The organism is Nitrospira sp. (assembly GCA_024998565.1).
GTDB lineage: Bacteria > Nitrospirota > Nitrospiria > Nitrospirales > Nitrospiraceae > Nitrospira_A.
Genome location: JACOEM010000010.1, coordinates 1 through 174,087, shown reverse-complemented (window position 1 = coordinate 174,087; position 174,087 = coordinate 1). Strand labels below are relative to the sequence as shown.

The 174,087-nt window shown below is 57.9% G+C and carries 125 protein-coding genes, 1 tRNA gene and 3 pseudogenes; 33 read left to right on the top strand and 96 right to left on the bottom strand.

Annotation, left to right across the window (positions count from 1 at the left end):
* The 21 genes and pseudogenes from H8K11_16090 to H8K11_15990 all read right to left on the bottom strand — a co-directional run.
* The coding region (locus H8K11_16090; protein ID MCS6265272.1) for a PAS domain S-box protein at positions 1 to 1,714 on the bottom strand (1,714 nt) is incomplete at its 3' end.
* A gap of 509 nt (positions 1,715 to 2,223) precedes the next feature.
* Positions 2,224 to 3,342: a DegT/DnrJ/EryC1/StrS family aminotransferase gene (locus H8K11_16085; GenBank protein ID MCS6265271.1), complete on the bottom strand. Its 1,119-nt coding sequence runs from the start codon at positions 3,340 to 3,342 to the stop codon at positions 2,224 to 2,226.
* Between the two features lie 22 nt (positions 3,343 to 3,364).
* On the bottom strand, positions 3,365 to 4,555 hold the full coding sequence (locus tag H8K11_16080; GenBank protein ID MCS6265270.1) for a glycosyltransferase family 4 protein: 1,191 nt from the start codon (positions 4,553 to 4,555) through the stop codon (positions 3,365 to 3,367).
* A 13-nt stretch (positions 4,556 to 4,568) separates the two neighbouring features.
* Entirely contained in the window at positions 4,569 to 5,879 is a 1,311-nt protein-coding gene (locus H8K11_16075; GenBank protein ID MCS6265269.1) for an FAD-dependent oxidoreductase, read from the bottom strand.
* On the bottom strand, positions 5,876 to 6,934 hold the full coding sequence (locus H8K11_16070; GenBank protein ID MCS6265268.1) for an undecaprenyl/decaprenyl-phosphate alpha-N-acetylglucosaminyl 1-phosphate transferase: 1,059 nt from the start codon (positions 6,932 to 6,934) through the stop codon (positions 5,876 to 5,878). The genes H8K11_16075 and H8K11_16070 overlap by 4 nt, the downstream gene beginning before the upstream one ends.
* Positions 6,931 to 8,070 carry a glycosyltransferase family 4 protein gene (locus tag H8K11_16065; protein ID MCS6265267.1) on the bottom strand — a complete coding sequence of 380 codons (1,140 nt, stop codon included), beginning with the start codon at positions 8,068 to 8,070 and terminating at the stop codon, positions 6,931 to 6,933. The genes H8K11_16070 and H8K11_16065 overlap by 4 nt, the downstream gene beginning before the upstream one ends.
* A gap of 259 nt (positions 8,071 to 8,329) precedes the next feature.
* Positions 8,330 to 9,682, bottom strand: a complete 1,353-nt coding sequence (locus tag H8K11_16060; protein ID MCS6265266.1) for a glycosyltransferase family 4 protein — start codon at positions 9,680 to 9,682, stop codon at positions 8,330 to 8,332.
* Positions 9,679 to 11,292, bottom strand: a complete 1,614-nt coding sequence (locus H8K11_16055) for a methyltransferase domain-containing protein (GenBank protein MCS6265265.1) — start codon at positions 11,290 to 11,292, stop codon at positions 9,679 to 9,681. The genes H8K11_16060 and H8K11_16055 overlap by 4 nt, the downstream gene beginning before the upstream one ends.
* Before the next feature lie 116 nt (positions 11,293 to 11,408).
* Positions 11,409 to 12,179, bottom strand: a complete 771-nt coding sequence (locus tag H8K11_16050) for an ABC transporter ATP-binding protein (GenBank protein ID MCS6265264.1) — start codon at positions 12,177 to 12,179, stop codon at positions 11,409 to 11,411.
* Positions 12,176 to 12,985 (bottom strand): ABC transporter permease, encoded by an 810-nt coding sequence (locus H8K11_16045; GenBank protein MCS6265263.1) that lies wholly within the window; start codon positions 12,983 to 12,985, stop codon positions 12,176 to 12,178. Before H8K11_16045 ends, H8K11_16050 begins: the two co-directional genes overlap by 4 nt.
* Positions 12,986 to 13,082: 97 nt before the next feature.
* A complete protein-coding gene (locus tag H8K11_16040; protein ID MCS6265262.1) occupies positions 13,083 to 13,847 on the bottom strand; it encodes an ABC transporter permease subunit in 765 nt (254 codons plus the stop codon).
* A 1-nt stretch (position 13,848) separates the two neighbouring features.
* Positions 13,849 to 14,820, bottom strand: a complete 972-nt coding sequence (locus H8K11_16035) for an ABC transporter ATP-binding protein (protein ID MCS6265261.1) — start codon at positions 14,818 to 14,820, stop codon at positions 13,849 to 13,851.
* Positions 14,821 to 14,850: 30 nt separating this feature from the next.
* A complete protein-coding gene (locus H8K11_16030; protein ID MCS6265260.1) occupies positions 14,851 to 15,798 on the bottom strand; it encodes a hypothetical protein in 948 nt (315 codons plus the stop codon).
* Positions 15,795 to 17,786, bottom strand: a complete 1,992-nt coding sequence (locus tag H8K11_16025) for an O-antigen ligase family protein (GenBank protein ID MCS6265259.1) — start codon at positions 17,784 to 17,786, stop codon at positions 15,795 to 15,797. The genes H8K11_16030 and H8K11_16025 overlap by 4 nt, the downstream gene beginning before the upstream one ends.
* Positions 17,787 to 18,418: 632 nt before the next feature.
* A pseudogene (locus H8K11_16020) lies at positions 18,419 to 18,529 on the bottom strand (prepilin-type N-terminal cleavage/methylation domain-containing protein).
* 265 nt (positions 18,530 to 18,794) lie between these two features.
* Entirely contained in the window at positions 18,795 to 19,322 is a 528-nt protein-coding gene (locus H8K11_16015) for a type II secretion system protein (GenBank protein ID MCS6265258.1), read from the bottom strand.
* Positions 19,323 to 19,720: 398 nt separating this feature from the next.
* Positions 19,721 to 21,406 carry a tetratricopeptide repeat protein gene (locus H8K11_16010; GenBank protein ID MCS6265257.1) on the bottom strand — a complete coding sequence of 562 codons (1,686 nt, stop codon included), beginning with the start codon at positions 21,404 to 21,406 and terminating at the stop codon, positions 19,721 to 19,723.
* Between the two features lie 259 nt (positions 21,407 to 21,665).
* Positions 21,666 to 23,021: a replicative DNA helicase gene (dnaB, locus tag H8K11_16005; GenBank protein MCS6265256.1), complete on the bottom strand. Its 1,356-nt coding sequence runs from the start codon at positions 23,019 to 23,021 to the stop codon at positions 21,666 to 21,668.
* Complete coding sequence (gene hisZ / locus H8K11_16000) at positions 23,018 to 24,142, bottom strand: ATP phosphoribosyltransferase regulatory subunit (GenBank protein ID MCS6265255.1); 1,125 nt, start codon at positions 24,140 to 24,142, stop codon at positions 23,018 to 23,020. The genes dnaB and hisZ overlap by 4 nt, the downstream gene beginning before the upstream one ends.
* Positions 24,143 to 24,160: 18 nt before the next feature.
* On the bottom strand, positions 24,161 to 25,753 hold the full coding sequence (locus H8K11_15995) for a phosphoglycerate dehydrogenase (GenBank protein ID MCS6265254.1): 1,593 nt from the start codon (positions 25,751 to 25,753) through the stop codon (positions 24,161 to 24,163).
* A 28-nt stretch (positions 25,754 to 25,781) separates the two neighbouring features.
* On the bottom strand, positions 25,782 to 26,927 hold the full coding sequence (locus H8K11_15990; GenBank protein MCS6265253.1) for an alanine--glyoxylate aminotransferase family protein: 1,146 nt from the start codon (positions 26,925 to 26,927) through the stop codon (positions 25,782 to 25,784).
* Between the two features lie 305 nt (positions 26,928 to 27,232).
* Between H8K11_15990 and H8K11_15985 the strand changes: the two genes are divergently transcribed.
* Positions 27,233 to 28,624 (top strand): transglycosylase SLT domain-containing protein, encoded by a 1,392-nt coding sequence (locus tag H8K11_15985; protein MCS6265252.1) that lies wholly within the window; start codon positions 27,233 to 27,235, stop codon positions 28,622 to 28,624.
* A 37-nt stretch (positions 28,625 to 28,661) separates the two neighbouring features.
* Here H8K11_15985 and H8K11_15980 read toward each other — a convergent pair whose 3' ends face one another.
* On the bottom strand, positions 28,662 to 29,495 hold the full coding sequence (locus tag H8K11_15980) for a tetratricopeptide repeat protein (protein MCS6265251.1): 834 nt from the start codon (positions 29,493 to 29,495) through the stop codon (positions 28,662 to 28,664).
* Positions 29,496 to 29,616: 121 nt separating this feature from the next.
* On the opposite strand from H8K11_15980, the gene bioF reads away from it, so the two are divergent.
* The 3 genes from bioF to H8K11_15965 all read left to right on the top strand — a co-directional run bounded on the left by bioF (position 29,617) and on the right by H8K11_15965 (position 33,236).
* A complete protein-coding gene (bioF, locus tag H8K11_15975) occupies positions 29,617 to 30,777 on the top strand; it encodes an 8-amino-7-oxononanoate synthase (protein ID MCS6265250.1) in 1,161 nt (386 codons plus the stop codon).
* Between the two features lie 180 nt (positions 30,778 to 30,957).
* Positions 30,958 to 32,016, top strand: a complete 1,059-nt coding sequence (locus tag H8K11_15970) for a type IV pilus twitching motility protein PilT (protein MCS6265249.1) — start codon at positions 30,958 to 30,960, stop codon at positions 32,014 to 32,016.
* Between the two features lie 56 nt (positions 32,017 to 32,072).
* A complete protein-coding gene (locus H8K11_15965; GenBank protein ID MCS6265248.1) occupies positions 32,073 to 33,236 on the top strand; it encodes a PilT/PilU family type 4a pilus ATPase in 1,164 nt (387 codons plus the stop codon).
* Positions 33,237 to 33,316: 80 nt separating this feature from the next.
* On the opposite strand, the gene H8K11_15960 is transcribed toward H8K11_15965, so the two are convergent.
* The 8 genes from H8K11_15960 to H8K11_15925 all read right to left on the bottom strand — a co-directional run bounded on the left by H8K11_15960 (position 33,317) and on the right by H8K11_15925 (position 47,950).
* A complete protein-coding gene (locus H8K11_15960; GenBank protein MCS6265247.1) occupies positions 33,317 to 33,673 on the bottom strand; it encodes a c-type cytochrome in 357 nt (118 codons plus the stop codon).
* 213 nt (positions 33,674 to 33,886) lie between these two features.
* Positions 33,887 to 34,744 (bottom strand): SUMF1/EgtB/PvdO family nonheme iron enzyme, encoded by an 858-nt coding sequence (locus H8K11_15955; GenBank protein ID MCS6265246.1) that lies wholly within the window; start codon positions 34,742 to 34,744, stop codon positions 33,887 to 33,889.
* Between the two features lie 236 nt (positions 34,745 to 34,980).
* The gene (locus H8K11_15950) at positions 34,981 to 35,475 is read right to left on the bottom strand and encodes a hypothetical protein (GenBank protein MCS6265245.1); all 495 of its coding nucleotides are present in this window, start codon (positions 35,473 to 35,475) and stop codon (positions 34,981 to 34,983) included.
* A 296-nt stretch (positions 35,476 to 35,771) separates the two neighbouring features.
* Entirely contained in the window at positions 35,772 to 43,013 is a 7,242-nt protein-coding gene (locus tag H8K11_15945; protein MCS6265244.1) for a hypothetical protein, read from the bottom strand.
* Entirely contained in the window at positions 43,000 to 43,950 is a 951-nt protein-coding gene (locus tag H8K11_15940) for a hypothetical protein (protein MCS6265243.1), read from the bottom strand. Before H8K11_15940 ends, H8K11_15945 begins: the two co-directional genes overlap by 14 nt.
* A 55-nt stretch (positions 43,951 to 44,005) precedes the next feature.
* Entirely contained in the window at positions 44,006 to 45,397 is a 1,392-nt protein-coding gene (locus H8K11_15935; protein ID MCS6265242.1) for an HlyD family type I secretion periplasmic adaptor subunit, read from the bottom strand.
* Between the two features lie 25 nt (positions 45,398 to 45,422).
* Positions 45,423 to 47,591, bottom strand: a complete 2,169-nt coding sequence (locus tag H8K11_15930; protein ID MCS6265241.1) for a type I secretion system permease/ATPase — start codon at positions 47,589 to 47,591, stop codon at positions 45,423 to 45,425.
* Positions 47,592 to 47,614: 23 nt separating this feature from the next.
* Positions 47,615 to 47,950, bottom strand: a complete 336-nt coding sequence (locus tag H8K11_15925; GenBank protein ID MCS6265240.1) for a hypothetical protein — start codon at positions 47,948 to 47,950, stop codon at positions 47,615 to 47,617.
* Positions 47,951 to 48,384: 434 nt separating this feature from the next.
* On the opposite strand from H8K11_15925, the gene H8K11_15920 reads away from it, so the two are divergent.
* On the top strand, positions 48,385 to 48,963 hold the full coding sequence (locus H8K11_15920; GenBank protein ID MCS6265239.1) for a lipocalin family protein: 579 nt from the start codon (positions 48,385 to 48,387) through the stop codon (positions 48,961 to 48,963).
* Positions 48,964 to 49,037: 74 nt separating this feature from the next.
* Here the strand turns inward: H8K11_15920 and H8K11_15915 are convergent, their stop codons facing one another.
* From H8K11_15915 to H8K11_15900, 4 genes are all read right to left on the bottom strand, one after another.
* Positions 49,038 to 49,799: a response regulator gene (locus tag H8K11_15915; protein ID MCS6265238.1), complete on the bottom strand. Its 762-nt coding sequence runs from the start codon at positions 49,797 to 49,799 to the stop codon at positions 49,038 to 49,040.
* Positions 49,765 to 52,542 (bottom strand): PAS domain S-box protein, encoded by a 2,778-nt coding sequence (locus H8K11_15910; protein ID MCS6265237.1) that lies wholly within the window; start codon positions 52,540 to 52,542, stop codon positions 49,765 to 49,767. Before H8K11_15910 ends, H8K11_15915 begins: the two co-directional genes overlap by 35 nt.
* A gap of 433 nt (positions 52,543 to 52,975) precedes the next feature.
* On the bottom strand, positions 52,976 to 53,335 hold the full coding sequence (locus H8K11_15905) for a helix-turn-helix transcriptional regulator (GenBank protein ID MCS6265236.1): 360 nt from the start codon (positions 53,333 to 53,335) through the stop codon (positions 52,976 to 52,978).
* A 5-nt stretch (positions 53,336 to 53,340) separates the two neighbouring features.
* Positions 53,341 to 53,712, bottom strand: a complete 372-nt coding sequence (locus H8K11_15900; protein ID MCS6265235.1) for a type II toxin-antitoxin system RelE/ParE family toxin — start codon at positions 53,710 to 53,712, stop codon at positions 53,341 to 53,343.
* Positions 53,713 to 55,010: 1,298 nt separating this feature from the next.
* Here H8K11_15900 and H8K11_15895 point away from each other — a divergent pair.
* Positions 55,011 to 57,176, top strand: a complete 2,166-nt coding sequence (locus tag H8K11_15895; protein ID MCS6265234.1) for a phage infection protein — start codon at positions 55,011 to 55,013, stop codon at positions 57,174 to 57,176.
* Here the strand turns inward: H8K11_15895 and H8K11_15890 are convergent.
* The 7 genes and pseudogenes from H8K11_15890 to H8K11_15860 all read right to left on the bottom strand — a co-directional run bounded on the left by H8K11_15890 (position 57,162) and on the right by H8K11_15860 (position 71,116).
* Positions 57,162 to 60,689, bottom strand: a complete 3,528-nt coding sequence (locus tag H8K11_15890; GenBank protein MCS6265233.1) for an AAA family ATPase — start codon at positions 60,687 to 60,689, stop codon at positions 57,162 to 57,164. The two genes, H8K11_15895 and H8K11_15890, sit on opposite strands and share 15 nt — an antisense overlap.
* 3 nt (positions 60,690 to 60,692) lie before the next feature.
* Entirely contained in the window at positions 60,693 to 61,967 is a 1,275-nt protein-coding gene (locus tag H8K11_15885) for a DNA repair exonuclease (protein MCS6265232.1), read from the bottom strand.
* A 45-nt stretch (positions 61,968 to 62,012) separates the two neighbouring features.
* Positions 62,013 to 64,982, bottom strand: coding sequence for a DEAD/DEAH box helicase family protein (locus H8K11_15880; GenBank protein MCS6265231.1), 2,970 nt, complete (start codon positions 64,980 to 64,982; stop codon positions 62,013 to 62,015).
* Positions 64,983 to 64,993: 11 nt separating this feature from the next.
* The gene (locus H8K11_15875; GenBank protein ID MCS6265230.1) at positions 64,994 to 66,886 is read right to left on the bottom strand and encodes a site-specific DNA-methyltransferase; all 1,893 of its coding nucleotides are present in this window, start codon (positions 66,884 to 66,886) and stop codon (positions 64,994 to 64,996) included.
* Between the two features lie 11 nt (positions 66,887 to 66,897).
* Complete coding sequence (locus tag H8K11_15870; GenBank protein ID MCS6265229.1) at positions 66,898 to 67,656, bottom strand: DUF4391 domain-containing protein; 759 nt, start codon at positions 67,654 to 67,656, stop codon at positions 66,898 to 66,900.
* Positions 67,653 to 70,862 carry a DEAD/DEAH box helicase family protein gene (locus tag H8K11_15865; protein ID MCS6265228.1) on the bottom strand — a complete coding sequence of 1,070 codons (3,210 nt, stop codon included), beginning with the start codon at positions 70,860 to 70,862 and terminating at the stop codon, positions 67,653 to 67,655. The genes H8K11_15870 and H8K11_15865 overlap by 4 nt, the downstream gene beginning before the upstream one ends.
* Before the next feature lie 74 nt (positions 70,863 to 70,936).
* Positions 70,937 to 71,116, bottom strand: a pseudogene (locus H8K11_15860) (hypothetical protein).
* A gap of 393 nt (positions 71,117 to 71,509) precedes the next feature.
* Between H8K11_15860 and H8K11_15855 the strand changes: the two are divergent.
* The 5 genes from H8K11_15855 (at position 71,510) to H8K11_15835 (ending at position 77,974) form a co-directional block, all read left to right on the top strand.
* Positions 71,510 to 72,451, top strand: a complete 942-nt coding sequence (locus H8K11_15855) for a DUF1738 domain-containing protein (protein ID MCS6265227.1) — start codon at positions 71,510 to 71,512, stop codon at positions 72,449 to 72,451.
* Positions 72,452 to 72,589: 138 nt separating this feature from the next.
* Positions 72,590 to 72,847 carry a hypothetical protein gene (locus tag H8K11_15850; GenBank protein ID MCS6265226.1) on the top strand — a complete coding sequence of 86 codons (258 nt, stop codon included), beginning with the start codon at positions 72,590 to 72,592 and terminating at the stop codon, positions 72,845 to 72,847.
* 248 nt (positions 72,848 to 73,095) lie between these two features.
* The gene (locus H8K11_15845; protein ID MCS6265225.1) at positions 73,096 to 73,365 is read left to right on the top strand and encodes a hypothetical protein; all 270 of its coding nucleotides are present in this window, start codon (positions 73,096 to 73,098) and stop codon (positions 73,363 to 73,365) included.
* A gap of 2 nt (positions 73,366 to 73,367) precedes the next feature.
* Positions 73,368 to 75,209: a type IV secretion system DNA-binding domain-containing protein gene (locus tag H8K11_15840; GenBank protein MCS6265224.1), complete on the top strand. Its 1,842-nt coding sequence runs from the start codon at positions 73,368 to 73,370 to the stop codon at positions 75,207 to 75,209.
* A 65-nt stretch (positions 75,210 to 75,274) separates the two neighbouring features.
* The gene (locus tag H8K11_15835) at positions 75,275 to 77,974 is read left to right on the top strand and encodes a conjugative relaxase (GenBank protein MCS6265223.1); all 2,700 of its coding nucleotides are present in this window, start codon (positions 75,275 to 75,277) and stop codon (positions 77,972 to 77,974) included.
* Here the strand turns inward: H8K11_15835 and H8K11_15830 are convergent.
* Positions 77,960 to 78,295, bottom strand: a complete 336-nt coding sequence (locus H8K11_15830; GenBank protein ID MCS6265222.1) for a hypothetical protein — start codon at positions 78,293 to 78,295, stop codon at positions 77,960 to 77,962. The two genes, H8K11_15835 and H8K11_15830, sit on opposite strands and share 15 nt — an antisense overlap.
* A gap of 781 nt (positions 78,296 to 79,076) precedes the next feature.
* Between H8K11_15830 and H8K11_15825 the strand changes: the two genes are divergently transcribed.
* The 4 genes from H8K11_15825 to H8K11_15810 all read left to right on the top strand — a co-directional run bounded on the left by H8K11_15825 (position 79,077) and on the right by H8K11_15810 (position 83,341).
* Positions 79,077 to 79,691 carry a hypothetical protein gene (locus H8K11_15825; protein ID MCS6265221.1) on the top strand — a complete coding sequence of 205 codons (615 nt, stop codon included), beginning with the start codon at positions 79,077 to 79,079 and terminating at the stop codon, positions 79,689 to 79,691.
* A gap of 415 nt (positions 79,692 to 80,106) precedes the next feature.
* Positions 80,107 to 80,745: a hypothetical protein gene (locus H8K11_15820; protein ID MCS6265220.1), complete on the top strand. Its 639-nt coding sequence runs from the start codon at positions 80,107 to 80,109 to the stop codon at positions 80,743 to 80,745.
* Positions 80,681 to 81,478: an ATP-binding protein gene (locus H8K11_15815; GenBank protein MCS6265219.1), complete on the top strand. Its 798-nt coding sequence runs from the start codon at positions 80,681 to 80,683 to the stop codon at positions 81,476 to 81,478. The genes H8K11_15820 and H8K11_15815 overlap by 65 nt, the downstream gene beginning before the upstream one ends.
* Before the next feature lie 198 nt (positions 81,479 to 81,676).
* Positions 81,677 to 83,341, top strand: a complete 1,665-nt coding sequence (locus H8K11_15810) for a recombinase family protein (protein ID MCS6265218.1) — start codon at positions 81,677 to 81,679, stop codon at positions 83,339 to 83,341.
* Here H8K11_15810 and H8K11_15805 read toward each other — a convergent pair.
* A tRNA-Glu gene (locus tag H8K11_15805) sits at positions 83,320 to 83,397 on the bottom strand. The genes H8K11_15810 and H8K11_15805 overlap by 22 nt on opposite strands.
* 219 nt (positions 83,398 to 83,616) lie before the next feature.
* Between H8K11_15805 and glgB the strand changes: the two genes are divergently transcribed.
* The 6 genes from glgB (at position 83,617) to H8K11_15775 (ending at position 90,481) form a co-directional block, all read left to right on the top strand.
* The gene (gene glgB, locus H8K11_15800) at positions 83,617 to 85,530 is read left to right on the top strand and encodes a 1,4-alpha-glucan branching protein GlgB (GenBank protein ID MCS6265217.1); all 1,914 of its coding nucleotides are present in this window, start codon (positions 83,617 to 83,619) and stop codon (positions 85,528 to 85,530) included.
* Positions 85,531 to 85,632: 102 nt separating this feature from the next.
* Positions 85,633 to 86,118, top strand: a complete 486-nt coding sequence (locus tag H8K11_15795) for a hypothetical protein (protein ID MCS6265216.1) — start codon at positions 85,633 to 85,635, stop codon at positions 86,116 to 86,118.
* 56 nt (positions 86,119 to 86,174) lie between these two features.
* On the top strand, positions 86,175 to 86,696 hold the full coding sequence (locus tag H8K11_15790) for a hypothetical protein (GenBank protein ID MCS6265215.1): 522 nt from the start codon (positions 86,175 to 86,177) through the stop codon (positions 86,694 to 86,696).
* A 392-nt stretch (positions 86,697 to 87,088) separates the two neighbouring features.
* Positions 87,089 to 88,285 (top strand): DUF2235 domain-containing protein, encoded by a 1,197-nt coding sequence (locus H8K11_15785; GenBank protein ID MCS6265214.1) that lies wholly within the window; start codon positions 87,089 to 87,091, stop codon positions 88,283 to 88,285.
* Between the two features lie 337 nt (positions 88,286 to 88,622).
* A complete protein-coding gene (locus H8K11_15780; GenBank protein MCS6265213.1) occupies positions 88,623 to 88,985 on the top strand; it encodes a hypothetical protein in 363 nt (120 codons plus the stop codon).
* 1,070 nt (positions 88,986 to 90,055) lie between these two features.
* A complete protein-coding gene (locus H8K11_15775; protein MCS6265212.1) occupies positions 90,056 to 90,481 on the top strand; it encodes a hypothetical protein in 426 nt (141 codons plus the stop codon).
* Positions 90,482 to 90,595: 114 nt separating this feature from the next.
* Here H8K11_15775 and H8K11_15770 read toward each other — a convergent pair whose 3' ends face one another.
* The 12 genes from H8K11_15770 to H8K11_15715 all read right to left on the bottom strand — a co-directional run bounded on the left by H8K11_15770 (position 90,596) and on the right by H8K11_15715 (position 103,065).
* On the bottom strand, positions 90,596 to 92,032 hold the full coding sequence (locus tag H8K11_15770) for an efflux transporter outer membrane subunit (GenBank protein ID MCS6265211.1): 1,437 nt from the start codon (positions 92,030 to 92,032) through the stop codon (positions 90,596 to 90,598).
* A complete protein-coding gene (locus H8K11_15765) occupies positions 92,025 to 95,204 on the bottom strand; it encodes a multidrug efflux RND transporter permease subunit (protein MCS6265210.1) in 3,180 nt (1,059 codons plus the stop codon). The genes H8K11_15770 and H8K11_15765 overlap by 8 nt, the downstream gene beginning before the upstream one ends.
* Positions 95,201 to 96,391, bottom strand: a complete 1,191-nt coding sequence (locus H8K11_15760) for an efflux RND transporter periplasmic adaptor subunit (protein MCS6265209.1) — start codon at positions 96,389 to 96,391, stop codon at positions 95,201 to 95,203. Before H8K11_15760 ends, H8K11_15765 begins: the two co-directional genes overlap by 4 nt.
* A gap of 471 nt (positions 96,392 to 96,862) precedes the next feature.
* A complete protein-coding gene (locus H8K11_15755) occupies positions 96,863 to 97,297 on the bottom strand; it encodes a hypothetical protein (protein MCS6265208.1) in 435 nt (144 codons plus the stop codon).
* A 340-nt stretch (positions 97,298 to 97,637) separates the two neighbouring features.
* A complete protein-coding gene (locus H8K11_15750) occupies positions 97,638 to 98,237 on the bottom strand; it encodes a DUF1579 domain-containing protein (protein MCS6265207.1) in 600 nt (199 codons plus the stop codon).
* 192 nt (positions 98,238 to 98,429) lie between these two features.
* On the bottom strand, positions 98,430 to 98,858 hold the full coding sequence (locus H8K11_15745; protein ID MCS6265206.1) for a YciI family protein: 429 nt from the start codon (positions 98,856 to 98,858) through the stop codon (positions 98,430 to 98,432).
* 466 nt (positions 98,859 to 99,324) lie between these two features.
* A complete protein-coding gene (locus H8K11_15740) occupies positions 99,325 to 99,810 on the bottom strand; it encodes a VOC family protein (GenBank protein ID MCS6265205.1) in 486 nt (161 codons plus the stop codon).
* A 170-nt stretch (positions 99,811 to 99,980) separates the two neighbouring features.
* Positions 99,981 to 100,277 (bottom strand): MoaD/ThiS family protein, encoded by a 297-nt coding sequence (locus H8K11_15735; GenBank protein MCS6265204.1) that lies wholly within the window; start codon positions 100,275 to 100,277, stop codon positions 99,981 to 99,983.
* A 259-nt stretch (positions 100,278 to 100,536) separates the two neighbouring features.
* Positions 100,537 to 101,718 carry an exo-alpha-sialidase gene (locus H8K11_15730; GenBank protein MCS6265203.1) on the bottom strand — a complete coding sequence of 394 codons (1,182 nt, stop codon included), beginning with the start codon at positions 101,716 to 101,718 and terminating at the stop codon, positions 100,537 to 100,539.
* A gap of 132 nt (positions 101,719 to 101,850) precedes the next feature.
* The gene (locus H8K11_15725; GenBank protein ID MCS6265202.1) at positions 101,851 to 102,210 is read right to left on the bottom strand and encodes a YciI family protein; all 360 of its coding nucleotides are present in this window, start codon (positions 102,208 to 102,210) and stop codon (positions 101,851 to 101,853) included.
* A gap of 50 nt (positions 102,211 to 102,260) precedes the next feature.
* Positions 102,261 to 102,617, bottom strand: coding sequence for a YciI family protein (locus tag H8K11_15720; protein ID MCS6265201.1), 357 nt, complete (start codon positions 102,615 to 102,617; stop codon positions 102,261 to 102,263).
* 34 nt (positions 102,618 to 102,651) lie between these two features.
* A complete protein-coding gene (locus H8K11_15715) occupies positions 102,652 to 103,065 on the bottom strand; it encodes a VOC family protein (GenBank protein MCS6265200.1) in 414 nt (137 codons plus the stop codon).
* A 210-nt stretch (positions 103,066 to 103,275) separates the two neighbouring features.
* Between H8K11_15715 and H8K11_15710 the strand changes: the two genes are divergently transcribed.
* The gene (locus H8K11_15710) at positions 103,276 to 103,641 is read left to right on the top strand and encodes a VOC family protein (GenBank protein MCS6265199.1); all 366 of its coding nucleotides are present in this window, start codon (positions 103,276 to 103,278) and stop codon (positions 103,639 to 103,641) included.
* A gap of 240 nt (positions 103,642 to 103,881) precedes the next feature.
* Here H8K11_15710 and H8K11_15705 read toward each other — a convergent pair whose 3' ends face one another.
* The 13 genes from H8K11_15705 to H8K11_15645 all read right to left on the bottom strand — a co-directional run bounded on the left by H8K11_15705 (position 103,882) and on the right by H8K11_15645 (position 119,210).
* Positions 103,882 to 105,141: an RNA polymerase sigma factor gene (locus H8K11_15705; GenBank protein ID MCS6265198.1), complete on the bottom strand. Its 1,260-nt coding sequence runs from the start codon at positions 105,139 to 105,141 to the stop codon at positions 103,882 to 103,884.
* Between the two features lie 60 nt (positions 105,142 to 105,201).
* Positions 105,202 to 105,525, bottom strand: coding sequence for a metal-sulfur cluster assembly factor (locus H8K11_15700; protein ID MCS6265197.1), 324 nt, complete (start codon positions 105,523 to 105,525; stop codon positions 105,202 to 105,204).
* A gap of 48 nt (positions 105,526 to 105,573) precedes the next feature.
* The gene (locus H8K11_15695; protein ID MCS6265196.1) at positions 105,574 to 106,674 is read right to left on the bottom strand and encodes a hypothetical protein; all 1,101 of its coding nucleotides are present in this window, start codon (positions 106,672 to 106,674) and stop codon (positions 105,574 to 105,576) included.
* Positions 106,675 to 106,692: 18 nt separating this feature from the next.
* Positions 106,693 to 107,250, bottom strand: a complete 558-nt coding sequence (locus tag H8K11_15690; protein ID MCS6265195.1) for a hemerythrin domain-containing protein — start codon at positions 107,248 to 107,250, stop codon at positions 106,693 to 106,695.
* 46 nt (positions 107,251 to 107,296) lie between these two features.
* On the bottom strand, positions 107,297 to 108,742 hold the full coding sequence (locus tag H8K11_15685; protein MCS6265194.1) for an efflux transporter outer membrane subunit: 1,446 nt from the start codon (positions 108,740 to 108,742) through the stop codon (positions 107,297 to 107,299).
* A gap of 12 nt (positions 108,743 to 108,754) precedes the next feature.
* Positions 108,755 to 109,066, bottom strand: coding sequence for a hypothetical protein (locus tag H8K11_15680; protein MCS6265193.1), 312 nt, complete (start codon positions 109,064 to 109,066; stop codon positions 108,755 to 108,757).
* 41 nt (positions 109,067 to 109,107) lie between these two features.
* Positions 109,108 to 112,191, bottom strand: a complete 3,084-nt coding sequence (locus tag H8K11_15675) for an efflux RND transporter permease subunit (protein MCS6265192.1) — start codon at positions 112,189 to 112,191, stop codon at positions 109,108 to 109,110.
* Between the two features lie 17 nt (positions 112,192 to 112,208).
* Complete coding sequence (locus tag H8K11_15670) at positions 112,209 to 113,333, bottom strand: efflux RND transporter periplasmic adaptor subunit (protein MCS6265191.1); 1,125 nt, start codon at positions 113,331 to 113,333, stop codon at positions 112,209 to 112,211.
* A gap of 280 nt (positions 113,334 to 113,613) precedes the next feature.
* Positions 113,614 to 114,600 carry a TerB family tellurite resistance protein gene (locus H8K11_15665; GenBank protein ID MCS6265190.1) on the bottom strand — a complete coding sequence of 329 codons (987 nt, stop codon included), beginning with the start codon at positions 114,598 to 114,600 and terminating at the stop codon, positions 113,614 to 113,616.
* A 42-nt stretch (positions 114,601 to 114,642) separates the two neighbouring features.
* Entirely contained in the window at positions 114,643 to 115,602 is a 960-nt protein-coding gene (locus H8K11_15660; protein MCS6265189.1) for a VTT domain-containing protein, read from the bottom strand.
* A gap of 54 nt (positions 115,603 to 115,656) precedes the next feature.
* A complete protein-coding gene (locus tag H8K11_15655; protein ID MCS6265188.1) occupies positions 115,657 to 115,947 on the bottom strand; it encodes a hypothetical protein in 291 nt (96 codons plus the stop codon).
* Positions 115,948 to 116,168: 221 nt separating this feature from the next.
* Positions 116,169 to 118,769, bottom strand: coding sequence for a sigma 54-interacting transcriptional regulator (locus tag H8K11_15650; GenBank protein ID MCS6265187.1), 2,601 nt, complete (start codon positions 118,767 to 118,769; stop codon positions 116,169 to 116,171).
* Between the two features lie 111 nt (positions 118,770 to 118,880).
* A complete protein-coding gene (locus H8K11_15645; GenBank protein ID MCS6265186.1) occupies positions 118,881 to 119,210 on the bottom strand; it encodes a hypothetical protein in 330 nt (109 codons plus the stop codon).
* 265 nt (positions 119,211 to 119,475) lie between these two features.
* On the opposite strand from H8K11_15645, the gene H8K11_15640 reads away from it, so the two are divergent.
* Positions 119,476 to 120,024, top strand: a complete 549-nt coding sequence (locus tag H8K11_15640) for a LemA family protein (GenBank protein ID MCS6265185.1) — start codon at positions 119,476 to 119,478, stop codon at positions 120,022 to 120,024.
* Positions 120,025 to 120,049: 25 nt separating this feature from the next.
* Complete coding sequence (locus H8K11_15635) at positions 120,050 to 121,798, top strand: DUF2207 domain-containing protein (GenBank protein ID MCS6265184.1); 1,749 nt, start codon at positions 120,050 to 120,052, stop codon at positions 121,796 to 121,798.
* Positions 121,799 to 121,833: 35 nt separating this feature from the next.
* Here H8K11_15635 and H8K11_15630 read toward each other — a convergent pair whose 3' ends face one another.
* The 4 genes from H8K11_15630 to H8K11_15615 form a co-directional block, all read right to left on the bottom strand.
* Positions 121,834 to 125,007 carry a hypothetical protein gene (locus H8K11_15630; protein ID MCS6265183.1) on the bottom strand — a complete coding sequence of 1,058 codons (3,174 nt, stop codon included), beginning with the start codon at positions 125,005 to 125,007 and terminating at the stop codon, positions 121,834 to 121,836.
* Positions 125,008 to 125,469: 462 nt separating this feature from the next.
* Positions 125,470 to 125,676, bottom strand: a complete 207-nt coding sequence (locus H8K11_15625; GenBank protein ID MCS6265182.1) for a hypothetical protein — start codon at positions 125,674 to 125,676, stop codon at positions 125,470 to 125,472.
* A gap of 124 nt (positions 125,677 to 125,800) precedes the next feature.
* On the bottom strand, positions 125,801 to 126,355 hold the full coding sequence (locus H8K11_15620; GenBank protein MCS6265181.1) for a pyridoxamine 5'-phosphate oxidase family protein: 555 nt from the start codon (positions 126,353 to 126,355) through the stop codon (positions 125,801 to 125,803).
* A gap of 58 nt (positions 126,356 to 126,413) precedes the next feature.
* Positions 126,414 to 126,902: a DUF5069 domain-containing protein gene (locus H8K11_15615; protein ID MCS6265180.1), complete on the bottom strand. Its 489-nt coding sequence runs from the start codon at positions 126,900 to 126,902 to the stop codon at positions 126,414 to 126,416.
* Between the two features lie 185 nt (positions 126,903 to 127,087).
* On the opposite strand from H8K11_15615, the gene H8K11_15610 reads away from it, so the two are divergent.
* Complete coding sequence (locus tag H8K11_15610; GenBank protein MCS6265179.1) at positions 127,088 to 127,654, top strand: GNAT family N-acetyltransferase; 567 nt, start codon at positions 127,088 to 127,090, stop codon at positions 127,652 to 127,654.
* Complete coding sequence (locus H8K11_15605) at positions 127,638 to 128,480, top strand: hypothetical protein (GenBank protein MCS6265178.1); 843 nt, start codon at positions 127,638 to 127,640, stop codon at positions 128,478 to 128,480. The genes H8K11_15610 and H8K11_15605 overlap by 17 nt, the downstream gene beginning before the upstream one ends.
* 136 nt (positions 128,481 to 128,616) lie before the next feature.
* Here H8K11_15605 and H8K11_15600 read toward each other — a convergent pair whose 3' ends face one another.
* Positions 128,617 to 129,285 (bottom strand): hypothetical protein, encoded by a 669-nt coding sequence (locus H8K11_15600; GenBank protein MCS6265177.1) that lies wholly within the window; start codon positions 129,283 to 129,285, stop codon positions 128,617 to 128,619.
* Positions 129,286 to 129,490: 205 nt separating this feature from the next.
* Here H8K11_15600 and H8K11_15595 point away from each other — a divergent pair, with 205 nt between their 5' ends.
* Positions 129,491 to 130,771 carry a DUF4124 domain-containing protein gene (locus tag H8K11_15595; protein ID MCS6265176.1) on the top strand — a complete coding sequence of 427 codons (1,281 nt, stop codon included), beginning with the start codon at positions 129,491 to 129,493 and terminating at the stop codon, positions 130,769 to 130,771.
* A 119-nt stretch (positions 130,772 to 130,890) separates the two neighbouring features.
* Positions 130,891 to 132,405 (top strand): DUF3943 domain-containing protein, encoded by a 1,515-nt coding sequence (locus H8K11_15590; protein MCS6265175.1) that lies wholly within the window; start codon positions 130,891 to 130,893, stop codon positions 132,403 to 132,405.
* 128 nt (positions 132,406 to 132,533) lie between these two features.
* On the opposite strand, the gene H8K11_15585 is transcribed toward H8K11_15590, so the two are convergent.
* The 4 genes from H8K11_15585 to H8K11_15570 form a co-directional block, all read right to left on the bottom strand.
* A complete protein-coding gene (locus H8K11_15585) occupies positions 132,534 to 133,595 on the bottom strand; it encodes an aldo/keto reductase (GenBank protein ID MCS6265174.1) in 1,062 nt (353 codons plus the stop codon).
* Positions 133,596 to 133,677: 82 nt separating this feature from the next.
* On the bottom strand, positions 133,678 to 134,361 hold the full coding sequence (locus tag H8K11_15580) for an HAD family hydrolase (protein ID MCS6265173.1): 684 nt from the start codon (positions 134,359 to 134,361) through the stop codon (positions 133,678 to 133,680).
* A 3-nt stretch (positions 134,362 to 134,364) separates the two neighbouring features.
* The gene (locus H8K11_15575) at positions 134,365 to 136,740 is read right to left on the bottom strand and encodes a phosphoketolase family protein (protein MCS6265172.1); all 2,376 of its coding nucleotides are present in this window, start codon (positions 136,738 to 136,740) and stop codon (positions 134,365 to 134,367) included.
* Between the two features lie 73 nt (positions 136,741 to 136,813).
* The gene (locus tag H8K11_15570) at positions 136,814 to 138,025 is read right to left on the bottom strand and encodes an acetate/propionate family kinase (GenBank protein ID MCS6265171.1); all 1,212 of its coding nucleotides are present in this window, start codon (positions 138,023 to 138,025) and stop codon (positions 136,814 to 136,816) included.
* 158 nt (positions 138,026 to 138,183) lie between these two features.
* On the opposite strand from H8K11_15570, the gene H8K11_15565 reads away from it, so the two are divergent.
* A complete protein-coding gene (locus tag H8K11_15565; GenBank protein ID MCS6265170.1) occupies positions 138,184 to 138,477 on the top strand; it encodes a hypothetical protein in 294 nt (97 codons plus the stop codon).
* 149 nt (positions 138,478 to 138,626) lie between these two features.
* Entirely contained in the window at positions 138,627 to 139,388 is a 762-nt protein-coding gene (locus H8K11_15560; protein MCS6265169.1) for a DsbA family protein, read from the top strand.
* A gap of 453 nt (positions 139,389 to 139,841) precedes the next feature.
* On the opposite strand, the gene H8K11_15555 is transcribed toward H8K11_15560, so the two are convergent.
* The 12 genes from H8K11_15555 to cynR all read right to left on the bottom strand — a co-directional run bounded on the left by H8K11_15555 (position 139,842) and on the right by cynR (position 163,738).
* On the bottom strand, positions 139,842 to 144,725 hold the full coding sequence (locus H8K11_15555; GenBank protein MCS6265168.1) for a multicopper oxidase domain-containing protein: 4,884 nt from the start codon (positions 144,723 to 144,725) through the stop codon (positions 139,842 to 139,844).
* Positions 144,726 to 145,280: 555 nt separating this feature from the next.
* Positions 145,281 to 146,702, bottom strand: coding sequence for a sigma-54-dependent Fis family transcriptional regulator (locus H8K11_15550; GenBank protein ID MCS6265167.1), 1,422 nt, complete (start codon positions 146,700 to 146,702; stop codon positions 145,281 to 145,283).
* The gene (locus H8K11_15545; GenBank protein MCS6265166.1) at positions 146,678 to 148,711 is read right to left on the bottom strand and encodes a HAMP domain-containing protein; all 2,034 of its coding nucleotides are present in this window, start codon (positions 148,709 to 148,711) and stop codon (positions 146,678 to 146,680) included. Before H8K11_15545 ends, H8K11_15550 begins: the two co-directional genes overlap by 25 nt.
* 75 nt (positions 148,712 to 148,786) lie before the next feature.
* A complete protein-coding gene (locus tag H8K11_15540) occupies positions 148,787 to 149,590 on the bottom strand; it encodes a hypothetical protein (GenBank protein MCS6265165.1) in 804 nt (267 codons plus the stop codon).
* Complete coding sequence (locus H8K11_15535) at positions 149,591 to 150,400, bottom strand: DUF4198 domain-containing protein (protein MCS6265164.1); 810 nt, start codon at positions 150,398 to 150,400, stop codon at positions 149,591 to 149,593.
* Positions 150,401 to 150,450: 50 nt separating this feature from the next.
* Positions 150,451 to 152,877, bottom strand: a complete 2,427-nt coding sequence (locus H8K11_15530; GenBank protein MCS6265163.1) for a TonB-dependent receptor — start codon at positions 152,875 to 152,877, stop codon at positions 150,451 to 150,453.
* Between the two features lie 355 nt (positions 152,878 to 153,232).
* Complete coding sequence (locus H8K11_15525; protein MCS6265162.1) at positions 153,233 to 154,231, bottom strand: FecR family protein; 999 nt, start codon at positions 154,229 to 154,231, stop codon at positions 153,233 to 153,235.
* Between the two features lie 103 nt (positions 154,232 to 154,334).
* Positions 154,335 to 154,856, bottom strand: coding sequence for an RNA polymerase sigma factor (locus tag H8K11_15520; protein MCS6265161.1), 522 nt, complete (start codon positions 154,854 to 154,856; stop codon positions 154,335 to 154,337).
* Between the two features lie 190 nt (positions 154,857 to 155,046).
* Complete coding sequence (locus H8K11_15515; protein MCS6265160.1) at positions 155,047 to 158,148, bottom strand: multidrug efflux RND transporter permease subunit; 3,102 nt, start codon at positions 158,146 to 158,148, stop codon at positions 155,047 to 155,049.
* Entirely contained in the window at positions 158,145 to 161,258 is a 3,114-nt protein-coding gene (locus tag H8K11_15510; protein ID MCS6265159.1) for a multidrug efflux RND transporter permease subunit, read from the bottom strand. The genes H8K11_15515 and H8K11_15510 overlap by 4 nt, the downstream gene beginning before the upstream one ends.
* Positions 161,255 to 162,493, bottom strand: coding sequence for an MdtA/MuxA family multidrug efflux RND transporter periplasmic adaptor subunit (locus tag H8K11_15505; GenBank protein ID MCS6265158.1), 1,239 nt, complete (start codon positions 162,491 to 162,493; stop codon positions 161,255 to 161,257). Before H8K11_15505 ends, H8K11_15510 begins: the two co-directional genes overlap by 4 nt.
* Positions 162,494 to 162,841: 348 nt before the next feature.
* Positions 162,842 to 163,738: a transcriptional regulator CynR gene (gene cynR / locus H8K11_15500; GenBank protein MCS6265157.1), complete on the bottom strand. Its 897-nt coding sequence runs from the start codon at positions 163,736 to 163,738 to the stop codon at positions 162,842 to 162,844.
* Positions 163,739 to 163,870: 132 nt separating this feature from the next.
* On the opposite strand from cynR, the gene H8K11_15495 reads away from it, so the two are divergent.
* Both H8K11_15495 and H8K11_15490 read left to right on the top strand, forming a co-directional pair.
* Positions 163,871 to 164,605 (top strand): MOSC domain-containing protein, encoded by a 735-nt coding sequence (locus H8K11_15495; protein MCS6265156.1) that lies wholly within the window; start codon positions 163,871 to 163,873, stop codon positions 164,603 to 164,605.
* Between the two features lie 10 nt (positions 164,606 to 164,615).
* Complete coding sequence (locus tag H8K11_15490) at positions 164,616 to 164,954, top strand: hypothetical protein (GenBank protein MCS6265155.1); 339 nt, start codon at positions 164,616 to 164,618, stop codon at positions 164,952 to 164,954.
* Positions 164,955 to 165,028: 74 nt separating this feature from the next.
* Here H8K11_15490 and H8K11_15485 read toward each other — a convergent pair whose 3' ends face one another.
* The 7 genes from H8K11_15485 to H8K11_15455 form a co-directional block, all read right to left on the bottom strand.
* Positions 165,029 to 165,697 carry a hypothetical protein gene (locus H8K11_15485; GenBank protein MCS6265154.1) on the bottom strand — a complete coding sequence of 223 codons (669 nt, stop codon included), beginning with the start codon at positions 165,695 to 165,697 and terminating at the stop codon, positions 165,029 to 165,031.
* Between the two features lie 145 nt (positions 165,698 to 165,842).
* Positions 165,843 to 166,283 carry a response regulator gene (locus H8K11_15480; GenBank protein ID MCS6265153.1) on the bottom strand — a complete coding sequence of 147 codons (441 nt, stop codon included), beginning with the start codon at positions 166,281 to 166,283 and terminating at the stop codon, positions 165,843 to 165,845.
* Between the two features lie 314 nt (positions 166,284 to 166,597).
* Positions 166,598 to 167,692, bottom strand: coding sequence for a bifunctional DNA-binding transcriptional regulator/O6-methylguanine-DNA methyltransferase Ada (gene ada, locus H8K11_15475; protein ID MCS6265152.1), 1,095 nt, complete (start codon positions 167,690 to 167,692; stop codon positions 166,598 to 166,600).
* 103 nt (positions 167,693 to 167,795) lie between these two features.
* Positions 167,796 to 168,161 carry a hypothetical protein gene (locus H8K11_15470; GenBank protein MCS6265151.1) on the bottom strand — a complete coding sequence of 122 codons (366 nt, stop codon included), beginning with the start codon at positions 168,159 to 168,161 and terminating at the stop codon, positions 167,796 to 167,798.
* A 660-nt stretch (positions 168,162 to 168,821) separates the two neighbouring features.
* Positions 168,822 to 169,952: an argininosuccinate synthase gene (locus H8K11_15465; GenBank protein MCS6265150.1), complete on the bottom strand. Its 1,131-nt coding sequence runs from the start codon at positions 169,950 to 169,952 to the stop codon at positions 168,822 to 168,824.
* Positions 169,900 to 171,534: a DUF4062 domain-containing protein gene (locus H8K11_15460; protein ID MCS6265149.1), complete on the bottom strand. Its 1,635-nt coding sequence runs from the start codon at positions 171,532 to 171,534 to the stop codon at positions 169,900 to 169,902. Before H8K11_15460 ends, H8K11_15465 begins: the two co-directional genes overlap by 53 nt.
* Position 171,535: 1 nt before the next feature.
* Positions 171,536 to 172,858 carry an amino acid permease gene (locus tag H8K11_15455; GenBank protein ID MCS6265148.1) on the bottom strand — a complete coding sequence of 441 codons (1,323 nt, stop codon included), beginning with the start codon at positions 172,856 to 172,858 and terminating at the stop codon, positions 171,536 to 171,538.
* A gap of 434 nt (positions 172,859 to 173,292) precedes the next feature.
* On the opposite strand from H8K11_15455, the pseudogene H8K11_15450 reads away from it, so the two are divergent.
* A pseudogene (locus H8K11_15450) lies at positions 173,293 to 174,032 on the top strand (IS3 family transposase).
* Positions 174,033 to 174,087: the final 55 nt, after the last annotated feature.

The window sequence follows — 174,087 nt, the reverse complement described above, 5'->3', positions numbered from 1 at the left end:
CACAGAGGAGATCTGTCCGCACGGCGTGCTTGCTTTCCGCATATAGTACGTTGTCGCTCACGCACAGGGTAAACGTGCCGTCGACATGATCGAGCAGGTCGATGTGCACCGTTCCGCCGCTGTCGTCGATAAACGCGTGTTTCAAACAATTGGAGACCAGCTCATCGATGATCAACCCGCAGGTCAGCCCCGTGTCGATATCGAACTCGACATCGTCTACGTTCAGTTCCAGCGAAATGACGTTCGGATCGACCCCATATGACCGAAACAAATGACCGGTCAATGTGCGGATGTAGTCGCCCATCTTAATTCGGGAAAGATCATGCGAGCGGTGCAATGTCTCGTGAAGCAGCGCAATCGAGGTAATACGCACCTGACATTCGCGGAACAGCTGATTGACGACGGGGTCCTTGATGGAGGCCGATTGCAAGTTCAACAGGCTGGAAATGACCTGCAGGTTGTTCTTCACCCGGTGGTGCACTTCCCGCAGCAGACTTTCTTTTTCCTTCAACATCCGGCGAAGCTGATCTTCCATATCCTTGCGCTCGGTCAGATCCATGCAGGTACCGATGTACCCGCCGAACCGCCCCTCCTCGTCGAACAAGGGGACGCCCGTATCCATGATCCACCGGTACTCGCCGTCGTGACGCCGCAACCGGTATTCCATGAAAAACGGCTGCTCTGACTTGAACGCCTCCATGTAGGACTTCCGGCAGCGATCCAGATCATCGGCGTGAATCCCGCTAAACCAGTTGTCGCCGATCTCTTCCTGCACCGTGCGCCCGGTGAATTCCAGCCAGCGTTTGTTGATAAAGGTAATGTGCGTGTCCGGTCCGGCCATCCACACCATCACCGGCGCTGTGTCCGCCATCATGCGGAAACGGGCCTCGCTTTCCCGCAAAGCCGCTTCGATGCGCCGCTTCACCGTGACATCGCGCGCGATGGCCGACGCGCCCATGACACACCCATCCGCATCCTTCACCGGCGAGATGGTCAGCGACACATCGATGCGCTCTCCCTGTTTCCGGCGCTGCACCATCTCCACATTGCGCACGTGCTCTCCCCGCGCGATCCGGTCGAGCATCGTCGGCACTTCATCCAATCGATTCGGGGGACAGAGCACAGAGATGGGCCTGCCGAGCACCTCCTCGGCGCGATACCCGTAGACCCGCTCCGCTCCGCGATTCCAACTTTGAATCATGCCGTTCAGCGTCATGCCTACAATGGCGTCGTCCGATGATTTGACGATCGCGACCAGCTCGGACACCGCTTCCGCGCGCAGCACTTCGAGTTCCTGGTTGGCAGCGGCCAGATCCGCCGTGCGCTCCTGTACCTGTTGCTCGATATCTTCATTGATGCGCAACAATTCGGCCTCGTCGCGCTGCCGCCGCAAACACAACAACGCGGTCACCCAAATCACCATGAGCGCAAACGCCCGATTCACGGCACTGACCCAAGTCAATGCAAAGAACGGCTGATCGAACATATCCAGAATCGTCACCAAGGACGCCAGAGCGGCCACCCAGAACGTGAGACGGGGGTGAGGGATCCGTGAGGCGATGAGAACCGGCACGACGTAGAGCGTGGTGATGGTCAGGCCCAGAGGCAGCCACCAATCGATGGCTCCGATCACCGCGATCAGCGCCAGCGCCACTCCCAGCCGGGAATAGCTGCTGCGGGACATGCCGAGAAAAAATGAGGCGGGTATTGTCATACGTACAACGACGCGGCGTCTCCCCCTGTCGTTCTTATGAGCAATCCCTATGCCTCCGGCGTCACATCCCCCCGCCAATCGCACCGGGAAACAGACCCGAGTCAACAATCGCGATTTGGTGATCGGCGGCCACGCCTTAGCCGGTACCGCTTGCCAGAATCGTCCTGGCATCGACCGGTTCCCATATTGAGCCCATCGTCGGCGTCTCGAGAATCCCATTCAGCGCAAGCCCATGCCCCACAGCGGCCACCGGTGTACGCCACCGCCTCATCGTTGTTCACACTTGAACGCCGGTCTATCCCGGTGCTTGTCGTCGATTCGACGACGGGAAGCGAGGGATGCGCGACGTCCACCCTGCCGGATGAGGCACCGTCTGGCGGCCGCGTCATGACGCAACAGACCAGGAGGCGCTGCTGCGCCGGGAACAACTGTGAAACTGTCGGCTGTGAGGATGTGGGAATGAACCGTCCGGCCCCGGAAGGGAGCGGCGCCGGACGGCGACACGAAGGCTAGCGTTTGCGATAGAACGAGGCGATCGTCTGTACGACGTATTGAAGCTGTTCGTCGGAAAGTTCCGCGTAGATGGGAAGCGAGAGCACTTCTTCGGCCGCACGTTCCGATTGTGGGAACGCACCTTTCTGATAACCCAGATCACGATAACAATTCTGCAAATGCAGAGGCAGTGGGTAATACACTTCCGACCCCACGCCCTGGTCTTTCAGATAACTCCGCAGCTCGTCACGCTTCTGCACTCGAATCGTGAACTGATTAAAGACGTGGAAGTTATCGGGACCTACCACAGGCAGGGTGAGGCGATCCGCCAGGTTCGCCTCCGTGAACAATTGCACATACCGCGCGGCATTCCGGCGACGACCTTCCGCCCACTGATCGAGATGTTTCAACTTCACCAACAACACCGCCGCTTGCAACGCATCCAACCGGCTGTTGATCCCGATCGCCTCATGGACGTAGCGCACCCGGCTTCCGTGAACTCGCAACATGGCGATGGACTCCGCCAGCGCCTTGTCATTCGTGGTCACCATACCGGCATCTCCGAACCCTCCGAGGTTCTTTGACGGGAAAAAGCTGAAACAGGCCACATCGCCCAACACCCCGGCGTGCCGTCCTTTTTGACGGGCCCCGATGGCCTGGCAGGCATCTTCGATGACGCCGATGTTGTGCCGCCGGGCGATCGCGTTGATCGCATCCATCTCGGCGCATTGACCGAAGAGGTGCACGGGAATGATCGCCTTGGTTCGCTTCGTAATGGCCTGCTCCAACAGCGCCGGATCCATATTGAAATCGTCAGGCCGAATGTCGATGAAGACCGGCTTGGCCCCCAGCCTGGAAATCGCCCCCGCCGTCGCAAAGAAGGTAAAAGGCACCGTGACCACTTCATCGCCGGCCTTCACGCCCAAGGCCATCAGCGCCAGCAACAGCGCGTCGCTGCCGGAAGCGACTCCGATGCCATGGGCACTGCCGGTATAGGTCGCCACCGCCTGTTCCAGCGCCACCACCCGCGGGCCGAGAATAAAGCCCTGTTCGTCACAGGTGGCCTCAATCGCAGCCAGGATTTCACTGCGCATCGATTGATATTGGGCTTTGAGATCAAGCAGCGGAATGTTCATCGTATCCCCCGGTTCCCCCCTTTTACAGTCGATTGGGCTGCAACTTCATGACATCTTCACTCGGACGCGTGGCATGCAGAAGATAGGCATAGAGCGACTGGTACTGTTTGAGCGTCTCTTGAATCGTAAACTCCTCCGGGAGTTCCTGCGTGCCGGCCCGAAGGTCCGCACGAAAACGCTCATCTTCCAAAATCTGACAGACCCGCTCGGCCATGGCTCGCACATCGCCGGCCGGGCAGAGCGTGCCTTGAATGCCCTCCACGATGGCCTCGGCAGCGCCGCCTACTCGCGTGGCCACAATCGGGATCCGGCTGGCTCTGGCCTCCAGGATGGCACAGGGCAATCCTTCCCATTGGGACGTCAGGACGAACACATCGAAGGCTTTCAGCAACGCAGCCACATCGCGGCGCCAGCCAAGCAGGGTCACACGATCCTGAAGCCCCTGTGCCAGCAACAACGCTTCGACGTTCGGCCGCAAGGCTCCGTCGCCGACGAGCACACAACGAGCTGCGGGAACACGCTGACACACCAGCGCAGCAACGCGGACAAAGTCCTCGGGAGATTTTTGCGGTTTCAAGCACGAGACCGTTCCCACCAGTAGCTGATCAGGGGCCACTCCCAGCATGGCCCGAAGACGGTCACGTTCCGGCGACTCAATACGAGCCGCAAAGGCTGTCGGATCGATTCCCGGCCTCACCACCGAGACCTTGGACGCGGTAAAGAGCCCCCACTCAATGCCTTGCCGGCGGTCGGCCTGCGACACCGCAATCCAATGGGTGGTGATCCGACCGACCATCCGTTCCAGCGCAATCAATGCTTTTTGCTGCCAGAACGGCTGCGCGGGCGTCACGCCGTATCCGTGTATCGTGTGCAGGATGCAGGGGACACCGGCAAGCCAGGCGGCCAACCGCCCTAGGATACCAGCTTTTGAACTGTGGGTGTGCACAATCTTTGGCCGGAGTCGTCGAAACGCGCCGACCAGTTCCCACAATGCGCACAGGTCTTGGAGGGGGCGGATCTCACGAACGAGCGACGGGATCGTCCCAACCTCGACACCTTCCAGCGCATGCGCGTCGTCGATCAGTAGTCCCCCCGACCCCGCGAGAAGCACCGGACGAAAGCGTCTGCGGTCCAAACCCACCACGACCTGCATCGCCACTTCCTGCGCGCCGCCCAACTCCAGTTTCGTAATCACGTGACAGACTACATGCATACCATTCACCCGCTCAGGCCGCGGCTTTCATCCGCAATCGCGCCGCCGCCTGTTGCCCCTGGGCAATCGCGTCCTCCATCGACGTGTGTTCCCACAATCCGTACCGCCCGATCGACGAGATCCCGCGTCGCTCCAACTCGGCCAGCAGCTCTTGCACCGCACGGCCCCGATACCGGTCGAACAAGACATACGCGTAATACAGATCCTTCACATCCGACATCACCAGCTCGTCGCTCCGCTGGAGTAGTCCCGCCTGCTCCAATCCACGCCGGACTCGATCGATGAGCCCGGCGTCGGATTCACGCTCGGTCGGCTGGTGAGAGATTTCTACATAGAGGGAGCTGCAGCCCGGCTGCCCCATCGACGGAGAAAAATTCATCGGAAACCCCGCGCGATAAAACGGGTATCGGTGCTCGGGGAAATAGATCCAATGTTTGTCGGAAATGCGCTCACGGGCGACGGCGAGATTCACGTTATACACCGAGACCCACCGCAGCGACGCAGCCAATTCCCGCAACGAAGGCGGCAGATCGACGCAACGCCGCACCAGATCAGGCAAGGGAATCGTCGACACGATCCGGTCATAGGCTTCCGTCCGTTCGCCCTGTGCGCTGCGAAATACCGCTCGCCGCCGGCCCGTCTCGATCTCTACCAATTCCGAATCGTACGATACGTTCTCGACCGACGGGAGAAAGGCTTCCGGCAGAACTTTGATGCCGCCGCTGGCGGGATACTGAAACGACGGGTTATAGCCGAAGGCCTTGTCCTTGATTCCCAAGGCTCCGCTGACGACATCCTTCACATCCGGCTTGGGCACCAGCCAGGACACCCAGTCTGACGTGAGCTCATCCAGCGGCACCTGCCAGAGCTTTTCATTGAAGGGCACCATGAAATGTTTCGCGATCCCCTCGCCCAGGCTCTCGACAATCCATTGCTTGAACGACCGGCTCTCGACGGGAGGCTTGGACACCGGATTCGACAGGGTGGCGATAAACCCCAGGAGACATTCCCGCACCACTTCCGGCGGGAGGCCATACGTATTCACCTGAAACGGATACTCGGTGTACGTGTCATGGGAATAGACATAGGACTTACGGACATGCCGCTGAAGTTGGGCCGGGAGCAGGCTCTCGACCAGCGCCTTGATTGCGGTCTGCCTGAAGTGAAGCAGATGCCCCGTATAATCGAAGGTGAACCCGTCTTTCACGTACGAACGGCACAGCCCTCCGACCTCGCGTTCCCGCTCCAGAATCTTGTAGGGCACCCCGCGCAAGTGATAGGCCGTGCTGAGCCCCGCCAATCCAGCCCCGACGATTAAAATCATACTACGCCGGTCCTTTCTGTCGAACGCGCCGGGACCGCCTCGGCACTCACGGCCACGGTTCCGGTCGAGACATTCACACGCGTCAGGGCCACGGCGGCCACGGCGAGACACACCACCGTGAAGCCACTGAGCACCACGGCAAGATCCTGGGGCACGGCCATGACCAGCAGACCGATTCCCCCCAACAACGCCGCGCCGAGATAACTGAGCAGGACGACTTGCGTCACCGAAAGCCCCCAATGCCGCAAACGAATCGCAAGGTGATCGGGACTGCCGAGAAACACCGGCAGGCCGCGCAAGAACCGGATATACATGACAAACAGGGTATCGAAAATGGGCATGCCCAGAATCAAGACCGGCGTCAGCAGCGAGACGGAATGGCCGGTGGTGTATTTGCCGATCATCGACAGGGCGCCCAGCATCAGACCGATGAACATCGCGCCGGAATCGCCCATATAAATCGAAGCCGGTCGCCAGTTGTATCGAAGGAAGCCGAGCAGGCTCCCCATGAGCGCCGCCAGCATGAACGCGATCGCCTGATCGCCATTCAGAATCGCCACCACGCACAGAAAGGCGGCACTGATGACGCCCACACCGGCCGACAACCCGTCCATGATATCCAGCAGGTTGAACGCATTGATGATGCCGATCATCCAGAATACCGTCAGCACGATATCGACCCAATCAGGCAAGGATGCGATTTCGATGCGGATGCCGCTCTTGATCAACACGAACACCGCCAGGAACTGGCCCGCGAGTTTGGTTCCCGGCGACAGCACCCCGAAATCGTCGATCAGCCCCAACATGACGATCAGGGTCCCAGAGAGCACGATGCCGAGCACGTCCTGCCGGAACTCGAAGGTAAAGGCCAGGCTCACAAGAAACGCGAGATAGATGGCCAGCCCACCCAGATAGGGAACCGGCTCGCGTTGATGCTTCAGCCGGCCATCCGGATTATCCACGATGCCGAATTTCAGGGCCGCGCGACGCGCGATCGGCACGCCGTAAATCGAGAGGAGCATCGCGACCACAAATGTGAGCGTGAGCAGAATCATCGGACTCCTGTCGAACGACGCTGGCCGGACACAGGGCCGTGAACTGCCCGGTGTATCTCATTCACACGCTCATTTCCTGCCAAGGTCCGGTACACGTCGGCCAGCCGGGGGCCCCACACCGCCAGGGAATACCGCTCCTCTACGGTCCGACGCCCCGCCTGCCCCATTCGAGCACGCAACTGGGGCTGCCGGCAGAGTATCTCGAGACGCTCATACCACTCCTGCTCGGTGGCGGCGAGAAATCCGTTCTCTCCGTTCGCAATGATGTCGCGATTCACTCCGACGGGAGAAGCCACCGAAGGCACCCCCACCGCAAGATACTGCAACAGCTTCAGGCCGCACTTGCCCCGGGCCCACTCGGTGTCCTCAAGCGGCATCACGCCGATCGTGGCATCCTGCAGATCCGCCACCTCACGCTGAAAATCCCAGGATCTGAATTCAATCTCGACACCCGGCATGTGCGGCGGCTCTGAACAGACCACACGGAGCGTGAGGCGAAACTTGGATTGCAGCGCGCGGAGAGCCGGCGCCAGCACATCCAGATATTTCAGGTTATACGCCAGGCCTATCCACACGATCGTGATGGCATCGGAGTTCTGTGCAGATGAACCGGTGGATCTCGTCGAATCCGGCTTGAATCGTTCCGTATCGACGACTGTGGGAACGACACAGACTCGCGACGAAAACTGCTTCGCATAGGCGGCCAGCCGGTCGTTCCCGACGATGGCGCCTGTGGTCATTGAGAGCAGCGCAGACATCTTCTTCTGATGCCCGGGAGTCAGATAGATCGCATCATCCATCTCGATCGCCACTCGATATCGACACCAACGCAGCAGCCGTTCAGCGAGAGGAGGCGCATAAGGAAAAAGCTGCCCCTCGATCACGATCAGGTCCCGCCGGCCCAGGGTCAACAGAGTCCAGAGTCGTTGAAGAAAACATACGAGCGCATAGGGAATCTTCAACAGGGTCCGCAGCGCACACGATCGCACTTTGAGAATCGAGAAATAGGTCTCTCCAAACAGGGCATCCACGTGACAGTCGATCCCTGCTGCTTGGAAATGAGGCAGGAATTGAAAGACACGGTAGCGACTGCTGGGGCCGATGATGGAGCTCTTCGAGAAATACGTGACCGTCATTGCACGTGTTTCTGCCCTGTTGTGTTGAAATATCCGCCGGTTGCGCAGGCACGACCGACTGCTCAAATAGTACCGGAGTTCTCAGGCAAGGATAGGTTTTTCGCTGTTTTTGACGGGGGAAGGGGAAGACACGCTAGGGGTGAAAACCCGCTACCTGGAGGACGGGACAGTTAGAGCCAGGCTATCTCATGGCGGAAACATCTTGCACCTTGAGGCCTGCCATCGAGACATTGGCAAACGCCACTCATGACCGCGTCCGTCATCTTCCACACGACCATGAAATAACACGAGTCGCGAGACCTCTCATTCCAGTCACGCGGTAATGATGAAGGGCTCGTTGCAGGTAATACTCCCACGCATGCTTCGGCCAGCTTCCGGAGTCGCCCACACAGGAATTCCATACGTCCGTGTATTCTTTATCTCGTGCCTGGATCGGTGAACGACACCAGGCGACGACGGGTTCAAATACGCGGTCCCAAGAAAACTCTTTCGCTGTCGCGAGGCAATTGAGTTTCCACGTTTGCCTGGTTGCCTGGTCATCTGCTGCGCGCAGAATCGCATGAGCAAGCGCCTCGGCATCTCCGCAAGGCACGGTCAACCCAAGCTGGTTTTGCTTCACCAGGTCACTCAGCGGATCGCCTTCGGTAGTAATGATGGGAAGTCCTGCCCAGAAGTAATCCATCATGCGTGTCCGAAACGAAAATCGAGTCTCCAGGTTGTCCCGATGGATATTCAATCCCAGATCGGCTTCCAGTAGAAAATTTTCTCTATCCTCGTACGCCACCCAATCGTTGAAAAACACCAGACGATTCGCAACGCCTAACTGTTCGGCTAACGCGATGGTTTGATCGGCAGTATGAGAGGTCGTCACGCTGGCATTCGGTCGCTTGACTCCCATAAAGAACAGCTTGATGTCAGTTCGCCGGCGACCGACGATGCTCATAGCCTCCACTGCCATCATGGGATCAAACCATTCCCAGAGTCCTCCTCCCCACAACAGGACGACATCATCAGGATCGATTCCCGGCCACACACCTTTTAGAACTCGCCGCCGATGCCCAGGAGCCCGAGCAGGAACACCGAAAGGTGCCACTATCAACAGGCTACGAAGCATCCGATCGTTTTGATAGACGACTGGATTAATTCTTCCGGCCGCCATCAGCATGCCGGCCCAAAAATCCCATTGCCTCTCGCTTGCGCAGAGAAAGACGTCACCGGCACGCAAATAATTGTAATGCTCCCGGACCAACGCATGGTGACTTTCCAGCTGACCCTTGATCGTATGAGGCTGGGTTGTCTCTAAGTATCCGACCGGCGACGGATCGTATAAATCGACGACTTTTACAATCGAATGGCCCAGCAAGAATGGATATCGGCTGAGTATTTGTCCTTGGCCAATCACGACGTCATGCGTGTCGGCACAGGCTCGCACGCAATCCTGCGTCGACACCTGCATGGATATTCTCGGATGTTGAAGATCGGTTCGGGTTGGAGTTAATAACGTCACCGTGTGCTCAGTCGCAAGCAGCTTTGCGAGCTCCCAGGTCCGAATACCGGGTCCAGCCATCTGCATGCCGATGACATCATTGCTGATGAGGAGCACCTTACTCACGATAACGCCTCTCCGTCACGGAAACCCACTCGGTCTTGGTGGCGCACCATAAACGCCAGGGTAAATCCGTTTCCCACTTTGGTATCGATATCCTCACGCGCGACAAGCGTCCAATCGCAGAGTTTGTTGCGGCACATCCACTCAACGACTTGTAATACCGAGTCAGGTGTAAATGTGTGATAATGCCCCATTTTCCCGCCCGGCACCCCTTCAAGCGGATGACTCTCAAGCGAGGCTTTCTGAACATAGTCGTCGATAAAATGCTCGAAGGAAGTCAGTTCTCGGCTCGCATCAGGCGCAAATGCCCACTTGTGAGGAACGATCATGAACACATATCCGCCATCGATGACGATGCGGTCCCATTCCATCAATGCCCCAACGACGTTGGGCAAATGCTCGAGAATATGGCTGGTGAGAATAAATCCTTCACTCTGATTTGGGACGGGGATATTGTCGGCGGCAGCCCACAGATCGACCCGTGGTGGTTCGAGACCGGAAAGGCGCCGCTGTTCCTCAGCATAGAATTCATGCGCCGCAGGCAATTCAACATTCCGAGTATTCAGTCCGAACGGATTGTGAGTCGCCGGCCCAATCTCGAGACCTTTCAATCCATCAAGTAGCGAGTGGGCCAAGACGGATTCTGGCGAGATTGGAATTGGCGTCGGTTTTGCGGCTGCCGCATTAGACTCGATGGTTGAGGACTGACCGGCTCGAGGCGAACCATTCAGAAGGGAACGCCACTCCCCGTTCATGAGTGTGAGGAGGGTCGATCGCAGCGCCAAATAGACCGATTGCCTCCCGCTATGAAGAGGGCACACTCTCTCACGAAGCCGTTTCAAAAGAACAACTGCCTTCCAGCCGACCGATTGTTCGATTTTTTCCAAACGGCGTTCCAACTCCTGAATCAATTTCCGCTGCTCTTCATCGGTGCGCTCGAATGTGTGCCGTAATTGCTCGCGTTGTTTCAGCAACGCATCGATCACGCAACAGCGCACGGGTCTTTTGACAAATCGCATCGCATGCGGGGCGATACGCGACGCATCGAACTCAACGTCTAAATCGAACCCTTGCTCTGAAAATAGGGCATTCCAATAGGATCGCGGCCGCACATTCACATGCGTGGGTTCGGCAAAGTCGTCGGGAGTCGAGGAGAACAGGATATCGTCTGTGCTTCGACAGAGGTTCGCAATGACTCGCGGAGCGATCTCTTCTGGAATATGTTCGAGGACTTCAATGCACACGATAAGGTCAAACCGCTCATGAATCGGATCAACTAACGAAGCCACTCGGCAATAGGGTCTGATATCCCGTCGCACTTCACTAATCGCGTACTCGGATAGATCAATTCCGTACGCCTCGACCCCTCGATCTCGAAGTGCCTCAACCAGAAACCCTTTCGCGCACCCGGCGTCCAAGACTTTCCGAGGTCTAATTTGCTTAACGATATGATCCGCAACCAAACCAAAAAATTGCAGCCATTTCCCTTCATAGCGGCTATACGGGACAGGCCCAAGACTGGACTTGTAGTACTCGCAGGTGTATGGGTGGGAGAGGCGATCTTCAGAAACGTCGGCAACCTTGTTTTGATCGATACGCGGTATTGAAGCCATTTTCCCTCTATCGTCGGCTTTGCAATTGCTTGAGTTATGTCCCTTCGTGCCACATAGGGACAGGCGGTTCTACCGCTCTTGTGAACATGCCCTCGTCGTCGCCGGCGAGATACCACTCAGGCAGCAGAGGGGCGAATCTCAACATGCCTCAACTGCGCCGACTTTTCATACTCAGCCACAATCAGGCTAGGTGCCCCCTCGCCCACTATTCGCCCGTTCTCTAACCAAATGACTCGATCACAAAGTCTTTGCACATGATCCATTGCGTGCGAAACAAGCACCATGGTGACTTGCTGTCGTTTAAACTCATCGATCTTCGCGTTGCATTTGAGTTGAAATGCCAAGTCACCCACCGACAGGATCTCATCAATCAGGAGAATCTCGGGGTCAAGATGGGAGGCGATGGCAAATCCAAGCCGCGCAATCATTCCGCTGGAATACGTACGCAACGGCTGATGGATACAGGCCTCCAGTTCACTGAAATCTATGATTGCCTTCATTTTCGAGGAGACTTCTCGGCGCGTCAGGCCAAGAAGCACGCCGTGCAGGACAATGTTCTCGGCCCCCGTCAAATCAAAATGAAAACCAGCTCCGAGTTCAAGCAAGGGGGAGACACGGCCGGCGACAGCGACGTTCCCTGTCTCGGCCTCCACGACACCGGCCATCAAAGCCAGGCTCGTGCTTTTGCCTGCGCCATTAGGACCGATGAGACCGACAGTTTCTCCCTTTCCGATTCGGAACGACACATCTTCCAGAACCCTGACTCGCTCACGCTTCAGAGAACGAAACGTCTCAGACAAATGCAACAAAGAGGATTTGATTCCATAGGATAAGGATTGGTACCTCGGGTACCACTTGGACACGTGATCAAAACAGATCGCTGTCATATGACCTCGGCAAACTTAGACGACATTCGCCAATACACAAGGCTGCCGATTAGAACTGTGCCAAGCGCGCTGAGATAGCAGGCGCCGACCACCAGCCAACTCAGTTGTCCGTGCATAAATAGTTCACGCCAACTCTCTATCAACGAAGCAACCGGGTTGGCATACAAGAGCGTGCGATAGGAGTCTGGTACCATCGCACTCGAGTAGGTAATCGGAGTCAAAAAGAACAACACCGTCACAAAAAGTGCTGTCAGTCGCTCCAAATCTCTAAAAAAAAGGTTGAGAGACGCCAATGTGATCGCAATGCCATACACGATCAGGAATTGTGCCACGAGCAGAACTGGAATGCCGGTCAGCCAGGTCACCGTGGGAGTCATGTGATTCACCAGCAGGAAACCAGCAATGACCGGGATTGATAAGACGAAGTGAATACCCTCATTCAGTACATAGGATACGACCAGGACATTCCGAGGGAAACGCACTTTCTTAATCAGAGTCGCGTTTGCAAGAAACACATTGGGTGCGGCAATGACGGAATTGGCCAGCCAATGCCAAGGCAAGAGCGCCGCCATCAAAAACAGTGAATAATTTTCGATGGGGACCTTCATGATCTGCCCAAACACGATGTAGTAAATGACTGCAAACAGCAGAGGGTTGGCAACAGACCACACATATCCCAGTGCGCTATTTTTGTACCGAGCTTTAATTTCCTTCTGGGTCAGGATCACTACAAGATCCCAGAGGTGCTCCCAATACACATCGCGCGTTTTAGTCTCGTGCGTTAATGGGACAGATGGTGCCTGCATAAGACTTTCTTCAATTCCTACCGGCCGTGCAATTACATCCAATTTGACAGCCGGATCTGAACGATTGACCTTCCATCAGGAAGAGAATTCTCTCGGCTCAGAAATCCCGTTTTTGGAACACCAAGCATGCACTGGTAAGCAGCACACCGGCGTACATCACTCCGTATAGCGACGCGAGCAATAGATATTCCGGTGCCACGAGAATCCCCACGGCAGCCTGTCCCTTGATATTGAGCATCTCCAGGTTCGGACAGAGGTAATACAACAGGTCCACGACGGCCTTCACTCCTCCGCTCTCACTATTCGCCACCACACTCCTCAAGTCCGCCGTCAGATGCCCAATGACATAGAGCCCCAGGGTAAAGATGGCGCTCAATGTTGTGGAGGTGAATGTCGAAAAAAAGAGGGCGATGGCCGTGACAACAAGAATCTCCACAAAAATCAGTTCCACCGCTTGAAACAGCGACCGCTCGATGGGGACGTGATAGAGCCAGAGGGTGGCGAGAAATACGGCCATCATAATGGCCATATTGACGAACAGCGTCAGGGCCAGACCGAGATACTTCCCTAGAATAAAAAACGTTCGGCTGATCGGCCTGGCCATGATCGTGTAGATCGTGCGCCGTTCGATTTCCTTATTGACCAAACTGATGCCGACAAAAATGGCGATGATGACACCGATCAGGTTGATCGCTGCCAGGCCCATGTCGGTAATTACTTTGTGATGTTCCGTAATGGAAAGGTCTGCCAGCAGCACCGACAACCCGATCAGCAACCCCGCGAACAGAACGAGGTTGTACAAAATCTTGTCCCGTAGGCTCTCACGGAACGCATTCAAGGCAATGACCCCGATCGCACCCATATCAGGACGCCCTCCCACTGGTCATATCCGGCAATGCCCGCGCGGCCTCTTGCGCGGCCTCTTGAAAAAACAGATCCTCCAGCGACGCCTTATGAGGAGTCACGGAGAGCAGCCGTCCGCCCTGGCGACGAATCTCTCCCACGATTGCGTCCACCGCATCAGGATTTGGCAATACAATGAGGCATTGCTTTCCCTGTTGAAGCACCCGCGCGGCGAGCGAGTGGATGAGCGTATTGCCGTCTGTCTTGACCTGCTGACAGACGATCTCGACGGAGTGGGTATGGTCCTGTCGTACCAGTTCGTCGACCCGCCCGCTGGCGACGAGACGCCCTTTCAGCACGATCCCGACACGATCGCAGATCATCTCGACGTCATGCAGAATGTGCGTGCTGAAAAAGACCGTCTTGCCCTGATCCCGAAGACTTAAAATCAGATCACGGACCTGTTTTCTCCCGATCGGATCCAAGCCGGTCATTGGCTCGTCAAGGATGATCAGTTCAGGGTCGTGAATCAGCGCCTGGGCCAGTCCGATCCGTTGCAGCATGCCCTTGGAGAATTTCCGCAATTGCCTGGTGCGTGCATCCACAAGCCCGACGAGTTTCAACAGATCCGTCACCCGCTGACTGATAGCCGCGCGATCCAGGCCGGCCAACTGCCCGTAGAACCCGAGAAACTCTTCGGCAGTCAGATAGTCGTAAAAGTAGGGCGACTCCGGCAGGAAGCCGATACGGCCTCGTGTTGCCACATCACCTGCCGGTTGCCCCAACAAAAAGGCTTTCCCGCTCGTAGCTCGGACAAGCCCTAACAAAATCTTCAAGGTGGTGGTTTTTCCAGCCCCGTTCGGGCCAAGAAATCCGAATATTTCTCCGCGGCCGACGCGCAGGGAGAGGCCATCCAACGCGACGAACGGCGGTCGACCTGGCCAACCCGATGCGTACGATTTGGTCAGATTTTCTGTGACGATATCGTCCACGACACTCCTCCATCCTCACTGCCCTGCGTGTCATTGCGTGTCGACTGAACTCGTCCCCGCCCAGGTCTTTACTCCGGCTCCCACCTGACACGCCACTTTCTCGTGAATACGAAGCCGTTCCCGCTTTGATGACGCACTGACCGTCCCACCCAGAAAGTCGATTTCGTATTGCCCGCCTAACGGATCTTCCGGTAGCTGTGAAATAATGCCGTGCAACATCAGATCTTCAAGCTTAGCCGGCCCCTGTCCATACTTGACCCGGTAACGTCTGATGCTTTCCTCGAGGAAACGAAGATCCTGCTCCTGCACGATTTCTTTCATTCGTCGAAACAGGGCCTCGCGAAGCCGTTCATCCGTGACGCTGCGTGAAAAACGGTCCAGGAATTCGAGCGCCGCCGTGGAATCTCCACTTTCCACCGTCATGCGGGCGGCCAATTGAGGCAGGTAGGGAGGGGCGCCGGGAACCTGCGCCGCCACTCGAAAATATTCCCCCGCCGCAGCCGCATCACAACGCTCGTAATAGGAGATATAGCCGGCCAGGAACGGCAGTTGCCAAATCAATGGATTGTGGCGACTTCCCTTGTTCAGGATTGCCAGGCCTTCTTCCTGACGACCGGCTAACACTCCGAGAAAAAGGCCGGTAGCCTGGTACGGCGGAACGAAAGTGGGGTCCAGGTCCGTCAGAACATCCACGGCATGATAGGTCCAGCTGTATCCACGCTGCGTGTCACGCTTCGCACCGATATGCTGAACCGCCTGCAGCCAGATCAGGTCTGCCACGACCTGCCGATATCCAAGCACGGCCAATTTCAAATATTCCCCCTTCGGGAGATAAGCCAACTGCTCGGCTCGCGCAACCGCAGTCCGTTGACCATCCAAGAGATGGAGCAGCACCGAGGTGCCTGCAAGGAGCATCAGCCCAAAGACCACCTGAACAAGTCCCTGCTTCAGGCTTGATAAAGATTGAACGAGCTTCATCCCGCGACCGCCGTTTCTCCGACCGCGGCAAGAAGGGGGCCGACATCGACATTCATGAAAGCTTGATCAAGACTATTCATGCTCCGCCCTTTATAGCGAGCCTGCCGCGCGAGAATTTCCCGGACCTGCCCCCTTGCCTGATCGACCTGTCCTGCCTCAATCCACAAACGGGCCAATAACGCGCGGGCAGGCAGAAAATTCGGTTCCAGATTTTCTGCCTCTTTTCCTCGACGCTCAGCGTCGCTCCGCTCCCCGAGCATCCAGTAGAGTCGGGCCTGCTCATATCGATACATGGCGGAGAATGGCGAGAGTTGGATGGCTCGTTCGTAGACTTGAACGGCTGCACGCAACCAGACTTTTTGTTGGTCGTCGAGCGACGCGGGAGAAGGTGAGACCCTCGCCGCCGAGAGATACAATTGTCCCAGTAGGCCAAGCAGTCTGCTATCGAGCGGATTCAGTTCAATCGCCCGCTTAAACTCCGCATAGGCCAGTTGGAATGCTTGCTTATCTCGGGAACTTTCAAAGGTCCTCGCATAGACCGACCCCAGGCCATGGTGGTACAGCGCCTTGCCTGGATCCAATGAGACTGCCGCCTTCAATCCTTCGATAGCCGCATCGGTGTCTCCGGCTATGGCTCGACGAGACGCCGTATCGAACTTCATCCAGGCCACACCCAGTCGAGTCACCTCCACACCGGCCACCAGCACCAGGCATGCCACACCGATTCCCCAGGCCCACCGTGAATGAATCGGAATGACATAGACCGCATCGGCCCCCCTGCGGGTGAGTCGAGCAGCCGACACAATCATTGCACTACAGAGCACCAACAAGATCGCGAGGGCCGACTCGCGCAAACTCGAATCCAACGCGGCGTGCGTCAGGAGCGCCAGTGCGCCACCGCCTATGCCCACAATGAGACTTCGCTGCCAACGCCGCAGTCGCGATTGAAGTACCTGTCTCAGTTCGCGGGTTAACAAGACGAGCCCAATCCCGAAGACAAGGATTGCTGCCGGCCCCATCTCGACGCCCATCTGAAGGTAGTCGTTGTGTGGCGTCTGGGCCACCTTTCCAAACCGGGCGACTTCACCGTCAACAGGAAATGCATAGAGGGGATACGTGTACTGATAGAGCCCCAGCCCGATTCCCACCGGATGATCGACCATCTGTGCGACCGCGCCCTGCCACATCTGCCAACGGGCATAGGAAAGAGGATTTTGTTGATGCTCCGTCAACACTCGATCACGAATCGGCGTAGGGACAAACAGCCCGAGCAACACCACGGCTGCCACACAGCTGCCGGCTAATTTCCAACCGTACCGGGCTGTCAGCACAAAGCCCGTCCCGACCAGGCATACGATCATGCCCCCGCGAGACTGGGTGAACAACACCGCCAAGAACAGCACGCCCAATGCCGTGATAAACCCAAGCCACCACAGGACCGGCGACATCCACGGTCGTGAAAAGGCCGAGACATGTCGATAGCCATAGATCGCGACGCTCACCAGAATCGTCCAGGTTACCGTGAGATATCCGGCGAGAAAATTGGGGTTGAAGAAGGTACCGGCAGGTCTCACAACATTCCATGCCAACCCTTGCATGATGGCCCAGCCTGCTTCGCCCACGCCCATTAGCACGATCACAAGAGTCAGCGTACGAATATGCTCCCACCGGTCCACGAAGGAGACAAGTAAATAGAATAACGTCGCGTACCCCACGATCACAATGAACCACTGGCGGCTCGGATGAGCGTAGGGTGAAAGGATGGTCGCCAGCAAAGCCAGACCGACAAAGGCCAGTACCACGTACCGCATCGTCAACACAGGGATGGCAAGTCGCCCAGCGCGAATGCCCGCCGCCAGCACGATTCCCAGCCACGTTACGATCAACAGCCTGATGATCATTTGTGCGGGATGAGTCGTACCGCCTTCCTGCAGGGGCGAGAAGATCACGAGTGCGCTGACCAACAGCAGCGAAATGGGAGGCAGCATGTTCATAGCGACGTCTTGGTCACTTGCCGAAGCGGATATCTCCTGCTTTATCAGACAAGCCTAATTTGGCAAAGTGAAATTGAATACTCGACGTGGTAGGCAGTGACCAGAACAGACAACTCAGTGCGCGAATCGAGCACAATGCCAATGCGTCAGCCGGAATGAAAACGGGGGAGGAACGTGGTTCCTCCCCCGTCTCTGAAACACCCTGCGACTGATCGTTAGCTGATCACGTCGTCAGGAACCGCCTGGGTCAAACCACCCTTGATATCATTGACTGACCAACCATCGATCGTCGCGTCATTGTCGATACTGGCAACCGCCGACGCGGTGAAGCCGACCGCACCCGCCGTAGTGCTGGCGTTTGACGGCACTGCTGGAGCTGCGTCAGTCTGAACCGTACAGCCCGCAGGAGCACCGCACGGAATCTGGTCATAGTTGGCAGCCGGGAAAGCATTGCCTCCGGACGCCGCGTTACCACCGGCAGCCGGGCTCCGATACGTGTATCGATTGGTCGATCCGGCCAGAGCATAGCCGATCTCCGAGAAGCTTCCGTAACGTGAATTTTCGCTGAGATAAGCCGTCTCCGCCACGAAAATCGCGCCCAGGTTAGTCTTGGCTTCAGACTGCCGGGACTTCGCCTGGTAACGCAAGAAGTTCGGAATGGCGATGGCCGCCAAGATACCGATGATCGCCACAACGATCATCAACTCGATCAACGTAAAACCTTTTTGACCCTTGATTTGCTTCAACATACTTCCTCCCTTTCCTAATGTTGCTACTTCATCCGACACGTTCTTCTCCCTTGCCTCTTCGTACGACACAGCTTTTTTCAAGCCTAGCAGATCTTGGGAATAGCAGATTCTATGCCCAACACCTCCTTCCTGTAGTTCCTTATCATTTCTTCTATATTTCGTTTACTTAGCTCCATTCCGTCCGTAACCTCTGGCCTCGCCGCCTGAACTCCATTCCGTTTTCCGTCATCTTCTGACAAGTTTTGCGCTCTCACTAACTCGACACATCATTGGGCTCCGCCCCGTTCAATCCCTGCTTCGCATCGTTCACATACCAGCCGTCATGCGTGGCATCTCCATCGAGATCCGCCGCGGCGGTGGCTGTAAATCCAGAGGCGGATGTCGTCGCGCTACCTACCGCTCCCGTATATGTCATTGCCCCTGGCATCGGAGACGCCGTCTGAATCGTGTCACAGCTGCTGGACGGTCCGCAGAGATTGCCCCCGTTCGGCCCCATCCCCGATCCAATTCCCAGACCGGACCGATAGGTGTAGCGGTTCGTCCCGCCTTCGGCGATGGCAAAGCCCACATCTGTAAAATTCCCATATTCTTTCCGCTCACTGAAGAACGAGGTCTCGGCCACGAAGATACCCGCCAAGTTCGACCGTGCCTCAGCCTGCATCGCCTGCGCCCGGTATCGAAGAAAATTGGGGATGGCAAACGCAGCGAGAATTCCCACAATCACCACCACGACCATCAATTCGATCAGCGTGAACCCTTGTTGCTTCGATGTAGTCAGCATGGAACTTGGGCACAGACATCCTGGAAAACCGATTTACCTGCTCACCCACCACCGACGCCCTGCAGATATGGGCTCTATAAGCAGGCCTTGTGCCACAAAACCGCCGAGTGCCGGTAAGATTGATAAGATCACGTCAATATTGATCTTTTCTTTCAGATCTCCCAGCGAGTGCCGCCCGACAGTCCCCCGCAGGCCTGAATTCAGAAGAGAAAGTGCCAAAAATTGACGGAATCGAACAGTCACGGCTCCCATTCCCAACAAATAGGAGACTGCCGGTCCCGGCAATTCAGGACTGGGAGAGGGCCGCCAGACGGAAAGGATTTGTGCGGGGCGTGGAAAGGCCGCAGGCGATGAAGCCCGGTTCGTGGATGCCCGATGAAGCGAAAAAAAAAGAGGGATTACTGCTGAGCGGGAGCCGGAGTGGCGCCCTTGCGATCTGAAACGCGCCGGAGCGCCTGGCGAATGCGTTCTTCTTTGGCGGGATCACCCAAACCCAGTTCACGGAATCGCTGCATCAGCTTGTCGTTGGACGGATCCAGTTCCAGCGAATGCAGGAGCGCTTCCCGACCATCCGAGAGATGTTGCTGCTTTAAGTAGATTTCGCCGAGATGTTCATAAATCACGGGATCGTCGCCGACCAGCGCAACCGCCCGTTTCATCTCCGCCAGCGCTTCAGCCAGCAGACCCTTCTTGAAAAAGGCCCAGGCCAGACTATCGACGTAATACCCGTTGGTCGGTCGAAGTGCGACGGCCTGCTTGGTCAGTGCAATCGCTTCTTCGATCTTCACGCCGCGTTCTGCATAGCTATACCCTAGGTAGTTCATGGCATCGGCGTGGTGCGGATCCAGGGCGAGCGTCGTCTGCATGGACTTCACGACCTCGTCGAATCGATTCAGCTTGTCATACGCGGTTCCCGCGTTGAAATGCAGGTCCGCATTCTCCGGATTGTGGCGAATCCCTTCCTGAAACGCCTGAAGGGAAGGCTCATATTGTTCGACTTGAAAATGTGACAACCCCAGGACGATATGGGCCTCCGGCTGCTTGGGATTCAACCGGCTGGCTTCGCGAAGGTGCTGAATGGCTTCGGCATACTGCTTGGTCCGGTACTGGAGCACGCCCAAATGCAGATGCCCCTCGAAATACGAAGGCTCCAGCGTCAGATTGTACCGATAGGCCTCCATCGCATTGGCGTAATCCTTGGTCTCTTCATACAAATACCCCAGGTAGTCACGAACCTTCAGTTCGGTCGGCCGCACCGTGAGGATTTGTTTCAACTGCTGAATGGCTTTGGGGTAGTCCTTCTGCTCCCCATAGACCAGCCCCATCCGGAGCTGAGCATCGAGGTCCGACGGATCTTCCGCCAACATCTCCTGCAATTCTCGGAGCGCATCGTCGTACTGCTTCGCGGAGACTTGCAGCCGAATGAGGTGATGCCGGATGTCCCGATTTTTTGGATTCACACCCTGCAGGTAGCGACGATAGATCCCGATCGCCTTGTCCCGATCCTGTTTGGCTTCATACACAGACCCTAGAGCCACGTAGGCGGGTTCGAAGGCTGGATTCAGTGCCACCGCCTGCTCGAAATGAGTCGTCGCCTTGTCAAAATCTCTGGCTTCGACCCCGATCCGACCTAAATAGTAGTACCCGACTGCCGAGTCCGGGCTGATCTTGATCCCAGCGCGAATCGTGTCTTCGGCTTCAACATATTGTTTCTGATTGGCTTGCAACAGCCCCTTGGCAAAGAAATGCTCGCTACGCTGAGGTTCCTGCTCAATGGCACGATTGAAGAGTCTCAGCGCCTTGTCGGGCTTGCCTGCGGCCGCATACATGCCGCCGATTTGCCCCAGCATCTGCGCATCCAGCCCCGGCACATCGGCCACTTCATCCGCAAAGCGCACCGCCGACGGCACATCCCCCGCGGTGAAGTAGAGCACGGCCAGCCTGGCTTTGAGATAGTTCGAAGCGGGATCCGTTTGCAGGGCAAGTTGATATTCCTTGATCGCCAGTTCCGTCTCCTGATCCAACTCGGCCTGGTATCCGAGGAGAAAGTGGTAGGACGCGCGAGAATCTGAGGATGAGGGCATGGGACGAGGAGCCACCGGCACGGCGGATGGGAGCGCAGCAGGAGCGGGACGGGCAGGCGGTGTGCTGTGGCAGGCGGCGGTGACACAGGACATAGCCGCCAGTAAAAGAGCTACCGTTCTGACGTTCACAGAACCCCTTCGGACAGGTGGCTGCCGACACGCTTCACACAATCGTTGCACAATCATCCGCTCAACTTGCAGGGGAAATATTCGAAGGACAGTGACTGACGGGAATTATACCGGCCCGAGAAAGAACGCGTCAAACGACCTCGCGACTCTCGAGATTCTCGAACTTGGCAAACCGGTCGTGGAAAAATAGGTCCCGTTTCCCGATCGGTCCGTTACGATGCTTACTGACCAGAATTTCTGCGATGCCTTTTCTCTCCGTCGCGGGTTCGTAGACTTCTTCACGATAGATAAACATCACGACATCGGCGTCCTGCTCGATCGCGCCGCTTTCCCGCAAGTCGGCCAACATAGGGACCGGGGGCTTCCGGGCTTCCACTGCGCGACTCAACTGTGACAGGGCGATGACCGGCACGTTCAGCTCTTTCGCCAGGGTTTTTAAGGAACGGGAAATGTCGGAAATTTCCTGCTGCCGTGACTCGGAGTCGCTCTTCCCTTGCATGAGCTGGAGATAGTCGACAATCAACAGATCGAGGCCACGCTCAGCCTTGAGCCGCCTCGCTTTCCCGCGCATCTGCTGCACCGTCACGGCGCCGGAGTCGTCGATATAGATCGGCGCCTGCTCCAGCTTCCCGGCCGCTTCCGCAAGGCGCCACCAGTCTTCCTTTTGCAACCGACCGGTCCGGAGCGCATGCGAATCGACGCGGGCCTCGGAACTCAACATGCGGAGCACGAGTTGCGGCTTCGACATTTCGAGGCTGAAAATGCCGACGACGGTGCCGGCATGCAGCGCGGCATGCTGCGCCATCCCAAGCGCCAGACTGGTCTTGCCCATACTCGGACGGCCGGCAATGACGATCAAGTCCGACGGCTGTAATCCGGCGGTCAGATCATCCAGATCGATAAAGCCGGTCGGTACGCCCGTGACACGTTCCTTGCGCTTGGACAGCTTGTCGACGACATCGAGACTCTCTTTGATGATCTGATTGACCGGAGTAAAGGAACGATCCAGCTTTCCCTGAGCAAGGCTGAAGACCGAACGCTCGGCAAAATCCAACAGCTCATCGACTGCCACCGTCCCGTCATACCCGCGCGTCACGACCTCTGTCGAGGTCTGAATGAGCCCTCGCAACAGCGCTTTGTCCCGAACGATCTTGCTGTGATAGCGGACATTGGCCGCCGTCGGCACCACCTGAACGAGCTCGGCTAGATAGGCGGATCCTCCGACCGCTTCGAGCTCAGAGCGCGCCTTCAAGCATTCCGTGAGCGTAATCTGATCGATGACTTCGCCGCGATCGGACAGCTCCAGCATGGCTTGATAAATCTTGCGATGCGCAGTCCGGTAAAACTCCTCGTCCGTCAGTAGCTCCATCACCTTGGCCATCGCCGTGTTATCCAACAAGATCGCGCCGAGCACCGACTGTTCGGCCTCGACGTTCTGCGGCGGCAATTTGGGGGAGGTGAGATCAACCACGGAGAGCGACTTCATACCCGGCTCCTGCGCCGTCGCGGTTCTGCCGCAACCGGCTTGGAGCCAGCGGTTGTAGAGGGACCGGAGTGAGGCGGCGTCACCACACCGGACGCATCGAGGGCTCGAAACAGACGATCGACATCGAGACCAAACCCGGTAGAAGCCGCGGTCCGACCGAACCGGCCCATTAAATGGTCGTATCGGCCCCCGCCTCCCAGCTCCGCCCCGATACCCGGCGCAAAGACGTCGAAGACTATCCCGTCATAATATTCAAACCCGCGGAACTCGCCCAAATCGAGCAACACCGCCTGCTGCCCGGGCGACACCAATCGCTCATAGACCTGCGCAAGGCGATCGAGTGGTCTCAGGAGGGTCCGGTCGCGCCCCACCAACTTTCTCCCGCGCACCAAGACCTCAGGCCCACCGCACAAATCCAGCGCTTCGAGAATGACCCGCCCCGTCGACCGAGGTATCCCCTCGCGTGTCAGCAATTCCTCAAGCAGCGGCATGTCTTTCCGCGCAGCAGCCTGCTCCACACGCTTCTGCCCCTCGAGTGATAAGCCGGACTTGGCCAGCAACGCCGTAAAAAATCCGACATGGCCGACGGCAACCTTGAATGAAGACAATCCGACCTGTGCCAAACATTCCAGCAAAAGTGTCAGCACCTCGGCATCTCCGGCAACCCCGTCCACACCGATGAGTTCCGCTCCGACTTGAAAAATCTCGCGGTCGCGGCCCGCGTGCTCACGCTCATAGCGGAACACGGAAGTGCGATAACATAACCGCAGCGGAAGCCGCTCCCCCATCATCCCCATGGCGACCGTCCTGGCGATCTGTGCCGTGGCATCCGGACGCAGCAGCATCAACCGGCCCGTCGTCCGATCGACCAGCTGATAACATTTCTCGATCAGTTCAGATTCCAGGCCTGGCGCGAGGACGTCCAGGTACTCGAACATCGGCAGAATGATTTCTTCGTAGCCCCCGCGGGCAAGCACGGCCAGCAGCGTCTGCTCGAGCTGTCGGATACGTCGAGCGGCGTCAGGAAGAATGGTGCTCATTCCAACCGGAATGAGCGACCGTTCCCGACCTGCCACCAGAGGCGAGGAGGAAGAGGAAGCCTTCAACGAAAGAGCGCCCATGGTCGACTGCCGGGCAATCTACAACCCTTTCGACAGGTCGGCGACCTTCACGGAAAGGATGTGCTTGCTGTTCGTAATCTGATCGAGGACCGACTTAGGAAGCGGCGCATCGAGCCCGAAAATCTGCAAGGCTTTGCCGCCACGCTCTTCCCGCGAACACTGCATACGCGCAATATTGATGTTGTGATCGCCGAGGATATGCCCCACCGTGCCGATCACCCCGGGACGATCCTCGTTCTGGATCAGCAGGAGATGGTTGTCCGGCACCACTTCCACCTTGAACTGGTCGATCTCAATGATGCGCGGATCCTTCCGGTGGTAGAGCGTTCCGGCAACCTGATGAGACTTCTTCCCACCCTCAACCCGCACCCGGATCACGCTGGCAAAGTCTCCGGCATCACTGATCTTCACCTCTTTGACTTCAATGCCACGTTCCTTGGCGACGACGGGCGCGTTCACATAGTTGACCGGATCTTCAAGGATTGGGGTCAGGAGCCCCTTCAGAACCGCAATCGTCAATGGCGCCACGTTCAGCCCGGCGACTTCTCCACTGTACTCGACGGTCAAGCGCTCCAGCCCACCTTCCAGCAACTGCGACTGCAAGAGGCCGACACGTTCGCCAAGCGACAAATACGGCTGGAGTTTCGGCAAGAGCTCCGGCGAGACCGAGGGAATATTCACCGCGCCCCTGGCAATCCCTTTCGTGAAATACTCCACGATCTGCTCGGCGATGCCGATCGCCACATTTTCCTGCGCTTCCGTGGTGGAGGCGCCGATGTGCGGGGAGCAGATAAAATTATCCAACCCCAGGAGCGGATTGTCCGGCTTCACCGGCTCATCCTCAAACACATCGAATGCCGCGGCGGCAACCTTTTTAGACTTGAGCGCCTCGCACAAATCCCCCTCGTGGACGATCCCGCCACGCGCACAGTTGGCAATCATGACGCCGGTCTTCATCTTGGCAATGGCTTGCGCATTGATCAGGGCTTTGGTTTCCGGGGTCAGCGGAGTGTGGACGGAAATGACATCAGCTCGGCGGAACAGTTCGTCCAGCTCGACGATGGTCACACCCATTTTTTCCGCACGCTCCGGGGCCAGATAGGGATCGTAGGCCATCACCTGCATCCCTACTCCCTGTGCAAGCTTGGTGAGATACCCGCCGATTTGGCCGACGCCGACAATGCCGAGCACTTTGTTGTACAACTCCACGCCCATGAACTTTTCTTTTTCCCACTTCCCGCCCTTCGTCGAGGCGGTCGCTTGCGGGATGCGGCGCGACATCGAGAAAATCATGGCCATCGTATGCTCGGCAGTCGTCACGGTGTTGCCACCGGGTGTATTCATGACGACGATGCCGCGGCGCGTGGCGGCCGGGGTATCGACATTGTCCAAGCCGGAACCGGCTCGCCCGACGACCTTCAGCTGGCTGGCGGCCGCGATGACTTCCGCGGTGACTTTCGTCCCGGAGCGGACGATCAGTCCGTCCGCGTCCTTGATTTCCTTCAGCAGCTCTTCTTTCGGCAGTTTGGTTTTCACCACCACCGTAAAGCCGGCCTTCTCCAATACCTCGACACCCTGCTTCGAGAGACTATCGCTGACCAATATTTTCATTGTCGTGACGCCTTACCTGACGGTGAGTCTAAGACTTGCCCATAATAATTTCTTGAGCCTTTGCCACCCCGCTACCGAGTTTTATGGGATAGCCCAGCCCCTTGATGACCATCTCCACCGCCGCCAGGGCCGTGATGACGTCAAAACTATCGATATACCCCATGTGAGAAATACGGAAGATTTTGCCCTTCAGGTGATCCTGACCACCCGCCGCCGTCATTCCATATTGGGTCCGCAAATTCTTATAGACGGCCTGTCCGTCCACACCTTCAGGCGCCGAAATCGCGGTTAACGCATCGCTCGGACGCTCTTGAGGGAAGATGGAAAGCCCGGCGGCCTTGATGCCCTCCCGCATCGCCGTCGCCAACATCGCGTGACGGGCGAAGACGGCTTCCAGTCCCTCGGCTTTCAGAATGTTCATCACTTCCTTCAGGCCGAGAATGAGGGACACGGCCGGCGTATAGGCCGTCGTACTTTTCTGTTGATTCTCCCGCTCGCGCTTAAAATTGAAATAGAACGCGGCGTTCTTGGCCTTGTCGGCTAATCGCCAGGCTTTTTCACTCACGCTGGCGAAGGCCAGCCCCGGCGGCAACATCAACGCCTTCTGCGAACCGGTGATAACCACGTCGAGGCCCCAGGCATCGGTCTTAAGGTCGAGCACTCCCAGCGCGGTGATGGCATCCACGACCAGAATCGTCTCCTCATACCCTTTGACGATATCGGCCAGCGCCTTGACGTCATGCGCCACAGCCGTGGAGGTTTCGCTCGCCTGCACATAGACGGCTTTGATCGACGGATCTTTCTTCAAGGCATCCGCGACGGCCTGCGGATCTACCGCGCGCCCCCACTCGACCTTCAACTCGGTGACCTGCGCTCCGAACGTCTTACACAGCTTCGTCCAACGCTCGCCGAACTTACCGCCGTTGATCGTGAGGGCTTTATCGCCCGGGGACAAGAAGTTCGAGACCGACCCCTCCATGCCTCCGGTGCCGGATGCCGCAAGAATCAAGACATCGTTCCTGGTTTGAAATAGCCACTTCAAGTCCTCACGAACCTCGGCAAAGAGTTTATCGAATTCAGGCGCCCGGTGATGAATCATCGGTCTGGCCATCGCCAGTAACACCTCCGGAGGAACGGGGGTGGGTCCGGGAGCTAGCAAATACCGTTTCAACATGGGACGATCCTCCTCACTGTGCAGAACGAACGATGTCAGGGATTTAGAAGGGGCGTACGCTACCATAGCCCCCCTGAGGTGTCAAGGTAACAGACCGTGAAGATGCTTATCTTTTCAGCGACTTCACTGCATCAGGCAAGATTTACTTCGGGGACGCGAGGCGACTCCCCGCGCGATGATTTTTCACCACACGCTCGATGACGACTCAACTCCCTCAATTTCTTGACAAGTTGTAACCTCATCGATAGGCTACCCTTCGGAAGTCAGTGATTTCTCATTCCCTGAACAGTCTAGTGGGTGTCCTTATGCATGCACGTTTCCTGGTCACAGGTGCTCGCGCGCTGCCGCTTCTCTCTTTCTGGCTGCTCTCTCTCTCGTGGCCGACTCTCGCAGGGGCGGAGTTGCCGCCCCCTCCCCACGCTGATACACCGGCGACCGCGGAGACCATGCAGGAGGACGTTCCACCTTCTATTCAGGAACCGGAATACTCGTTGGACGAAGAAGACCACGCCACTGCCGCGGAACTCGAAGCCGTTGAGCCCCCGGCCCCCATTGCCAGCGAACCGTCGACCGAAGTCCCGCCGGCCGAAGCGCTCCTTCAGCTCAAGCCGCTCAATGGCACCACCGCTCGATTTACAGACCTGCTGACACCGCCAGCAGAGGTGGCTCAGGAGGAAGCGGCGGCGCAGGGGCAGGAATCGGAGGAAGCCACGGCCTACAACGTGCCGATTGTGCTCGACCCATCCGTTCAAGGTCATATTCGCTTTTTCAACGTCTCTATCCGCAATCGATTTGAACAGTGGCTCATCCGCCTCAGCCACTATCGCCCGCTGGTTGATAGCATCTTCTCCGAATTCCAGCTTCCCAGCGATCTCATCTATCTGTCTCTGGTTGAAAGCGGATTTAACCCCCATGCCTATTCCCGCGCCCGGGCGGCCGGTCCGTGGCAATTCATGAAGGGGACCGCCAAGGTCTATGGGCTGCGTGTCGACAGTTACGTGGACGAACGACGAGACCCTGTGAAATCGACCGTTGCGGCTGCCCGCTACCTGCGGGACCTGTACGACCTATTCGGCACCTGGCCTCTGGCTATGGCCGCCTACAACGCCGGGGAAGGTAAGGTGATGCGGGCGCTCCATACGGCGCAAGCGGAGAGCTTTTCAGACATTGCCAAAACACGGCTGATCCGGCGGGAAACGAAAGAATACGTCCCCCGATTCATGGCCGCCACCATCATCGCCAAGAATCCGGACCGTTATGGCTTTCCGCAGAACGACGTGCGGCCTCACCAATTCGAGGAAGTGGTCGTAAAACGCCCCATCCACTTCAAGGCGATTGCGAATGTGACGGGTATTTCGTACCAGGAACTGAAGGTGCTCAACCCGGAGTTACGGCGCGATGCCACGCCCCCGGACGATGCCGAATATCACCTGAAGGTTCCGGTCGGCACCAGAGAGAAGGTCGAACAATTGTTGGATCGGGCCCCGACACACAAATTCGCGCCGCTTCCGGTCCCCGTCAGGGTCCGGCACGTCAAGCCTGAGCCGGAATCCGGTCATTGGTATCGGGTCCGAGTGGGCGACTCTCTGGAGAAAATCGCCAAGCGATTCAACATCTCCGTCAAAACCCTCAAGTCCAACAATAACCTGACAGGTCCCACCATCAAGGCAGGAAGCCGTCTAGTCATTGCGAACTAACGCAACCGTCTCTTACCGGGTCATTCTAAGGAAAGCGTTACGGTTTTTTCTTGGAGGGCGCCGCGGCAGACTTGCTTGAAGACTTAGCAGGCGTCTCAGGTTGAGGAGCGGGCGCAGTCACGGCCGGCGCAGGTGTGGCAGCCGCCGCCGGGCTTTCCGGAGACTTCTTCACTTCCAGCACCTTCACTCGCACGGCCGCTTCACTGGTGAAGGGCGAGTTAGGATAATTTTTCATCAAATCCTGGTAGTGCGCGAGGGCCCCCTCAGGACGGGACTGCGATTCTTCCAATTTGGCCAACTCAAAGAGCACGTGGTCTTTATTGAGTGCACCGGGGATCTCGAGGATGCCGGTAAACGCCTTCACCGCCTGATCACGATCCCCCTTCAGCAAATAGGCGTAGGCCATCCGCTGCTGAACAAGCCCCAGGAGCGAGGTATTGGAACCATGGAGCAACATGAATCGTTTGTAGGTTTCGATCCCTGCATCAACCTCATTCGCCAGCACCTGAGCATTCCCTAAATGGAACAGGGCCAGGGGAGCAACGGGGCTCCGTGGATATTGATCCACTACCTGCTTGTAGAGATTGATGGCCTGCGCAAGCTGTTCGTGAGATTTTTTCGGATCGTCAGCCGGTCGGTTGAGATAGTGCAGCGTCGCTTCCTGATCGAGTTCACGTGCCTTCAGCGTGGCCTGGTAGTCATACCAAATGACCCCGGCAACCACCGCCGCGGCAACGAGCAAGACTCCCAGTCCGACCAGAACCGCCCGCCGCTGTTCCTGCAAGACGAGCAGAAACCGCTCAACTCCGGTCAGCAGATGCGCTTCATCGAGCGGATCGACCTTTGCGGGAACTTTGATTCGATAACTCATGCTCTCTCAATCATTCTCCAGGCGCAGTAAAAGAAGCGGTCGTTTCCGAGCGCCTCGCGCCTTATACTAGGGAGCAGTCAGCCTTGTCAAATATTCAAGCCCTTCGCGGGTACGGGACACCATGTTCAAGGAATATCTTCAGAATTTGCAGGACCAGCACCTACTCCGCCGGCTGCGCACCATTGCCTCGTCCACGGGACCGACGGTCAAGCTTGACGGGCACACCGTGATCCTGCTTTCCTCAAATAATTACCTGGGCCTGGCCACCCACCCGGCCGTCATAGAAGCGGCCGTCGAAGCGACGCGTCAATACGGGGCAGGATCCGGGGCCTCGCGTCTCGTCTGCGGCACCCTTACGCCCCACGAAGAACTCGAAACGGCACTCGCCCGGTTCAAAGACACTGAAGCCACACTCACCTTCGCAGCCGGCTATCTGGCGAATATCAGCGCCGTTCAGGCGCTGATCGGGAAAGACGGACTCATCCTCGCCGACCGCCTCTGCCACGCGAGTCTGATCGACGGCTGCCGCTTGAGCGGCGCCACATTTCGCATCTACCACCACCGGGATATGAATCACCTGGAGCAACTGCTTGGCCGCCGGCCCCCCGGCAAACCGACCCTCATCGTCACCGATGGAATTTTCAGTATGGATGGGGATATCGCACCGATGAGGGACATCGCCCTCTTGGCGGAACAGTATGGCGCCGCCGTCTATGTCGACGATGCGCACGGCACGGGAATCCTTGGGGAAACAGGGCGAGGCACCCTCGAACATTGCGATGTCGAAACGCGCATCCCCTATCACATGGGCACCTTGAGCAAGGCGATCGGGAGCGCCGGAGGTTACCTGGCCGGATCAGCCGAATTCGTAGCCTATCTCGTGAATACCTGCCGCGCCTTCACCTATACAACCGCCCCCACACCGGCCGCCGCCGCGGCCGCCACGGCGGCGCTCCGCGTGATCCGGCAAGAGCCTGAGCGGCGAGCCAGATTGTGGCGGAATCGCCATCGCCTTGCGCAAGGACTCAGCGGCCTCGGCTTCCAGCTCGCCGCTTCGGAGAGCCCCATTCTTCCAGTCATCGTCGGCGATCCCGATCGCGCGATGAGCCTCGCCCACACACTGCTCACACTGGGAGTCTATGCCCCCGCGATTCGCCCACCGACCGTGCCGGCGTCCACGAGCCGGATTCGCTTCACGATCACCGCCGATCACACTGATGAGCACATCGACCAGGCGCTGGCAGCGCTGGCGCAGGCAGGTCGTTCGCTCAACATAATCTAAGCACCAATCGCCCTTCGCAGAGCGGCCGCCGGCCACCGTTTCCCCTCGTCTCTTCTGGGTATTTTCTTGCTTTCTCACCTTCCTATGGCATGATCGAATCAACCTGACGAGCCATGATCCTCTACTCATAACCGCGCTCGTTTATCCATACATTCTCTCACTGCATGGAGTGATCCGATGATTGACATCTCCAAACTGTTGACCTTTGGCGTCCAGCAGGGCGCCTCGGACTGCCACATCAGCGCGGGTGAACCACCGATGATCCGCCTGCATGGCGACCTCAAGAAACTCGACCATCCTCCACTGACGCAGGACGAAACCCACGCGCTGATCTACGACATGATGAGTGACGCGCAGCGCAAGAATTTCGAAGAACACCGGGAGTGCGACTTCTCGTTCGACCTCGGCGACATTGCCCGATTCCGCGTCAACGTGTTTGTGCAAGGGCGTGGATTGGGGGCCGTGTTCCGGACCATTCCGACGGAGATCCTTCCCCTGGAGAAACTCGGCATGCCGCCGATCCTTCGACAGCTCTGCGACCGCGAAAAAGGCCTGATCTTGGTGACCGGCCCAACCGGGTCCGGAAAATCCACCACACTCGCGGGCATGATCGACTATCTCAACAACACCTTTGAAGGACACATTCTCACCATCGAAGATCCGGTCGAGTTTGTACACAAATCCAAGAAATGTCTGGTCAACCAGCGGGAACTGGGCGTCCATACACTGTCGTTCGCCAACGCTCTCCGCGCCGCACTCCGCGAGGACCCCGACATCATTCTCGTCGGCGAAATGCGAGACCTGGATACGATCCAGCTGGCGCTGACCGCTGCCGAAACCGGACACCTGGTCTTTGCGACCCTGCACACGTCCAGCGCCCCGAAAACCATCGACCGCATCATCGACGCCTTCCCTCCGAACCAACAGGCCCAAGTCCGCGCACAGCTCTCGGAAACGCTGGAGGCGGTCTTGACTCAAACCCTGCTCAAGAAGAAGAGCGGCGGCCGGATTGCGGCGGTGGAAATCATGGTCGGTACGACTGCGGTGCGGAACCTCATCCGCGAGGGCAAACTCCACCAGATTCCCGGCATCATGCAAGCCAGCCAAAAAGACGGCATGCAGACCATGGACATGGCCCTGGTCGATCTGGCCACACGAGGACTGGTGACGAAAGCTGAGGCTCAATCGCGCAGCATGAATCCCAATCTCTTCAGCGCCGCGGCAGGAGGCGCCGCCTAATCGGGCACTCCACGCAACCAGAACGGGTTTCCCACAGTATTGGAAAGAGGCATTTCATGGATGTTCGCACGCTTCTCGAAGTAATGGTCAAGCAGGAATCGTCCGACCTGTATCTCACCGTCGATGCGCCCCCCATTTACCGCATCCATGGCTCGACACATCGGACCGATGCCCCGCCGTTCACGAACGAGCAGCTCGAGTCGTTGGCGCTGGCCCTCATGCGAGGCCAACAGCGAGGTGAGTTCGAAGAGAAGATGGAGATGAACCTCGCCCTGTACTACAAAGACCTTGGCCGCTTCCGCGTGAACATCTTCCGGCAGAAGGGCAATGTCGGACTGGTGTTCCGCCACATCAAAGCGGAGATCATGACCGTTGAGCAGCTTGATCTACCGCCCATCGTCAAAGACATCGCTATGACCAAGCGAGGGCTGGTACTGGTGGTCGGTGCGACCGGCTCCGGCAAATCCACGTCCCTCGCCGCGATGATCGACCACCGCAATACGGTGCATGCCGGCCACATCATCAGCGTGGAAGACCCGATCGAATTCGTCCATCACCACAAGAAATCGATCGTCACCCAACGCGAGGTCGGCTTCGATACCCATTCCTTCGGACACGCATTGAAAAATACCCTGCGCCAGGCACCGGACGTCATTCTCATCGGTGAAATCCGTGACACGGAGACCATGGAAGCCGCGATCACCTTCGCTGAAACCGGACACCTCTGCCTCGGAACGTTGCACTCGAATAATGCGAATCAATCGATCGAACGCATCATGAACTTCTTTCCGGTCGAACGTCACGCGCAGATCTACCTGCAGCTCTCATTGAACCTGCGAGCCATCATTTCTCAACGATTGATTCCCTCCCTCGACGGCCGCCGCGTGCCTGCGCTCGAAATCATGCTGGATACGCCGCGCATCAAGGACCTCATCAAACGTTCTGAAATCGATACCCTGAAAGAGGCGATGGAGCAAGGCATCGACGAAGGCTGCCAGACATTCGACCACGTGCTGTTGCAACTCTATAAGGCCGGGAAGATCAGTATTGAACAAGCGTTGATCAATGCCGACAGCGCCAACAATCTTCGTCTGAAAATTAAACTGGCGGGATTGAAGGGCGACGATGCAGTGGCGGCTCTCCTGGACAAGAACGACCGGGATGAGAAGGGGTTCCAGATTCAGGGACAAATGGGCCAAGGCGGGAGCAAGAAACGCTGAGGGTCAGAATGTTGAGGCCCCTGATCCTCGGGAGCCATTCCTGCGCGAGAGCACATCACGCAATTGATCGGAAGATCGGCCTAAGGACGCCCTGCCGGAAGCTCTTCCCCCGCCTGTTCGAGATAGGATGCGATTTTATCTAAGGCACCCGCACTCAACTTTCGTCCGTACCAGGTCGGCATCGTGTTCGCCGGAAACCCGGGTACCACATAGATCCCCGGCGATACCACTGATTCCACAATGTACTCACGAACCGTCTGCGCCTGGCCCTTATACTGCGGATCGGCCAGGCGACTTGCTCCGGTCTTCGCCAGCCACAACGGCGGACCTACCTGGCCCTTCGCGCCCGCAATGCCGGGAATCTGATGGCAAACCGGACAGCCGGCGCGGACAAAGAGTTCCTGAATCGGTTCATCCCCGGTCACCAACGGCACCATGTTCGGGTCAATATTCTGGATAGCCGGGGTTGAATCAGGTGGAGGCGAGATATTGCGGATTCCCGCCAGCGCAACCAGGAACACAAGCCCTGCCGCGAACGCGGCGACGGCCTTATGCTTTCTGTTTGGCGATGGAACAGACGATGGGGCACCTGAATCAGGCATAACCACGAATTAGGAAACTTACGAAAGCCTTGGGGCGTACCCCCGGCTCTATTTCTTGGCATCCATCGCGCAGCGAAATCCAATGGTGCGGTCCTGAAAACCAGGCTCCGCCGAGACCCGCGAGGACGCACTTAACGCCACAGGCAAATCGGCCCAGGACCCGCCGCGAATCACCCGTTTCTCGCCGTTGGCAGGACCCATCGGATTTTTGTCGGGACTCTTGCCGTAGTAAGTGCGATCGTACCAATCGGCTACCCACTCAGCTGCATTCCCCGCCATGTGATGGAGACCGTATGGACTACGCCCCCCGGCTTTCAGGCCGTGGCGGACGCTCATTCCTTCCACCCCACCCGCCACACTCACCAACGTGATGGCTTCGCTGACCCACACGCCACGATTGTAGTTGGCAATGTCCACAAACGGCTGCATGGGGCCCCACGGGTACCGACGGCCATCGGTTCCACGCGCCGCCTTCTCCCATTCAGCTTCTGTCGGGAGTCGCTTCCCCGCCCAGGCACAATAGGCCGCCGCATCCTCCCAACTCATCCCGACAGCCGGACGATCGCCGACCGTCTCCGCCGCTTCATCATCCCAGGTCGGCGGCGCATCATATCTCGCAGCCTGAAGAAACTTTCGATAGAGTTGCAGCGACACTTCATATCGATCGATGGCATACGCGTCGAGGGTCACCACATGTTCGGGGCGCTCGGCGGGAAGCCCATCGTTGTTCCCCATCGTAAAAGGCCCGGCTGGAACCAACACCATCGGCGCACCATCCTGCCCTGTGATCGTCTCAGCCCCGCCCGCCTTGCCATCCGCCCCCGACGGTGGCTCGGCCGCTCGCACCGACCAGACTCCGACAAACAGCATGACGGATACCGCGAAGGTCATAATGAACAGACGCATATGCACCTCTCACCCAGGGATACGCCCAGACGCAACCCGAATCTACCCAGGCAAAGTGTAGCCGCGAGTCTGTGCAAACTCAACTATATGTATAGAGAGGGTGGACTAGAGAGATCTCTATTCAACTGGCGGAGGCGAGCAATGGGGGGACAGAGGCAGAGACAGAGACAGATTCGGCCGGCATGCGACGCATGCCGGCCGGAGGAGACACCAGGCTTATAGCTCTCAATCGTTCATTACTTGAGCTCTGCAACCCGCCGGTCGTGGTCCTTCATAGTCCGCAGCGCCGTTAAGTCAGAACGCTCCAGAAGATTATGCAGCACTTCCTCCTTCAACTGAGCCATTAACGCCTGATGGTGCTTGGAAGATGGCGCCGTATCCTGCAAGAGATTGAGCCAGCCCGTCGTCGCCGCCTCATAGCGGCTGTTCGGCATGGCTGTGTGCAGTTCCTGAAATACCGTAACCGCATCGGCTCGATTCTCAAAGAGCGCGACCAGACCACGCGTGTAATACGCCTCTTCACAGGCGGGACCTTTATGGCAACTCTTCATGCGGGAGTCCTGTGCATGGGCGATGGCTTGAAGCGACTTCAGCTCGGTCGCTTCGATGGTGAAGAAGGCACTACTTGGCAACGTCGTGGAAGAACCGGGCTGATTCATCGTCGTACACCCTTGTAACCCCGCTACCAGAACTGTCATCAGGGCGAGAAGAGGAACCGTTCGGTGCGACATCGTTAACCTCCTCATAAGCGCGGATAGGTCGGCGCGCTGGATTGACCGGAATTGTTTGCCTCGCGGTGATGTTCCGACTGTACCACCCAAACCGGATCAGGCCATTCCACGGAGGCTGTACCTCTTCGGTACTGGCCAACGGCACACCACAACTCTCCGTAATACCGTTAGACAGAGGGGAGGTAAAAGAATGATCTGCCGAAGACTGCCCTGACCAGGCTAAGGCAGGACCAGAAAAACGAGGCGGTCAAGAGGGAGTCGCCCCGCCGGGCAGGCGGAGCGACCGGAACATATCGCTAGTGCCAATTCGCAACCAGAACCTGCTGCACATCCTGTGGGCGCTGGGCCAAGGCTTGCTCCCAACTCAACCCGGTCTGTTGCGTGAATCCTGCCATCGCCTGGATCAATTGGTTCACCTGAGTGCTCATCAATTGTTGACCGTTACCCGCTTGGACTGTTTCGATCTGATTAGTGGCGCCCCCATACCAGTTGGCAATCGTCACCTGATCGGTCGAACCGTAGAGCGCGATGCGCAAATCATTGGCACTTTGACTCAACATGATGTCCAGAGGATTGATCCCGGCCCCGAAGTTGAGCCGATCGCTGCTCCCGCTCGTGTCAGTCACAGTGTCCTGACCATCCCCGCGAGCGAATTGAAAGACATCATTTCCAGTCCCACCATTGAGCACATCGTTTCCTTGTCCACCTGCAATGGTATCGTTAGCGTCACCGGCTACCAGTGAATTATTACCGACATTGCCGGTCAGCACATTGGCCAGAGAATTGCCCGTCCCGTTGACCGCTGCAGATCCGACCAGCGCCAGATTTTCCACATTGGCTCCTAAACTCCAGGTTACGGCGCTCTGAACCGTGTCGGTGCCGGCATTCGACGCCTCCACCACCGTATCTCCTACTCCCACAATATATGTGTCGTGCCCCGCCCCACCGGTCAACGTGTTGACTGCACTATTGCCGATCAAGATGTTATTGAGCCCGTTCCCAGTGCCGTTGATGAGAGCACTTCCCGTAAGCGTCAGATTCTCGACATTTACGGCAAGCGTGTGCGTGACACTACTCTGGACTGAGTCAATACCGGCATTCACCGATTCGACGATACTATCGCCGCTCCCGATCACATACGTGTCGTTCCCAGCAGCGCCAGTGAGTCGATTGGCGGCATTATTCCCGGTCAGGATATTGTCCAACCCGTTTCCGGTCCCATTGATGGCTCCGCTCCCGGTCAGCGTCAGGTTCTCCACATTGGCCGCCAGGGTATACGTCACCGAACTCTGAACGGTGTCGAGACCTTCATTGGCCAATTCAGTAATCTGATCGCTGACGTTGTCCACAATGTAGATGTCGTCGCCCTGCCCGCCGATCAACCTATCTGCGCCGGTTCCTCCATTAAGAATATTAGCGGCGTTGTTCCCGGTCAGTGTATTGGCGAGGCTGTTGCCGGTTCCATTGACTGCGGCGGTTCCCGTCAACACAAGGTTTTCCACATTGGTCCCCAACGTCCAGCTGATATCAGCTCGTACAATGTCAGTCCCGGCACCTGCTGCTTCGACAATCGTATCGCCCGCCCCAACGACATACGTATCATTCCCTGCTCCGCCACTGAGAGCATTGACCGCGCCATTGCCGGTCAAGACATTGCCAAGAGAGTTTCCCGTGCCATTGATGGCCGCATTCCCGATGAGCGTAAGATTTTCGACATTCGCACCCAACGCATAGGTGATACTGCTCTGAACCGTATCCGTCCCTTGTCCTGCCTGTTCCGTGACGCCATCTCCAATCCCCTCGACAAGATAGACGTCGTTGCCGGATCCGCCAACCATCGTGTCTGCACCAGTTCCCCCATCCAGCCTGTCGTTCCCTGCGCCACCGTAAAGGGTATCATCTCCGCCTAACCCCGAAAGAGTGTCGTTCGTGACATTCCCATACAAATAATCCAGGTCCTCAGTCCCAACCAGATCCACACCTTCAACGCGAGCCAGCATCGCGGTGTAATCCCAAATAGTGCCATCTGCGAATTTGATCCGATCAACACGGAGTGATGGAGACGCGAAAAATCCGCCAAGCATGAGTTGATCGGCGGTACTAGTTATGGTCAGAATTACACCGGTACCGAAATCAGGGGTCGCACGCAACATGAGATCGCCAGGGCCGACTCCTTCCAGGAGTTGCAGCGTGTCGACATCCGATGAATCGCCTTGATCGTCGATGGAATCTTGCCCATATCCTCGACCGAATAGATAGATATCATCACCAACATACCCCTCCAGAAGATCGTTTCCGGCTCCACCATCCAGAGTATCGTCACCGAGCGAAGCCCGGATTTGATCGTTCCCCCCCAACCCACGAATGAGATTGTCCCCATCAGTACCGTAGAGCGTGTCGTCGGTGTCACTGCCGAGAAAAGTCAGCACTCGACTCTCGATCGTGCTCAAATCCCACACGGTTCCATCGAAAAACGCAAATTGGTCCACGTGATTGCTCGGGGAGACAAAAAAGGACTCCACCGTCAATTGGTCTGTGCTCCCATTGACCTTAACGACCAGATCGTTGACATGATTTTCGAGTATGAGATCGCCCGGCGCGATCTCCGCTCCGAACAGTACCTGATCGAGCCCTGTGTGGGCATACGTCTGCATGCCCATCCGCACGATGTCCTGCCCGTACCCACGATCAAACAAGAACGTATTGTCGCCCACCCCGATGAGAATGTCGTTTCCTCCTTGGCCGTCAAGCTGGTTGGGACCGGACAATTGGTTGTCCAGCACATTTCCTACCAGGTCTACTCGCTGAGTCGACTCCAAATACAAATCGTTCAGGATCTGAACATTCTCCACTTGGTCAGGCGCTTGAAATGCAAGAGAAGCACTGGGCGCTAGTTGGATGGTATCAATGCCCCCATTCGCGTCCTCTGACACGGTGGCAAGTCCTGAGAGAAGGTAATAGACATCGTCGCCGGTCCCACCGAATAACTGATCGTCGGCCGCGTTTGACACCAACAGATCACTTCCTTCACCTCCGCGCAATACGTTCACCCCAGCGCCACCATAGAGCCGGTCATTTCCGGCGTCGCCTTCCACTAGATCGTCGCCCTCTTCCCCCTCCAACACATCAGCGCCCTCGCCGCCAATGAGGACATCGTTTCCATCACGTCCGTGGAGCCAATCAGCAGCCTGACTGCCTTGCATATGGTCGGCAAAGGATGTACCGACCATCGTTCCTCCGTCCACTGATGCGGACAGGTTAAACCCTCGCGCGAGCAATCCGGCGTCCGTCAGCACCGTGCCATCGGCAAATTCGAACTGATTAATCGTGTGAAACTCGGAGGGTGAATTCAGCCCAAAGCCGACAATCCGAACCTCATCACCACTGCTCCCGACACGTACGACAAGGGAATCACCGGTTGCCACGTCCAACCTCAGGGATTCAGCGGTAATACCAGCGCCAAAGACCAATCGATTGCTCTGCGTTGCATCATCCTCGATAGAGTCAACACCGCCCCCCAGGTTAAATCGATACGTGTCACTCCCAGCCCCGCCGATCAGCCGATCATTTCCTGCCCCGCCGTGCAGGTCATCCTCCCCGGCACCTGCATGAAGGACGTCATCGCCATCACCGCCATCGAGCACATCGTTCCCCGCCTGTCCCACAAATAGCGGCGAGTCTCCAAAGAGAGAGTCATCACCGGCATCCCCGAACAAGGCATCATCTCCCACATCGCCCACCATCTGGTCGTTTCCCTCGCCACCGAACAGTTGATCCTGCCCCGCACCACCCCACAACTGGTCATCGCCCTCTTCGCCGTCCAGGGTGTCATTGCCCCCGAGGAGATTCAGGACAGTGGGGTCGTTGCCATCACCGTAGAGGAAATCATCACCGGTGCCGCCAACAATGAGATCGTCTCCCTCTCGGCCCTGCACATCGTCGATCCCATCACCACCATCAAGCTGATCATTGCCGAGCCCGCCATTCAGCAAGTCATCCCCGGCATTACCCGAAAGGAGATCATGGTCATCTTGGCCAAAGAGAGCGTCATTGCCGGCACCGCCGAAGAGCGTATCGTTGCCGACATCCCCATGAGCCTCGTCATCCCCTTCATCCCCGAAGAGCTCGTCATCGCCTTCCTGCCCGGTCATTAGATCACTACCGAGGCCACCCCACAACGAATCGTCACCGGCTCCTCCCTGTAGCTCGTCGCTGTCCGCACCACCATCGAGAACATCGTTCCCGGCGAACCCAGCGAGCCGATCCATCCCGACTCCACCATACAGAATATCGTGGCCCCCTCCACCTTGAAGTTCATCGGCTCCGGCGCCGCCATCGAGAATATCTTCAGACCCGAGATCCTCTGAAAAGTCTCCGACCAAAAGATCGTCGCCATCCCCACCGGAAAGAGAGTCAGCTCCTGCGCCGCCGAATAGCCGGTCATTGCCCTCACCACCATCCAACCAATCATCGCCAGGAATAGTCTGGGCAAAATCTGACTCACCATACAGCAAGTCGTTGCCCGCCCCGCCGATGAGAATGTCGTTTCCTCCGTCACCGACAAGCAGGTCGTTACCGGCACCTCCATCGAGATAGTCGTCCGCGCCTAGAGCCGAGGAAAATGCCAGCATAGGAGAACTTTGTGGAATGAGATCAACACCATATGCTTTTGCAATCCAACCCACCGGACGGTTCTCTCCCCTAAGAACATCCTCCCCCTCCCCACCAAGCAACACATCAACGCCAAGGGCGCCCAATAACACGTCATTGCCGGCGCCCCCGTCAATATAGTGTGTGCCGCTGCCGATATGGGTCCATGCGTAATTGGCTATCTCGGTATCAGTCACAGCAATATCATTGCCATCTCCCCCCAAAAAGATGTCCCCATCGGAGACATCGGCATAATCATCACCGCTACCCCCAACGAGATAATCATTCCCTCCAGCACCGACTAAGATGTCATCACCGGCCCCACCATCACGAAGATCAGAGAACGAGTCATGTATTGACGGCACCTGAGAGGTGAGGACATCATTTCCTTCGTTGCCATACATGGCATACGAATACGGATTGGTGGCAATGAGCGTCTCATCCCCACCGTCTCCCACCAACACATGCCCAAAAGGTCCTGCAGGAAGCCCTGTATCAGACGGAATAGGGGAGACATCGCGCAATTGAATCCCCATTTGACCGCTCTGGAAATTCTCATTCACGATGAGGACACCGTTGACGATGAGATCGGTCCCGGACATTGCATAAGTGGTTCGACCATCCAGGCTTGTATACGTATTAGCGGCATCGCCCACACGGCGAATCCCGCCCTGCAATAGGTGGCCGTCGAATATGATTTGACCCTGAGCGTCGCTGTCTTCGATTCGATCCAGCCCATCGCCGGAATGATAGATGTAAGTGTCAAGCCCGATGCCGCCTTCGAGGAGGTCGATGCCTCCCATGCCTGCAAGGCGGTTGTTGCCACTATTGCCTTTTATCGTATTGTCGAGATTATTACCGATACCTGCGATGTTGCCGGATCCTGTAAGAATTAAGCCTTCCACATTCGCACTCAGCGTAAAATCCACCGAAGCCAGTACTTCATCAATTCCCGCAGTCTCAAACTCGACGACTCTGTCGCCTGGGTTGTCGACGATATAGGTATCATCTCCGGCACCACCACTCATGCGATCAGCGCCACGACCTCCGTCGAGAAAGTCGCTGCCTTGTTGCCCCAGCAAAATATCATTATCAGCTTCGCCGAATAGCCTGTCATTGTCTCCACCACCCTCAAGATAGTCTTGTCCCCCAGCCCCGCGAATCGTGTCTTCCCCAGCCCCTCCATAGAGATGATCGCTACCTGTCCGCCCGACGTACTCTCGGCCCTCAGCATCCCCGAAGATTACCGCTTCAGTTGCTGCAGCCCCACGTTGGTTATTGAAGAAGCTCGTTTCGTCGATAAACAAGGTATGGCTGGTAGGGACCCCCTCCGCCTGATTGAACCGCAATTTCTCCGCCAATAGTTCCGCCCGGTCACTTAGTGCCAGCTGAGTCCACACACCCACACCGGTATTGGAATCATAAAGGTCGAGCGAATGGTCCTGATTGTGGAGGGTCTCATAGTCGATGCCGGTCACCACGAACGGATTCAACTCGCGAAGCGCATACCGGTAGGCCAACCCTTCAGAGGTTGTGGTTTTTGCCGTCGCAAAGACCTCACTCGAACCCAGATCGACAAGACTGATGACCTGTGCGCTCTTGCCTCGCAATTCTTCCAGGTTAGTATAGAACTGGTTCCGGAACGTGAGCTGGCCGAAATCGTTCGTCTGTCGGCCGAAGGGAGTGGGAGTAGCGTTCGGATCAAAAGCCTTGCGTAAACCATCCAATATCTTCTCCAAGGAATTGCCTTCGGCAAGACCAGTGACACCGACGAAGCCGGAACCTGTGAGACTGGACGCCGCGGAGAAAAGACGCTCGATCGTTTCTCGACTGAGCGTGGAGGTCATCTCTTGGATCCGTTCCGCGAGCGCGAGAGAATCGACGATCAGGGTGATGCTGTGTGTGGTGCCGAAACTACCTGCTTGCCGAAACAGTCCACCAAACCCATCAATGTCGGGTTGGTCCTCGATGAAAATAGAGGTCGGTTCAGCATGCACTCCGGAATTTGCGACATACGGCTGGTCATTGTGTGTAGCCTGCCCAACTAACTGCGTAATTTTGTTGAACGCTGGACTAATGCCAACTTCACCTGGCGGCAGAAATGAACTTGTGGGCAGAAATGCAAGAACTGTCTCGCCTCGAATCCCCTGATACCATTGTTCAGCATAGATATTCCCACTGTTTCCGTTGAAAAAGGCCTCACCTGAGGGATCCCAGTTCAACATCTTGGACTCTGCAAACTCCAGCATCTGACGGATTCGCTCGGCCTCGGGCAAGCCAGGCGTCCCCCCGTTGAGATGCCCTCTCCCTGCTCCATTGAAAGTATAGGTATGATTAATCTCGTCAGCATGCAGTTCGGTAAACACCGTCGCAAGATGTCCCCCGAGCGAGTAGCCTGTCACATTGAGGATCGCACCAGGCGGAAGCATGTTCGGATTGGCTTTCAGTTCCCGATAGTACCGCTCCATACTCACGAGTTGGGCAAGAGAGAATCCTGTTCCGGCGATCTCACCTGCTGCCCCTGGCAATCCATCTCGTTCCCAGTCACCGCCATCGACTTGCTGTTGGTACTCTACGCTACGGAAAGAGAGGGTATAACTGTTCGTACTATTATCGAACAGCAGGGTGGCGCTGAACCCCGTAGCGTCGTTGGCGTGATGGTCGACGATTTGGTATCGATCAACAAAAGCTTGATCTTGAAGCGGTTGCGCCACCGTCCCCGTAACGCGCGTTGCCCCAACTTCTGGGAACCCGGAACGATTATTCCCAAGACGCAGTTGCACCTTTACCTGTTCGGCATTGCGCCAATCAATTCCATCAAGGTAACTCTCCGCTGCCATTTGCTGCAGCGCAAACCGCAACCAAATACTGATCTCACCTTGCGACACCGAAACCTCCTTCTTCACTACCCGCCACTGGAGCAGGCTTGATAACCCTACTCAAGAATTCGTAGGTGTATTGATTCGCATGCTTGTATACGGGACAGGCCTGCCCGCCTACCCACCAAACTCCAGTTAAATTGTTCCGAACGTCACCGCTACGCATATAGCCACGACGCACTGCCAACACGTCATTGGACATCAGGTCTAGCACTATGATTTCCCCGCCCGCGATTCCTAGCTCTCGGTCGTGAGGGCGTCGCACCCCTCGCCAGATGTAGCCATATCGACTTTTAAGCGTGGACACTTCTTCCACCACCATGGGGCTCTTGGTCTGCACATACCCGGAGTACCGCAGATACCGGGGGGCAGTACTCAAGCCCGAAACCGGCACGACCTTTCGAAGCTCTAAAAACTTGTACCGCCACCAAGGGGGATTGATAAAAAGCTTTTGCGGCGCATCAGTTTCGATATCCGAGTAAGCATACGGATCTTCGAGTGCATAAAGATGCTGGAGCTTATAGTCGTTCACCGACTCGCGCGATCTCATCATGTACAGGCCTTCCACATTCTCCACTGTCCTGTAGATGAACTCCCCCGCCTCGGTCTTGCACAAATGATCAAAGTATTCCTGGCTCGTCATCCCTGGCTTGTAGCCGCTATCTTCCGGAACCGGGTTAGGAATCTTGATCGAATGGGCGAAGCGGCCCTCTTCGGTCGCCAAGGGATCAGCTGGCTTGAGTTTGCCTACCTCCCCACACACTTCCCCGGGATCAAGTTTCCGGCTTTCACACGCCTGCCTGATCTTCTCAATGGCCTTCCGAAATCGCTCTCCAGGCGTCTCTTCTTTCCCCAATAGCCCCGCCTCGCCGGTCACGATTGTGGTGACGAACAGCAACCCTGCAACGAGAATGCTCCTAGCAATTTGACCAGACATCATCTTCATGACCAATCCTCTTCCTGAGGTTTGTTGCGCAACATAGTTCCATCTCAGATATTTCCTAACGCTCCCTCAAACTCTCCTGCATAGACTTCAATAAGGGACTCAGCAGATAGTCGATCACCTGTCGCTGACCGGTCTTGACCTCCACGGTAACCGCCATCCCAGGCGACAGATGGATACGCTTTCCTTCCACCTGCATCGTGGCTCGATCCATACTTACCCGGCTCGCGTAAACCAGGCCGCCTTTCTCCTTGTCTAACGGTACCGCATCGTCCGAGACGGTCAACACCTTTCCTGGAATCGTTCCATATAAGGTGAACGGAAACGTCTCGACTTTGATTTCAACCGGCTGCCCTTCCCTCACAAAGCCGATGTCCTTGTTCTCGAACTGCGCTTCAACTTCCACAGGGTGGTCTTGGGGCACGACGGTGAGCAATGGTTGCGCAGGCGTGACGACACCACCCACCGTATGCACCGCCAGCTGCTGCACCACCCCGTCAATCGGCGACACCAGTCTCTGCAACTCGGTTTTCTGTCCAGCCTTGCGCACTTCTTGAAGCAGCGACGTAACCTTCGTTTCGGTAACGGAGAGCTCCGTCTGTTTGCTCTGCTGAAACTCTGAAAGAAGGACATGATAGTTTTGCTCGGCCTCAGCCAGCGCAGCCTGATCTTGCCGCAACTTGCTCTTTTGCCCAGCTAACTCCTGCGCCCTATCGATGCGTTGCTGCTCGAATTGGAGATAGTCCATCTTGGACACGTACTGTTGCGCTAACAGAGAACGGTAGGCCTTAGCTCGTTCAGCCTCAATCGGAACAGTTGCCTCTAACCGCCGGATATTATCCTTCGTCGCATCCAACGCCGCCCGGCGTTGACTAATAAGGTGCCGGGATTTATCAACCCGAGCGGAAAGCTCCGCGACTTGATCCCGCAAGAGTTGTTGTTGAAGCACTAGAAATTGGGGATCGGCTTCTTCCGGGACTTCGAAAGTGGAATGCCCCGCAATCAACGCGCGCAATCGAGCAGCCTCGACCAGCGCGGCTCGATATTCGTTAAGCGCCCGATCCCGATCAGCGCCGTTTTGCGTCGCATCCAGCTCGATCAGCACCTCTCCCTGACGAACGGCCTGACCGTCTTGCACGTGAATGGCGGCAATGACGCCAGTTTCAAATGGCTGGATGGTTTTTGAATAACCACTAGGGATGATCTTGCCGGGTGCCATCGCAACGATATCAACGCGACTAAGGGATGACCAGGTCACCGCCGTCGCGAACACCAGGATGATGGTCCAGAGAATTGCCCGACCGATCGGAGAAGGCGGCGCATGTTGGATTTCAAGGACGGCGGGAAGAAACTCCACCGCTTTCCCGTCGGGAACAAACACCAAGGGCACAGTCCGTTCAATTTGCCATGCCGCACGCCACGCCCCTAGCTGTCGCAATAATGCCTTCATCAGCGTTTCCCCGGTTTCTGCGCCATCATGCGGCGGCGGACCGCCCTTCCTGATATCGATGAAGTCGCGCATACATCCCGTTGCGCTTGATCAGATCATCGTGCGTCCCGTCCTCGACAATCTGTCCCTTGTCGAGGACGTAAATCCGATGTGCAGGGCGAACCGTGCTCAAGCGATGGGCAATGACGAGGACCGTGCGCCCCTTGCAAATCTGTGCCATGTTCCGTTGAATGATCGCTTCGGATTCATAGTCCAGAGCGCTAGTGGCTTCGTCAAAGATCAAAATGCGAGGATTCGCAACGAGCGCACGGGCAATAGCGATACGCTGACGTTGCCCGCCGGAGAGGGCGCAGCCATGCTCCCCGACGACCGTGTCGTATCCGTCCGGCAATTCAAGGATGAACTCGTGGGCACCCGCCAACGTCGCTGCCTGGATCACACGATCCATCGAGAGCCCCGGGTCAGTTAATGCGATGTTGTCTCGAACAGAACGATTGAAAAGAAAGTTCTCCTGCAGCACCACGCCGACTTGTCGACGCAACCAAGCCGGATCTACCTGCGCAAGATCTATCCCATCGACCAGTACACGGCCACGCTCCGGCACATACAACCGTTGCATCAGCTTCGTGATGGTGCTTTTGCCAGACCCGGATCGTCCTACCATCCCAATAATCTGACCTGACTGGAGGGAGAAGGAGACCTGTTGCAGAACCGGCCGGCCATCTGGGCGATAGCGAAAGGTGACGTCGTCAAACGTAATCTGTCCGGCGATCTGCGGCAACGTTGTGCGGGCCGGGCTATACGCAGGTTCAGGCCTGGTGTTCAACACGTCGCCCAAGCGTTGTATTGAAATGCCGACCTGTTGAAACTCCTGCCAGAGGTTCACCATACGCAACAAGGGCCCGGTCACCTGCCCGGCGAGCATGTTAAAGGCGATCAATTCGCCGATACTCAGCGCTCCATCGATGACCTGATACGCACCGACCCACATAACGGCAATAGTCGTAGCTTTTTGGATGAATGTCGCCAGTTGGCCGGCTATGGTGATCAGACTGGTCGCACGGAAGCTGGCTTGCACGTATCCGGCCAATTGTTCGTCCCAGCGGCGCTGCAACGGTGGCTCGACGGCCAAAGCCTTCACTGTTTGAATACCGCTCACGGCTTCGACGAGAAATGATTGGTTCTCCGCTCCGCGGTTAAACTTCTCATTGAGCCGTGCGCGAATCGTCGGCGTAATGACAACCGAAAGAATGGCATAGAGCGGCAGAGATGCCAGCACCACCAGCGTCAACATCAAACTGTAGAGCCACATCACAGCGAGAAACACGACGATGAACACGGCATCCAGCACGACGGTCACGGAATTGCTGGTGAGAAATTGACGGATATGTTCGAGCTCGCGCACACGTGCGACGGTATCGCCAACCCGACGGGCTTCAAAATAGGCAAGAGGGAGAGCCAAAAGATGTCTGAAGAGCTGCGCACCCAAACCAACATCGATCCGATTGGTGGTATGAGCAAATAGGTATGTACGCAACCCACCGAGTAGAGCATCGAATAGTGCCAGCGCCAGCATACCGATGGCTAAAACATGCAGGGTCGTGAAGCCCTTGTGAACCAAAACTTTATCGATAACCACCTGGGTAAACAAGGGAGTGAGCAGTGCAAAGAGCTGCAGAAAAAAGGACGCCAGCAACACTTCGCTTAATAGCCGTCGATACTTGAGCACCGCTGGAACGAACCAGGTGATGTCGAAGGCAAGATCCTGCGCCCTGAGGCCCGCGCGTTTCGCACACAGTAGCAACCTGCCGCTCCAAGTTGTGACGAACGTCTCTCTCGATTGAACCAGCGGTCGCGCCCCCAATGGATCATGGATGAGTACCTTGTCGTCCTGCGCTTTGGCCAGGACGACGTATCGCCCATCGAGTAGTTGGACAATGGCCGGCAATGGAGTTGCCGTAAGCTCGTCCCATCGAGCGGTCACAAGACCGACTCGAAACCCGACGTGTTTGGCTGCGCGTAGCAAATCCTGCGTCGCCAGGACCTTACCCGAATGCCCGAACTGATGCTGAATCTGCCCCCCGTCAACAGGCAGGTCGTGGAACCTGGCGAGCATGAGCAGGCATAACAAGCCCGTATCTTCAACGGGACTTGGCACAGAGCAATCCGCGGGATTGGACGTCAACGTATCCATGGAGAAGATGTCGGTCAGACAGGTTAGGATTGTTTGGTCTTAGGAGGTTGGAGACTGACCAGCACCCGCTGAAGTTGCTGATAGAGACGCACCACGGAATCGAGAGGCAACGCAACACGAGCCGTGCTGATTCCTTCGACCTGTTTCGGTGTAACTTCGCCTTGCTTCGCGCGCGTGGCCACGGCGTTCAACAAAGCAGGCTCTAGAAATCCGAAATCGACATAGGCCAGTCCGTCCGAGAGACCAACATGAGTGTAATTCACAAGAATCGGGTGATCCGATGGGGAAACTGGTTTCAGCCGAACATTCACAGCGACCGACTTATCCCCGCGCTGCAAAGGATGATGACTTTCTGCCATGCTGTACCTCCGTTGTGTCACCAAGAGTGATGCAATATTCGCAAGTCGCCCGGACTCTCGCGCGACAGAGGCGATGTTATGGCGAGACTGCCCGGCGCACTATTCCCCGGAGGTTGGGCAGAGGCAAAAACTTTGGTAGGCCAAGAGATTCACCTAGGTATATGAAGGTTGCGCCACGCATTGACGGTGACGATGCAGGGGTACACACAACGAACTGAACAAGTGCCAAGAGCCTACGGGGTAAGCACGCCGTGGTTCTTCACTCGCGCAGCCTCCTGCACCCGGCGTTGCCTCCCCCCCGTTCGCTACGCAGCGGCATTGGTGCTTGTTATGATAAAACCACGGCTGTGATGACCCGTGTTGACGATCTGAAGCCCGATCCTTACAACACACCCCAAGTGCACACTATGTACACACCGATTAATAAATTGCTGATGCAAGGCGTGGTAGATAGCTGGATCCGATTGAGCGCGTCGTTGGCGGTTTGGGCATTCTGCCTTACCGTCACAGCCTGTGCGGGCGTGGAGCACAAGGACACATTGCCGACAGTGGCTTCGGTAGATCTCGCCCGCTACGCGGGAACGTGGTACGAGATCGCCCGGCTACCGATGTGGTTTCAGCGGCACTGCGTTGACTCGAAAGCCATTTATACCAGCCGTCCGGACGGCAGGATCGGAGTTCACAATGAGTGTCTCACCGACAGTGGCGGAGTTGATCAGGCGGAGGGTGTGGCGACGGTGATCGACCCTAAAACCAATGCTCGGCTCACCGTGGTCTTCGACAACTTCTTCGCGCGGCTCTTCGGTTCATCACGGGATGGGAACTATTGGATTCTTGCGCTTGATCCGGAATACCGAACCGCGTTGGTCGGCACACCTGATCGTCGGTTTCTCTGGATTCTCTCGCGCGCCCCTCAGCTGGAAGAGGTTACCTATCAGCGCCTCGTCGAGCAGGCCAAGCGCCTCGGCTTTCCAACCGCAGATCTCATTGGCACTCGCCGACCGGCATCATGATCGCCTACGCTTGCCGGCCGCGCTGATGACCGCGGCTGCAACGAGAGGGCTTGCGTTGCATTTACCGCACGGATTCAGCCATGCCGGCGCCCCTCGCGCAAGAGGGTTTCCAGCCGCTGCCGCAACGCGCCGATTTCTTTCGACTTGAACGAGCCTCGTGTACGCTCCATGACCTCGACGGCGTCCTGAATGGCCGCCTCATACCGATCCAGCCTGGGACACTGCATCAATGCACAGACGTCCGTGGGAGTGTGAGGCCTGTTCCCACGCGAGGCTTCCAACGTTTGCCCGACGAGTGCCGACAACTGTGCGATGTGTCCCATGGCCTGGACCATGTACCCATGGGCGCTCCATTCCACTTGTGCTTCTCCTCGCCCGAATTCCCTCATCGCCTGGCCCAGTTGATCGAAAATTCCCGCCACCTTGGCCGTTTCGGTCATGGCCTCCTTGACTGCACGGGCAAGGGTCCTCCGCCGAAGCCCGCGCTCCACCGCCCGCTTCAGATCGTCCACACCAACCGGTTTGATCAGATAGTCCACAATCGAGAGGCGAAACGACTCGATAGCGGTCCCGACTGTCGGGTACCCCGTAATCACCAGCACGGGAAGCTCTGGATGTCGTCTGGACACGTTCTCAAGAAACTCAAGGTGAGCGTTCCCCGGCATCCGGACATCGGCCAGCAACAAGTCGTAGCCGTTTTCCAGCAGGCTTTCAGCCTCAGCCGCATCCCTGGCAGCACTGCACGCGTATCCTGCCTCAGCGAGAATTTCCGCGGTCGATTCCCGAAACGTTTCTTCGTCATCAGCAATGAGAATGCGTTGCGGCATAGTCGTCATCGTTCTGCTCCTTGTCTGTATCCACTCCCACCGCTCGCCCCCCCGACAGCTCCGGCTGTTCCAAGGGATATACCACCGTGAACGTCGAACCCCGTTGCAGTTCAGTCTGGACCTCGATCCGCCCCCCCATGGCTTGCACCAGCCCGCGCGACACAGATAACCCGAGTCCGAGTCCCTGCCAACCGACACCAGGCTTTGTCGTAAAAAATGGCTCAAAAATACGGGGAAGAATGTCCGGTGCTATCCCCGTCCCGCAATCGGTCACGCTCCATCGCAGCAGCCCCTCGCGCTCGGACACGTTCAGCACCACCTCACTGCCGGGGGGAGAGGCATCGATGGCGTTCTGCACGAGATTGAGCAACACCTGAAACAGGTCGGAACGCGACACATTGACCATCTGAAGGGTAGTATCCACCTCTGTGTGTAACCGGAGTCGTTTCACGGCCATCTTATGTTCCAGCAACGTGGCCACGTCCTGGAGCAATTCCGCTATGTCGGTCGCCTGTCGCTCGGTCGCCGGGAGGCCCTGATACAGGGTGTACATCTTTTTCACGATCACCGTGAGGCGTTGAATTTCGCGATCGATGAGATCCACAAATCGATAGTGTCGATGCTCGCGCTCGATTCCCTGCTTCACCAGATGAAACGCATTGGTAATCCCGGCCAGGGGATTGTTGACTTCATGGGCGATACCAGCCGCGAGGTGGCCCAGTGCCGCAAGTTTTTCCGCCTGAGACCGCTGGGATTCAAGTTGCTGAATCCTCGCCGTTCGCTCACGCACGCGTTGCTCCAGCTGACTCTGCACCTCCAGCAAGGCCTGTTCCGCCCGACGGCGTTCGGTAATGTCATGAAAAGAGCCGACGACGGCGTACGGTCGATCTTGACCGGCTCTCAGAAGCGCCTGCGTGTTGATTGAAATCCATCGCCGCTCTCCCGTCGGTCTGGAAAGACCCATGATGACATTCGAGCATGGGCGACCGGTCCGAAGCGTGACCATCGGCGGGCGTTCATGAGGGGCAAAGTGGCTCCCATCTTCATGAATCGCCTGCCATCCCGGATCGACCGGCGTCCGCCCCATCAGCTGGTCGGCCGTGAGCCCAAGAATCTGCTCCGCGCTCGGATTGCAGGCGATAATCCTCCCCTGCTCATCATGCAAAACGACACCTTCTGCTAGTGCAGTCACCACACCGTGGTACCGCTCGGCCGTCTGGCCCAGCGCTTCTGCCAAGCATCGTGCTTCCGTGACATCGTCCACCACATAGGAGTAACGCGACCGCCCGCTTGGTCCTGTACCAATCCAGCAGACGGTGGCGGAGAAACACAACTCGATACCGCTGCCTCTCTGTGAGTGGACATACTCGAATCGCACCGGTTGTTTCGTCCGTTCCGTCTCTTCGTAATATCGAATCCAGTGCGCGATGATGTCAGGGGGCGCACCCAGCTCCGAGGCGCGCTTTCCCTGCATCGACTCCGGTGTCGTCCCGAAGAAACTCGCGGCGCGGCGATTGTCCGAGACGTGCAAAATATCCCCGTCGAGCAGTTCCACAATCCCCATCATCATGGCGCCGCTATTGAAGAAGCTCCTTAACGTAGACTCACTCTGAGCCAACGCATCTTCTGCTCGCTTCCGTTCCGTAATATCCACGTGCGACCCGATCATCCGACGGGGTCTCCCGTCAGCATCCCGCTGCAACAGGGCACAGGTCTGAATCCATCGGTAGCTGCCGTCCCTGTGACGCAGGCGGTGTTCGAGTTCGTAGGAGGGAATGCTGCCGGACAGATAGTCATCCACAAGTGCAAAGGCGCGAGATTTGTCATCGGGATGCAATCGAGACTCCCACTCCGTCGGTGAGTTGGAAATCTCGTGCTCCTGATATCCCAGACTCGCTTTCCACAGCGGGCAGTAATACATGTGGTTCGTTTGCAGGTCCCAGTCCCAGATACCGGTCTGCGTGGCAGTCGCCACCAAATCGAACCGTTCCTGGGCTTCACTCCGGGCCGCCTCAGCTTGCAACCGAGCGGTGATATCCGTGGCAATCCCGCCGATGGCCACAATAGCGCCGTGCTCATCGCGCAAGGGAAACTTGGAGACCATATAGAGGTGCAGCCCGTCATTGAGTGCCCACGTCTCTTCGAAATTCATGGGCGCTCCGGCTTCGATGACCCGGCCGTCATGCTCACGATAGAGGGCGGCTGTCTCAGGCGGAAAGAGGTCCGAATCTGTTTTCCCGATCACCATCTCGGCCGAGAAGCCGGTCAGAAACAGAAACTGTTCATTCACCTCGAGGTATCGGCCCTGGAGATCTTTGACAAAGATATTCGTCTGGCTGTGGGTCAGGATGGATCGCAATCGGACAGAGAGGTCATGAGCACGGCTGCGGGCGGCCGTTCTCCATTGCAGAACAACCCAGGCGATCAGCCAGATAGCGCCAATAGAGATGGCCCGATTCGTAACCCCGATCCAGAGAATGCCCCCAGATTCAGACCAATAGCCGCCGAGAAGAATGAGCCCGGTTGAGATAGCCGCCACGATGTATGGGAATCGCTGGGATGGTGCCAGCCCAGCGACCACGACGGCCGCCAGGTATCCCACGCCGTCGGCGAGCCCCAGCGGGGTGTATACATCAACGACCGCCGTGCCGGCCATAATGACCGCACAGAGGGCATAGCATTGCCGTTCGGTCACGCCTGAATACATCAGTGAGCGGACGGCGTGAAACCAGCGCAGGGGTACACTCATCACAGAACGACTCCGTACGTTACTGACGCGTAACGACACCGGATCATGAGGCAAGCGACAGATGCAGCTTCGTGGTCGACGACGGCAGTGACGATCTTAGCTGCCGGCCCTACAGCGATCCTCTCCCACGACAGAAACCATCCTCCATGAAGCCGCAAGAAGCTTTATATGTGAGATGGCTGTCCTGTCTGGGAAGAATGTTCCCGACAAGGCTGAGCCAACGAATAACCGGGAGAAGTGTGGTGTCCCCAACGGGAACCGTCAAACCAAGGAGCAGCCATTAGGCTTCACGCTCGACCTGATTGCTATGGGAGCATGAGTCTCTTAAGAAACATGAGGGGGCGCCTGCTGCCCTAAATAACCGGGTGCACCCTCACGTCTACCTCGGCAGGCTCCGTTGGTCAAACAACGGAAAGATTGTTCCGGGGAAAGCACTCTAGCAGTGAACGGCTTCCTCTTCTCGTTTTGCTCGCTCAGCAGTGCCAATTTGGCTCAGACCGGATACAATCACTCGTCGTTGATTGGGAAATTCAGCGATAATGGATAGGCTACCACCCATAGCTTCTACATAACTTCTGAGTGTGGAAAGTAAAAGATCTGTTCTTTGCTCAAGACGTGAGACGCCATCTTGGCCAATATGCAAAGCCTTCGCTATCTTTTTCTGGGTGTACTTATGGGCCTGCCGTAGTTCTCGCAAAGACATCTCTTCAGCGATCAGTTGAGCAGCCCTTGCCTCTATTCTCCTCCGTCGTCCTACACCAACTTTCTTCATCTTTTCATTCAGTGTGGTAGCCATGGTTATCACGCCTTTCTGTCTTTCTTTTTGACTTTTGCCAGGTGAGCATCGAAACGGTCATCTGCCTTGCGGATCAAGTCTCGGTAGAAACGTCTCTCACTCACTCCCGATTTGTCACCAGCTACCAAAAGCATCGCCTTTCGGCCAGGATCAAACGCAAATGCCACTCGCCACTCGCCATTGTCAGCCTTGAATCTTAGCTCTTTCATGTTAGCGTGCCGGGAGTCATTTAGTGTATCAACTGTCGGCCTACCTAGTGTTGGGCCAAAGTGCTCTAGCAGCTCAGCATGCGCTAGCAATTCGTCTTGAACCGTCTCAGGCAACGCATCGAACTCAGGTTCGAAATCATCATAAAATTCTACTTGCCACTTCTTCACGTGTTAAGTATGCATTTTAATACATATGATGTCAAGTACATATTGCATGCAACGCTAAGTGAATGTGGATCCTCTCAGAATGAGAATCTCTCTAGACATCAGTCACTTGTGAGCAGCCCATCCAACAATCCAAGCGTTCAATCCTTGCAATCATAACGCGCGATACCCCCTATATTGGACGCCGCGCCGCCTATATTAGATAGCGTTGACAGGTAATGGAACATGCGCAAGAATCTCGGCTCAGCTCTCCCCCCCTCAACTAAACATTTAGGTGGGCGACTCTCATCCTCGGATATCTTCCACAAGGTCAATGCGGGATAAACCCTCTACGAATCTCTCCCAATTACACTTCTATCGATTGGCAAGGCTTAGATTCGAGTTCTCCTAAGGATTGGCCTAAGGCAGCACACTTGGTCAAGGACAGATTGGAAGGCCGGTTCCTTTGCTTTGCGACTGAGTGCGTGGAATCCAGGCATTCAGGATTCGTCGTCTTGGCTATTGATAGCCTTTTGGCGGAAACGATACAGCAGTTTAAGGAGGGGGGTCACGAACGGGCATGGGCAATCAGAGAAGCTAGTCACACGGTTTCTTGAGGGATCGCGATTCCAATCAGACTTCAATGCTCAAGCCCAAAAAGCTTTCTACAGGGACATCCGCTGCGGACTTCTGCATCAGGCCGAGGCAAAGAAGATGTGGCTGATACGGCGAAACCAGCCGGCAATGTTGCAAACGGTGAAGAATGGCCAAGGCTACATCCTCGATGTAAAGCGCTTTCACGCTGACGTACAGGGCAGCCTAAATGACTACCTCCAGTGCCTCCTTGAACCTGCCAACTCATCACTGCGGTCAAATCTTTGGAAGAAAATGAATCACATTTGCAGCGTATGCACGGCGCGAGGGGCGTTATATGAAGTTGAGGCCTCTTCGCGATTGCGACATAGCACCACTGCTCGCAGCCACGGCGCCATTTGTGCATATGTTTGAAATGTACTAGTTCGCCCTGGGAACGCAAAATGTCGTTTTTTGAAGCTTCTCGGCCGGAAACAAGCTGGCACCCCAATTTCGGCTTTTATCAAAAGCACAAATTGAAGCAGTCTATGTCCGATTTTCACAATTTGCGCTCTTCCTTCGGCCCAGCACTTCTGGGTGTACCTATAACCGCTGATCAGCTATCATCCGCGCAACATCTGACTATGCCCGATGTTCAGGCTCTTCGAGAGCTGCTATGCAACAACCCTCGGGCGTGAGAGCGCAATGGGTAAGCCGAAAATAAATAACGATATTTTGAGGCCGTACTTATGAAACAGCTGAAAATTGATCTCGAAAATTGCTATGGCGTTAAGAAGTTGCAGTTTCAATTCGACTTTTCGTCCGCTAAAGCATATGCGATCTACGCTCCTAATGGCTCAATGAAATCCTCCCTTGCGCAAACATTTCAAGACATCACAGACGGCAACGCGTCGAAAGATCGAATCTTCCCGTCGCGCGTTACCAAAAGATCCATTACCGATGAGAACGCCGTCGCTCTCCCAAAAGAAGCTGTCCTTGTGGTCCGCCCCTACGACGAAGTTCTTGGACACACAGAAAAGACATCCACCCTGCTGGTCAACCCCGCGCTCCGAAAGGAATACGAGGATTTACATATTGCTATCGATGCAGCCAAAGACGTCTTCCTGAAGGGGCTGAAAGAACAGTCAGGCTCTAAGAAGGATATTGAAAAGGAAATCTCATCTACGTTTACCACGAGTGATGACCAGTTTTACCGCGCTCTGATCCGCATCAAAGAAGAATTGCTCTCCCAGAAAGATGCCCCGTTTGCTGATATCAAATACGACATAATTTTCGACGACAAAGTGCTGAGCTTTCTCAGCACCAAAGATTTCAAGACAGCGATCGAAGCCTATATCACCAAATACAACGAGCTTCTCAGCGCTTCTACCTATTTCAAAAAGGGCACATTCAATTATTACAACGCGGCGACCATTGCAAAGCAGCTTGCTGATAACGGGTTTTTTGATGCAAGGCATACGGTTAATCTAAACGCGGAAACCAAACTCGAAATCACCAGCCAGAAACAGCTTGAGGATTTGATCGCTAAGGAAAAGGACAGTATCTCGAACGATAAGGACCTCAAGAAGAAATTCGCTGAGATTGAAAAGCTGATACAAAAGAATGTCGCGGTGCGGGACTTCGAAGGGTATCTGGCGAATCATGAGGAGTTGCTGGCAAAGCTTGCGAATATCGCGAGCTTTAAGGAAGAAGTCTGGAAATCTTACATCAAGGCTCGCTTCCCTTTTTACTTAGACTTGGTCGAGAAGTACCAGGCTGCGGAGGTCAAAAGAAAGCAGATAGAGCAGCAGGCATCGAAAGAGCGGACACTTTGGGAGGATGTCATTGACATTTTCAATGACCGCTTCTTTGTGCCTTTCAGATTGGAGGCAATAAACAGAGTATCAGTAATCCTGGGGCAGGAACCGATGCTCACGCTGGGGTTTACGTTCAAAGACGGCGCGGACAACGCCTCCGTAGAGAAGGCGGCTCTGATGAAGGTCTTAAGCCAAGGTGAAAAAAAGGCCCTTTATGTGTTGAACATTCTGTTTGAGATCGAAGTCCGAAAAAAAGCTAAACTGGAAACCCTACTTATCGTTGATGATATTGCTGACTCATTTGACTACAAGAACAAGTACGCAATCATTCAATACTTGAAGGACATTGCCGATGATCCACACTTTAACCTGATTCTCCTCACGCATAATTTCGATTTCTATCGTACAGTTCAAAGCAGATTTGTGAGCTATTCAAATTGTCTAATGGCATCCAAAAGCAGCTCCGGGATAACGCTTAATCAAGCAGCCGGTATTCAGAACGTCTTTGTCAACGATTGGAAACTCCGCTTTTTTGACACCCCAATGAAGAGGATTGCATCGATCCCTTTCCTTCGGAACTTGATCGAATTCACGCGGGGGCCTCTGGATTCCAATTTCATAAAGCTAACGTCGTTACTTCACTGGAAAGCTGACTCCGCCCAAATCACCCAAAGCGAGCTTGATGCCATCTACAACCATTTATTTGCTACCACAGGAGCGTCACCTGATGGAACCTCACCAGTAATTTCCCAGATTCGAAAGGACGCAAATGACTGCCTCACCGCTCCGGATGGAATCAATTTTGAAAATAAAATCGTATTGGCCATAGCGATACGCCTCGTAGCCGAAGAATTCATGGTCAACAAGATCAATGATTCGCCCTACGTCGCTGCGCTAGATTCAAATCAGACTCCACGACTTCTTACAAAATTTAAACAAAAATTCCCGGCAGAACTTACTGCTATTGGGACAATTCAGAAAGTAATCCTTATGACGCCGGAAAATATTCACCTGAATTCATTCATGTATGAGCCGATCCTTGACATGTCGGACGAGCACTTAAGAAAGCTCTACAGCGAGGTTCTAGCACTCTCCTAACGAGACGACCCCTACCGATTGTCCAAGGGTCGCCTGTGCAATCTCGACCAAATGCCGGTGATGGGTGAAAAAAAGAATCTGCGTCTTATGAGCCAATTGGCCAAGGACTTTAAATCCTGCGGCAGCGCGGGCGTTATCGAAATTGATGAACAGGTCGTCGGCCACGAACGGAAGGGCGTCCGCCCGGTTTAGGTAATCCTCGACCGAGGCCACGCGCAGCGCCAGATAAAGTTGGTCGGCTGTACCCGTGCTCATCCCGCCAACACGGACTAACCCGCCGTTGGGACGAAGACCTGCCAGTTGGGCGCGGTCTTGTTCATCGAACTCAACTTGGAGATCGCTGAAAGAACCACCGGTAAGCGTCGCGAATACTTGTCCAGCCCGTTTGAGCAGTGGAGCCTGTTTCTCGCGTCGGTAGCGCTCGATGGCCCACTGGAGTAGTGTGGCGGCAGAGCGAACACGAACATAGTGCTCAGCCACATCTCGCATCTCGGCAAGGGCCGCTTGCCTGCCCGCCGCAGCTTCTGCGGCAGCGTCATCGCCGCCGATAGCATCGAAAGCGCTTCTAGTCAGGGTGCGGTGTTCTGCGGCCTCGGTAAAACGCCCGCGTAATTCCTTCAGATCCTGCTCCAGGGTCTGCTCGCGGACGCTCACCTGATCGATATCCACGGCTTCGCATTCCGTCTTCAACTCAGCCAGCGACAGTCCATCGCCTTCCTTCACGAGAGCGGCCATAACCCTCGACCGCTCGCTTTCTAGTTCTCGCAACTTGTCAGAGTTGTGAATCGCGTCCTTGAGTTGATCGATATCTTTCACAGCGGCTATTTTTTGAAGGTATTGAATCGTCTCGCGCGCTTCACGCCCTGAAGCCTCGGATTCATCAATCTTCCTTTTGAGCGCCGAAATGGCCTCATCCTTGTTCTTTTGCTGCTCGCGGATTCGTTTCGCGGCCTCGAGACGGCGCTCCAGCTCAAGGACCGCATCCTCCGGGCTGAGTTTCACAAGATCAGTTGCGACAACGGTCACGAGGGCAGCGACATCCTGCGTGAAGACCTTGATATCTCTTTCTATCTTCTCGATACGCTCGTGCTGCAGTTGATGAATTTTGACCGCGATCTCCCGCATCTGGTCAATGGCATCAAGCTGAGCGGTGGCAGCCTCCGGCTGTGTGCTAACAGAAAGGCCGAGGAGTTTAAGCGCAGCAGCCCACTCGGTCTGCCAGTCGGCCCACGCCGCTTCTGCCGTTTCCAATGCCGTGGCCTTACGGACAGCATCGACTTTCATCTTGCGAAGCCGCTCCTCCAATTGGCGCCTGTTTGCGGCGTCCTTTTCGTGCTGGCTCTGAACAGCGGTCGCGGCTTCCATGACGATTTGTAGTGGTTGGTCGTCGAGGGCGCTCGGTTTAGCGGTGACTGCCATCAATTCGGTAAGAATGCGAGCCTTGGTTTTCGACTCTTCTTCGCGTAAAGCCTCCAGTTGGCGGTCGGCCGCCTCTCGCCGCCCGATGGCCTCAAGTATTTCATTGCGTGAGGTAAGCCACTCCAGCATTAAATCAGGGCCGAGCGGTTCGAACGAAGCTTCGGCCCACATGACTTTCCAGGCAGATTCCAACGCACGGATTTCCTCGGAAAGCACACCTTCTTCCGTACGCAACCCCTCCAGTAATTCTTGCTGCTCGGCGATCTGACGGACAGTCACAGCGATCAGAGCTGCCGCCTGCGCGTTGTCGAAGCGGCGATCTGACAAAGTGTCGGCTGCCGTGACGGCAGTTTCATACGTGCGGGTCAGATCGGCTTCGGTGCCTGCAAACGCGCGGATTTCATCTTCGGGAACAGAAACACCTTCGATGAAGCGCCGCCGGATTAACGACCAACCGGAATTGCGCAATTCGCGCGCGTCGACAACGTCCTTGGGGGCAACGGCATCCTCATCATGTGCAAGCCGCTCATGAGCCTTGCGATGTCCTGCCAACTCTTGCTCGGCGGTTCGGATACGCTCGCGACAAGCCTGTATCCGCTGGTCGGCGTCGCGCAGGTCATCGCGATGATTTTGTATCGTATCGCGCGTAGGCACCGTCGTTGACGCTAATACCTGCGCGTCGTTAATCAGCGGCTTGACAGACTTGAGGCGGCGCTCAATAGCGGCTTTCGCCTCCCGGGCTTCGGTTTCGGCGGCTTTTACCTGTGAGGCAATATCACCGCTCTCACGGGTAGCTTTGACCACGGCAGCGAGTTTCGACACATCGACGGGCGCGCCCATGCGGTAAAGCTCTTGCTCCACATCAGCGATTTGACCTCTCAATTCATCAATCGCGACCTTTGCATTCGAAGTGTCGGACGCTCGCTCTCCTCGGGAGCTGAGGAGCGTGCGAAGGACGGTAACCTTCGGGCGCAGGGGAATATGCTTCACTAGCGTTTCTATGTCGTCAGCTTTCCACTCCAGTTCCTCAGCTAGCCGCTGCAAATTTTCCTCCGCGCTCGCGAGTTCGGCGAGGCGATGAGGCAAATCCGTCTTCTCTTTTTGCACTTCAATTCGGCGCTTATGGAACTGCTGGATGTCGTCTTCTCGGATCAGAAGCTCCTCACTGCATTGCAGTGCTTCACGCTGATTCTGTTCGGTTTCGAGCTGTTCATTAAGAGTCTCGACGCGGGTCGTCGCGCCGAGCCGTTCACGCTCTGCCACGTCAAGGGTCGAAGCCGCATCCTCGGGAAGCGGTATGACCCTGCCTAAGACTTTAATTTCCTCGTCAAGTGCCGTGATCTTCCGGATATCCCGGTAAACACGGCGGATGCGGCTCAGCTTACGTTGCTCGCGGGAAATATCTTCGTTCTGCTTTTCAAGGCTTGCATAGGCTTCCTGCGCATCGTCGTATGCACGCTTCACCTCCTGCCACTTGGTGGCCGTGACTGTGTGCTCACGAAGCGCCTTTTCGGCACCGTCAAGACGTTCCAGCGCTTGGTAATACTTCCTGTGCGCTGCCCGCCGCGAGGCCCACAGGCCGTCGGCTTCTTCGGTGAGCGCTTTTAGCCGGTCACGCAGCCCGGAGAGTCCCGCGCCGGCTGAGAACAGCATCTGACCGACTTCGTCCTGTGCCTCAAGTATTTCGCGGCCACCCTTGCGCAGGCGTTCATGATCGAGGCTAAACATGCGCGTGAAGAAAGACTGGTCGGCTCCAGCAAGAAACGAAGCCAGTGCGCCAGCACCTCCCGTGATGGGTACCTCGTTTGCGGTTAGCAGCGTATCCTTGTTTCCCTTGCGGCGCCGAACCTCCAAAATCTTTCCACCGTTCTCCAAGACAGCGCCGATTCTCATACTTCCGTAATCGTGCAGGAAGTTGTAGGGCGAGTTGCTGGCTATTCCGAACAGCAAGTCCTCTATGGCGGATAGCGCGGTCGATTTGCCAGCCTCATTCGGGCCAAACACGATGTGAAAGTCGGAGTCGCTCACCGGAAGTGCGAGATGCGTATCGGTGAAACGGCCATAACGTAGAAGATCGAGACGCTGAATCCGCATGCCTCAATCCTCCTTCGCCGTAAGACGCGCATTAAGGTAGCCCCGAACATGCGTGATGAGAGCGGGATAATCCGCCTGAACCGCCGCTTTCAAGGCAGCATCTTCAGTGTCGGTACGCACATCGGATGGGAGCTTGCGGACGAGTTCGCTGACATCTGCTTCCAGTTGCCTAAGCAATTCGGGATCGGCAGCGGCATCTCCCAACATGCGGTGAAGTTCTCCCAGCGCATCTTCGCGTTCGGCGAGCGTTGTCGGATCGAGCACGGGCTCAGTGGCTATGACAACTCGCTCGATCCATGCCGAAGTGTCACCGAACCCAAGTGCAGCGGCCCGTGCCTCGGCAAGAAGGTGCTCGGTTGATATCAGCAGATGATCATGGATTTCGGTTCGACCGGTAAGCTCAATGCGGCAAGCGAGCAGTCGGCCATCGGCACCAGCGTCGATCGCTTGCTCGACAGCCTGCCGCACCCGCTCCAGTGCTTCAGCATTGCGGTCACAGCCATCGACACTGACCTGGAGCTGTGCCCAGCGGACGACATCTGTGTGGAGCGGCTCCAATTCTACGATTTCGCGATCCTCGACAGAGACGAGGTATGCGCCCTTAGGACCTGTTTCGCGGATATGCCGACCCTGCAGATTTCCGGGGAAAACCACATGGGGGTTCTCATGGAGAACTTCTCCGTGATGAACATGACCAAGTGCCCAATAATCGTAACCCTTGGCAACAAGATCACTGACCGTGCAGGGCGCATAGTTAGCATGTCCGCCCATGCCGCCTAAGCCAGTGTGCAGAACGCCGATGTTGAAGACACCAGCAACCGGCTCCGGGTACGCGGGGACGAGGTTGTCGGTAATATCACGTTGCCGGAAGCTCTGGCCGTGAAGCGCTACGCCAAGGTCTTCAATTGTGAATGTCTCAGGCTTTCGTGAGGAGAACACATTGACGCCGGCGGGAAGGGTGAGTCGTTTCGTGATTTGGCTTTCTGCATCGTGGTTGCCGTGGAGCACGAAAGCAGGAATGTCTGCTTTTGCGAGACGACCCATTTGGCGGGCAAAAAATAGCCCCGTTTGATAATCACGCCAGTCGCCGTCATAAAGGTCGCCGGCGATCACGACAAAACCGACCTCTTGATCAATCGCCTCGTTCATGAGGTTGTCGAAAGCTAGGCGGGTTGCCGAACAAATGCGCTCAACAGCAGGCCCCTCATAGCCTGCTAGCCCCCTTAAGGGACTATCCAGGTGAATGTCTGCGGCATGAATGAAGCGGAAGGATGTCATAACGCAGGCCCCCTTGATGACCATCACATCGATGAATACTTATCGCTAACACTTGGCCATTAAGTCGTCAACGTTTCTGGCCGTAATGAACTCTGCCGGATTCTCGCCGACGGCTAGAGCCTTAAAGTGGGCCTTGCCACAAGCGATCTTTGCGCTTTCCTTGTCCCGTAAGTCGTCAGTGAAGAGGCTGCTCTTGGTTTCAACCACGAAATAAAGGCGCTCCGCACCGTCCTTTTCAACCAACACGGCCCAGTCTGGATTATAGGTGCCCAACGGCGTTAGGACTTTGAACCAGCCGGGCAGTTTCGCATAGACCTTCACCGCTTCGTTCTTCTCCAGTTGCTCGGCAAATGTGCGTTCAACACCTGATGAATCGTAAACGACATGCTCGTGAACGGACTTCGTCGCGGCCAGGATGTTCTTGAGATAGCCAGTCAGTTCCTCCTTCTCGAACAGTTCCTGGGCATAATACTGCTCCTCGCCAATGCGCTGATACTTGATGCCATCGACCAGGGCGAGACGCTTCGTCCGGTTGATGGATTCGGCCGCCAGCTCAATGAATTGTTGCGGATTCCGCTTGAAATCATCGAGGCGGCCGCTGTCGATCACAACGCGCACAAGACTGCGTCGCGTGAGCTGAGTCTTGCCTTGAAGATCGGTCAGCAGGTCAGGCAGTTCTATGTCTATTTCGTCGATTGTAATCGGCGCAGCAGCGGCGGTTTCCTCTGGCGAAACGCCGCCTCGGCCGATAGCGAGATCGGCCTTGCGAATCTGAACACGGGTCTTGGTTATAGGCGGACATTCACCGATCGCCTTCGCGCACTCGTTTACTAGCTTTTCGTTATCAAACTGCACACGGTACGTCGTCTTGTGCTTGATGCGGTTCCAGAGCGCCTGAAACTCCTCGCTGTGCAACACCGCCTGCCGGGTCTTGATTGGTTTCCGTTCATCGGCGTTCTTGATATCCAGCCTCCCGGCGAGTTTCCGGAGAACATCCTTCACCTGCTGAAGTTGTGCTTTAAACGGCTCTGGAAGCTCCAGCGTGCTGTCCTTCAGGGCTTTCTTTAAATGGTCCTGTACTTTGCCCTTCGCATCTACGTAACCCGCTTCCCTGAGGTGATTCCAGATCGCTTCTGACTGCGCGACACCAAGTGATGTAGTCCGCCCGGCTTCGTCAGTCACCGGGATGGCAGCGAACTGGTGCTTCTCAACGACGCCGAATCGGATGCCGGTGTCGGCCTCGATCTCCTTCTGCAGGTTCTCCGCGAACTGCTCGTAACTCTCCGTGGCGATAACCGTCAGCGTATTAATGTCAAACCCTCGCAGACGTTCGCCCTGCTGGTTCACGCAGAGCCGCAGGCCGCGACCGATGGTCTGGCGGCGCTCACGCTCAGTGCCAATCTCACGGATGGCGCAAATCTGGAAGACGTTCGGGTTATCCCATCCCTCTCGCAAGGCGGAGTGGGAGAAGATAAACTTCAGCTTTGTCTCAAAGCCCAGCAGCTTCTCTTTGTCCTTCATGATCAGGTTGTAGGCGCGCTCGGCATTCTCGCGATTACCTTGATTGTTCTCGGCCGTGTCCGTCCACGATCCCTTCTTATCTATGGAAAAATAGCCGTCGTGGACTTCCGTGGCCTCGGACTGCAAGTCGACATCATTAAAGAGGGTGCGATACTTTGGCTTGGCGGCTGCCTTGCGGTACTCCTCCTCGAACATAACGGCATATTTGCCCTTTACCTGGGCGCCGTCGGCGCTGTAACTGCGGTAATGCTCAACGGCATCGATGAAGAACAGGCTCAACACCTTGATGCTTTGCGGTCGCAAACGCAGTTCCTTGTCTAGATGCTCCTCGATGGTGCGCCGAATCATAAGCCGCTTGAGGGCATCGCCATCCACGTCGCCGATGGCCTCACCCACGCGCAGCGGAGTTTCCTGATTACTCAGTTCGATACACTCATCGCCGGCTTTACAGCCAATGCTCTGCACAAGATAGTCGGCATACACAGCGCGCTTGGTGACCTGTTGAAGGTCGTCGCCGGGCTGCACCATGACCGGCTCACGGCTCACGGTCGTGCCGCGCTGCACGTCGAGTTCGACCTTGGCGCTGAACGTACCCTTCTTGTTACTTGTTGAGATCAGCTTCACATAGCCCTTGTTATGGCCGCCCTCAACTTCGAGGGATGCCACTTCGATCTGCTTGACCAGCTTGCGTTCGTAGGCGTCTACCGCGTCGAGACGATAGAGCATGTGATGCTTTTCGGCGTGAGTAGCGGAGTAGCGAAGCGTGCAGAGCGGGTTCATAGCGCTAAGCGCTTCTTTGCCGCGTCCTTCGAGACCGCCATCCACGCTCTGTGGCTCGTCCACGATCAAGATAGGCCGGGTGGCTTTGATGAGATCGATGGGCTTTTCTCCGCCCGTCTTTTCGCTGTCCTTGTAGAGGTTGTTCACGTCCTTCTTGTTGATAGCTCCCACCGTCACTACCATAATCTGGATGTGAGGGCTGGTGGCAAAGTTGCGCACCTGTCCCAGTTTGCTGGAGTCATACAGAAAGAAGTCGAAAGGCGTATTGGCGTAGAGAGCTCGGAAGTGTTCTTCCGTAATCTGCAGTGTCTTGTACACGCCCTCCTTGATCGCTACGGACGGAACCACGATGATGAACTTAGTGAAGCCATACCGCCGGTTCAGTTCGAAGAGAGTTCGCAGATAAACGTAGGTCTTGCCCGTGCCAGTCTCCATCTCCACGGTGAAATCGCCCGAAGCCAATGAAGAGGATGGTTTTAGACCGTTGCGGATCTGGATGTCGCAGAGGTTGGCCAGGAGTTCATCGTCCAATAGATGCAGACGATTACCGATCCCAAGGTCATTTTGAGCAAACGCTAGGGCTTGTTGTTCAGACAGCACATCCCGGGTAACGGTAAACTCGGTCCGACAGACTTCCTGCCCATGAAACAGGTCGCACACCGACTCGATGGCGGTGTGCTGGTAGTCCAGATTAGGTTCAAAGTGAAATTTCATGCTATTTCCACTTATAAGCTTCGTACATTCTCTAGCCCGTGCTGCTGGAGAATTGCAGTAAGGTTGGTCTTGGCGACATCGTCGGCAAAGGCGCTGTCGCGGAAGACGACGCTCGTCTCGCCCGCTGGAGCCAGTTGTTTGTGCCAGGCGATGATCCCAAGGGCGAGCAGTTCAACTTCGTTTCTGCTGATCTTGTCAGAAAGGCAGACCATGAGCGTGCCCGCGCCGATGCTGTGCACCATCTTCCCGGCAATGGCCTTTTCTTCAATCGGAACCGTCAGATCGAGACCGAGCTTCAGGAGTAGTTCAAACAGAATATCGGCCTCGCCACGCCCGGTCTTCAGGTGTTCGGCGGACTCTTCCAATGTTTTTGGCAGGTCGTCGCGGTCCGGTTCCCATGCCCGGATGTTGCTGGAATCGAGCTTGAAGACCCGAAAACCGAGGTCGCCCTGATACAGCGGGTTCTCGTCCACAATCTTCTTAGCCGCACGCCGTAAGCGCTCCTTGGTCAGTTCAGCGATGGAGCGGGGTTTGCCTAGGTTGTCGCAAAAGTCAGCGGCAATACGTTGATCACCCCTTGCTACGTCCAATGGCTCAGGCAGCTGCACTAATACAAACCGACGGTTATTTGCGTCAAATAGATTCCGAAGCCATGTCGCATGCCCCGTTGTCCCAGAGCCTGCAAAGAAATCCATAACGATGTCACCCGATTCCGTGGCCTGTTCGATGATGCTGGCTAATAACCCGGTTGGCTTTGGAAAGCTGAAAACCCCTTGTCCCAACAGCACGTTGATTTCTCGCGTTCCATCGGCCGTACTGAACTCAGTAAGAACGGAGCTCATGTTTTTGTAGAGGCTCCGCATCTCGTTCAAGAAGAGTTTATGTCTCGGGCGACCGTCCGTACTCGCCGGAAAGAGAATTCGTCCTTCGGCTATTTTTTTCAGCATCGTTGGCTTCTCATAGCGCCAACCTTTTGGTGGACACCCGTAATTGATCTTTGTCTGTGGGTCGATCAGGTCGTAATGAAGATTTGGGCGAGCTTCTTTCGACGCGAGGCCCGTCAGGTCCGCACTTCTCCATGGTCCGCGCGGATCGTTGTCTAGATTGGCGAACTTCTCTGTGTCCTTCTCGGACCCACGTAATGCGACTTCGTCCTCGCGCGAGTAGCAGACGATGTATTCATGGTCAGTGGAAACACCTGTCTTAGCTCGTGTGTCCTCGCTAACTCGTGATTTCCAGACCAATTGGGCAACGAAATTCTCCTCTCCGAACACTTCGTCACAAAGCCGACGAAGATTAGTAACCTCACCGTCGTCGATACTGATAAACACGAAGCCCGTGTCTCTCAACAGATTCCTCGCGAGTTTTAAACGTGGGTACATCATGTTGAGCCACTCCGTGTGGAAGCGGCCGGAGGACTCGGTGTTGCTGCTAATCTTGTGCCCGCCTTCGACTTGCCCGGTCAGTTCCAGATAGTTCTTGATGTTGTCCTGGAAGTTATCGGGATAGACGAAATCCTTGCCTGTGTTGTAGGGCGGGTCGATGTAGATGAGCTTGACCTTCCCGGCATAGGACTTCTGGAGGAGTTTCAGGACTTCGAGGTTGTCACCCTCTATCATAAGATTCTGCGTGGTATCCCAATCCACGCTGTCCTCTGGACACGGACGCAGGGTCCCGCCTGACGGGGTAAGGGCAAGCTGTCGCGCGCGGCGTTTGCCGTGCCAATTGAGGCCATATTTCTCCTCTCGCTCGTCAACAGCACCACCGAGGAGCTGCTTGAGCACGTCAAAGTCGATCTTTCCCTCGGTGAAGGCTTCAGGGAACATGGTTTTCAGACGCTCGGTATTGCCCTCGACGATGTTCGGGGATTTCGTTTCCATATCTTCGGCGGTGAGTTTCTTCATCTTTTGGTCCCTCAGAGCGTTTGTTCTGTCGCGGCTACTTTAGCTTCTAGCCGTTTGATTTCAAGGTTTAGTTGCACACGGCGATTGAGCTGCTTTTCTTTTTCCGCCTGGGCGCGCAATGCGGCGAGGTCGCGTTGTAGCCGAGCGCGGGCGTCGAGGCCGTCGCGCAAAGCCTGGGCGCGACCATCGGAGTCCGGCGGAGCAAATGTGCCAGTGATCTGAGCTGCTTCCAATGCGGCCAAACGATCCAGCCAGCCCTGATAAAGTGCGAACAGGTCGCGGTTTGGCAGGCCTGATACTGCGATGCTGCCAAGGAATTGGGCTTCTTCTGCCGTGGGACTATCTGGGTGAATTGGGGCCGTCCGGTGCACGTCCTCGAGCACCACCTCCCCCGCTTCGCCCTGTGACCACCGTTTGTGTGCCAGTGAGAGACTGAAGGCACCGCCCTGCTCCGTCCAAAGCACGACCGGATAGGGAATAGCCCGATGAATCAGTTCAATAAGGCGTGTCGGCTTTGCGCCAGCGCGCATCGTGGCTGTAAGCACGGCAACCTCCAGATACTCCCGCACATCGTCCCGGAATGCCGGCACAGCAATGTTGGTGGGCTTAAGCGCGGCCACCCAGAGCAATTCCTCAATCCCGTCCTGAATCTGGCGCTTGTCGGCGGCCGTGGGTGCGCCATGTTCCGTTAGGAGCTTTTTGGGCACCCGCTGATCAACGCGGGCGTCTGGCGGAAGGCCCAGAGCGTCGATGACCGGAGTGAAACTCATTCGCTTGTTGCCTCCGGCAGCACGACCAAGAAGGCTACCACCTCGAAATCGTTTATGCCCTGGAATTCACCTTTCATGGCGTGCGTGCCACCCGGCGTGAACAGGCTGGCAACGGCACGCTCTTCTTTCTTGCCGACAATGGAGGCGACCGCTTTGCCAAGCAACTCCTGGGTGGTGCCCATGTCTTTACCGTTTTTGGTCATCTTATCGAAACGATCACAAGCTCCGCCGTCGGGTAGGTCGGACCCAATGCAAAGCCGCTTCAGGCGATCGAGCACTTGCTTGGCCTGAGTGAACGGCAACAACACTGCCCCATCGTCGCCTACATGCACGACGTAGTGCGGAGCAAGCGGATAACCTGGCTCCATGGTCTTGAGCGCCGCTTCTCCCACCGCGCGCAGGCAGAAGATGACGCCCGGGGGGATTGCCGATTCACCGCTGTTCTGCGCCCTAGTGACGGCAAACGTGCCGATTGGCAAGCTCTCCAGTTTCCCTGCGTGCTCTTTGAGAAACCCCGCGAGATCAACACGGAAGTCATTCAGGGTAAGGTCGGCGATGGAGACGCCGCTGCTTAAGTCTTCAAGGTCGATGACGGCGTCCTGGAGCTTGAGGAGCTGCTTGCGGCGATATTCGAGATCGTTCATCTGATCGCCCGATTGATGCTCGATGACGTTCTCCTCGCCGGTCGCGGAAATATCGAGCAGTACCATGCGTCCGCTGACGCGCTGTTCAAGGTTGATGTACTCCTCCAGCTCCATGTTCGGCCAGAAGTTAATGAGCTGGATGCGCTCATTTAGCGACCCGATCCGGTCGATGCGGCCAAAACGCTGGATGATCCGCACAGGGTTCCAGTGAATGTCGTAGTTTACGGCGGTATCGCAGTCCTGCAGGTTCTGGCCTTCGCTGATACAGTCGGTGGCGATGAGGAGATCGATTTCGCCTTCTCCGGCAAAGTCCTCGGGCCGCTCTTTTGACCGGGGTGAGAACGCCGTTAGGATACTTGTGAAGTCCTTCCGAAGTTTGGGCAGCGTCGTCTCATTATGACCAGCACCGCTTACAAACGCCGACTGGAGACCCAGTTCCTTTTGTGCCCATCCAGAAAGCTCTTGATAGAGATAGCGGGCCGTGTCGGCAAAGGCTGTGAAGACGATGACCTTCCGGTTTCCGCCGTTGATCGGCTGCCGGCACTTGCGCTCGATGACATCCCGCAGGGCCCGGAGCTTCGCGTCACGCGCCGCGCCCACCTGTTTTGCCGCAGAAAGGAGTGTCGCAAGCCGATTGCGGTCTTCGATAAGATCCTGCCGCCAGCGGACCCGGTCCACATCCTGCAATAACACTTTGACCTTCCGCCCGACGAGCAGGCTCTCAAAAGCCGGGTCATCTGCGTCCACGTCCTCAATGTTGATTTCCTCTACCTCTTCGGCATGGGTCTCAATTTTGTGCAGGGTGGCCTCAACATCGGCCAGCTGACGTTTGATTGTGAGGGCAAAAGAAGTAACCGCACTCTCCATGCGCTTCAGGACGTTCACCCGGAGCAGGTGAACAAGGCTTTCTTCACGGTCTACCTGCCGGAAGAAGCTCTCCCCACCGCGAATCTGAGTGCTATATTTCGCATCATAGGCCGCTTGCTTGTGTGGCAGCACATACCGCAACGGCGCATAGGCCGCAAGCGTAAGCCGCCGGATTTCGTTGTTGATATCGCGGATGGAACGAAATTCACCGGCAAGATCCACGTCCGGCTTGATGTTAAAGGGCTTCAGCCGCTCCGGGAAACGGCCGGTTTCCTTGGTACCATAGTATTTTTCAACATGTTTCCTGGATCGTGCGATGGTCAACAAATCGAGCAATTTGAAATAGTCAAAACCGAGCATCTCCAAGAGATGCGCCGGCTTCCTTTCAGTATCCTCTAGGGCAAGCCAACGGTTGAACTGAAGCTGTGCCTGTCGCACCGTTGTCTCGATGCTGGAAATACCGTGTGCGTCTAAGGCCCTATCATCTCCCTCGGTAACGAAGGCAATCTGATTCTTGAGATCAGCCAGGCGGTTGTTCACGGGCGTGGCGGAAAGCATGAGAACACGCGTCTTCACGCCATTTTTAATTATCCGCCGCATGAGCCGGTCGTAACGTGTTTCGCGGGTATTGTGCGTGGACTTGTTCCGGAAGTTATGGGATTCGTCGATGACCACCAGGTCATAATTGCCCCAATTGACGTGGGAAAGATCGATGTCGCCGGAAGTGCCTCCATCGCGGGAGAGATCGGTGTGGTTCAACACGTCGTAATTGAACCGGTCGGAGGCGAGGAAGTTACGCCGGTCGTTGGCCTTATAGAGTGTCCAGTTGTCGCGCAAGCGCTTCGGAGCCAATACCAGCACGCGGTCATTGCGAAGCTCGTAGTATTTGATGATGGCGAGCGCCTCGAATGTCTTCCCCAGACCCACGCTGTCAGCAATGATGCAGCCCCCTAGCCGTTCCAGCTTGTCGATAGCTCCGACGACACCATCCCGCTGAAACTTGTACAGCTTCTTCCAGACCGTCGTGTTACGGATGCCGGTGGCGGATTTGATGATCCGCTCTTCGTCCAGTTCGTCACCGAGGTCTTTGAAAATGTGGGAAAGCGTCACGTAATAGATGAGCGACGGGGCTTTCAGTTCGGCGAGTTCCTGAAGCCGCGACAGGAACGCGGCTTTTTGATGATCAGATGCGGGTAGAGTATTCCAGAGGCTCGTGAACCAAGAGCCAAGAATGGCCGATTCTTCGGGTTTTTCTGAGCACTGGATCAGACTGAATTGATTGCCGGGAGTAATGCCCAAGCCTTCCGTTGTGAACGCACAGTTGCCGGTGATCACACGATGCAGCTCTGAACCTGGTCTTCCGGCGATGAGGATGGATTGCGGCAACAGGGCCGGAGCACCGCGCAGCTCCACTTTCTTGTTGACCCACCCGGCACATTCGCGTGCAAGCCACCTGAGCTGCAGGCGGTTTCGAAAAGCACGGTCTGTCTCTGATCCGGTCAGCCCAAGATCATGCCCATCGGTTGCTGGGAGCACCATGCGGCAAGCGTCGAGCTTTTCCAGCACATCGCGCAACTCCGCAAAGGCGAAGATCGAAAACGCAGGAGACGCCAGGTCAAGCGATGACGGCGGCGCCAGGGCCTCACGTAGTTCGCCGATTACGCGCTCACTCCCTGTGTTCTTAATGAGTTTCATGGGGACTCACGCAAATATCTCTCGGTCCGCCGCGCTGTTCCATCAGAGAGGTGTTCCGCCCTTCCCTCATCCGCCTCTTCCGCGATGTACTTTTCTGCAGCGTCTCTCACAACCCACGCCAGCGACACCTTTTTCCTTCGTGCTATCGCTCCGAGACTTCCGTATACATTGCTTGGGAAGCTCACAGATGCCCGCGTCGCACGGGTTCTTCGCGCCTTAACTTCTATTTTCTTTTCGCTCTTTGCTTTTGCCATATCAGCTCCACCTTTCAAATGTGCACCACATTACACCACTTGATTTATCTAGGGCACGGCATTTTTCACGAAATCGCATCTATTTCAACAACTAACGTCATTCTTCATCCACTTCCTCCGACCGGCCTGGACGGCTATGTGCCAGTTCATGCCTTCCTAAGTTGCCATCCGATGCAGGTTTTCCCGCGAGGCGCCTGCTGGGCGTTTTTAAGCCTGCGGGGCCGCACAGGCCGCGCCAGAGCAACAGCGGCTCTGTCACGGTTGACACTGTGCTATCCGGCCCCAGCGGCACGCCCACCGGCCCCCGCTCCGTCCTCCTCTTTCCCTGCGGGTTGAGTTGGCTCTCCACGCCTTGTGAGAGAGCCAACATCAACTTCGAAAAAGGAGGACAACATGAAAACCTGCACCGGCAACGACAACAATCATCATGACGGGATCACGCGGAAGGATGTATACACCCGCGTCACCGATCGGATCGTAGCCGATCTGGAACAAAGCGTTCGAACCTGGGTGAAGCCGTGGAACGCCGAACATGCGGCCGGCAAGATCACCCGTCCGCTGCGGCACAACGGCACGCCCTACTCCGGCATCAATATCCTGATGCTCTGGAGCGCAGCCCTGGCCGGCGGTTTCGCAGCCCCGATCTGGATGACGTTCAAACAGGCTTTGGAGTTAAACGCCCACGTGCGCAAGGGGGAGAAAGGCTCGCTCGTGGTTTATGCCAATTCCATCACACGCAAGGAAACAGACGATGCGACCGGCGATGAAACCGAGCGTGAAATCCACTTCATGAAGGGCTACACGGTCTTCAACGTCGAGCAGATTGAAGGACTGCCCGCCCACTACTACGCCAAACCTGAGCCGCGCTTCAATCCGATACAGCGGCTCGAACACGCGGAAAGCTTCTTCGCCAACCTGCGGGCCGACATCCGCCACGGCGGGACGCAAGCCTATTATGCTCAAGAGCCTGATTACATACGCATGCCGCCGTTTGAGGCCTTCTGCGATGCGCAGAGCTACTATGCCACCCTCGCCCATGAATCCACGCACTGGACCAAGCATCCCTCGCGCCTCGCCCGTGAATTCGGGCGCAAGACATGGGGCGACGAAGGCTATGCCGAGGAGGAACTTGTCGCGGAGCTAGGCGCGGCCTTTCTGTGCGCCGACCTCGAACTGTCCTTGACGCCCCGAGAAGATCACGCGTCCTATATCGCCCACTGGCTGACCGTCCTGAAGGATGACAAACGCGCCATCTTCCGCGCCGCCGCCCACGCGCAACGCGCCGCCGACTTCCTGCACCGGCTGCAGCCGCCGGTGCAGCAGCAGGCCGCCTGAGGGCGGCAAGTTAGCCATTCGAGAAAACTTCCTCTAGCGATACATCACGACTGGTATATGGCCTGAAGGCCGCGGAACGCCGGGTATATGTAGATAGAGATTGTTGCGGGCTCATTCATCACCAAGAGGAGGATCATCATGAAGGTACTACGGCTTTCCCAAAAGAAACGAATCACTCAGGAATCAGTCATCAAATTGAAGCTGACCGAGTACCCGGCTGCTCTCTTTGAATTCCTGACACGGGCCACCCAGAAACCAAAGGCCGAGCTGGCTGCGGAAATCCTGGGGGCTGCCCTGATCAGCGATCGAGAGCTGCGGCGCCTGTTCGCTGAGCAGGCTCAAGAGGGTCGTGTTGGCCATGTTCGGGGGGAATTAGCAGATTCGCGCACTACGTAGACTGGTTCCTTCACACCCGACGCAACAGGAATTGCTTGTGGTTGTTACACGGCAAGCCCCTGATAACTTGAACGGTCTGCGCGATGGTCCTGCAGGCTGTAACAGAATTGTCGGTGTTACCACCTCTACCTGCTTCACACAGGGAGAACTCAATGGCCGTTGAGCAACGTCAGTTACAGTCGAGCAGAGTGAAGGGCGCAACGAGCTGGGCAGACCTTCGGGCCAGGAACGGTCTCGCTAGGAGAACCGTGGTCGTCAGAATTCCGGCCCTGCTTCATGCGGAGATCCAGGCCCTGGCGAAACAGGACCAGCTGACGCCCTCTGCCACCCTCCGTATCGTGCTTCAGCGTGGGCTCGGAGGGCTCAGGCAGGACCGAACCCTGCAGTACCTGATTCGCCTCACGGAAACCATCGTCCGATATGCCGCGGTCGATCAGGCCAAGGCCGCTGAGATCCTGGCTGAAGCCCGGCGATGCGCCAACATTGACCTTTCTGCCGCTAAGGAAGGACCTCAGTAGCAATGCCATTAACCCGCCAAGATTCCTACATTCGGTACCGGTCGCATCAGGGTGACGCCGCACGAGGCTATGACTCCCTCGCCTCATCCTGGCGCATGAACGCCCGGATGGTGGTGATGTCGTTCATCCTCATCACCACCCTGGTCTATCTCCCCTTCGTGTGGTTCCAAGTCGAGCTCGATGACGTGGCAGTCCCGGAACCACGCCATGCAGCGCAATGGTTCTTCGCCTGGGCTGTGGCAGGACTCCCCGCGAAAGACGCCACGGTGAAGATGACGCTGCCGGGTGACGATAGAGCACGTGTCCACCACGCCGCACACGCTCGTGACTATCTTGGGACGGTTATCGCTTGGGAATGGAGCCATGTGAGCCCGCTCCTCGCTGATGCCTTGTGGACCTATCCCGTCTGCTTCGTTGTGATGTTGATGTGGTATCGCTACCGGGACCGAAAGATGTCCGAATCCCGCCATATCCGAGGCCAGTTTCGAACCACCGCTAGAGCGCTCGCGAAGAGAACGAGACGAGAACAGAAGGGTGATATCGCTATTGGAGCTGTGTATCTGCCAAAGCGACGGGAGACAGAGCACGTGCTCACCGCCGGCGGCACAGGCTCAGGAAAGACAACGTTCCTGCGATCGGTCCTCGGGACCATTCGCGGCTTGAGAAAGCGAGCACTGGTGCATGATACGAAGCTCGACCTCTGCCGTGAGTTCTGGAGGCCAGGGGACATCATCCTCTCCCCCTTCCTTGCCGCGTCAGGCGGTTGGACTCTTTCTTCAGAGCTTGAATCGATTCCCCAGGCCTTTGCAGCCGCCCACTCTGTGGTCGTCGAGGAGGATAGTAGCTCGGACAAATTCTGGTCCGATGCGGCACGGCAGATCTTCTTCACCTTGCTGGTAAGTCTGGCATCGAAGGGAATGCGGCGGAACCAGGATCTCGCCGAGGCGCTCAAACTCGACGCCGATGGGCTCGCAGAGCTCCTTCGGCTTGCTCCCTGGGGTGCGCAGGTGGCCAACCACATCACTTCAGCAGCCGCCCCGCAAGCCGCCGGAGTGTTGGCCAACCTCCATCGCTACGCGATGGCCTTCAGCTTCATGCAGGATGGCGACTTCTCGTTTCGTTCCTGGATCAGAGATGAGCAATCCACGCAGTGGGTCTGGATTGTAAACCCGCCCAGTACCAGTAAGCTGCTTGCTCCAATCTTGACCCTCGCCATTGATCTGGCTTGCATGCACCTTCTGGAGCTGCCAGACAGTGAGGATCGGCGTCTCTACCTGATTCTGGACGAGCTCTCTGCTCTGAATAAGTTGAGTTCGTTGTTGAACATCCTGCAACGCGGGCGGAGCAAAGGGGCCTCCGCCTGGCTCTCCGTCCAGGACCTCGGAGGATTGAATGCCTACTCAAAAGACGAGCGCGATACAATTATCAACAATTGTATGACGAAGCTCCTCTACCGCACCTCAGCCGTCGAGACGGCAAAATATTTCGAACAGATGTTGGGGCAACAACAGATCGAGCAAGCCCATGAGGCTCACACGCTGAGTGTCAGCGCCGAGCGGGATTCCATCGGCGTGCAACGTCGGGATACCACGGAGTCCCTCGTCCTTGCCTCGGAATTGGCTTCGTTGCCTCCATATGAAGCGTTCCTGTCCATGACCGGACACCCGGTCGCCCGTGTCGAACTTCCCAACTATCGTGGCCAGGGAAACGGTCCAGGGGAAGCGATCTATCAGATGCGTGAGGATCTTCTGTTGGGCCCTGGGATCACGTCAACACCACAGACGCCAGCCCCACCACCAACCGCCAATGCTCCGCGAGAGCGCCCTCTCGTATTAGGCCGCTGAGTGTCGCCCGAGCCATTCTCTCACTCGAACTGAGACGGATTGCTCAGGAGAAAGGACCATAGGACATGCTGAGTATCAGCAACGTGAAGGCCGCTCAGGCAACAAACTACTATCAAAAGGACGAGTTCTACTACGGAGATGGCCAAGTGCTTGGAGTCTGGACAGGGCGCGGGTCGGAAGCCCTGGGACTCGAAGGCCGCGAGGTTGAGGCAGAGACGTTTCGTGAACTCCTCGAGGGTCATCTCCCTGACGGGAATGAGATCCAATCGCGTAGTGATGGGACCAGACGAGGCGGAATCGACCTCACCTACAGTGCCCCGAAAACGGTCTCACTTGCGGCACTGGTCGGGAATGACGAACGCCTTCTGGCGGCACATGACAAGGCCGTCGGCAAGGCCATGGACTATGTTGAGAACGAAGCGAGTCAAGCACGTATCACGCAAGATGGGGTGACGACCATTGAGCGGACCGGGAATCTGGTGGTCGCACAATTTCAACATGAGACCAGCCGTGCGCAAGATCCACAACTTCACACCCATGCTGTTGTCGTCAACGCGACACAACGAGACGATGGGGAATGGCGCGCGTTGGACAACCAGGAGTTCTTTGTCCTGAAAATGACGGCAGGGGCGATTTACCGAGCAGAACTAGCAGACCAAGTCCACCGCCTCGGCTACGAGATTGAACGAACCCATGCCGATGGGAGATGGGAACTCAAAGGGTTCTCCACTGAGCAGATTGAACACTTTTCTCAGAGACGACAGGATATTCAAGAAGCACTTGCCGCTCGCGGAAAAGACGATCCCAGAACGGCCGAACGCGTCGCGCTTGAAACACGGGAAGCAAAACAACCTGTAGACCGAAATGAATTGCACAAGGAATGGGAGGCGCGCGCGCAGGGAGTGGGACTGGACTTGGCACAGGTCACCCAGCAGGCACGGCAAGAAATCCTTTACCGAGACAGGCATACCCAAGCCACAGCAGCGCAGGAAGCAGTTCAGTGGGCAGTCGAGCATGTGAGCGAGCGACAGTCGGTGTTCGGTCATCAGGATCTATTGAGGCACTCGCTCGCACACGGCATGGGTGATGTGACTTATGATTCCGTGAGCCATGAGATCGCCAGACAGGCAAATGCCGGCGAGTTGATCCGGTTACCGGATGAGCTGGGACGAGATCATTACACGACCCCAACGGCCCTACGCCTTGAGCGCGAAGCTGTCGCAATCATGCAACAGGGGAAAACGCAGATCGAGCCGATTCTGGCTCGACAGGAAGTATCTGCTCCTGCCTTCACCCGTTCACTCACAGCGGGACAAGAGGCCGCAGCGGGTTTGATTCTTTCGACACAAGATCGTTTCATTGCAGTGGAAGGAAAAGCTGGCACCGGAAAAACTACAATGATCGGAGAGGTCCGAATCATCGCAGAATCGCAGGGCTACGAGGTTCGGGGGTTAACCCCAACCTCAGCCGCCTCACGGGTGTTAGAGCACGAGGCACAAATCCCCAGTGAAACAGTCGCAGGCTTTCTCTCAAGCAATTCACGCCATGAACAGGACAGCAAGACGTTATACGTCATCGATGAAAGCAGCATGCTAAGCGCGAGACAAATGCACGAATTGGTTAGCCGAATAGAGGCACAGGACAACCGTGCAGTGTTTCTTGGCGATCGCCAGCAGCTCGGCAGCATCGAGGCCGGAAACGGCTTTGGGCTTTTCCTTGATCAAGGGATTTCCTCTGTGACGATGGGTCAGAACTTGAGGCAGAAAGATCCGACCCTCAAACAAGCCGTGGAGGAAACTGCTCAAGGAAAAGTTGACGCGGCTGTTCGTCGACTCGACGGCTCAGGGCACATTACCGAGATTAGCGATCGTCCCGAACGCCTACAACACGTTGCACAAGAGTTCCTGAATCAGCCCCTTACCGCACGAGAGAACACGCTAGTGATTACCGGAACCCGTACGGATCGGTCGGACCTAAATATGTTGATTCGAGATGGACTGAAACATGACAGGTCAATAATGGGACCAGAATTGAGGGCAATCACTCTCACGGCGAAAGATCTAACAGCTGCGCAAAAGCGTGAAGTAGGTTCATATGACGTAGGAGATGTTGTGCGCAGCATGGGAACCTACTCGCGAGTGATCGGCATGGATGAGACCAAGACCGTATTGGTCTTGGAACGTGCAACTGGTGAACGAGAATCATGGACGCCAAGAACGAAAGGCATAGAGGTCTACAGGGAAGAATCAAGGGGTCTACAGGCAGGAGATACGATCAGATGGACAAGAAACAACTCAGACGCTGATAGACGAAATGGAGAATCGGCGCGCGTTATTTCTGTGGACCAGAAGGGTTTGAAGGCTATCATAGAAACACAGCATGGGGAGCCCCAGACACTGAATTTGAATGATCGAACAGAGCAGCATTGGGACTACGCCTACGCATCCACCACGTGGGCATCACAGGGTAAGACTACTCAATCAGTCATTGTGCATATCGACTCCGCACGAGAGAAGTCAATCTCAGGCGAACAGACTTGGTATGTTGGCATCTCGCGGGCGCGGGCAGATGTGAGAATTGTGACCGATGACAAGGAATCGCTAAGAGAACTGGTTCAGATTTCCCATGAGAAAAAGTCAGCGCTGCAGGCTGTAGAGCGAACGGGTGACGCAGAACGTCATGCTGACGTACAGCGTGATAATTCCGGGCGTCATCCTGGCCTCGCCAAGGATCACGCCCCCTCAGTTATTTCATTTAGCCGCTAGATCTTCTGACTGGATTACCTGTCTGGCCATGAGGACCCGCTCAAGCTGCGACATTTCCTTTATGTCATCAATTAGCTCCATGAGATTTGGTGGTGGCGAATACGGCTTTAGTGTGTAAACAACTTCAGCCAAGCGGTTGCAATTGTCAAAAAGAAGGCCTGCAAACTTCACGTCCTCAGGCGTTGTCCCATACTTAATCATAAGTTGCTCCACCTTTTTCGCCATTTTTCCTACTCGTTTCCGCGCAGATCTAACCTCATGCATCGTATGCCCCAATTCCCGGCGGACGAGATAGCACTTAAACCACTTTACGATATCCATTTTGCTCCTCCTGTTTGATAAAATTACTTCTACTCGCCTCTCTCTGCACAATGCTTTTCATAGATATTGGTATCCCTACTGTGGGTGGCTTGTCCTCTTACAGTTCGAATATGTGCACTGATTTCCAGGCGGAGTTTTAACCTCACCTGCGGAGACACTTGCGCTGGATGTGCGGCAAACCAACTGATTCGCTTGCTTAACTTTGGTGAAAGATCTGCTAAGGCTGGCGCGTTGGCGCATCCCTCGTCTTTCCCTATTTCACAAGCAACATTCGACATCTCAGTGAATCCACGCACGGCATACGTAGCCAAGTCGTTTTGGGGGGACAGTCTTCGAGCTGCGGACAGGCAGCACCTGCGCGCGTAGGCTAGCGTTGATGGAAGATTGCGCGATTTATCAGGTTTGAACGAAGCGAGGAACCTAACTCGGACTTCCCCGATCACATCACTGCACTCATCCGCATTCGTGTAATAGCCAGCCTTCTCCAGCCACGTACGGGACAAGCGCTTCACTGTTGATTCGATTTCAAGCCAGACCTTCGCAGCCTCACTTGCGCAATCACTCACCATGTATGCCCTTCCAGAAAAGTCAGCAGAACTGCGCCCCATCGCAGCTTGATGCCGAACCGAATCTTCCCGGAACCTCCACCGTCAACATCTACTACCATATATCATTGTAGACTGTCCACACTATTATATTGACAGCATTGCAGACAGTCTGATACATATGCTTTCGACACTGCTGAGAGCGCCGAGTCCGACATGACCAAGGAGGTGTGAAAATGACCGAGACGCGGAATGATGAGTGGTGGCTCCGCCTCTACAATGCAAAAAATAATGACGAGCTTTACATGATTGCCTATGAACACGCTGGACGCCTGACTCGATCAGCCAACGCGATTCGCAAAATTCTCCCAAAGATGATGGACGCACTAGACAATCACTGGGAGTCATATAAGGAGTTCGTCAACAAGTGGCTTGACGACACTCTGACCGACAAAGACTGGGCGAAGGCGCGAATCTGGATAGGTCGCGACTTAGAGCACGAGGAGCTACTTCCACAATCGGACATCTCACTCCCGCTGTCATCCTTCCTAATTAATTGCATGAAGAACAACCCGCATGAACCTTTAACTGATGCCTACAAGCAAGTTATTGCAAGGATCTCGAAAGTGCGTTCTGGGTTGCCATATATTCGCCCGCTATTTTGCTCCGCATGCCGACAGCTCTTTGAACCTCGCCAACGCGAACAGCGTTGGTGCTCTGCACGTTGCAGGAATCGCCAAATGAAGCGTGAGTACCGGGCGAAGAAAGGCTCAAAAGATGTCAAAGCGGACCATGACATCGAAAAGGCAACTACGCCCCGTCCTTCACGAAAACAAATAGGCCAGAACTAAAGGAGAAAGATCATGGACCAGCCGGCATCGAACGTTAAGACCGTCCGAATTAGTTGTGACGTTCAACGGATTGAAATTGACTTTGCCGTACCAAGAGTCATTCGAGTGATTCCCGTCAATAATGCAAGAGCCACCGGAAAGGAATACATCATTAAGGTTACGCCAAGAGGCGGCGTTACATTAGTCTAGAAAACAGATCGACCTGAGTTAGCGAAGTAGCCAAATCGGCTACAAAGTAAGCCAGGGGCACAGTAAGTGAAGCCAGGACGGTCATGTCGCAGAGAGCAAGCGGACTCTCTGTCATGACTGTTCTGGCTTTTTGCTTTGTTGCGACCTGGATAAGGAGGCGAGACGATCACGTGAAGAAGCGGAAGTCGCCTGCGCAGCAACGCGACCTTAATAGGTGAGGATCTAAGTGGCAGCACGATATAGGAAAATTGACCCCCGAATCTGGAACGACGAAAAGTTTCGAGCATTATCCGACGACGGCAAACTCGCATTTCTTTTTTTCCTGACTCATCCCCACATGACCAGTTTGGGTGCAATGCGCGGGACCCTTCCCGGACTCGCGGCTGAATTGGGATGGGGAGCAAAGCGATTCACCGCCGCGGCAAAAGAATGTATGGATCTGGGAATCGTGGAGGCTTGCGACACTGCCTCTTGGATCGGCATCCCAAACTTTCTCCGCTACAACGAACCGGAAGGCCCGAACTCAGTCATCAAGGCTTGGGTCGTAGCGCTAGACCTGCTCCCTGAGTGCCAGCAGAAACGACACTTAATCCAGCGGTGTCGACACTACCTCCAATCGCGGTCGAAGAACTTCAGAGATGCCATGGGCGATGGCATCTGGGATGCCTTCAAAGATGCCACCCCAGATGCTAAGCCGAAACTATGCGAGATCCAGGAAAAGGAGCCTGAGCGGGAGCCGGAACCGAACAATGATTCGGTTGCGCCGGTCGCTCATCAGTACAAGCCGAAGGAGAAGCCCAATGGAAAAAGTTGGCAGCGTCGTTCCGGTTTTGCTGACAAAGACTATGCAGCCGGCAGCTTCTAGTCAGCATTGTGAACTGCATGGTTTAGATGTAGCGATGGAAGCCATCACTATCGCTGGGAAAACCATCTCTGTGAAGGGTCAATGTCCGGCTTGTCTTGAAGCACACAGCACGGGGCAACCCCCTGATAACAATCTCAAAGACTTCAGCACGCGGGTACGGTTGAGACGACAGGCTGGAGTACCGGAGCGATACCTGCACGCTTCCTTGGATGATTTTCAGGAAGAAACACCAGCTCAAAAACAAGTCGCGAAGCAGCTTCGGAGCTTCATTGACGGCGAATGGCGATCGAGTCCTGGGCTGCTCTTCCTCGGAGGCATTGGAACAGCCAAAACGCTGCTCGGAGCCTCGCTGGTCAATTACTGGCTCAATCAACACGGTGCCAGATCTGCCCATTTCTACACAGTGATGAATCTTCTGCGTCGAGTTAAGGCCACTTGGAACCCCGATGCTATTGAATCTGAATCGCTCGTATATCAACGCTTGAGCGCCCTACCCTTACTAGTCGTCGATGAAATCGGAGTGCAGTTTGGCAGTCCGACCGAAAAAACGATCCTCACAGAAATCGTTAATAGTCGCTACAACGCACTTCATCCGACTGTTCTGATAGCAAATCTCACAATTACGGAATGCGTTGAAGTAGTTGGGGAACGAGTTATGGACCGTTTCCGTGACGGCGGCCATGCATTGGCGTTCACTTGGCCTTCCCAGCGAGGAATCCGCGTACCACTCTGAGAACGTTAGCATGATACGTCGGAATGCTCGTACAGACAGCATCAAATGCCCACCTGAGGTATTCGACTGCGTTACGGACATTCTCGCCGATCTGGTCCTAGAGGACCTAAAACAGTTCCCAAAACTTGGCACATTTCGACCCATTGACACTTTATTGAGAGCAGATAATACTGCTGCCACGGCATACCTAGGTGAAGAATGATCGCTGCCGCCATCTACGCCCGTAAATCAACCGAACAGACCGGGGTGAGTGACGAAGAGAAATCCGTCGCCCGCCAGATCGAGCACGCGAAAGCCTATGCCCTGAAGAAAGGCTGGACCGTTCCCGAAGAACTGATCTTCGTCGACGACGGCATCAGCGGGGCTGAGTTTGTGAAGCGTCCTGGCTTCATCCGTCTCATGAATGCGCTCAAGCCTCGGCCGCTATTTCAGGTCCTCATCATGAGCGAGGAATCCCGGCTCGGTCGTGAATCGATCGAAACATCCTACGCGCTCAAGCAGATTATGGATGCCGGAGTCCGGGTGTTCTTCTACCTCGAAGATCGCGAGCGGACGCTCGACAATGCCATGGATAAGGTGATGCTCTCCCTCGCCAACTTTGCCTCTGAGATGGAGCGGGAGCGAGCCAAGCAGCGCACCGCCGACGCCATGCTTCGCAAGGCCAAGGCTGGCCATGTGACGGGCGGCAAGACCTACGGCTACGACAATCGGGAAGTCCTCTCCGCTGAGGGACATCGGCTTCATGTGCTGCGGATCGTCAATCAGACCGAAGCGGCCATTCTCCGGCAGATCTTCGACATGTATGCCGGTGGCCTGGGCATTACCCGCATCGCCAAGCGCCTCAACGAGGAGCACATCCCCGCCCCTCGGCAAAGTCCCCGAGGGTGGGCTCCCTCCGCCGTTCGTGAGATTCTTCACCGGGAGCTCTATCAGGGTCAGATTGTCTACGGCCAACTGGAAAAGGTCATCCGAGGCGGCACCAAACGGAGACGGCAACGCGAGGAGAAAGACTGGGTTAGGGTCGAAGCCCCGGACCTCCGAATCATTGAGCCGGACATATGGGAGTCGGTCCAAGCCCGCCTAGCTAAATCGAAGGGGAAAGGCCGTTCGGCGTTCAGAGACCAGGACTCCAAGTATCTCCTGACCGGCATGGCCCGGTGTGCGCATTGTGGCGGCCCTATGACCATTGTGGGCCAAGACTATCACCGCCGGAAGGGGCGCTTCTACGGCTGCTCGTATTACAAAACCAGGGGTTCCTCGATCTGTAAGAACTCCCTCCTGGTCGAACAGGAATACCTCGATCAGATCGTCCTCAAGTCACTGCATGAAGCCGTCGCTGAGGAGATGATCAAAGTCGCCGTCGAGAAGGCCCTGGCACGGCATAGGGCTGGAGAAGAAAAGAAGCTCGATCGGCAGACGGACATCCAGCGGGAGCTGTCCCTGATCGAAGCCTACGAGGGGAATCTCGTTGACGCCATTGCCAAGGGGCAACCAATGGACCCTCTCCTTGCCAAGCTGAGGGCAGAAGAGACACGGAAGAAAAGCCTGGTTCGAGAACTTGAGCAATTGACCGCTGCTGACCAGATTGCCTCCCTCGATGAGGCTCGGCTCAAGCGGGAGCTGAAAGCGCGATTCTCGGACCTCAGAGGCCTCCTGGACCGCCATATCTCCACAGCCCGGCGATTACTCCGAACCCTGATGGAACATCCGTTGCGCTGTGAGGCAATTCGTGAGGAGGATCGGAAGGAGTATCGTGTGACCGGAACCGGCAGCTACCTGCCGCTCCTACCTGAAACGCTCGCCCCCCTGAATTCTGCTCAAGAAGGCTGCTCCGTTGTCGGTGGTGTCCCCAACGGGATTTGAACCCGTGTTACTGCCTTGAAAGGGCAATGTCCTAGGCCAGGCTAGACGATGGGGACGAAGAGAATTCCGTACGAGCGGGTAGATTCATACCATACTTGATCGAGAGGTGTCACTAGTCTGGAGCAAGATCCCGAAGAGTCTCGCAATCGAAAATATTGCCGGCCGACCGAACCGCCGGCCGATTGACGATCTGCCCTCAACCACAGTACTCTGCACGTGTGGATCCACTCGTCAATCATCGCCCCGGCGAACAGCTCGATTCCATCTCGCAAGGGATGACCCGTACGGGCGAAAACCATAGTCTGCTCACGGCGGACGACCTGTACCTCTTTAACGAAGGTTCTCATTTCCACCTGTACGATAAACTCGGCGCGCATCCCGCGACCATGCAAGGTGTCGAGGGCACGTACTTTGCCGTGTGGGCACCGGAAGCTGAGCAGGTCTCAGTTTTCGGGACGTTCAACCATTGGGACCCCGCTCGCCACCCACTCCACCCCTGTCAATTTTCTGGCATCTGGGAAGGGTTCGTCCCCGGCGTGGGAGTCGGCGCACTGTACAAATTTCACATCCGCTCGCGGCACCATGGTGCGGTACTCATTAAAACAGACCCGTTCGCACGACTGAACGAAATTCCGCCGAAATCCGCATCCGTGGTCTGGAATCTCGATTACACCTGGCGGGACGGCAGCTGGATGCACACTCGTGCGCGGCACAATGCGCTGGATGCCCCGATCAGCATCTACGAAGTCCATCTCGGCTCATGGATGCGGGTTCCCGGCGAAGGCAACCGCTCCCTCAGCTATCGCGAAGCTGCCCCGAAACTGATCGAGTACGTGCAGCGATTGGGCTTCACTCATGTGGAGTTTCTGCCCCTGATGGACCATCCCTTCTTTGGCTCTTGGGGCTATCAAACGACCGGGTACTTTGCTCCCTCCGGCAACTATGGGACGCCGCAGGACCTCATGTACCTCATCGACCAGCTCCACCAGCACGATATCGGAGTCATTCTGGATTGGGTGCCGTCCCATTTTCCGACCGATGAACACGGGCTCAGTCGATTCGACGGCAGCCACCTCTTCGAACATGCGGACCCCCGCCAGGGCCTCCATCCCGATTGGGGGACGGCGGTGTTCAACTACAGTCGTAACGAAGTCCGCAGCTTTCTGATCAGCAGCGCCCTCTTCTGGCTGGAGCAATACCATGCCGACGGGCTGCGAGTGGATGCCGTCGCGTCGATGCTGTATCTGGATTATTCCCGAAAAGAAGGCGAGTGGATTCCCAACCGGCATGGCGGCCGGGAAAACCTGGAGGCCATCACCTTCTTACGGCAACTCAACGAAGAAATCTATCGACGCCATCCGGACGTGCAGACCTTTGCAGAAGAATCCACCTCCTGGCCGTCCGTGTCACGCCCGACGTATGCAGGAGGTTTGGGCTTCGGCATGAAATGGGACATGGGGTGGATGCATGACACGCTGGAGTACATGGCGCTGGACCCCGTGTACCGGAAACATCACCACCGGAACCTCACTTTCCGCATGCTGTACGCGTTCCAGGAGAACTTTTTACTTCCGCTGTCGCACGACGAAGTCGTGCACGGGAAGGGCTCGCTCCTGGGCAAAATGCCCGGCGACGATTGGCAAAAATTCGCCAACCTGCGGGCCCTGTTCGGTTACATGTATGCGCAAGCCGCCAAGAAGCTGATTTTCATGGGTGGTGAAATCGGCCAGTGGCGCGAATGGGCCCACGACGACAGCATCGATTGGAACCTACTGCAGTACCAGCCCCATCAAGGGCTGCAACGGTGGGTCGCCGACCTGAATCATCTCTACCGGACAGAGCCGGCGCTGCATGAATTCGATTTCGACCCGCGAGGGTTCGAGTGGATCGACTGCCAGGACGTGGATGCCGGGGTCATCAGTCTTTTGCGGCACGGACGGACGCCACAGCAACACATCGCCGTCGTCTGTAATTTTACGCCGGTTCCACGACTGCAATATCGCGTCGGGGTCCCACAAGGCGGCTATTGGAAAGAACTGTTGAACAGCGACGCATCCATGTATGGCGGCACCGGCCTTGGAAATCTCGGCGGCCTCTCGGCTGAACCCATTCCGGCACTCGATCGAACCCACTCGTTGGCCATGACGCTGCCCCCGCTCTCTGTGCTGTTCTTCAAAGCCCCCTCCTAGCGCCGTCCCGAGGCTCGCCTTTCCACGCCCAGCTACGGTAGGATCGCGATACCGGACACCCACCATCGGCACACAACGATTCGGATGAGAGAGGAGGCGACGATGGCAATTCGCACACGCGCAACTTCGATGTGGCACGGCCTGGTATTGCTGACGGCCTGCCTCACCCTCGCGCACTGCTCCCACGACATCCACGAGAAACGGGCCGACACCGTCAAGGATCATGTCGAGGCGTTCTACGATCACTTGACACATGATCGCGTCGCGGCGGCGGTCAGGGAGAATGAAGCGATCGAACACCTTTCATCCCAGTTAGGCGATATCATCTCTCGACGCGTCAATCGACCGGGAACCAACCAGATCGATCGTGAATGGACCGACCTCCGCACCGCCAACGAAACGGCCGCCCAAAACTGGCTGGCTTTGGGACAATATCTTTCGATCAAGAAACAGTATGCGCAATCCCGGGCAACCTACCAGCGTGTCATTGATACCTACACCGGCGAGACAGAGCGGACCTATCGGGAGCAGGCGGCCCGAGCCATTCGTGACTTAGACATTCTCAACCCTCCCCCTTCCTCCCGTTAACGATGGAGTTCGGGATGCGTCGACCTATGCGGAATCTCAAGTACCGACTCACAATCATGTTGCTTGGCACCTATTTGGTCGCAGCCGGGTGTGTACATCATATTCACGTCACGCCACCGTCGAGCGACCGGGCTGCAGCCTCGATCCCCGCGACTGTCCAGCTTGAGGTACCGTTCCTCGCCATAGAAGGAGCGGATCACATGCCAGGCATTCCCCTCCTCGAATGGCCGTCGAAAGACTTACAACAAACAATTGTCGAGTATTTCACTCAGCGCCAGACCTTCACGTCTATCGGAACAGAAGCCGGTGACATGCGCCTGGTTGTGAAAGCCTGGCTCATGCTTCGCGCGCCTGACCGCTACCTCTACCGGGTCCATTTGGAATCCGACCTTGCCTTTTCAGGACAAGCCCCCCTCAAGACATACGCGGCCGAAGGTGAAGCCCTTGGCTCCTCGGTGAGATGGATTACCGCATCGGATCAAGAACCGATCGCCGAGGCCACCGCTCAAGCCCTGCACCAATTAGCCACTCAGATTGAACAAGATCGTGAGTTTGTCATCACGTCTCATCACCGGTAAACGCTCCTACCAGACCTGCTTCGAGCCATAGCCTCAACGCCACCTCGACTCGCGCCCTACGCCCACATGGCGCATCTGCACGTATGCTTTCGGATACGAATCCGTATCCCATTCGATACAGGCCTATTATGAGAGAAACCTTTATGTCCTCTCTTTCCTCATGATTCAGTCTGAAAAGGCAGTGATTGAGTGGTTCACAGGGCTAGTGATCACAGGCACCGGCATAATTCCAACTCACCCTGACGCCAAACAATAATGGCATTAAGTTTGCTCTCCCAGGGGCGAGCAATGAGGCTACGGCGCCGGTTGGGCCTGCGACTCTTCCTATCGAGGCAAGCGGGTCCTACGAACAGCTCCAACCGTTCCTCGTGCGCCAAGGAGAACGAAGCCGCGTGTCCAAACGTTTGATTCTGTGCTTCGATGGCATGTGGGACTTACCTCCAGACCCTGGCAAGCAGTTGCCCTCATCGGCTATTCCCGACACACAAGCCACACATCACTCCCACAGTCATTCATCGCCCGCCACGAATGTACTGCGGCTCTACCATTCAATCCTCCCGTGGACACAGGACGGACGTGCCCAACAGAAATGGTATGACTCCGGTGCCGACACCCCCTGGTTTTATCGGTTCCGGTCCGGCTCATTTGGGTATGGAATAGATCAGACCATCCTCCACGCGTACGCGTACCTCGCAGCCACCTACGAACCCGGAGATGAGCTGTTCATCTATGGCTTCAGTCGAGGTGCGTATACCGCTCGATCTCTCGTCGGCCTGCTTACCAGTTCCGGCCTCATTCCCGCCTCACTGCTACATACCGATCTCGTCAAGCGCGTGCGTGAGGCCGCCTCCCATCCGTCACCTTCGGCTACAACAGCCACTGGGCTTCGACAATGCCTGCACGCGATGATTCTGGATCCCTCCAATCAGGCCCTCGACGATGCCTATCGCCTCTATCGTAAGGGACACGGCGATATCCTTGCGGGAATACCTACCTCCGCGAGATGGAGAGGCTCACTGGAAGTCCCGATCACCTTGCTCGGGTTGTGGGAAACCGTCGGCCCACTTGGAATCCCGACCAACGCACTTAAGTGGCTCAACGACCACCGGTATAATTTTCACGATACCGAACTGAGTTCGATCGTAAGACAGGCCTACCATGCACTCGCGATCGACGAACACCGCGCAGATCACAACGCGACTCTGTGGACCTCGCCGGCCTGTCCTGGACAGACTATTGAGCAACGCTGGTTCGCAGGGGCGCATGGTGACCTCGGCGGGACCTACCCGGAACGGGAGTTGGCAGACGTCGCCTTGGCCTGGCTGCAGCGGCACTCTATGGAAAAGGGGTTGGCGATCGAAACCCGTTCGGTTCCCTTGAAGCCAAATGCACTAAGTCCGATTCACGATTCGTTTAGCGAGTGTTTTGGGAAGATCCGGAAGTGGTTTCATTCACGATTCTATCGACCAGTCATGCAGACAGGAACGAATACCGAAGTGCTGGACAGCTCCGTCCATACACGCCTCATCCACACGCCCCATTATCGACCGAAAAACGAAGGACTAAAAAGTGTCTTACATTTTGAATGACCCCTGTTGTATTCAACAACGCTACTAACCTCCCGAAACACGATACCTTGAAAACAGGACGGCACAGCCTTAGACCGTTACCTGAGTGAAGAACAATCCCCATCAAGTACGTCGACGCTCATCTCCACAGACACACCTGCTGCCCGTTGATTCGCATCCTTCAACGCCCTATTTTGCTCAACCCTAGAACGTTCCCCGAAGTGCCTTAAGGCTCCCCGGCCTCTGACGGGCCCCTCGTTAGAAGTAACCTCTTTGCTGACTATCTGATCCGTTATAGCCGAGATAGGTTCATCACCGGAGTTTCGTCGCACTCGTGCGCCATACACGGGAGGTTCGCATGACAGGTTCATCGCATCGAAGATTCGTCGTTCACTGCATCCTTTCTGCTGCGGCCATGGGCTGCGCAGAAAAAGGGCGCATCATCGATTCCGGTCTCGTCGGTACGCCGCACCTAACCTCGCACAGCCTCATCGACGGGGACTACCTAGCCCTCAAACTGCAGGTTCCTGAGGATCACCGACCGGTCTCGGTAGGTTTGGCGAAAGTCACCTGGGCACAAGGAAACCGATTCGGAGTGGAACTCCTCATGATGGATGCCGATGAACGGGCTCGATTGAACGGCTTCCTCGAAGAACACCTCCCCCTAGAGCTGGAGTTTCAAGACTCACATCAAGAACTCACCATTACAGCAGCGGAATAGCCACACCTACAGGCCGCAGGAATAGGTCTCTCTAGAAAGGTGACTATGGGGGCGAATGACTGGGATCTCCGTGCTTCCCGGCAAGCGAAGATTCGAGGCACCCATCTATATATCGCCACCAGTCAACAACATCCAATCCCGGGGTCCCACCAAGGAGGTACTTCATTCAGGTCTGTCGGAGAAGCTCTTCCGGTTCTACGCTTACACATAGGCACTGAACAATGGAGGAAGCCACTATGACGTGTTCTCGCTGTAACGGATGCATGGTCGAAGATTTCCTGTTGGATATGGAGGACTCATCGGGCCCCATGTGGCTTCAAGCCAATCGATGCATGAACTGCGGAAATGTGGCCGAGAAGGTATTGGAGCACAACCGACTGACTCAAGGCGCCGCACTGCACCCATCCCCACTCGCCGTCACGACTCCACACGATAAGCATGTCCACTTTGAATCAGAAGGCAGAGCAGACCTGGCTGCTTAGCCCCAATGCAACGACCAGGATGCCAGGGAAATCCCGTCCGGAGGCATCCTGGTCACAACTGTCTTGCAGGGAATGTATGCGGATCACGAGCGCTCCCCTTCACAACTCACACATACCTAGACCGGTGGGATAAACTATGTCCATTGATGTAGAGCTCGCTCTCATTTTGGGGCTGTTCCTAATCGGCGCGATCGTACTCGCAATTGATAACCTGGTGTATGCGATGTCTCGGCGTTTGAGCCGTTGGCTGCGTAACCGAAAATCACTTCCTACCCCCCCGCCTCTCAGTTCGACTCAGAAGAAACGGCTGTGACAACCAGTCGGAGCGCCTTGTCATTCGCCCACATGTCCACGGAGGACAGGAGACCGGCTACTGTCGGTCCTTTTCTCCCTTGCGTTCCTTTCCAATCGCACGCTCCGCTGAGATTCAAAAGGAGGCACAAGTGAAACGTCGTCCGGCCGAGACCATCAAATGTGCCTTAGTACCGAGCACTCGTTCAACCGGCATCTCTCAAACCCTTCTTTTTTGATCACGAAGCAGTTGGAAGGCAGCCGGCCAGGGGAGGATCATCAACAGGGGAGGTTGCAGTGACTTCCACCGCCAAAACTGTGGTGCGCGATGCCGCGATCGTCTACGGACTGACATTTGCCGCGGGGCTATGCATGGCTGCGGCCGGGATAACCCTTGAGAATAATTCTTCTACCGCTTATCTCTGGAATTTGCTGTCAGGAGTGCTCGGCTTCACCTTGGCGGGCATTCGCCTCTCGGACAACCGAGCGGAACACTTGGCATGGGTGGCGGCAACCCTCTGGACCTTCAACCTTACGAACATCGTACTGGGACTCCAAACCAGCTCAGCATGGATTCACAGCGGCCTGACCATCCTGCTCATGGCCTCCTTAGGCGGAAGTCTCGCCATGATCCTTACCCTGACATCGCAGCCAATCATCGAACGTGAAGGTCTTTCAGACAACGAAAGCACGACCCGGAAACTTCGGGACCGTTCAGAATGAATCGAAGTGAAGGGGCTGCGGCTTAGCTTATGGGAGATCGACGAGAAAGCAGGCGAGCGAACAAGTATCAGTGCATAGCCACAGACTGGACCTACGCCTCAAGAGGCAACGTCACTATCGCTTTTCCTGTGTAGAGACCACGGGCAGGGCCTGAACCGGCGGCTGCCCTTCCGGGGTCCAGCCACCGCCAAGAGCCTTGTACAATTGAACGATAGAGACGAGATGGAGACGATGGGTTCCCATCAGCGCCAGCTCAGCCTCAAACAGATTGCGCTGCGCGATCAGCACATCCAGGTAATTTGCCAGACCACCCTTGTAACGAAGATTGGCAAGACTCAACGCTGAACGCAACGCGTCGACCTGCTGCAACTGTGCCGTGCGCTGCTCACGAACCGTGCTCACTGCGACCAGCGAATCCTCCACTTCCTTGAACGCGACCAACACCGACTGCTCATATTGAGCCACGGCTTGTCGCGCTTGCGCTTCGGCAGCTTTCTGTTGAAAACCGAGAATCTGAGCATTCAACAATGGTCCGGCGAAGCCTGGCCCCGCGACACCGAACGCGGTTTCATTGGCCACTAATCGAGACAAATGCGGACTCGCCACACCCAGGATGCCGGTGATACTGAGCTTCGGAAAGCGATCAGCTTTTGCCACCCCGATGCGAGCGGTGGCGGCGGCAAGATCCTGCTCCGCCTGCAGAATGTCAGGACGTCGCTGCAACAATTCAGAAGGAAGGCCGGGAGGCACGTCCGGCGGCATCACCTGCTCCGTCAAGGAATGCCCACGGGCAATCCGGCCTGGATTCCGGCCCAGCAGCACACTGAGTTGATTTTCCTTCTGTACCTTCTGACGTTCGAACTCCGCCGCCTTGGCCGCAGCATTAGCCCGTTCAGCCTCGAATTGATCGGCATCGAGCTTGGAAATCATTCCCTGCCGCAATCGCGCCTGAGCGATCCTGACGGACTCCTCCCAAGACTTGAGCGTACGCCGCGCAATGTCGAACTGCATATCGAACTGCAACAGTTCGAAGTACGCCTCCGCAACACCACTCACCAACTGCAACACAATGGCGCGCCGATTCTCCTCCCGAGACAACAGATCACCACGCGCGGCCTCGTTGGATCGACGAATACGTCCCCAGATGTCGATCTCCCAGGACAAATTTCCCTGCAAGTAGTAGTTGAAGGGATTGGGGAAGCCGGGAAACAAGAAATTGGTCTTCCGACCGAACAGCGGTGCATTCGACGTGACATTCATCTGCGGGGCGAAATCGGTCTTCGCGATAAACAAGCGCGCCTGAAACTCTTCCACCGCCGCCGCTGCGCGCTGGAGGTCTTTATTTTCTTCCAGTGCCGTACGAATCAGCCGTTGAAGCTCTTGATCCTTGAGCAGCTCCCACCAGGGCGTATTCGCGATTGATGCAACATTCCCACCTGCCTCCGCCATGCGGAAGGCATCCGGAGTCGTCGCGTCAGGTTTGGTGAAGTCTGGACCAACAGCACAAGCCGTCAGAAGAGTCGAGGAAAGAACCAGGGCCAGTCTACGCATGTTGATAGTCGCGCTCCTTTTCGGGATCGTCCGGTGCATCCTGTGCCGGAGAAGTCTGCTTTTTCAAGCGGCGACTCAACGAACGGATCAGCACAAAGAATAATGGCACGAAAAAGATAGCCAGAAAAGTGGCCGCCAACATCCCGCCGAACACCCCAGTGCCGATGGAGTTCCGGCTGGCAGCGCCGGCGCCGGTGGCAATAACCAGAGGTACCACGCCGAGAATGAATGCCATCGACGTCATGACGATCGGGCGAAACCGGAGCTTTGCCGCTTCCATCGTCGCCTTTAACAAAGGCTGGCCGTCTTCGTACTGTTTGTTGGCGAACTCCACAATCAAAATAGCGTTTTTTGCCGAAAGTCCGATCAGCGTCACCAGCCCGATCTGAAAATAGATATCATTGGTCATCCCCTTCAGCCACACGGCACTCAGAGCGCCAAATAGACCGAGCGGCACGGCTAGGATCACCGCAAACGGCACCACCCAGCTTTCATACTGCGCAGCCAACACCAAAAACACCATTAACAATCCAAACGCGAACGCATACATCGACTGGCTGCCGACCATTCGTTCCTGATAGGAGATGCCGCTCCAATCGATCCCATACCCCTTCGGGATCAGCACCTCTCCCGCGACCTGTTCGAGCGCGTCCAACACCTGGCCGGAGCTGTACCCAGGAGCAGCCGATCCCAGCACCAACGCAGTATTGTAGCCGTTGAAATGGGTCACCGGGTCGGGTCCGCTGGAGAAATCCGTGTCCACCACGGTGTCCAATGGAATCATGGTGGTGCCTTGAGGACCGGTCGCCCGCACATAAATCTTGGACACATCCTTCGGCGTGGAGCGATACTGAGCATCGGCCTCTGTCTGGACGCGATAGACGCGCCCATACTTGATAAAGTCATTGATGTAAAAGTTGCCGAAGTAGGCCTGCATCGTATCGAAAATTTCTGAAATCGGCACGCCCAACGCTTTCGCCCGCTCGCGATTCACCTTGGCAACAATGCGCGGGGCACTGACCCGGAAACTCGTGCCGATGGCGCCGATTGCCGGATTCTGTCGTGCCTTGCCGATAAACTCCTGGGCTGCGGCGGAGAATCTATTAAAGTCGCCGCTGCTCGGATCCTGGAGTTGCAAGGTAAACCCGCCCGTAGCGCCGAGCCCTCGAATCGACGGCGCGTTGAAGGCCAGAACGAGCGCCTCGGGGATCTTCGCAAATTCAGCGAATGCCGCGCCGATCACGGATTTCACATGTTGATGCGGCGCCTTGCGCTCGTCCCAATGCTTCAGGGGCACGAACATCGTGGCGGCATTCGGCCCTCGCGTACTGAACACGAAATTCTGGCCGGAGAGGGTATCGGTTGAATGGATCTCCGGCTTTGCCAGGAAGTAACTCTCGATCTTGCTCAGCACCGCATCGGTCCGTTGCTTGGATGCGCCGTCCGGCAACTGCACGATCGTGATGAAATAGCCCTGGTCTTCTTCCGGCAAGAAACTGCCCGGGATGACCTTGAATAACATGAACACACCGACGAGCAGGCCCCCGAAGACCGCCATCGACAGCACGCGCCTGGTCAACGCCACACCGACTGTCGAGATGTACCGTCCCTGCATCCACGAAAAGGCTCGGTTGAAGAAACCGAAAAATCCACTGTGCCGCTCCTCGCCGGGTTTCAGGACGAGGGCGCAGAGCGCGGGACTGAGCGTCAGTGCGACAAAGCCGGAAATAATGACGGCAATCGAAATCGTAATCGCAAACTGCTTGTACAATTCGCCGGTGATGCCGCCCAGGAATCCGACCGGCACGAATACCGCACACAGCACCAACACAATCGCAATAACCGGCCCCGTCACCTCCTCCATCGCCCGCTTGGCGGCAGCTTTGGGGGAAAGCCCTCCTTGGGACATATGCCGTTCGCAATTCTCCACCACGACGATCGCGTCGTCCACCACAATACCGATCACCAACACCATACCGAACAAAGTCAGGGTATTGATCGAGAAACCCAGCGCCTGCATACCGGCGAACGTCCCGATGAGAGAAACCGGCACCGCCACACCGGGGATCAGGGTTGCACGCCAACTCTGGAGGAAGAGGTACACCACCAGAATGACCAGCACCATGGCCTCCATCAAAGTCTTCACCACTTCTTTGATGGAGACATCGATGAAGCGTGTGGTGTCGTACGGAATATCGTAGGACACGCCCGTGGGAAAACTCTTGGAGACCTCGGCCAGTTCAGCCCGAACCCGCTTCACCGTTTCGAGCGCATTAGCGCCGGGCGACAGGAAGGTGAGCAAAAACACGTTCGGCTTGCCGTTCCAACGCCCTTCCAGCGTATACGATTGTGCGCCCAGCTCGACGCGGGCGACGTCCTTCACACGGATCATCGATCCATTCGGCATGGCACGGACGATCAGCTCCTCGAACTCCTTCACCTCCGTCAACCGACCCTGCGTGATGACGGGAATCGTGAGCTCAGTGCCCTTCAGGGCCGGTTCACGCCCGATCGTCCCGGCCGGGAAATCCCGGTTCTGCTCGCGAACAACATTAACGATGTCCGTCGGGGTCAAGCTGAGTTGGGCCATCCTGATCGGATCCAGGACCAGCCGCATCGAATAGTTCTGAGAGCCGAACACCAGCGCATTTCCGACTCCGCGCAACCGCTTCACATTGTCGAGTACACGGAGAATCGCATAGTTCGATAAGTACACCGTGTCATGCGTCGGATCCACGGAACTGAGCGCCACCACCGCCAACAGATCGGGAGAGACTTTATTGATGGTGATACCTTGACGCACAACCTCCGGCGGCAACTGCGGCTCGGCAAGTTTGACCCGATTCTGCGTCTGCACCTGGGCAATATCCACATCGGTGCCGATCTCAAAGGTCAACTTGATCGTCATGTGGCCGTCGTTGGTACTGGTGGAGTCGTAGTACAGCAGATTGTCGATCCCGGGCAGTTGGACCTCGATGGGGCGCGCCACAGAGTCGGCCACGATCTCCGCATTGGCACCCGGGTAGTCGGCTTCGATTTGAACGACGGGAGGTGTAATTTCAGGGAATTGGGCGATCGGTAGCGCCTGGAGAGACACCAGGCCAACCACCATGATCATGATGGAGAGCACCGAAGCGAAAATTGGGCGGTCGATAAAAAAATGCGAGATCATGAAGCAGGCTCCGGCTGCGGCTTATCGGCAGACGGAACGGTAGCGGGAGCGGCAAGCGGAACGGGTTTCACCGGCGCCCCGGGCGCGATCTTATGGAGCCCTTCCACGATGATGCGGTCTCCGACTTGTAATCCCTGTTCAACAAGCCACTGATCGCCTTGCCAGCTGGTGGCCTGCACTTCTCGCATTTCGACCTTATCCTCATTCCCAACGACAAACACAATCGATCCCCTCGCACCTTGTTGCACAGCGCGTTGAGGAACCAGGATCGCCCCCTTCTTGACCGTTCCTTTGAAGCGAACCCGGACAAACTGTCCCGGCAGCAGCACGCGATCGTGATTGGGAAACACCACCCGGGCCTGCCGAGATCCCGTATCGGTTTTGAGTCCGACATCGAGCAGATCCAACACGCCCTCCTGACCGTAGGTGGTCCCGTCTGCGAAAGTCAGGACGCCGCGCAATTGATAGACGCCGGGGTGCTGAATCCGTTTGGCCGTATTGTCGCGCTGCCGCTTCAACAGAAAACTTTCCGGTGCGCTGACGATCACATACATGGGATCGACCTGCTGAATGATCGTCAGGAGATCGGTCTGGGCCGACACAAGTCGTCCTTCATATACGCGCGTCCGCTCGATCATGCCGCTGATGGGCGCCACGATCAGCGTGTTGTCGAGATCGAACTTGGCTTTGACCAGTTCCGCCTTGGCGCCTTCGAGGTTCGCTTTCGCCGCCATCTCCTCGGCCACCGCATCATCGACATCTTTTGTACTCACGGCCTGCTCGGCCAACAAGGGCTTCACCCGGGCTAGATTCTGCTTGGCCTGCACCAGTCGCGCCTCCGCCTGAGCGACTTTCGCCTTCGCGCTCAACATTGCGGCATGAAAGGGCACCGGGTCGATCTGATAGAGGCGGTCGCCTTGCTTGACGTCGCGGCCTTCCTTAAAGAACCACTCTTTGAGAATTCCAGTGACCTGCGATCTGATTTCCACCGGCCGCGATGACTCCGACTGTCCGATGAACTCCGGCTCATCGGGCACGTCCTGCGCCGTCGCCACGACAATCCCGACCTCAGGTACCGGAGGAGGCTGGGGAGAACCGACCTCCTGCTTACAGCTCGCAAGCCATGACAACGCAAAACACCCGAACAGGATCGAGGCTATGGTGGAAAGTCGGGGTCGCCTGGCCATGCTCACTCCCTGATAAAAGCTGAATACGCAGTTCACGGGATGCGGACGCAACCCCATCTTACTGGTTGGCTCCGGTGTAAGCAACGGAGCGAAGGCACCCCGGGCTCAACCACGAGCCATAGGCCAACCGAACGCAGCGCGCTCCCTATAGTCGACGAATGCACAGCGCGAACCTTGAGGGGTGCACTGCCCGGGGAGGTTACATGTGGACGGAGATGCACATCATGGAAAAGGGGCGCGAAGCCCCTGTTCCCGACGCCTGGCTTCGGCCCCATTCATGTGGCCTGATTGAAGACGCTCACGCGTGACGTCCTGGTCGAGGCCATCGGCGACAGCCTCTCCTTGACCATGCCCACGCGTGCCGCAGGTCACGACGGTTCCGATGATGTCATCCTAAGCCGTCCAGACTGCACGATGATTCGTCGGACCTTGGTCCGGAATCGGCTGCCGTCACCTGCGCTGCAACAAACCTTACTTGATCGTCTGCAACGTCTCGCGAAGCTCTTTCAACTCAGCAGCCAGCAATTCAAGATGCTGGTCTCGTTGAGGCTGATCGTCTTTGAACTTCCACAGCCGTTTGAAAATCGCACTAAGTTCCTTCTTATGCGTCACCGCCAACGCATAGGCCGGTGTGTTGCTTTGCGCATCCGTCACACCGCAGAACGAATCACTCAAGGCATGGAACTGATTGTGGAGATCATCGAAGGCGGTGTCGACGCCCTTCCCACCCTTCGCCTTGGAGGCGGTCGCCTCCATCACACTGGTGAGGTTCGTCATGGTCTCGAGACCGTTCGCCCCTTTCGCCTGCGTGGCGTAGTCGCCGGCTCGCGGGTAAAAGAGATAACTACAGCCGCTCAAGCTTGTCAGAATGAGCGCCATCGCGAGGAATCCGATCGTCCGTTGCATAACGGCCTCCTTTCGAAGAATTGATGACTCACTAGCCGGCTGCTGATAAAGTCGGCCAGCGGCGTTCTCAGTCGCGACTCTCACTGCGACGTACCCCGAGGGTACGCCTCATTCGCCTCGCTCCCTGCGGCCTTGCTGGACCGCCTTCCTCAACAGCCTGCAGCGGATTCGGGAAAGTCTGTGACAATGCTGGTTCCCACATTTCTTCTCTGAGTGTGTAGTTTGCCACCAACCTGCTAGCCACTCAACGGCTACGCCCAGGTCACTGCATCCACGCCCTGACTCTGTTCCCACCCCTCGATGTTCACACGTCACGCAAGACGATCGAGGAGAGTGCACCTTACGGCTTACGGGTATAGGTGATCTCCATCATTTTTTCTTCCTTGCCGTGCCCGTGGTTTCCATACATCTCGAACGTCTGCGTATTGCTGTCCACCAACTTCCAGACTGCGCGATGATGCATCTGCCCGCCGCCCGGTTCGGGATGAGACCCCTTCAGCGTGATCGTCTTCCCGTCCGCACTTGCCGTGCCTTCCATGATGAAGATGCCGGTTCCCATGGTGTCCATCCAGGCGGTCACATATTTTTTGCGCACGTTGTCATAGGCATCGATCCCGATTCCGGAAAAGGGCTGCCCCATCATCTGGCTCTTGAACTCCTGATAGAGAAAACGTCCGTCCAGCAGCATCTTCATCTCAGCGGTCCCGCTCGCTTCCGTGGGCGGTTTACCCGGTTCCATCCATTCCTTGGTCGTCGTCGTCCAACTTCCGGCCAAGCCGGCAAACGTCTTATGCGGCTCACCGGGCTGGGCCAATTTCTGCCAGAGCTCCATCATCGCCTGCGGATCCATTGGTTTGTCATGCTTCTTTTCTTTGGCCTCACCAATCGAGGCGCTCATGACCAACGCAAGCGCAACCAGTGTCACCGTGATGTATCGCATAATGGCCTCCTGAGTCTGACTGAGATGGGTTGAGTATCTTCTTCTAGAACTATGCTCGCCTCATACGATCAGATCAAGCCTGACAATACCCCGGCGTTGATATTTCTTGACCACCGCCTTGAGGGAAGCCAGGCCATCCTCGAAATCTTTGCCGACCGTCTTATCCATACTGCAAGAGCCCCCATGACGTTCCTACTTCTTGCCGGCGGCCTGCGCCCGCAGCCGCTCTTCCCGCTCTCTGAGCTCAGGAGTCAACTCGGCTCCAAAATCGTCGGCCTCGAACAAGGGACGGATTTCGATCTCAGATTCTTCGCCCGGCATCGGACTGGGACAGCGCTTGACCCACTCGATGGCTTCTGCTTTGGATTGACATTGCCACAACCAATAGCCCGCGACGATCTCATTCGTCTCAATGAACGGCCCTTCGGTGACGATCCGCTGACTCCCCGAAAACTTCACACGGACACCCTTCGAACTCGGGTGAAGTCCCTCCCCTCCGAGCATCACTCCGGCCTGTACCAGTTCCTCGTTATATTTCATCATGGCGGCCAGCAACTCCTGGCTCGGCATCACCCCCGCCTCTGAATTTTTGGTGGCTTTCACGAATACGACAAATCGCATGGGGCACACTCCTTCATTGGTGAAATGGTTCTGGGACGGCCTCTTCCCGCGCCGGCCTCCATCTACCCATTAGTCGCCCGCACAAGCGAGAATCGACAGGGTGCGAGCCCGGATTATTCATGAATACCGTCGGGAGGCGTTCGAGACGGAAGCCCGCCGAGGCTTCTCGCACGTGAGGCCGAACGAGAACCGCCTGCCGGGCGAGAGGATCGGACGCCGGAGCAGGCATTCATGAATTGTCCTGGCTAGGAGCCTGTCCGAGTAATCCTTCGTAGCGAGACGAGGGAGTTGCCGGCGGATGCGAGGCCGCAGGCTCGAAAAAACCGGAAGCGTATTCGCTGAATACGTTGAGCATTCTTACGGGCTGAGAACGAGGCAGATGCCGGCAGATCATTCGTCGCAGCAGAACGGCATGACGCGGACAGGCTCCTAGGTTCTCAACTGTGCCTTCCTGCCGTGTTTGCCGTCATCGGCCCTCATAGGCCCGTTGAACGCACTGCAGATCCGGCTTAGTCATGCTGAGAATCGCCGCCATGACCCGCTCCGAGCGCGCGGCATCCTTGCCACGCAACATCTCATCCCACTGCGGCACCACGATCTGCCACGACAGGCCGTACGTGTCTTTGAGCCACCCGCATTGTCCCTGTTCTCCGCCTCGGGACAGGGCCTCCCACATGTGATCGATCTCTTCCTGCGTCTCGCACTTCACCATCAACGACACCGCCTCGGTGAATTGAAAGATGGGACCACCGTTCAAGGCCAGAAACTCCTGCCCATCGATTTCGAATGCCACGGTCATCACCGAACCCTTCGGTCTTCCCGAAACCGTCGCACTGGCCTCTCCATAGTAGGTGATGGGACCGAGCTTGGCCTTCTTGAAGGTCGCCACATAAAACTTCGCTGCCTCTTCGGCCTGATCGTCGAACCACAAACATGGCGCTATCTTTTGCATGGCACTCCTCACGCTATATGCCGATTGTCCAGAACAGCATGTCCAGGCTGTTCAAACTAGTCGGCCAGCAAGGCCGCAACCGATGGAAGCACCGGAGGCGTAGCCCCGAGGCTACGGTGAGGACGCTTCCGAGGTGAGAACGCCGCTGGCGGCTAGTTTCAACAGCCTGCTTACCCGCCCGCCATTGCCCCGACGATCAAGAACGGCTCGGTCCCGGATGCCACTGTGTCCGGGAGGGGGACATCAGCCGACTCGTGCGACAGATCCTGCTCGCAGGCAAAGAACCGAATGAACGGCCGCCGCTTGTGCGTCACATGGTCGCGAATGGTTCCCCGTAACATGGGGTATCGTGCCTCAAGCGCATCGAGCACCGCTCGCTGCGTCACCGGAGCAGTCACATCCAACGCCACTTCACCCGTCACACGCGCCAACGTCCGCAAATGTGCGGGCAATATGATTCGAACCATAGTTTGTCTCTCGCTTCTCGTGTCTTGGGACACGTATCTCGTGAAGCGTATCTCGTCTCTCGTGGTTCCTATCTCGCAGACAAAGTGAGCAGCTGTTAGCGCCCCTCCAGCGGCTCAACCATCGTACGCAATCACGAGGCTGCTCAAAATGGTCGTCCAGCAAGGCCGCAGGGAGCGACGCGAATGAGGCGTACCCTCGGGGTACGTCGCAGTGAGAGTCGCGACTGAGAACGCCGCTGGCGGCCATTTTCAGCAGACGTTAGAGCGCTTGTACCTCTACGGACAGCACCCCCGGCAAATCCCGCACAATCGCCGTCCAACTGTCACCGCCGTCGCGAGATGCGTAGACCTGTCCGCCGGTCGTCCCGAAATAGAGGCCGCAGGGCTCAAGCTGATCCACCGCCATCGCGTCGCGCAGAATGTTCACATAACAATCCTGTTGCGGCAGACCCTTCGTGAGTGCCTCCCATTCATGGCCGCCGGTCTTGCTGCGATACACCCGGAGTTTCCCCTCCGGCGGATAATGTTCTGAATCGCTCTTGATCGGCACCACATACACCGTATTCGGTTCATGGGCATGCACCGCGATCGGAAACCCGAAATCGCTCGGCAGGTTGCCGCTGACCTCGTGCCACGAGTCGCCGGCATCGTCGCTGCGAAGGACGTCCCAATGCTTCTGCATGAACAGCACGTTCGGCCGCGACGGATGCATGGCAATGCGATGCACACAGTGGCCGACTTCGGCATCCGGATCCGGCAGCTCATATTGCGACTTTAGCCCGCGATTAATCGGCTTCCAGGTCTTGCCGCCATCGTCCGTGCGGAAGGCGCCCGCCGCAGAGATGGCGATGTACATGCGATCGGGCTGGCTTTGATCCAACAGAATGGTGTGCAGGCACATGCCTCCGGCGCCGGGTTGCCAGAGATGGCCCTTCGCGCTGCGCAGCCCCGGCAGCTCATTCCAGGTTTTTCCCCCATCCGACGATTTGAAGATTGCGGCGTCCTCCGCACCGGCGTAGACCGTGTCCGGATCGGTCAGCGAGGGTTCCAGGTGCCAGATGCGTTTGAACTCCCAGGGTCGCTGCGTGCCGTCGTAATGCTGGTGAGTGGTCAGCGGCTTGCCGGTTTCCGCCGACGCGTCATAGACGAACATGTTACTGGCGCCGTTGGGCATTCCATCCGTCCCCATCAAATCCTCCGGTTTGGTGCCCGGCGGGTTCCAGGTTTTACCGCCGTCATCCGAACGCTGAATCACCTGTCCGAACCAGCTGCTGGTCTGCGAAGCATACAATCGATTCGGATCGGCAGGCGACGCTTTCAGGTGGTACATCTCCCAGCCACCGAAGTAGGGCCCCTGCACATCCCACTGTTTCCGCGTGCCATCCGATGTGAGGATGAACGCGCCTTTCTTCGTCCCGACAAGTACCCGTACCCGGCTCATATCCGACTCCTTTCATAGGCGCGCATCTCTCGCGCCACACAAAAGCTTATGGCGTGTCGCCAATAGTGCCGCAATTCTGCTTGGCCGAGCTATAGGCTCTGCACCAGAAGCCATTAGCTCTCAGCACCTTGTTCACGGCAATCCAGTGATCTCCCTCACTTGTCGCACCTCAACCGTCCCGATTCGCGCTCCGGGCACCTTGGCAGCGATCGCAACGGCTTCATCACGATCCTTCGCCTCGATGAGAAAATAGCCCGCCATCTGCTCCCGCGTTTCGATGAAGGGACCATCGGTCACCAGCGAACGACCGTCCCGCACCCGTACGAGGGTCGCCGTGGCAGCCGGGTGAACCGGAGAGGCATGCACGTATTTCCCCTTCGCATCCAATTGGTGGCAGAGCCCGATCGACTCCGTCAGTAGGCCCTTCTTTGTCTCGTCGTTCATCTTCTCGAATGCCGTTTCGTCGTGATGCACCAACAAGATGAATTTCATGCAGCGCCTCCACAAGGTTCGTCAATCCGTTGCCTCAGTCGTCTGAACCGTCAGGCACAACCGCCCTCTTTAATCGGCCGCACTTCGATACTGCCGTACTGAGCGGCAGGAAACTTCGAGGCGATCCGGACGGCGTCGTTGAGGTCCCGGACATCGATCAACAGGTACCCGCCCAACTGTTCCTTCGTTTCTGCGAAGGGCCCGTCGGTCGTAGAGACTTTTCCGTCCCGTACCCGCACCGTCGTCGCGGTCTCGACCGGATGGAGGGGTGACGCCCCAAGAAGTTGACCGTTTTTTTGCAGCCCATCACAGTAGGCCATGGATTCATCCGACAATGCGACCCGCTCATCCCGGGTCATGGCATTCAACGTCTTTTCTTCGACATAGACCAGGCAGAGATATTTCATGACCACCCCTTTCTCCATTCCTTCTGCGGCAGTCTCACTGAGCGCGCTCGTTCATCTCCCATAGGGCAAAGGTATTACCCTCCGTATCCTGACAGATCGCGAAATAGCCCATGCCCGGCACCGCCGTCTTGGGCTTGCAAATGGCCCCACCCAGTTTCTCGACCTTCTTCATCGCCATCGTCACCGACGGCACGCCCACATAGTTGGTAATGGATTGCTCCGGATACAGGCGTGGCATCAAACCGCCGTCCGGCGTCGCATCTTTTCCACCGGTATCGATGTGCCAGTAGTCGTCGATGGCCGCCGGAATCTTCGCAAAGTTCCAGCCGAACAACGATCCATAAAACTTCTTCGCCCGATCGAGATCGTCGGCGGGCACCTCAAACCAGACGATACTGGCCGCCGCCTGTGGCTTCTTCACCGCCCGCTTCTTCGTCCTTGTCGCCATCATTTCCTCCTTATGTTCGCCACCCCGTTACACAAGTTAGTCGTCGGAATCGGGCAAAATCGACATGGCACAACAAGCGAGTGATTCGCCTATACTTTCGACTCGTTAGGAGTTGTAACCACTCGGACGCTACCTAGCCCACAGCCCTTGCAAGCACGGCCGCCGAAGTGCAGCATAAGCTGACGCCGATCAATCGAAGAAAGGATCGACATGAAGGTCACCGACATCGCCTTTACCTGTTATCCGGTTACCGACCTCCGCCGAGCGCGACAGTTTTATGAGGGCCTGCTGGGACTGAAGGAAGCACGGTTTTTCGGCGAGGGAGACAAGGGGTTCGTCGAATACGACATCGGGTCGAACACGCTCGGCATCGGGAACGGCGCACCGGATTGGAAACCGTCCCCGGGCGGCGGATCGGTCGGTCTCGAAGTGGATGATTTCACTGCCGCGATCGCGCGGCTCAAGACAAACGGATGCCCGTTCCGGCTTGAACCGCTGGAGACACCCGTTTGCCACATGGCGATCGTCTCCGACCCGGACGGGAATTCCATCATTATCCATCGGCGGAAATCCTGACGAGAGAGTCGGCGACCGGAGACACTCTTGTAACCGCCATGATTTCTAGTGCTGTACTAGGAGCCTGTCCGACATGGCCTTCGTAGCGAGGCCAAGGAGGCGCGACCAGATGCGAGGCCGCAGGCCTGGAAAAACCGGAAGCGTATTCGCTGAAATACGTTGAGGATTTTTCCGGGCCGAGAACGACGCAGATGATCGTGGATCGTTTGCCGCAGCCGAACGGTCATGTCGGACAGGCTCCTAGACGACTTCGCTTAATTCGGCCAGGCGTCGCGCCAGAAACCTGCGCTCCGGCTCTTGCTGCGTGAGGCTCAAGGCTCGCTCGTAGGAGGCTTGGGCTTCTGCGGTTCGCCCGAGCCGCCGGCACAGGTCGGCACGGGTTGCATGCGCCAGGTGATAGTTTACGAGTTCGCCGCGGGAGAGAATCGCATCGACCAAGACCAGCCCCACCGCTGGGCCGTCGCGCATCGCCACAGCCACCGCCCGGTTCAGCTCAACCACGGCTGACGACTCAGCCTGCACCAACAAATCATAGAGACCGACGATCTGCGCCCAATCGGTCGATGCGGCGTCGGGGGCCTCGGCATGCACGGCCGCAATCGCGGCCTGAATGGTGTAGGGACCGACCTGACGCGACTCGAGCGCCCGCTCTACCAAGGCCGTTCCTTCGACAATTTGCGTCCGGTTCCACAACGAACGATCCTGCTGCTCCAGGAGAATCAGATCGCCGGTCGGCGAGGTGCGCGCCACGCGGCGTGAGTCGTGCAGCAACATCACCGCCAGGAGTCCCAGAGCTTCGGGCTCCGGCAGCAACCCGATCAACAGTCGCCCCAATCGAATCGCCTCCCCGGACAGATCGTGCCGCGTGAGTGACTCTCCCGATGAGGCACTGTAGCCCTCATTGAAGACGAGGTACACGACCCGCAACACCGCATCCAGCCGGTCAGGCAAATCGGTCGCCGAGGGCACCTCGTAGGGAATGCGGGCGTCACGGATCTTGCCTTTAGCCCGCACGATGCGTTGCGCGATGGTGGCAGGCTTGCTGAGAAATGCGCGCGCAATCTCATCGGTCGTGAGTCCGCAGACCTCGCGTAACGTCATCACCACTTGCGTCTCGGGCGACAAGGCCGGATGGCAGCAGGTAAAGATCAGTCGCAGGCGGTCGTCCTCGACCGCCTCGTCGTTCCAGCCTTCGGGATCGCTCGTGCTGAGCTCGAGGTGTCTGGCAAGATCCGTCAGGGATGCGTCGAAGCGGGCGCGCCGTCGCATCCCGTCGATGGCCTTGAAGCGGCCGGTCGAGACGAGCCACGCCCTCGGATTGGCCGGTACTCCATCTCGCGCCCACTGCTCCACGGCCACGGCAAAGGCCTCGTGCAGGGCCTCTTCAGCCGTATCGAAGTCCCCGAGCAGACGAATCAAGGTGGCGAGCACCTGGCGGGAGTCCGAGCGGTACACCGACTCCACTAACTCGCGCACCTGCCTGGATTGCTCCTCACTCACGGTCCGGGTGCCTCTCAGCCAAGCAAACTTAAACAGCCTTTCGCGTCCGCTCGCTCATCTTCACGTCCGGCCCAACTGCGCCTTGGCGGACGGACTCATCATCTCCGGCTTCCAGGCGGGCTCCCACACGAGATCCACTTCCACTGAACGCGCCTCCGGTAACTCGCGCAGAATCGCCGCATGCACCATCTCCATCAACAGCTCTTCCATCGGGCAGGCGGGCGTCGTCATCGTCATGGCCACATGAACCTGACCGTCCCGCACCTCGCTGCCGTACACCAATCCCAGATCCACGATGTTGATCCCTAACTCGGGATCAACCACCTGCCGCAGGGCCTCGAGCACTCGTGGATCGGACGCTGCACCGTGATGCTCCGTCGTCATTCAACTGGTCCTTTCACCGGCGAAGCCGCCGTCTGCAGTTTGCACACATCACGCCCCCCGGCCTTGCGCTGTCCCTGCTCGCTCCGGGGGACTCTGTAGCGCCGACACTGTGTTCACGAGAAACAGGAGCAGCGTCACAGCATTGAGCAGGCCGCCGACCTGACGACCGGCGCTCCACCCTGCCGCATCACCGATGAGACGCACGGCCAGAGTGACTTGCAACAGGACCACATGCGCATAGAACAGCGGCCGATAGGCCATCCTCGCGCCGAGCACGGCCGGAAAGATGATCGGGGCATGTGCGAAGATCATCGCGAAGACAAACCCGAGAAAAAAGGCATGCAGCGTCGCGTCGTACCGCGGACCGACGGGAACACCTCCGAACCACATGGCCGACAATCCGCTGATGCCGAGCCAGACATAGCCGGTCAACAGACAGATGGCGATGAACCGCGTCAGCCCTGTTTGCTTGACGGTTCGTCTGGCAATGTCATGGCTTCCCAACCATGCAGCAAGACCCGCCAGCCCCAACCCGAACAGACGAACGCCCCCGTCAAACGACCAGCCCAGGAGCAACAGCCCCGTGAGCAGAATGCCGAGCAGCAGCAGAAGCGTCGTCTGCGCGGCCCCGCTCACTTGCTGCAACCGGGCCAGCTCCAGGCGTTCACCGGCAATGGTCACCACGAGAAACGCCGCCCACCAGAAGACGACCAGAAAGACGGGCCACCCGAGACACCAGAGCAGATTGCCGAGAGCCCAGACAATTGCCCCGCCCCCCATGGTGAACGTGTACAGCGCCGGGTGCCGTCGAATGATCGCCGCAAAGATCGCCACCAGCCCAAAGCTGCCGGCAAGGATTAACCCTTGCGCCGCAAGAAGTGGAGCCCCGACGATTAAGCCCACGGCACCGAGTCCGGTCAATAGCGGGGCGGCATAGGCCCAGGGCCGGCCAAGAGCCACCGCACGCTCCAAGCTGATCAGCGTACCCAGAAAGCCGGACACCATGAGCGGCCCATGCAACGACGAAAATCCAGACCGCGGGAGCGGCACATCCCACCCGAGCCGCGCGAGCCCTGCCCAGAGTCCGGTGAGCAACGCGAGCATCCCCAGGGCTAGGAGCGGAAGACGGTGAGGATGTCGGACAACCATAGGCGCGTGGACTTTCTGTCAGGATTCCGGGGCCGGAGTCACCGGCACATCTCTACCGATGTCCGCGTCCATGCGATAACCGGCGCGCTCCAACGTGCGGCGCAGCGTGGTCATCACCGCAGGGCTGTCGGAATGGGACATCACGGCAACCGAGGGGGCGGCGCGCAAGGCCTTCAGCAGTGACTCGGCATCGGAGCCTGCCAGCTGATCGCAGAGATCGTAGACACCACCCGGGCCTTCTTCCAGCAGATTGTGGTCTGTGAGCAGGCGCCGGATGGTCGCCAGGATCGCAGGGGTGGGAGTGGGCATGAGCAACGTAGCCAACGCGCCGTGATCGAGTCGAAGCTTGGCGGTAATTGGAAGCGGTGTGCCGCCACGCCATTGCTGGACGGCAGGGAACAGAATCTTCTCCTCCATGCCGATGTGTCGAAGCAATCCGGCGCGGAATTGATCGTAGGCCTCGCGATTGACCCGGGTCTGTTGCTCTAGAACCGATTGCAGCAACGCGTCGAGCCGTCGATGGTCTTCGGCGAGGAATCGCGCGAGAGGGCCTGCCTCACTGTCCTCCTGGCTCATGCCCCGGCTCCCGTCATGTCGCCCTCTTTCCCCCAGGGTCCGTGGGTCAGCCGCGCCCCGCCTTCCCCGGCTCTGCCGGAGCTTGCCCCGGCTGTTGCTGGGCCGTATCGAGCGGCGACCATCCGCCCCCCAGCGCTTTATACAATTGGACGACCGACACCAACTGTAACCGGTGAGTGCTGGTGAGCGCCAGTTCCGCCTCGAACAGATTGCGTTGCGCGACGAGGACGTCGAGATAGTTCGCGAGTCCTCCTTTATACCGCAGATTGGCCAGCCGCAGGGCCGAACGCAACGCGTCCACCTGCTCAACCTGCGCGGTCCGCTGCTCCCGCACCGTTCGCACCGCGACCAGCGCATCCTCCACTTCACGAAACGCCACCAGCAACGCCTGCTCATACCGTGCAAGCGCTTCACGGCTCTGCGCTTCAGCCGCGTCCTGCTGAAACCCGAGGATCTGAGCATTCAGCAAGGGACCGGCAAGCCCGGGACCTGCGGTACCGAACGCCGTCTCATTCGCCACCAAGCGGGACAACTGCGGACTGGCGACACCGAGAATTCCCGTGATGCTGAGTTTCGGAAACCGGTCCGCCTTCGCCACACCGATTCGCGCCGTGGCCGCCGCCAATTCCTGTTCTGCCTGCACCAGATCCGGGCGGCGCTGCAGCAATTCCGAAGGAAGGCCGGCCGGCACCTCCGGCGGCATCACCTGATCGGTGAGAGAACGTCCTCTCGGAATCTGACCCGGCACACGCCCCAGCAACACACTGAGCTGGTTTTCTTTCTGCACCATCTGTCGGCTCAACTCTGCCGCCCGTGCCGCAGCGTTGGCGCGTTCCGCCGCAAACTGGTCCGCGTCGATTTTGGAGATCATGCCCTCCCGCAACCGGGCCTCGGCAATCCTGACCGATTCGTCCCAGGATTTCAGCGTTCGCTGCGCGACGGCCAACTGCATGTCGAACTGCAGCATGTCGAAGTAGGCCTCCGCCACGCCGCTCACCAGTTGCAAGACAACCGCGCGGCGAGCCTCCTCCCGCGACAGGAGATCTCCCCTTGCCGCTTCATTCGATCGACGAATCCGGCCCCAGATATCGATCTCCCAGGAGAGATTCCCCTGGAGATAGTAGTTGAACGGATTGGGAAAGCCCGGAAACAAAAAGTTTGCCTTGCGGCCGAACAAGGGCGCGTTGGACGTGAGATCGGCCTTCGGCGCGAAATCCATTTTTGCGATCAACATGCGGGCCTGAAAATCTTCGACCGATGCAACCGCCCGTTTCAGATCCTTATTCTCAGCCAGCGCCACTCGAATGAGACGCCGCAGTTCTTCATCCTGCAACAGATCCCACCAGGGCAGGTTGGCGAACGACTCGGTTTCCTGCTGCGTCGCCGCCATGCGGAACCGGTCCGGCACAGCAAGGTCGGGACGGGAGTAATCCGGCCCGATGGCACAGGCACCCAGGAGCACAGCGATGAGGAGGAGAGCGACAATGCGCATGCGATGACCGTCCTATATCTTCTCACAGCGAGCGGATGGGGCAGCCTGGCCGCCTCCCGCTCCTGTGATTTCTGCCACGATGTGTCGAGTACAGCACCCGTTCGCGACCAGGACAGCCCCCTCTCGCCACATGCTGGTCAGCAGGGCCCTGCCCTCCTCGGCAATGAAGGTGATGTCCGTCAGTTCCACCACGGGAGCAAAGGTACCGGCTTGTTTGACCTGCTGCCACACCCGTTCGAGTTCAGTCACCCAGGGCCCGCTCAGACTCCCTTCCAAGGTCAGACGCGCGAAATCGGAAGTCTGCTCGGACGTAATCTTCAGCATCGTGCATGTCCTCCTGTTGCGCTCAACGAGCCGGGATCAGTTCATCCCTTTGCCGCCGCCAACTGCAACGCACCCGCTTCGGACTCTTCCACATCCACCGCCGGCTGATGTCGGGCCGCGATCAGCGAATAAAACACCGGCACGACGAACAGCGTGAAGAGCGTTCCGACCGTCATCCCCGTGACCAACACCATGCCGATGCTGTTGCGGGCCGCGGCGCCGGGTCCCGAAACGAGCACCAGCGGGAGGTGTCCGAAGACCGTGGCCGCCGAGGTCATCAAGACCGGGCGCAATCGCGTCAGGGATGCTTCGCGCAGGGCGGCCGTCTTCGACAGCCCCCGTTCCTGCAGGGTATTCGCGAACTCCACGATCAAAATGCCGTTCTTCGCAATCAGCCCCACCAGTGTAATCAACCCGACCTGCGAGTAGATGTTGATCGTCGTCAGGTCGAGGAAACTGAACACCAGCGCACCTGAGATCGCCAGCGGCACCGAGCCCAGCAGGACGATCAGCGGGTCCCGAAAACTTTTGAACTGAGCCGCGAGCACGAGGTAAATCAGCACCACCGCAAAGCCCAGTGTCACCGTCAAGGCCGAACCTTCGTGGCGGATCTGGCGCGATTCTCCCGCAAAATCGAGCGCCACCCGTGGACCGACGGCCGAGGCCGCCGCAGTTTCAAGAACGCGCAGCCCTTCCTCCTTCGTCACCCCGGGTTTCACCCCGCCGAAGATCCGCACCGCATTACGTTGTTGGAAACGGTTCAGCGTCCGCGGCGCAGTACTCGTCTCAATATGCGTAAACGTCGAGACCGGCACCAGCTGGCCGCTTGGTGTCTTGATCTTGAGATCGAGCAGCGGATCCAACGTCGCGCGATCCTTGTCGCCGATTTGAGGAATGACCTTGTAACTGCGGTCGTAAAAATTGAACCGATTCACATAGGCCCCGCCGAGCAGCGTCCCCAGTTCCTGACCGACCCCGGCCAGATCGAAGCCCAGGTCGGCGAGTCGCTCGCGATCGAGCACGACCCGCGCTTCAGGCAAATCAATCTTCAGGTCGGTGTCGACATACAGGAACTTGCCGCTCTGCCAACCGGCACCCAGGACCGCGGCGGTCATTTCCAACAGCTGCTCGGCAGGCACTTCACTCGCCAGGATCAGTTCCACATCATATTGCCCGGGCGTCGGCAATGGCGGATCAAGGCGCGGGAACACCCGCAGACCGGGGATCTGCGACACGGCTCCGAAGACTTCGCCGTACATCAGCTCGGTCGAGCGCGTCCGTTCCCGCCAGTCCTTGGCCACCAGGCCGCCGAAGCCGCCCCATGACGAGGTCAACGACCACATGAAGCGGGCTTCCGGAAACGCCCGGATCGCTTCGACTACCTTCAAGGAATCACTGTTCGTAGCAGCCACCGTCGAGTCCGGCGACGCCTCCAGAAAGAGACTGATATGACTCTGGTCCTCCACAGGCGCCAATTCCTGCCGTGAAAAGAGATACAGCGGAACGGCCGCAACCATGATCAGCAACGAGGCCACGACGATCGCCCAGCGCATCTCCAACGCGCCGTCGAGCAACCGCCCGTAGACCGCCCGCGTTGCATCGAATCCACGGTTGACCAGACGGGTCAACTTGCCCTCTTTCCCCTCCGGGTGGACGAACCGCGAGCTCATGACCGGCGAGAGCGTGATCGCCACGACGCCGGACAGCACGACTGCGGCGGCCAGGGTGATGGCAAACTCCAGAAACAGCGAGCCGGTCAGACCTCCCTGAAAACCGATCGGAGCATAGACTGCGGCCAAGGTAATGGTCATGGCGATGATGGGCCCGACCAATTCGCGCGAGCCGATCAACGCCGCTTGAATCCGCGACTTTCCTTCGCGCACATGCCGTTCGACGTTCTCCACGACAACGATCGCATCGTCCACCACCAATCCCACCGACAACACGATCGCCAGAATCGTCAACAGATTCAGGCTGAAGCCGAACGCATACATGAAGATGGCGGCTCCGATCAGCGACACCGGCATAGCCACCAGCGGGACCAGTGCGGTCCTGATCGATCCCATGAACAGGAAAACCACCGTGGCCACGATCAGAATCGTTTCGCCCAGCGTCTTGGTAATCTCCGTCAAGGCGCTTTCCATGAACATGGTGCCGTCCCAGACCAACTGCATGTCGATATCTTTCGGCAGGGTCGGCCGTATACGATCCATTTCTTCCCGCAACCGGTGGGCCACTTCAATCTCGTTGGAGCCGACCAGCGGCCAGACCCCGAGGTACACCCCCTCCAGGCGGTTGTACTTCGCCACCATCTCCGCTTCTTCAGCGCCTTTTTCCACTCGCGCCACATCCCTGAGCCGCACGATGGCGCCGCCACGGTCCGCCACGATGAGTTCCTGAAACTCGTTCACGGAACGCAGGTCCGTATTCGCGAGCAGATTCACCTGCACGAGGTTGCCCTTGGTCCGGCCGACGGCGGCCAGGTAATTGTTGCGCCGCAACGCGGCCTGCACATCGCCGGGAGAGAGGTTGTAGGCCGCAAGGCGATCGGGATCGATCCACACGCGCATAGCGATCTGCCGTCCACCTTCAATCGTGACGCGTTGCACCCCGGTCAAGGTGGCCAGTTGCGGCTGCAGGGTTCGCAACAGCCAATCCGTCAGCGCCGGCACGGTCCGCTCCGGAGACGTGAAACTGAGATAAAACGACGCATAGGGGCGGTCGGCACGCTGCACTTCCACCGCCGGAGGTTCCGCCTCAGCCGGCAGCTCCGACCGGACCTGTTGCAACCGCGCCGTCACTTCAGCGAGTGCCGCCGTGCTGTTGTGGTTCAGCTTCAAATGCACCGTCACGGTGCTGACGCCGGCGCGACTGGTGGATTCGAGATAATCCACCCCGCTGATCGCCGACACGACTCGCTCGATCGGCGTGGTGAGGAATCCCCGCACCGTCTCTGCCGCGGCTCCATAATAGACCGTCGTGATGATGATCGAGGAGCTCTCGATCTTCGGATACTGTTGCACCGGCAGCGTCGTCAGCGCCCGCCAGCCCACGAGGACGATCACGAGGTTCACGACCACGGCCAGCACGGGGTGCTTGATGAAGATGTCGGTAAATGAACGCATGGGCCTGCTCCCCTGACTTACTGTTGGCTGAGAAGGTGATCCGGTTCCGGTGTACGCGCCGACTCGCCGGCGGCGATGACGAGCACGCCGTCGCGCAACTTGAACGCTCCCGACGCGGCCACCCGCTCGCCGGCGTTCAGGCCGCTATAGATGACGATATCGTCGCCGAGCATCGCCCCGCTTTCGACCTGGCGCACATGCGCGCGCGGCTTATTCTCACGGTCCGGCTCGATGACAAACACCTGATCGCCACCCGGCCCCTTTTTCAACGCATTCACCGGAACCGCCACAGCCTGGCGCGGCACTCCCACCGGCACCCTGATCCGCACGGCGGCGCCGGGAGCGGGCACGGCGGCGGAATGCTCGATCCTGGCACGAACCATGGTGTTGCGCGTGGCGGGGTCGATGCGGGCATCGATCGCCACAATCCTGGCGGCCACTGGGGAGGAATCACCGGTAAACACCTCGACGGAAGCCCCTTGCCGCAATCCGAGCGCGACATGCTGCGGAACCGCAAAGTCCACATGGACCGCTTCATCGATGCCCTGCAGCGTGGTCAGTTGCGTGCCTTCGTTGAGATACTGCCCGGGGTGCACGTCGGCCAGTCCCACACGGGCGCGAAACGGGGCACGGATCGTCTTGCGGGCGATCAGGGCCTTCGTGCGCGCCATCTGGGCATACGTCACATCCAAGTCTGCGCGGGCCCGATCGACTTCCTCCTGAGCCGCAGCTTGGTCTTGCGTCAACGCCCGCCGACGATCCAACACGGTCTTCGCCAGGACCGCCTGAGCCTGTTGGGCTCGCAAGTCCGCTTCTTCCACCGACACATCGAGCGCCACGAGCACAGCCCCGGCCTCGACCGTCTGGCCGGGCACAAACTTGACCTGGCTGACGGTGCCGGCCAGTTCGTTCCGCAGCGTGATCGAGCGCAGCGCCAACACGGTGCCGATCGAAGTGGCCGTCTGATGATGTTCGACATCCCTGGCGACGGAGACCGATACCGATTCCATCGGTTCGGGCTGGTTCGCCGAGGCCGCCGCATTCGCCTGGATGCTGCCGTACTTCCACGCAGCCAGGCCCACACCGACCGCAGCGACGGTCAGGAGCAGCAACGAAGACCCGATCCAACTTCGACGATTCATGACAGTTGCCCTCCCGGCAGGTTGCAGATGGACCTGAGACTCTCCCGTTCCATCACAAGAATTCGTTCCTCTGCAAATAGCAACGACTGTTCCTGCTTCGCTATCGGACGCATTCCAATCTAAGTGCGCAGTCGAATGGAGAAAATACGCTCTGGTCCGCCCGTGCATCGCTCATGGCTGAGGTGGATGACGAAATCCGCCTGCCTGCCATTCGGCATCTGCCGAAATAACGGCAGCGTCCAACGACTTACAGACATGCCGACTGAGGAGTCGTCCGATGTCAACGTACCTGTTCCGATTCACTCTCAGTCCCCGTACGAAATGCCTCGATCGGCAGAATGTTGTATCGCTGGCGAAGGTCTTCCACCTGCTCCCCCATCACGGGCCAATAGTCCCAGCCATGGTTGAGGTCCACGTTCATCGCCGCGCCGCGACGCATGGCGATCAAGGCCTTCTCCGGATCGAAGAACCCGATTCTGGCTGCAGTAATCGGCGTCATACGGATACCGACGTGGAACTGGAGCAGCACAAAAAACACGAAGAGGAACGGATCACGCCGTTGAAAGCCTGCACTGAAGCAGGCCACTTGAACTTCCTCCTCGGGCGCCGTGCCGTAGCCGGACAAGATGTGGGCACAATCGTGAAACAGAATGGGTTCGGGGGCGCCCCCTTTCTCTCCCGGGAGCGCGAAGCCGTTCTTCCGGCAATATTCCCAGTAACTCCTTCCCAACGACCCGGCCGGATACTGCTCCAAGGCCTGGTACCGAGCTGCGACGGTCGCATCTTCATACCTGCCGATCATGCCGGCCGCGAATTTTGCGAGCCCCCGCAGTCCTTCCTGCTTCCAAATCTCAGCCACCTTTTCCCTGAGCCAGAAACGCCGGGCCAGGTCGAGACGCAAATGAAACAACTCTCGCTTGACGACATGACGAAGATTCGTGACCTCCGGCGCCGTGACCTGGAGGGCCGCAGCAAACCGTTCGACGAGATCGGCCTCTTGCGGCGTGACCTCGCGATCGATCAGCGACATCACGACCAGCCCGTTGACCAACTGACGTCTGATTTGCGGATCGGGAAGCGCCACGGCCAACTCTTCCGGAGTAATCGGTTCCAGTTCTTCCGTCTGATGATGCGTGCCGAACACCCGCTGGACCGCTGCCATGACCTGCCGTTCGGAATCGTCGAGCGTGCCGTCGGCCAGGGCCACGGCTTTCATCGCACGCAGTCCCCAGTACGCCTGTTCGGGAGTCGGTATTTTCAACTCCATGTGCTCCTCCCTGAACCTGTTGTCAGCCTGTCATTCCACCGGTCAGGCTGCAACAGTTTGACGTTCAAGAGCCCTCTCCGTAACTGCGTTCTGAGTCACGGTTGCCCGCCAGGCCTCGATGCCCCCGGCCAGCGGCCACACACGAGTGAACCCTTGCTTCTGCAACAGGAGCGCACCTTGAGCGCTGGCCACGTCCGCCGGACAGCCACAGTAGACGACCACGTCGCGATGACGCGGGAATTCCTGGTACCGCCGGGCTAATTCATCCAACGACATCAGCACCGCCGTGGGAATGCCCGGTTCCGCCTCCGCCCTCGCGCGCGGACGGACATCGATCAGCACGGGCGGTTCGGCCGCCGTGAGCTTCTCCGCCAGCTCTGCTACCGTCATGCGCGGGACTCGCCGAAGCTGCCGGTGCCGATGCCAGACCTTGAGGGAAACGAAACCGGCCAGCAGAAACACCATTGTGAGCAGCAAAGCAGGCATCACCTGCTCCGAATAGGCGAAGGCCTGCTCAATCTGACCGCTGAACGCAAAGCCGAACCCCATCCCCGATCCCGCCCATAACAACGTCCCGAGCGTGTCATAGAGTAGGAACAGGGGCACACTCAGCCCGACGATGCCGGCGAGCGGAGGGGCGATCGTACTCAACCCGGGAATGAATTTCGCCACGATCAACGACTTCGGTCCGTGCCGCAGGAACAAGTCCTCCGTTCGCCGGACGCAAGCATCCGGCTCCAACGCGATGCGGCAGAGCAGACTGAGGACGGGACGGCCGCGCCATTGTCCCGCCAGGTACCAGATCGCGTCCGCCATCAGCGTGGCAAGAATCGCCGCACCGAGCGCAGCACTCCAGGCCAGATGGCCGGTACCGACCAACACGCCTCCCGCCACCAGGAGCGGCAGCGCCGGGAAGGGCAGTCCAACCTGTTCGGCAAACACAACGGCGAACAGGACGAGTGCTCCGTGCTGAGCCAACATGTTCGTTAAGGAATCCATCACGTCACCCCAATCCCCCGGCCTCGCTAGCCGTACTTCTCGTCATGACCATACCCGTTATCTCCAGTGCGGCAAGGCAGCAAGTCGCCTGGTTTCCGCCTGACTCGCCACGGCATGGCGAATGGGATAGGGCTGAGTCTTTCCATCCCGTGAGAGGAGATGGAGTTCCTCAATCACATCGCCGCAGGCGGCGCAGGTCCAGGCGGTGATTGCCAGTGATCCGCTGTCGTCGACCACGGTGCGAACCGGTCCCGCGACTCGATCGGCCTGTCCATGGCGGCAGTTCGCCCGACTCGACGTTGCGGCGGTCGCCATGGAGACGAACCGACGGTTCTTTATGGATGACATGGGGCGCTCCTCTCATCGCATTGAAATGAAGACTGCGGTCATGCTCGGATATCAGTCGGAGAGAGCATAGATCGTTCCAGCGATGGAGAATCCGTGACGTGCAGAGAGACTGCTTGCAGGACGGGACGTTACGCAGTGAGGAGCGATGGTGTCGAAGATGAGGAGAATGCGGTGCCGACGGAATGAGTGCCGAGATGTCGGCAACTGTCGAAAGGTCGGCGCTACCGAGGGCGCGCGATGCCGAGTTTCTGCATTTTAGACTGGAGGGTGGTGCGCTTCATCCCCAAACGAGCCGCAGCCCCGGCGTCGCCGCCGATGACCCAGTTCGTCTCTCTCAGCGCCTTGAGAATGTGCTCGCGCTCGGCGTCCTCCAGCGTCGTGGCCGATCCGTTCCCCACCGGGGCAGCGCGTTTCAGTTCCGCGGTGGAGACGAATAACTCGGAACCGGAGGACAGGATCACCGCCCGTTCGATGTAATTCTCCAGCTCCCGCACATTGCCGGGCCAGGAATAGGCCTGAAGCGCTTTCATGGCCTCAGCCGGAACGGTTTCGATCCGCCGCTTCATGCGCGCGGCGAACTTCTGCACGAAGTGCCGGACCAGCAAAGGCACATCTTCCGCCCGTTCGCGAAGCGGCGGCACCGTGATCGGGAACACCTTCAGCCGATAGTAGAGATCGCTGCGGAATTTCTGCTCTTCCACCATCTGGCCAAGATCTCGATTGGTTGCGGCGATCACCCGGACGTTGACACGAATGGTTCTGGTGCTGCCCAACCGCTCAAACTCCTGCTCTTGCAACACCCGCAACAGCTTGACCTGAAGCTCCAACGGGATCTCGCCCACTTCGTCCAGGAAGATGGTTCCGCCGTCGGCCAATTCAAACCGCCCGATCTTCGTTGCGATCGCCCCGGTAAAGGCTCCCTTTTCATGCCCGAACAGTTCGCTCTCCAGCAGGCCGGTGGGAATCGCGGCACAATTGAGTTTTACGAAGGTCCGTTCCCGTCGATCGCTGAGACTGTGCAAGGCCCTCGCGATCAACTCCTTCCCGCTGCCCGTTTCACCGAGTATCAGCACGGTAGAACCGGTGGTCGCGACGGTCTGAACCTGTTTGAGCACCTGCTTCAGGGCGCGACTGTCGCCGACGATCTCCTCGAAGTTGTACGCGGTCTGAATTTCTTCCTGGAGATAGACCTTCTCTTTGGCGAGCTTATCCTTGAGCGCGGCAATCTCCCGGAACGCGAGCGCGTTCTCCACCGCAATCGCGACTTGCTGCGCGACCTGGGCCAGGAGCTGCACGTCCTCCGGGCTGAACCCTCCCTCACCGCGCCGGCAGACGTTCAAGGCTCCAAGCGTGCGATTGTGCGACAAGAGCGGTATGGAACAAAACGACTTGGCGCCAAAGTCCAGGAGTTCCTGCGCCATGGGGGACGAGTCTGCCATGGCTCTGAGCTCGTTTTCGTTGAAGACGGCCGCTTGGCCGGTCGTGATCGCTTGGCACGAGGGGGAGCGTGGGCTCTCTTCGATCCGTCCTTCCTCGATGAAGCTTTCGTTTCGTTCAAAATCGAGAACGTGGATGCGCCATTGCCCCGTCTCATCATTACAGAGGAGCAGGCTGGAGCCATCGTGTTGAATCACCCGGCGCAGACAGGCGCTGACCGCCGGAAACAGTTGATCCAGGTCCAGGTGGGACACCACCGCATTGTTGACCTCGAGCAACAGGCGCTGGCGATCGCGCTCCCGCGTCAACTGCCCCTGATAGGTTAAGGCCGTTTCGCCGTTAAGCGCATTGTCCAGGGCCACCGCCACCTGCTTGGCCACCTGCTGCATGAGCGCGATCTCACGTTTCTCATAGACTCGCGGCTGGAGACTGCCGAACCCCATGGCTCCGAGCCGGCGATGCGCCGTTGTGAGCGGGACGACACAAAACGCCCGTACCCCGTTCTCGCGAAACAGCGTCATCAACCCGGGAAAGCGATCTTCCTGCGCAACGTCATGGACCGTCAGCGGTTGCTGGGTTTTCCACACCAAGCCGCCGGGCGATTCCTCGATGGGAGTCTCGAGCCCGGGGCGAATGGTCGAGGGCTCCGAGGTCACCAGCAGCCACAAGCGCATCTTGTCTGTCGCGGGATCATGGAGCACCGCGTTGATGAAATCGAACGGCACGAGTTGGGGCAATCGTCCGGCCAAGTCCTCAAGCAGTCGGGTGAGGTCACGATGGGAGGCGATCGATTCTGTCACGTCCAGCAGCAGTTGCAGCCGATCGCGCTCATCGCTCAAAGCCTGGTGATGCAGCACATTGTCCACGGCGACGGCGACCAGTTTGGCGACCTGATTGAGAAACTCCACATCGGCATCACCGAACGCGGAGGTTCTCAGACTGCCGAATCCGATCGCGCCGAGCCGCCGCATCGCCGTGGTGAGGGGACAGAAGCAGAGCGATTGCACGCCGATGCTCCGGAGCGCGCCGAGCCCGGGTTTGTACCGCGTTTCATCGGCCAGCGACGGGATCATCAACGGCTGCTGATGCGACCAGACCCAGCCGCTGGCGGACTCCTCCATCGGGATTTCCATGCCGTCCAGTCGGTTCGTTACCCCCCGCGCCTCAACCGTTTCAAGCACATGCACCTTCATGACCTGCTTCGCCGGATCGTGCAGCACCAGGCCGATGAAATCGAACGGGGCGACAGCGGGCAGCCGTTGTGCGAGGTCTCGAAACAGGGCCGGGAGATCCCTGTGCAGAGAAATCGCCTCGGCAACCTGCAGGAGGGCCTTGCGCGGATCGCCGGCACTCGTTTCGAGTTCGGTCGGAAGGGTGTCTCGCATGGAGAATAGTATGGAGAGTCTGGATGTCCGGACGCAACTGGAGAATGGAGGGCTCACCTGGTGAAGCCCGATTCCCAGGCTGTCGGAAAACCGGAAGCAGATAGCAGGGCGCTATTTCGACCGAGTCTTCGCGACCACAGCGGCCACTTGGTCGAGCCGCAGAGTGGCATCGAAGAATTCCATTCCGCCCAGCTCGCTGAGCACCACCGCCTGCGTTCCGACCCTGGCCACCTTCCCATCGAGATCCTGCCCGGAGAGCAACTTGATCTTCACCCGTTTGCCCATCTGCTGTTCGAGAACCTGCCGTAGGACCTCCGGACTATTGAGTTCCACTGCCGTCTCCTCAGCCAACACGGCAGGGAGCGTGCCGAAAGACCCGCCCAGTAAACAGAGGAGCAGCACAATCCTACCCGACCTGACTCGTTTTTCACGACGCAGCATAGATACCTCCTTGAATCGCCCACATCCCGACCACAGGATCGAAGACCATTGCCCCGAAGCAGTTCATGCCGCGGGGAGGATAGCCGGGGTTCCGGAGAAAGTCACGCGCGGCCGACCCGGCCCGCAGACCTGCGTGAAGCGCAAGAACCTCGACGTGCCTCGTCTATGGCGAGGCGAGGAAACCGCGGCAGCTTTACAGATCTTGAAGGTCGGGCTATCATCAGGCTCCATACGTACCTTCACCCAAATCCGCAAGGAGACACCGATGGGCTGGATCGTCGTCGTCGCGCTGGTGCTGTTCGTGATGATCGTCATCGGCATGTATAACTCGCTCGTCCGCCTCCGAGCGGCCTGCGACAGCGCCTGGGCCGATATCGACGTCCAGCTCAAGCGCCGCTACGATCTAATCCCCAACCTCGTGGAGACCGTCAAGGCCTATGCCGCGCATGAAAAGGGAGCCCTGGAAGCCGTGATCAACGCCCGGGCGAAAGCGATGTCGGCACAAGGACCGGAGGCCAAAGGCGCGGCGGAAAACCAACTGAGCCAATCGCTGAAATCACTGTTCGCCCTCGCCGAAGCCTATCCCCAATTGCGGGCGGTGGAAGCCTTCAACCAACTCCAGGGCAGCCTCAACCAGATCGAAGACGCCGTGCAACATGCCCGGCGCTACTACAATGCCGTGGTCCGCGATTACAATGCGAAGACCCAGGAGATTCCCACCAACTTCATCGCCGGCTGGTTCAATTTCGTCGGCCGCCAGTTCTTCGAACTCACGGACACCGTCCAGCGTGAGCCACCCAAGGTGCAGTTCTAGCGTGGGCCGACCCGCAGGTCCACATGTGAGCGCCGGGCGAAGTCCAAGGCTTGCGCCGCGCCTGCTCATCGTCCCCCTGCTCTGCCTCCTCACCTTCAGCCAACTCCTCCCTGCGGCAGCCCGTTCATTTGTGCTCAGCCGGTTCGACGTTGAGCTCCAAGTCCTGTCCGGCGGCGACCTGCTGGTCACCGAGACCGTCAGCCCCCGCTTCGAAGGGGCATGGAACGGAATCGAGCGGCTGATTCCCGTCGAATATCGAACCCCGCAAGGCTTCAATTACAGCCTCCTGCTGGATCGAGTCACCGTCACGGACGAACAGGGCACTCCCCTCACATTCGAAAGCAGCCGGGAGCGGCACTACCGGAATTTGAAGATCTGGATTCCCGGCGCGACCGATGCCACCCGCACGTTCGTCTTGAAGTATCGCGTGAGAAACGGGCTGAAATTTTTCGAGGATCACGACGAACTCTATTGGAACGTCACCGGCGACGAATGGGACGTGCCCATCGAACAGGCCTCCGCGCGCATCATCCTGCCGCCGCAGACAACGGGCATCCGTGCCCAAGCCTTCACGGGAGCCTATGGCGCGCGCGAGGCCGCGGCGACGGTTGAGATCGTCGGAGCCGGCGTGGAGATGACCATGACACGCGCCCTCGGCTTTCGCGAAGGTCTCACCGCCGTCGTCGGCTGGGACAAGGGCATCGTCGCCGCTCCGACCGCGTTGGATCAGACACACACGTTCCTCGTGAGCAACTGGGCATTGGGGATTCCCCTGCTCGTCTTCATCGCCATGTATCGCCTGTGGGCCACGCGAGGAAGAGACCCGCGACTCCGGCCCATCACAGTACTCTACGAACCACCGGATCGACTGACCCCGGCCGAAGCCGGCACGCTCGTGGACAATAGTCCCGATACTCGCGATCTCACCGCCACCGTGGTCGATCTCGCCGTGCGAGGATACCTTCGAATTGCCGAACAGAAGGCCGAGCACTTGTTCGGCCTCTGGTCGAGTACCGACTATCGATTTCATCGCACCAAACCCGCCCAGGAGTGGACCACCTTACCAACCTACGAGCGGCTCCTGCTGGAAGCCCTGTTCAAAGACAGCACGACCGATGACGTCTCGCTGAGCTCGCTCGAAAACCGCTTCTACAGATCCCTGCCCCCCATTCAGGACGCCATCTTCGAGTCGCTCCTACGACGGAAGTACTATGCGCAGCGGCCCGATCGGGTGAAGCAGGGGTATCTGGTCGGCGGAATCGTGCTGGGGATGCTCTTGACCTTCGCCCTCTCCGCACTCGCCGACCGATGGGGCATGGCGCCCATGACGTTCGTCTGGGCCGGCATCCTGTCGGGCCTGATCGTGGTTGGGTTCGGCCGCATCATGCCGGCGCGCACGCTGCAAGGCAGCAGGGCACTGGAAGGCGTCTTGGGATTCGAAGAGTTTCTCACCCGCGTGGAAGCCGACCGTTTCGATCGAGTCATCAAGACCCCGGAGCTGTTTGAAAAATTTCTTCCCTATGCGATGGCGCTCGGGGTGGAGAAGAATTGGGCTCGGGCTTTCGAATCCATCGTGACGACTTCGCCGGCCTGGTACCAGGGAGCCGAGATGGCGAGGTTCAACACCAGCGGCTTCACCAACCGCATGGGCGACATGGCCGCGCGCACCGGCACCACCATGACGTCGGCCCCGCGCAGTTCAGGCGGGTCGGGATTCAGCAGGGGCGGATCGTCGGGCGGTGGGTTCGGCGGCGGCGGCGGACGGGGATTCTGAACGCAGAGGGCTCACCTGAATGGCAGACGACCGAATCACGGGCGCAGCGACTTCTGCACGACGGCGAGTTCGGTGCCGGGCGGAAATGCCGAACCCAATTGAATCTTCCGCGCGGGGCCACGGAGTGTCACCCGCATCTTCTGTCCGTCCCATTGCCACGTGATGGAGCCGCCGGGAAGGGCGAGATTGGACACCGCCATCGGTTGTGAAAGCCAGGCCGGAGTAATGCCGGCGCCAAGCACCACCGTGGGCTCCGCCGCCGCGTCATCGAGATAGGCCAGCATGTCCTGTTGCAATAACAGCAGCAACGCCGCCGTTTCATAGTCCGGCGAGACGGCGGTTTCATTGTGCCAGCCCCGCGCATATTGCCAGCCATCCGCCACTTCATCCTGCGTCGGCCGCGGCGCATCCCAGGTATACAGGCCCGGCGAGGCCTGGTGACTCCAGAGCTGATGAAGCGTCGCCCAGACTGCTTCCGGTCGTCCAAGCCGCAACGCCCGATGTGCCTGAGTCAATTGGGTTGCCGTCGTCGGGGACAGCGCAGGGGAACGATACGTCGTCATCGGTTGTCCCAACTGGGTGCGGCGGATGGAAGACCCGGCCAATGCACGCAAACTGACGAGGGACGTGACACTATCCGGCGACCCGTTTGGAAACTGGCGCTGCCAACTCTCCTCCAACCCATGGGCATGCTGTCGCCAACGAGCCGCCTGTTGCCGTTTCCCCAGTCGTTCGGCGAAGTCGGCGGCGGCGAGCAACCCGCGATAACTCACCGCATTCACATAAAAGAGCGGCCAATCCTCTCCGACGCGGCCGACGATCAGGCCATCACGCGCCGGTTGGGCCAACAGCGCCGTCCTGGTCTGCCGACTGTGATTGAAGTCGTGGGGCGAGGGTATCCAGAAGGATTCTACAAGCGGCGCCCGGGCCGTCAACATGCCTTCGATCCGCTGGGCTTTCCGGAGGATATGCGGCCAGAGCCACTGATCGTGGACCGGGTCGGCGATATACGCAGCCGACTCGGCCAACGCCCAGATGGCCAGCCCGGGGGCATCGGCTTCGGGGCCGGAGCCACCGGCAAAATCATGCGAGGCTAAAAATTGCGACAGGACCCGGCTGACGTGAGGATCGCCGGCCCGCGCGAGCGCAGCCGTAATGTATGCACCCTGCCGATGCCAGGAGCGGTAGTAAAACGTAGGATCGCCCGGCCTGGTTTCATCGTCCACGAGACTCATCATGAGATGCGTAATTTGCGCATCCATCGAGGCCTGCAGGCGCGGCTCGGGAAGCGCGAGACGAGCCCGCTTCGCGGGATGTGTGTAGTGAGTCTGGATTTCGAAGGGCGGCTGCAAATCGGCAAGCACCACACGAACTTCGTCGTCCTTGCCCGTTGAGGCCGACGCAAACTTCATTCGCGCATAGCCCCATCCCGACTCACCGCTCCAGGACCTGGCCGCTGACTGCGCGGTCATCCAATCGGGCGTATTCTCATCCCCCAAGGTAATCGCTCCGGGAGCAGGCGTCGCGTTCACGGTCCAACGATGGTTGATCCCGATCTGCGCCCCGTCCCAATCCAACGCGGTCACGGGTCCGCCGGCCGGGCCCACGCTGCGAATGAGAATCGCGGGAACATGGTTCGTATAATTTTTGAACCGCAGTTCCCAATGCGTGGCATCCAGACGCGACCAGGTCGCCTGATAATAGGGTGTCTTCGTGACGATGGCCGGAATGTTCGGATTCGCAGAGGGCGCGAACCGTTGCTGGATATCGCTGAGCGGCACCGTCTGGCTGGTGATGACCGGAAGCCCGTTGGCATCGCAGAGCCAGATTGAGACGCCGAAACTCGGAACATGCGGACTGAAATCCCCGCCCGGCTCGTGATAGGCCGTGCCGCCCTCGGGAGTTCCGGGCAGCGCCAGCGGCACATGTCCCACCGAGCGAGGCCAGGGTCGATCCGGATCCTGCTGCATCATCGTCGTCATGAGCTCACGCTGCGGCGTGAACTGCGTCGCCGAACGCGTGGCCTCCTGAAACTGCTGCCAGTTGTTCAGCCCGGCACAGAGCGCGAGCAACGCGGCCAGGGGAACAACGACCCGGCGACCTGGACCGATGGCCCCCAAGGCGGCAACGGCGAGGAGGAGCGGAAGAAAGTTCAGGCTGTAGACGAAGGTTTCTTCTCCGTAGAGAAGGTGCAGCAGAGTCTCAAACCCAAGCAGGCCGGCCAAGACGAGGCGGAATCGAAGATGGTGATCGAGGGTGACCAGCCGCCAGAGTCCATTCAACAGCAAGGCCGACCAGAGTCCGACGGCCAGCAGCCCCAGCGGACCGGCCGATCCCGGGCGTGAAAATTGAAACGACAGACGTTCGGACAGGCGAAACGAATCGGATCTCGCCTGAGTGTAGGCATCGTCTTTCATGAACCGGACGTCCGGGGCGACCATCGTGTGGAAGACCAGGGATGATAGGACGTTGGCGGCTCCCCCGGATTGGGGATGATTGATGAACTCCACCTCTTCGCGATGGCCGATAAAAAATTCGGCCGTGGGAAAGATGACCTTCTGCACGCCCCACAGCAGGACCACCACACACAACGCATTGACGGAGAGTTGCATCGCCTGCTTCCAGGGCCATCGAACCAGCGTCACCAGCAGACCGGCCATCCAGTTCGTCACGGTAAAGCTGAGCGTCAAAGCGCTCGCGATCACATACGCCGTCGCTCCGAACGTCCGCTGCTCGGCGAACAAAAGCAGGACGAGGGCCAGCATGATCGAGAGCGAGCCCCAGGAATAGGAATTGGGCACCGGAAGCCAGAACAGGGCCGAGGCACTGCAGAGCCCGAGCAGCGTGAAGACGGAGGCATCCAATCTCCGGCAGCCCAGTAGGCGAAACAACAGGTACAACGTCCCGGCCCACAGGCCGCCCACCACGCCGCTGATGAGCAACACCGCGCGAAGCGGGCTGGTGGTCAACGCATGCTTTGCAATATAGACCGGGATGAAGGTGATCAACGAAAACAGCGGATGCACGGACGTCCGATAGTGGTCGTCGTGCACTCGGCTCATGTTCGAGATTTCGCGCAGCGTGTCGGCCTCGAACCAGAAATCCATCGACTGGAACAGGAACGAGGGCATGGATCGCGCGATCAGCAGGCACAGGATCGCCACGGACAGTGCGAGCAACCCGGCAAACACCCAATCCGTCCGGTCCATCCTGACCGGGTGAGGGGGCGGCTTGAAGGACAACCTGGGGAACTCAAGGCAATCCGCCTGTGCCTTAGCTTCACGCCGTGGCAGCAACTGAAGCGAATGACCGGTTCTGACAAGGCCCATAATGTTTCAACGTCCCGCAGATAATAGTCCGCCACGCGTCTCGCACAGCCGCGCAGGGAACGGTCGATTGTAATGGAACGATTCGAACCCGCTGATGGGCTCGGCGTAAGGAAAGGACGCTCAGTTGGGGAAGAACGACGAACTTCCTGTCAGATGCCGCACTTTAGTATTCGTAGCAGAGCGACCCGGCCAGATCAACCCTTGGCCGGCAAAGAGTTGCTCGCATCGTGGGATTTTCATGATCCTGCGCACGAAACTGTCGCGCCGCTGCGACAATGCTTCACATTCGAACAGACCGATCTGCGATCGTTCCGAGAATGAGCGGCATAATGGTCCCTCGCTTTATCCGACTCGCCAGGCATTCTGCAGGATGAGCAGGGCCAGGCAGAACAGCAAGACCGCCAGTGCACCGAGAACCGACAGCGCAATGGAAAACGCCCCGTAGTGCCTGAAGCGTTCGCGGCGCATATGGGGGAACCGCATCAGACAATACGTCGTCACAGCCGCTCCCAGACCGACAATGGCGATCAAGACCTGCGCAACATCCATTGTTTTCACTTACGTAGAAGGCCAACGAAACCCTACTCGCGAATCGGAAACACGTCAAGAAACGGGAGAAAAATGTACGGGGGAGCGTTCCTGGCGGAGGCGTATGCTGCGGATCGAGAAGGGATCAGTGCCCCTCTTTGACGACAATGTGAGTAGGAATACCGTCCAGGCTCAGCTGATTTTTTTCTTCCCGGTACCGCCTCAATCCCTCCTCGCCTTTCTTCTCGGCCCAGGCGCTGAGCAATTCCCGGTCGCCGAGGTACGACAAATAGGGCACCGCCATTCCGCAGGACGTTTGCACGAGGTCGAGAGTCACGTCGAAAATCTGACGGGCACCGGGTAGCGGCGGGAACAGGCCAAGAAACTCCTGCCACTCGGAGTCGCCCCTGTGTACCACCTTCGCCCTGCCATAGAGCCGCAGGATCAGCGGCTGACCCTCGAAAGCGCAGAACATGATCGTCATACGCGGGTCATGCTGTACATGGGCCGAGGATTCGTTACCGCTCCCGGTGACGTTGAGCCATGCCACGCGAGCGGGGCCGAGTACCCGAAACGAGTCCATGCCTTTCGGCGACACATTCACCCAGCTCTCCGCCGTGGCTGTCCCGACAAAAAACAGCTTCTGTGTGGTGATGAATTCGATATGGGTCTTTGAAAGTTCCTTGTACCGTTGAGCCACCGCAATTTCCCCTCTCATCTGTTCGGGACCGAAATCATCGCCTCGAGGGGCGTACCACTCAGGCGCCTTTTTCCTCAACATCCGCAGCGCCACCCCGTGCGGGGATCGCAAGCCGGCCTTCGTCCATATCGATGAGATCGAGCAGGCTCACGAGGGCACAGTCGATGTTGGCGGCCAGTTCAGGCACGGTCGATTGCAGATAGAGCAGGACACGGCCAGCCGGCCGATAGCCCTCAACTTCGGCAGCCCACCGCTGTTTCTCTTCGACGGAATGTCGTGTCGCATATTGCGCAACCCATTGCGCCACCGGCTCATCCGTCTCGCAGGAGAGAATGACCGCCCGTAAGGCCTCCCCTTCCAACCCGGTAAAGGCAAGGAAGCGCCCGTCGAGCGTGCCCCCGCGATGCAGCAGATTCCTCTGGTACGCCGCCGGAAGCTCGCCTCGTGCCTGCGCGCGCACCTTGTCGATTAACCGCGGGAGGATGATGTACCCATCCAACGTCTCCCGCGGAGAGCGCAGCGCAGCGACTGGATTGAACGCCGTCATGACCACCTGCCTTCCTCCGTTTCGACCTGTCGATATTCCGGAAGCAAGACCGAAGCATTTCTTTTGCCTGTTCCGACAATCAGGATTCTGGCCGGGTGCAGAGGCGCTGTCAATTGACAGGCTTTTATGACGTGCATCACGGTCGATGCCGGACGCGGTAGTTGTTTTAGGCTAGCCACTATGCTGTGATCAGCGTGATGGATGTCTGTCCGACACTCCGTACTGAACGGCTGATTCTCCGACAATTCCAGGCCTCCGATGCCGATACCGTGCACCGCCTGGCAGGGGTGAAGGAAGTCGCCGCAGGCACGTTGCTCCCCCACCCCTATGACCTCGAAGCGGCCGCGCAATGGATCGCTCAGCAACAGGAGAGTTTCGCCGCGGGCAACGCCATCACATTTGCCATCGTCCTCATTGAAGAGGAACAACTCATCGGTTCAATCGGGATGGAAATCGCCCGCGAGCACCAACTGGCCCGCCTGAGTTACTGGCTCGGCACCCACTACTGGAACCAGGGCTACTGCACCGAAGCGGTTCGGGCGGTGCTCGACTACGGCTTCACCCGCCTGTCACTCCATCGCATCTACGCCCCGCACTTTCACAACAACCCGGCCTCGGGACGTGTCTTACGAAAAGTCGGGATGACCTACGAAGGCCGCATGCGCGAGCATTACATCCGCTTCGGCCAATTTGTGGATGTGGAGATCTATGGGATGTTGAGAGAGGAATTTCTGAATGACAGTGCTCACTAACGGGAAGCAGTCGCACGTGCTCACGAATGACTTCCCGCACAGCTTGAACAGACGCTCTGCCGACCGAGCATCGATCCTCGTCCTATTCTGTGTCATAGCCACGATGTTCAGCGCTCTGTCCTCCGTCGCAGACGCCGCGCCTCCTGAGCATCCCTTCTCCCTGGAGTTCGAAACCGGGGCGGTCTGGCAATCGCGCAATCAGATTCAGATTCCCGACAGCAGCGCCGGGACGAGGTTCGCGCTCACCGAGATCCAAGGCAATGGTCCGGAAGCACAGCGCCGCGTCGAGTTGACCTGGAACATGAACCATCGGCATTCACTCCGCTTCGTGTACGCCCCGCTCGGATTTTCCAGGACCGGGACGTTTGGACAGCCGGTTCGCTTCGCAGGCAGCACCTTTACCCCCGGTAGCCCGATAGACTCCGAGTACAAGTTCGATTCCTACCGCCTCACCTATCGATACCTTCTCCACGAATCTGAACGCTGGCGCTGGCGCATCGGCGCCACCGCCTTTATTCGCGATGCGCGGGTGGAACTCCGCCAGCAGGGCGTGCTCGCCTCCGACAGCAATGTGGGGTTCGTGCCCCTGCTGAGCAGCAGCCTGGAATACGACATCGCCCCTCGCTGGACGGCGCTCCTGGACTTCGATGGTCTCGTCAGCACTCAAGGTCGTGCCATCGACGCGGCAGTGAAAATTCGGTACGACATCACCGATCACTGGTTCATGTCCGCAGGGTACCGTGTGTTCGAAGGCGGAGTAGATAACGACCGCTATGCCTTCGGCTGGTACAACTTCGCACTGGTCTCAGTAGGCCTTCAATTCTAAGCGATGCGGGAACCCCGGCCTCCGCGGCAGTTCTCAAATCGCTTTCACCAGTATTCCTGCGACAGCCTTCACCGGAGCGAAGAGCGGAGCACCGAGACCTTGGTTCAACGAAGGCAAACCAGCCACATACGTTGAGCTAGGATTTGGATTGTAACTGTGCGGCAATGACGAAAGGCTGGCCTTGTCGCGTCAACCAGGTTGCCTGCCGGTCGGTGCTGTGAGTCAACACCGTAGCGGTGAACCAGGCCTGCTGCCGATCCGGGCTGACGGCGAAGACGAGGGTGCCGGGTCGTTCGGGAGGCGTACCGAGCACCGGACCGGTCGCATCGGACACACAATGGATCACATAGGGAAGCGCCTGACCTTGTCGAGCAAACAGAGACGAGGCGGAGAGCGTTGCAGATCTATCACAGACAAATTCCCCCCGCTCCCGGGCGAGTTGAGTCGCTGAACCGGAGACCGCGCTCAACCTTTGCAACACGCTGAATGACGCACGCCCCACCGGTGTTCCATGTGGCCAGCGCTCTATATTTGGAAAGACCACAGCAAAGATACTCACCGCCACCGGCACGAGAACCCACTTCCCGCTCGCATTAGCCCGCCACAGTCGATAACAGCCGAACAGTCCGATGCAGCCCGCACCAGCGAACATGCATGCGTCGGCAAGATGTTTCTCGCCTTGTATCGAGTACATCGACGGATCATGAGCCTGAACCTCCCTCAGGACCGATACCACCCCCGCCCCGATGAGCATGAGGGGAACGAGTCCCAACAGCGCGGAAGCGATTCGTCTCACGAGCAGCATAGGCTGCTGCCATCCTATCGTGTTTTGGAATGTCCGCTAGGAAATAGGGAGATGATGCGGGGCTCTGAGAACTAAGCTGGAGTCGCGAACTAAGGCGGGACGACAAAACCCTCCCCTCCTGCCCCCAACATATCTAAGCCCCTCCGTGCAGAATCCCGATCTGATGCTGTGTTATCCTGCATTTGTAACCAGACGGGGGATCACCATGTCACTCTCCCGCAGCGGGCTGACACTGTCGGTTCTCTTTCTTCTCGGGGTCTCCACCCACGTCATTACCGCACCGGACAGCCGGGCCTCGATTTACACCTACACCGACGAGGCCGGTGTTCAAACCTTCACGAACCAACTCGAGTCCATCCCTGAACAATATCGAAACAGGCTGACCTCACAGGAGTTCGACGCGCCTCCGGCCGTTTCCTCTGCTCCGCCTCGTGCGGTTGCCCAATCAGCAACGCGCTCCGCCGATTCCCGCATCGTCACAGCCAGCGGCGAATATCGCTTGGGCGATCACGACACCCGCACGGATGGCGCGCGTCTGGCGGTCGAAGCCGCCAAGAGAGACGCGCTCGAACAGGTGGCCACGTATCTGGAACGTGTCACGGAAATGCGCGACATGAACCTCACACGTGATGACATCCGGAGTTACACGGCAGGCATCGTCAAGGTGTTGGAGGAAACCATCACGACCAGGGTCGAGAACGAGAGTATCGTGATCCGCGCTAAGTTGACGGCAGAGATCGACCCGCATGAAGTCGCACAGGCCATTGCGGCCTTGCGGGAAAACGACAGCGCCATGCGGGAGCTGACGGTCCTCCGTGCCGAAACCGACCGACTACAGGAACAGCTCGATGCCACCAACCGCGCCCTCGCCGCCGCCCCATCGGCGGAGGAGGTCCAGCAACTCAGCCGCCAACGCGACGACATGCTGAACGACCTGCAGGCCAATGCCCTTGTCTCACAGGCCTGGACCAGCTGGGCATACCCAACACTCGGCTTCTATTCCTATCCCTGGATCGCAGGACCTGGGATCAACGGCTTCCTACTCCAGGCACAGCGCCTCTCTCCCCGGCATCGCCACCTCGCGCAGGCACAACAGACCATTGCGGCGCAAAACGGCGCGCTCGTACCGGCCCCGGCTCACGCCTTTAATCCCACGCTGCGCCGCTCGTTGCTCGTGCCATCACCATCGATGCAGAGTCGTCACGCCCCCCCGTTGCTCAACCAGCAGGGCCAACCGGCCAAAGTGGGAGACATCGTGACCATTCCCACACCGCGCTCCATTCCACCAGTGATGCACCAGTCTGCACCGCAGCCGCAGCCCTACCAGTTGCACCCGTCCCATTTCTGGCGCCCCAGCCCTTCGAACATCCCCACCGCTCCCTCCATCACGCAGCAAACCCCGTCGATCAGCCGGCCTCTGGGAGGCCCTTCCGGACATGGCAGCAGCGGACAGTCTCGCAGCAGCAGCGGCGGTCGAGGCCGCTGATCGCGAAGGCCGGACGGCCCCCACCTGAAACAGGTCAGTTGAGCCTCGACTAGGGTTCCTCCGAGTACCCAGGCGATGGCCCCTGCGCTCAACTCATAAGGGAAGGCATATGACGCAGCATGCTTCGTTGGCGTTCGCACAGCCTGTGGTTCACTCTGCCCTTCCTTGCCTGTGCTTGCCTGTCGCTTCTGTCGAGTGCGGGCCTGGCACAAAGTTCGGGCGCACATGAGGCCGGGCAGGGCAGCGAGCCTGGCCTGATCGGGCCCGTGAACCATCGTGCTGAAACCCTGGAACCTTCAACCCTGCCCGAAGACCGGTCCGGATCGTTGGATTGGGAGAGCGGGCGAGGGCGCAGCTATCTGATTCCGGCCGCTGAAGTATTCACCTATTTGTTACTGCTGAACCAGTACGATCGGCATTTCACCGAGCCGAAGGACGTGTACCGGACCACCGGCACGACCATTCGTGAACACCTGACAGATTCAAAATGGGTGTTCGACAACGATCAGTTCTCAGTCAACCAGTTCCTGCATCCCTATGGCGGCAGCGTGTATTTCGGTCTGGCCCGATCCGCAGGGCTCAGCTTCTGGGAATCGTCGCTCTATAGCGTCGCCGGGAGTTTCCTCTGGGAGATCGGCGGCGAACGGACCTCTCCTTCGATCAACGACATGATCACGACGCCCATCGGCGGCGCGTTCCTGGGTGAACCGCTGTTCAGGATGGCCAATCTGTTGCTTGAGACCGGCGATGGCCCGCCTGGGTTCTGGCGCGAACTGGGCGCGGCTATCATTTCGCCGCCCACCGGATTCAACCGCCTCGTATTCGGCAACCGCTTCGACAGCCTGTATCCCAGCCACCGGCCGGCCACCTTCCTGCGGCTCGAAGCTGGTGGCACGCTGACATCGAGCAGTCGCAATGTCTCCTCAAACGTCAACGAACATGGCGCGGTCGGTGAGCTCACGTTTACATACGGACTTCCAGGCAAATCCGGTTATGGGTACACCCGTCCGTTCGACTATTTCGATTTTCATGTCTCTGCCGCCACGGCCACTACGCTGGAAACCATCACCACCCGAGGACTCCTGCTGGGTAAGACCTACGCGGCCGGCGATACGACGCGAGGTATCTGGGGACTCTTCGGCAGTTACGACTATGTCTCGCCCCAGGTGTTCCGGGTGTCCAGCACCGCTCTCTCCCTGGGAACCGTCTGGCAGTCGTGGCTGTCTGATGACATCGCACTCCAAGGCACCCTGCTGGGCGGTGCCGGCTATGGCGCGGCCGGCAGCATCCAGCGCACGGAGGAACGGGATTACCACTATGGAACGACCCCACAGGCCTTGGTGGCACTCCGGTTGATCTATGCCAACCGCCTGATGTTCGACGTGACGGGGCGGGAATACTATGTCAGTAATTTTCTGTCGCCGGAACGGCACGGGCAGGAAAACATCATCCGCGTAGAATCTGCGCTCACCCTTCGCGTCTTCGACCGGCACGGCGTCGCGCTTCGATATACGGTCTCTCACCGGGATGCTCACTACCCGAGCGTGGACTATCGCAACCAGACGATCGGCGCCGTCAGTCTGATGTATGTCCTGCTCGGCAACTCAGGCTTCGGGGCGGTCGAATGGCGATGAGAGGCCAACGGGTTACGTGTTTCGAGATCTGCGGTCCACCAACGCGGTGCAAACGAAGAAGTGTGTGAGCAGGGCCCAGAGAGACGCGCGACCGGGAACGCCGCGGTCGGGCCTTTATCAAGAGCCTGTTAGGAAATCCCGTGCTGGGCGCGGCCGATACCGCCGTCGTAGCGGTTGGTGGATTTGAAGAGTTCGTATCGGCCATCCATAGCGTACTGTGCGACTCTGGTGCGCAAGCCATCCATCTCGGCTACGGTCATAGGCGTGAAGCGGCGCGCGATGTCGAGGTTTTGCTTGAGGACCTGCGGCGAATCGATGCCGCTCACGAGCGAAGCAATCGGCAAGCTCAATACATACCGGATCGCTTCCTCCGGTGTCACGATCCCCTGTTTGATCGGCTCTGCATTCCCTGTCAGGCTCTTCATGCCCAGGGCCGCGATCCCGCGTTGGTTCAGAACCGGCAGTACCTCTCGCTCAAAACTCCGATAGGTGCCGTCAAAGACATTCAATGGCATCTGGCAGGTATCGAACGGAAAGTCGTGTGCCAACATTTTGAGATGGATCTGCGGATGTTTGTGGCCGGTGAAGCCGATGAATCGCACCTTCCCCTGCTGTTTGGCTTCGAGCAGAGCCTCAGTGGCCCCGTTCGGCGCGAAGTGACGATCGGGATCGTCTTCATAGACGACTTCGTGAATCTGCCAGAGATCCAGGTAGTCGGTCTTCAAGCGTCGCAATGACTCGTCGAGTTGCTGCAGAGCCACCTTCTTATCGCGACCGTGCGAGCAGACCTTGGTCATGAGCACAACCTGTTGCCGCTTTCCCTGCAACGCCTTGCCCATGAGTTCTTCCGATCGCCCGCCGTGATACTCCCAAGCGTTGTCGAGAAAATTGACGCCTGCGTCGATGGCCTCGTGGATGATGCGGAAGGCCTCGGATTCGTCCTTGAGTCGGCCCCAATGGGCTCCGCCGAAACAGAGCGCCGAGACCTGGACGCCGGTTTTTCCTAAGGGGCGGCGCGGGATGTCGCCCGTCGAGGTGCCCGAGGAAGGAGTGTCTGCGGCCAGTAGCTCAGCCAAGCGACCGGGCCCGCCAAGCGCCATGACCGATCCCGCCACGCCGAGCCCTTTCAACAGCTGGCGACGATCGAGGGAAGTGGACCAGATCGATGTGTCAGGTTTCTTGGGCGTCATCGATGACCTGCCCTCTTGGAGGTGGAGTGTGTAGGCTACGACCAGACCCTGGCATTGTCAATCCTGGAGCCACGCGCCGGCATCACCGATGGCCTGCGGCGGGGAAGAGTCGCGACTGATCGATCGTCAACAGATCGCCGATGCAGTCGATGCTGAGATCGGGCGACGGAAATGTCCGCAGCGCATCAGGATCATTGGCATAGTGCCCCTGACGCGGAAACACCGTGGTGACACGCGCCCCCCACTGGGCTTTCACCGCGCTCAGGATGCGTAGCTTGTCGTCGATCAGCACATAGTGGTCGGCAGGGTAACGCTGCCTGACGTCCTCCAGCTCCTGTTCCTTATGCACATAGACGAGCACCTGGTCTTCGACGACGGACAGGATGCCCGATTGTTCGATCTTGCGCGGCTGAAAGACCGCGTCGCCGTCGGTGAGGATCACCGTCCGGCCCCATTGCCTGGCGTGCCGCAGGACGTCCAACGCCTGCGGAAACAGCCGGTCGGCAAACGGATAATTCACCAGAAAATGCGACACCGCCAGGAGGTGCGAGTCGTGCGGATAGGCCAGGCGATACCGCTGCAACGCCCCGAGATAGTCCGCGTACCCCAACTCTTCACGCAACTCGTCGAAGATGCGCCAATATGCCCGCTCGTGCGCCGGGCCCACTTCCCGGTCCAAATACTGCGTGAGGTCGGCCGTGATCCGATCGTTGTCCAGCAACGTATTGTCGACATCGAACAGCACGACGACAGTAGGAGGAGCCATGTCCTACCGCTTCCCGCTCCACTTCCAGTTTCTGATCTCCGGCATATCGGTTCCATAGGTCTCGATGTACTGCTTGTGCAACATGCGTTTGTCGCGCATCTCCTGCTTGAGATAGGCGGCACGCGCCCCGAGCTGCGGCACACGGTCCACCACATCGGAGACCAGGTGGAACCGGTCCAGATCGTTCAGCACAACCATGTCGAACGGTGTGGTCGTCGTACCTTCTTCTTTGTAGCCCCGCACATGCAGGTTGTCATGGTTGGTCCGTCGGTAGGTGAGCCGGTGGATCAGCCACGGATACCCGTGGAAGGCGAAGATGATCGGTTTGTCGGTCGTGAACAACGCATCGAATTCCTTGTCGGACATCCCGTGCGGATGTTCACTCGCCGGCTGCAGCTTCATGAGATCGACCACATTGACCACACGCACCTTCAAATTGGGCTGGGCGATTCGCAGGATCTCCACCGCCGCCAGCGTCTCCATCGTCGGCACATCGCCGCAACAGGCCATCACGACGTCGGGCTCGCTGCCGCGGTCGTTGCTCGCCCATTCCCAAATCCCGATCCCGGCAGTGCAGTGCAGCACGGCGGCGTCCATATCCAGCCATTGCGGAGCCGGCTGTTTTCCCGCCACCACCACGTTCACATAATCGCGGCTGCGCAGACAGTGGTCCGTGACCGACAAGAGCGTGTTCGCATCGGGCGGCAGATAGACACGGATCACCTGGGCATTCTTATTCACCACATGATCGATGAAGCCGGGATCCTGATGGCTGAAACCATTGTGGTCCTGGCGCCACACATGCGACGTCAACAGATAATTCAGTGAGGCGATCGGCCGCCGCCAGGGAATCTCGCGCGAGGTCTTGAGCCACTTCGCATGCTGATTGAACATGGAATCGACGATGTGAATGAACGCTTCATAACAATTCAGAAACCCATGCCGTCCCGTCAGCAGGTACCCTTCGAGCCAACCCTGGCACAGGTGCTCGCTCAAGATCTCCATGACACGCCCGTCGTGCGCCACATGTTCGTCGGTGGGGAGGATCTGCTCGGTCGAGCAGCGATCGGTTACTTCAAACACTCCGCCCCAACGGTTCGACGCCGTCTCATCCGGCCCGAACAGCCGAAAGTTGTGGGGATTCATCTTCAGGACATCGCGCAGGAACAATCCCTGCACTCTGGTCGCTTCGGCATCCTCGATGCCTGGTTTCACCACCGGCACCGCGTACTGTCGGAAATCGGGCATTTGAAGATCGCGGAGAAGGCCGCCCCCGTTCGCGCAAGCAATAGCCCCCATGCGTCGCTCGCCGGTCGGCGCCAGCTCGGCCAGCTCCGGCATTAACTTCCCCGCTTCGTCGAACAACTCCTCCGGCCGATAACTCTTCAGCCATGCTTCCAGCAACTCGACATGTCCGGGCTTGTCCATCTCGCCCATCGGCACCTGATGGGAACGGAACGTGCCCTCCGTCGGTTTGCCGTCCACTTCCTTCGGCCCGGTCCAGCCCTTCGGGGTACGCAAGACGATCATGGGCCAGCGCGGACGGCCGGTAAATCCCTTGGACCGGGCCTCCTGCTGAATGCCCCGGATCGTCGTGACAATTTCGTCCAGCGTAGACGCCATCAGCTGATGCATCGTCGCAGGATCATCACCTTCGATGAAAAACGGCTGATGACCATACCCGACCAGCAGAGATTCAAGCTCGTCCGGCGGCATACGTGCCAGCACGGTCGGGCCGGCGATCTTGTACCCGTTCAAATGCAGAATCGGCAGCACCGCCCCGTCCCGCACGGGATTCAAAAACTTATTCCCATGCCAACTCCCCGCGAGCGGACCGGTTTCGGCTTCCCCGTCTCCGATCACACAAGCCACCAGCAATTCGGGGTGGTCGAAGGCCGCCCCATAGGCATGGGCTAGGGAATAGCCCAGTTCACCGCCTTCGTGGATAGAACCGGGCGTTTCCGGCGCGACATGGCTCGGAATACCGCCGGGGAAAGAAAACTGTTTGAACAGGCGCTGCAAGCCTGCTTCGTCCTGCGAGATGTTCGGATAGACCTCGCTGTAGGTGCCTTCGAGGTACACGTTCGCAACCAGGCCAGGCCCCCCATGTCCGGGCCCCGCGATGTACAGCACGGGCAGATCCTGGGATTTGATGATGCGGTTGAGATGGACGTAGATAAAATTCAGCCCCGGCGTCGTCCCCCAATGGCCGAGCAGGCGCGGCTTGATATGCTCCCGCTTCAACGGCTGTTTCAGCAGGGGATTGTCGTACAAATATATCTGTCCGACGGAAAGGTAATTCGCCGCCCGCCAGTAGGCATCAATCCGTTGCACTGTCTCCGGGCTGAGCGGTTGATTCGCCTGCGTCGTCTGATTCATAGGCTCCCTCTCTCCAGTTTTGACTGTCGGTCATCAATCGCCCACGACAGGCGTGGACGACCGTCCTGCATCGTCAACAAACTTCGTTCAATGCCAATAACCGGCAGACCGATTGCGCAATCTGACGTTCTTCGTCGGTACGGATCACCCGCACGGTCACGCGACTTGCCGGGCTGGAAATCACGGCGGCATTGGCCTCGTTCTGCTCTCGATCCAGATGGATGCCGAGAAACTCCAGGCCCTCGCACATACGCGCCCGCACGACCGCCGCATGTTCACCGATGCCGCCGCTGAAGACCAACTGTTCCACCCCGCCCAGCGCTGCCGCATAGGCCCCGATCCACTTCTTGCCCTGGTAACAAAACACCGCCACCGCCTCGGCGGCGCGCGGATCGTGCCCTTCCTGCGCCAGCAGGTCACGCAGGTCCGGGCTGGTTTCCGACAGACCCAAGAGGCCGGACTGCGCATTGACCATGTGGTGAAACTGCTCCGGCGTCATGCCTTCGGTCCTGGCTAGGTAGGAAATCAGTCCCGGGTCCACATCGCCGGACCTGGTGCTCATCGGCAGACCGGAAGCCGGAGTAAAGCCCATGCTCGTATCGATACTGACGCCGTCCCGCACCGCCGCCAGACTGGCCCCGTTTCCCAGATGGGCGAGAATCACCTTACCGCGCGCGGCGTCACGGCCCGCCATCCGTTCCAATTCCTCCATCAGAAACGCATACGAGAGGCCATGAAACCCGTACCGTCTGATGCCCAGTGTTTCATAGCGACGGGGGATGGCCAGGAGACGCGCCACCGGCGGCAGATGTTGATGGAACCCGGTATCAAAGCAGGCCACTTGCGGCGCCTGCGGATATTCGGTGCCGAATGCCTCGATGAAGGTGATTTCGGCCGGAAGATGTTCCGGATCGTAGGGACTCAGCCGCCGTAACTCCTCCATCACCTCAGCGGAGACCACCTGCGGGTCTGCGTAACGACTGCCTCCGTGCACGACTCGATGACCGATGGCTTGAACGGACAATCCCTTCCCGCTCTGCGCGAGTTGATCGAGAAGCACCTGGACGGAAGCCGCGTGGTTCGGCACAGGAACGGAACGCCGCTCGAGTTGTCCGGTTGCAACATCAGTGACGGTGACGATGCCATCCGGAAGCCCGATCCGCTCGATCTGTCCCGCTGCCGTCCGAACCGGCTCTGCTCCAATACGAAACAAGGCCCACTTCACACTGGAGGATCCGGCGTTAAGGGTGAGTATGGCGGGTAGCCCGTTTCCGGCTTCAGACATGCTTGGTTTTTCCCCTACGCCTCAAGATAGAGCGAGCATGAGTTCAGCGCAACCGTAAAATCCAAAGCGCCATTTGCTTGCGTTGTAGGTCCTCTGCCCGTGCAAGCCAGGGAAGAGTGCTAGTTCCGGGCAGGGATCGGCATCGGCTATCATGGGTTATGGGCCCGCACATCCCGGCCATACTCATGCTACTGCTCAGTTCGCCGGTCATCTCCGGTTTCGCCGCCGGTCCCACGATAGAGGTCGCCCTCCTGGGCGGTACGATTCTCTCGATCGATCAGGACACCCTGACGCTCACCATTCGAATGCCATCCGGGGAATCACAAGCCCTCCCGGTCATCAACCGCCGTCTTCTCCAGGGCCTCACCATTGGCGACCATGTGAGCTTTGAACTGGATCAAAAGAACCGGCTGATCAAGATCACGAAACTGCCCGTCGACCCGGCCAACTGACCGGAATCAACCACTGCGCCTCCCGCCTTACGACGTTCAAGAATCTCCCTGCGCGCGCCATCAGTTTCTCAGACAGCAGATTCTTGTATAATGCCGCGCGTTCTCGCATCGAGCGACACCCTTTCACCCTCATCCTAAACGGAGGCAGAATGAACCTGGGCAGCGACCGACTTCTCCTTTCCCTCGGCTTCGCACTCACCGCTTGTACCCTCCTCTTGCCTCTCGAAGTTCCGGCAGCCGGACCGACCGGCGAGCCGCTCAGCAGGCAGGCCCTTGAGCAGATGATCGAGCAGTATATTCGGAGCCATCCGGAAGTCATCGAGCAATCGTTGCAGTCGTTGGAAAACAAACGGGCGGCAGAGGAACAAGAACGGCAGAGGGCCGCCCTCGCGACACATCAGCAAGAGCTGCTCAACGACCCGGCTAGCCCGGTCAGTGGAAATCCGGCCGGCGACGTGACCGTGGTCGAGTTCTTCGACTATCGCTGCGGCTATTGTAAAAAAGCAGCATCGGCCCTGACCCAACTGCAGCAGAGCGACGCCCGAGTGCGGGTTGTGTACAAAGACTTTCCGATTCTTGGGGAGCCATCAGAATGGGCGGCCAAGGCGGCACTCGCCTCGAACCTGCAGGGCAAACACCGGGCATTTCATGAAGCTCTGCTGGCCGCGAAAGACGATCTCACCAAAGAGCAACTCTTCCGCATCGCAACTGAGACCGGGCTGGACGTGAATCGACTGGATCAGGACATGACCCGACCGGAATGGCAACCGATCATCGATCGCAACCGCGCGCTCGCCAAAACCCTCGGCATCAGCGGCACACCGGCGTTCATCGTCGGCAACGATCTCGTACCGGGCGCCTTGGACCTCAAAACGCTGCAGGAATTGGTCTCACACAAGCGCAAGCAGTGACAGCTTGCGCCCTGGCTGCTTGTCTCACCTGTGCCGGGAAAAGCAAGGACATACCGAGAGCAGATTCGAGCGCGCCCAGCCCCTAACAGGCTGCGAAATGGCTCGATTGATGCGCAATGCGTACGATCGACTGATATGCCCTGTCGGTATCACACTCACCCGTAGGAAAGGCCGCCCAGCAAGGCCGCACCAAGCGAAGGGGCGAATCGTACTCGCGTCGTACGGTGAGCCGCTGAGGTTCACGACGCGCTGAGTAAAGCGCGTCACGTTTGTGAACGCCGCCGAGACGGTGAGGCGGCAGTGTCTTGCGAGAACGCCGCTGCCGGACTTTTTCCGCATCCTGCTAAACGCAACTGCGGGAGAGCACCTATGTGCTCTCCCGCAGTCTTGGTGATTAGGACCGGCACTGCACCCTTGTGGCGGCACGTATACAGGGCTGCGCCGCCCTCACCTTTACCGGAGCGGATTCGACATTCTGGAGACAGTGGGTGTTCCAGACTCGACGTCCGCCCGCTTGATGGAAGGCGCCTGCTGACTCAACGGGAGGATCCGTTGATCGTCATGCGGCAACACCTTCATCAATCCCCACTGCCCGGATTGGGCATAGGGCAACCGCTGATTGCTCCAGACGTAATCACCCGGGAGGCGGAAGCTTCCGCCGGCTGCCGGGATGAAGGCATCGAGGCTCTCCGAGGCGGAGAACTCAACGACGCTAATCTGGTCGGCGCCGCGCATGAACGGTTCGATCGGCCACTCATGCTTTTCGACGCTGAACATGCCGTTCTGCTCATTGCTCGCACCGAACACATGGATACGCACGGGATCTCCCGCATGCGCTTCGATGAGCGGCGTGGCAATGCTCTCCGGCTTATCCACCGAGCAAGGCTGGAAGACCTTGCCCAACGTGCAACCGTTTGACTCCCGGAACTTATACGGTTCCGAGCGGTAGTTGACAGCCGTCAAGCCCGCCGTGTTCTGCACGTAGGGCATGAAGCTCGTCCCGATGATGTTGTCTTCGTCCTGGAAGAACAGGGCCACATCGCGATAGTTCTGGCGATTCTCGTAGCCCTGAATCGACCGATCCACAATGACATCGGCGACCCAGCTGTTCTTCAGGGAAATATCCGCACCGGTCTTCGGATCGCGATACGTCGCCCCCTTCGGGCCGATGACGATACCGCCGAACAGGCCGTTGCGCGGATTGGTCATGACATTACCCCAATCCCACACCAGGGACGCAGTCTCCCCGAGGAACGGATCGGCATAGTAGGTGTAGACGCGGCTCTCACCCGGCGCGACCGTTTGCTCGCCCGGATTGTTGCCGACGTTCGCACCCAGCGAATCCTTCGGATCGAACGCCAGGCCCAGCGCCGAGAAGGACGCCCGACCCTGCTTCATCTTGTTGGTCAACCTAATTTTAAGACAGTCGCCGACATTCGCCCGCAACGTCAACGGCATCGGTTGCGCACCGGACGCCACGGCCGACACATCCTCCTCCAAGGTGTAGATCTTGGCATCGGGATTGACCATCTGGATGGTGCGTTCGAAATCGACCTCGATGGCATCCGGTGCTTTCGGATTCAACTTCATGGACGGGAAATCGATCGCCACGACGTTGAAGTTTTTCACCGGCGCCTCGGCAGGACACACCGCCGGAGCCTTGGGAATTTCGTTCCGGCCACTGTAGCCGGCCGGCAACTTCTGCAGATCCGCCACGTCCTTATCGAGGACGCGCAAGATCCCCCAGGCACCTTCCGAGAACTTGGACGAACGTCCGTTGAAGTGGATGTAGTCGCCCGCTTGCAGTCTCGGTCCGCCGGCCTGCGGCACCACCAGGTCGTACCGCTCGGCAATGCCGACATGGATCGAGTTCTTCCGGTTCGCGTCGCCGGCATACCGCTCAGTCAGATAGGTATGTCCGGACAGCGTCCAGACCATGCTTTCGTTGGTCATGGTCTGCAACAACCGGAAGACGACCGTATCGCCCAGGTACGCACGTACCATCGGCGTGTACGGATCGCCGTGCACGGCGCTGCTGAAGAGTTTCGACATATCCGGATTGGCCGCCATACGGCCGGAGATCGGCTCCGCCCGGAAGTTCAGGCTGCCGCCCGTCGTATGCGTTCCGCCGTTCAGGAACGGCATCGGCGTCATCTTGATATGGTCGGGAATCGGGAAGGAAATCGTCTTCCCCGCTTCCAGCGCCACCTCGACCGGCTGTCCAGGAGGATTACCGGCCGTCACGATATTGATCGTGTGCGGCACACTATCGTTCAACTGCACGAGCAACTCACGGAAGCTGCCGTTCACCCCGTAGCCCACAGGCTCCGCAGTGCGGATGTCCGCCAACGGACCGCTCCGGATCGGCGCTCCGGTCTTCGGATTGTGATACGTCGAACCGACCGGCTCGACGATCATGGTGCCGAATCCGCCGTGACCCCAGGTAATCCGGCCCAACGCATGGTCGTGCCAGAACACGGTGCCCACATCGGAATCGACCCAGAACCGCTGCCGAACGAACTCGACCGTGACGATATCCTTCACCGGATGATCGTTCTTCAACGGCCGCACGAGCGTGATCTCGTTGCCCTTAATCGACTGGATCCGCCCGACTTCATTCCCACCGACGTTATCCGCGCCGATCAGGATCTCAATGCCAGGATGATACTGGGCGGCGTTCTTGAGGGTGATGACACGATCGCCCTTTTTGCCCGCCTTCGTGAACGTGGTATTCAAGGGCAAGGGCAATCCCTTGTCCGTTTTCTTCTCCAACATGGTGAACGGGCGCACCGACTGTTCGTTCGAGAAGCCGGTGATCACACCGTCCGACGACTGATTGTCGAACTGCAGGAAATGCCAATGGGTATTGACCTTCGATGCATGAAAATTCGAGTAGTCATCGTCGTCCCATTCGCTGGTCAACATCCAATCGACGCAATCATAGATGTTCGACCGCACGACCAACGGGAACTTCAGGTCGTTGTTCTTCCGAATGGCGGCTTCTTCTTCGTGCAGGACATAGATCATCCCGCCTTCATCCATAATCGCCGGCGTGTTGCCCTGCTTATCGGCCAACATCATCGGCGTGCGGATGAAGTGCACGTTGTATTTCTTCGAACCGGCATTTTCCGGACAGAGGCTCCAGCGCCCGTTCTCTCCCGGCTTGGCCGGATAGGAACTCGGCAACCCGTCCTCTTCCAGATGGATCATCTCCAGCCACGGAGAAGGATTGTGGCCTTTGGAGAACGGCACCCGGCGACCGAAATGCGGCTTCAAATGCGGCCAGGAGACCTTGCCGGTCAACGGCTCGAACACGATCGGCAGCCGCTCGTTCGGATGCGCCGACTGATAGCGCGGATTCGGCACCGTGTTCTCCGGCTCGGTCATGGCGCGATTGCCCTGCCAGCCCCAGTTCAACACGCTGGCATCGTAGGACCTGGTCTGCTCACGCTCGTCTTTCTTGTGACCAGGCAAGCCCTGTGGCGGGAACTGCATCTCCACCCAGTCTTTCAGGGTCACCAGAGCCGGGCTCGCCTTCCAATCGGTTTTGCCCTTCTCGATAATCGTGAATTGCTTGCCGAACCAATCGACCGTCTTGCCGATCAACTCGTCGGACGTGATACCCACCTTGATCCGGCCCTTGCGGTCCGGCAACTCCAACAGATCCGGCATCACATCGTTGTGGTTCGCACCCTGCTGAATGGTGTTGTACACGCGCCAGTAGCCCCACATCCCCGCGATGTAGTGATGGGCCACGTGGCAATGGAACAGGAAGTCTCCGGCCAACTGTTGGCAGAGTCCGGATCCGCACTCCGTTTCGAGATCCATGGTCTCAGACGGACCGATCACTTCCACGTCGACGCGATCGGACTTCGTCCGGATCACCGGGTACTTCACCGGGCCGTTCTTCGCCGTATGCCAGAGCGGCATTTCATCGATCGCCCGCGGGCTGCGCGGCCAACGGATCGAACCTCCGTGCGGATGATGTGAATGGAACACTTCCGAGCCTCCGTGCACCAGCCGGAACTTGGCCGGGTCACCGAGATAGCTGCGCGGAATGGTCGTGGCCGGATCGCCGAACGTATAGGCGCTGTAGGCCATCGACTCATCTTCGAAGCCGAAATATTCATGCTGCGTTTGCATGTTGTCCACGCCGAACGGCTCGCTGCGGTAGTTCAACGCGCGGGCCACCGGGCGATAGACGTCGGTCAACGGATCGCGCTGCGGAATGAAGTCGCCCTTCTTATTCAACGGGCGGAAGGCTTCATCGCCGACTTCGTGGTAGAACAGCACGAACTCACGGAAGTCAGGACCGGCTCCGTTCTTGATGATCGCCTGCCAGCCGCTCTTGGTGGGCTGAGGATCTCCGGTTCCCAACGGCTCAAGATACTCCGAGCCCTTCGGTTCGATCACGAACGACCCGAAGAGGCCCATCACGGTCAATTCGCGGTCGTTGCTGTACGAATGGAACTGGCGGCTACCCTCCTGCTGCGTGGGCGGAATGTACCATTCCATGTCCACGGCCTTTCCCGGTCCGGCAATGCTGTCCGGATTGGTGGTGCTAGCCGGCTGGCCCGTGGCCGCCATCACCATGCTGGAGCCGTGAATGTTGAGACTGACCTCTTCCGTGCCCTCGAGCTGATTGCGAAGCGTGAGCTTGACGCAATCGCCCTGGTTGCCGCGAAGGACGAGGGGCTGAATCCATTGATTCTGCAACCCGTTCATCACTGCGCCCGGGTTGTACCCTTCCACGTCGCGCGCGTCTTTATTCTTCGTCTCTTCCGCGCGCACCTTGTCGATATTCTCCGTCAGCACGTACATATAGCCGGGATAAAAATCGAGCCACATATTCAGCGTGATCTCGACGTTGATCGCGGAGACATCGTACGTGCGCACCGGTGCATTGGCCGGGCAGCGCCCGCCGCCCATCGACACAGGCTCGGCGGAGGGATTGGACATCAGAAGGAGATCCTGATTTCCCGCGCCGTACTGGTGCATCATGTTGATGTTGTTGTACTGCCCGCCGGTCCGCTGCACCTCGGCGTCATGCACCATCTGCTCATTGATCTTCTCCATGATGCGCTGGTGTTGCCGCTCCATCATGGCCGTCCGCTCGACATGCCCTTCCTTGGCATCCTCGACGATGGTCTGCCCCTTGAGCTGCTCTGCCCAAGCCGGCTGGTTGTGCGCCGCGGCATGCAGGTCGGTCGGCTCCGCCGACGCGACGTGGAATGCCCCGATGCAGACCGTCGGGAGCATCGCCCCCAGCACATACTTCCAGGCTGCCCGGGACCTTCGCTGACTGTACTTCTTAGGCCCGCTTCGTACCGATCTCATTGACCTACCTCCTCTTGAAACCATAAACACCGCACCACGAGACTGCCGCGAGCGGTGCAGGTCCATGGGGACCTGCACCTCATGGAGTGGAAAACTCCGGAGGCCGGTCCATCGTCTTCCACTTCCTAGCTCGCGATCATTGCCACGATGGCGCGTCCCCCACTGCACGTATAAAGACGGCCATCTCTAGAGCAACTCCCGTTCCAAGATGATCAGCGTAAGAAAACCGCACTTTGCTTGGTAATTTCAGAAGACGAAGGGCCAATCGCTTTCACGAATGGGGCGTAGGCGCCCCATCGAAAATGCGTGTGGAACGAAAAGAGATTGAATTTAGAAGCGAATGTGACGTGTCAGAAAAGTTTGTCTCAATGGGACATCAACGCCCCATCGGTGAGAGTGGATGAAGGGTGATCAGCCGCACCGTGAACGGACACGGTGACGGCGTGGCTGGAAACGGTGAACGAAGGGTAAAACGTGAAACGAAAGACGAAAGAGTAAGACGTGAAAGGTCTGAAGGGGCACGCCTCGCGTCTTACGTTTTACCTTTCACGCCTGCTAGAACAGTTCGCGCAGGCCGTGTTTCTTCACCATCCGTTCGATCGTCTTCCGATCGACGCCGGATTCCCGTGCCGCACGTCCCATGTGGCCGTCGTGACGCTTGAGGAGATCGATCAAAAAGCTGCGCTCAAAGTTCGTCACGGCTGCCTGCTTGGCATGTTTGAAGGAGCCGGCTTCGGCGGAGGCTGCTTCCTCGCCCCCGCACTCCCGCAAACGGTCGGGCAAATGCGCACTCGTAATGACCGGCCCGTCGGCCAGCACTGCGGCGCGCTCAATGACGTTTTGCAGCTCACGTACATTCCCCGGCCAGGAGTACCCGCACAACAGATCCGACGCCGAGGAGTCCAACTCCGGCACAAACGCCAGGCCCAGCCGCTGCTGTTTCATGAACCGCCGCAGGAACTCCCGCGCCAGGAGGAGAATATCCCCCTCGCGAGTCCGCAAGGGCGGCAACACAATAGGGATGACGTTCAGCCGGTAATAGAGATCTTCGCGGAACTCACCCCGGCGGCAGGCCGATTCAAGATCCTGGTTGGATGCCGCAATCACCCGCACATCCACCTCCAGAAACCGAATGCCCCCCACCCGTCGCATCTGCCGTTCCTGCAACACCCGCAACAGACGCGACTGCAGGGTCTGGCTCATGCCGCTGACTTCATCGAGGAACACCGTCCCACCGGCCGCCACTTCGAAGAGGCCGGGCTTCGAGACATGGGCGCCGGTAAACGCCCCCTTCTCATGGCCGAATAGTTCGGACTCCAGCAGCGTATCAGGAAGAGACACGCAATCCACCGGAATGAAGGGACGTTCCGCTCGCAGGCTGGCATCGTGAATGGCACGCGCCACGAGCTCTTTTCCTGTTCCGCTTTCTCCATAGACCAGCACATTGGAATGCGTCGGCGCGACCTTTTCAATCAGATTGAACACCGAGTGCATGGCGGAACTCTCGCCGATAACTCGTGACAAGCCGGGACGCTTCCCGGAACGCGCCTGCTCAGGGGGGTCCAGAAGCTCGGGCGCACCGACGGCCGCGGCGACAGGCCCCGCCCCATCCTCTCCGAACGCGCGACGGGCAACCGACACCAGGTCCGCGCTCGTAAACGGCTTGGTAATGTAATCGAAGGCGCCATACCGCATCGACGTGACCGCAGTCTGAACCGTTGCATGGGCCGTCAACAGTACCACCTGCACCGAGGGATCGAACCGTTTGGCTGCCGCCAGGACCTCAATCCCGTCGAGATCGGGCATACGCAAATCCGTGAGGATCAGGCCGGGCCGCTCGCGCTGGATCACATCGAGCGCACGGGCGGGATCACATTCGGTCAGACAGTCATACGGCACACGACTCAGTATCCGGCGGCAATTCTCCAGCGCATCCTGTTCGTCATCGACGATCAGGATTTTTCCTGCAATCCCCATGATGTTCCCTCATGAACCCGGTTCCCGAATGCCACCGCAGGCAGATACACATCGAAGACGGCGCCGACGGCGTGGTTCCGCACCTCAATGCGGCCACGATGGTCCGAGACAATTCCATAACTCAGAAACAGGCCCAGCCCGGTCCCTTGGCCGGCCGGTTTGGTGGTAAAGAACGGATCGAAGATGCGATCGAGGATCTCGGTCGGCACACCGGGCCCGTTATCGGACACGCTGATTCGCACCCACTCGTCTCCGTCGATCGGCACCCGCGCAGTGCTCACCGTGATGATCCCTTGACTGTCTGAGCCGATGACTGCATCGATGGCATTGTTGATCAGATTGAGCAGGACCGTTTCCAGGCGATCGCGATCGCCCATCACCGGTGATAACTCGGGCGCCACTTGCGCGTCAATCCGGACTGCCAGCGCAGCAACCCGCTCACCGGCCATGGCGACACAGGTGCGCGCCACGCAATTGAGATCCAGGGGCTTCAACATCGAGACGGTCCCGCGGGAGAAGGTGAGAATGCTGCGCGTAACCCGGGAGATCCGTTCCGCCTGCGTGCGGATCGTCACCAGATCCCGTCCGACCTCCTCCGGCACGCCGGTCTGTGCCGCATCGGCCTCCATGCATTCAATCCGGTTCAAAATGATGCCGAGCGGATTATTGATCTCATGGGCGATCCCGCTGGCGACTTTGCCCAGCGTGGCGAGGCGTTCGGACAATTCCAGTTTCCGCATCTGGCGGGTAATTTCCGCCGTCTTCTCCTCCACCCGATGCACCAGCTCCGCGTTCAGCGATTCCAGTTCGGTTCGCGAGGATTGCAGCCGGTCCGCCATCCGGTGCACGGCCACGGCGAGTTCCTCGAACTCATCTCCTGTCTTGATGTCGAGCGGACCATCGTACGTGCCCTGGCTGATGGCTTCCACACCCGATTTCAACACCTGGATCGGGCGGGCGATCCGTGCCGCCACATACCGCCCCATGGCCCAGAGCAGACACAACATGACCACACCGATCAACGCGAGGTTCCGCAGCTGGTCGCGAATCGGCGCATAGGTTTCCTCCGGTTGCTGCCGCACGAAGACGTGCCAGGAGTTATCCGGCAGGCTCAGCCCCGTCACGGGCGCATACCCCACCACCGTATCGGTCGCACCATGGCCGTCGTCCTCGGCAATGCCCCAGCCGGGATTCGACGAGACGATCATGGCCATCAATTGACTGGGAATCCGATGCGCACGTCGGGGAAGGATAGGACAGACGAGCGGCTGACCCGCGGCATCGAACAACATGGCATGGCCGGTCTGCCCGATGCGGATCTCTTTGATCATCGCGAAGAGGGAATCGAACCGGTAGGACGCCTTGATGGCGCCGATGACTGCATGCTGATGGTCGTCCAGGATGGGGACCGCGATATCGATGGTTTCTTCCGGCGAGCGAAAGGATCCTTCCTGTCCGGGGATCAACCCGCTGACGTAGACCCGGTCCAGGCCTCCGGCCTGCAAGGCCTCCCACCAGGGTTCCTGGCTCAGGAAATAATGGTCCGGTTCCGAGCTGGCTGCGACCAGCGCCCCATAGCGGTCGGTGATCAACAGCCCCACCATCTTGTCGCCGTCGCGGACTTTGGTCTCCAGCAGGAAGCGGGACAATTCAGAATTCAGCAGGCCGGCGGCGCTGTCATGCCCCTTCTCCCACTCCCCCGCGCGTTCCTGAATCAGCCGCTGCGTATCGGCCCACTCGCCTTTGTACGACAGGTTGGCGGCCTCGACCGGCTGGCGAACCCGCAAGGGGGCTGAGGCGAGCAACCGCACTCCCTGGACTTCACCCTGAACGAGCATGGTCAAACGGTCGGCGGCCTGTTCGGCAATTGCCTGAAAATTTCCGCCGATCACATCACGGAGGGAGCGCATGCCGGACATCGACGCCAGCACCAGGCCGATCACCAGCGGGATACAGCCCACCAGCACGATGGCGAGCACAATGCGGCCTTTGATGGTGCGAATCGTCACGCCGGCCTCCTGCGTGACATTGTAAACAACGGGCGAAAGAAAACGCCACAGCACCTCGCTCCGGCGCCAACCCTGTCAGGCGCGCGTGGTTTCCTCGGATGTCGCCGGCAATCGTGACGGCACCGCGGCCGCCAGGCCAGCGACAGCCGCCTGCCTGGCCCGCCTGGCCCTGGCACGATGGAATCCCCACAAGAACAGCCCGGACAGACTCATCAGCAGGATCGGCACCCCGGGAATATTGAGCAGGGTTTTCTCGAAGCCGAAAAAATTCAGCTGGTGCAATTGCATCACGGCAAAATGCACTTTCCGCCAACGGCCCTCATCCTCAAGGATTTCACCGGTCTGCCGGTCCAGCACAATCTCCGTGGCCTCAGCATCATCGAACCGGACACGCACGGCATCGTAGGCGCGCTTTTTCTTCCTGGGCGTGTACCGTTCCATTTCCACGCCCGTAACGGCGGCCGGTGGACGCACGTATTGCATGGCAATGGCCGGAGCCAGGTCCTCCGTAATCGGAGACAGGCGCTCGCCGCTCAGGGCATCCAACAGCACAGTCGTCGAGCCGCCTTGCCCCCGGAGCTTCACATCATAGAAAAGCCGGCCAAAGTCGGTGCGCAACGTGGCCTGCTCGACCAGCGCGCGACCTCCCACCGCCTCTTTCGCCAGGACCAGCGCCCGGTCGAGCGGCAGTGTCGCGGAATCCACCGGCGGCCCCGTGAGCGGTCGCACCTTTTCCTTATAGTGCTCATCCCAATAGAGAAACTTCGCATCCGCCCAGAGCAGTCCCGTCACGACGGACAACAGGAGAAAACCAAGCGCCCCTATGCCGAGCCATCGATGCGCCCGCCTGACGATCCGCTCAGCCGCCCCGCGGCCCATCTATTTCTCCCCTGAACGCTCAGCCCGCACCTGAATCGCCAAGGTGCTCCGATGCCGAAGCGCCTCGTACGGCTTCCCCTGAAATTCACCCGGCGTTTTTTCGACGTGAATCAATTCCAGGACATACCGTCCCGGCCAGAGCGCTGTGAAGGCCACAATTCCTTCCCCATCCGTTTTTAATTCCTTGTCCCACCCGATGGGCGCATGGACCAAGATCGTCGTATTCGGAAGGGGTTGCCCCTTGAAGAAGCCCTTGACGACGATTTCACCGCCCGGTACATGGCTGACTCGCCCGGTCGCCAGATTCAGTCCCTTGGTCAGGGGAATCATGTCGAGGGCCATTGGCGCGGCCTGATCCCGTTCATGCTCGTTGAGACGGCCCTCTTCCATGCACATGAAATAGGTCCGCGCATAAAACATCGGTTTGACGAGGCCGATGTCGTGTTTGCGTAAATCCTGAACCGGGGCCTGCGCCTGCTGCGCCACCACCGCATTCCGGCCGGGCAGACACGACGGCAGCGCCCCGGCAAAGTGATTGACCTGTTTGGTCAGAGCCACTTCAGTCGTACCCTGCCTGGAGTCCTGCACACGTAGCGTGACTCCGTCGATCGAATCCAGACGCCCACCGCGTTCCTCCCGTAGAAACTCGCTGTATTCGCCGAAATAGATCTTGAGCGGCTGACCGGTTTCAGCCGGCGCGATGGCGTCGGCCTCGACCCACACGAAATGGGCCCCGGCCAAAGAAGGCCCCGCAAGAACAGACAGCACCATCGCGCTCCACAGTCCGACTGCACAACTTCTCCTGTTCATCGTCAACACTCCTTATATAGAGAGTCCCCGGAGGGCACTGCCCCTACTCGTTAGAATCGCCATGACACGCCGCCGTAAAAGTTCCGGATTTCTCCGGGCTGAATGCCGATGAAACTGCCGGTCGTTCGTTGCGCGATAAACGATTCGTCGCTGAGGTTGCGCACGCCGGCGAAGACCGCCCATCGAGCCTTGGGCGGCGCATAATTGAGCCTGAGGTTCCAGATGGTGTAGGACGGGATCGCGCCTGTGGTGCCGAGAGCATTTTCCGTTTGCGTATTTACGCCATCGGTGAATTGCTGGGCAACGAACAGGGCATCGGCCTCGATCGAAGCACCGGTCGGGTGGTAATAGCCCACCAATCCGTAGAACGTCATACGCGGGGCATAGGGAAGGTCTTTCCCGTCTGTCGATCCGAACAGCGATTTCGGCCGCAAAAGCGTGATGCTGCCCCTGGTGACGAAGCCTTGCAATGGGCGGACGATCTCGCCCCAATCGAGACTGACGGTACTCTCGACTCCTTCCATCAATGTTTTGCCGGCGTTGACGAACTGGCTGCCCTGCTGCACGATCTGGTTGCTGAATTCGGTTCGAAACAGGGCGACTTCCGCACTCACGCCGGGCAGGATATTCGAGCGGACACCGATATCCGAACTCAACGCGCGTTCCGCCGAGAGGTCTTGTGTGGTTCCGCTCGTCGGATCGACCGCATTCGCGAAGGTGGGCGGCCGGAATGTGGTGTGCACATGCCCGAACAACAGGCTGTCCGGAGTGAGTTGGTACTTCACCCCCGTCCCGTAGATCAGCCCCTGAGTCGTCTTGTAGCTCTTGAAATTCCCACCCACAGGCGGAACGGCATTCATCGTCTCGCGGCTTTGATTGACCTGCTCCCACCGGATGCCGGGGGAAATGGTGAGGGCTTCGGTCAACCGGATGGCGGTCTCCGTATAGGCCGCATAGGCTACCGACTCCAGATCGGCATTATTAGTCGTACGGCTGATCTTCGAACCGGCTGTGCCGATCCCGGTGATGTCGGTGAGCCGCTCCGCGTGGTACCGAACGCCGGACGTGATTTTTTGATCCAATCCAAACAGTGAGAATTTGAACTGATGCTGCGGCATCACGCCGAAGACATTGAACTTGCGCAAAAAATTCGTACTGCTGGAAAGCAGCGTGCCATTCGCGGCTTGATCCTGGATATACCAATTCCGTTCGAACACGTTGCCGTACACGATGATCTTAGCCGTATTGTGGGCGTCGATCTCCCGACTTGCCGTCACGTCTATTGCTCCCCGCTGTCCTTTGAATTCATCCTGCGGCTTCCCCGCCAGCGTGCGGTCGTTTCGATATTGCGTCGGCGTGAGACTTCCCGGTGTCTGCGTCGTTTCGTCATACCAGGAGATGTTGGTCGTAATGCGGGTTCTGTCATCCGGATTGGCTTCGAATCGCATCGTGAAATCGTCCAACTGTGATTTGCTGCGGTCTCTGAAGCCGTCCGATTGGCGCCGGACATATCCGAGCTGCGCCCCGAAATTTCCGAAGTAACCGCCGTACTGCGTGTCCGATTGAAACAGGTTGAAACTGCCGAACGTATTCGTGGTGGAGAAGGTCGGCGTCGTGGGAATCCGCTTCTGAATGAAGTTAATCAGGCCGCCCTGAGTATTCGGCGAATAGAGGACCGTAGCTCCGCCCTTAATCACCTCGATATGATCGATGCGTTCGATCGGCACCATGTAGTACGTCGACGCATCTCCAAAGAGGGCCGGTTGGATGGGGATATCGTCCAACATCAGCAGAATATTTTTGCTGCGCCGGGGATCCATGCCCCGTATTCCAATGTTCGGTCGTAACCCCTGGCCATATTCATCCAAGACGTTGACACCGGGAACCCGTCGCAACATTTCGTCCGCGTTTTTGGGTCTGGCTCGCTGGATTTCTTCGCGTGTCACAACATTCACCGTTCCGGCGATGTCCTTCACCAGTTCCTGGTCCGGCTCGTTCCGTTCATGCACATCTTTGACCACGATTTCCGGGACGACCACGGGCTTGACGCTGGATGAGGATGTCGCCGATCTGGTGTGACCCGACGCAGGGGCAGCATGGCGATCTTCTCCTGCCGGTGCCTGGGACATGCCGGAGGGCTGTGCCCGCTCCAACGTCACCGTATCGACGCTGGTAAACCGGAACGAGAGTCCGCTGCCTGCCAGCAATTCCGACAGAGCCTCTTCGGGCGTATAGGACCCAGCCACCTCGGCCGACGTGTGTCCGAGTGCCATATCGTCCGGAAAGCTGACTTGCAACCCGGAAGTCAACGCAAAGTCTCGCAACGCCCTGTTCAAGGGCTGCGGAGAAATCTGATAGTGGATTTTCGGTCTGGGCTCCGCGCCGGCATTCGTACCTTCGCCCTGCGCGGATGCGTGATCGACACCCGCGGAAGTGAATACCAACATGATGAGAAGGAGCAGGATCCGCAGATTCATGGTGAAAAGGACGTCACGCCATCGATTCCATGCGAGCATAGACCGGCGTCGGCAGCAGGCACTGTTCCGCATTCAAACCTCCATCGGTGGACTATCAAGGATTGGGGAGTCCGTTTCCTCGATCGTGGTGTTCTCCCTGTGCCTGGACGTATGACAAAGAGAAAATCCCCCCGGCAGAATGAAAAGGGAAACGGATTTATTCGCTGCAGGGATGGAAAATCAGAACGGGACGCAAGCAGTGTGTTGAGGCCGTCCGGCAAGGCCGCAGCGAGCGAACGACTGAGGCGAACTGTTCCGGTAGGTCGAAGGAGTGAGCAACGCGAGAACGGCGCCGGCGGCCTTTGGCAACAGCCGGCTAGCGAATGACGATCAGATGGTCCGTGAGCCGAACCATACGAATGGGCAGCGTGTCCGCCAGAGTGGTGAAGACATGAGAAGGATCGGACAGATTATAGATCCCGGTGATCGGGAGCGATTGCAGGGCGGGATTCCAGATGACGATGTACCCGCGATGGTAGCGCGCCAGATCGTGAACGACATCAGCCAGGGGAGTGCGGACGAACACCAGACGACCCTGCATCCATGCGGCAACGGCAGCCGTATCCACGCGATCGACCCCGCCTGCGCCTTGCGGCCCGACGGACACCTGGTCGCCGGCAGCCAAACGAACGGCCTGATCCGATCGTCTCTTCCCGTCGGTCACCAGGACCGAACCGCTCAACACGGTGACTTGTACGTCTGTCTTGCGATCCTTGACCAAAAATTGGGTGCCGACGGCCGTCGTGGCGATTCCGCGGCTCTCAACCGTAAACGGCCGTTCCGGATCGGGTTGAACGGCAAAGGACGCCTCTCCCCGCAACAATTCCACGTGCCGACGACCGGACTCATACCGCACCGCGATTGAGCTGTCCGTATTTAAGATCACGACCGATCGATCCGGAAGGGTCACGACCCGCTGTTCTCCGATTCCCGTTGAATAGTCGGATGTGAGCCAGATCAATACCGCATCGCTCCAGAGAGCCATGCCGACGAGCAAGAAGACGGCTGCAGCCGCCATGCGTCCCCTGCGCCAAGAATGATGCGCCTGCCGACGTAACGCATCGATCGTATCACCGGCCACATTCCGGACCGCGGCCTGTTGCAATTCCGGTGCATCCCACAGCATCTGAACCTGGTGGTAGGCGCGCGCGTGCGCCGGACTTTGCGCGCGCCACGCATCCAACCGGCGGCGCTCGGCGCCGGAAAAATCGTCGGCCGCCTGACGCATAAACCAGGCAGTCGCTTCCTTCATCAGTTGCGAATCAGACGGTTGGGGCACGGACGGCCCCGGCGAACGATGGTCTTCAGGTGACATGGTGGCCCATGGCGGCTCGGCAAACCGGGAACATGCGAGCGATCGACGCACTATAGTCTCATATGTCCGACGTGTCAGCTCGCTCTTTTCCCCCTCACCCCCATCAGGCCTGCAGATCTTTGGAACGAAGCGCTTCCTGACAGCAGGTCATCGCTTTGACGAGCTGCTTTTCGACGGCGCGTTCAGACATCCCCAATTGCGCCGCAATTTCCTGGTAGGAATACCCGTACACCCGCCGCATGGCAAAGATAGCCCGGGTGCGGTCCGGGAGGGAGGAGAGCGCCTTCTCAAGCGTCGCGACCAATTGCCTGTCATGCGCCTGGGCATCGACCGGTCGTGTGCCGGTGGGAACCTGTTCGGCCTCTTCCAGTGACGTGTGCCGCTGGCCGCGGAATTTCTGTTTCCTGAAATGGTCCAACGCGAGATTCGTGGCAGTCCGAAACAGGAATGCGCGTGGGGACGCAATGATCTGCGATGTGGGAACATCGGCGAGACGAATATACGCTTCCTGAGCCAGATCGGCCGCGGTTTCCTGGCATCCCACCATGCGCCGAAGCATGGCCAGGAGATCGCGCTGATGCTCGTGAAACAACCGTTCCAGATCGATCGAGGGTGAGGCGCTCATGTCATCGTTGCTCTGGGCCAGACGGCGCGGCGGTCGTGCACACATCCGCTGCCAACCATGCCGGGATCTTGTGACTTCTGAGGGAGCAGCCTAGGGTCTCGCGGGCGAAAAGAGAATGATCGGATTCCGGATATTGCAGGCAAGAAAGTAATTGTGAGGATGGAGCCGGATGAGAGCGGTTAGCGGCCCGTTATGCGGCAGGGTGCAGAGCAGCCGCCCGGGCTCGTACCCATCGAAGCCTCAGGCGATCGAGGAAGAGGTAGACGACGGGAGTCGTATAGAGAGTCAGCATCTGACTCACGAGCAGGCCGCCGACGATCGCAATGCCGAGCGGACGCCGCAACTCCGATCCGACCCCCATACCCACGGCCAGAGGAAGTGCGCCCAGCAGAGCTGCGGCGGTCGTCATCATGATCGGACGGAACCGCAGCAGGCAGGCTTCGTAGATCGCTTCCTGCGGAGTCTTCCCTTCCGCCATCCGTTCGCTGTGTAACGCAAAGTCGATCATCATGATGGCGTTCTTTTTCACGATGCCGATCAGCAACATGATCCCGATCAACGCGATCATGCTCAGTTCCGTCTTGAACAGCAGCAGGGCCAGCAACGCGCCGACGCCGGCTGAAGGCAGCGTCGAGAGAATCGTGATCGGGTGGATGTAACTCTCGTAGAGAATGCCCAGCACGATATACACCGTGACCAACGCCGCCAGGATCAGCCAGGGCTGATTTTCGACCGACGACTGAAAGGCCTTCGCCGTACCTTGAAAGGTACCGCGCACCGTCGCGGGCAGGCCGATGTCATGCATCGCCTGATCGACGGCGAGCACAGCCTGCCCGAGGGATGCGCCCGGCGCCATGTTGAACGACAACGTCACGGCGGGAAACTGCCCCTGGTGATTCACCGAGAGGATCGTGTTGGCCGGCTCATATCGCGTCACGGCACTCAACGGCACTTGCCCGCCGTTCGGCGAGCGGACGTAAATATCATGCAACGCCGAGGGGTTCTGCCAATATTGCGGCGCCACCTCCATCACGACATGGTACTGATTGAGCGGCGTATACATGATTGAGACCTGCCGCTGGCCAAAGGCATCGTAGAGCGTGTCGTCGATCAATTGAGGACTTAAGCCCAGCCGTGAGGCCGTGACCCGGTCGAAGACCACCAACGATTGCTGCCCCCGGTCCTGCTGATCGCTGTTCACATCCACGATCTCCGGGACAGTCCGCAACTTGGCCTCGACCTTCGGAGCCCAGGTGTTGAGTTCGGCCAGATCCACACTCTGCAGGGTATATTGATATTGTGCGCTGCTCGCCCGACCGCCGATACGCAAATCCTGAATCGCCTGCAGATAGGTCGGCGCTCCCGGCACCTTCGCCAGCTTGGGGCGCAACCGGACGATCACTTCATCAGAACTGATCCCTCGCTCTTCCAGAGGCTTGAGCGCGATGAACATGCGTCCTGTATTGGTGGTGCCGGCATGGCTGCCGCCTCCGGTAAAGCCGGTGATGCTGGCGACGGCGGGATCGCTCTTGATGATGTCCACCACGTCAGTCAATTTCTGACGCATCGCCTGAAACGAGATATCCTGTGCGGCCTGAATGTTTCCAAAGAGTCGCCCTGTGTCCTGCTGAGGGAAAAATCCTTTCGGCACGAGGATATACAAATAGACCGTGAGCGCCATGGTCCCCAACGTCACCACCAACATCGTGCGCGGATGGCGGAGGACCCAGGCCAGGCTGGTCGCATAGCCGCCGGACAACAGACCGAACCCCCGCTCACTGACGCGATACCACCAGCCATGGGACTCTGCCGGTTCTGACTTCAACACCCGCGCGCAGAGCATCGGGATGGTCGTAAGCGACACCAGCAACGACACCAGGATAGCGGTCGAGAGCGTCACCGCAAATTCACGAAACAGCCGGCCGAGCATGCCGCCCATCAAGAAGATCGGGATGAACACCGCCACCAGCGAGAGGGTCATCGACACAACCGTAAACGCGATCTCCTTCGCGCCGCGGAGCGCCGCGTCCACCGGCGACAACCCCTGCTCCCGGTAGCGCGTGATGTTTTCGAGCACCACGATCGCATCATCCACCACAAAGCCGGTGGCGATCGTGAGCGCCATGAGGGAAAGATTGTCGAGGCTATACCCGAACAGGTACATCACGCCAAACGTGGAGATCAGAGACACGGGAACCGCCACCGCCGGAATCAAGGTGGCGCGCAGATTCCGGAGAAACACGAACACCACCAGAATGACCAGTCCGACGGAAATGGCCATGGTACGCTCGACGTCGTGCAGCGAGGCGCGGATGACGGGCGTACGGTCCATGACGATCGACAGCGACATACTCCCCGGCAGCGAGGCCTCCAATTGAGGAAGTTGCGCACGCAGCCGATCCACCGTTTCGATGATGTTGGCGCCCGCTTGGCGATAAATAATCACCAGCACCGCCGGGGTGCCGTTGGCCACCCCCATGGTCCGGAGATCTTCGACGGACATTTCCACCGAGGCTACATCGGACAGCTGCACCGCCCGCCCGTTTCGATAGGCCACGATCAACGGCAGATACTCCTCCGCCTGCTGAAGTTGGTCGTTGGTGCGGATTTCCCAGGTGCGGTCGTCGCTTGTCAGTTGCCCCTTCGGCCGATTTACGTTCGTACTGGTCAGGACCTGACGCACCTCACCCAGTCCGATCCCATACTTATTCAAGGCGGTCGGATTGAGATCCACCCGGATCGCCGGCAGGGACCCGCCTCCCACGGCGACCTGCCCGACGCCTTCGACCTGCGACAGTTTCTGCTGCAGGATGCTGGAGGCGGCATCGTACATCTGCCCGCGACTCACGAGCTCGGACGTCAAGGCGAGGATGAGAATGGGGCCGTCGGCCGGATTCACCTTGCTGTACCGTGGAACGGTCGGCAGATTCGACGGCAGATCGGCGCGCGCCGCATTGATGGCCGCTTGCACGTCCCGCGCTGCCCCGTCGATATCGCGGCTCAGCTCGAATTGCAGCGTGACATTGGTTCCGCCGATCGTGCTGGAAGAGGTCATCTCCGTCACGCCCGCGATACGGGTGAACTGGCGCTCCAACGGAGCGGCAACGGACGAGGCCATCGTCTCGGGGCTCGCCCCCGGCAGCGAGGCCGACACATTGATCGTGGGAAATTCGACTTGCGGGAGAGAGGCTACAGGCAGGAATTGAAATGCGACGATGCCCACCAGCGTCGCACCGATGGTGAGCAACGTCGTGGCGACCGGCCGTCGCACAAAGGGCGCAGACAGGTTCATCGCTGACCTACCGGAACCGCCCCGGTTACCGGCACCTGCCCAGGGTCGCGCCGGAACCGAGCGGCCACCCGATCCAGGGCAAGATAGACAACCGGGGTCGTGTAGAGAGTCAGCAACTGGCTCACCACCAATCCACCGACGATGGCAATTCCGAGTGGTTGCCGCAACTCCGATCCGACCCCCGAGCCCATCGCCAGGGGCAAGGCCCCGAAGAGCGCCGCCATGGTCGTCATCATGATCGGGCGAAAACGCAGGAGTCCGGCTTCATAGATAGCCTGCTCCGGCGGCTTGCCCTCGTTGCGTTCCGCCTCCAAGGCGAAATCGATCATCATGATGGCATTCTTCTTCACGATGCCGATCAGGAGAATGATCCCGATCAGCGCGATGATGCTGAACTCCATGCGGAACAACATCAGGGCCAGCAGCGCGCCGACCCCCGCAGAGGGCAACGTAGACAGGATCGTGAGGGGATGGATGTAACTCTCATACAAAATCCCGAGCACGATATAGACGGTGATCAGGGCGGCCAGGATCAGCAGGGGTTCATGTTCCAAGGAGCTTTGAAAGGCTTGCGCGGCGCCCTGGAAACTCCCGCGGATGCTCGGGGGCAGGCCGAGCTCATGCGTCACCTGCCGGATCGCTGTCACCGCTTCACCGAGGGACCCTCCCGGCGCAAGGTTGAAGGAGATCGTCACGGCTGGAAACTGGCCCTGCCGGCTGATGACTAGCGGCACCGTCGTTTCGGTCACTCTCGTGAAGACATTCAACGGCACCGACCCGCCGCTCCCGCGCACTTCCAACTGTTGCAGCGCCTCCGGCCCTTTCTGAAATTCCGGCATCACTTCCAGAATGACGCGGTACTGGTTCAGTTGCGTGAACATGGTGGAGACCTGCCGCTGCCCGAAAGCATCGTAGAGCGTGTCGGTGATGAGTTGCGGCGTGATGCCCATGCGCGAGGCGGTATTGCGGTCGATCTCCACCAGCGACGCCAGCCCCTGATTCAGTTGATCGCTGCTGACATCCCGCAGCTCCGGCCGCACCTGCAGGCTCTCCAGCAGTTTCGGCGCCCAGCGATTCAGCTCCTCAGGATCGGCGTCTTCCAACGTATATTGAAACTGGGTGCGGCTGACGCGATCTTCCACGGTGAGATCCTGCACCGGCTGCATGTGCAGGGTGATCCCATCCACCTCCGCCACGCGTGCTTCGATCCGCCGGATGATCTCGCCCGCCCCCGCCATCCGTTCCCCCAAAGGCTTCAGATTGATATACATCCGTCCGCTGTTGAGGGTGGTGTTCGTCCCATCGACCCCGATGAAGGAGGACAGGCTTTCGACGGCCGGCTCTTCGAGAATCACACGCGCCAACGCCTGTTGCCGCTCTCCCATGGTGCCGAAAGAAACCGCTTGCGGGCCTTCCGTGATCCCCAGAATGACACCGGTGTCCTGAAGTGGAAAGAAGCCCTTGGGAATGAGCAGGAAGAGCAGCAGGGTGAGCCCCAGGGTGCCTCCCGTCACGACCAACGTGGCGCGCTGACGACGGAGTACCCACTGCAAACTTCGCCCGTACCCCGCAATGATACGATCCAACATCCGTTGCGACGCCTGCGAGAACCGGCCAGGCTGTTCGGCCCGCCGCTCGCGCAACAGCCGGGCGCACATCATCGGCGTCAGGGTCAGCGACACGATCGCGGAGATGAGGATGGTGATGCTCAGCGTGACGGCAAATTCGCGAAACAGCCGCCCGACCACATCGCCCATGAACAGCAAGGGAATGAGCACGGCGATCAGAGACACCGTCAGCGACAGGATGGTAAAGGCGATCTGCTTCGATCCTTTGAGCGCCGCCTGAAACGGCGACTCCCCCTGTTCGATGTACCGTGCGATGTTCTCGATCATCACGATGGCATCGTCCACCACGAAACCGGTTGAGATCGTCAGCGCCATTAACGTCAGGTTATTCAAACTGAAGCCCATCAGGTACATGAGACCGAATGTGCCGATGAGCGACAAGGGCACCGCCACCGCCGGAATCACCGTGGCGGGTAACGTCCGCAGAAACAGGAAGATCACCAGGATGACGAGCGCCACCGCGAGCACTAGTTCGAACTGCACATCGCGAACGGTCGCGCGGATCGAGGTGGTGCGGTCGGTCAGCACCGAGACCTGCACCGAAGATGGCAAGGTCCCCTGCAATTGCGGCAACAGTCGCTTGACCCGATCGACGACTTCGATGACATTCGTCCCCGGCTGGCGCTGGATGTTGACGATCACGGCCGGCGTCTCATTCATCCATGCCGCCTGCTTGGTATTCTCGACATCGTCGATCACCTCGGCGACCTCCGAGAGCCGAACCGGCGCCCCGTTGCGATAGGCGACGATCAACGCTTTGTAATCCTTGCCGGCAAACAATTGGTCGGTGGCGTTGATGATGGACGCGCGCCGGGGTCCGTCGAATCCGCCTTTGGCCTGATTGACGTTCGCGGCGGCCACGACGGTTCGCAGATCCTCCAACGTCAATCCATAGGCAGCCAAGGCGCGGGGATTGGCCTGGATGCGCACGGCGGGCCGCTGCCCGCCGCTGATGCTGACCAGACCGACGCCGGACAACTGTGAAATCTTTTGCGCGAACCGGGTTTCCGCGAAATCACGCACTTGGGGCAGGGGCAGCGTGGCCGAGGTCAAGGCCAGGGTGAGAATCGGCGCGTCGGCCGGATTGACCTTGCTATAGACCGGAGGAGCCGGCAGATCGCGCGGCAGAAACGTGGCCGCCGCATTCATCGCCGCCTGGACTTCCTGCTCGGCCACATCCAGATCGATATCGAGGCTGAATTGCAGGGTGACGACCGAACTGCCGCCTGAGCTCGTGGAGGTCATCTGGTTCAGCCCGGGCATTTGCCCGAACTGCCGTTCCAGCGGCGCGGTGATCGACGAGGTCATGACATCCGGTCCGGCGCCGGGATAAAACGTCATCACCTGAATGGTCGGGTAATCGACTTGCGGAAGGGCGGAGACAGGCAGCTGGCGGTAGGCCAGCGCCCCGGCCAGGAGAATGGCGATCATCGTCAGGACCGTCGCCACAGGCCGGACGATGAACAGCCGCGACGGGTTCACGTCCGCTTCCCTCGTGTGCGCCCCTCACCGCCAGGCGCCGGCGCCTCCTGACTGGCCGGGACCGCTCCGGCTGCCGGACGCAGCTCGACCTTGCTGCCCTCGCGCAACTTTTCGGTCCCGTCCACGACCACCACCTCACCCGAGGCGAGACCCGTGTCGATGGCGGCTTCTTCTCCCTGCGCGACACCCACCGTCACGGCTCGCACGCTGACCGTTTGCTCCGCCTCGTTCACCACATAGACGAACGTGCCCTTCGGCCCGCGCTGAACGGCGGCGGACGGCACCACCGTGACGCCCTGTTTGATATCGAGGAGCAACCGGGCATTCACAAACTGATTGGGAAACAGCGAGCTGTCATCGTTTGGAAACACCGCTTTCAGGCGGACGGTGCCGGTCGTCGGGTCGATCTGATTATCGACGGTGAGCAGCGTCCCCGTGGCCAACTTCCGCTTTTGCTCCCGGTCGAAAGCCTCCACGACCAGTTGCTTCCCGGCCTTGAGCCGCTCGAAAACAGCCGGCAAATGGTCCTCCGCCAGGGCGAACACGACCGTGATAGGCTGCAATTGCGTAATCACCAACAACCCGTTGGGATCGTTGGCATGGACGATATTGCCGGCATCCACCAGGCGCAACCCCACCCGCCCGTTGATCGGCGCGGTGATGCTGGAATAGGTCAACTGCAGCTTGGCATTGTCGATCTGTCCCTGATCGGCCTTGACGATGCCCTCGTACTGCCGCACCAGCGCTTCCTGCGTGTCGAGCTGCTGCTTGGGAATGAAGTTTTGTTTGTAGAGATCCCGGTACCGCTCCAGATCCAGCTGCGCGTTTTTCATTTGCGCCTGATCGCGCGCCATTTGCCCCTCGGCTTGAATCAGCTGCACCTCGAACGGCCGCGGATCGATCTGCGCCAGCAATTCGCCGCTATGCACGAGCTGCCCTTCCTTGAAGAGCACCCGCATCAACTGGCCGTCCACCCGGCTCTTCACCGTGACGGTGTTCATCGGGATCACCGAACCCAGACCGTTCAGGTAAATGTTCATTTCGCTGGTTTTGGCTGCCACCGCCACGACCGGCGTGCTCCGCGCCCCCATGGCGGGCCGCTTTTCCGCCTGGCGGGGCTGGGCTTCACCGGATCGGGTCATCAATACATAGACCCCCACCGCCAGCAGGCAGGCCGCACACAGCCCGATCATCCATCGCTTCAACAGGGTTGCAAATTGCACGGATTCAGCCATCGCCGCTATTCCTTCCGTCCCTTGGTCACCTGCCCCTGCTGCGTCACTTGTCACCGCCTCCGCTCGCGAACAGCCACATCATCGTTCCATCGTCGCGTACGGACATGAGCTCTTCTCATGTGAGACGTTTCACCCCGCCCAATCTCCCCCTGCTATCATACCCTATCTGACCGCGGGACCACAGATATTGCGCCTCGACGCCCCTGCCGGCAAGACCCGGAGGCGACACGTCCACGCACATGAACCGGTGATAAGCGGTCCGTACCGGGAGGCTGATTTCAGGCAGCCTGAAGCCGACGCCCCGCCGACGATGACAAAGCAGCGAGTCAGAGGGTCCGGCGAACGCACTCACGAACGCCAATGTTCAGCCACAACGGCTCGCACCTGATCGGTCAGCGCCTTGGCCGCTCCGCTCCTGTAGCCGCCCTTTTTCCATAAGAGTCCGATACCTCGACGAGGGGTGGGATTCTTCAGCGCAATGGCCCGAAGCGTCTGGTTACGCGCCAGGCCGAGAGATAAGCGGGGCAAGACCGTGGCGAGGTTGCTCCTGCGCACGGTCGCCAGAATCCCCTCGATGGAATTCATTTCCACGATAATCTTCGGCTGAACGCCTGCCTGCTCAAAGCTCGCATCCAACAAGCGGCGCGTACAGAACATATTCGGCAGAAGAATCAACGACTCCTTCGTCAGGGCCGACAGGGACAGGTACCGACGCCGGGCAAACCGGTGCCTGGGGGAGGCGATCAGCACAAAGTCTTCTTCAAACAGCGGCTGGCTCTCGATGCGATCCGACACCACCGGCACGAACCCGATGCCGACTTCCAGCGACCCGCTCTTGACGCCGGCCTCGATGTCCGGACCGGACAGTTCGTCGAGCTTGAGCGACACCAGCGGATGCAGGGTCGAGAAGCGGCCGACGATCTCGGGAATTAAATAGGCATTCACGGTTTGGACGACGCCGACCGTGAGGGTCCCCCGCTGCAGCCCCTCTTCCTCGGCAATCGCCACTTGCGCCAGTTCCATCTCCCGCAAGGCCCGCCGGGCATGCTCGCGGAAAATCGACCCGGCTCGCGTCAATTGAACCGATCGCCCCACGCGATCGAACAGCGGCACCCCTACTTCCTGCTCCAACTGCTTGATTTGCGCCGACAACGCCGGCTGAGAAACCGGCAACCCTTCGGCGGCCTTGGTGAAATGCAGTGCATCGGCCACGGCGAGAAAATACCGGAGATGGCGAAATTCCATGCCGCGTTTTATCATAAATGGAAGTGATGATACTAATCAGAACAAACGCTTTGACGGCTCCTCCGGCCAGGCACTAGGTTGAATCAGGCGAGCGGTGCGGCAGATCCATTTAGAGAACGAAGGGACGAACACGTGCAGAGGACGACCGGGCTCATACGATCGATCCAGGTGGGGCTCCCGTCCAGTGAGCACAGCGACTGTGCGGACGATCCGGACTCAAAGCCTTGGACGACCGGGATGTTCAAGCGCTCTATCCCGGACCCGATCTGGCTCGGATCGCACAATCTGGCAGGAGATGGACAGGCGGATCTCGTCCATCATGGAGGCGTCGATAAGGCGGTCTGTACCTATCCGTCGGAACACTGGATGTATTGGCGCGGCATCCTGACCTCTCATCGACTTACCGGCGGTGCATTCGGCGAAAACTTCACGCTGGAGGGGCTCACGGAAGCCGATGTCTGCATCGGCGATGTCTTCTCCGTCGGCGCGGCCGTCGTGCAGATTTCGCAACCCAGACAGCCCTGCTGGAAACTCGCCCGTCGCTGGCAGATCACAGATCTGGCGGTACAAATGGAACGCACCGGCTTCACAGGCTGGTATGTCCGAGTGATCCAGGAGGGCATGGTCGAACCGGGTGGGCGGCTGCAGCTCATGGAACGCCCCTGCCCTGAATGGACCATCGCGACCGCCAATCGGATCATGCACCATGAACGGAACAACCTGGCCGCAGCCGAACGCTTGAGCCTCTGCCCATTGCTCTCCGCAAGCTGGCAGCACACCTTGCGGCAACGGTGCCACAGCCAGGCGGGGCCTGACCCGCAGCATCGACGATTCGGCGCTACCCATTCTTCGTCATCATCATTCTGAGGAGGTTTCCATGACGCGTGTGTTTCTCTCCGCCTGTACACTGACCATCGGCGCCACCCTCGCCCTGAGTTCCTGGTGTGCCGCTGAAAATACGACCACCATCAATATTCTCTCCCCGCGCAATGGCGAGACGGTCTCAGACACCTTCGACATCAAATATGAAATTCTGAACGCGCCGGCGGGCAATCACGCGCACGTCTACCTCGACGGCACGTACCAGAAGGGCTTTAAAGGTACCTTTACCAGCGTGGCCAAGGGGGAACATACGATCACGGTCAAGATCGCCGACCACGATCATAAGGACGCCGGAACCGCGACGGATAGCATTACCGTGAAGGTGGGAGAGTAGGACCGGGGTGCGTCGCGAGAAAAGCGATCGGGGAGGCGGCCACGATATCGCCTCCCCGCCAATAGCCTCCCTGCCTACTGCCCACCCTGGGTCGATGCGCGCGTCGAACTGCCCTGCAGGTCCATATCCATCAAGACCGGACCATTCGGGTTCTTCACATCGAGCCGGATCGGCATCCGGTCCGCCACCAGCTTGACCATCGGCACAGCCACGATATGCGGCGCCTTTTCCGACGGATTGGAATAGAGCGCGATACGGACATTCTTCGGGCGTTGGCTCGGCGCCACCTGGGTCATCAATTCCGAGCCCATGAATCCCACCAACATTCCACTCCCATCGGCAAGCTTGTGAATCTCGTAGGCATTTTCCGCGGGCGCCACGCGAGCGACGGCGAGATCCGGGCTCTGCGTCACTAAGGCCAGGCCTAAGAGCTTCGGCACGATGAATCCAAACGTGCCCGTCGGCGCTTGCGAAAACATCACTTGGGCGGTCGAAGCCCCGAGTTCAGCCACCCCGTTCTTGGCGCGCATCTGACGTCGCAACTCCGCTTCATTGCCGAGCCCCTCAATGATCACCGCCGCCGGCGCGGCTTTTTGCACCGGCAACACCTCGGTCTTGCCGCCCCCGCGGGCGGCGTTGAGGGGAGACGGGGCCAGACCGATGAGCAGCAGGCCGACCAGGCTTGGAGCCACGAGGTAGCGGAGCGGGACGCGGGGAATCGATCGGACGATGAAGTGACACATGGATGCTGGTCCTCCTGATCAAGCGATGTGTGTGAACTCGGAGGATTCTAAGAAGCTGCCGGTGGAAAATCAAACAGGAAGGACGTGAACCGGACAGACCCGGCGACACGCGACGGAGCCGTTCCCCCCTTCGCCCGACCGCTGCTCACGGATAAAAACTGATCCGTCGCCCGGCAATCGCCTGCGCCACAGACGTGAGAATCTGCTCCCGATCCGCCGGTTTCTCCAAACACTCCACCACACCCTGTTTGCGCAGCGAACTGGCCAGCTGCTCATCGTGGTACCCCGTCAACACGATGACCGGGAGGGAGGGGTATTGAGCGCGGAAATAGGTAATGGCCTCGACCCCGTTGATACGCGGCATCCGGATATCGCAAATGATGACATCGACCATCAACGGATTGTCGCCACTGTTCAAGACCTCGACCGCCCTCCCACCGTCCTCCGCCTCCTCGACGTCGTATCCCGCCTGTGCCAGCGTCATGCGGAGCAGGCTGCGAATGGAATCCTCATCGTCCACCACCAGTACCCGCCCCAGACAGACCTTCTCGTCTGCAACCAATCCGAACGGCCATGCCATTCCCATGGTGACCTCCCCTCGCCCTTCGCAGCGGGTTTCCTCTACACCATTCAATCGTGAAAGGAATGCAAGGAGAACGCCTGCAGCGCAGGCCTCATAAGGTCACGCCAAATCGCCTGGTTCACCATGGATGGATGACCAGGCATCCGGGGATCGATGAACGCGGGTGGTGGAAGCCCACCACCGGCGGTGCAAAAGCACCATCATTCTGTGGAGATGACATTGCGGGCACAAAGAGGCTGTTCGCACGATCCGTCGTTCGTGAAACGTCGCTGCTCTCTCGTCCGCAGAGGTACGTTTCACGTTTCACCTTTCACGTTTTACGCTTCACGGGCCACACTCGACTCACGTTCAAGCAACATCCGTTTGCGCTCCACACCCCAGCGATAGCCCGAGAGGCCACCATCGTTGCGCACGACTCGATGACAGGGAATGGCGACCGCCAATGGATTCGCCCCGCAAGCCCGCCCGACCGCTCGCATGGACTTGGGCGAACCGATGCGAGTCGCGATCTCGGCATACGTCGCCGTCGAGCCCGCGGGAATCCGCTGCAAGGCCTGCCACACTAGCTGCTGGAACGCCGTGCCCCGGATATCGAGCGGAAGGTTCAACCCTCGCCCCGGAGCTTCCACGAAGCCGACCACGGTTGAGACCAGGCCCTCAAATGCGGCATCCCCACCGATGAGGTTCGCCCGGGGGAACCGGTCCTGAAGATCCCGCGTCAACGCATCCGGATCCTCGCCCAGGAGAATGGCGCAGACCCCGCGCTCACTTTGAGCCACCAGAATCGCCCCCAATGAACACTGTCCCACCGCAAACCGGATCTCGGTCTGTGCACCCCCGGCCCGGTAGCGTGACGGGGTCATACCCAGAAGGGCATTCGACGTTTCGTAGAAGCGCCCGGAAGAATTGAACCCGGCCTCATAGAGCGCCTCCGTCACCGGACGATCATGCGCTAATTCAAACCGTACCCGTGTTGCGCGGTGTGCAGCGGCATATCCCCGCGGTGTCAGGCCCGTGACGGAGGTAAAGACCCGACGAAAATGGGACGGACTCATCCTCGCGCGTTGCGCCAACTCGTCGAGAGACGGCAGGTGCCCGGCCTGCTCAATATACCGGCAGATGGCGACCACCAATCCCGCTTGCCGATCAAGCGACGAGGGCTGATCAGGCCGGCAACGCTTGCACGGACGGAACCCGGCCTGTTCGGCATCCGCGCGGGTCGCGTGAAACCGGACATTCTCCCGCAGAGGCTGACGCGCCGCACAGGAAGGACGGCAATACACCCCGGTCGTCTTGACGGAATAGTAGAAGGTGCCGTCCGCGGCAGGATCGCGGGTCAGGATGGCCGCCCAACGCGAGTCCTGCCTGATGGTCCGGTTGATCCGTCGCGAAGTCGAGGCCGAGGAGGTCATAGGCACTCCGTTCACCTTGGCATGAGTCCCTACAGGGTAACAGGCAAGAACCCGCGCAACACTCCGAATCCTGCTGTCGAATTCGAGAAGAGCCCGGCTCCGCCTATTTTGTTTCGACGGCCGTGCCGTACACCTGCGTGCAGGCTCGCGAGAACAAAATGAAATACTGGAAATAGCCGTCGACCGTGACTTCGACCAGCGCATCCGCCAAGGGTTTCGTGCGAAGCGCATCCTCGACCGCATTTCTCATCTCATTGCCACCCGTCACCGGAATGAGGCCCAGCAGGTGATAGACACAATCCTGCCCGCGCACCTTGCCCAGTTCGGCATATCCGCCAGGAGCCAGCGGCTTGGTCGAAGGCGCGATGCCGCCTGGATGATGCATGCAGCCGGTGGTGAACGTCGCCGCCAACAGCACTGCACAAGTCCAGCCCCGGACCTGCCATTGCTTCGAAAGTCGTCTCGTCATCACGTGTCATTCCTTTCGTGTGCGCGGCCGCCACTGGCCACGCAATGTGATACCCACGTTGGGAGCACCATGGTTGTGATGTCTCTGAGGATCGGTACTGAGAGTGACCGGGCAGAGCAAACTATAAGAACGTGAATCGACATCTTGCACGTCTGCCGGAGCATCCTCAACCCTAAAACGCACGCGGCCAAGTGGATGACTGAATGTGCGACAGACAGCGAGCACCCCAGGTGAAACGGCGAACGCAAAGATGGACTGCCGAATCAGCGGAACTCACGCCGGAGAAAAAGCAGCGGGCTAATGAATTCAGGAGCACTAGCGGGGATTACAGGAATGCCGAATTTGTATGGTGAGTCGGCTGGGATTCGAACCCAGGACCCTCGCCTTAAAAGTTCGTTAAGTAGTATTTCTATAGCGGCTTGATCTCGCGAAGGTTTCCCCGGTTTTATCGACGAATCAAGATGTTAGGTCGCTTCCATCGATTCCACGATTTCTACTGAATGGAGTCCTTTTCAAAACTTTTTAGCACAAATTTAGCACACGCATATGGGGTGAACCCCTTCGCTGAGACAGTTTCCATCATTATGCTTCCCATGCTTATGCTGTTGAGAACGCTGAGCTTGGCTCGCGGAATCAATCAAATCCTTACATCCTTCTGTCTCAGCTCTCGCCCCTGGAACGCAAGTATCTCGGAATCTCACTACGAAGTGATTGCACCTTAAACCCTTGCGAATCTAGCTCATATTCTATTGTCCCATTCACCCGGGCCGCAACATGGTTGATGAATTCTTGAGCCGACTCTCGGAGCAACCCAAACCATCTTCCTTCAATAGCTTCTCTGACCCAAAGCTGCTCCAAGCATAATTTCTCTCGAACACATTCTGATCGTACCGAAGCCGATTCTAACCTGCGATAGGCGTCATAAAGCAACGTAGCAGCGGGCATTTCACGAACCTCTTGTACCTTGCTACCATTTTGGATCTCTTCCAATCCAACATAACGTCCGATCCCAAAAGCTCCGACCTCAAATTGCAATCGAGATATTATCTTAGAGAGACCCATAGGCACAGAATCTAAGCTGGAGGGGAGGCCTCGCTCAAACTTAAGACTTATCTTTCGACTGCTCTTAGCCCTAGGTTGCCGCGTCCAGGAGAATATTTCTTCAGGAATATCTATGTTCTCCGGATCATCTAGACTTCCATTCTCAAATTCCCTTCCCCATAGATTTGTATCGGAACTGAAGCGAGCATCTGTCCCTTTCCATCCTCCGCTGCATAATAAGCATTTCCTCTTTTCTTCCCTCGTTATAGTACTCTCCTCGAAAGGAGAGCCAAAAACACCTGCAAACTGCAAACTTTCTAATGCACCATTGAATCGGCGAAGGCTATTTTGCGTTACATTTGACGAATGCAACAGCACATCAATTTTTTCGCGGCACGCAACTTCCACTGCAACTTTTGCCATTAATGGCCTGCTTAAGGATGCACAGATCGGATGACCCCCCAGATAGTAACCCTGAGCTGGTATAGATGGCGCCACATATTCAGCGACAAACTCCTCACGTTTGTCGATCACGAGCGATTCTGCACCGAAATTTGAGCAAATCTCTCTAACAACGGAAAGGTCTAGATCACCGCCAAGGTCAATTGTTAGAGCGAATAGCTTCCCTATAGATTGCTTAGAAAGCCACCACAAAAGGAAACTGCCATCCAGGCCACCACTGTAAAGTAGTAGCACTTTAGAATGCGGCAAGAGCGTTCGCTGCAACTCCTCCAGGCTTTTTATCTTCACACCTTTCATCTCCCTGAACAAGTTGCTGGATAATGTAATTGGTTTGATGGAATAAAATACTTACTTTATCCAACGTAAGTGGGCGAAGAATTCCTCTAATGGCTTGGCTGGCAGCAACAGAATCAGCAGTTTGCTCTCTTAGCAAGATGTTGCGTATTCTAATGTCCACGTCCATAGCTGAAATCTTCTGTATCCATCTACCATCATCACCAAAATCTTGTTTGGAGTGAAGCAGGGCCCCCACACAATGCCCTACTGCCAAGTCAAAGAAGCTGTGGTCCATCATACTTTTGGCCGCTATAACCTCCTCAAGAGAAACTGAGAATCTTCTTTTCTTAAAGGAGACAGTGAAAAAATCTTCGGTGGATGTACTCTCATTAAGATGTTTAACCTCACTTACTTCCCAATATGCTGGCAGGGCAACTTTATTTGCCTGCGATGGTTCTAACTCAGCGATCAAGTCGGCCAAAAGTGGCAATGACTGGGAAAGGAATCCTTCAATATACCCGCACCAGAAATGACATAGTTTGTGAGTCTTTTCTAAATCATTCTCAAGGGTCAAAAAGCTATTTGTAATTTTGATCTTCCATGATGATGGCACGTCTTCGACAAGACACATTTCTCCCCAGCCACCCGTCCTATCCCAAAAGTCCCACAGCGCAATAAATACCTGTGGAGATGCTGGAACATACTTCTTGGGTCTCAACGTCTGATTGATGAGGTCCCCTGCTGCAGTGGAGCCCGCATTGACGCCTACCTTCTGAAGAAGTTGTGGGGTGAGTTCCAAGAGGATGGGAAGTAGAGTCTCAGTCCGAAGTATCACGTGTCTGACATTTGCTCGTTTTAAAACTCCATGCTCTGGATTCAACGACAAACCTGGGATGACAGACGACAGTTTTTCTCTGACGGCCTTAAAGAAAGGGTGAGAGGCATAATTTTGGACGAGATTAAAAAGCGAGCCAAATGTTTCAGCAGTAAAAAGCAAAAAGTTCTCAACCTTATTGATACGTTCTTGTGTGGTTGAATCAATCTCCTCATATACTCTGCCCAATTCTGATACCCCGAATACGGTATATTCCATTGACGGGCGTAAACTTGCGTCCGTGAATACTTTGGGAAGGTCCGTTGAAACTTTTGAGACTAGGTCCAATACTGAGTCAAACAGCTGGGGAGTATGCCGAGTCTGAAGCAACAACCTAAAGTCTGATACTTTTTGGAATTTGCTATCATCCTCCCGCAACTTGACCGGCAGGAGAATTTTCTCGTCGGCCAGATAAATCAAAATACGTATTTTTTGAGGGTCCATCCTGTGAAGGTTATAGGCTGTTTCATACTCGAGCTCCGTAATTGATTTCCCATCATAGTCCGGAAGTATTGTCCCATACCGGTGTCCAATGATTCCGAGATAGACTTGGCAGTTCTTTAAGTCAGAGATTGATTTATCGACCGCGTTTCTATCACTAGTGCCCATAATTTCCATAGAGATCTTGTGATAGTCACTCATTCTATCTAGATGCTTAAGTATGGCCTCTCTGTATTCAACCAGGTCACGATATGTTCCACTAACGAACACCCTTACCATTTTAACTCCTTTGTGAGTGTTCCATTGGGGAACCACTTTCCAATGTTTGCATCGCCTGCACTCGAACTCTTATGCAGAATGTCAAGAATCCGGCAGCCATCCACGCCAAAAACCAAACCCATGCCTTTAAGGGCAGCTGGATCATTAAGATAAGGCAGGCTGAAATCCCTGTTGTTCCAACAAGCTTTCCAAATGGCACAAGGAAAGGGCGATGCAATGTAGGCTTCTGGATTCTCAGAGCGATGAGATCAAGGCATACGATGCAGTACCCAAACAACACTGAGAGACAATATATTTCTACGGCCTCACGGGTGGAAAACCCGAGTATAAGAAATGCTAATAAAACAATCCCTGTCACGTAGGTTGTGACAGCCAAAGACACGGCAGGTTTCTCATTGGGCGAATTATCAGAGCATTCGTTAGCCATGGCATATCCCAAACGACTTTGCCTCAATAGCGTAGTCAGCAATACGCATGAGAAAGCTGACACTATGCCAATTCCAATACACTGCGCGGCCCATGGCTGCCCGATTAGAGTAACTGCTTTCGAAAGGGACGCACCCAATTCGATCTCGTCGGAACGCAACATGCCTGTCAAGCCCAAGCCCACTAGCAAATACATCAGTGTCGCGATGATAAGAGCATTTTTGATTGCGTATGGAATATCTTTTTGTGGCGCAATCGAATCTTGAGCCATTGCCGCTGCTGTTTCAAAGCCGGTAAAGGCATAAAATAGAGTTGCGGTGGCCGCAAGTACAAGGTTGACGTGTTGGAATGGTGAATATTCTGATGGCAATACAGGCCACCAATTGGATGGGTTCACGTGTTGAAACGCCAATGAAATGAAACCGAAGGCAATGGCGACATTGACACTCAATAAAACAGTTGCAAGACGTCGACTCCAGCGCAGTTCACGGCTTGCCAGGGCTATCATCAGCACAGCAATCGCGATAGCTAACCAATTTGAGCCTGATAGTGAGGCATGAAAGAGCTCTTTTAACTGAATATCGTAGCTGGAGAACAGGTTGTTCACATAGTCGGCCCAGCCAACAGCTAAAGCTATCATGCCGAATGGCGCGTAGAGACTCCACCCTGTCATGAAGGCAGGGAAATCTCCCATGGCATGCTTAGTGTACGTGTAGGCAGTTCCTGCGTGTGGATATATAGTCGATAGCTCCGCGTAACAAAGAGCAATGGGAAATGCAATCATTGCAGCAAGTAATATAGCTATGCTAACGCCTGGACCAACCCCAGGATGGCCCTCTGCAGTTGCCGCGGTGTCTCCAATGACAATAAAGATTCCGGCTCCGATTATTGAACCCAAGGCTAGAACTGTGAGGTCGTATCGATCTAGGACGGCATGAGGGTCGCTCGCGGCAGTGCCCCTATGTTTCAATTTCTGACCTCCCAAAGCCGCGCTAAGGTTAGTATTCAAGGACCGGGGCCATACTTAGTTGGGGTTCACCTATTTTTATAGGTGCAAAAATGCAGCCACTTTTTCGCCCCATTCTCTTGCAGGAAAAAGCTTCGGTTTTGATGGGGTTCCTTTCAGCGGTGTACCGAAAAGGATACGGCTATATCCTTTTAGATACGCATGCACGGCCGTTGGTCGGCGTCAGTGATTATGCAACCATTTTCGATTACGTGAAAGTGCGCTGTTCTTGTGGAGAGAGGGCCCCGGAAATTCGGACAGTGTGCTAAGTGGTAGCCTGGCTTCACCCACACCACCGAGCGGTGGTAGACGAGAGGAGCGAGGCAATGAAACGAACGAGACGAAATCACGGGGCGACGTTTAAGGCGCAAGTGGCCTTGGCTGCGCTCAAAGGCGACAAGACGCTCACTGAACTAGCCGAGCAATTTCGCGTCCATCCCACCCAGATCACCGACTGGAAGCAACAATTGCTGGCGCGCGCGGCGGAAGCGTTTGGCGGGACTACACCGACGGCGGACACGCCGGATCTCAAAACGCTTCACGCGAAGATCGGCCAACTGGCGCTGGAGAATGATTTTTTAGAAGGCGCTCTCACCAAGGCGGGCTTGCTGAGCGCAAAGCGATGATCGACCGAACTCACGCCCTGTCAGTCGTTCGACAATGTCAGCTGCTGAAGCTGGCCCGGTCCACCGCGTACTACCAACCAACACCGGTGTTGGCAGCGGAATTGGCCTTGATGCGCCGCATTGACGAGCTGCATCTGCAGTATCCGTTTGCCGGCGCCCGCATGCTGCGCGATCTCTTGCGGCAAGCGGGCCAGGCCATTGGAAGGCGACATGTGGCGACCTTGATGCGACACATGGGTCTGGAGGCCCTGTATCGCAAGCCGCATTTCAGCCGCCGACATCCGGCCCACACGATCTATCCGTATCTCCTCCGCGATCTGACGATCCGTCGTTCCAATCACGTCTGGGCGGCGGATATCACCTACATTCCGATGGCGCGGGGCTTCGTGTATCTGTTCGCCGTGCTCGACTGGGCCAGTCGCCGGGTGTTGGCGTGGCGGCGACGTCACCCCCGTCTTGAGTAGCGCCGCGATTTAGAGTCCAATCCCCCACGAG

What these genes read in the sequence shown, in the direction of transcription:
- H8K11_15595 (MCS6265176.1), top strand. Translation starts at nt 129,491, where the DNA reads ATGTCACTCTCCCGCAGCGGGCTGACACTGTCGGTTCTCTTTCTTCTC.
- H8K11_15725 (MCS6265202.1), bottom strand. Translation starts at nt 102,210, where the DNA reads ATGAAATTCATCTTGTTGGTGCATCACGACGAAACGGCATTCGAGAAG.
- H8K11_16065 (MCS6265267.1), bottom strand. Translation starts at nt 8,070, where the DNA reads ATGACGGTCACGTATTTCTCGAAGAGCTCCATCATCGGCCCCAGCAGT.
- H8K11_15955 (MCS6265246.1), bottom strand. Translation starts at nt 34,744, where the DNA reads ATGCGTCTGTTCATTATGACCTTCGCGGTATCCGTCATGCTGTTTGTC.
- H8K11_15740 (MCS6265205.1), bottom strand. Translation starts at nt 99,810, where the DNA reads ATGCAAAAGATAGCGCCATGTTTGTGGTTCGACGATCAGGCCGAAGAG.
- cynR (MCS6265157.1), bottom strand. Translation starts at nt 163,738, where the DNA reads ATGGAATTTCGCCATCTCCGGTATTTTCTCGCCGTGGCCGATGCACTG.
- H8K11_15965 (MCS6265248.1), top strand. Translation starts at nt 32,073, where the DNA reads ATGGATGTTCGCACGCTTCTCGAAGTAATGGTCAAGCAGGAATCGTCC.
- H8K11_16055 (MCS6265265.1), bottom strand. Translation starts at nt 11,292, where the DNA reads ATGGCTTCAATACCGCGTATCGATCAAAACAAGGTTGCCGACGTTTCT.
- H8K11_15760 (MCS6265209.1), bottom strand. Translation starts at nt 96,391, where the DNA reads ATGGCCAGGCGACCCCGACTTTCCACCATAGCCTCGATCCTGTTCGGG.
- H8K11_15675 (MCS6265192.1), bottom strand. Translation starts at nt 112,191, where the DNA reads ATGCGTTCATTTACCGACATCTTCATCAAGCACCCCGTGCTGGCCGTG.
- H8K11_15840 (MCS6265224.1), top strand. Translation starts at nt 73,368, where the DNA reads ATGCCATTAACCCGCCAAGATTCCTACATTCGGTACCGGTCGCATCAG.
- H8K11_15925 (MCS6265240.1), bottom strand. Translation starts at nt 47,950, where the DNA reads ATGGCAGAAAGTCATCATCCTTTGCAGCGCGGGGATAAGTCGGTCGCT.
- H8K11_16040 (MCS6265262.1), bottom strand. Translation starts at nt 13,847, where the DNA reads ATGGGTGCGATCGGGGTCATTGCCTTGAATGCGTTCCGTGAGAGCCTA.
- H8K11_15645 (MCS6265186.1), bottom strand. Translation starts at nt 119,210, where the DNA reads ATGCTGCGTCGTGAAAAACGAGTCAGGTCGGGTAGGATTGTGCTGCTC.
- H8K11_15905 (MCS6265236.1), bottom strand. Translation starts at nt 53,335, where the DNA reads ATGGCTACCACACTGAATGAAAAGATGAAGAAAGTTGGTGTAGGACGA.
- H8K11_15460 (MCS6265149.1), bottom strand. Translation starts at nt 171,534, where the DNA reads ATGGTAAGGGTGTTCGTTAGTGGAACATATCGTGACCTGGTTGAATAC.
- H8K11_15935 (MCS6265242.1), bottom strand. Translation starts at nt 45,397, where the DNA reads ATGAAGGCATTATTGCGACAGCTAGGGGCGTGGCGTGCGGCATGGCAA.
- H8K11_15755 (MCS6265208.1), bottom strand. Translation starts at nt 97,297, where the DNA reads ATGCAACGGACGATCGGATTCCTCGCGATGGCGCTCATTCTGACAAGC.
- H8K11_15665 (MCS6265190.1), bottom strand. Translation starts at nt 114,600, where the DNA reads ATGGAGTTGAAAATACCGACTCCCGAACAGGCGTACTGGGGACTGCGT.
- H8K11_15605 (MCS6265178.1), top strand. Translation starts at nt 127,638, where the DNA reads ATGACAGTGCTCACTAACGGGAAGCAGTCGCACGTGCTCACGAATGAC.
- H8K11_15735 (MCS6265204.1), bottom strand. Translation starts at nt 100,277, where the DNA reads ATGGTTCGAATCATATTGCCCGCACATTTGCGGACGTTGGCGCGTGTG.
- H8K11_15700 (MCS6265197.1), bottom strand. Translation starts at nt 105,525, where the DNA reads ATGACGACGGAGCATCACGGTGCAGCGTCCGATCCACGAGTGCTCGAG.
- H8K11_15885 (MCS6265232.1), bottom strand. Translation starts at nt 61,967, where the DNA reads ATGACATCCTTCCGCTTCATTCATGCCGCAGACATTCACCTGGATAGT.
- H8K11_15515 (MCS6265160.1), bottom strand. Translation starts at nt 158,148, where the DNA reads ATGAACCTGTCTGCGCCCTTTGTGCGACGGCCGGTCGCCACGACGTTG.
- H8K11_15650 (MCS6265187.1), bottom strand. Translation starts at nt 118,769, where the DNA reads ATGCGAGACACCCTTCCGACCGAACTCGAAACGAGTGCCGGCGATCCG.
- H8K11_15875 (MCS6265230.1), bottom strand. Translation starts at nt 66,886, where the DNA reads ATGAAGAAACTCACCGCCGAAGATATGGAAACGAAATCCCCGAACATC.
- H8K11_15540 (MCS6265165.1), bottom strand. Translation starts at nt 149,590, where the DNA reads ATGGGCCGCGGGGCGGCTGAGCGGATCGTCAGGCGGGCGCATCGATGG.
- H8K11_15615 (MCS6265180.1), bottom strand. Translation starts at nt 126,902, where the DNA reads ATGACGGCGTTCAATCCAGTCGCTGCGCTGCGCTCTCCGCGGGAGACG.
- H8K11_15680 (MCS6265193.1), bottom strand. Translation starts at nt 109,066, where the DNA reads ATGCTGAAGATTACGTCCGAGCAGACTTCCGATTTCGCGCGTCTGACC.
- H8K11_15835 (MCS6265223.1), top strand. Translation starts at nt 75,275, where the DNA reads ATGCTGAGTATCAGCAACGTGAAGGCCGCTCAGGCAACAAACTACTAT.
- H8K11_16015 (MCS6265258.1), bottom strand. Translation starts at nt 19,322, where the DNA reads ATGCTGACTACATCGAAGCAACAAGGGTTCACGCTGATCGAATTGATG.
- H8K11_16075 (MCS6265269.1), bottom strand. Translation starts at nt 5,879, where the DNA reads ATGATTTTAATCGTCGGGGCTGGATTGGCGGGGCTCAGCACGGCCTAT.
- H8K11_15940 (MCS6265243.1), bottom strand. Translation starts at nt 43,950, where the DNA reads ATGAAGATGATGTCTGGTCAAATTGCTAGGAGCATTCTCGTTGCAGGG.
- H8K11_15480 (MCS6265153.1), bottom strand. Translation starts at nt 166,283, where the DNA reads ATGGGAATGGCATGGCCGTTCGGATTGGTTGCAGACGAGAAGGTCTGT.
- H8K11_15765 (MCS6265210.1), bottom strand. Translation starts at nt 95,204, where the DNA reads ATGATCTCGCATTTTTTTATCGACCGCCCAATTTTCGCTTCGGTGCTC.
- H8K11_15865 (MCS6265228.1), bottom strand. Translation starts at nt 70,862, where the DNA reads ATGAAACTCATTAAGAACACAGGGAGTGAGCGCGTAATCGGCGAACTA.
- H8K11_15985 (MCS6265252.1), top strand. Translation starts at nt 27,233, where the DNA reads ATGCATGCACGTTTCCTGGTCACAGGTGCTCGCGCGCTGCCGCTTCTC.
- H8K11_15795 (MCS6265216.1), top strand. Translation starts at nt 85,633, where the DNA reads ATGGCAATTCGCACACGCGCAACTTCGATGTGGCACGGCCTGGTATTG.
- H8K11_15670 (MCS6265191.1), bottom strand. Translation starts at nt 113,333, where the DNA reads ATGAATCGTCGAAGTTGGATCGGGTCTTCGTTGCTGCTCCTGACCGTC.
- H8K11_16045 (MCS6265263.1), bottom strand. Translation starts at nt 12,985, where the DNA reads ATGCAGGCACCATCTGTCCCATTAACGCACGAGACTAAAACGCGCGAT.
- H8K11_16070 (MCS6265268.1), bottom strand. Translation starts at nt 6,934, where the DNA reads ATGATTCTGCTCACGCTCACATTTGTGGTCGCGATGCTCCTCTCGATT.
- H8K11_16050 (MCS6265264.1), bottom strand. Translation starts at nt 12,179, where the DNA reads ATGACAGCGATCTGTTTTGATCACGTGTCCAAGTGGTACCCGAGGTAC.
- glgB (MCS6265217.1), top strand. Translation starts at nt 83,617, where the DNA reads ATGACCCGTACGGGCGAAAACCATAGTCTGCTCACGGCGGACGACCTG.
- H8K11_15580 (MCS6265173.1), bottom strand. Translation starts at nt 134,361, where the DNA reads ATGGCTCCTCCTACTGTCGTCGTGCTGTTCGATGTCGACAATACGTTG.
- H8K11_15830 (MCS6265222.1), bottom strand. Translation starts at nt 78,295, where the DNA reads ATGGATATCGTAAAGTGGTTTAAGTGCTATCTCGTCCGCCGGGAATTG.
- H8K11_15555 (MCS6265168.1), bottom strand. Translation starts at nt 144,725, where the DNA reads ATGAGATCGGTACGAAGCGGGCCTAAGAAGTACAGTCAGCGAAGGTCC.
- H8K11_15825 (MCS6265221.1), top strand. Translation starts at nt 79,077, where the DNA reads ATGACCGAGACGCGGAATGATGAGTGGTGGCTCCGCCTCTACAATGCA.
- H8K11_16025 (MCS6265259.1), bottom strand. Translation starts at nt 17,786, where the DNA reads ATGCTGCCTCCCATTTCGCTGCTGTTGGTCAGCGCACTCGTGATCTTC.
- H8K11_15780 (MCS6265213.1), top strand. Translation starts at nt 88,623, where the DNA reads ATGACAGGTTCATCGCATCGAAGATTCGTCGTTCACTGCATCCTTTCT.
- H8K11_15745 (MCS6265206.1), bottom strand. Translation starts at nt 98,858, where the DNA reads ATGCGATTTGTCGTATTCGTGAAAGCCACCAAAAATTCAGAGGCGGGG.
- H8K11_15960 (MCS6265247.1), bottom strand. Translation starts at nt 33,673, where the DNA reads ATGGTGCCGTTGGTGACCGGGGATGAACCGATTCAGGAACTCTTTGTC.
- H8K11_15855 (MCS6265227.1), top strand. Translation starts at nt 71,510, where the DNA reads ATGAAAACCTGCACCGGCAACGACAACAATCATCATGACGGGATCACG.
- H8K11_15560 (MCS6265169.1), top strand. Translation starts at nt 138,627, where the DNA reads ATGAACCTGGGCAGCGACCGACTTCTCCTTTCCCTCGGCTTCGCACTC.
- H8K11_16080 (MCS6265270.1), bottom strand. Translation starts at nt 4,555, where the DNA reads ATGCATGTAGTCTGTCACGTGATTACGAAACTGGAGTTGGGCGGCGCG.
- H8K11_15575 (MCS6265172.1), bottom strand. Translation starts at nt 136,740, where the DNA reads ATGAATCAGACGACGCAGGCGAATCAACCGCTCAGCCCGGAGACAGTG.
- H8K11_15720 (MCS6265201.1), bottom strand. Translation starts at nt 102,617, where the DNA reads ATGAAATATCTCTGCCTGGTCTATGTCGAAGAAAAGACGTTGAATGCC.
- H8K11_15640 (MCS6265185.1), top strand. Translation starts at nt 119,476, where the DNA reads ATGGGCTGGATCGTCGTCGTCGCGCTGGTGCTGTTCGTGATGATCGTC.
- H8K11_15625 (MCS6265182.1), bottom strand. Translation starts at nt 125,676, where the DNA reads ATGGATGTTGCGCAGGTCTTGATCGCCATTGTCGGTCTGGGAGCGGCT.
- H8K11_15750 (MCS6265207.1), bottom strand. Translation starts at nt 98,237, where the DNA reads ATGCGATACATCACGGTGACACTGGTTGCGCTTGCGTTGGTCATGAGC.
- H8K11_15770 (MCS6265211.1), bottom strand. Translation starts at nt 92,032, where the DNA reads ATGCGTAGACTGGCCCTGGTTCTTTCCTCGACTCTTCTGACGGCTTGT.
- H8K11_15685 (MCS6265194.1), bottom strand. Translation starts at nt 108,742, where the DNA reads ATGCGCATTGTCGCTCTCCTCCTCATCGCTGTGCTCCTGGGTGCCTGT.
- H8K11_15565 (MCS6265170.1), top strand. Translation starts at nt 138,184, where the DNA reads ATGGGCCCGCACATCCCGGCCATACTCATGCTACTGCTCAGTTCGCCG.
- H8K11_16030 (MCS6265260.1), bottom strand. Translation starts at nt 15,798, where the DNA reads ATGAAGCTCGTTCAATCTTTATCAAGCCTGAAGCAGGGACTTGTTCAG.
- H8K11_15525 (MCS6265162.1), bottom strand. Translation starts at nt 154,231, where the DNA reads ATGTCACCTGAAGACCATCGTTCGCCGGGGCCGTCCGTGCCCCAACCG.
- H8K11_15590 (MCS6265175.1), top strand. Translation starts at nt 130,891, where the DNA reads ATGCTTCGTTGGCGTTCGCACAGCCTGTGGTTCACTCTGCCCTTCCTT.
- H8K11_15880 (MCS6265231.1), bottom strand. Translation starts at nt 64,982, where the DNA reads ATGAAATTTCACTTTGAACCTAATCTGGACTACCAGCACACCGCCATC.
- H8K11_15915 (MCS6265238.1), bottom strand. Translation starts at nt 49,799, where the DNA reads ATGACGACTATGCCGCAACGCATTCTCATTGCTGATGACGAAGAAACG.
- H8K11_15520 (MCS6265161.1), bottom strand. Translation starts at nt 154,856, where the DNA reads ATGAGCGCCTCACCCTCGATCGATCTGGAACGGTTGTTTCACGAGCAT.
- hisZ (MCS6265255.1), bottom strand. Translation starts at nt 24,142, where the DNA reads ATGGGCGCTCTTTCGTTGAAGGCTTCCTCTTCCTCCTCGCCTCTGGTG.
- H8K11_15990 (MCS6265253.1), bottom strand. Translation starts at nt 26,927, where the DNA reads ATGTTGAAACGGTATTTGCTAGCTCCCGGACCCACCCCCGTTCCTCCG.
- H8K11_15690 (MCS6265195.1), bottom strand. Translation starts at nt 107,250, where the DNA reads ATGAGCCAGGAGGACAGTGAGGCAGGCCCTCTCGCGCGATTCCTCGCC.
- H8K11_15600 (MCS6265177.1), bottom strand. Translation starts at nt 129,285, where the DNA reads ATGCTGCTCGTGAGACGAATCGCTTCCGCGCTGTTGGGACTCGTTCCC.
- H8K11_15715 (MCS6265200.1), bottom strand. Translation starts at nt 103,065, where the DNA reads ATGGCGACAAGGACGAAGAAGCGGGCGGTGAAGAAGCCACAGGCGGCG.
- H8K11_15535 (MCS6265164.1), bottom strand. Translation starts at nt 150,400, where the DNA reads ATGAACAGGAGAAGTTGTGCAGTCGGACTGTGGAGCGCGATGGTGCTG.
- H8K11_15810 (MCS6265218.1), top strand. Translation starts at nt 81,677, where the DNA reads ATGATCGCTGCCGCCATCTACGCCCGTAAATCAACCGAACAGACCGGG.
- H8K11_15550 (MCS6265167.1), bottom strand. Translation starts at nt 146,702, where the DNA reads ATGGGGATTGCAGGAAAAATCCTGATCGTCGATGACGAACAGGATGCG.
- H8K11_15470 (MCS6265151.1), bottom strand. Translation starts at nt 168,161, where the DNA reads ATGACGAGACGACTTTCGAAGCAATGGCAGGTCCGGGGCTGGACTTGT.
- H8K11_15710 (MCS6265199.1), top strand. Translation starts at nt 103,276, where the DNA reads ATGAAGGTCACCGACATCGCCTTTACCTGTTATCCGGTTACCGACCTC.
- H8K11_15950 (MCS6265245.1), bottom strand. Translation starts at nt 35,475, where the DNA reads ATGTCGCACCGAACGGTTCCTCTTCTCGCCCTGATGACAGTTCTGGTA.
- H8K11_15850 (MCS6265226.1), top strand. Translation starts at nt 72,590, where the DNA reads ATGAAGGTACTACGGCTTTCCCAAAAGAAACGAATCACTCAGGAATCA.
- H8K11_15655 (MCS6265188.1), bottom strand. Translation starts at nt 115,947, where the DNA reads ATGTCATCCATAAAGAACCGTCGGTTCGTCTCCATGGCGACCGCCGCA.
- dnaB (MCS6265256.1), bottom strand. Translation starts at nt 23,021, where the DNA reads ATGAAGTCGCTCTCCGTGGTTGATCTCACCTCCCCCAAATTGCCGCCG.
- ada (MCS6265152.1), bottom strand. Translation starts at nt 167,692, where the DNA reads ATGACCTCCTCGGCCTCGACTTCGCGACGGATCAACCGGACCATCAGG.
- H8K11_16010 (MCS6265257.1), bottom strand. Translation starts at nt 21,406, where the DNA reads ATGCCCTCATCCTCAGATTCTCGCGCGTCCTACCACTTTCTCCTCGGA.
- H8K11_16085 (MCS6265271.1), bottom strand. Translation starts at nt 3,342, where the DNA reads ATGAACATTCCGCTGCTTGATCTCAAAGCCCAATATCAATCGATGCGC.
- H8K11_15980 (MCS6265251.1), bottom strand. Translation starts at nt 29,495, where the DNA reads ATGAGTTATCGAATCAAAGTTCCCGCAAAGGTCGATCCGCTCGATGAA.
- H8K11_15490 (MCS6265155.1), top strand. Translation starts at nt 164,616, where the DNA reads ATGACGCGTGTGTTTCTCTCCGCCTGTACACTGACCATCGGCGCCACC.
- H8K11_15870 (MCS6265229.1), bottom strand. Translation starts at nt 67,656, where the DNA reads ATGAGTTTCACTCCGGTCATCGACGCTCTGGGCCTTCCGCCAGACGCC.
- H8K11_15505 (MCS6265158.1), bottom strand. Translation starts at nt 162,493, where the DNA reads ATGGCTGAATCCGTGCAATTTGCAACCCTGTTGAAGCGATGGATGATC.
- H8K11_15630 (MCS6265183.1), bottom strand. Translation starts at nt 125,007, where the DNA reads ATGGACCGGACGGATTGGGTGTTTGCCGGGTTGCTCGCACTGTCCGTG.
- bioF (MCS6265250.1), top strand. Translation starts at nt 29,617, where the DNA reads ATGTTCAAGGAATATCTTCAGAATTTGCAGGACCAGCACCTACTCCGC.
- H8K11_15730 (MCS6265203.1), bottom strand. Translation starts at nt 101,718, where the DNA reads ATGAGCCGGGTACGGGTACTTGTCGGGACGAAGAAAGGCGCGTTCATC.
- H8K11_15570 (MCS6265171.1), bottom strand. Translation starts at nt 138,025, where the DNA reads ATGTCTGAAGCCGGAAACGGGCTACCCGCCATACTCACCCTTAACGCC.
- H8K11_15485 (MCS6265154.1), bottom strand. Translation starts at nt 165,697, where the DNA reads ATGTGTCACTTCATCGTCCGATCGATTCCCCGCGTCCCGCTCCGCTAC.
- H8K11_15695 (MCS6265196.1), bottom strand. Translation starts at nt 106,674, where the DNA reads ATGGTTGTCCGACATCCTCACCGTCTTCCGCTCCTAGCCCTGGGGATG.
- H8K11_15815 (MCS6265219.1), top strand. Translation starts at nt 80,681, where the DNA reads ATGGAAAAAGTTGGCAGCGTCGTTCCGGTTTTGCTGACAAAGACTATG.
- H8K11_15930 (MCS6265241.1), bottom strand. Translation starts at nt 47,591, where the DNA reads ATGGATACGTTGACGTCCAATCCCGCGGATTGCTCTGTGCCAAGTCCC.
- H8K11_15995 (MCS6265254.1), bottom strand. Translation starts at nt 25,753, where the DNA reads ATGAAAATATTGGTCAGCGATAGTCTCTCGAAGCAGGGTGTCGAGGTA.
- H8K11_15790 (MCS6265215.1), top strand. Translation starts at nt 86,175, where the DNA reads ATGTTGCTTGGCACCTATTTGGTCGCAGCCGGGTGTGTACATCATATT.
- H8K11_15585 (MCS6265174.1), bottom strand. Translation starts at nt 133,595, where the DNA reads ATGACGCCCAAGAAACCTGACACATCGATCTGGTCCACTTCCCTCGAT.
- H8K11_15890 (MCS6265233.1), bottom strand. Translation starts at nt 60,689, where the DNA reads ATGCGGATTCAGCGTCTCGATCTTCTACGTTATGGCCGTTTCACCGAT.
- H8K11_15530 (MCS6265163.1), bottom strand. Translation starts at nt 152,877, where the DNA reads ATGAATCTGCGGATCCTGCTCCTTCTCATCATGTTGGTATTCACTTCC.
- H8K11_15920 (MCS6265239.1), top strand. Translation starts at nt 48,385, where the DNA reads ATGCAAGGCGTGGTAGATAGCTGGATCCGATTGAGCGCGTCGTTGGCG.
- H8K11_15895 (MCS6265234.1), top strand. Translation starts at nt 55,011, where the DNA reads ATGAAACAGCTGAAAATTGATCTCGAAAATTGCTATGGCGTTAAGAAG.